185 protein-coding genes and 3 pseudogenes (1 of these 188 cut by a window edge) are annotated in these 204,557 nt (G+C 58.5%); 119 read left to right on the top strand and 69 right to left on the bottom strand.

What is annotated here, in order from left to right; translation table 11 throughout:
- The 3 genes and pseudogenes from FB593_RS18060 to FB593_RS18050 form a co-directional block, all read right to left on the bottom strand.
- A pseudogene (locus FB593_RS18060) lies at positions 1 to 93 on the bottom strand (sugar ABC transporter permease); the annotation flags it as partial.
- 71 nt (positions 94 to 164) lie between these two features.
- Positions 165 to 1,442, bottom strand: coding sequence for a D-tagatose-bisphosphate aldolase, class II, non-catalytic subunit (locus FB593_RS18055; RefSeq protein ID WP_145166820.1), 1,278 nt, complete (start codon positions 1,440 to 1,442; stop codon positions 165 to 167).
- Complete coding sequence (locus FB593_RS18050; protein WP_186447937.1) at positions 1,439 to 2,446, bottom strand: sugar kinase; 1,008 nt, start codon at positions 2,444 to 2,446, stop codon at positions 1,439 to 1,441. The genes FB593_RS18055 and FB593_RS18050 overlap by 4 nt, the downstream gene beginning before the upstream one ends.
- A gap of 311 nt (positions 2,447 to 2,757) precedes the next feature.
- Here FB593_RS18050 and FB593_RS18045 point away from each other — a divergent pair, with 311 nt between their 5' ends.
- From FB593_RS18045 to FB593_RS17995, 10 genes are all read left to right on the top strand, one after another.
- Positions 2,758 to 4,071 carry an ABC transporter substrate-binding protein gene (locus FB593_RS18045; RefSeq protein WP_111803014.1) on the top strand — a complete coding sequence of 438 codons (1,314 nt, stop codon included), beginning with the start codon at positions 2,758 to 2,760 and terminating at the stop codon, positions 4,069 to 4,071.
- A gap of 270 nt (positions 4,072 to 4,341) precedes the next feature.
- The gene (locus FB593_RS18035) at positions 4,342 to 5,112 is read left to right on the top strand and encodes a galactitol 2-dehydrogenase (protein ID WP_025595922.1); all 771 of its coding nucleotides are present in this window, start codon (positions 4,342 to 4,344) and stop codon (positions 5,110 to 5,112) included.
- 16 nt (positions 5,113 to 5,128) lie between these two features.
- Positions 5,129 to 6,139 carry a D-altritol 5-dehydrogenase gene (locus FB593_RS18030; protein ID WP_065688977.1) on the top strand — a complete coding sequence of 337 codons (1,011 nt, stop codon included), beginning with the start codon at positions 5,129 to 5,131 and terminating at the stop codon, positions 6,137 to 6,139.
- A 116-nt stretch (positions 6,140 to 6,255) separates the two neighbouring features.
- A complete protein-coding gene (locus tag FB593_RS18025; protein ID WP_111803013.1) occupies positions 6,256 to 7,269 on the top strand; it encodes a LacI family DNA-binding transcriptional regulator in 1,014 nt (337 codons plus the stop codon).
- 262 nt (positions 7,270 to 7,531) lie between these two features.
- Positions 7,532 to 8,890 (top strand): NAD(P)H-dependent oxidoreductase, encoded by a 1,359-nt coding sequence (locus FB593_RS18020; RefSeq protein WP_003517962.1) that lies wholly within the window; start codon positions 7,532 to 7,534, stop codon positions 8,888 to 8,890.
- Between the two features lie 17 nt (positions 8,891 to 8,907).
- A complete protein-coding gene (locus FB593_RS18015) occupies positions 8,908 to 9,210 on the top strand; it encodes a putative quinol monooxygenase (protein WP_003517960.1) in 303 nt (100 codons plus the stop codon).
- Between the two features lie 12 nt (positions 9,211 to 9,222).
- Positions 9,223 to 10,125, top strand: a complete 903-nt coding sequence (locus FB593_RS18010; protein ID WP_003517958.1) for an NAD(P)-dependent oxidoreductase — start codon at positions 9,223 to 9,225, stop codon at positions 10,123 to 10,125.
- Positions 10,126 to 10,146: 21 nt separating this feature from the next.
- Positions 10,147 to 11,142: a DctP family TRAP transporter solute-binding subunit gene (locus FB593_RS18005; protein ID WP_145166818.1), complete on the top strand. Its 996-nt coding sequence runs from the start codon at positions 10,147 to 10,149 to the stop codon at positions 11,140 to 11,142.
- Between the two features lie 141 nt (positions 11,143 to 11,283).
- Positions 11,284 to 11,835, top strand: a complete 552-nt coding sequence (locus FB593_RS18000; RefSeq protein WP_003517954.1) for a TRAP transporter small permease — start codon at positions 11,284 to 11,286, stop codon at positions 11,833 to 11,835.
- Between the two features lie 3 nt (positions 11,836 to 11,838).
- Positions 11,839 to 13,119 carry a TRAP transporter large permease gene (locus FB593_RS17995; protein WP_145166817.1) on the top strand — a complete coding sequence of 427 codons (1,281 nt, stop codon included), beginning with the start codon at positions 11,839 to 11,841 and terminating at the stop codon, positions 13,117 to 13,119.
- Positions 13,120 to 13,143: 24 nt separating this feature from the next.
- Here the strand turns inward: FB593_RS17995 and FB593_RS17990 are convergent, their stop codons facing one another.
- A complete protein-coding gene (locus FB593_RS17990) occupies positions 13,144 to 14,040 on the bottom strand; it encodes a LysR substrate-binding domain-containing protein (protein ID WP_145166816.1) in 897 nt (298 codons plus the stop codon).
- 88 nt (positions 14,041 to 14,128) lie between these two features.
- On the bottom strand, positions 14,129 to 15,325 hold the full coding sequence (locus tag FB593_RS17985) for an MFS transporter (RefSeq protein ID WP_003517947.1): 1,197 nt from the start codon (positions 15,323 to 15,325) through the stop codon (positions 14,129 to 14,131).
- A 123-nt stretch (positions 15,326 to 15,448) separates the two neighbouring features.
- Between FB593_RS17985 and FB593_RS17980 the strand changes: the two genes are divergently transcribed.
- Positions 15,449 to 16,303 (top strand): AraC family transcriptional regulator, encoded by an 855-nt coding sequence (locus FB593_RS17980; RefSeq protein WP_080850052.1) that lies wholly within the window; start codon positions 15,449 to 15,451, stop codon positions 16,301 to 16,303.
- Here FB593_RS17980 and FB593_RS17975 read toward each other — a convergent pair.
- Complete coding sequence (locus FB593_RS17975; RefSeq protein ID WP_013761428.1) at positions 16,300 to 17,190, bottom strand: helix-turn-helix domain-containing protein; 891 nt, start codon at positions 17,188 to 17,190, stop codon at positions 16,300 to 16,302. The genes FB593_RS17980 and FB593_RS17975 overlap by 4 nt on opposite strands.
- 93 nt (positions 17,191 to 17,283) lie before the next feature.
- On the opposite strand from FB593_RS17975, the gene FB593_RS17970 reads away from it, so the two are divergent.
- From FB593_RS17970 to FB593_RS17945, 6 genes are all read left to right on the top strand, one after another.
- A complete protein-coding gene (locus tag FB593_RS17970; RefSeq protein ID WP_145166815.1) occupies positions 17,284 to 18,555 on the top strand; it encodes an ABC transporter substrate-binding protein in 1,272 nt (423 codons plus the stop codon).
- A gap of 78 nt (positions 18,556 to 18,633) precedes the next feature.
- The gene (locus tag FB593_RS17965; protein WP_013761426.1) at positions 18,634 to 19,494 is read left to right on the top strand and encodes a carbohydrate ABC transporter permease; all 861 of its coding nucleotides are present in this window, start codon (positions 18,634 to 18,636) and stop codon (positions 19,492 to 19,494) included.
- The gene (locus FB593_RS17960; RefSeq protein ID WP_003517937.1) at positions 19,491 to 20,327 is read left to right on the top strand and encodes a carbohydrate ABC transporter permease; all 837 of its coding nucleotides are present in this window, start codon (positions 19,491 to 19,493) and stop codon (positions 20,325 to 20,327) included. Before FB593_RS17965 ends, FB593_RS17960 begins: the two co-directional genes overlap by 4 nt.
- Before the next feature lie 13 nt (positions 20,328 to 20,340).
- Positions 20,341 to 21,426 carry an ABC transporter ATP-binding protein gene (locus FB593_RS17955; RefSeq protein WP_065663044.1) on the top strand — a complete coding sequence of 362 codons (1,086 nt, stop codon included), beginning with the start codon at positions 20,341 to 20,343 and terminating at the stop codon, positions 21,424 to 21,426.
- Between the two features lie 37 nt (positions 21,427 to 21,463).
- Positions 21,464 to 23,467: an aldo/keto reductase gene (locus FB593_RS17950; protein WP_145166814.1), complete on the top strand. Its 2,004-nt coding sequence runs from the start codon at positions 21,464 to 21,466 to the stop codon at positions 23,465 to 23,467.
- Between the two features lie 257 nt (positions 23,468 to 23,724).
- Positions 23,725 to 24,174, top strand: coding sequence for a hypothetical protein (locus FB593_RS17945; protein ID WP_057208994.1), 450 nt, complete (start codon positions 23,725 to 23,727; stop codon positions 24,172 to 24,174).
- Here the strand turns inward: FB593_RS17945 and FB593_RS17940 are convergent.
- Positions 24,145 to 24,935 (bottom strand): IS5 family transposase gene (locus FB593_RS17940; protein ID WP_112179483.1). Its coding sequence is split into 2 segments (ribosomal slippage): positions 24,145 to 24,605 and positions 24,605 to 24,935, totalling 792 coding nucleotides; the frame shifts between segments, so codons are not numbered across the junction. The two genes, FB593_RS17945 and FB593_RS17940, sit on opposite strands and share 30 nt — an antisense overlap.
- 221 nt (positions 24,936 to 25,156) lie before the next feature.
- Between FB593_RS17940 and FB593_RS17935 the strand changes: the two genes are divergently transcribed.
- Positions 25,157 to 26,389, top strand: a complete 1,233-nt coding sequence (locus tag FB593_RS17935) for a M24 family metallopeptidase (protein WP_112513652.1) — start codon at positions 25,157 to 25,159, stop codon at positions 26,387 to 26,389.
- Positions 26,390 to 26,401: 12 nt separating this feature from the next.
- Here FB593_RS17935 and FB593_RS17930 read toward each other — a convergent pair whose 3' ends face one another.
- From FB593_RS17930 to FB593_RS17920, 3 genes are all read right to left on the bottom strand, one after another.
- Positions 26,402 to 26,719: a cupin domain-containing protein gene (locus tag FB593_RS17930; protein ID WP_003517929.1), complete on the bottom strand. Its 318-nt coding sequence runs from the start codon at positions 26,717 to 26,719 to the stop codon at positions 26,402 to 26,404.
- A gap of 41 nt (positions 26,720 to 26,760) precedes the next feature.
- Complete coding sequence (locus FB593_RS17925; RefSeq protein WP_003517927.1) at positions 26,761 to 27,498, bottom strand: FadR/GntR family transcriptional regulator; 738 nt, start codon at positions 27,496 to 27,498, stop codon at positions 26,761 to 26,763.
- Positions 27,499 to 27,632: 134 nt separating this feature from the next.
- Positions 27,633 to 28,430: an NAD-dependent epimerase/dehydratase family protein gene (locus tag FB593_RS17920; protein WP_111827748.1), complete on the bottom strand. Its 798-nt coding sequence runs from the start codon at positions 28,428 to 28,430 to the stop codon at positions 27,633 to 27,635.
- A gap of 175 nt (positions 28,431 to 28,605) precedes the next feature.
- Here FB593_RS17920 and kduI point away from each other — a divergent pair, with 175 nt between their 5' ends.
- From kduI to FB593_RS17880, 8 genes are all read left to right on the top strand, one after another.
- Positions 28,606 to 29,430 carry a 5-dehydro-4-deoxy-D-glucuronate isomerase gene (gene kduI, locus FB593_RS17915; protein WP_003517924.1) on the top strand — a complete coding sequence of 275 codons (825 nt, stop codon included), beginning with the start codon at positions 28,606 to 28,608 and terminating at the stop codon, positions 29,428 to 29,430.
- Positions 29,427 to 30,170 carry a 2-dehydro-3-deoxy-D-gluconate 5-dehydrogenase KduD gene (gene kduD / locus FB593_RS17910; protein ID WP_013761417.1) on the top strand — a complete coding sequence of 248 codons (744 nt, stop codon included), beginning with the start codon at positions 29,427 to 29,429 and terminating at the stop codon, positions 30,168 to 30,170. The genes kduI and kduD overlap by 4 nt, the downstream gene beginning before the upstream one ends.
- Before the next feature lie 113 nt (positions 30,171 to 30,283).
- Entirely contained in the window at positions 30,284 to 31,195 is a 912-nt protein-coding gene (gene kdgD / locus FB593_RS17905; protein ID WP_111801512.1) for a 5-dehydro-4-deoxyglucarate dehydratase, read from the top strand.
- Positions 31,196 to 31,219: 24 nt separating this feature from the next.
- A complete protein-coding gene (locus FB593_RS17900) occupies positions 31,220 to 32,356 on the top strand; it encodes a D-galactarolactone cycloisomerase (RefSeq protein WP_111789101.1) in 1,137 nt (378 codons plus the stop codon).
- Positions 32,353 to 33,231: an amidohydrolase family protein gene (locus FB593_RS17895; protein WP_111803009.1), complete on the top strand. Its 879-nt coding sequence runs from the start codon at positions 32,353 to 32,355 to the stop codon at positions 33,229 to 33,231. The genes FB593_RS17900 and FB593_RS17895 overlap by 4 nt, the downstream gene beginning before the upstream one ends.
- A 146-nt stretch (positions 33,232 to 33,377) precedes the next feature.
- Complete coding sequence (locus FB593_RS17890; protein WP_003517915.1) at positions 33,378 to 34,355, top strand: TRAP transporter substrate-binding protein; 978 nt, start codon at positions 33,378 to 33,380, stop codon at positions 34,353 to 34,355.
- Between the two features lie 77 nt (positions 34,356 to 34,432).
- Positions 34,433 to 34,954, top strand: a complete 522-nt coding sequence (locus tag FB593_RS17885) for a TRAP transporter small permease (RefSeq protein ID WP_013761414.1) — start codon at positions 34,433 to 34,435, stop codon at positions 34,952 to 34,954.
- Positions 34,955 to 36,235 carry a TRAP transporter large permease gene (locus FB593_RS17880; RefSeq protein WP_003517912.1) on the top strand — a complete coding sequence of 427 codons (1,281 nt, stop codon included), beginning with the start codon at positions 34,955 to 34,957 and terminating at the stop codon, positions 36,233 to 36,235. It begins immediately after the preceding gene.
- 29 nt (positions 36,236 to 36,264) lie between these two features.
- Here the strand turns inward: FB593_RS17880 and FB593_RS17875 are convergent, their stop codons facing one another.
- On the bottom strand, positions 36,265 to 37,191 hold the full coding sequence (locus tag FB593_RS17875; RefSeq protein ID WP_111803007.1) for an AraC family transcriptional regulator: 927 nt from the start codon (positions 37,189 to 37,191) through the stop codon (positions 36,265 to 36,267).
- Positions 37,192 to 37,402: 211 nt separating this feature from the next.
- On the opposite strand from FB593_RS17875, the gene FB593_RS17870 reads away from it, so the two are divergent.
- From FB593_RS17870 to FB593_RS17845, 6 genes are all read left to right on the top strand, one after another.
- Entirely contained in the window at positions 37,403 to 38,284 is an 882-nt protein-coding gene (locus tag FB593_RS17870; protein WP_003517909.1) for a carbohydrate ABC transporter permease, read from the top strand.
- A gap of 4 nt (positions 38,285 to 38,288) precedes the next feature.
- A complete protein-coding gene (locus FB593_RS17865; protein WP_111803006.1) occupies positions 38,289 to 39,173 on the top strand; it encodes a carbohydrate ABC transporter permease in 885 nt (294 codons plus the stop codon).
- Between the two features lie 2 nt (positions 39,174 to 39,175).
- The gene (locus tag FB593_RS17860; protein WP_111803005.1) at positions 39,176 to 40,276 is read left to right on the top strand and encodes an ABC transporter ATP-binding protein; all 1,101 of its coding nucleotides are present in this window, start codon (positions 39,176 to 39,178) and stop codon (positions 40,274 to 40,276) included.
- A 43-nt stretch (positions 40,277 to 40,319) separates the two neighbouring features.
- Entirely contained in the window at positions 40,320 to 41,585 is a 1,266-nt protein-coding gene (locus FB593_RS17855) for an ABC transporter substrate-binding protein (protein ID WP_111803004.1), read from the top strand.
- A 112-nt stretch (positions 41,586 to 41,697) separates the two neighbouring features.
- Positions 41,698 to 43,269, top strand: a complete 1,572-nt coding sequence (locus tag FB593_RS17850; protein ID WP_145166813.1) for a glycoside hydrolase family 28 protein — start codon at positions 41,698 to 41,700, stop codon at positions 43,267 to 43,269.
- The gene (locus tag FB593_RS17845) at positions 43,256 to 44,350 is read left to right on the top strand and encodes a glycoside hydrolase family 105 protein (RefSeq protein WP_111803002.1); all 1,095 of its coding nucleotides are present in this window, start codon (positions 43,256 to 43,258) and stop codon (positions 44,348 to 44,350) included. The genes FB593_RS17850 and FB593_RS17845 overlap by 14 nt, the downstream gene beginning before the upstream one ends.
- A 44-nt stretch (positions 44,351 to 44,394) precedes the next feature.
- Here FB593_RS17845 and FB593_RS17840 read toward each other — a convergent pair whose 3' ends face one another.
- Positions 44,395 to 45,657, bottom strand: coding sequence for an ATP-binding protein (locus FB593_RS17840; protein WP_145166812.1), 1,263 nt, complete (start codon positions 45,655 to 45,657; stop codon positions 44,395 to 44,397).
- On the bottom strand, positions 45,654 to 46,385 hold the full coding sequence (locus tag FB593_RS17835; RefSeq protein ID WP_210200295.1) for a response regulator: 732 nt from the start codon (positions 46,383 to 46,385) through the stop codon (positions 45,654 to 45,656). Before FB593_RS17835 ends, FB593_RS17840 begins: the two co-directional genes overlap by 4 nt.
- A gap of 203 nt (positions 46,386 to 46,588) precedes the next feature.
- Here FB593_RS17835 and FB593_RS17830 point away from each other — a divergent pair, with 203 nt between their 5' ends.
- The 4 genes and pseudogenes from FB593_RS17830 (at position 46,589) to FB593_RS17815 (ending at position 50,876) form a co-directional block, all read left to right on the top strand.
- Complete coding sequence (locus tag FB593_RS17830) at positions 46,589 to 47,245, top strand: hypothetical protein (RefSeq protein ID WP_111803030.1); 657 nt, start codon at positions 46,589 to 46,591, stop codon at positions 47,243 to 47,245.
- Positions 47,246 to 47,371: 126 nt separating this feature from the next.
- Complete coding sequence (locus FB593_RS17825) at positions 47,372 to 47,668, top strand: hypothetical protein (protein ID WP_111803029.1); 297 nt, start codon at positions 47,372 to 47,374, stop codon at positions 47,666 to 47,668.
- A gap of 22 nt (positions 47,669 to 47,690) precedes the next feature.
- A pseudogene (locus FB593_RS17820) lies at positions 47,691 to 48,914 on the top strand (efflux RND transporter periplasmic adaptor subunit).
- A 3-nt stretch (positions 48,915 to 48,917) separates the two neighbouring features.
- On the top strand, positions 48,918 to 50,876 hold the full coding sequence (locus tag FB593_RS17815) for a MacB family efflux pump subunit (protein ID WP_111803000.1): 1,959 nt from the start codon (positions 48,918 to 48,920) through the stop codon (positions 50,874 to 50,876).
- Positions 50,877 to 50,892: 16 nt separating this feature from the next.
- Here FB593_RS17815 and FB593_RS17810 read toward each other — a convergent pair whose 3' ends face one another.
- The gene (locus FB593_RS17810; protein ID WP_003517889.1) at positions 50,893 to 51,129 is read right to left on the bottom strand and encodes an acyl carrier protein; all 237 of its coding nucleotides are present in this window, start codon (positions 51,127 to 51,129) and stop codon (positions 50,893 to 50,895) included.
- A 309-nt stretch (positions 51,130 to 51,438) separates the two neighbouring features.
- Here FB593_RS17810 and FB593_RS17805 point away from each other — a divergent pair, with 309 nt between their 5' ends.
- Positions 51,439 to 52,536, top strand: a complete 1,098-nt coding sequence (locus tag FB593_RS17805) for an acyltransferase family protein (protein WP_041694625.1) — start codon at positions 51,439 to 51,441, stop codon at positions 52,534 to 52,536.
- Positions 52,537 to 52,804: 268 nt separating this feature from the next.
- Here FB593_RS17805 and FB593_RS17800 read toward each other — a convergent pair whose 3' ends face one another.
- The 13 genes from FB593_RS17800 to FB593_RS17740 all read right to left on the bottom strand — a co-directional run bounded on the left by FB593_RS17800 (position 52,805) and on the right by FB593_RS17740 (position 61,714).
- Positions 52,805 to 53,116, bottom strand: coding sequence for a hypothetical protein (locus FB593_RS17800; RefSeq protein ID WP_003517885.1), 312 nt, complete (start codon positions 53,114 to 53,116; stop codon positions 52,805 to 52,807).
- A gap of 13 nt (positions 53,117 to 53,129) precedes the next feature.
- On the bottom strand, positions 53,130 to 53,423 hold the full coding sequence (locus tag FB593_RS17795; RefSeq protein WP_013761399.1) for a hypothetical protein: 294 nt from the start codon (positions 53,421 to 53,423) through the stop codon (positions 53,130 to 53,132).
- A 639-nt stretch (positions 53,424 to 54,062) separates the two neighbouring features.
- On the bottom strand, positions 54,063 to 54,203 hold the full coding sequence (locus tag FB593_RS27555) for a hypothetical protein (protein WP_003517881.1): 141 nt from the start codon (positions 54,201 to 54,203) through the stop codon (positions 54,063 to 54,065).
- Between the two features lie 90 nt (positions 54,204 to 54,293).
- Positions 54,294 to 54,578 (bottom strand): hypothetical protein, encoded by a 285-nt coding sequence (locus FB593_RS17790; protein WP_025595953.1) that lies wholly within the window; start codon positions 54,576 to 54,578, stop codon positions 54,294 to 54,296.
- A gap of 147 nt (positions 54,579 to 54,725) precedes the next feature.
- The gene (locus FB593_RS17785; protein ID WP_111802999.1) at positions 54,726 to 54,941 is read right to left on the bottom strand and encodes a hypothetical protein; all 216 of its coding nucleotides are present in this window, start codon (positions 54,939 to 54,941) and stop codon (positions 54,726 to 54,728) included.
- Between the two features lie 30 nt (positions 54,942 to 54,971).
- Complete coding sequence (rpsU, locus tag FB593_RS17780) at positions 54,972 to 55,208, bottom strand: 30S ribosomal protein S21 (RefSeq protein ID WP_003517876.1); 237 nt, start codon at positions 55,206 to 55,208, stop codon at positions 54,972 to 54,974.
- A gap of 27 nt (positions 55,209 to 55,235) precedes the next feature.
- Positions 55,236 to 55,526, bottom strand: coding sequence for a hypothetical protein (locus tag FB593_RS17775; protein ID WP_003517874.1), 291 nt, complete (start codon positions 55,524 to 55,526; stop codon positions 55,236 to 55,238).
- 109 nt (positions 55,527 to 55,635) lie between these two features.
- Entirely contained in the window at positions 55,636 to 55,845 is a 210-nt protein-coding gene (locus FB593_RS17770; protein WP_003517872.1) for a cold-shock protein, read from the bottom strand.
- Positions 55,846 to 56,324: 479 nt separating this feature from the next.
- Positions 56,325 to 57,560 (bottom strand): Gfo/Idh/MocA family protein, encoded by a 1,236-nt coding sequence (locus FB593_RS17760; protein ID WP_025595955.1) that lies wholly within the window; start codon positions 57,558 to 57,560, stop codon positions 56,325 to 56,327.
- A 20-nt stretch (positions 57,561 to 57,580) separates the two neighbouring features.
- A complete protein-coding gene (locus FB593_RS17755) occupies positions 57,581 to 58,402 on the bottom strand; it encodes a sugar phosphate isomerase/epimerase family protein (RefSeq protein WP_065663057.1) in 822 nt (273 codons plus the stop codon).
- Between the two features lie 51 nt (positions 58,403 to 58,453).
- Complete coding sequence (locus FB593_RS17750; protein WP_111802998.1) at positions 58,454 to 59,617, bottom strand: dihydrodipicolinate synthase family protein; 1,164 nt, start codon at positions 59,615 to 59,617, stop codon at positions 58,454 to 58,456.
- Positions 59,618 to 59,627: 10 nt separating this feature from the next.
- Entirely contained in the window at positions 59,628 to 60,770 is a 1,143-nt protein-coding gene (locus FB593_RS17745; protein WP_162632792.1) for a Gfo/Idh/MocA family protein, read from the bottom strand.
- Between the two features lie 245 nt (positions 60,771 to 61,015).
- The gene (locus FB593_RS17740) at positions 61,016 to 61,714 is read right to left on the bottom strand and encodes a TetR/AcrR family transcriptional regulator (protein ID WP_003517856.1); all 699 of its coding nucleotides are present in this window, start codon (positions 61,712 to 61,714) and stop codon (positions 61,016 to 61,018) included.
- 119 nt (positions 61,715 to 61,833) lie between these two features.
- On the opposite strand from FB593_RS17740, the gene FB593_RS17735 reads away from it, so the two are divergent.
- The 4 genes from FB593_RS17735 to FB593_RS17720 all read left to right on the top strand — a co-directional run bounded on the left by FB593_RS17735 (position 61,834) and on the right by FB593_RS17720 (position 66,116).
- Positions 61,834 to 63,123 (top strand): ABC transporter substrate-binding protein, encoded by a 1,290-nt coding sequence (locus FB593_RS17735; RefSeq protein WP_013761393.1) that lies wholly within the window; start codon positions 61,834 to 61,836, stop codon positions 63,121 to 63,123.
- Between the two features lie 6 nt (positions 63,124 to 63,129).
- On the top strand, positions 63,130 to 64,083 hold the full coding sequence (locus tag FB593_RS17730) for a carbohydrate ABC transporter permease (RefSeq protein WP_003517854.1): 954 nt from the start codon (positions 63,130 to 63,132) through the stop codon (positions 64,081 to 64,083).
- Positions 64,076 to 64,951: a carbohydrate ABC transporter permease gene (locus FB593_RS17725; protein WP_025595962.1), complete on the top strand. Its 876-nt coding sequence runs from the start codon at positions 64,076 to 64,078 to the stop codon at positions 64,949 to 64,951. The genes FB593_RS17730 and FB593_RS17725 overlap by 8 nt, the downstream gene beginning before the upstream one ends.
- Positions 64,952 to 65,039: 88 nt before the next feature.
- Positions 65,040 to 66,116, top strand: a complete 1,077-nt coding sequence (locus tag FB593_RS17720; protein WP_003517850.1) for an ABC transporter ATP-binding protein — start codon at positions 65,040 to 65,042, stop codon at positions 66,114 to 66,116.
- Positions 66,117 to 66,330: 214 nt separating this feature from the next.
- Here FB593_RS17720 and FB593_RS17710 read toward each other — a convergent pair whose 3' ends face one another.
- Genes FB593_RS17710 through FB593_RS17695 form a run of 4 tightly spaced genes read right to left on the bottom strand, consistent with a single transcriptional unit; the run spans position 66,331 to position 71,051 of the window.
- Entirely contained in the window at positions 66,331 to 67,107 is a 777-nt protein-coding gene (locus tag FB593_RS17710; protein ID WP_112156391.1) for a sugar phosphate isomerase/epimerase family protein, read from the bottom strand.
- Positions 67,104 to 68,120, bottom strand: coding sequence for a hydroxyacid dehydrogenase (locus tag FB593_RS17705; protein WP_111802995.1), 1,017 nt, complete (start codon positions 68,118 to 68,120; stop codon positions 67,104 to 67,106). Before FB593_RS17705 ends, FB593_RS17710 begins: the two co-directional genes overlap by 4 nt.
- Positions 68,117 to 69,994 carry a DUF2264 domain-containing protein gene (locus tag FB593_RS17700; protein WP_145166811.1) on the bottom strand — a complete coding sequence of 626 codons (1,878 nt, stop codon included), beginning with the start codon at positions 69,992 to 69,994 and terminating at the stop codon, positions 68,117 to 68,119. The genes FB593_RS17705 and FB593_RS17700 overlap by 4 nt, the downstream gene beginning before the upstream one ends.
- Positions 69,987 to 71,051, bottom strand: a complete 1,065-nt coding sequence (locus FB593_RS17695) for a LacI family DNA-binding transcriptional regulator (RefSeq protein WP_003517845.1) — start codon at positions 71,049 to 71,051, stop codon at positions 69,987 to 69,989. Before FB593_RS17695 ends, FB593_RS17700 begins: the two co-directional genes overlap by 8 nt.
- A gap of 112 nt (positions 71,052 to 71,163) precedes the next feature.
- Between FB593_RS17695 and FB593_RS17690 the strand changes: the two genes are divergently transcribed.
- From FB593_RS17690 to FB593_RS17660, 7 genes are all read left to right on the top strand, one after another.
- Positions 71,164 to 72,456: an ABC transporter substrate-binding protein gene (locus FB593_RS17690; RefSeq protein ID WP_112296626.1), complete on the top strand. Its 1,293-nt coding sequence runs from the start codon at positions 71,164 to 71,166 to the stop codon at positions 72,454 to 72,456.
- Between the two features lie 169 nt (positions 72,457 to 72,625).
- Complete coding sequence (locus FB593_RS17685; protein WP_019566450.1) at positions 72,626 to 73,555, top strand: ArsR/SmtB family transcription factor; 930 nt, start codon at positions 72,626 to 72,628, stop codon at positions 73,553 to 73,555.
- 122 nt (positions 73,556 to 73,677) lie between these two features.
- On the top strand, positions 73,678 to 75,189 hold the full coding sequence (locus FB593_RS17680; protein WP_111802992.1) for an alpha-N-arabinofuranosidase: 1,512 nt from the start codon (positions 73,678 to 73,680) through the stop codon (positions 75,187 to 75,189).
- A gap of 7 nt (positions 75,190 to 75,196) precedes the next feature.
- On the top strand, positions 75,197 to 76,270 hold the full coding sequence (locus tag FB593_RS17675) for an ABC transporter ATP-binding protein (RefSeq protein WP_111802991.1): 1,074 nt from the start codon (positions 75,197 to 75,199) through the stop codon (positions 76,268 to 76,270).
- 78 nt (positions 76,271 to 76,348) lie between these two features.
- Positions 76,349 to 77,623, top strand: a complete 1,275-nt coding sequence (locus FB593_RS17670; RefSeq protein ID WP_025595973.1) for an extracellular solute-binding protein — start codon at positions 76,349 to 76,351, stop codon at positions 77,621 to 77,623.
- A gap of 67 nt (positions 77,624 to 77,690) precedes the next feature.
- Positions 77,691 to 78,575: a carbohydrate ABC transporter permease gene (locus FB593_RS17665; protein ID WP_003517835.1), complete on the top strand. Its 885-nt coding sequence runs from the start codon at positions 77,691 to 77,693 to the stop codon at positions 78,573 to 78,575.
- On the top strand, positions 78,572 to 79,399 hold the full coding sequence (locus FB593_RS17660; RefSeq protein ID WP_003517833.1) for a carbohydrate ABC transporter permease: 828 nt from the start codon (positions 78,572 to 78,574) through the stop codon (positions 79,397 to 79,399). Before FB593_RS17665 ends, FB593_RS17660 begins: the two co-directional genes overlap by 4 nt.
- Positions 79,400 to 79,424: 25 nt before the next feature.
- On the opposite strand, the gene FB593_RS17655 is transcribed toward FB593_RS17660, so the two are convergent.
- From FB593_RS17655 to FB593_RS17615, 9 genes are all read right to left on the bottom strand, one after another.
- Entirely contained in the window at positions 79,425 to 80,159 is a 735-nt protein-coding gene (locus FB593_RS17655) for an ABC transporter ATP-binding protein (protein ID WP_013761384.1), read from the bottom strand.
- Complete coding sequence (locus FB593_RS17650; protein WP_111802990.1) at positions 80,156 to 81,025, bottom strand: ABC transporter permease; 870 nt, start codon at positions 81,023 to 81,025, stop codon at positions 80,156 to 80,158. The genes FB593_RS17655 and FB593_RS17650 overlap by 4 nt, the downstream gene beginning before the upstream one ends.
- On the bottom strand, positions 81,022 to 82,017 hold the full coding sequence (locus FB593_RS17645; RefSeq protein ID WP_003517827.1) for an aliphatic sulfonate ABC transporter substrate-binding protein: 996 nt from the start codon (positions 82,015 to 82,017) through the stop codon (positions 81,022 to 81,024). The genes FB593_RS17650 and FB593_RS17645 overlap by 4 nt, the downstream gene beginning before the upstream one ends.
- 149 nt (positions 82,018 to 82,166) lie before the next feature.
- Positions 82,167 to 83,495: an LLM class flavin-dependent oxidoreductase gene (locus tag FB593_RS17640; RefSeq protein WP_112198951.1), complete on the bottom strand. Its 1,329-nt coding sequence runs from the start codon at positions 83,493 to 83,495 to the stop codon at positions 82,167 to 82,169.
- 454 nt (positions 83,496 to 83,949) lie between these two features.
- Positions 83,950 to 85,071, bottom strand: coding sequence for a sn-glycerol-3-phosphate import ATP-binding protein UgpC (locus tag FB593_RS17635; protein ID WP_145166810.1), 1,122 nt, complete (start codon positions 85,069 to 85,071; stop codon positions 83,950 to 83,952).
- A gap of 41 nt (positions 85,072 to 85,112) precedes the next feature.
- The gene (locus FB593_RS17630; protein WP_003517820.1) at positions 85,113 to 86,000 is read right to left on the bottom strand and encodes an ABC transporter permease subunit; all 888 of its coding nucleotides are present in this window, start codon (positions 85,998 to 86,000) and stop codon (positions 85,113 to 85,115) included.
- Positions 86,001 to 86,010: 10 nt separating this feature from the next.
- Complete coding sequence (locus FB593_RS17625; protein WP_003517818.1) at positions 86,011 to 86,901, bottom strand: carbohydrate ABC transporter permease; 891 nt, start codon at positions 86,899 to 86,901, stop codon at positions 86,011 to 86,013.
- 75 nt (positions 86,902 to 86,976) lie between these two features.
- Entirely contained in the window at positions 86,977 to 88,320 is a 1,344-nt protein-coding gene (locus FB593_RS17620) for an extracellular solute-binding protein (RefSeq protein WP_003517816.1), read from the bottom strand.
- 260 nt (positions 88,321 to 88,580) lie between these two features.
- Positions 88,581 to 89,054: a VOC family protein gene (locus FB593_RS17615; RefSeq protein WP_025595986.1), complete on the bottom strand. Its 474-nt coding sequence runs from the start codon at positions 89,052 to 89,054 to the stop codon at positions 88,581 to 88,583.
- Positions 89,055 to 89,500: 446 nt separating this feature from the next.
- On the opposite strand from FB593_RS17615, the gene FB593_RS17605 reads away from it, so the two are divergent.
- The 23 genes from FB593_RS17605 (at position 89,501) to chrA (ending at position 114,163) form a co-directional block, all read left to right on the top strand.
- Positions 89,501 to 91,285 (top strand): methyl-accepting chemotaxis protein, encoded by a 1,785-nt coding sequence (locus FB593_RS17605; protein WP_003517811.1) that lies wholly within the window; start codon positions 89,501 to 89,503, stop codon positions 91,283 to 91,285.
- Between the two features lie 172 nt (positions 91,286 to 91,457).
- Positions 91,458 to 92,375 (top strand): transglycosylase SLT domain-containing protein, encoded by a 918-nt coding sequence (locus FB593_RS17600; protein ID WP_414896263.1) that lies wholly within the window; start codon positions 91,458 to 91,460, stop codon positions 92,373 to 92,375.
- A 147-nt stretch (positions 92,376 to 92,522) separates the two neighbouring features.
- Positions 92,523 to 92,936: a hypothetical protein gene (locus FB593_RS17595; RefSeq protein WP_112200858.1), complete on the top strand. Its 414-nt coding sequence runs from the start codon at positions 92,523 to 92,525 to the stop codon at positions 92,934 to 92,936.
- Positions 92,937 to 93,045: 109 nt separating this feature from the next.
- On the top strand, positions 93,046 to 94,920 hold the full coding sequence (locus FB593_RS17590; protein ID WP_003517806.1) for a sigma-54-dependent Fis family transcriptional regulator: 1,875 nt from the start codon (positions 93,046 to 93,048) through the stop codon (positions 94,918 to 94,920).
- A 176-nt stretch (positions 94,921 to 95,096) separates the two neighbouring features.
- A complete protein-coding gene (locus FB593_RS17585) occupies positions 95,097 to 96,170 on the top strand; it encodes a 2,3-butanediol dehydrogenase (RefSeq protein ID WP_112296541.1) in 1,074 nt (357 codons plus the stop codon).
- A 66-nt stretch (positions 96,171 to 96,236) separates the two neighbouring features.
- Positions 96,237 to 98,036: an NAD(P)/FAD-dependent oxidoreductase gene (locus tag FB593_RS17580; protein ID WP_112355355.1), complete on the top strand. Its 1,800-nt coding sequence runs from the start codon at positions 96,237 to 96,239 to the stop codon at positions 98,034 to 98,036.
- A 199-nt stretch (positions 98,037 to 98,235) separates the two neighbouring features.
- Entirely contained in the window at positions 98,236 to 99,216 is a 981-nt protein-coding gene (locus FB593_RS17575) for a 3'-5' exonuclease (protein ID WP_145166809.1), read from the top strand.
- Positions 99,217 to 99,382: 166 nt separating this feature from the next.
- A complete protein-coding gene (locus FB593_RS17570; RefSeq protein WP_112355353.1) occupies positions 99,383 to 100,090 on the top strand; it encodes a GntR family transcriptional regulator in 708 nt (235 codons plus the stop codon).
- Between the two features lie 39 nt (positions 100,091 to 100,129).
- Complete coding sequence (locus FB593_RS17565) at positions 100,130 to 100,915, top strand: transporter substrate-binding domain-containing protein (RefSeq protein WP_112355352.1); 786 nt, start codon at positions 100,130 to 100,132, stop codon at positions 100,913 to 100,915.
- Between the two features lie 72 nt (positions 100,916 to 100,987).
- The gene (locus FB593_RS17560) at positions 100,988 to 101,659 is read left to right on the top strand and encodes an amino acid ABC transporter permease (RefSeq protein WP_003517793.1); all 672 of its coding nucleotides are present in this window, start codon (positions 100,988 to 100,990) and stop codon (positions 101,657 to 101,659) included.
- Positions 101,656 to 102,315 carry an amino acid ABC transporter permease gene (locus tag FB593_RS17555; RefSeq protein WP_019566432.1) on the top strand — a complete coding sequence of 220 codons (660 nt, stop codon included), beginning with the start codon at positions 101,656 to 101,658 and terminating at the stop codon, positions 102,313 to 102,315. Before FB593_RS17560 ends, FB593_RS17555 begins: the two co-directional genes overlap by 4 nt.
- Positions 102,293 to 103,018, top strand: a complete 726-nt coding sequence (locus FB593_RS17550) for an amino acid ABC transporter ATP-binding protein (RefSeq protein WP_019566431.1) — start codon at positions 102,293 to 102,295, stop codon at positions 103,016 to 103,018. The genes FB593_RS17555 and FB593_RS17550 overlap by 23 nt, the downstream gene beginning before the upstream one ends.
- 313 nt (positions 103,019 to 103,331) lie before the next feature.
- Positions 103,332 to 104,417, top strand: a complete 1,086-nt coding sequence (locus tag FB593_RS17545; protein ID WP_112156705.1) for an ABC transporter ATP-binding protein — start codon at positions 103,332 to 103,334, stop codon at positions 104,415 to 104,417.
- Between the two features lie 30 nt (positions 104,418 to 104,447).
- Positions 104,448 to 105,737, top strand: coding sequence for an ABC transporter substrate-binding protein (locus tag FB593_RS17540; RefSeq protein ID WP_003517786.1), 1,290 nt, complete (start codon positions 104,448 to 104,450; stop codon positions 105,735 to 105,737).
- Between the two features lie 75 nt (positions 105,738 to 105,812).
- The gene (locus FB593_RS17535) at positions 105,813 to 106,724 is read left to right on the top strand and encodes an ABC transporter permease (RefSeq protein ID WP_019566429.1); all 912 of its coding nucleotides are present in this window, start codon (positions 105,813 to 105,815) and stop codon (positions 106,722 to 106,724) included.
- Between the two features lie 3 nt (positions 106,725 to 106,727).
- Positions 106,728 to 107,543, top strand: a complete 816-nt coding sequence (locus tag FB593_RS17530; protein ID WP_097170353.1) for an ABC transporter permease — start codon at positions 106,728 to 106,730, stop codon at positions 107,541 to 107,543.
- A gap of 14 nt (positions 107,544 to 107,557) precedes the next feature.
- The gene (locus tag FB593_RS17525; RefSeq protein WP_003517780.1) at positions 107,558 to 108,316 is read left to right on the top strand and encodes an aspartate/glutamate racemase family protein; all 759 of its coding nucleotides are present in this window, start codon (positions 107,558 to 107,560) and stop codon (positions 108,314 to 108,316) included.
- A gap of 198 nt (positions 108,317 to 108,514) precedes the next feature.
- Positions 108,515 to 109,060 (top strand): RNA polymerase sigma factor, encoded by a 546-nt coding sequence (locus FB593_RS17520; protein ID WP_003517775.1) that lies wholly within the window; start codon positions 108,515 to 108,517, stop codon positions 109,058 to 109,060.
- Positions 109,061 to 109,080: 20 nt separating this feature from the next.
- A complete protein-coding gene (locus FB593_RS17515; RefSeq protein WP_321186289.1) occupies positions 109,081 to 109,494 on the top strand; it encodes a hypothetical protein in 414 nt (137 codons plus the stop codon).
- A complete protein-coding gene (locus FB593_RS17510) occupies positions 109,491 to 109,940 on the top strand; it encodes a periplasmic heavy metal sensor (RefSeq protein ID WP_112156710.1) in 450 nt (149 codons plus the stop codon). Before FB593_RS17515 ends, FB593_RS17510 begins: the two co-directional genes overlap by 4 nt.
- Before the next feature lie 43 nt (positions 109,941 to 109,983).
- Entirely contained in the window at positions 109,984 to 111,534 is a 1,551-nt protein-coding gene (locus tag FB593_RS17505; protein ID WP_145166808.1) for a DUF1800 domain-containing protein, read from the top strand.
- A gap of 2 nt (positions 111,535 to 111,536) precedes the next feature.
- Positions 111,537 to 112,763, top strand: a complete 1,227-nt coding sequence (locus FB593_RS17500) for a DUF1501 domain-containing protein (RefSeq protein WP_112156714.1) — start codon at positions 111,537 to 111,539, stop codon at positions 112,761 to 112,763.
- A gap of 170 nt (positions 112,764 to 112,933) precedes the next feature.
- Positions 112,934 to 114,163 carry a chromate efflux transporter gene (gene chrA, locus FB593_RS17495; protein ID WP_112156715.1) on the top strand — a complete coding sequence of 410 codons (1,230 nt, stop codon included), beginning with the start codon at positions 112,934 to 112,936 and terminating at the stop codon, positions 114,161 to 114,163.
- Here the strand turns inward: chrA and FB593_RS17490 are convergent.
- A complete protein-coding gene (locus FB593_RS17490) occupies positions 114,158 to 115,048 on the bottom strand; it encodes a LysR substrate-binding domain-containing protein (protein ID WP_145166807.1) in 891 nt (296 codons plus the stop codon). The genes chrA and FB593_RS17490 overlap by 6 nt on opposite strands.
- A 133-nt stretch (positions 115,049 to 115,181) precedes the next feature.
- Between FB593_RS17490 and ampC the strand changes: the two genes are divergently transcribed.
- The 10 genes from ampC (at position 115,182) to FB593_RS17440 (ending at position 127,623) form a co-directional block, all read left to right on the top strand.
- The gene (ampC, locus tag FB593_RS17485) at positions 115,182 to 116,339 is read left to right on the top strand and encodes a class C beta-lactamase (RefSeq protein WP_112156718.1); all 1,158 of its coding nucleotides are present in this window, start codon (positions 115,182 to 115,184) and stop codon (positions 116,337 to 116,339) included.
- 191 nt (positions 116,340 to 116,530) lie between these two features.
- Positions 116,531 to 117,343 (top strand): FadR/GntR family transcriptional regulator, encoded by an 813-nt coding sequence (locus tag FB593_RS17480; RefSeq protein WP_112156329.1) that lies wholly within the window; start codon positions 116,531 to 116,533, stop codon positions 117,341 to 117,343.
- Positions 117,344 to 117,421: 78 nt separating this feature from the next.
- Positions 117,422 to 118,930 (top strand): ABC transporter substrate-binding protein, encoded by a 1,509-nt coding sequence (locus FB593_RS17475; RefSeq protein ID WP_003517755.1) that lies wholly within the window; start codon positions 117,422 to 117,424, stop codon positions 118,928 to 118,930.
- Positions 118,931 to 118,997: 67 nt separating this feature from the next.
- The gene (locus FB593_RS17470) at positions 118,998 to 119,945 is read left to right on the top strand and encodes an ABC transporter permease (protein ID WP_003517753.1); all 948 of its coding nucleotides are present in this window, start codon (positions 118,998 to 119,000) and stop codon (positions 119,943 to 119,945) included.
- A gap of 11 nt (positions 119,946 to 119,956) precedes the next feature.
- The gene (locus tag FB593_RS17465) at positions 119,957 to 120,829 is read left to right on the top strand and encodes an ABC transporter permease (RefSeq protein ID WP_162648903.1); all 873 of its coding nucleotides are present in this window, start codon (positions 119,957 to 119,959) and stop codon (positions 120,827 to 120,829) included.
- 22 nt (positions 120,830 to 120,851) lie between these two features.
- Positions 120,852 to 122,636: a gamma-glutamyltransferase family protein gene (locus tag FB593_RS17460; protein WP_112162066.1), complete on the top strand. Its 1,785-nt coding sequence runs from the start codon at positions 120,852 to 120,854 to the stop codon at positions 122,634 to 122,636.
- 4 nt (positions 122,637 to 122,640) lie between these two features.
- Complete coding sequence (locus FB593_RS17455; RefSeq protein ID WP_112156848.1) at positions 122,641 to 124,452, top strand: ABC transporter ATP-binding protein; 1,812 nt, start codon at positions 122,641 to 122,643, stop codon at positions 124,450 to 124,452.
- A gap of 240 nt (positions 124,453 to 124,692) precedes the next feature.
- On the top strand, positions 124,693 to 126,147 hold the full coding sequence (locus FB593_RS17450) for a sensor histidine kinase (protein WP_003517745.1): 1,455 nt from the start codon (positions 124,693 to 124,695) through the stop codon (positions 126,145 to 126,147).
- A complete protein-coding gene (locus FB593_RS17445; RefSeq protein ID WP_003517744.1) occupies positions 126,144 to 126,581 on the top strand; it encodes a response regulator in 438 nt (145 codons plus the stop codon). Before FB593_RS17450 ends, FB593_RS17445 begins: the two co-directional genes overlap by 4 nt.
- A 4-nt stretch (positions 126,582 to 126,585) precedes the next feature.
- Positions 126,586 to 127,623 carry a sensor histidine kinase gene (locus FB593_RS17440; RefSeq protein ID WP_025596004.1) on the top strand — a complete coding sequence of 346 codons (1,038 nt, stop codon included), beginning with the start codon at positions 126,586 to 126,588 and terminating at the stop codon, positions 127,621 to 127,623.
- A gap of 210 nt (positions 127,624 to 127,833) precedes the next feature.
- On the opposite strand, the gene FB593_RS17435 is transcribed toward FB593_RS17440, so the two are convergent.
- A complete protein-coding gene (locus tag FB593_RS17435; RefSeq protein ID WP_003517740.1) occupies positions 127,834 to 128,058 on the bottom strand; it encodes a hypothetical protein in 225 nt (74 codons plus the stop codon).
- Between the two features lie 129 nt (positions 128,059 to 128,187).
- Positions 128,188 to 128,397 (bottom strand): cold-shock protein, encoded by a 210-nt coding sequence (locus tag FB593_RS17430; RefSeq protein ID WP_145166806.1) that lies wholly within the window; start codon positions 128,395 to 128,397, stop codon positions 128,188 to 128,190.
- A 224-nt stretch (positions 128,398 to 128,621) separates the two neighbouring features.
- On the opposite strand from FB593_RS17430, the pseudogene FB593_RS27850 reads away from it, so the two are divergent.
- A pseudogene (locus FB593_RS27850) lies at positions 128,622 to 128,827 on the top strand (type II toxin-antitoxin system VapC family toxin); the annotation flags it as partial.
- A 66-nt stretch (positions 128,828 to 128,893) separates the two neighbouring features.
- Here FB593_RS27850 and FB593_RS17420 read toward each other — a convergent pair.
- The 5 genes from FB593_RS17420 to FB593_RS17400 form a co-directional block, all read right to left on the bottom strand.
- Positions 128,894 to 130,897 (bottom strand): CocE/NonD family hydrolase, encoded by a 2,004-nt coding sequence (locus FB593_RS17420; protein WP_145166805.1) that lies wholly within the window; start codon positions 130,895 to 130,897, stop codon positions 128,894 to 128,896.
- Positions 130,898 to 131,002: 105 nt separating this feature from the next.
- On the bottom strand, positions 131,003 to 132,616 hold the full coding sequence (locus FB593_RS17415) for an ABC transporter ATP-binding protein (RefSeq protein ID WP_145166804.1): 1,614 nt from the start codon (positions 132,614 to 132,616) through the stop codon (positions 131,003 to 131,005).
- Entirely contained in the window at positions 132,613 to 133,437 is an 825-nt protein-coding gene (locus FB593_RS17410) for an ABC transporter permease (protein ID WP_019566413.1), read from the bottom strand. Before FB593_RS17410 ends, FB593_RS17415 begins: the two co-directional genes overlap by 4 nt.
- Entirely contained in the window at positions 133,434 to 134,381 is a 948-nt protein-coding gene (locus FB593_RS17405; RefSeq protein ID WP_003517729.1) for an ABC transporter permease, read from the bottom strand. Before FB593_RS17405 ends, FB593_RS17410 begins: the two co-directional genes overlap by 4 nt.
- Positions 134,381 to 135,943, bottom strand: coding sequence for an ABC transporter substrate-binding protein (locus tag FB593_RS17400; protein WP_112162061.1), 1,563 nt, complete (start codon positions 135,941 to 135,943; stop codon positions 134,381 to 134,383). The genes FB593_RS17405 and FB593_RS17400 overlap by 1 nt, the downstream gene beginning before the upstream one ends.
- 234 nt (positions 135,944 to 136,177) lie before the next feature.
- Between FB593_RS17400 and FB593_RS17395 the strand changes: the two genes are divergently transcribed.
- Positions 136,178 to 136,444, top strand: a complete 267-nt coding sequence (locus FB593_RS17395) for a CBU_0592 family membrane protein (protein ID WP_003517727.1) — start codon at positions 136,178 to 136,180, stop codon at positions 136,442 to 136,444.
- A gap of 6 nt (positions 136,445 to 136,450) precedes the next feature.
- Here the strand turns inward: FB593_RS17395 and FB593_RS17390 are convergent, their stop codons facing one another.
- Both FB593_RS17390 and FB593_RS17385 read right to left on the bottom strand, forming a co-directional pair.
- Positions 136,451 to 137,341 carry a LysR substrate-binding domain-containing protein gene (locus FB593_RS17390; protein WP_013761341.1) on the bottom strand — a complete coding sequence of 297 codons (891 nt, stop codon included), beginning with the start codon at positions 137,339 to 137,341 and terminating at the stop codon, positions 136,451 to 136,453.
- A 118-nt stretch (positions 137,342 to 137,459) separates the two neighbouring features.
- Positions 137,460 to 137,678 (bottom strand): hypothetical protein, encoded by a 219-nt coding sequence (locus tag FB593_RS17385; RefSeq protein ID WP_003517716.1) that lies wholly within the window; start codon positions 137,676 to 137,678, stop codon positions 137,460 to 137,462.
- A gap of 298 nt (positions 137,679 to 137,976) precedes the next feature.
- On the opposite strand from FB593_RS17385, the gene FB593_RS28085 reads away from it, so the two are divergent.
- Positions 137,977 to 138,303, top strand: coding sequence for a GCG_CRPN prefix-to-repeats domain-containing protein (locus tag FB593_RS28085; protein WP_013761339.1), 327 nt, complete (start codon positions 137,977 to 137,979; stop codon positions 138,301 to 138,303).
- A gap of 269 nt (positions 138,304 to 138,572) precedes the next feature.
- Here FB593_RS28085 and FB593_RS17375 read toward each other — a convergent pair whose 3' ends face one another.
- Complete coding sequence (locus tag FB593_RS17375; protein WP_076844824.1) at positions 138,573 to 139,367, bottom strand: SDR family oxidoreductase; 795 nt, start codon at positions 139,365 to 139,367, stop codon at positions 138,573 to 138,575.
- 251 nt (positions 139,368 to 139,618) lie between these two features.
- Positions 139,619 to 140,509 (bottom strand): LysR family transcriptional regulator, encoded by an 891-nt coding sequence (locus FB593_RS17370; protein WP_112235912.1) that lies wholly within the window; start codon positions 140,507 to 140,509, stop codon positions 139,619 to 139,621.
- A gap of 133 nt (positions 140,510 to 140,642) precedes the next feature.
- Here FB593_RS17370 and FB593_RS17365 point away from each other — a divergent pair, with 133 nt between their 5' ends.
- On the top strand, positions 140,643 to 142,157 hold the full coding sequence (locus tag FB593_RS17365; protein WP_321186288.1) for an MFS transporter: 1,515 nt from the start codon (positions 140,643 to 140,645) through the stop codon (positions 142,155 to 142,157).
- Positions 142,158 to 142,308: 151 nt separating this feature from the next.
- Here the strand turns inward: FB593_RS17365 and FB593_RS17360 are convergent, their stop codons facing one another.
- Complete coding sequence (locus FB593_RS17360; RefSeq protein ID WP_060642706.1) at positions 142,309 to 143,244, bottom strand: MYG1 family protein; 936 nt, start codon at positions 143,242 to 143,244, stop codon at positions 142,309 to 142,311.
- 253 nt (positions 143,245 to 143,497) lie between these two features.
- Positions 143,498 to 144,781: a cystathionine gamma-synthase family protein gene (locus tag FB593_RS17350; protein WP_065663082.1), complete on the bottom strand. Its 1,284-nt coding sequence runs from the start codon at positions 144,779 to 144,781 to the stop codon at positions 143,498 to 143,500.
- A 126-nt stretch (positions 144,782 to 144,907) separates the two neighbouring features.
- Here FB593_RS17350 and FB593_RS17345 point away from each other — a divergent pair, with 126 nt between their 5' ends.
- Entirely contained in the window at positions 144,908 to 145,366 is a 459-nt protein-coding gene (locus tag FB593_RS17345) for an Lrp/AsnC family transcriptional regulator (protein WP_003517703.1), read from the top strand.
- Positions 145,367 to 145,447: 81 nt separating this feature from the next.
- On the opposite strand, the gene FB593_RS17340 is transcribed toward FB593_RS17345, so the two are convergent.
- Complete coding sequence (locus FB593_RS17340; RefSeq protein WP_112198938.1) at positions 145,448 to 147,475, bottom strand: hypothetical protein; 2,028 nt, start codon at positions 147,473 to 147,475, stop codon at positions 145,448 to 145,450.
- 330 nt (positions 147,476 to 147,805) lie between these two features.
- Between FB593_RS17340 and FB593_RS17335 the strand changes: the two genes are divergently transcribed.
- The 25 genes from FB593_RS17335 (at position 147,806) to FB593_RS17215 (ending at position 177,155) form a co-directional block, all read left to right on the top strand.
- The gene (locus tag FB593_RS17335; protein ID WP_145166802.1) at positions 147,806 to 149,452 is read left to right on the top strand and encodes an ABC transporter ATP-binding protein; all 1,647 of its coding nucleotides are present in this window, start codon (positions 147,806 to 147,808) and stop codon (positions 149,450 to 149,452) included.
- A gap of 294 nt (positions 149,453 to 149,746) precedes the next feature.
- On the top strand, positions 149,747 to 150,232 hold the full coding sequence (locus FB593_RS17330) for a MarR family winged helix-turn-helix transcriptional regulator (protein WP_026330963.1): 486 nt from the start codon (positions 149,747 to 149,749) through the stop codon (positions 150,230 to 150,232).
- A complete protein-coding gene (locus FB593_RS17325) occupies positions 150,232 to 150,942 on the top strand; it encodes an SDR family NAD(P)-dependent oxidoreductase (RefSeq protein WP_162692323.1) in 711 nt (236 codons plus the stop codon). The genes FB593_RS17330 and FB593_RS17325 overlap by 1 nt, the downstream gene beginning before the upstream one ends.
- 1 nt (position 150,943) lies before the next feature.
- Positions 150,944 to 152,275, top strand: coding sequence for an NAD(P)/FAD-dependent oxidoreductase (locus tag FB593_RS17320; RefSeq protein WP_145166801.1), 1,332 nt, complete (start codon positions 150,944 to 150,946; stop codon positions 152,273 to 152,275).
- Between the two features lie 140 nt (positions 152,276 to 152,415).
- Positions 152,416 to 154,077: a peptide ABC transporter substrate-binding protein gene (locus FB593_RS17315; protein ID WP_003517694.1), complete on the top strand. Its 1,662-nt coding sequence runs from the start codon at positions 152,416 to 152,418 to the stop codon at positions 154,075 to 154,077.
- Positions 154,078 to 154,201: 124 nt separating this feature from the next.
- A complete protein-coding gene (locus tag FB593_RS17310; protein ID WP_013761327.1) occupies positions 154,202 to 155,152 on the top strand; it encodes an ABC transporter permease in 951 nt (316 codons plus the stop codon).
- Positions 155,153 to 155,194: 42 nt separating this feature from the next.
- A complete protein-coding gene (locus FB593_RS17305; RefSeq protein ID WP_112198935.1) occupies positions 155,195 to 156,085 on the top strand; it encodes an ABC transporter permease in 891 nt (296 codons plus the stop codon).
- Positions 156,086 to 156,097: 12 nt separating this feature from the next.
- Positions 156,098 to 157,423: an NAD(P)/FAD-dependent oxidoreductase gene (locus tag FB593_RS17300; RefSeq protein ID WP_145166800.1), complete on the top strand. Its 1,326-nt coding sequence runs from the start codon at positions 156,098 to 156,100 to the stop codon at positions 157,421 to 157,423.
- A gap of 59 nt (positions 157,424 to 157,482) precedes the next feature.
- Entirely contained in the window at positions 157,483 to 157,824 is a 342-nt protein-coding gene (locus FB593_RS17295; RefSeq protein ID WP_003517688.1) for a cupin domain-containing protein, read from the top strand.
- Positions 157,825 to 158,242: 418 nt separating this feature from the next.
- Positions 158,243 to 159,151 (top strand): LysR family transcriptional regulator, encoded by a 909-nt coding sequence (locus FB593_RS17290; protein ID WP_003517687.1) that lies wholly within the window; start codon positions 158,243 to 158,245, stop codon positions 159,149 to 159,151.
- A 147-nt stretch (positions 159,152 to 159,298) separates the two neighbouring features.
- On the top strand, positions 159,299 to 160,081 hold the full coding sequence (locus FB593_RS17285) for a carbon-nitrogen hydrolase family protein (RefSeq protein ID WP_236762986.1): 783 nt from the start codon (positions 159,299 to 159,301) through the stop codon (positions 160,079 to 160,081).
- Between the two features lie 15 nt (positions 160,082 to 160,096).
- Positions 160,097 to 160,762 carry an RraA family protein gene (locus tag FB593_RS17280; protein ID WP_038493653.1) on the top strand — a complete coding sequence of 222 codons (666 nt, stop codon included), beginning with the start codon at positions 160,097 to 160,099 and terminating at the stop codon, positions 160,760 to 160,762.
- 62 nt (positions 160,763 to 160,824) lie between these two features.
- Positions 160,825 to 161,865 (top strand): ABC transporter substrate-binding protein, encoded by a 1,041-nt coding sequence (locus FB593_RS17275; protein WP_003517684.1) that lies wholly within the window; start codon positions 160,825 to 160,827, stop codon positions 161,863 to 161,865.
- A 299-nt stretch (positions 161,866 to 162,164) separates the two neighbouring features.
- Complete coding sequence (locus tag FB593_RS17270; protein WP_145166799.1) at positions 162,165 to 163,238, top strand: ABC transporter ATP-binding protein; 1,074 nt, start codon at positions 162,165 to 162,167, stop codon at positions 163,236 to 163,238.
- Positions 163,235 to 164,113: an ABC transporter permease gene (locus FB593_RS17265; protein WP_003517681.1), complete on the top strand. Its 879-nt coding sequence runs from the start codon at positions 163,235 to 163,237 to the stop codon at positions 164,111 to 164,113. The genes FB593_RS17270 and FB593_RS17265 overlap by 4 nt, the downstream gene beginning before the upstream one ends.
- A gap of 12 nt (positions 164,114 to 164,125) precedes the next feature.
- A complete protein-coding gene (locus FB593_RS17260) occupies positions 164,126 to 164,920 on the top strand; it encodes an ABC transporter permease (protein ID WP_112162049.1) in 795 nt (264 codons plus the stop codon).
- 12 nt (positions 164,921 to 164,932) lie between these two features.
- Complete coding sequence (locus FB593_RS17255) at positions 164,933 to 166,333, top strand: ethanolamine ammonia-lyase subunit EutB (protein ID WP_112162048.1); 1,401 nt, start codon at positions 164,933 to 164,935, stop codon at positions 166,331 to 166,333.
- Entirely contained in the window at positions 166,333 to 167,109 is a 777-nt protein-coding gene (eutC, locus tag FB593_RS17250) for an ethanolamine ammonia-lyase subunit EutC (protein ID WP_112162047.1), read from the top strand. Before FB593_RS17255 ends, eutC begins: the two co-directional genes overlap by 1 nt.
- Before the next feature lie 105 nt (positions 167,110 to 167,214).
- Entirely contained in the window at positions 167,215 to 168,612 is a 1,398-nt protein-coding gene (locus tag FB593_RS17245) for an NAD(P)/FAD-dependent oxidoreductase (RefSeq protein ID WP_112162093.1), read from the top strand.
- Positions 168,609 to 169,871: an NAD(P)/FAD-dependent oxidoreductase gene (locus FB593_RS17240; RefSeq protein ID WP_112162046.1), complete on the top strand. Its 1,263-nt coding sequence runs from the start codon at positions 168,609 to 168,611 to the stop codon at positions 169,869 to 169,871. Before FB593_RS17245 ends, FB593_RS17240 begins: the two co-directional genes overlap by 4 nt.
- Entirely contained in the window at positions 169,871 to 171,268 is a 1,398-nt protein-coding gene (locus FB593_RS17235; protein ID WP_112162045.1) for an FGGY family carbohydrate kinase, read from the top strand. Before FB593_RS17240 ends, FB593_RS17235 begins: the two co-directional genes overlap by 1 nt.
- Before the next feature lie 345 nt (positions 171,269 to 171,613).
- Positions 171,614 to 174,019, top strand: a complete 2,406-nt coding sequence (locus FB593_RS17230; protein WP_162632373.1) for a glucan 1,4-alpha-glucosidase — start codon at positions 171,614 to 171,616, stop codon at positions 174,017 to 174,019.
- A 36-nt stretch (positions 174,020 to 174,055) separates the two neighbouring features.
- On the top strand, positions 174,056 to 175,060 hold the full coding sequence (gene gnd / locus FB593_RS17225) for a phosphogluconate dehydrogenase (NAD(+)-dependent, decarboxylating) (protein ID WP_111842000.1): 1,005 nt from the start codon (positions 174,056 to 174,058) through the stop codon (positions 175,058 to 175,060).
- An 11-nt stretch (positions 175,061 to 175,071) separates the two neighbouring features.
- Positions 175,072 to 176,442 (top strand): glucose-6-phosphate dehydrogenase, encoded by a 1,371-nt coding sequence (gene zwf / locus FB593_RS17220; RefSeq protein ID WP_186447939.1) that lies wholly within the window; start codon positions 175,072 to 175,074, stop codon positions 176,440 to 176,442.
- A 35-nt stretch (positions 176,443 to 176,477) separates the two neighbouring features.
- Positions 176,478 to 177,155, top strand: a complete 678-nt coding sequence (locus FB593_RS17215) for an ROK family protein (RefSeq protein WP_145166828.1) — start codon at positions 176,478 to 176,480, stop codon at positions 177,153 to 177,155.
- Between the two features lie 66 nt (positions 177,156 to 177,221).
- Here FB593_RS17215 and FB593_RS17210 read toward each other — a convergent pair whose 3' ends face one another.
- Positions 177,222 to 179,000, bottom strand: a complete 1,779-nt coding sequence (locus FB593_RS17210) for a diguanylate cyclase (protein ID WP_145166797.1) — start codon at positions 178,998 to 179,000, stop codon at positions 177,222 to 177,224.
- A 345-nt stretch (positions 179,001 to 179,345) separates the two neighbouring features.
- Between FB593_RS17210 and FB593_RS17205 the strand changes: the two genes are divergently transcribed.
- Complete coding sequence (locus tag FB593_RS17205) at positions 179,346 to 181,292, top strand: ABC transporter ATP-binding protein/permease (RefSeq protein ID WP_065663096.1); 1,947 nt, start codon at positions 179,346 to 179,348, stop codon at positions 181,290 to 181,292.
- Positions 181,293 to 181,523: 231 nt separating this feature from the next.
- Positions 181,524 to 181,931, top strand: coding sequence for a low affinity iron permease family protein (locus FB593_RS17200; protein WP_013761309.1), 408 nt, complete (start codon positions 181,524 to 181,526; stop codon positions 181,929 to 181,931).
- A 26-nt stretch (positions 181,932 to 181,957) separates the two neighbouring features.
- Here the strand turns inward: FB593_RS17200 and FB593_RS17195 are convergent, their stop codons facing one another.
- Positions 181,958 to 182,401: a cyclophilin-like fold protein gene (locus FB593_RS17195; RefSeq protein WP_321186287.1), complete on the bottom strand. Its 444-nt coding sequence runs from the start codon at positions 182,399 to 182,401 to the stop codon at positions 181,958 to 181,960.
- A 25-nt stretch (positions 182,402 to 182,426) separates the two neighbouring features.
- Positions 182,427 to 183,614 (bottom strand): MFS transporter, encoded by a 1,188-nt coding sequence (locus tag FB593_RS17190; protein ID WP_186447936.1) that lies wholly within the window; start codon positions 183,612 to 183,614, stop codon positions 182,427 to 182,429.
- Between the two features lie 392 nt (positions 183,615 to 184,006).
- Between FB593_RS17190 and FB593_RS17185 the strand changes: the two genes are divergently transcribed.
- Both FB593_RS17185 and FB593_RS17180 read left to right on the top strand, forming a co-directional pair.
- On the top strand, positions 184,007 to 185,068 hold the full coding sequence (locus FB593_RS17185) for an alpha/beta hydrolase (protein WP_145166825.1): 1,062 nt from the start codon (positions 184,007 to 184,009) through the stop codon (positions 185,066 to 185,068).
- A gap of 115 nt (positions 185,069 to 185,183) precedes the next feature.
- Entirely contained in the window at positions 185,184 to 186,077 is an 894-nt protein-coding gene (locus FB593_RS17180; RefSeq protein ID WP_145166796.1) for a LysR family transcriptional regulator, read from the top strand.
- Positions 186,078 to 186,174: 97 nt separating this feature from the next.
- On the opposite strand, the gene FB593_RS17175 is transcribed toward FB593_RS17180, so the two are convergent.
- Positions 186,175 to 187,263 (bottom strand): class I SAM-dependent methyltransferase, encoded by a 1,089-nt coding sequence (locus tag FB593_RS17175; RefSeq protein ID WP_145166795.1) that lies wholly within the window; start codon positions 187,261 to 187,263, stop codon positions 186,175 to 186,177.
- Between the two features lie 315 nt (positions 187,264 to 187,578).
- Between FB593_RS17175 and gmd the strand changes: the two genes are divergently transcribed.
- The 3 genes from gmd (at position 187,579) to FB593_RS17160 (ending at position 192,099) form a co-directional block, all read left to right on the top strand.
- Positions 187,579 to 188,649, top strand: a complete 1,071-nt coding sequence (gmd, locus tag FB593_RS17170; protein ID WP_003517650.1) for a GDP-mannose 4,6-dehydratase — start codon at positions 187,579 to 187,581, stop codon at positions 188,647 to 188,649.
- Complete coding sequence (locus FB593_RS17165) at positions 188,633 to 189,628, top strand: GDP-L-fucose synthase family protein (protein ID WP_186447934.1); 996 nt, start codon at positions 188,633 to 188,635, stop codon at positions 189,626 to 189,628. The genes gmd and FB593_RS17165 overlap by 17 nt, the downstream gene beginning before the upstream one ends.
- Before the next feature lie 164 nt (positions 189,629 to 189,792).
- A complete protein-coding gene (locus FB593_RS17160; RefSeq protein ID WP_145166794.1) occupies positions 189,793 to 192,099 on the top strand; it encodes a glycosyl hydrolase family 28-related protein in 2,307 nt (768 codons plus the stop codon).
- Positions 192,100 to 192,640: 541 nt separating this feature from the next.
- Here the strand turns inward: FB593_RS17160 and FB593_RS17155 are convergent.
- The 7 genes from FB593_RS17155 to FB593_RS17125 form a co-directional block, all read right to left on the bottom strand.
- Entirely contained in the window at positions 192,641 to 192,937 is a 297-nt protein-coding gene (locus FB593_RS17155) for a hypothetical protein (RefSeq protein ID WP_003517645.1), read from the bottom strand.
- Between the two features lie 223 nt (positions 192,938 to 193,160).
- Positions 193,161 to 194,420, bottom strand: coding sequence for a polysaccharide biosynthesis/export family protein (locus tag FB593_RS17150; RefSeq protein ID WP_145166793.1), 1,260 nt, complete (start codon positions 194,418 to 194,420; stop codon positions 193,161 to 193,163).
- Positions 194,421 to 194,423: 3 nt separating this feature from the next.
- Positions 194,424 to 196,586, bottom strand: a complete 2,163-nt coding sequence (locus FB593_RS17145; RefSeq protein WP_145166792.1) for a GumC family protein — start codon at positions 196,584 to 196,586, stop codon at positions 194,424 to 194,426.
- Between the two features lie 54 nt (positions 196,587 to 196,640).
- A complete protein-coding gene (locus tag FB593_RS17140; RefSeq protein ID WP_003517638.1) occupies positions 196,641 to 197,351 on the bottom strand; it encodes a helix-turn-helix transcriptional regulator in 711 nt (236 codons plus the stop codon).
- An 86-nt stretch (positions 197,352 to 197,437) separates the two neighbouring features.
- Positions 197,438 to 198,091 (bottom strand): PIG-L deacetylase family protein, encoded by a 654-nt coding sequence (locus tag FB593_RS17135; RefSeq protein ID WP_026330955.1) that lies wholly within the window; start codon positions 198,089 to 198,091, stop codon positions 197,438 to 197,440.
- Positions 198,088 to 198,900 carry a glucose-1-phosphate cytidylyltransferase gene (locus FB593_RS17130; protein WP_060642731.1) on the bottom strand — a complete coding sequence of 271 codons (813 nt, stop codon included), beginning with the start codon at positions 198,898 to 198,900 and terminating at the stop codon, positions 198,088 to 198,090. The genes FB593_RS17135 and FB593_RS17130 overlap by 4 nt, the downstream gene beginning before the upstream one ends.
- On the bottom strand, positions 198,897 to 200,189 hold the full coding sequence (locus tag FB593_RS17125) for a class I SAM-dependent methyltransferase (protein ID WP_145166791.1): 1,293 nt from the start codon (positions 200,187 to 200,189) through the stop codon (positions 198,897 to 198,899). Before FB593_RS17125 ends, FB593_RS17130 begins: the two co-directional genes overlap by 4 nt.
- Before the next feature lie 307 nt (positions 200,190 to 200,496).
- On the opposite strand from FB593_RS17125, the gene rfbC reads away from it, so the two are divergent.
- Positions 200,497 to 201,024: a dTDP-4-dehydrorhamnose 3,5-epimerase gene (gene rfbC / locus FB593_RS17120; protein ID WP_145166790.1), complete on the top strand. Its 528-nt coding sequence runs from the start codon at positions 200,497 to 200,499 to the stop codon at positions 201,022 to 201,024.
- Between the two features lie 4 nt (positions 201,025 to 201,028).
- Here the strand turns inward: rfbC and FB593_RS17115 are convergent, their stop codons facing one another.
- The 3 genes from FB593_RS17115 to FB593_RS17105 form a co-directional block, all read right to left on the bottom strand.
- Positions 201,029 to 202,372 carry a DUF4910 domain-containing protein gene (locus FB593_RS17115; RefSeq protein ID WP_145166789.1) on the bottom strand — a complete coding sequence of 448 codons (1,344 nt, stop codon included), beginning with the start codon at positions 202,370 to 202,372 and terminating at the stop codon, positions 201,029 to 201,031.
- A gap of 13 nt (positions 202,373 to 202,385) precedes the next feature.
- Positions 202,386 to 203,456 (bottom strand): NAD-dependent epimerase/dehydratase family protein, encoded by a 1,071-nt coding sequence (locus FB593_RS17110; RefSeq protein ID WP_097100343.1) that lies wholly within the window; start codon positions 203,454 to 203,456, stop codon positions 202,386 to 202,388.
- Between the two features lie 117 nt (positions 203,457 to 203,573).
- On the bottom strand, positions 203,574 to 204,557 hold the 3' portion of the coding sequence (locus FB593_RS17105; RefSeq protein ID WP_145166788.1) for a glutamate-1-semialdehyde 2,1-aminomutase. It continues 420 nt past the right edge of the window; only the last 984 of its 1,404 coding nucleotides appear in the window; its start codon lies off the right edge, out of view; it ends in the stop codon at positions 203,574 to 203,576.

The following is a 204,557-nucleotide window of genomic DNA, read 5'->3' as shown; positions in this document are numbered from 1 at the left end:
CATCGCCAGGGGCACGATCATCCACACCAGCAAAAGCAGCACCGAAGGCGCAAGCATAACCCGCGCCAGACCGCTCGTGTTTCGTGTTGCCATTGGTAGTCCCCTCCATGACCGATACCCGCAACGTCTCCGCCGGGGCATCCGAATTTAACTTGACGATTGTCTTAGCAGCGACCTTCGCCCGTCGCCGCATGGTAGGTTGCTAGCACCTGATCCACCGCGGCGATCAGAACCTCCTCCATATCCTTGCCTGCAACCGTGGCGAGCGGCAACTCGCCGAGGTATTGGCGCAGCAGGGTTTCGGGAATTGTCTTCCCGTCAAGCGCCTTATGCAAGGCGGAAACGGCTGCGAGTGCCTCGGGCCTTGTCCAGTAATAGCGAATGCGGTCGCTGTAGCTATAGTGGCGCTGCAATCTGAGCGTGATGTCATCACCATGGTAATGACCCTGCCAGTCGCCGGGCGCGCCGAGCATCAGCTGTTCCATGGTCCGCGCCAGCGGCCGGTCGCCATAGTCGCCGACCATCTCGGATGCGATCATATCGAGAGCGTAGAGTGCTTCGCGGTAAGCGAAGGTCAGCCCCGGACCGACTTTCAGGATCGGATATCCATCGCGCACAAGGGCGCCAAGCGCTGCTCTCGTTTGATAATCCGTCGAGTGTGCCTCAAAGACCAGTTGCGGTTCGCCGTCCAGCACGGCGCTGAGCGCCATGGCCGCATCCGGATTGTAAGCGACGACATTGTCGCTGCCGAATTCCACGCCGGGCTGCACGACAAAGGCGATGACCCGTTCGAACGCATCGGAAAGACCGTGCTGCGCGAATATCTCACGGTGCAGGTCAATGGTCATGCGCGCCGCCTGCGGCTCGGTGGGCGCCACCGTGTCGAGCACGTGATCGGCGCCTCCCGGCACCGGCACTTCGGTGCCGAGAATGTAAAGCGGTTTTGGCAGCCCCGCCTCGGCGGCTGCCTTTTCGGCGACAGCCGCGAGTTTTGCTGCGCGATTGGCAATGGTCACGTCATCCAGTGCGGCCGGCTCACCGGCGCAGCCCATCGACGCATCCAGATGAATCTTGCGAAAACCGGCTGTGACATAGGCTTCGACCATGTTGGCTGCGTTTGTCAGCGCGTCCTCGGCTTTCTCCTTGCGCCAGGGATTGGGACCGAGATGATCGCCGCCGAAAATCAGGAGCTCGCCGGGCAGTCCTTCTTCCTGCGCAATGCTGTTGACGAAGGTAACGAAGTCGCGCGGCGTCATGCCGGTATAACCGCCGAGATGATTGACCTGGTTGCAGGTGGCCTCGATCAGCACGGCTGTTTGACCGGCAGCGGCGCGGCGGATTGCGGCGCGCAGGACAACGGGGTGGGCAGAGCAGACCGAAGTGATACCTGCCGGCTTGCCGGCACGGCGCGCGGCGGCGAGATTTTCCAGAATGGCGGTCATAGGACTTCCTCCGACAATAGCGCGGTCACGAAGGCGTCAAGTTCGGCAAGGCTGGCAGCGCCTTCCATGGGGCCGCGCTTTATGACGTTGTGCGCGCCTGATGCATTGGCATAGGTGAGCGCTCTTTCGGGATGCATGCCGAGGCGGCGGCAGGTGAGGTAAGTTGCGCCGAAACAGTCGCCGGCGCCGGTCGGATCGATTTCGGAGACCGTCAGTCCGGGGGCGTCGATGCGGCCATAGGCGCGGCTGAAGTGGCTGGCGCCTTGCGCGCCGCGCTTCAGCACGATTTCGCCGATACCGGAGGCGAGGAGCTTTTCTATCGCTGCGTCCTCGTCATCCAGACCGGAGGCAGCTTGAAGTTCTTCGCCGGAAGGCAGCAGAAGGTCGGTGACATCAAGGAGATCGTCGATCAGCTTGCGGCCCTCGTTACCCTGCACCAGTTCCTTGCGGATGTTCGGATCGAAAGACACCGAGCCGCCGCGCGCCTTGACGCTTTTGATCGCCTCCAGAATGATCTCGCCGATACCGGCAATCGCAAACGCCGATCCCATGACGTGCACATGGCCGGCCTGTTCGATGAGGGCCTGCGCCTTATCAGTCATGTGCGTTTCGCGCGCTGCGGAATGGGCGATGTTGAAAACGAAATCCCGTGCGCCGTTTTCCCTGTAGCGGACAAAAGCGCTGCCGGTCGGCCGGTCCGCAATGGTGGCGATGGCCGATATGTCCACGCCGTCACGGCGCAGCCGCTCGATGTTTAGCCGGCCGAAATCGTCATCGCCAACCGCCGCGATAATGCCGGCGCTGCCGCCGCAACGCGCGACCTGGTCGATGAAAATGGCGGGCGCGCCGCTTGGAAAGGGGCCGATCAGCGTTTGCGGCTCGAGAAAGCCGTCGCCCACTGTCGTCGCCATGATTTCCACGAGGATTTCACCCGCCGTAATGGTCGGGCCTTTCGCGTGCGGCGCAAGTGCGGATACCTGCCTCATCATCTCCTCCATATGCATTCGGCTCCCACCTTTCCGGTGGGTGCAAATCCCCGGCGTCCCGGCTCTGTTATTTTCCGGATATCAGTTAAAATTTACGCACGTCAAGATATTTTTTGATGGTGTTTTTGTTGCGATGCAACAAGTAAAGCGGATCATGTAATTATTTTTGATGACATTATCGACTTTAAAACAGCTATTTATAGCAATATATCCAAGAGTGCTCGCGTCACATTTTATTTTTGGATGTTGACAAATGGCGCGATTTTGCGAGATAAAAATTTACGCATGTATTGTTATGCGTGGACATCCGTAAAGGAGGAGCGGGTCTCATGAGCAAATTCATTGGAATTCTGTCGTCGTCTGTGGTTGGAGCGGGCCTTTTGGCCGGACTTGCGCAGGCGGAAGAAATCAACATCGCCACCGTCAACAATGGCGACATGATCATCATGCAGAAGCTTTCCAGCGCCTGGGAGAAGGAAACAGGAAACAAGATCAACTGGATCGTGCTGGAAGAGAATGTTCTGCGCGAACGCGTCACCACCGATATCGCCACCAATGGCGGCCAGTTCGACATCATGACCATCGGCGGTTACGAAGCGCCGATCTGGGGCAAGCAGGGCTGGCTGGCTCCGGTCGATGATCTCGGCGACGATTACGATTACGCCGATCTGCTCGATCCGATCAAAAAGGGCCTGACGGTGGACGGCAAGCTTTACGCGGTGCCGTTTTATACCGAAAGCTCGTTCACCCTTTACCGCAAGGACCTGTTCGACGCGGCCGGCCTGAAAATGCCTGATAATCCGAGCTACGACCAGATCAAGGACTTCGCGGCCAAGCTGACGGAGAAGTCGAAACAGCAATATGGCATTTGCCTGCGCGGCAAGCCGGGCTGGGGCGAGAACATGGCTTTCCTCGGTACCATGATCAATACCTATGGTGGACGCTGGTTCGACATGGACTGGAAGCCGCAGCTGACGAGCGAGCCGTGGAAAAAGGCGATCTCGGATTATGTTGCGCTGATGACCTCCTACGGCCCGCCCGGTGCGGCGACCAACGGCTTTAACGAGAACCAGACGCTGTTCGCATCCGGCCATTGCGCGATGTGGATCGACGCCACCTCGGCTGCGGGACGTATCTACGATCCCAAACAGAGCCAGGTTGCCGACAAGACCGCTTTCACGCGTGCTCCGGTAGAGGCAACGCCGAACGGATCGAGCTGGTCGTGGTCATGGAACCTTGCAATTCCGAACACCACGAAGAAGCTCGAAACCGCCAAGTCATTCGTTAAATGGGCGACCTCGAAGAACTATGTGAAGACGGTCGGCGAAAGCGAAGGCTGGGTCGCCGTGCCGCCCGGTACGCGCAAATCCACCTATGAGCTGCCAGAATACAAGAAAGCCGCACCCTTTGCGGATACGGTGCTGAAAGCCATCATGTCCGCCGATCCGTCGAAGCCGACAAAGGATCCGGTCCCCTATACTGGCGTGCAGTTCGTCGCCATACCGGAATTCCAGTCGATCGGCACGGTTGTCGGCCAGCAGATTGCGGCAGCACTCTCCGGCCAGCAGACCGTCGATACGGCGCTCGAAGGCGCCCAGAAACAGGTCGAGCGTGACATGACCCGCGCGGGCTACATCAAGTAGCCGCGTCCTCCCGGCGTGCCGCCCGTTCGTCACTTTGGCGGCGGGCGGCATGGGTGGGGCTGGCGCACCCGCCGCCCTCATTCGTGTGCTTGTCACAGGAATCCAGTCAGCCCAAGTCCTTGGGCTGAAAAGGACTCTCTCGCCACGCAGACGCGCGTCGGCTGGATTCCTGTGACAGGCACAGGAATGAGGGGAGTGAGAAAATCGCATCTAACACAAACGCGCATGGCCGAGTTCATCCATTACCCGCCATGCATCACGGAGATCGACATGAGATTGAAGAACAAGGTCGCGCTGATTACCGGCGCCGCCCGCGGCATCGGCCTTGGTTTTGCACAGGCTTTCGCCGATGAGGGTGCAAAGGTCATCATCGCCGATATCGATATTGCCAGGGCGACCGCTTCTGCAGCCGCTATAGGCCCATCCGCCAAGGCCATCCGTCTGGACGTGACTGACCTTGGTCAGATCGATGCGGTTGTAAAGGCGGTCGATGAGGAATTCGGCGGCATCGATATTCTCGTCAACAATGCCGCGATCTTCGATATGGCGCCGATCAACGGCATTACCGAAGAAAGCTATGAGCGGGTTTTCGACATCAATCTCAAGGGGCCGCTTTTCATGATGAAGGCCGTCTCCAATGTCATGATCGCGCGTGCGCGCGGCGGCAAGATCATCAATATGGCGAGCCAGGCCGGTCGGCGCGGTGAGGCGCTCGTGACGCTTTATTGCGCTTCCAAAGCGGCGATCATTTCCGCCACGCAGTCGGCGGCGCTGGCGCTCGTCAAACACGGCATCAACGTCAATGCGATTGCGCCGGGTGTCGTGGATGGCGAGCACTGGGAAGTGGTCGATGCGCATTTCGCCAAATGGGAAGGCTTGAAGCCGGGTGAGAAGAAGGCGGCGGTGGCCAAATCCGTGCCGATCGGCCGTTTCGCCACGCCGGATGACATCAAGGGCCTTGCAGTTTTCCTCGCCTCTTCCGACAGCGACTATATTCTCGCCCAGACATATAATGTCGACGGCGGCAACTGGATGAGCTGAAAAGCCGGAGATGACCATGCATGCGATTCAATTCGTCGAGAAGGGACGAGCCGTGCTTACGGACGTGCCCGTCGCCGATCTGCCGCCGGGGCATGCCCTTGTCCGGGTCAAGGCTTCGGGGCTGTGCCATACCGATATCGACGTGCTACATGCGCGTTACGGTGACGGTGCCTTTCCCGTCATTCCCGGCCATGAATATGCTGGCGAAGTTGCGGCGGTGGCGGCAGATGTCACTGGTATCAAGGTCGGCGACAGGGTTGTCGTCGATCCCAATCTGCCCTGCGGCACCTGCCCCAGTTGCAGGAAAGGGCTTACCAACCTCTGCAACACGCTGAAGGCCTATGGCGTTTCCCACAATGGCGGTTTTGCGGAATTCAGCGTGGTGCGCGCCGACCAACTGCATGGCATAGGTTCCATGCCCTATCACGTGGCAGCACTTGCCGAACCGCTCGCCTGCGTCGTCAACGGCATGCAGAGCGCGGGTATTGGCGAGATTGGGTCGGTGCCGGGCAATGCGCTTGTTTTTGGCGCCGGCCCCATCGGCCTGCTGCTCGCCCTGTCGCTGAAATCACGAGGCATTGCCACGGTGACGATTGCGGACATCAACGAAAGCAGGCTGGACTTCGCTGAAAGTCTTGGACTTCAGACGGCGGTTTCCGGGTCTGAGGCGCTGCTGCGGCAACAGAAGGCGTTCGATTTCGTGGCGGATGCGACCGGCATCGCAGCTGTTGCGGAAGCAATGATCCCGCTGGTCGCGGATGGCGGCACGGCGCTGTTTTTCGGTGTCTGCGCGCCGGATGCCCGTATCTCGGTTGCGCCTTTCGAAATCTTCCGGCGGCAGCTGAAGCTTGTCGGCTCACATTCGCTGAACCGCAATATACCGCAGGCGCTTGCCATTCTGGAAACGGATGGTGATGTCATGGCGCGGCTGGTGTCGCACCGGCTGCCGCTTTCGGATATGCTGCCGTTCTTTATGAAAAAGCCGTCCGATCCGGCCACGATGAAAGTGCAATTTGCAGCCGAATGATCGTTTGGCCGTTGATAACCGTATTCGACCGGCTTTTCGTGCGAAGGCCGGTCGATATAGAGTACCACATGTAATATTTCATGGGGGCAAGCACTTTGGCCAAATCTATCAGGACGATGGAAGAGTTCTCGGAATTCGTCGGCCTTTCCCGCCCGACTGTTTCGAAATACTTCAATGATCCGGCCTCGGTCCGCAAGAAGACGCGGGATGCCATTGAGGATGCGCTGAAGAAATCGGGCTTCCGACCGAATATCTTCGCCGTCAACCTCAACCGCCGCCGCTCCAATATCATCGGCATCATTATTCCGAACTCAACCGACCCGTTCTACATGGCGCTGACGAGCCGTATCGAACTCATCGCCAACGAGGCGGGGTTCCTTGCCTTCGTGCTGTCGTCCGACGGCAAGGCGGAAATCGAGGATCGGGCCATCCGCACCTTCAAGTCGATGAATGTCGCGGGCGCCATCATCGCTCCGCTCGGCGTCAAGTCCCATCGCGCCACGCTAGAGCAGCTGGCGGCCAGCATACCGATCGTCTATGTCGATTCTCCACTCGACGAGACCTCGGCCTTTGTCGGCACCGACAACCGCCAGAGCGTCGGGCTGATGGTGGATTATCTCTGCCGTTCGGGCGAGCCGCCCTGTTTCTTCGACATGCCGCAGGTCAATACCAACGCCGCAACGCGCCGCACGGCCTATGAGGAGGCGATGCGGCGTCTTGGTTTCGAGCCGCATGTCATCGGTGTTCCCGGCACCGTAACCTGGGATTTCGAGCGTTTCGCCTTTGATGAAGCGACTCGGTTGCTGGATGGGGCAGGGCATTTGCCCTCGCGCACTATTTTATGCGCCAATGACCGTATCGCCTTCGGCGTCATCGCCGCCGCCTTCCAGAAGGGCATCAGGGTCGGCCATGGCACGGATTACGATCTCAGGGTAGCCGGCCATGACGATCATCCGCTTTCACGTTATGCCTGCCCGCCGATTACCACGGTGGCGCAGAATTACAACGAGATCGGCAGGCTATCGATCGAACTTCTGCTGCAGAAGTTGAATGAGGAGGCGGATGATACGACACGGATGCGCGAGCGCATTCTCCTCAGTGCCGATCTGATGCTGCGCAAATCGGCTTGATAGTTTGTTAGAAAAATTAAAAGAAAAATCTGTTTTTCTAAATAGAACTAATATTTGAACGCTCCTACTCTGTTCCCAGGGTTGCTTTGGGAGGCGACCGCGGGGGCCGGCGCAAGTGTGTGCCGGGATCCGGGAGGAACGCAGAAACGTCATGTCTTCGGTGCCGCGAGGGTTAACCCTTCGTAGCCTCGGTATCGCATGGCCTTTGCCGGGCTGACTGGGCACTCTCGCCAGCAATTTCCCCAGCGAAGGATGTCAAAACATGAATCTCTATTCTCTTCTGTCGCAGCGCGCAGCCGGCGGCAAGCCCGTCAGGGTGGGTCTCATCGGTGCCGGCAAGTTCGGTTCCATGGTTCTGGCGCAGGCGCAGCGCATCGCCGGTTTCCACATGGTCGCCGTCGCTGATCTCAATGTCGGCAAGGCGCGGGAATCGTTTGACCGCGTCGGCTGGCCGAAGGAGCGTTATGACGCGACGAGCTGCGCCGATGCGCTGAAGAGCGGCAAGACCTATGTGACTGACGATGTGAATGAACTGTTCGCCTGCGGCGAGATTGAATGCGTGATCGAGGCGACTGGCCATCCGCTGGCTGGCGCGCGCCATGCGCTCGGAGCCATCGACCACAACAAACATGTCGTCATGGTCAATGTGGAAGCCGATGTGATGGTCGGGCCCATCCTGGCCGAAAAGGCGCGGGCCAAGGGTCTTATCTACTCCATGGCTTACGGTGACCAGCCGGCCCTGATCTGCGAATTGGTCGATTGGGCACGCGCCACCGGCTTCGAGGTCGTTTCCGCCGGCAAGGGGATGAATTTCGAGCCGCGTTACCGGTATTCGACGCCTGATACGGTCTGGAGCTACTTCGGCTGGACTGACGAGGAAGTGGCCAAGGGCGACTTCAATCCGAAAATGTACAATTCATTTACCGACGGCACCAAGGCGGCCATCGAAATGGCGGCGGTCGCAAACGGCACAGGGCTGGATTGCCCGGATGACGGTCTGGCCTTCCCGCCCGCAGGCCTGCACGATCTCGCCCGCGTCTTTCGCCCTGCTGCCGATGGCGGCCGCATGTCGCGCTCCGGTCTCGTGGATATTGCCGCAAGCCAGGAGCCGGATGGTCGCGAGGTGTTTAATAACATCCGTTACGGCGTTTTCGTCACCTTTAAGGCACATAATGAATATGCCCGCGCCTGCTTCAAGCAATATGGACTGCTGACCGATCCTTCGGGCTGGTACGCCTCCATGTGGCGTCCGTTCCACATCATCGGTCTCGAAACTTCGATAAGCGTGCTTTCGGCCGTACTGCGCAATGAGGCCACCGGTTGCTCGAAGGAGTTCCGCGGCGATGCGGTTGCGACGGCCAAGAAGGACATGCAGCCCGGCGAAATGCTTGATGGCGAGGGCGGTTACGCGGTCTGGGCCAATGCCATCCCTGCCACCCGCAGCCTCGACATCAAGGCGCTGCCGATCGGTCTTGCCCATAATGTCAAGCTGAAGCGCGCCATCAAGAAGGATCAGATCGTCAGCTTCGATGATGTGGAACTGGTGAGCGACTTGGATGTGGTGAAGCTTCGCCAGGACATGGAAAACCAGTTCCGTCCGCAAAAAGACGCTGCGGCGTGATGGACGGAGAACGGGACATGCCGAATGGAGCTTTCGTGGTAATCGCGGAATTCCGGGTCAAGCCTGACGCGATGGATGCCTTTCTTAACGCAGCGCAAGATGATGCCACCCATTCGGTTCAGGATGAACCGGGTTGCCGGCAATTCGATGTGGTGCGGCCGGAATCCGGAAACAACGTGGTGTTCTATGAGGTCTATGACAGCCGCGAAGCTTTCGACGACCATCTGAAAACACCCCATCTCGACCGGTTTCGCGAGGCGTTTCCCGCCCTCATCGAAGAAGAGTTGCCGGTTCGTTTCCTCAACCGGCAATGGCTTTGAAGGGTGGAAAAAATGCAGGACATCCGCGAAATCGCTGTCATCGGAACGGGCATCATGGGTGCACCCATGGCGGCGCGTCTGGCGGAGGCCGGTTTTTCCGTCAAGGCCTGGAACCGCAGTGCTGAAAAAGCTGCGGTTCTGGCGGCAAAGGGCGTGCAGCCGACGGCCACGGCTGCCGAAGCTGTAGCCGAAGCCGATGTCGTGCTCTGTATGCTGAGTTCCGGGCCGGTCTGCGACGAGGTTCTGCTCGGCGCCTCGGGTGTCGTTTCCACCATGAAGCCTGGTGCATTTCTGCTGGTGATGAGTTCGATTCCGGTCGACAGCGCACGGGAACAGGCGGAGGCGGCAAAGGCTCATGGCGTCGCTTATGTCGACGCACCGGTTTCCGGCGGCGAAAAAGGGGCGACTGAGGGAACGCTCGCCATCATGGCCGGCGGTGAGCAGCGGGATGTGGACGCATTGCGGCCACTCCTCAATTGCCTCGGCCGCGTCACCCATGTCGGTCCGGTGGGCTGCGGTTCATTGGCCAAGCTGGCCAACCAGCTGATCGTGGCTTCAACGATCTGCGCCGTAGCGGAAGCTTTGACGCTGGTTGAAGCGGGGGGAGCCGACCCGGCGCAGGTGCGCCAGGCTTTGCTTGGCGGTTTTGCCGAGTCCACCGTCTTCCGCCAGCACGGCAAACGCATGGTGGAAGGCGATTTCCGCCCCGGCGGGCCGGCGAAATATCAGCTGAAGGATACGTCCACGGCGCTGGCTTTCGCCAAGAGCCGTGGCCTGAAATTACCGGTCGGCGAGGAGGTTGACCGGCTGTTCCGCTCCATGGTCGAGCATGGCGCGGGCGAGCTTGATCACAGCGGTGTGATCCTTGAAGTTAAACGCATGAACGCGTTCGGAGGAACGCTCGAAACTGTTTAGAGACAACAACGGGAGGAACACATGAAAATTTCAAAACTTTACGGGCTGGCTCTTGCCGCCACCATGCTTGTTGCATCGATCGCGCAGGCGGAAACGCTCACGCTTTCGACGCCGGATTCCGATACGTCGGAAATCACGCTCGCGGCCAACAAGTTCGCCGAGATTGTTTCGAAAAAGACTGACGGCAAACTCAAGATCAAAGTGTTTCCGAACGGCACGCTTTATGGCGGCGATCCTTCGGCGGGCGTTAAGCAGCTGGCCGGCGGTTCGCTCGACATGCTCTTGAACTCGACATCGCTTTACGCGACGTTCAATCCGAAATTCACGGCCATCGCCATTCCCTATCAGTTCCGCGATATTGACCAGCTGCGCGTCTATCTTGACAGCGATCTTGGCAAGGAGCTTTCCGGCGATCTGAGCAAGATCGGCATTCTCGGGCTCGATCTCTGGTCTCGGCCGTTGCGCCAAATCACCAACTCCAAGGCGCCGATCAAATCGCCTGCCGATCTCAAGGGCATGAAGCTGCGTGTGCCGAACAATCCGCTCTGGGTCGAATTCTTCGGCGCCATGGGTGCTGCCCCGACGCCGATGGCCTTTGCGGAAGTCTATAACGCGCTCCAGCTGAAAGTCGTCGACGGGCAGGAAAATCCGGTCAACGTGCCTGTCAGCGCCAAGCTATATGAAGTGCAGAAATACCTGACGATCAGCAACCACATCGCTGACGCCTGGGTGCTGGGCATGAACCCGGCCCGTTTCGAAGGCCTCGACGAAGGCTTCAAAACGGCGTTGAAGGACGCGGCCACGGAAACCGAGCTGTGGAAAGCCGAGAACGATGCTGCCGATATCGACAAGTCGCTCGCAACGCTGAAGAAGAACGGCATGGAGGTCAACACGCTGACCGACGACGAGCGCAAGGCTTTCGTGGCTGTCGCGACTGGTCTTTCGGCAAAATTCTCCGCCCTCGTGAAAGATCAGGCGTTTTTCGACAAGACGCAGGCTTTCCTCAAGACGAACTGACGCCGCCAGTGAAAGGAGGGTCGGGCTTGCACCGATTAGCAACCCGGCCGCTCCCATCGTCAGCAAGGGTTGCCTTGCCGTAGCGGCAGGGTGGCATTCGTTTTACCGGATATCCGGTTTCAGCAGTGGAAGGGTATTGTCATGCGCGATACGAAACCGTCGGTGCTCGGCACCATCGTCAAGGTCATCGCTGATGTCGCCGCCGGGGCGGCCTGTTTCGGTATTCTTGTCGTCGTTCTTCTCCAGGTCATTGGCCGCCTCATCGGCAGCCCTCTTCCATGGACCGAGGAGGCGACGCGCTTTCTCTTCATCTGGATGGTGTTCCTTGGCCTTGCCGCCGGTTTCCGCACTGTTGAAAGCGCGCGGGTCGTGGTGTTTCTGGTGCTGTTCCACCGCCTGTTCAGGCGGTTGGCGGTGCCGATCTATGTCGGTTCTTCGGTGTTCTTCTTCGGCATGATGGGCTGGACGGGCTTCACCCTGGTGCGCCAGCAGATCATGATGAACGAGACCGCCGCGACCTTGCCCATCCCCATGTGGACCATCGGCATGGTTCTGCCTGTCTCGGCCGTCATCGCCGTGCTGGCCATCATCGAATCTCTGCGCAGCAGGCGGGACCTGATCGCGCTACCCGAGATCGGTATCCCCGCGGACGAGATCGCCCACGCCGATATCTCTATTTCAGCAGGACATTGAGCCATGTCGGTCTTTCTTCTCATCGCTTTTTTCGGTCTCAGCATGCTGGGTGTGCCGCTCGCCATCGCTTTGGCGCTCGCCAGTGTCGGCACGCTGTGGCTCTTCACCTCCATGCCCATGGACCTTCTGTCGCAGACGATGTTCTCGTCGATGAACTCTTTCCTTCTCGTCGCCGTGCCACTCTTTATTTTGGTCGGTACGGTGATGGAGCGCGGCCGTGTGGCGGAGCGCATCTTCGATTTCGCCGAGGCGATGGTCGGCTGGCTTCCCGGTGGACTTGGCCACGTCAACGTCATTTCGTCGGTCATCTTTTCCGGCGTCTCCGGCTCCTCAGTCGCCGATATCGCCTCTGTGGGCGCAATCGAAATCAAGGCCATGGAGCGACACGGATTTCCAAAGGGTTATGCCGTCGGCATGACGCTCTGCACCTCCACGCTCTCTTCCATCATCCCGCCGTCGATCCTGATCGTGATTGCCGGTTCCATCGCCAATGTGTCGATCAGCACGCTGCTCATTGCGGGTCTGGTGCCTGGCCTCCTCATCGCCTTCGCTTTTCTTGTCTTTAACCACTTCTATTCGGTGCATTACGGCTACAATCCGCCGACGCCCTTCAATTTCCGTCTGGTTATCGTCACCGGCCTTCGCGCAATCCTGCCGATGCTCACGCCGCTGATCCTCATCATCGGTATCGCCAGCGGCCTGTTCACGCCGACGGAAGCCGCGGCCATCGCGGTTGTTTATGTGGCCGTATTGGGTGTGCTGGTCTATCGCACGCTGCCGGTTCGCGAATTGCCGGAAATACTGATATCCACGGCGCGCATTTCCGGCACCATCCTCTTCATCGCCGCCACCTCGCAGCTTGCCGCCTGGGTCTTCACCTTCGACGGCCTGCCGGAACAGGTGGCCGAGCTTTTGAAGGCGATGAACCTTGGGCCGATGTCGGGCATGCTGGTGATCTTCGTTTTCCTGCTGATCATCGGCATCTTCATGGAGGCTATCCCCGCCATGTTCATCCTCATTCCGGTGCTGATGCCGCCGGTGGAGGCGCTGGGCATCGATCCGATCCACTTCCTGATCGTGACTGTCATGACGCTGACACTTGGCCTTGTGACGCCGCCGGTCGGGGTCTGCCTGTTCGCGGCAGCACAGGTGGCGAACATGAAGATCGAGGACGTCATTCGTGGTTCGCTGGCGCCAATGACGGTGCTGACACTCGCCATATTCGCACTCGTGCTTTTCCCGGTGCTGACGCTCGGGCCGATACGGTTGATGGGTCTTTATTGAGACTGAAACAGGGAGCCTGAAGCATCAGACAACGCGACGGGCACGCCACTCGTCGCGTTGTTTTCGCATCCACTCCAGAAACAGCGTCACTTTTCTCTGACGCAGGTGGGAATGCGGGCAAACGATCCATTGCGTGACGAGCTTGATGCGGGGCGCATCGGCCACGGCCGGGATCAGCATTCCGCGTTGCAGTTCCCGCTCCATCATCAACGTGCTTTCCAGCGCCACGCCGATGCCCAGAACGGCGGCGTCGATGGCCATGTGGCTGCGATCGAACAGAACGCGACGCCAGCGCTTTTCAGCCGTCACGCCGGAAAGCGGGAACCAGTGGTTCCATTGCGCCTGCGCCTTGACCGAGTGGATAAGCCGTTGGTTCTGCAAATCTTCGGGCAGGAATGTACCGGCACCGGGCATGTCCGGTGAACAGACCGGCAGGAACTCCTCCTCCACGAGTCCTTCCACAAACAGGCCCGGCCAGCGGCCATCGCCATGGCGCAGCTCTATGTCGACAAGCTCCTGCGAAAAATCGGTCGGCTCGTTGGTGCCGTCAAGGCGCACTTCCAGTTCGGGATGCTCCTCCAGAAAGGAGCCGAGACGCGGCAGCAGCCATTTGTTGGAAATGGTCGGGGTTGCCCTGATTGTCAGCGTGGTCACCGAGCGGAAGCCGCGAATACCGTCGGTGGCATCGCTGATCTGCTCGATCTGTGCGGTGATCATCGAGAAGTACCGCTCGCCCGCCTCCGTCAGCGTCACCTTGCGGCCGGTCCGCGCCATCAGCGTCGTGCCAAGCTGGCCTTCGAGCAACTGGATCTGCTGGGAAACGGCTGAAGGCGTAACGCTCAGCTCTTCCGCCGCCCGCGAAATGCTGCCCGCCCTTGCCGCAGCATGAAAGACGAGGATCGATTTTATCGGTATCTGCATGTGGCTGGTCTTCGCTCAACGAATTACGGCAGTCACCGTGATTATCACAGGTGACTGCCGTGACGAAACGCTTGAGAGCGAAGGGTCTTTACCGGTGGCTCGGCAACTTTGGCAAAAGCACGGTCAACAGGCCGAGCAGCGGCAGGTAGGAGCAGATGCGATAGACGAACTCGATGCCTTCCTTGTCCGCATAGATCCCGAGAACCGCGGCCCCGATGCCACCGAAGCCAAAGGCGAAACCGAAGAACATGCCGGCGATGAGACCAACGCGCCCGGGTACCAGTTCCTGCGCGAACACGACGATTGCCGAGAAGGCGGAAGAGAAGACGAAGCCGATGACGACGACTAGAACGGTCGTCCAGAACAGGTTCGCATAGGGCAGCATCAGCGCGAAGGGAATGACGCCGAGGATCGAGAACCAGATGACGACGCGCGAGCCGAAGCGGTCGCCGATCGGACCACCGAAGAAAACGCCCGCCGCAGAAGCGCCAAGGAAGAGGAACAGCAGAACCTGCGCATCCTGCACGCCCAGCCCGAACTTCTCAATGGTGTAGAAGGTGAAATAGCTGGAAAGGCTAGCGAGATAGGCGTTCTTGGTGGCGGTCAAAACCACCAGCACGGCAAGCGTCATCATCACGGTGCCGCGTGCCAGCGGAAGTGCGCGGCTGGCCGGAGCCTTGCCGACATTCGCGCGACGGTGGCGGGTATACCAGACGCCGACCCAGGACAAGACGGCAAAGCCCATCAGCGCGATCAGTGAGAACCAGCTGAGGCTGGCTTGACCGAACGGGATGACGATGAAGGCGGCCAGCAGCGGGCCGATGGCCGTGCCTGTATTACCACCAACCTGGAAGAAGGACTGTGCCAGACCGTGGCGACCACCGGATGCCAGACGGGCAACGCGTGACGCCTCCGGATGGAAGATCGCCGAGCCGACACCGATCAGGCAGGCGCCGATCACGAGCACCTCGAAGCTGTGAGCGAATGCGAGCGTGATGAGGCCAGCACAGGTGGAGAGCATGGCGACTGGCAGGGAGAAAGGCATGGGCCAGCGATCGGTCACCATGCCGACGACCGGCTGCAACAGCGATGCCGTGACCTGAAAGGCGAAGGTGAGCAGCCCGATCTGCATGAAGTCGAGCGCATAATTGGCCTTCAGCAGCGGATAAAGCGACGTCAGTAGCGATTGCATGATGTCGTTGAGCATGTGGCAGAAGCTGGCTGCTGCAATGATTGAAAACGCCGTGCGTTGCGGGCTGAACCCGGTGCTGGTGACGGTGGCCATGATGTATCCTCTCCAGATTCCCCGCGAGAGACGGGAAACGTGTCTTTATTTCTTCCCGCTTTTATTCATATTGTTTCTGGCCTGCTTTCGTGTTCTGGACGAGTTTCTTTGTGAATGGGCCAAATGGCAAAAATCAAATCGCTAAAACCCGCCCGTCTGGCGGATGACGACCATGAGCGCAGCCTGAAATTGATCGACGGCACCAACGAGCCGGTGCTGGCGCTTCACCGTGCCTATCCGACAGGACACCATACCCCGGTCCACAGCCATGGCCGGGTGCAGATATGGTGCGCACGCCAGGGCGTCGTGCTGGTCAGCACCGCCGCCGGGCGCTGGATGATACCGCCCGGTCACGGGCTTATCATTCCAGCCGGGCTGAAACATGAGGCTGAGATCATCTCAACGGTGGAGATGCATTCGATCTACGTTCACCCCGATCTGTTTCAAGCCGGGGCCCCAAGGGTGGTGGAAATTACCGCCCTTGCCTCCAGCCTGATTTCGGAATTGCTGGGCGAGGAGTTGCAACCCGCCGCTTTTCACCGGCAGGGACTGGTGCGGGCGCTTCTGCTCGATGAGGTCAACCGTCTGCCGGAACGCCCGCTGGGATTACCCTTTCCCGATAACCAGCGTCTTGCCGGTCTTTGCCGCGAGTTCCTGAAAAAGCCTGTCGCCAGAGTGGAAATCGATGACTGGGCTGCCGCCATGGGCATGAGCCGGCGCTCCTTTACGCGGTTATTTCGTAAAGAGTTGGGGGTGAGTTTTGTCACCTGGCGTCAGCAGGCCTGCATTTTTGCGTCTTTGCCGAGGCTTGCCGCGGGCGAGGCGGTGACCAATGTGGCGCTGGATGCCGGTTATGAAAATATTCCGGCTTTCACCACCATGTTCCGGCGAATGCTCGGCAATTCGCCCCGCGCCTATCGCAAGGCGACAGGCCAGCGCAGTGCCGGCTACTCCGATTTTGAAGAGGTGGAAAACTAAGCCGCCGTCGCGCGCATATCGCGGCGGAAATCGGAAGGCGACATGCCGGCGATCTGACGAAACGCCTTGTTGAAGGCGCTGACGGAGCCGAAGCCGCTTTCCATGGCAATCTGCAAAATATTGTCCTTGCCGTTCATCAGCATCGCCTGGGCGCGGGAAAGCCTGAGCAAGGTCAGGTATTTGATCAGCGTCATCCCGGTGGATTTGCGAAAAAGGTTCATCGCATATTTCGGATGAAGCGAGGCGGCGCGGGCAATTTCGGTCGCGTCGATGTCGTCTAGAAAATTGGCGGCAATGAAATCGCACATGCGCACCACGCCGATTGAGGGCGCCATGCTCTCGTCGTTCTCTTCCCGTTTGCCGCTGACGGCGGAGGATATGACGGTATAGGGCTCGAGGAACATGCGCTCCACCCGCAGCAGCAATTCTTCCACCGCGTGCTGCGCCTTGGCCGGATCACCCGACGTGACGTAACGGAACCAGCGGCCGAAATTTTCCTCGTCGGCCCGGTCCGTCTGCGCACTCACCATCGTTGCGCCGCCCATCAGCAGGCTGGAAACCGCAGCCGGCAGCCGCATGCGGAAAAAATGGACGAGCGGCAGATGCGCGCCCGCATAAATCGAATCATCGGAGGAACGGTCCATCTGGTGCGGCTGGCCGCCCCAGAAAATGCACATCTGGCCGGCATCGAGCGAAAGGTCGTGGTCGCCCATCCGGTAATGTACGGATCCCGACATCACATAGTTCACCTCCACCTGCGCATGCCAGTGCGGCCTGAGCATGATGGGCGGGTGGTTGTAAAAAAGCTGGAGCGTGGTCGGCATGCCTTCGATGCTGCTTGCACCCGGCTGGTAGAAGGCTCTTTCCGCAATCTTACTTTCCGCCAAATCGATGTTCCCTTTGTACGAGACAGATTTCCTGCCGCCGGTAATGTGCCCATGTTCGCTAAAGAACGGCAATTGAAAAAAGGGAGGTTTTCAATGTGCTTTAAATTTCTTGGCGCGTCGACGGCTCTGGTGCTCCTTGCGGCACCGGTAATGGCGCAATCCGAGACCTTAACCATCTGGAGCTGGAATGTCGCCGCATCGGCGCTTAAATCCACTGTCGAAGGGTTCAACAAGCAAAATCCTGACATCAAGATTGTTGTTGAAGACCTTGGAAACGATCAGGTTTTCGACAAGACGCTGGCGGCTTGCGCAGCGGGTGGCGACGGCCTCCCGGATATTGTAACGGTCGAAAATTTCGAGGCGGAACTGTTCTGGAGCCGGTTTCCGGATTGTTTCACGGATTTGACTGCACTTGGCTATACGCCTGAAAAACAGGCGCTTTTTCCTGACTTTAAGCGCACGGAGCTGGAGGTCGATGGCGTAGCTTATGCGGTGCCTTGGGATTCGGGTCCGGTGGCCGTTTTTTACCGGCGCGATTTCTACGAAAAGGCTGCTGTCGATCCGGCCACCATCAAAAGCTGGGATGATTTCATCGCGGCTGGCAAGAAGGTCATGGCCGCCAATCCCGGCACCGTGATGGCGCAGGCCGACTTCAACGGCGACAGCGAGTGGTTCCGCATGATCGCCAACGAGCAGGGATGCGGTTACTTTTCGACCGACGGCCAGAACATCACCATCAACAAACCTGCCTGTGTCGCGACGCTTGAAAAGATCAAGCAGATGAAGGATGCCGGCATCATCACGGCTGCGATCTGGGATGAGAAGATCCAGGCCAATACTGCCGGCAAGGCCGCGAGCCAGATGTATGGCGCCTGGTATGAAGGCACGGTTCGCTCCGGCTCTCCCGGTCTTTCGGGCAAGTGGGGTGTCTATATGATGCCGAGCCTTACGCCTGACGGTCCGCATGCAGCCAATCTCGGTGGCTCTTCGCTGGCGATAAGTTCGGCGTCCAAGCACAAGGAAGCCGCCTGGAAGTACATCGACTACGCGCTGACCACCAATGAGGGGCAGGTGACGATGCTGAAGTCCTTCGGCCTCGTTCCCTCGCTTCTCTCCGCCATCGATGATCCTTTCGTCAAGGAAAAGCAGCCCTATTGGGGTGGGCAGGCGGTCTGGACCGATATTCTGGCGACCCTGCCGAAAATCGTGCCCAGCCGTGGCACCGCGTTCCAGTCGGATGCAGATGCGATCTACAAGGCGACGCAGACCAAATATTTCGCGGGTGGTTATCCCGATGCGAAAGAAGCTCTCGACGATGCCGCAAAGCAGATCGAAACGGCCACGGGGCTGCCGGTCGCGGAATGAAGCTCTCGGATGGCCGGCCTTGCGGTTTAGCAGGACCGGCCTCTCCAAGCTTTCCAACCATCGCATCTGGAGGTCGTCATGCCGTCAAGGAACAGGATCGCTTATGCGTTCCTTGCGCCCTATCTTCTGATTTTCGCGACGTTCTGGGTCTGGCCGATCGTCAGCTCGTTCATGCTGTCGTTTCAGAACACCCGCATCAATCCCTGGCGGTTTGCGCCCTCAATGAACTGGGGGAGGCTGGTCTCCGATCCGGCGTTTTATAACGCGCTCTACAATACGCTGATCATTCTGGTCATTCAGGTGCCTGTCATGATCGCGCTTGCGACCGTCATGGCGGTACTTCTGAACTCGCCACTGTTGAAGGTACGCCCGCTTTACCGTTTTGCCTTCTTCGCACCCGTCGTCGTCGGAGAAGTCGCTTATGCGGCAGTTTTCCGGCTGATGTTCAGTGCCGATTTCGGCATCATCAACAAGCTCATCACTTCCGTTGGCCTTTCGCCCATCTCGTGGTTCGACAATGCCAATGCGGCCATGGCGCTGGTCATCATCGCCGTCACATGGCGCTGGGCGGGGTATAACGCCATCATCATTCTGGCCGGCCTGCAATCCATCCCCGGCGATGTCTATGAGGCGGCGACACTGGACAAGGTGAACAAGCGGCAGCAGTTCTTCCACATCACACTGCCGCTGTTGAAACCCATCATCCTTTTTTGCGTGGTCCTGTCCGTCATCGGCACCATGCAGCTTTTTGCCGAGCCTTTCCTCATCACCAACAGGGGTGGGCCTGGCGGCGGTACGGAAACGCTGGGGTTGTTCCTTTACCGGCAGGGCTTCACTTCGCTCAATTTCGGCTACGCCTCGGCCATCGCCTACACCATGGCGGCGCTCGCCATCGCCATTTCGCTTCTTAATCTCTGGGTCGGGAGGGAGCCGAAATGAGATCGAAATCCAGATCGCTTCTCTGGCAGAAGATCGCGCTGCATGCGACGCTGACGCCGCTTGCCCTCATCTGGCTATTTCCGCTTTGGATGATGTTCGTGTTCTCGACAATGCCTGATTTTGGCATTTTCAGCCCCGACATCGTGCTCGTCCCGTCCACCAATTTCATCGAGAACTTCAAAAACCTTCAGGCGGATACCAACTTCCTGCGGGCGATGTTCATATCGATCACCGTTGCGGTCATCTATACGGTTCTCTCGGTGTTTCTGACCTCCATGGCGGGCTGGGCGCTGGCGCGCTATCGTTTTGCCGGACGCTCGGTGGTGATCGCCATCATTCTCGGCACCATCACCTTGCCTTTTGCAGTTGTCGTCATTCCCCAATTCATCATGGTGGCGCGCGAATTCAAGCTCGCCAACACCTGGGTGGCACTTATCGTGCCGCCACTGTTTAACTCGCTCGGCGTGCTGTTCATGCGGCAATCCTTTTCCATGATGCCAACGGAGCTTTTCGATGCGGCAAGGGTCGAGGGCGTCAAGGAATGGCAGATATTCCTGCGCATTGCCCTGCCATTGGCGCGCCCCACCATGGCGGCGCTGTCCATCATCCTCTTCCTCGCTTCCTGGAATAATTATCTCTGGCCGCTGCTGATCAACTCCCGTCCGGAAATGATGACCGCACCCGTGGCACTTGGCACCCTCATCGGGCTCACCAAAGTGTCATGGGGCGGCATCATGGCCGGTGCAGTTCTGCTCACCGCACCCATTCTCATCGTTTTCGTGGCTTTGCAGCGCCACTTCATCGCCGGCATTTCCGCCGGGGCAGTCAAGTAAGGGGAGAGACCGCATGGCGGAACTTTCGCTCAAGAATGTCGTCAAGCGCTACGGTGCGCTGAAAGTCATCCATGGTGCAGATCTCGATATTGCCGATGGCGAGTTCGTGGTCTTCGTCGGCCCGTCCGGCTGTGGCAAATCAACGCTTCTGCGTATGATCGCGGGGCTGGAGGATATATCGGACGGCGATATCAGTATCGGCGGCAGAACGGTCAACGATGCCGATCCGGCCGATCGCGGCATCGCCATGGTGTTTCAATCCTATGCGCTTTATCCGCACATGACGGTTGCCGAAAACCTGTCCTTCGGCCTGAGGATGAACGGCAATCCCAGGGCCGATACGGAAAAGCGTGTCAGCCGCGCCGCCGAAATCCTGCAGATCAACGAGTTGATGGAACGCCGGCCAAAGCAGCTTTCCGGCGGGCAGCGGCAGCGTGTCGCCATCGGCCGCGCCATCGTGCGCGAACCGCAGGTCTTTCTGTTCGACGAGCCCTTGTCGAACCTCGATGCGGAACTTCGGGTGCAGATGCGGGTGGAAATCTCGCGGCTGCACAAGCAGCTTGGCACCACGATGATCTATGTTACCCACGACCAGACCGAGGCGATGACGCTGGCCGACAAGATCGTGGTTTTGAGGGCGGGCAATATCGAACAGGTCGGTGCCCCGCTCGATCTTTATGACGACCCCGCCAACCGTTTCGTTGCCGGTTTCGTCGGTTCGCCGAAGATGAATTTTCTGGAGGCGACCGTCATTGGTACAGATGGACAAAGCGTTACGCTGTCGCTCGACAGCGATCCTGCCGTGCGGCTGACCCTGCCGATCAAGGACCGGCTCGATGAGGGAAGCAAGGTCTCGCTCGGTATCCGGCCCGAACATTTTGCTGATGTCGGGCAGGGCGATGCCGATCTCACCGTCCACGTCGATGTCGCCGAGCACCTCGGCAATACCAGCTATGTCTATGCCCGTACGGAAGGCGGTGAGCAACTCGTCATCGAGCGGCCGGAATCGCGAGACGTCGCCAATCGTGACCGGCTGACGGTCGGTCTTTCCGCCCGCAAGGCATTTCTTTTCGACAGTCAGGGCAATCGCCTGCGCTGAACCCTTTCCCAAGCACGCAAGTCAAGACGAGGATTTCATGACGACCGACCAACCGATCCGCTGGGGCATTATCGGCCCGGGCACCATCGCCAAGACCTTTGCGGACGGCATTGCCCATTCCCGCACGGGTAAGCTCGAGGCTATCGCCACCCGCAATCCGGACAAGCCCGGCCTTGCTGACGCCTTTCCCGGCGCGCGCATCATCCATGGTTACGATACGCTGCTTTCCGATCCCCATATTGACGCCGTCTATATCGCCACGCCCCATACCGGCCATGCGGAATGGGCGATCAAGGCGATCCGTGCGGGCAAAAACGTGCTGGTGGAAAAGCCCATCGCGCTTTCCGCCTATGACGCCGACGCCATTTTCCACGAAGCGAAAAAAGCTGATGTCTTTGCGGGCGAGGCCTATATGTACCGCCTGCATCCGCAGACGGCAAAACTGGTGGAGTTGATCAGGAACCGCGCCGTTGGCGATACCCGCATCATCCGCTCCAGTTTCGGTTTCAACATGGGGTCTTTCCGTGCCGATCATCGTCTGTTTTCCAATGAGACGGCAGGCGGCGGCATTCTCGATGTCGGCGGTTATCCCGTATCCATGGTGCGGCTGATTGCCGGTGCAGTCGATGAAAAACCCTTTGCTGAACCCGAAAAGATTGTAGGTGCGGCCCATCTCGGCCAGTCGGGCGTCGATGAATGGGCTTCGGCCGTTCTGAAATTTTCGAACGGTATCGTTGCCGAAGTCTCCTGCTCGATCATGGCAGGCCAGGACAATGTGCTGCGCATCATCGGCTCGGAAGGCCGTATCGAAGTCAAGGATTTCTGGTTCGCCGCCGGCCACAAGGGTGGCACCGGCCGGATCGATATTTTCAGGGGCGACAAGGTCGAAACCATCGAATTGCCGGAAGACCGCTGGCTCTATTCCTTCGAAGTCGATGCGGCAGGTGAGGCGATAAGGCAGGGCAAGCAGGAATTCGGCGCGCCCGGCATGGGCTGGGCCGACAGTCTCGGCAATCTACGTGTCATGGACCAGTGGCGTGCCGCCGTTGGCTTGGAATACAGCGTCGAAAAAGCAACCTCTCGCATCACGAATATTGCCGGTGGCAAGGTCGTGGCAGGCAATGCGGTTCCGAAGCGGCAGATACCCGGCCTCACCAAACCCGCTTCGGTGGTTGCGCTCGGTTTCGAGTTCTTCCCCAATTTCGCCTCCGCGTCCCTGACGCTCGATGCCTTTTATGAGGCGGGCGGCAATCTGTTCGATACAGCTTATGTCTATGGCGGCGGCAAGACGGAAGCCATATTCGGTGACTGGCACACCAGCCGCAACGTGCCGCGCGAAGAAATCGTGCTGATCGGCAAAGGCGCGCATTCGCCCCTCTGCTATCCGGACATGATCGCCAAGCAGCTCAACCAGTCGCTGGAGCGTCTGAAGACGGATTATGTCGATGTCTATTTCATGCATCGTGACAATCCCGACGTGCCGGTCGGCGAATTTGTCGATGCTATGGATGCCGAAGTCCGGCGTGGTCGCATTCGGGGCATTTTCGGGGGATCGAACTGGACGCGCGAGCGTATGGACGAGGCCACCGCCTATGCGCAAGAGAACGGCAAACAGGCGCCGGGCGCACTTTCCAACAATTTCTCGCTTGCCGAGATGCTCGATCCCATCTGGGCGGGGTGTGTGGCGGCATCGGACGATGAGTGGAAGGCATGGCTCCAATCCCGCCAGATCCCGAATTTCGCCTGGTCGAGCCAGGGGCGCGGCTTCTTCACCGACCGGGCGGGGCGGGACAAGCGAGATGACGAGGAAATCGTCCGCGTCTGGTATTCCGACCGCAACTTCGACCGCCGCGACCGGGCGATCGAGCTTGCCCGGAAACTCGGCCGCCATCCGATCCACATCGCGCTCGCTTATGTCATCGCCCAGCCTTTCCCGGTCATTCCGCTGATCGGGCCGCGCACCATTGCCGAACTGGAGGACAGCCTTTCTGCGCTGGATATCAAGCTGACGGCTGAGCAGGTTAAGTGGCTGGAGGCGTGACGCGACACGAGGCGGCGGGTTTTCCGCGGCCTCCGGATGGATGATAAAGTCGGCTACCTCTCCTGCGTCATGCCGGGCTTGACCCGGCATCCGGCCACGGTGTGTCAGCGCCGTGGCCGGAGCCTTTTGCAATCAAGGAATTGACCGTGCTGGACCCCGGACTTCGTCAGGGTGACGGAATGCGGATGCTGTGGTGGTGCTAGGTCCTGTTGACAAAGTGCTGCTGCCAATGCGAATCCTGCCGTCAGGGGGACGTCATGGCGATACTTAGGATTTATGATCTCAAAGAGAATGTCCTCGCGCTTGATCTCAGAGACTTACTGCGGCTTTTGACACCTCGATCTTTGCAGGCAAATTGGACAGTCTCGACCGTCAAGTCATCCAAGCCTGGGCACGAATGGTTTGAGGCCACAGGTGACGGCGGCGAGCAACTGGAGGAGTTGGCGCAGGACGACGCCCGGCTTTCAGGCTCCGATCTAGCAGCCTTGGCCGAGAAGACGCAGCAGGTTATCTGGGGCGAGTTTGTCGGCTCCGGACCGATGCAGTCAGACAAGACATGGATTACGATCCGAGCCGTCGACAGCACATTCTACGAGATCGATACGGACGATGAGACGGTGCTGAGTAAGATCAGCTCGACCTACAAAGACGTCCGAACTGGGGAGGCCCCGGTTAGGTCATGGGTTTTGGACCATCCCGGTGAATGATGGCAGCCAGACGCGAACGGCAGCCAAAGCAAGGAATGCAGCGAACGACCGTTCGGTTTTATCATAGCGGGTGGCTACGCGCCGAAACTGCTTGAGCTTGTTGAACAGGCGCTCGATACGGTTTCGATCCTTATAGGCCCGAAAGTCGCAGACGGGCGGCTCTTTTCGATTTGCCTTCGGCGGTATAACGGGCCTGATCCCGTGGGTCAGCAGTTCTTCACGCAGGAAGTCGCTGTCATAGCCCTTGTCAGCGAGAAACAATCTCGGTTTGCCAACTGGCATTGCTAGCAAGCCCGGAATGGCATTGTAGTCCGATGCTTCGCCACCCGTCAGGATGAAGCCGAGAGGGCGTCCTTGACCGTCTGCGCGAGCGTGGATTTTTGTCGTAAAGCCACCGCGTGATCGACCAAAAGCCTCCTTATAAGTCCCCCTTTAGCGCCCGCTGCCTGTGAATGGCCTCGAACCGTGGTGCTGTCGATCATGTGCTGCCAGTCGTCGGTTAGCCCCAACTCGACAAGCGTTTCGAGAAGTCCATCCCACACGCCTTGTTCCGCCCAACGACGGAAGCGAACATAGATGGAGTTCCACTTGCCGTAGCGCTCGTGCATGTCGCGCCAGGGGCAGCCGATCCGCAGAACATGCAGCATTCCGTTGAGATATCGCCGGTTGTCATGAGAGGGCCGAGACTTCCTGCCGCGCTCGGTAGGCAGCAGCCCCTCAATGATCCTCCATTCCAAATCCGTCAGATCGCCACGCGCCAAACCCGCCTCCTAAAAGGCAGTTTTGAATCATGCTTCCACTGATTTGGGAATCCACTTTGTCAACAGGACCTAAAGCACTGTTTTATAGGAGGACTATCCCCAACCTCCAACCTTATCTTGTTTTCCTGCTTCTTTCTCTCAGCAGCCGCTGATAAATCGGAATCTTGATATAATTGCTCCCGCCTGAAAACACGGGGGTGAAACAATCTACCGAGGTTCTTATGGGCGATATCGATCGAGGCCGTGCGCAGCAGTTGATGGGTGAGGCGGGCATGGATGCGCTGGTGCTCTTCCAGCCGGAAGCCTTCCGTTATGCCGTTGGAGCACATGCGGGCGTTGCGACGATGTGGGGCAGGGCGGGGTCGGCGATTGCGCTTGTGCCAGCCGATGCTGCGTCCGGGCTTGCCGCCGTCGTCAGCGATCACGCCGCACCTCTTGTCGAGAAGGCCGCGCCTGATGTCGATCTGCGCCGGCATCGCATCTGGATCGATATGGTCGATATGTCGGGTGTCGAAAACGTCTCGCAGGTAGACGGTGCCTATCGCCGAAACAATTCCGGCGGACAGAGGCCGGAGACATTCGATCGCGCCGCCTGCTTTGTTTTGCTGGCCGACCTTCTGCAGGAACGCGGGCTGTCTGCGGCGCGCATCGGTGCCGATCTCGAATTCATGCCCGCCGCCGATTTTTCGGCTCTTCGTGAGGTGACGCCCGCTGTGAACTGGGTTGATGGTTCGACAGTGCTGAAACGTCTGCGTGCGGTGAAATCCGTGCGCGAGATTGAACTTCTCAGGCGGGCCGCAGCGGCCGCTGAGGCCGGGCTGGTCGAGATGGCGGCGGCCGTGCGGCCGGGCTTGGCGCTCAGCCAGCTTTCCAACGCGTGGAAAGTCGGCGCTCAGTTGCATGCCTTGAAGTCGGGTTTTTCGCTGAGCGGTCATTGGGACTATATATCGGTCGGTCCGGTCCTGTCGGATATGACGGCGGTCGTCGCGCCCGGTGCCCTGATCAAGGCCGATGTTGGCACGTTGGTCGATGGTTATTCGTCGGATGGCGCGCGGACGTTTTCATGGGGTGCGGTCTCTCCGCTCGCGGCCAATATTTTCAAGGCGCTGGAGGCAGCTTTTGCCAGCGGGCTGGAAGCGATTCGTCCCGGCAATACATTCGGTGCGGTGCACGCCGCCATGCTGGCTTCGATGCGCAAAGACGGATTCAGCGAATATTATCGCGGTCATTTCGGCCATTCCGTCGGCGGCGGCGTGGGCATAGAGGAATGGCCGTTCTTTTCCCATGACAATGAGGAGGTCATTCTTCCCGGTATGGTCGTGGCACTTGAAGCGCCGTTTTACGGCGAAGGTCTGGGCGCGCTAATGATCGAGGACCAGTTCCTCGTTACTACAGCAGGGGCAGAGTGCATGAACAGCCTGCCACGCACCCTGCGGGATTTGTCCCGCGCCTGAGGCCGGCCAGGTTCAGAGAAAGTCGTCGCGGCGAGGGGTGAAGCAGTCGATCAGTTCGCCCTCTTCCAGGCAGAGGCAGCCGTGCTCGACATGGCCGGGAATGATGAGGCTGTCGCCTTTCTGCAGGTCGTAGGCTTCGCCATCGCGGTAAAAGCGGAAGCTGCCGCTGGCGACATAGGTGGATTGCACATGCGGATGGTTATGCAGCTTGCCTTCGGCGCCGGTCTTGAAGCGGAACGAAACCACCATCAGCTCCGGCGCTTCGGAAAGCACGGTGCGTTCAACACCATCGTCGGGTGAAACGGTGGGGAATGTCGGAAGCTGCTGCATGTCGTTCTCCTCGGTCATGCGATGTCGTTCAAGCTTGAAATTCAGCGCGGCGCGCGCAGCATGGCGCGGTAACGCGTCTGGCTGCTTTTCAGGTGATGGCGCATGGCGCTTCTTGCCGCCTCTTCGTCGCCGTCCTGTATAGCAATCAGGATCGCTTCGTGCTCACCGACAAGCCGGTTGAGGTCAGCGGGTGAAAGCACGGTTTCCTTGCCGTTTTCGGCAACGGCGCGGCGCGGAATGAGCGTGGGGCCAAGCACCTGTAGAAACTCGCTGAAGCGCGGATTGTTGGTTGCGTCGGCAACGGCCAGGTGAAAAGCGAAGTCGGCCTCTGCTGTCGGAATGCCCTTGGCGGCGCTGGCGCGGAAGGCATCGAAGGCTTCGATGATTTTCTCCTCCTGCGCCGGGGAGCGGCGAACGGCCGCAAGACCGGCGGCATCACCTTCCACGGCGGTGCGCAGTTCGAGCATTTCGATCAGGGACGAGACGCGGGCAAGATCGACATTATGGAACGGCCGTCGCTCGACAGGCGCTGGCTCCAGCACGAAGACGCCCGCACCCTGACGCGGCTCGACCAGCCCGTCGGACCTCAGTGAGGCGATGGCCTCGCGCACCACGGTGCGGCTTACGCCGAATTCCTGCGTCATCTGCGCTTCGGAAGGCAGGCGCTCGCCTGTCTTATAACGGCCCTTGGCGATCTGGCTGCGGAGCTCCTCGGAAACCTTCACCACAAGCGTCTTGGCTTGCGGAGCTGCCGGTTCGGAGGTTATCGCTTTTGTCATTGTCATCGCCGTTCTAAAAAAGGGTGCAGGTTAGCGTCCGGTATTCCTCGATACGTCATTCGCGGTCCGGCTTGCAATCCCGCTGCACGCGCAGGAAAGACCGGTTATCATGCCTGTCGGTCCCGAATGGCATTTCAAGTCGCCTTGAAGATCGGATTGTCGATGAAAACGCCGCCCTGAAAACGCGCCACCGCATCTTTAGGGTCTGGTTGCGGTGTTGTCTCGGCAATGTGCTGCCGGAAAGTCTCGGCGTTGTCCTTCGGTTTCCAGCCAAGCCAGCCGAGGTGGGAATTGTCCCACCAGCCCGCGTCATTGGCCGATGCGCCCCAGACGACCGGGCAGCCGAGCACCGGCGCGCGGAAAACCGCCTCGATCAGCGATACGAAATCATCCTGCGAAAACCAGGTCGACAACATGCGGTGATTTTGCGGTTCCGGCGTGCAGGAGCCGATGCGGACCAGCGCCGTTTCCTGGCCGAATTTTTCGAAATACATGCGGGCGAGGCTTTCGCCGAAACATTTGGACACGCCGTAAAGACCGTCCGGCCGGAAGGGAACGTCGGGGCCAAGCCGCTCTGTCTGGGAATAATAACCGATCGTGTGATTGGAGCTGGCGAAGACGATTCGCGGCTGCCCATGGGCGCGGGCCGCCTCATAGAGGTTATAAAGCCCGATGATATTACCGTGAAGGATCTGCTCGAAAGGCCGCTCCACCGATATGCCGCCAAGATGGACAATGCCGTCACAATCGGCGACCATCGCATCGACGGCGCTGGCGTCGGCCAGATCGCATTGCACGCATTCCTCGTTCGGCCCGGCAGGATCGAGCGGCGAAAGATCGGCAAGACGCAATATGTCGGCCATAGGTGCGAGGCGCTTGCGCATGACGCGGCCGAGCTGGCCAGCCGCACCGGTAACAAGAAGCCGTTTCATTGCAATTCTCCCTAAACGAATGGACTGCGGATCATCGAGGCTGCAGGAAACCCCGTTCAACGTCTCCGGCGTGGTCGAGATATCCAGGTTCCTCTTGACCTTGTCATACAGATCGTACAAAAAGCGGATAACATATATTATGTCCTATACGCAACAATCATGAAGGATGAGTTTGATGCTGACCGTCGAAACAAGGCAGGCCGTCAACCCGGAATATGCAAAAACGCTCGATACCGATGGGCTTCGCAAGCATTTCCTCGCCAACGACATGTTCCGTTCCGGCGAAATCAGGCTGATCTATACCCATTACGACCGTTTCGTCATGGGCGGCGCGGTGCCTGATGGTGCCCCGCTGATGCTGGACAAGGTCGAGGAAACCAAGACGCCGTCGTTCCTTGACAGGCGCGAGATGGGCATCGTCAATATCGGCGACACCGGCACGGTCAACGCTGGTGGCGAGACGTATACGCTCAATCGTGGCGACGTTCTGTATCTCGGTGCGGGAAGCGGTGCGGTGACCTTCGATGGCGCGGGCCGGTTCTACATCACTTCATGCCCGGCGCATCGCAGCCTGCCGGCAAAGCTCGTCAGCCTTGCCGACAGCAAGGAGGTCAAGCTTGGTGCGACCGAGACCTCCAACAAGCGCACAATCAACCAGTTCATCCACCCACTCGTCATGGAAAGCTGCCAGCTGGTGCTCGGCTATACGACGCTGGAGGACGGCTCCGTCTGGAACACCATTCCGTCGCATATTCATGATCGCCGCATGGAGGCCTATCTCTATTTCGGCATGGATGAAAAGTCGCGCGTTCTGCACCTGATGGGTGAGCCGCAGGAAACGCGGCATCTCTTCATTTCCAACGAAGAGGGTGCCATTTCTCCGCCCTGGTCGATCCATTCCGGCGCTGGCATCGGCTCTTACACGTTCATCTGGGCCATGGCTGGAGACAATGTCGATTATACCGACATGGACTTCATCCAGCCGGGGGATCTGAAATGAAAAATCCCTTTTCGCTTCAAGGGCGTAAGGCGCTGGTGACGGGTGCCAATACAGGGCTTGGTCAAGCAATCGCCGTCGGCCTCGCCGCGGCCGGCGCGGAAGTTGTCTGCGCCGCCCGCCGCGCGCCGGACGAGACGCTGGACATGATCGCGAAGAATGGCGGCAAGGCCGCCGCATTGTCGATTGATTTTGCCGATCCACTCGCCGCCAGGGACAGCTTTGCCGACGCCGGTTTCGATATTCTCGTCAACAATGCCGGCATCATTCGCCGCGCCGATTCCGTGGAGTTTTCAGAGCTCGACTGGGATGAGGTGATGGACGTCAATCTCAAGGCGCTGTTTTTCACCACGCAGGCCTTCGCCAAGGAATTGCTGGCGAAAGGTCGTCCGGGCAAGGTAGTCAATATCGCCTCGCTACTGTCGTTTCAGGGCGGCATCCGCGTGCCGTCCTATACGGCGGCGAAGCATGGCGTTGCGGGTCTGACCAAGCTTCTGGCAAATGAGTGGGCCGCGAAGGGCATCAACGTCAATGCCATAGCGCCCGGTTACATCGAAACCAACAATACCGAGGCGTTGCGGGCGGATGCTGCCCGCAACAAGGCCATTCTGGAGCGCATCCCGGCAGGCCGCTGGGGGCATTCTGAAGACATCGCCGGGGCGGCGGTTTTCCTCGCCTCGCCGGCGGCCGACTACGTGCATGGCGCCATCCTCAATGTCGATGGTGGCTGGCTGGCGCGCTAGTGCGCGCCGATTTTCAAAATTCATCATATAACTTGTATGATGACTTGTTGACAAATATGCGGCAAGCGGTTTAGGTGGCTTCCAGTCAGTGAACTTGCAGAGGAATACGGATTATGAACCCTGAACAAATCAAGGCGGCGCTTGGCTCCGGCCTGCTCTCCTTCCCGGTAACGCATTTTGATTCCGAGGGTCGTTTTGCGGCCGATAGCTACAGGGCGCATGTCGAATGGCTTGCCGGTTACAAGGCGCCGGTGCTGTTTGCCGCGGGCGGTACGGGCGAGTTCTTCTCGCTGAAGCCGGATGAAATCCCTGCTATCGTTTCGGCTGCCAAGGAAGTGGCCGGTGAAACGGCAATCGTTTCCGGCTGCGGCTACGGCACCGAGGTTGCGGTCGATATTGCACGCTCGGTGGAAAAAGTCGGTGCTGATGGCATCCTGCTTCTGCCGCATTACCTCATTGATGCGCCGCAGGAAGGCCTTTACGCGCACATCAAGAAAATATGCCAGTCGGTCGGCATCGGCGTCATGGTTTATAACCGCGACAATTCGGTGCTTCAGGCGGATACGCTGGCGCGTCTCTGCGATGAGTGCCCGAACCTCGTCGGCTTCAAGGACGGCACCGGTGATATCGGTCTCGTTCGCCAGATCACCGCCAAGATGGGTGACCGCCTGATGTATCTCGGCGGCATGCCGACGGCGGAACTGTTTGCCGAAGCCTATCTCGGCGCCGGTTTCACCACCTATTCCTCGGCCGTCTTCAACTTCGTGCCGGGCCTTGCCAACGAGTTCTATGCGGCGCTGCGGGCCGGCGAGCGCGCCACCTGCGAACGCATCCTGACGGAATTCTTCTATCCGTTCATGGCGATCCGCAATCGCGCCAAGGGTTACGCTGTCTCCGCCATCAAGGCTGGCGTTCGCCTGCAGGGCTTTGATGCGGGTCCGGTGCGCTCGCCGCTGAAGGATCTGACGAATGAGGAAATCGGCATGCTCGATGCCCTGATCGGCACGCACAAGCGCAAGGTGTGATCAAGGTATAGCGGGAGGGGAACGATGAAGATCACAGCGGTGCGCACGCATCTGCTCGAACATCGGCTGGCCACGCCGTTTGAAAGCGCATCCATGCGCTTTGATCGGCGTGCCCATGTTCTGGTCGAAATCGAATGCGATGACGGGACCGTCGGCTGGGGCGAATGCCTCGGTCCGGCGCGACCGAACGCCGCCGTGGTTCAGGCCTATTCCGGTTGGCTTATTGGCCAGGATCCCCGCCAGACCGAAAAGATCTGGGCTGTGCTTTACAATGCCCTGCGCGACCAGGGCCAGCGCGGCCTCAGCATTACCGCCCTGTCCGGTATCGATATCGCGCTGTGGGATATCAAGGGAAAGCATTACGGCACCTCCATCTCCATGCTGCTCGGCGGGCGCTGGCGCGAAAGCGTGCGCGCCTATGCCACCGGCAGCTTCAAGCGTGATGGGGTCGACCGCATCTCCGACAATGCCAATGAGATGGCGGAGCGCCGTGCAGAGGGTTTTCACGCCTGCAAGATCAAGATCGGTTTCGGCATCGAGGAGGATCTTGCGGTCATTGCCGCCGTGCGCGAAGCGATCGGGCCGGATATGCGGCTGATGATCGACGCCAATCACGGCTATACCGTTACCGAAGCCATCGCGCTCGGCAATCGTGCGGCTGAATACGGCATCGACTGGTTCGAGGAGCCGGTGGTTCCGGAGCAGCTCGATGCCTATGCTCGCGTGCGGGCGGGCCAACCAATCCCGGTTGCGGGAGGCGAGACCTGGCACGGGCGTTACGGCATGTGGCAGGCGCTTTCCGCCGGTGCCGTGGATATTCTCCAGCCCGACCTCTGCGGCTGCGGCGGCTTTTCCGAAACGCAGAAGATTGCCACGCTTGCCACGCTGCACGGCGTACGCATTGTACCGCATGTGTGGGGCACGGGCGTGCAGATCGCCGCTGCCCTGCAATTCATGGCCGCGATGGTGCCCGATCCGGTGCGGGTAAACCCCGTCGAGCCGATCATGGAATTCGATCGGACGCATAATCCGTTCCGTCAGGCCGTGCTGCAACAGCCGATAGAGGCGGTGAACGGTGTCGTCGCCATTCCCGATGGTCCCGGTCTCGGCATCGAGATCAACCGCGACGCACTCGTTGAATTCAGGATGCCACAGCCATGAGCGAACTTGTCAGAAAACTAAGCGGGACACCGCCGCAGCCAGCGTTCCCAAAAGGGGCGGTCGATACTCAGATGCATATGTATCTGCCCGGTTATCCAGCCTTGCCGGGTGGGCCGGGCCTGCCGCCGGGTGCGCTGCCGGGGCCTGAGGATTATCGCCAGCTCATGCAATGGCTTGGCATCGACCGCGTCATCATCACCCAGGGCAACGCCCAACAGCGAGATAACGGCAACACGCTGGCCTGCGTGGCAGAAATGGGCGAGGCAGCCCGCGCGGTGGTGATTATCGATGAGAACACGACTGAAAAGGACATGGAAAGACTTGCCGCTGCCGGTGCCGTGGGCGCCCGTATCATGGATTTGCCGGGCGGCGCGGTGAACCTATCGGAACTGGAAGCGGTGGATCAGCGTGCCCATGCGGCCGACTGGATGGTGGCGGTTCAGTTCGACGGCAATGGGCTTCTCGATCATCTGCCGCGTCTTGAAAGAATCCGTTCGCGCTGGGTCTTCGACCACCATGGAAAATTCTTCAGGGGTATCGACACGGATGGCCCGGAGATGGCGGCACTTTTGAAGCTCATCGATCGCGGCAATCTCTGGTTCAAGTTTGCCGGTGTTTATGAAAGTTCGCGCGACGCCTGGCCCTATGAAGATGTTGCGGCCTTTTCGCGCCGTATCGCTGCCCATGCGCCGGAGCGGATCGTCTGGGGGACGAACTGGCCGCACAATTCGGTCCGCGAGACGGCTGCCTATCCGGATGATGCCCGCCTTGCGGAGCTCACACTCGGCTGGCTGCCGGACGATGCGGCCCGTCACCGAGCGCTGGTGGAAAATCCAGAAGCCCTGTTCAAGCTGCCGCCACTCAAGGCGGTGTAGTTTCAATTCGGGATAGTTGGGGAAAGGGAGGTCCCCATCATCCTTTGCAGATGAAAGGTCTTTGCATGCCGGCCCGGATGGGCGTGAAAAATTCGGTCCGTTAGCCTTGGAGGGGTGGGGCCGTTGTTACAACGGAGGAGGAAGAAATGAAAAAGATTGCAAGCATGATGTGCATCGCGATGGGGATCGCGCTGTCAGGCGTTTCCGCCAAGGCGCAGGAAATCACCCTGCGCTCGGCCGATATTCATCCCGACGGTTATCCGACGGTTGAAGCCGTGAAATATATGGGCGAACTTCTGTCGGAACGCTCCAATGGCCGCATCAAGGTGCAGGTCATGAACAATTCGGTTCTCGGCGGTGAAAAGGATACCATCGAGCAGACCCGCTTCGGCGTCATCGACATGAACCGCGTCAACGCTGCGCCTTTCAACAATCTCGTCAAGGAAACCACCGTTCTCGGCCTGCCTTTCCTGTTCCGTTCGACGGAACACATGCACAATACCGTAGACGGCCCGATCGGCGATGAGGTTCTGGCAGCTTTCGAACCGCACGGCCTAATCGGTCTTGCCTTTTACGATTCCGGTGCGCGTTCCTTCTACACAACCAAGAAGCCCATCGAAAAACTGGCGGACCTGAAGGGCCTCAAAATCCGCGTGCAGCAATCGGATCTGTGGATATCGATGATGCAGGCGTTTGGCGCCAACCCTACGCCGATGCCGATGGGCGAGGTTTACTCCTCGCTTGAAACAGGCGTTGTCGATGGTGCGGAAAACAATTGGCCGTCCTACGAATCCGCCCGTCACTATGAAGTGGCGAAGAACTATTCGCTGACGGAACATTCCCTCAATCCGGAAATCCTCGTCATCTCCAAGATTTCCTATGACAAGCTGTCGCCGGAAGATCAAAAGCTGCTGCGTCAGGCAGCCAAGGATTCCGTTGGCAAGATGCGTGAATTGTGGAGTGCGCGCGAAAAGGCCTCGGAAGAAAAGGTACGCGCCGGTGGCGCCAACGTCATCAAGGTCAACAAGGAAGAGTTCGCCGCCGCGATGGGGCCGGTCTATGACAAGTTCGTCACCGATCCGAAAATGAAAGACCTCCTTGAGCGGGTAAAAGCCGTCAAGTGACATAGGAAAAACCGGCTCTGGCAACAGGGCCGGTTTTCTTTTGTCGTCATTGGTCTGAGGTTGGAGGAGGAAGGCAAATGCGAAACTTCATGCGGGCGATCCGCCCATTTCTCGGCGCGCTCAGCCGTGCGTCACTTTACATCGCCGGCGTCGGCATGGTCGCCATGACCCTTATCGTCGGCTGGCAGGTGTTTGCCCGTTATATCCTGAATGATTCACCAAGTTGGTCCGAGCCGCTGTCGCTTCACCTTATGTCATGGTTCATCATGCTGGGGGCGGCGGTGGGCGTGCGTGAAAGCGTGCATCTGGGGCTGGATATTCTGCGCTATATGATGCCGCCGCGCATACAGGCGGCGATGGACCTGACCAGTCTGGCACTGATCTTCTTCTTCGGGGTTGGCATGTGCTGGTACGGAACCGTCCTCTCTGCCGGAACATGGACGGCGACGATCCCTGTTCTTGGATGGCCGGGCGGCATGGATTTCTTCCCGCTGATCGGTGGCGGTTTTCTGATCGCGCTGTTTGCAGCCGAACGCTTTATCGATCTCGTCATCGGCGAGGAAATCGCGGCGGATGTGTTTGTGCAGGAGGCCGCGTAAATGGCTTACACAATCCTCTTCGGTGTCTTCACCCTTCTGATGCTGATCGGTACGCCGATTGCGTTCTGCCTCGGCATTGCCTCCTTCGCCACCGTTCTTTATCTCGGCCTGCCGCCCATCGTGGTCTTCCAGCAGATGAACTCCGGCATGAACGTGTTTGCGATGATGGCGATCCCGTTCTTCATCTTCGCGGGTGACCTCATGGTCCGCGGCGGTATAGCCCATCGTCTGATCCGTTTTGCGGCCGGTCTTGTCGGTCATCTGCGCGGCGGTCTGGGGCAGGTCAACATCGTCGCTTCGACATTGTTCGGCGGCATTTCCGGCTCGGCTGTCGCCGACGCCTCGGCCGTTGGTGGCCTGATGATCCCGCAAATGGCCAAGCGCGGTTATGACCGGGATTACGCCGTCAACGTCACTGTCAACGCCGCCATCATCGCGCTGATGATCCCGCCTTCGCACAACATGATCCTTTATTCGATCGCGGCGGGTGGCAATGTTTCGGTGGCCGATCTCTTCACCGCCGGCATCATTCCAGGCCTGCTGCTTGCTGCGGCCCTGATGGTCACCGCCTATATCGTCGCGCGGCGCAAGGGTTACCCGTCCGAGCCGTTTCCCGGCTTTTCGAAGCTGATGTATTATCTTCTGGCGTCCTTTCCCGGCATTCTGTTGATCGGCATCATCTTCGGTGGCGTTCGTTCGGGCATCTTCACCGCGACGGAGAGCTCCTGCATTGCCGTTCTCTACGCCTTCCTTGTTGCCATGCTTGTCTATCGTGAGCTGGACTGGAGCGGTTTCGTGGAAGCGGTGATGGGGGCGGTTCGCACGACAGCGATGGTTCTGCTCGTCATCGGCACGGCTGCATCGTTCGGCTGGTTGATGGCGTTCCTGCAGGTACAGACACTGATGATCGCGACAATCAGCGCGATTTCGGACAATCCGATTATCGTGCTTCTGGTCATCAACGTCATTCTGCTCTTGCTCGGCACTTTCATGGATATGGCACCGATGGTCATCATTTCCACGCCGGTGCTTCTGCCTGTCGTGAAGGCCTTCGGCATCGATCCCGTGCATTTCGGTGTCGTGATGATCCTGAACGCCGGTATCGGTCTCAATACGCCGCCGGTCGGAACGGTGCTCTTCGTGGGATGTGCGGTTGGCGGCATAACGATACGGGAAGCGATGCGAACGATCTGGCCGTTCTTCGGCGCCAGCATAGCCGTGCTACTCGCCGTCACCTATATTCCGTCGCTTTCACTCTGGTTGCCGTCACTTTTCCGGTAGTTCCAAAGCTTTATCGCAAGAAGGCCCCGCTATGCCGGGGCCTTTTGCATTTCGGTGGCAAGCAGCCTCTGCTGTTCGTGCTCGTCAAACGCCATCAGATTGCCGTGCCTGCTGCGGCGTATCCTGTTCATGTGGTCGCGGGGGCTCAACCCCAATGTGCGCTTGAACATCCGCGAAAAATAATAGGGATCTCCATAACCCACTTCTGCCGCCGCAGCCGCAACTGAAAGCCCGGCTTCAAGAAAATGCATGGCACGTTCCATGCGTTTGAATTCCTGATATTTCCTCGGCGTGCGCCCCACCCGTTTCTGGAACTCACGCAGGAAATAGTCGCGATTATAGGGGGCTGCGTCGGTCGCCCTTGCGGCGATTTCAGGGTCGAGCGGAGTGGCGGAAATCATCGTGATCGCTTTCATGACAGCCAGATCCAGGGCTTCGGCACCTTCCGGCTGGAAACTCGGACGGTCGACCCATCCGAGAAATGCATCATCGATAAATGCGATCAGCAACACCATGAACAGGTGATGCTGGCCAAGCGTGACAGAGGAGGGTGGAGCGCTCTGCCGATAGTGGCGCACCAGCGGCTCAAGCAGCGGCCAGCGGCTCAGCGAAAGTTTCGGCTTGAGGTCCATCTGCGCGACAAGGTTGTGGCGACCGTAAATATCCAGCGTGAAATGCTGTGCCACTCCCCGATAGGTGACGGCCTGTTCATTCCAGCCGATAAAATGCTGCCCCCTGAAAATCAGCATGGCGTCGCCAGGCTCCAGCACCCGTGCTTCACCGTCCACGAGATAATGCCCGCGACCCTCCAGGCAGATAATGAGATCGTCCACCTGATTGGATTTGTCGATCTGCCAGGTGCGGGAGTGCTCCATCTTGATCGTGGCGCGCGTGAGATTAAGCGTGAGCGCCGCAGGCGGAACGGACGAGAGAATACCACCTTCGATTTCGTCCATCTTTTTCCTCGTCTTTGTTAATTCACCTTGGCTCGGAAATTTGGTTTTGTCACCTCACAAACTGCTAATGCGCGCCGTATCAATGAGGGAGGAGATCGGCTGCGGCGAGAAATCGCGCCACCATGCGCCCGCCGTCAGCCGTTCCGGGAGAATCACTTGCACGAAATTGTATTCTGTTATCCGCGCCTTTCCGGGGTGGGGGAGGAGCGTCATGAAATCTAATCGCTTCCTCGGGCTGGGATATCTGACGCCCTACATCATCGGACTTCTGGTTTTCACGGCGATCCCGTTTCTGGGTTCCCTGTATCTCAGCTTCACCCGCTACGACCTGATGAGTGACCCCACATGGGCGGGACTGGCCAATTACGAGCGGCTCTTCACCCGTGATCGCACGTTCATGAAATCCCTGAACGTCACCCTGTTTTATGTGTTTCTGACGGTGCCGTTGAAGCTTGCCTTCGCGCTGTTCATCGCGGCGATACTCAATTACAAGCTGCAATTCATCAATTTTTTCCGCACCGCCTTTTACGTTCCGTCCATCCTCGGCGGTTCGATCGCGATTGCGGTGCTGTGGCGTTACATCTTCGCCAGCGAAGGGCTGGCCAACATGGCGCTGGCGGCAATCGGCTTGTCGCCGGTCGACTGGTTTGGCGATCCCGCCAATGCGCTTTTTACAATTACGCTGCTGCGCTGCTGGCAGTTCGGTTCGGCCATGGTGATCTTTCTCGCCGCGCTGCAATCCATCGACAAGTCGCTTTATGAGGCAGCGGCAATCGACGGCGCAGGCAAGGTAAAGACGTTCTTTTTCATCACCCTGCCGCTTCTGACGCCGGTCATCTTTTTCAACCTGATCATGCAGATGGTTCAGGCATTCCAGGAGTTTAACGGGCCTTACATCATCACCCAGGGCGGGCCGTTGAAGTCTACCTATCTGCTGCCTCTCTATATTTACGATGAGGCTTTCAAGAAGTTCAACATGGGCTATGCCTCCGCCATCGCCTGGGTTCTTTTCACCATCATCACCGTGCTGACCCTCGTGGCCTTCTGGTCCTCGAAAAAATGGGTCTATTACGCCGGCGACAAGCGGAATTGATGCCATGACCGATATCGCAACCTTATACGACATGCAGGCCGCCCGCCGGGCAAGGCTCCGGCTGTTATCGACCTCTGTCCGGTACACGCTGCTGTTCGCGGTCGGCTTCATCATGCTCTATCCGCTGATCTGGCTGGTCGGCGCAAGCTTCAAGACCAATTCCGAGATTTTTTCCGGTGCAGGTTTCATTCCTGAGACGCCAACACTGGACGGTTACATCCGCGGCTGGGAGACTTCCACGCCCTACACCTTCGGCCGGTTTTTCTGGAATTCGTTCCTGATCATCCTGCCGAAGGTCATCGGAACGGCGGTTTCCTGCACCATGGCGGCCTATGCCTTTGCGCGCTTCGATTTTCCGCTGAAGAAAATCCTGTTTGGCTCTGTCATCGCCATCCTGCTTTTGCCCAATGTCGTAACCCGCATTCCGCAATATATCCTGTTCCGTGACCTCGGCTGGCTGGATAGTTTCCTGCCGCTATGGGTTCCCTCGGCACTAGCCGGTGATGCCTTCTTCGTCTTCATGCTTGTGCAGTTCCTGCGCTCGCTGCCCTCGGATATGGAGGAAGCCGCCCGTGTGGATGGCGCCAACAGTCTGCAGACGCTGGTCTACATCGTGGTGCCGATGCTGGCGCCGGCGCTGATCTCGGTCTGCCTTTTCCAGTTCATGTGGACGATGAACGACTTTCTGGGACCGCTGATCTACCTGTCCTCGGTCGATAAATATCCGGTGAGCCTGGCGCTCAAACTCTCCATCGACACCACCGAAGCCTTCGAATGGAACCGCATCCTGGCGATGTCGGTGCTGACGATCGCGCCTGCGCTCGTCGTGTTTTTCGCGGCGCAACGGTATTTCATTGAAGGGATCTCGTCTGGCGGGGTCAAGGGCTGAAAATGGCAAGCGTTCAACTTAAAAATCTCGAAAAAGTCTATGGCGGCAGCTTCAAGGCCGTGCACGGCATCAATCTCGAAATCGAGGACGGCGAGTTCATGGTCTTCGTCGGCCCGTCCGGCTGCGCCAAATCCACCACGCTGCGCATGGTGGCGGGGCTGGAGGAAATCACCGGCGGTGAAATCCTCATCGGAGATCAGCGCGTCAACGACCTGCCGCCCGGCAAGCGCTCCATTGCCATGGTGTTCCAGAACTATGCGCTCTATCCGCATATGAAGGTGCGCGGCAATCTTGCTTTCGGCCTCAAGATTGCCGGTGTTGCCAAGCCCGAGATCGAGAAGGCAATCGACAATGTCGCGCGCATTCTCGAAATCGAGCCCTTGCTGGATCGCCTGCCGAAACAGCTTTCCGGCGGGCAGGCGCAACGTGTTGCTTTGGGCCGTGCCCTCATCAAGAAGCCGGGCGTGTTCCTGTTCGATGAGCCCCTTTCGAATCTCGATGCGAAGCTGCGCGCTTCCATGCGTGTGCGCATTACCGGTCTGCATCGCCAGCTGAAGGCGGAGGGCCTGTCTTCGACCGTCGTCTACGTGACGCACGATCAGACGGAAGCCATGACCATGGGCGACCGTATCTGCGTCATGCAGGCCGGGCGCATCATGCAGGTCGCCACGCCGAAGGAACTCTACAACCGGCCCGCCAATCTGTTCGTCGCCGGTTTCATTGGCATGCCGGAAATGAACCTTGTGGATGTGGCGATCGACGGGGCGGAGTTCGTCATCGGCGGGCAACGTCTTCCGATAGGCGACCATCTGGAAAAGCGGCTTTCAGCCAGACCTACGGACGCTGTCATCGGCATCCGTCCGCAGCATCTTTCGCTTGCCGGTGAGGCCGATGGGCCGGCGCTGCAGGCGAAACTGACCAACGCCGAATTCATGGGGCACGAGGTCTATCTGCATGCCGATCTGGGCGGACAGAAGCTCGTGAGCGTGGTGGGAGCAGCCGAATTCGAGGCGCTTGGGCGCGACGGCATTCTGCGACTGAAACCGGACCCCGAGAAGCTGCATATTTTCGACAAGGCCGATGGCCGAAATGTCTCGCTGTGAGGAGGGGACGAGCGTGCCTGATTTTTCGAGGAGGAGAATAACAATGAAGATGACGAGAACAATGGCGATGCTGGCCGGTGCTGCCTATCTGGCCACGGTGGCTGCGCCTGCGGCGGGTGCCGCGGAACTGCGTATGTCGTGGTGGGGCGGCGAAAGCCGTCATGTCGCCACTCAGAAGGCGATTGCCGCCTGCGGTGAAAAATACAGCCACACGGTCAAAGGTGAGTTTACCGGCTTCGATGGATATCTGGAAAAACTGACCACGCAAATGGCAGGCAAGACGGAGGCTGATATCGTTCAGGTGAACTGGCCATGGCTGCCGCTGTTTTCCAAGAATGGTGAAGGTTTTGCTGATCTGCGTCAGCTGAAACCTCTCGATCTTTCGCAATGGGCCGAGACGGATCTGGAAGCGGGTTCTATGAACGGGGTGCTTCAGGGCCTTTCAGTCTCCACCACCGGCCGCGTGTTTTTTTTCAACGCCACCACCTTCGAGAAGGCTGGTGTTGAAATCCCCAAAACATGGGATGAATTCTTCGCGGCAACAAAAACCATCAAGGAAAAGCTCGGCAAGGATCATTACACCTTCAACGCCGTAAAGGAGACTGCCCAGCTTCTCGTGACACTCGCCGTGGTGCAGAAAACCGGCAAGGATCTGGTCGACCCCAAGACCAACCGTGTCGCCTGGACGCCGCAGGAACTGGCGGAAGGTATCTCGTTCGTCGGCAAGCTGGTGGAAACCGGCTCCATTCGCTCCCAGAAAGAGGAAGCGGCCGATGGCAACGTCAATCTTTATGAAAAGCCGTCGTGGTCCGAAGGCCGTATCGCTGGTTCCTATGAATGGGATTCCACCTATTCGAAATATGCCGATCCCCTGAAGGATGGGCAGGTGCTGAAACCCGTGCCGATGCTGAAGCTCGCCGATGCCGTAACGGAAGGCGTTTATCGCAAGCCTTCCATGGTCTTTTCTATCTCGAAAAACTCGAAGAACCCTGAAGCGGCAGCGCAAATCCTGAACTGCCTGCTGAACGAGCCTGAGGGCATCGATGCGCTTGGCACGTCTCGCGGCCTGCCTGCTTCCAAGGCTGCGGCGCAGCGTCTGGGCGACAAGGGTGAGCCGGAAGTGCGCGCCGCCAACGCCATCGTCATGGCGGCATCTGGACCGGTAGTTTCGCCCTTCAACGAACATCCGGAAATCCGCTCCGGCTTCATCGATACGCTGGAGGAATATGCCTATGGCCAGCTGACGGCGGAAGAGGCGGCTGAGCAGATCATCGATACCACCAATGACGTTCTGGCCAAATTCGATTGACGACAATGGCCCGCCGCCCCTGCGGCGGCGGGCTCTTTATCCGGTTGCCGGGTGACATGGGCATTCCCGCCGATTGTTTTGGCGGGACATGCACGAACAACGAGAAACGAGCATGAACGAACCCTCTATCATCGCGCTTTCGGCGCGAACGGCGGCGCTTTGCCTCGCTGTACCCGGTGCGCGATATCACCTGCCGCAGACGGCATGGCGGCTGACTTCGCAAGATGGTGATCTACGAACCGGAAAAACCGCCACCGTGGTGACGCTGCTGCATGATCTGCGTCCGGATACGCGGTATGTGTTCGAAGCGGATGGGTTCGCAAGCCTGGAGTTCAGGACAGCGCCCTGCGCGGGGCTTGTCGAGGCGACGGCATTTTCGCTGACGCCGGATATTGCGCTTGACGACGAAGCCGGCGCACGCGCCAACGCCCGCGCTCTGGAAGAGGCAGTTGCCGCCGTGCCTGCGGGCGGCACGTTGCGATTTGCTGCCGGCCTTTGGACAGCGTTTCCCGTGCGGTTGAAAAGCGACATGACGTTTCATCTTGCGGAAGGGGCCGTGCTGCGCGCACCCTCCACCCGCAATGGCTGGCCGATCCTGCCTGCCCGCGATGAGACGGGCCGCATTCTCGGCAGTTGGGAAGGGCTACCGGATGCCTGTTTCGCCGCGCCGGTCCATGCCATCGGCGCAGACAATCTCGTGATCGAAGGCACAGGCGTTCTCGATGGTTCCGGCGACAGAGGCGACTGGTGGAGCTGGCCGAAAGAGACCCGTGACGGCGCGCGCCGACCGCGCGGCCTGCATCTCGTTTCCTGCCGCAATGTCGGGCTTTTCGGTTTCACCATTCGCAATGCACCGTCCTGGACGGTCCATCCACAGGGATGCGAGACCCTGAAAGCGGCGGGTCTCACAATCAGCGCTCCGCATAACAGCCCCAATACCGATGGTTTCAACCCGGAAAGCTGCCGCAACGTGACGATATCAGGCGTGCGCTTTTCAGTCGGCGACGATTGCATTGCTGTGAAGGCAGGCAAACGCGGGCCGAACGGCGAGGACGACCATCTGGCGGAAACACGCGGCGTCAGCGTGCGCCATTGCCTGATGGAGCGCGGCCATGGCGGGCTGGTGATCGGCTCGGAAATGTCGGGTGGCGTGCATGACGTAACGGTAGAGGACTGCGACATGGTTGGCACGGATCGCGGCCTGCGTCTCAAGACGCGGCGGGGCCGTGGCGGTTCAGTCAGCAATATCACCATGCGCCGCGTGTTGCTGGATGGCGTGCAGACCGCGCTTTCCGCCAATGCCCATTACCATTGCGATGCCGATGGGCATGACGGCTGGGTGCAGTCGCGAGACCCTGCACCTGTCGACGACGGGACCCCGTTTATCGACAGAATTACTGTCGAAGATGTGGAAATCCGCCATCTGGCACATGCCGCCGGCGTCTTTCTCGGTTTAGCGGAGGCCCCAATCCGCAATATCGCCATTCGCAATCTCACAATCGTCTCGCGTGATCCTGCAGCCGTGGCCACACCGCCGATCATGGCCGATGGGGTGCGCCCCATGCTGCATGAGGGGATCGTTTTCGAACAGGCTGAAATCATTTGCGACGATCCTGCGCTGCTGAGCGCCTCTGGCATTTCCCACTCACAGATTTCAATCGAGAAAACCCATGAAAGCCACTGATTATTTTGATCAATTCGCCAGCCGCTATAGGCACTACAAGGGCGGGAGCTGGTGTTATGAGGATGGCTGTGTCTATCGGGGTTTGCAGCACCTGTTCGAAGCGACCGGCGACCGGCGCTGGAACGAACATCTGCATCGTCTGGCGGACACCCAGATAGCGGCAGACGGAGTGCTCGCCGGTTACGATCCGCGGGAATACAATATCGATCACATCCTTGCCGGTCGCATTCTGTTTCCTCTGGCAGCGGAAACGGGCGATCCGCGTTATCTCGCTGCGGCGGAACATCTTGCGGGTCAACTCCGCAGCCATCCGCGTACGGGTTCCGGTAATTACTGGCACAAGAAGCGTTATCCGCATCAGGTCTGGCTGGACGGCCTTTATATGGGACTTCCTTTCCAGATCGAATATGCGCAGGCGACTGGCAATGCCGAACTGATCGACGATGCGCTACAGCAATTCTCAACAGCACTCACGCTGACGGCGGATGCCGGTGGGCTCTATGTCCATGGTTATGACGAAAGCCGCAACCAGCGCTGGGCCGATCCCGTGAGCGGCCAATCCCCGGCCGTATGGGCCCGCGCCGTCGGCTGGCTCGCGATGGCGCTGGTCGATGCGTTGGTGATGTTGCCGGCTGATGGCGCAACGATCGAACTTCGGGAACGCGCAGGCCTGCTTCTGGCCGGTATTGTTGCCCGGCAGACTAAAACCGGTCTCTGGATGCAGGTGCTGGACAAACAGGATCTTGCCGGAAACTACGAGGAAACCTCCGCTTCGGCGATGTTCGCTTATGCCTTACTGCGGGCTGCGCGGCTGGGGCTTTTGAAGGGCGAGGAGGCAAATGCGGCTCTTTCGGCGGGCCGGTCCGCGCTTGAGGCCCTGCTTGAGAGACAGCTCAAGGTGGACGAAAAGGGTATCGTCCGTCTTACCGGCATCGTGCATGTCGCGGGCCTTGGCGGCTTCGAGGGCAATTATCGCGATGGGTCTCCGGATTATTACCTGACCGAGCCGGTTGTATCCGATGACGCCAAAGGCGTCGGGCCGCTGATGATGGCCTATGCCGAAAGCCTGCTTTTGGCATGACGGTGCGGTCATCTTAACGGGCATAGGGTGTTTGTGGCATGAGATCATGCCACTTTTGCCAAGATCACCGTCTGGATCAGGCCCTGTTTTTTGTGGTTCGCGATTGTGATCGTGCCACCGAAGCGCTCGATGATTTCCCTGGCGATGGCAAGACCCAACCCCACACCAGGGATCGACTTTCGCCGCCCGAGATCGACCCGAAAGAAGGGCTCGAAAACCCGGCCGATCAGTTCCTGCGGAATGCCAGGGCCTTCATCGCGGATTGTAACGACGACCTCGCTCTCGTCCTCGGTTAGATCGATCCGTGCCGTTTTGCCATGGGTGACGGCATTGAGGATGAGGTTGCGCAAGGCTCTTTTAAGCGCAAGCGGAGCGGCCTTGATGATCATGGCGGCTTCCGGTTTCATAAAGTCGAGGGCATCAGCGTAACCGAGATCAGAAAGTTCGCTGACGATTTCGCCGAGAAGCCTACCGATATCGATCATCTTGACGGTATCCTGGCTCACTTCCTCGCGCACAAGCAGAATGGCGCTATCCGCGATGGCGTTCAGTTCCTCGAGGTCCGCCAGCCATTTGCCCCGCTCTTCGTCGTTTTCGATGAATTCTGTCCGCAGGCGCATGCGGGTCATTGGGGTTCTCAAGTCATGGCCAGCGGCTGCGACGAGGCGCATTCGGCTTTCCATTGCCGCCTTCAGGCGGCGGGCGAGTTCGTTCAAGGCCCGCGCCGTCGCGCGGATTTCACCCGGCCCGGTTTCCGAAAGATGCGGCAGCGAACCGTCTGGTCCGATGCTCGCTGCGGCGTTTTCCAGCATGTCGAGGGGGCGGGTGATCTTTCTGGCGGCAAAGATGGAAACAGCAGCACTGCCAAGAATGATCAGCCCGATCCACATGCCGAAAATCTTCCAGCCGCCCGGGGGAGGACCCATATGGGGAATTTCCGCGACCAGCCATCCGCTTTTTTCCAGCGCGATAGCCGCCACCGGGGCATTATTTCCCGGTGCGCGGATCACAATTGCGGTGCGTGGCTCGCCAACCTGTGCAAGGGCCTTTTCCAGAAACTCCGAAAGCATTCCGTCGAGATCACCTTCGGGCGGCTTCTGTTCGATGCGGAAATAGCCGGGCTGTTGCAGCGAGGGGTCGCGTTCGGCCATGGTGACGGCAAAGGCAAGGCTGCGGGCAACGGGCTCGATGGTGGCATCTGGCGGCGGCGGCTGCAATGTCTGATCGGCCACCACAGTCGCAAGCGCGATGACCGCGATGATGGAGACGATCAACAGTGCGGCGATACGGTTTCTGAGCGAGCTCATCGATGCACCGGCAGGGTTCTGACCTGAACCGTCATCTGGTAACCGCCATTGCGAACGGTCTTGAAGATCGGAGCCCGGGCATCGGTTTCGAGCTTCTTGCGCAACCGGCTCATCAATACGTCGACGGAGCGGTCGAACGGTCCCCGGTCCTTGCCCTGCGTAAGGTCGAGAAGCTGATCGCGCGAAAGAAGCCGGCCGGGCCTGTCGAGGAAGACTTTCAGCAGATCGAACTCCGCCCCCGTCAGCTCGATCCTCTCACCGCCGGCGTGGATGACGGAGCGCTGTTCCGGATCGGCGGTGAAGTCCGCAAAACCATAGGCGGTGGATGAGCCGCGAGGTGCTTCCTGAGGTGCTGCGCGGCGCAGCACGGCCTTGATCCTCGCCGTCAGTTCTCGCGGATTGAAGGGTTTGCCGAGATAGTCGTCGGCACCGATTTCCAGCCCGACGATCCGGTCGACATCCTCCTTGAGCGCTGTCAGGAGAATAACGGGCGTGCGCGGCCGGCGGCCTTGCAGATCGCGGCAGATATCGAGGCCGGAACCATCCGGCAGCATCACGTCGAGCACGATGAGATCCGGATCGGAGCAGGCGAACTGTTCTTCGAACTCTCGCCTGTCGGCTGCCATCGAAACGCGAAACCCCTGCGAGCCGAGATATTTCGCGAGCAATGTGCGTATCTCCGGATCGTCATCCACGATCAAAATATGTGTCACCGAAACTGTCGCCATATCGTCCAACCTTTTGATGCCACTATACATAAGCGGCGCAAAGAAACGGCGGATTTTTGCAACGAAAGCTTGCTGCGGCCGCTCCGGCAACATTCGGTTACAAATAGGCCTTGCGTGGAACAAGACCGGCAACATTCGGACCAAGGCCGGAAACGCTTAGCTCCTATCGTCTTCTCAGGTTGGAAAACGAAAAGGAAGGTAAGATGAGAAACGCTCTAATCGCCACCGCCGTCGTCGTGACAACTGTTCTTGGCGCTTCGGCCACCTCCCGGGCTGCGGAGCAGGGTGAACCGGCGCCGCAGGCATCGGAACAGGCCGTGCCGCTCCTCGCCAGTCCTGACTTCGGTTCGAATAGTGCTCCGGAGCAAAGGCTGCCGCATGGCCGCGAGATGGTCGGGCCTGAGATGCTCCGCCCGGATATGATGGGGCCGGATATATTGGGGTTGGCGACGAAACTTTCGGCAGCGGAAATCTATCTCGGCGTCACACCTGAACAGCTTGGTCCGTGGCGCGCCTATGCCACTGCGCTGATCGATCTTGTTTTGCCCACTTCGGAACGCAAGCCATTGCCGCCGAAGGGACCGGGTGAGACGGGGCTGGAGCCGCGTCTTGCCGGTGAGGAGCTGGCCGGCCTTATAATGAACAAGGCAGAACAGGCTAAAGCACTTCAGGACGCAGCAGCTGCGCTGAAACCTAAACTTTCGCCGCAGCAGGTGCAGAAGCTTGCTGAACTCGAACGCGCATTGATGCCGCCTCCGCCTCCGCCTCCTGTCCCGCATCATCGCCCTGGACGAGACGGTCGTGTCGAGCCTCCGCATGGCGACGGGATGCAGCCGCTGCCTCAGGCAGAGCGGGGCTGACTCCACTCTTCAAAGTTTCCTCCTTTAATAGCCCCCCAGCAAAGGAGGAAATCAGCCGGAAACGGCTGAAGCCGGGGGATCGCTCGCCTGCGATCCCCCGCGTGATTTTCAAGCGAGAAGATGATGATGAGATATTTCTACCTGATGCTGGCGACGGTTTTTGGTTTGAGCTTCGTCTGGTCGGTTGCTGCGGCCGGTGACAGGCCGGTGCGAGATCCACCGGCGAAATCCCGGCAGGAAGAACAGCGGCACCAACCCGTCTGTGCGAAGGATCGGCGCGAAAATGCACATCGCAAGTGTCGTGGCGACACCTGCCGCAAGGCATCCGCCAGAAAGTCCGCTGCCGCCTATGAATGGATCGAAGCAGACAACGGCTTCATCCTTGTGAAACACGACATGAGGTCGGTTTCTTCTTTTGAGTAGACCGGCCGGACAGGACAGGACGATGAAAATGGCTCGCAAAGCAGGTGTGGCGCTGACGGTTGTCGCGCTCGCCCTGGGTGGCTACTGGTTTTCGTCACAATATACGCGGGCCGCAACGCCCGGTTATATCACCTCGTCTGTGAAGCGCGGTGATATCGAGCAGACGGTTCTGGCGACTGGAACGCTCAAACCCGTCCGTCTGGTGGCCGTCGGCGCGCAGGCCTCCGGTCGCATCACCGCCGTCAAGGTCGCACTTGGAGATACGGTCAAGGCAGGCGATCTCATTGCCGAGATCGATTCCGTTACCCAGAATAACAGCCTGCGCACGGCGCTGGCAGCGCTTGCCAATGTGAAGGCGCAGCGAGTGGAGAAACAGGCGACGCTTGTTCTCAACCGCCAGAGCCTTGTCCGCCAACAGGAAATGGTGTCAAAAAATGCCGCCTCCCGTGCGGATTTCGAAAGCGCCACTGCAGCGCTCGCAGTCACCCAGGCGCAGATCGAAGCGATCGACGCCCAGATCGAGGAGGCGCAGGTCGCTGTCGAAACGGCAAAGGCCAATCTCGGCTATACGAGGATCACCGCGCCCATCGAAGGCACTGTTCTGTCTATCGTCAGTCAGGAAGGGCAGACCGTCAACGCCACGCAGTCCGCGCCGACAATCGTGATCCTAGGCCAGCTCGACCGGATGACGGTGCGCACGGAAATTTCCGAAGCGGATGTGACGCGCGTAAAAGCCGGCCTGCCAGTTTACTTCACGGTGCTGGGTGAGCCGCAGCAGCGTTACGACGCGACGCTTACGTCCATTGAACCGGCGCCTGAATCAGTGCGCAGCGATTCCAGCTTCAGCTCCTCGACGTCTTCCTCGACCACATCGTCCTCTTCCAGCACCTCGTCGTCGGAGGCGATCTATTAAAATGGCGTGTTCGAAGTGCCGAACCCGGACGGCAAGTTGCGCACGTATATGACGGCGGAGGTCCATATCGTCCTTGGTGAAGCCAAGGACGTGCTGACCGTTCCGGCGGCGGCCCTTGGTAGCAAGGGCGCCAACGATGACTATGCCGTGCGTGTGGTAGACACCGATGGCAGAATTTCCGAACGCAGGGTCCAAATCGGTCTGAACGACAAGGTCACGGCGGAAGTGCGTTCCGGCCTTGCCGAGAACGAGCGCGTGGTGACCGGCGAACTTTCCATCGACACCACCAAAAACGCCATGCCGGGGCCTGGCGGCCCGCCGATGGGATTTTGAACCATGGCTGATCCTCTGATTTGCCTTAAATCCGTGCGGCGGGATTATCCGTCCGGTGAAGGTACGATTACGGTACTCAAGAATATCGAACTCACCATCGAGGCCGGCGAGATGGTGGCGATCGTCGGCGCTTCCGGATCGGGCAAGTCGACGCTGATGAATATTCTCGGTTGCCTCGACCGGCCGACGTCAGGGAGCTACAGCATCAGGGGCCGGGAGACGGGCAATCTCGATGCAGACCAGCTTTCGGAATTGCGGCGAGAAAATCTCGGTTTTATCTTCCAGCGTTACCATCTGCTTGCCGAACTGACAGCGCTCGGCAATGTCGAAATTCCGGCGATCTACGCCGGAAATTCACAAAGCGATCGCAGGAGCGATGCCGCCAGGTTGCTCGGTCGCCTTGGCATGGCGGACCGCCTCGATCATCGTCCGGGCCAGCTTTCCGGCGGCCAGCAGCAACGCGTTTCCATCGCGCGCGCCCTTATGAACGATGCCGAAATCATTCTTGCCGACGAGCCGACCGGTGCGCTCGACAGCGCGAGCGGCGACGAGGTGTTGCGCATCCTCGACGAGCTGCATGCCGAAGGGCGCACTGTCATTATCGTCACGCACGATATGTCAATTGCACGACGTGCCGAACGGATCATCGAAATCAGCGACGGCGCCATAATTTCAGACCGCAGGGCGGATGCCGCGCCGGTTCGGAAGGATGACGCCAAACCCTCTATGGTTTCCGGCGGGGCCTCCAGTCTCGCTGGTCTCGTATCCTCGCTGCGGGAGGCATTGCGCATGGCGCTCCTGTCGATGCAGGCGCACAAGCTGCGAAGCTTTCTTACCATGCTCGGTATCATCATTGGCATCGCCTCGGTCATCAGCGTCGTGGCGCTGGGGCAGGGGTCACAGCAGCGCGTGCTGCAGAATATCTCAAGCCTCGGCACCAACACGCTGGAAATCTTCGCGGGCAAGGATTTTGGCGACATTAGGTCGGGCAAGATCACCACGCTGGTCGTCTCCGACGCCGAGGCACTTGCCAAACAATCCTATGTCGCGGCTGTGACGCCCACGGTCTCGACCTCCAGTACGGTGCGTTTCGGCGCGAAGGAGGCTAATGCGCTTGTGAATGGTGTCAGCGAGCGGTATTTCGTCGCCAAGGGCACGAAGCTGTCACAAGGGCGCTTTTTCGATACCGCAAGCGTCGTGCAGAAAGCCCAGGAGGTGGTGATTGATGAGAACACCCGCAAATCGTTGTTTGCGGATTTCGACGGCAGCCCCATCGGTCAGGTCATCCTCATCGGCAAGGTGCCGGCCCGCATCGTCGGCATCACGCAGGCGCAGCAGGGCGGTTTCGGTTCAAGCCAGAACCTTTCACTTTATCTGCCTTATACTGCCGTCCAGTCACGCTTTCTCGGCAGCCTGTCGCTGCGCAGCATCACGGTGCAGGTGAGTGACGATATTGACGCCGCAATTGCCGAACAGGCGGTGACGGTTCTTCTCACCCAGCGGCATGGAACGCGGGATTTCTACATTCTCAACACTGACGATATTCGCCAGACCATCACCAGTACAACGCAGACCATGACGCTGCTGGTTGCGGCGATCGCGGTGATTTCGCTTCTGGTCGGCGGCATCGGGGTGATGAACATCATGCTCGTTTCCGTTTCCGAACGTGTGTCCGAAATCGGCGTGCGCATGGCAGTCGGCGCACGGCGCAGTGATATACTGCGCCAGTTCCTGATCGAGGCAGTGCTCGTCTGCATCATCGGCGGAACGCTGGGAATTTTGGGCAGCTTCGGCTTCGGGGCGCTTTTCTCCGCCTTCAGCAGCAATTTCGCCATGGTCTATTCCACGGTGTCGATCATTGCTGCCTTCGTCTGCTCGACACTGATAGGCGTCGTTTTCGGCTATCTGCCGGCCCGCAACGCATCGAACCTCGATCCTGTTGCGGCCCTGTCGGCGGGTTGATATCCGCCGCTGCCGGTCAAGCCTTGTTTTTTTCGATGAAGCGGATGGCGTCGCCAACGGTTAGGATTGTGCTTGCGGCCGAATCAGGGATTTCCACTCCGAATTCTTCCTCGATTTCCATGACAACCTGAACCACTTCGAGGGAATCGGCACCGAGATCGTCGACAAAATTGGCGTCATCGACAACCGTGCCGGGATCTGCGCCAAGCTGGTCAACGATGATTTTTTTAATACGGTCGGCGATGGTGGACATGGTGGGACTCCGCGAAAGTTGTTTGCCGCCGAACAACCCGTTTGAATTTGCGCCCAGGACACTTGCTAAAATCGAAACCGGTTTTTGCGAGGCGTGGTACACAGAGTCAGAAGGTTAAAGCATCGATGACATTCGGACGTAGCATGCCTTTGACGGCTGCGAAAGAGCGTGGCTCATGGGGAATTGCCCATAAGAATTCGGGGTATGTTTGACGTTGAACAGTTTTTGACTGGATGCGATGAACCGCTGCGCTGTAAACCTCGTTTTCGTGAAGTAATTATAATCCAGTCCTGTCGAGCATCAACGCCCATGGTCCAGTCTTCCCCGGAACGCTTCATATTGCTCGATGGCATAAGGGGCGTAGCTGCGCTCTTCATCGTACATCGCCATGCCGAACAGTTTTTCGGGAGAGACGACGCTTCGAGCTATCTCGCCGTCGATTTGTTCTTCGCCTTGAGCGGTTTTGTGCTGGCGCATGCCTACAGCATGAAACTGCGCGAAGGGGCGATTACGCCGGGCTTCTTTATGAAGGCGCGCCTTGCGCGACTTTATCCATTGTATGGGCTGGGGCTGGCGTTGATGGCGTCCTATTTCATCTGCCTCTATCTGTTGGGCCTGCCGACGCCGATCGATGATCTTCATCGCCACATCAATCCCGGCGAACTGGCGATCGCGTTGTTGACTGGACTTCTTTTTGTTCCGGCACCCTTCACGCTTACATTGAACGGCGCATTGTTTCTGGTGAGCCCGGCATGGTCGCTTTTCAACGAGCTGGTGGTGAATGCGGTTTATGGCCGGTGGGGTGTGCGGGCGACTACGAAACAGACAATCGTGGTGCTGGCTGTCAGCGCCTGCGTCCTTGTCGTGGCGGCTGCTGAGTTTGGGAAGTTGCATGCGGGGTTTCGATGGCACGAAATGTATGCCGGCATGGGAAGGGTGTTTTTCTCGTTTTTCGCAGGCGTGCTGGTTTACCGCTTCCGCAATCGCATAACCGAGCTGAAGCCCATCCAGGCGGCCCTCTGTCTTATGCTGGTCTGCGTCATCCTCGCCGTGCCAATTTCGCGTGAGCTTCGGCCTTTCTTCGATCTCGCGGTGGTTCTGCTCGTCTGGCCGACGGTATTGTTCGTAGCCAGCAGGATAGTGCCGGGTCGCAGGGTGGGAATCTTGTCGACGTTTCTCGGCACAGCTTCCTACGCCGTCTATGTGCTACATATTCCGCTGCTGGCCTGGACGGATTTTCTGGTGCCTGCCGTTGATAGGGAAAACATCGCTTTGCCGGTCGGTGTCGCTTTCCTGATAGGGACGACGTGTCTGTCATGGTACCTGACGGTCCATTTTGATCAGCCAGTGCAGACATGGCTCAAAGGTCGCCTGAGAAAGCGGGCAGGGGTCGGGCAACCGGTGTGATCGCGTCTTGTCGCTGCGGGCTTCAGTAATGCGCGAAGATTGGAGCCGTGATAACAAAGGCCGCGACGAGACTGATGATCGTCAGTTTCGCGGCACGCATGCGGCGCATTCTGCGGCCGCTCCAGTCATACGTCATACTCACCCTCCACGCAGACGCAAACTCTCGGACTGATGTCCGACTAAATCAGTTTCTCCTGATATATCTCATTTGCCAAGTCATTATTGTTACCAGTGATTTTGGCGAACAACGTCCGCTTCGGGAGGCGCTTCAGGGAAAAAGCCGGATAAGTTGATTGTCTTTGAGTTTCAGGCGGCTTGCCTCATCGGAAGAAATGCAATGCTCTATGTTCTTTCGCAAGTCGTCGGGAACTATCGGCCCGCCTGCCTTCAAAAGCTTTTCGGTCATCGAAAAAAGAATGCCGAACTGGGTCTCGCATTCGGCCGATGTCAGCAGCAGCGGTAGCGACGGAACGGTGTTCGCCGTAAAGACGCTATCCGCCGTATCGTACATGGTAACGAGGTACCAGGTCAGAAATAGCCCCAGCCACAGGCCGGTGCTGACCATGATATATTCGCGCATCTGCTCTCTCCCCTCAATGGCGGTGGTAAAGCAGTGGCAGGCCCTGGATTGCATATCGGGGGAGCGGCTTCCACGGCTTGATGCGGTCGTGTTTCTGCACGCCGAACAGGAAACGCATTTCGTCGGTGAGGTCTGCCGGATCGGTCAAACCATCCTGATATAATTCAATAACCTTGCGGGCGGCTCTGTTATGGAGCTTTTTGTCATCATCGTCGGAAAGGTGATTAAAACCGATGCTCTCGAGGACCAATTGGAGCATTTCGAGATCTTGAGAGGAGATCAGGCAGTTACGGGGCGCAGAAGACATGATGGCCTCTTTTCTTACTGGTTCAGAAAGCCGAAGCCTCGCGCGCGCCCTTAAAAGGCTGCACGGGACGCTCCAACGCTTTGAAACGATACGCCGGTGCGGTCGATGACCGTTGCCGGTTTTCGGGGGGCATGTGCCTCAACGCGCCCTGGGAAATTCCGCACGGGGCGCTGTAGACGGGAGGCATGTGCAAATGGGGCTTGAGACGGCAAGGATGCCTGACGGCGGTAACGCCCTTTAAGTACCGATGGGGAAGGGTGCGCTCTTTGCGCGCAATAGGCAAGTTAATTCCATAGCCCTTGACGAGTATGTGACCGGTGCGGCAACATTCTTTATCTCACCAGGGCAGACAACAAAAAAGGCCGGGGCAATATTGCACCGACCTTCCTCATATCGCCATTAACACCAGTGCCAGTACATCCGTGGTCAAAAGTCTAAAGCGACGGAAACAACTGCGAACGACATATTTTGCGCTCACCAGCAGTTGCTGTATGAACTTTATAGAAGAGCAATGTGGCCAAAACAAGTCCGCATTTCCATTACATGTTTTATTTGTCGCGACCCTTAGCGTATCGGGTCGCGGTTTGGCAATTCGTGCCGGTGCGTCGCGCTGTTATGAGCGGGCTGTCCGGAACAATCCTACTTCTTCTTGCCATCCGCAGTTGTGGAGTTTGCGAACTTGACCTGCGTGCCGGCAGCTGGTGCCGCAGCCGGAGCTTTCGTCTTGTCCTTCTTCGGTTTGCGGACTTCTTTGTTGCTGCGTACTTGACCCTTGGCCATGGTGTCCTCCTGGTATTGAAGAGATATTGGATATTGTGTGGTCCGGGGCATGATCGCGCGCCGCAGGCAGGCTGCGGGGCGGTTTCATCGTCAGGGGAAAGGCAGTCCGTTAAGCGGAAGTTTCCCGAAGGGAAGGGTCGGTTTGGAGAGGCGGATACGCCCTGCGTAGAAGGTTCTCCGCACCATGTCGGGCTGGAGGCCAAAATCAGGAAACGCCGCAAAGCCGGAGGATGCGCCGCGATCCTGATCCAGGCGCATGGCTGTTTCTTCGGCGGCACTGAGAAGCAGGCGAAGCGATGCGTTTTCCCGGTAACCCAAACCGCCGGTGCGGACGAGGTTCCGTGAAAGGCTTGATGAATAAAACTCGGAAGACATCTCGTCCTCCTTTCTTTTGGGGGCGAGGACACTCTGCCCTCAAACACCAGCACTCTTCAGCGGATTGCTGACAGGCGAAGCGTGCGCCTGTTGCGTATCAGGTTCAAGAAGTTTTTCGGAAAGGCGACGTCAAAAAGTGCAACCGGGTTATTTCTTGCCGGATGACTTTTTGGTGCGGGTGGGTGGAGGGGCGACGATTGCCGCCTCCTGAGCTTCGCGAAGTTGGCGAAGCCGTTCCGTCTTCTTGGCGCGCTGGTCGGATTCGGCGGTTATGATCTGTTTCGCCGCCTTGTCCGTTATGGATGCCTTGTCCTGCGAGGACAGCTTTCCGGGTTTGAAAACAGCCTCTTTAGTCGCGGTCATGGCATTCTCCTTTGCGGAGCGAATTGACAGTTATCGAGCGCGGGCAACCTTTTTGGGAGCAGGAAGCAATCCCTCGCGCTGCAATTTTTTCTTCGCCATCTTGCGGTGGCGGCGCACAGCTTCGGCTTCTTCGCGGATACGCTTTTCCGACGGCTTTTCGTAAGATTCCCGTGCGCGCATCTCACGGAAGATACCCTCGCGCTGCATCCTCTTTTTCAAGACGCGGAGGGCTTGCTCTACATTGTTATCCCTGACGAGTACCTGCAACTTATCTCCTTAACGCAGCCATCGCTGCTATTTTTTGATTCTGATCGTATTCGAATTGATCCAGCTCGATCCCGCAACGCGCGAAGACGAGCCTTCGATTTCCACGGGCCGCGATGAAGACGCAGCCACATCGATTTCATCGAGCGCTATATTACGTTCGAAGTTCTCGTGCTGGAAACGCACCCTGTAGCGAACCGCACCTTGTTGTGTCTCTGGCAGAGCCGTTACGACCCGGCCTGGACCTTTGGGCTGGTTGGCCCCAAGTACGCCCGCCTTCAGAAAGATAGCATCGCCGGAACGATAAGGATTTTTGCGCATGAGAGCCTCCCCATGGCCAAAAAAACAAAAGGCCGGGATTTAACCCGACCTCTCACAATCACTCAGCGCCACTGCTGGTACATGCGTAGCCAGCGGGGCCGATGACAAATCAAGCTGCGCGAAGGTTGTCAGCGGAGCTCTTGCCGGACTTGCGGTCCTGCACGATGTCGTAGGTGATCTTCTGGCCGTCGTTCAGCGAACGCAGACCTGCGCGCTCAACAGCCGAAATGTGAACGAAAACGTCCGTGCCGCCGTTGTCAGGCTGAATGAAGCCGAAGCCCTTGGTGGCGTTGAACCACTTTACAGTACCAGTGTTCATAACGATTTCCTTTCGTAGTAATCGTTGTTGGTTTCCGCGATACCTTGCGGAATTAGATCGATTATTTGAGAGGAAATCCGACGGGAACGTAGAGTCCCAGGAGCGACGTCACAAGCAATTGTCGATTTGCCGAATATAGCCTCAATTTTTGATTTTGCAATGGGCCGATGCGGAAAAATGCGCCATCTGGCGATTGCACTTGTCGGTTCCGATGTCTCTTCCTGCGTCAGCGGCGCGATTTCGGTTTTTTCTCTTCCCTGTTCATATCGCGCCCCACCCATTTGAAAAAAAGGATCAGGCTGGTGCCGATGATGATGAGCGGAATTAAGGATTCGAAACTGGACATGATTAACTCTTTCTTCCCCCGATCGTCGTTTTACCGGTATGGAGGAAGCGCGTAATCTGCAGAATGTTATCCGTTCTTTTTTGGCAATTGCGGCCTGCGGACCGACGTTGAAAGCACCGCAGGCCGAAAATATCTAGATGGGCAGGGATTTCACCGCCGCTGCACCACCCTCTCGGGCGCTTTTCAATGCGGCTACGCCGCAGAGCACGGACATTGCGCCGGCGCGCGAACCCGCCCGCTGCCGCAGCCGGTCGTTCGAACCGGGCTTGAAGATCATGTCGCGCATGCGATTGTCGCCGCCATAATGGCCGCCCGGCTCATGCGGCACCCAGATACGCTCGACACCGCCACCGAAACTTTTCACCAGCAGGATTTCGTCGGCGGGGGGCTCAGTCCACGGCTGCTTTTCATATTGGCGCATCTCGATGCGTCCTTTATGGCCGTTAAACGCGATGTGGTGTCCCTCGATCGGCATATAGGTATTGAGCGAATAGGAGACCTGCACGCCGTTCGCATAGCGAATCGAGGCGCTCATCGTGTCGGGGATGTCGATCTCCTCGCGAAAGACGCAGGCGTCACGCATATAGCCATCCACAGTCGATGGGTCCTCGTAAAGCGCGTCCAGGAACGGATCGGCCCCGAGATCCATGAAATAATCGCACTCGTCCTTGTGCGGGCAGGTACGACAGCGCGTTCCCCGGAACGGTCCGTTCTTGCCATAATGCAGCAGTTGCCCAAAGCCCTTCACTTCCACCGGGTCGGAATCGAGATACCAATTCAGAAGATCGAAGTGGTGCGTCGCCTTGTGGACGAACAGGCTGCCTGAATGTTCGGTGAAAGCGTGCCAGCGGCGGAAATAATCCGCACCGTGCTGGTTATCGAGATACCAGTGGAAATCTACCGAGGTAACGGTGCCGATCGCGCCATCGTCGATCAGCTCCTTGATGCGCGCCGCCGTCGGTGAAAAGCGATAATTGAAGGAAACGTCGACACGGCGGCCGCTTTTGGCCTCCGCCGCGCGGATGCGGTCAATCTTTTCCGGGGTGGTGGTCATGGGTTTTTCGCTGATGACATCGGCACCGCCCTCGAGCGCGCGGATAATGATGTCGTCATGAGTATCATCGGGCGTGCACACGATTACCAGTTCCGGGCGTTGCTCGGCCATCATCCGATCGAAGTCGTCGTAAAGCGGAGCGGCCGACCCCATCATGGCGCGGGCCCGTTCTGCGCGCATCAGGTTCAGGTCGCAAATGCCGACCAGTTCGACATAGTCGCTCCACCCGGCCAGAAGTTCGCGCCCCCACATGGTGGTGCCACGATTGCCGGTGCCGACCAGTGCATAACGTTTGCGTTTCACCCTTTCAGGCATTTCCTTACTCCCGAACCCAATCAACAAACGGTTTTAAAGCGCTCGACGACGGTGGACAGAACCTCGTCCACCGGGCGTGCCTGCCAACGATGCGAAAAAATCTCGACTTCCTGCGGACCGGAAAAGCCGGCGGCCTCGATCATGGCGCGAAATGCCTTCAGGTCAATCACGCCATCGCCCATCATGCCGCGATCGTTGAGCGGATCGGTGGTCGGCACCAGCCAGTCGCAGATATGGTGTGCCAGTATCTGCCCGTTTCGCCCGGCGCGCGCCACCTGTTCCTCCAGCTCTGGGTCCCACCAGACGTGATAGACGTCGATGGCCACACCGGTTCCAGCACCTAGCCGGTCGCAGAGGTCGAGCGACTGTTTCAGAGTGTTGAAGCAGGCGCGGTCGGCGGCATAAAAGGGGTGCAACGGTTCAATGGCGAGCGGCACGCCGGCTGCCCTCGCATAGGGAAGAAGTTCGGCCATGCCGTCCTCCACCATCTGCCGTGCACCTTTCAAGTCTCGAGAACCGGTGGGCAGGCCGCCCACGACAAGCACTAGGCAATCTGCCTTCATGGCGGCGGCTTCGTCCACGGCGCGTTTATTGTCCTCGATGGCGCGGCTGCGGCCTTCTGCATCGGGGGCGGGGAAAAAGCCACCCCGGCAATGGCCGCTGAGACGAAGGCCGTTCTGCTCGACAATGCGTGCTGCTTCAGCAAGGCCTGCAGCGTGAACCTGCTCGCGCCAAGGAGAGATGGTGGTGATGCCATGCGCAAGGCATGCATCCACGATTGCCCCGAAGGAACGTCCCTGCCGCACGGTGGCAAAATTTATTGAAAGGCCCTCAACGCCCATAACGGTACTCCTCCCTTTTGCGAAGGCCTCCAGCCACCTTCGCTCTCGCGCTTAACCAATGCCTCTGACAGCCAGAAACTGCTTCATGCGATGCGTCGCCACATCCGGTTCGGCAAGCACATTGGCCTTGTCCGCCAACCGGAAAAGCTCGGCGAAATGCCGCGTGGAGCGGGCGCTTTCCTGCCCGCCAACCATGGTGAAATGGTCCTGCAAGCCGTTGAGATAGGCGAGAAACACCACGCCGGTTTTGTAAAAGCGGGTCGGCGCCTTGAAGATATGGCGCGAAAGCGCCACCGTTGGCTCCAGAATGTCGAAGAATTCATTATCCGCACCGCGCTTCAGGCTGGCGAGCGCCCTGGATGCCGCCGGAGCAATGGCATCGAAAATGCCGAGCAATGCGTCCGAATGACCTTTTTCGTCACCGGCGATCAGTTCGGCATAATTGAAGTCGTCGCCGGTATACATGCGAACACCAGCGGGCAGGCGGCGGCGCATGACGATTTCCTTTTCCTTGGATAGAAGCGAAATCTTGATGCCGTCGATCTTGTCTGCATTCTCCTCGATCATGGCAAGGCAGGTGTCCATCGCCGCCATATGGTCGCGGGCACCCCAGTAGCCCTCAAGCGCAGGATCGAACATTTCTCCCAGCCAGTGGATAACCACCTTGTTCTCGGCACGGGAAAGAACCTTGGCATAGGCCTCGAGATAATCGTCCGGGGAGCGGGCGGCAGCGGTGAGCGCCCGGCTTGCCATCAGGATCACGCGCCCGCCTTCTCCCTGAACAAAATCAAGCTGTTCCAGGTAGGAGTCGATAATCTGGTTCAGGTCATATCCGCCGCCCTCAAGATGATCCGTGCCGACGCCGCAGGCGATCAGCGCATCCTTGCGGGTGGCTGCTTCCTTCAGCGAACGGGAGATCAGTTCCTGCGCCTGCGGCCACGCCAGTCCCATGCCGCGCTGGGCCGTATCCATGGCCTCCGCAACACCCAGGCCGAGGTCCCAAAGGCGGTGGCGGAAGCGCAGGGTAGCGTCCCAGTCGATGGCGGGCGTCAACCATGGATCGTTGTCGGCGAGGGGATCGGCCACCACATGGGCGGCGGCGAAGGCGACACGATTGAAATCCGCCGCACTTCGTTTCTCAATGGCGACCGGCGCGCCTGATAGCCTGTAGACCTCGATGCTGCGGTCGTCCTTTGGAAGCTTAAGTTCGCTCACTGTCGCCTCCTCAGGAAAGTGCGGGAACGTCGAGCCAGCGGCGTTCCTTCCATGATCTCAGCCCCAGTTCGGCCAATTGCACGCCCTTCACGCCCTCCATCAGCCCATAGGGCCATAGGTCGTTGTCGACGAGGTGACGCACGAACATTTCCCACTGCGCCTTGAAACCGTTGTCATAAGTGACGTTGTCAGGCACTTCCTGCCAGGTCTTGTAGAAATCGATGGTCTGGGGCTGGTCAGGGTTCCACACCGGTTTCGGCGTATTGGTGCGGTGCTGGGTCCAGCATTTGGTGAGACCCGCTACGGCCGAACCATGCGTGCCATCAACCTGAAACGTGACGAGATCGTCGCGGCGCACACGCACCGCCCAGGAAGAGTTGATATGGGCGATGGCGCCGCCTTCCAACTCGAAGGTGGCGTAGGCGGCATCGTCGGCATCCGCCGCATAGGCGTGGCCCTGTTCATCGAAACGCTCGGGGATATGGGTGGCGCCGAGGCAACTTACGGATTTCACCGGTCCGAATAGATTATCGAGCACATAACGCCAGTGGCACAGCATATCGAGGATGATACCGCCGCCATCCTTCAGGCGGTAATTCCACGAAGGACGCTGCGCCGGCTGCCAATCGCCTTCGAAAACCCAATAGCCGAACTCGCCGCGCACCGAGAGGATCTTGCCGAAAAAGCCGCTGTCACGCAGCATTGCCAGCTTGCGAAGGCCGGGCAGGAACAGCTTGTCCTGCACCACGCCGTGTTTGATACCGGCGCTTTCTGCCAGTCTGGCAATTGCCAGCGCCTCCGCCACGCTGTCGGAAATCGGCTTTTCGCAATAGACGTTCTTGCCCGCCTTGATAGCTTTTTCGAGCAGGCTGCCACGCATCTGCGTCGTGCCGGCGTCGAAGAAAAGCGTGTCATCCGGGTTCGCAAGGGCGGCGTCGATGTCGGTCGTCCAGCGCGCGACATTGTGCTTTTTAGCGATTTCCTCGATTTTCGCACCGTTTCGGCCGACCAGAATGGGGTCGAGCATGACCTTTTCGCCGCTCTTCAAAACCACGCCGCCCTGATCGCGAATGGCGAGAACGGAGCGCACGAGGTGCTGGTTGTAACCCATGCGGCCGGTGATGCCGTGCATGATGACGCCGATACGTTTCATGAATTTCCTCCCAAGGCGGCCTTTTCCCGAAAGCCGCTTCCGTCAAACATGGCAATTTGTAACCATTTGGTTATTTGTGATCGTGAAGGATGCGATCTGTCAAGGTGTTTTTGGCAGGAAATTCACATGCACTTGCGGCGGCAGAAATCACGGGTTTGTGCCGCGCTGCAAAAGGAAAAGACGCGCTTCGCGGATGCGAATGGCGCGTCGTCGCTGTTGTTAAAGGGAAATTCGGTTTTTACGGCTCAGACCGGCCGCACCGCAGCAAGCAGGGTATCTACGATATGCTGGCCCCAGCGTTCAAGTTCGGCGGGGTCGGTCAGGTCGCGCTGGAAGATCGTCGACAGCGTGAATCGGTTCGAAAGATAAAAGGCGCCGAGCGAGGCGATCGTCAGATAGACGTCGATCGGATCGAGACCGTCACGGAATTCGCCAGTATCGCGGCCGCGCCGCAGCACGTCCTCAAGCTCGGAAATGAAGTTTGAATGCATTGCCGCAATCGTAGCGGATTGCCTGAGATATCGGGCTTTATTGAGGTTTTCTGTTGCGAGAATGCTCAGAAATTCCGGGTGATCCAGAAAATAATGCCAGGTGAAAAGCGCAAGTTCCCGCAAGCCTTCCGAAGGCGCCTTGCGGGTCAGGTCCAGCCGCCGTTCGGTGTGGCGGATGTGGCGATAGGCGTCCTCCAGAACGGCGAGATAAAGCGCGTCCTTGTCGCCAAAATAATGGTAGATCATCCGCTTGTTGGTGCCGGCACGCCGCGCCACGACATCGATTCTCGCGCCCGCCAGGCCCTTTGCGGCCACCTCGCGGCGGGCGGCTTCAAGAATGGCGGCGCGTGTTCTCTCCGGGTTTCGCACCTGTGCCGCCCCGCGTTTGCGCTTGGGGGCAGGCGTTTCCTCGACGGCCGGATCGGGCAGCTGGTTTTTCGTCGTTTCGTCCATCTTAGCACCCGCTTGACAATGTTGGCGATCAGTGTTCCCATGTAACCAATTAGTTATAAAACGGCAATAGTCGTTTACCCCCATCATCAATTTGGCAGTCAATTAGGGAGGAGTTGCCAATGCCCGTGATGCTTCACAGGAGAAGTGTGCTTTCAGCAGGGCTTGCGGCCCTTTCACTCGCAACATTGGGAGGTGGCTCGGCGCAGGCTCAGGCCGCGCGGCTGCGTATGTTGTGGTGGGGATCGCAGGAGCGTGCGGATCGCACCAACAAGGCGATCGCCGCATATAAGCAAATCAAGCCGGATCTCGATATTGCCGGGGAATTTGCCGGCTGGAGCGACTACTGGCCGCGCCTTGCCACGCAGGTGGCAGGCCGCAACGCGCCTGATCTGATCCAGATGGATTATCGCTACATCTTCGAATATGGCCGGCGCGGCGCCCTTGCTCCCCTTGATGACTATATTGGCAAGGGCCTGAAGATAGAAGATTTCGGCAAGATGAACATCGACTCCGGTCGGGTCGACGGCAAGCTTTACGGGGTTAATCTTGGCGTGAATTCCAGCGCTGTCTTCTTCGACAAGGCGGCTTGGGAAAAATCCGGCGCGACCCCGCCAGCGATCGGGCAGACCTGGGAAGAGTTTGCCGAAAACGCCGCCAAGCTCAGCAAGAACAAGCCGAAGCCCGGCTATTACGCCACGGCCGATGCCAGCGGCGTCGAGCCGAGCTTCGAGAACTGGCTGCGTCAGAACGGCAAATCACTCTACACACAGGATGGCGGTATCGGTTTTGATCCGACCGACGCGACCAAATGGTTCACCATGTGGGCGGATTTGCGCAAGAGCGGTGCATGCGTGCCGGCCGATATTCAGGCGCTCGACCAGTTGAATATTGAAACCAACGCGCTGACGACGGGCAAGGCGGCAACGGCATTTGCCCATTCCAACCAGTTTGTCGGTTATCAGGCACTCAACAAAGCCAAGCTGGCGATGACCTCCTATCCGAAAAGCAAGAAGGATGGTCCTTCCGGTCACTACCTGAAACCATCCATGCTCATCAGCGTCGCCAATGGCAGTGCCGGCATCGAGCAGGCGGTCGGTTTCATCAACTTTCTCGTTGCCGAACCACAGGGCGTCGATGTTCTGGGTGTGGAGCGCGGCGTTCCGGCATCGGAATCGATGCGTAACGCGCTGACCGCCAAGCTCGATGCCGTCAGCAAGAGCATGGTGGAATATATTGCCGAGATTACCCCCGGCGTTGGCGATCTGCCGCCGGCACCCCCTCCGGGTGCAGGCGAATTCGCCTTCGTCCTGAAACGTACAGCGGAAGAGATCGGCTTTGGCAAGATTTCGGCGGCTGAGGGTGGTGACCGGCTCGTCAAGGAATCCGAAACCGTCATTAAACGGAAGTGATGGCAGATGGCCTTTCGATCTGAAACTCTCGTGGAGGAGAGCCGTGGCGCGGCTCTCCCGAAGCGGGCAGGCGTGAAGCGGCTTTTGGACCGCAACGTTCACGCGTACCTGTTTCTCCTGCCGTGGCTGATCGGTTTCTTCGGTCTTACCCTCGGGCCTGCGCTGGTGTCGCTTTATCTGTCCTTCACCAATTATGACCTGCTTCAATCCCCGGACTGGGTGGGGGCGGCCAATTATGTGCGCATCGCCACTGCCGACCCTAAATTCGCAGCCGCCATGCAGGTCACCTTTACCTATGTGCTGCTTTCGGTGCCGTTGAAGCTGATTTTTGCACTGCTGGTGGCGCTCGCCTTCAATCGCGGCATAAAGGGGCTCACGCTTTACCGGGCGATCTTCTATCTGCCGTCGCTGCTCGGTTCCAGCGTGGCGATAGCTGTTCTCTGGCGGCAGCTTTTCGCGTCAGATGGCCTCGTCAACATGGTCCTGTGGCAGGTTTTCGGTTATGAGGGGCCGAGCTGGATTTCCAATCCGGACTACTCGCTCTACACGCTGGTGATCCTGTCCGTCTGGCAGTTCGGCTCGCCAATGATCATCTTCCTCGCAGGGCTCCGGCAAATCCCGCAGGATATGTACGAGGCCGCCGATATCGACGGCGCGAGCAAGATGCGGCAGTTCTTCCGTATTACGCTGCCGCTGTTGACGCCGGTGATCTTCTTCAACGCCGTGATCCAGACGATCGATGCCTTCAAGGCCTTCACGCCCGCCTTCATCATTTCCGAAGGCACGGGCGGGCCGATCAACTCGACGCTGTTCTACACGCTCTATCTCTATCAGGAAGCCTTCGGTTTCTTCCGCATGGGATATGCCTCGGCGCTTGCCTGGATTCTCGTGATCATCATCGCGCTGTTCACGGCCTTCTCGTTCCTCAGCGCGAAATACTGGGTGCATTACGATGACTGACGCTGTTACCGCTCCCCGGCCGGGACAAGGCCCGCAACGCTCACCGCTAATGTCGGTTTTGCTGCATGCGGTGCTGATCCTTGCCTCCTTTGCGATGCTTTATCCGATCCTGTGGATGATTTCGGGTTCGTTCCGCCCGCAGGACGAGCTGTTCGGTTCCTCCTCGCTCATTCCTTCGTCGGTCGATTTTGGCGGCTATATTCGCGGCTGGACCGGGCTTCAGGTCAGTTTCGGGCAATTCTTCTGGAACTCGTTCTTCATCTCGGTGCTCGCCACCATCGGCAACGTCGTTGGCTGCTCACTTGCCGCCTTCGCTTTCGCCCGCCTGCGGTTCGGTGGGCGCAATTTCTGGTTCGCGCTGATGCTCGGCACCTTGATGCTGCCCTATCACGTTGTGCTCATCCCGCAATATATCCTGTTTCTGGAAATGGGTTGGGTGAATACGTCGCTGCCGCTGATCGTGCCCAAATATCTGGCAACCGACGCCTTCTTCATCTTCCTGATGGTGCAGTTCTTCCGGGGTATTCCGCGTGAGCTGGATGAGGCAGCGGTGATGGACGGTTGCTCGCCCTTCCGCATCTACTGGAAGATCATGCTGCCCCTCTCTCTGCCGGTTCTGGCAACGGCCGCGATCTTTTCCTTTATCTGGACCTGGGACGATTTCTTCGGTCCGTTGATCTATCTGAACGACATCAACACCTACACCGTGCAGCTCGGCCTCAGATCCTTCGTGGATTCCACCGGCAGCTCGGATTGGACGTCGCTTTTCGCCATGTCCAACCTGTCGCTGGTACCGGTCTTCCTGTTCTTCCTGTTCTTCCAGCGGCTGCTGATTGAAGGCATCGCTACCACCGGAATGAAACGCTGAACGGACGAAACGGGACCGAAAACGAATTGCAGAACATCAACACCGTCGCGGCTGCCTTGTCTGCAGCGCGACGGTCGGGAGAAATAGCATGGCAAGCAGCATTACTCTGGAAAAAATCGTCAAGCGGTTCGGCGCCTTTCCGGTCGTCCACGGCATCGATCTCAAGATCGAGCCGGGCGAGTTCACTGTTTTCGTCGGCCCCTCGGGCTGCGGCAAATCCACGCTTCTGCGCATGATCGCCGGTCTGGAGGAAATCTCCGAGGGTGATCTTCGCATCGATGGCGAAAGGGTCAACGAAACAGCCGCTTCCAAGCGCGGTATCGCCATGGTGTTCCAGTCCTATGCGCTTTATCCGCATATGAGCGTTTACAAAAACCTCGCTTTCGGGCTGGAGACGGCGGGTTACAAGAAACCGGAAGTCGAGGCGCGGGTGCAGAAAGCTGCCGATATCCTGCAGATCGGCCCGTTGTTACAGCGCAAGCCGAAGGCGCTTTCTGGTGGCCAGCGCCAGCGTGTCGCCATCGGTCGGGCTATCGTCCGCGAGCCGAAAATCTTTCTGTTCGATGAACCCCTGTCCAACCTCGATGCGGAACTGCGCGTGCAGATGCGTGTCGAAATTGCCAAGCTGCACCAGACGCTCGGCAGCACCATGATCTATGTGACGCATGACCAGGTGGAGGCCATGACGATGGCCGACAAGATCGTGGTCCTGCGTGACGGCCGCATCATGCAGGTCGGCCGCCCGCTTGATCTCTACAACAATCCGGCCAACCAGTTTGTGGCGGGTTTCATCGGTTCGCCAAAGATGAACTTCCTTTCCGCGAAAGTGGCTTCAGGCGACAGCTCCAACCGTACCATCGAGGTCGCCGGCCAGCGCATTCTGCTCGAAAAGCCGGTCGCGGCTGAGGAAGGCGAGCCACTCACTTTCGGCATTCGTCCCGAACACGTAAACCCACAGGCGCAATCGGCCTCGCTTGGCGATGCGTCCATCCAGCTCGTTGAACATCTCGGCGGCTCGACGGTGGTTTATACCAGCACCCCAGATGGCCAGCCCGCCACCCTGCTGCTGGACGGCCAGCGCCATATCCGCATCGGCGAGACCATTCCCTTTGCGTTTGATCTGGCGAAGACGCATCTGTTCGGGGCAGATGGGCGGCGAATATAAGAGGAAAAACCGGGGGGAGGAACAGACCTTCCCTTATTTCTGTGCTTGTCACAGAAGTCCAGCTGACGCGTCTGCGCGACGAGGAAATCAATCAGCCCAAAGACTTGGGCTGGCTAGATCCCTGTAGGGGGTACAGGGATGAGGGCAGTGGGCGGTTGTGATGGATAGCGAATTTTAGTCCGCCGCGTCGGTTTTCGATAAAAAACAAGCGGTTCTAAGAGCGGGCGAGAATCTCGCTTAGCACCGCCGCATCTTCCGAGAACTGGGCGACATTGTCACCTTTGACGAACTCCAGCATCGCATAAGCCGGTTTAGTCCAGTCGCTTGCTGGCAAGGCATCAACGCAAGCCCGCCAATAGTCCGCGCGCTCGCCGAGCGGCAGGCGGCTGGCATCGGTGAGCCACGCGAAGACGTGCAGGTGGCAGATGCGCGAGCCGAGCGCGGATATTTCCGCAAGGGCGTCATCCAGCGGTAGACCTGGGGCTGGCTGCCAGTAAAAGAACAGGTTAGGCATCGGCAAATCCTGCATGAGCTGCAAGGCCGAGGTCAGCGTGTCGGTCAGCGAATTGGGGTGATATTCGAGGCCGATTGTCATTCCGTGGTCGTCTGCCCGCCGGGAAAGTGCCGCCAACGCGTCGGTTGCCGCACGGCGTTCCTCTGGTGAATAATCCGCGGATGGGCGTTTGCGGCTGCCGGGCCAGATGCGGATATGGCCGGTGCCGAGCGCTTTCGCGGTTTCCAGAACTGCGGTCACATCCTCCGGCGCAAAATCCGGTGCGAAAATGTAGGATCCGTAGGAAGAGACGGTAAGACCGGCTTTCACCGTACGCGCCGCCACATCCCTTGCATTTTCTAAGTCGCCAGGTGGCACATGGATATCGGCACCCCATTCTATCGCCTTGATGCCATTTGCAACGGCAAGGTTAATCACGGCCTGCGGTGTCATGGACCTGAAGGTGACAGAGCAGAGGCCCGGCTCGAAAATTCTCATGCGATCAGTTCCAGATGTTCTGGACGTACCTGCTGTTGCATTGGTTCTGCCCGGCAGAAGCGTTCGATCTCGGCAATCGCCATGTCGCCGAGCCGGGCGCGTTCAAGGCCGACGGCGCCGGCGATATGCGGCGTCAGGAACACGTTCGGAAGGCTGTAAAAGGGCGAATCCGGTGACGGCACTTCCGGATCGGTCACGTCGATGACGGCCTCTATGCGTCCGGTTTTCAGTTCCGCCAGCAGGGCGTCTTCGTCCACCAGCGCGCCGCGGGCCGTGTTGATCAAGGTCGCTCCGTCCTTCATCAGGGCAAGCGCATCGGCGCCGATCATGTGCCGGGTTTGCGGCAGGGATGGCGCGTGCAGGGAAATGACGTCGCTTACCGCCATGAGCTCATGGAGCGATACGAGACGCACACCGAGCTTTTGTGCCTCCACCGCGCTTAAAAACGGGTCGAAAAGGATGAGATCGAGATCGAAGGGCTGCAGCAGATTGATGACCCGACGCCCGATGCGTGACGCCCCGACAATGCCGACGGTCAGGCCGAGATTGCCGATGACCTGCGACTGCAGGCGGTCGACGTTTCGCCGTGCGCGATCCTCTCCGTAGATGCGCCGGAAACCAAAGGTACGCTTGCCGGAAAGCAGGATCATTGCCAGCGTAAACTCCGCGACCGGCTGCGCATTCGCCTCGGCCGCGCTGCACACCGTAACGTTTCGTTCGAAAACCGCCTGGGACAGGAAGTATTTCACCGTCCCGGCGGCATGTGAAATCAACCGAAGGTTCGGCATCATTGCCAGTTCCCGCATGTCGATCTCGGGACAACCCCAGCCAGTCAGAAGAATATCTGTTCTCTCCAACTGGGCAGTCACAGCTGGGTCGTGAAAATCGCAGACCGGCCGGGTGTCGAGTATGTCGACGCTCTGCGACAGCTTTTCAAGCGCCTGTGGCGTCAGCACATGCTGCGTCCGCTCCGGGTCCATGGCAAGGCTGAGACGCGGACGCGGGCTCATCATTGCGGTTCTCCCGCCGCCGCCATACTGCTTACGGGAACACCGCGCTCAACAAACAGGCGGTCAAGCGCTTCCATGTCCGGAAGTGCGGGAACTGTCGCCAAAGCTGTTTCGCTTTCAGGTCCCGCCAGTCCCACAAAGACGGCGCAGGCGAGCAGGGTTTTGCCCGCTGGAATGTCGCCCCGCAATTGCGGCACAGTGGTTTTGGCATTGATGAGATTGGTATTGGGCAGCGCCTTCAGCGCCACGCCCTGGCGGGATGCGCTGGAGCCGAGATCGATGATGGCGGATATGTCGGTGCCGCAATCGGCCGTTGCCCGGCCGCTGTCTTCGGTCACCGCATCGCGGTCGCCATCGTTGCGGTTTATCGCAAAGCCGCCTTCGGTGACCAAAAGTGGCCGCGCGGAAGTAATCCGGTGCAACCGGATATGCCACTCTCCCGCGGCAACCAGCGTCGTTTCGACCTCGACATCGGGGAATGGGTTCCAAGTCGCTCGAAGATTGGTGCTGGCCAAGAGCACAGTGCGGTTGGTTTCGCGCACCCGGTAGTGGCGGCCATCTTCGGAAAAGGCCAGCATATTGTCGAAACCATTGGTCTTGAAACCGCGCTCGTCCACTTCCACGCCGAAAGCGTAACGGGAGGAATAGGCGAATTTGGCGTATTTCTCCGGCCCGCCGCGCATGGACAGGTTTTCCTGCCCACTCGTCAGCGCCGTGACGTTGCTCTTACTGCGCATCATCACCATGCCGGGATGAACGAGCGGCCGTGGTTTTGTGGATGTGTCTGGCAGCTTTTCCTCCGCCTGCCAGAAGGGGTGGCTTTCCGGCAAGGCGAGCGGCAGGAAAGCCTTGAAGGCCCAATAGGGTGAACCCGCCGAATTATAGATTTCCGACATGGTCAGTTGCGGATAGGCGTAACCGATGGAAAGCACGCCGTCGCGGTCGGCAATCGGCTTTCCCGCCCACCAGCGCAGATGTTTCAGATAAAGCCCCTTGATCTCCCCCAAGGGCATCGCTTCCTCATCCGCGAAGGCGAGGGCACCCCAGAAGCCGCCGCAGGCGAAACGGTAGGTCATGGAGCGGCCAAAGGCCAGCGCGCCACCATCCTCATCGAACCAGCTTGCGAAATCCCCGGCAAACAGGCGGGCACGTTCCCGGTAGCGTTCGGCGTATGCATCATCCGGTTTGCTGATTTTCGCGTAGATCAGCCCGTAAAAATGCATGGCGAAGGCGATGTAGTGGTCGATGCGGCGATAGTTGCCGTCGCGATACCAGCCGTCGGCGATGTAAAATCCGTCCAGCTCTTTCAGATATGTTTCGGTGAGGCTCCGGTCGAATTCGATACCGAGATGATCGAGCGCCGCATCGACCATCACCCGGAAAAACTTCCAGTTATTGTCGGCATAGATGCGCTCGCGCGCCGCCAGAAGATAATGGCGCACATTCGCCTTTTGCGCTTCGGACAAGGGTTCCCACAGATGTTGCGGCGCAAGCCGAAGCGCAAAGCCGAGGGCGGCCAGTTCCACCAGCCGCTGATCCTTCTGCCGCACATCGCCCCAGTAATCGGCATGGGCGGGATCGGTGCCATTGGCGATGCCTCTGGCCAGAAGCGGCCAATGGGCGAAGGCATCGCCGCTGAGCGCAAGCGGCGCGATGCCCCAGAGTGGTCGCGCAAATCCTTCCAGATCGGCCGCTGCCCGGTCGAAATGCGCGGCGGTGCCGCTTAGCGTCACTCTTGCGCCGCTCTCTGAGAAATAGGGAAGCAGCGGTGCGAAACTGTCGTCCAATGCCCGTCTGACGTCGGCGCGGGTCTTAAGTGGATTGCCGTAAAGCGGATTGAAGCGGGTCATTGGATCATGGTTTGCTGGCTTATGCATCGCGCGCCGCCTTTCCCGTTTTTTTTGCTCGACCCGCGGTCTGTCCTTCCACGAGCTGTACACCCAGCTGAACCTGCCGGGCATTGGCCGATGGCTCCGCCAGCCGGCGGCGCATCAGCTCCACCGCCTCGCGGGCAATCTCGCGGCGGTCTACCCGGATTGTGCTGAGCCGGGGAGTGGAAAGTTCGGCGAAGGGCAGGTCGTCGAAGCCGATGATGGAAAGATCGTCCGGTACCCCGAGACCAAGCTCTTGTGCTGCTCCCAGCGCGCCGAGCGCGATCGCATCGTTCATGCAGAAAATGCCAGTCAGATCGGGGTTTTTGGCCAGCAGCTGACGAACCGCATCACCGGCCTGACCGAAGCCGCTATCCGCCGTGGAAAGCAGAAACTCCTCATAGGTGGCACCCTCTTCCTCGATGATAACCTGCCGAAAGCCCCGCATGCGCTCTCTTATAGTGTGACGGTGTTGCGGACCGATATAGGCGACCTTGCGGTGCCCCAGTTCCAGCAGCCGCCGCGCCGCCATCGCCCCGCCGTAAAAATTGGAGGGCGAGACGCAATCCAGCATCATCGAGGGATCGGCGCTATTGACGAGAACCGGTTGCAGCACACCCTGCGTGATGCGGTGGATGATCTCCTCTTCGGGGTCAAGGCCAATGGCGAGAAGGCCATCGACCTCGCAGACCCGCTGTGTAAGGGCGTCGTCGATCTGCCTCTGGTGCAGCAGCCGGATATCGAGTTCGAAACCCTCTGTCTGGGCAAGGCTGCGCAGCATGTCGAAAATATCGTGATAAAAGGCGCCGATATCGCCGGTCGCTCGTTCGGCGGACATGAGGGCGAGGATTTTCTTGCCCTCCAGCGAGATGCCGCCGGTCTGGCTGGTGACTGGCCGCAGCGGATAACCAAGTTCCGCCGCCACGCCAAGAACCTTGGTCTGGATCGATGCGCTGATGCCTTTTTCCCCGGCGAGAACCCGTGAGACCGTGCTGATGGAAACCCCTGCACGCTGGGCGATATCCGACTGGCGCGGGCGGCTGATGTCGGGCGTATCGTTCATGTCTTCTCCTGCTCTTGCAAAAAATTCTATTATGATGCAAATATTGCAAATAATGAAAATTTGCAAGAAGTTAAGTGATAAGTGAGAAATTTGCAAAACGCGGGAGGAGCAGATGCAAACTATCGATAGACGCGGATTTTTGGTGACGGCGGCACTGGCAAGTCTTGGCGCGGCGGCGGGCGGTTTCCGCGCGATGGCGGCCGAAACCCGGCTTCGTTGCGTATGGTGGGGTTCGGCTGACCGCAACAAGCGCACCAATGATGTGATTGCCCTCTACCAGAAGGCAGATCCACAAACGGTAATCAGCGGCGAGATGATCGCCGGTTCCGACTATTGGACCAAGCTTGCGACGTCCATGGCGGGACGTAACGTCGCCGATATCTTTCAGCTCGAGCCTTCCACCATTGCCGATTATTCCGGCCGTGGCGCCTGCATGGAACTTGACCAGTTTGTCGGCTCGTCGCTTGATCTTTCCAATTTCGGCAAAAGCGAAGTCGATCTTTGCCGCATCGACGGCAAGCTTTACGGCGTCGGTCTCGGGCTGAATTCGTTCTGCATGATGTATGATGCAGAGACGCTGAAGGAGGCCGGCGTCTCCGTGCCGAAGGAGCAGATCACCTGGAAGGCGCTGGCGGAACTGGCGCGCGATTTCAAGAAGAACGCTCCGGCGCGCCGCAATTATTGGGCGGTGCCCTATGGCGCCCGTTATCACTACGTCTTCGATGTCTGGCTGCGCCAGCGCGGCAAGCTCCTGTTCCAGGACGGCACCATCGGTTTCAACAAGGAAGATGCCAAGGAATGGTTCGCCTATTGGGAGGATCTGCGCGAGAACAAGCTTTGCGTCTCTGCCGATATCCAGACGCGCGATGACAATACCATCGAATCCAACGCGCTGACTCTTGGCAATTCCGCAATCGGCTTTGCCTATTCCAACCAGCTTGTCGGTTACCAGGCGCTCAACAAGAAGGCGCTGTCCATTGGCATGCTGCCGGGCGAGGGGGCGGGAAAACCGACCGGGCATTATTACCGGCCGGGGCTTATCTGGTGCATTTCGTCCACCTCCACCACTCCGGAAGCTGCGGCGAAGTTCATCAACTTCTTTGTCAACGATCTGGAAGCGGGCAAGGTTCTTGGCGTCGAACGCGGCGTGCCGCCGGCGAAGAAGGTACGCGAAGCTGTGTTGCCAAGCCTCAACGAGACTGAACGCAAGACGGTCGATTACATCGAGAGCCTGTCCGGCAAGCTCGATACTTATCCGGAGCCTGCCCCCATCGGCGCCAATGAGTTCGACCGTGGGGTAATGCGTCCGATTGCCGACTCACTCGCCTTTGGCCGCGCCACTGTGGATGAGGCAGCGCAGAATCTTGTCGATACCGGCACCCGCACGTTGCGCAAGCGCGGGTAAGGAAAAAGAGGTAGCGCATGCGTTATCGAAACCGCCTGCGCTGCCTCCATTCGCAATCATTCCTTGCGTGTCTGACTTTGAATATATCGACCCGACAAACAATGCTGGACAGCATAAAATATTTAAGCCAGAAATTCTGATCTAGATCGCTAAATCTGAAGATTAGACAATGGCTCCCAATTTCCTACTTATTGACGCTGAAAAAGAATTCGATGTTTTGAAGGCGGCGGCGTCGCTGATCCGTGTGCAGATATTGAAGCTGCTGCACGAGGCCAACGGTCTCAATGTCAACGAGATTGCGCAGAGGCTGGACCTTCCCCAGTCCACCGTGTCGGCCGGTGTGACCGTTCTTGAAGAGGCGGGGTTGCTGCGAACCGAAACGCGCAAGGCGCGCAAGGGCAGCCAGAAAATCTGTTTTGCGACCTGCGACGAGCTTATCGTTTCGTTTCGAAGCCCCGAGACGCCGGCTGTATCCAACTACATTGCCGTCGCCATGCCGCTCGGCCTCTATACGCAGAGTTCGGTGACCGCGCCTTGCGGCATCTGTTCGCCGGAGGGCATTATCGGACTTCTGGATGTCCCTGATACCTTCATGGATCCCGACCGCATGAAGACTGCACTTTTGTGGTTCACATCGGGTCATGTCGAGTATCAATTCCCCAATAATGCCAAGATTCAGGGGCGAAACGTCGAGGAAGTCGAGTTTTCGATGGAGGTCAGTTCCGAGGTGCCAGGAACGCACAGCAACTGGCCGTCAGACATTACCCTCTCCGTCAACGGCAAGGAGATCGGGGTCTGGACCTCGCCCGGCGATTTCGGCGACAAGCGGGGTACGTTTACGCCCGACTGGTGGAAACTGTCCGGCTCGCAGTATGGAATGCTCAAAACCTGGCGCATTACTGCCCAGGGAACCTATGTCGATGGCACGCGCATTTCCGATGTGACGCTTGCGGACATAGATCTGTCCAGCCACCGCTCAATCCGTCTGCGGATCGAGGTAAAGGCGGATGCAAAGCATCCAGGCGGGCTCAACATCTTCGGTCGGGGCTTTGGGAATTACGATCAGGACATCGTATTGCGTCTGCGCACCGCAGACTGATCGGGCCAATTTCATAAAGTATGATTTTCGCGGTTGACAGGCGCGGCTTCCATTGGCAACTATATTATGAAATATGGTTCATATCATATTTTAAGATATAAATGCGCATGGGAGGAGAGCCTATGAAAGCGCGGGTTTCAGTCCACCGGGACTTCCGGATTGGGCGTATCGACGATCGCCTATATTCCGCCTTCATCGAACATATGGGGCGGGCGATCTATGGCGGGATTTACGAGCCCGGCCATCCGCAGGCGGATGAAAACGGTTTTCGCAAGGATGTGCTGAAATTCGTCCAGGATCTGAAAATTCCGGCGATCCGTTATCCCGGCGGCAACTTCGTTTCGGCCTATCGCTGGGAAGACGGCATCGGCCCCCGTGACAAACGGCCCGTGCGGCTTGATCTTGCATGGCGCTCCAAGGAAACCAACCAGATCGGCGTCAACGAGTTCGCAGACTGGGCGTCGATGGCAGGCATCGAGATGATGCTCGCCGTCAACCTCGGTTCCCGTGGTCTGGATGATGCCCGCAACTTTCTCGAATACGTGAATTTCCCCGGCGGCACCGAGCTTAGCGACCTTCGCCGCAGCCACGGCGCCGAAAATCCGCATGGCGTGAAGATGTGGTGCCTCGGCAACGAGATGGACGGCCCCTGGCAGATTGGCCACAAGACGGCGGTGGAGTATGGCCGGCTGGCCAACGAAACCGCGAAAGCCTTCAAGGGTTTCGACCCCACCATCGAGGCAATCGTCTGCGGAAGTTCCAACGACGGCATGCCGACCTATCCCGAATGGGAGCGCGAGGTGCTGGAAGAATGCTACGAGAATGTGGACCACATCTCACTGCATAAATATTTCGGCAATAACAGCCGCGACACGCTGAATTACTTCGGCAAGATCGAAGAAACAGGGCGTTACATTCAGACTATCGCCGGTGTCATCGATTACGTGAAAGCCAAGAAGCGCGCCAAGAACGATGTCTCCATCTGCTTCGACGAGTGGAATGTCTGGTACCATATCCGCGAAGACGACGGTAAACGCATCAAGAGCTGGGACTGGCCGGAAGCGCCTGCACTTCTGGAGGAGACCTACAATTTCGAGGATGCTCTCTTCGTGGCCGGGTTGCTCAACGAGTTCATCCGTCGCTCGGACAGGGTGCGCATCGCCTGCATTGCCCAGCTCGTCAATGTCATCGCCCCCATCCGCGCTGAAAAGAACGGACCGGCATGGCGCCAGACCATCTATTACCCCTATCAGTTCGCCTCGCTTTATGGTCGCGGCGTTGCACTGAACATTGCCGTCGATTGCCCGACCTACGACTGCAACGCGGCCGATGACGTCAAATATCTCGATGTTGCCGGCGTGTTTGATGAGGACGAGGGCGTGGTGACGCTGTTTGTCCTCAATCGTCATCTGACCGAAGCAGCAGAGCTCAACGTCGGTCTAACCGGCTTTTCGCCTGTGTCACTCAGCCTGCATCTTTCCATGGCGGGATATGATCTGAGGATCGGCAACGGTCCGGATCAACCTGACCGCGTCGTGCCGGTGCCGGGCAGCGGCATTGGTGTCGAGGATGGGGCGCTCAAAGGCTCCGTGCCGGCGCTGTCCTATCATGTTCTGCGCGTGAAGGTTCAGTGAGGCGGTGATGGGTGTCCGTCTCAGCAATATCGCCAAGTCCTTCGGCTCCTTTGCAGCCATCCGGGACGTTTCGATGGAGATTCCGACGGGCAGCTTCGCGGTTTTCGTGGGGCCATCCGGTTGCGGAAAATCCACCCTGTTGCGCATGATCGCCGGTCTTGAGGAAACCAGCGGCGGTCACATCGCCATCGACGAGCGCGACGTCACCGCTGTCGAGCCGGCGGATCGCGGCGTTGCCATGGTCTTCCAGAATTATGCGCTTTACCCGCATCTGACGGTGTTCGAGAACATGGCTTTCAGCCTGCGTCTCGCCCGCCGGCCGAAAGCGGAGGTGAATGAGAGAGTGGGGGAAGCTGCCCGCATCCTCCAGCTCGAGGACAATCTGCACAAGAAGCCATCACAGCTTTCCGGCGGCCAGAGGCAGCGCGTGGCCATAGGCCGCGCGATCGTGCGACAGCCGAAGGTGTTTCTCTTCGATGAACCCCTGTCGAACCTGGATGCGGAACTGCGCGTGCAGATGCGGCTGGAACTGACCCGGCTTCACCGCAAGCTCGGCGCCACGATGATCTACGTCACGCATGACCAGGTAGAGGCCATGACGCTTGCGGACAAGATTTTCGTGCTGAAGGGCGGCATCGTGCAACAGGCCGGCGCGCCGCTCACCCTTTACGACGATCCGGACAATCGTTTCGTCGCTGGCTTCATCGGATCGCCCGCGATGAATTTCCTTGCTGCCGACATCGTCGGGCAGCGGGACGGCATCGTTATGCTCGCGCCTGAAGGTGGTGAAAAGCACCTTGAAGCCCGGCTTTCGCATCCGGTTTCCCCCGGTCAGCGGGTCGAAATCGGCATAAGGCCCGAGCATCTGGTGATCACGCAAGAGGGTACTTTGCCTGTCAATGTCGAGGTGGCGGAGGAGCTTGGCGACCTTTCCTATCTCTATACCCGAACGCGTGCCGGGAAAGAACTTGTCGTGCAGCGGCAGGGCTCGCGCGAGCGGCTGGATGGCCGGTCCGTCTCACTGAGTGCTTCGCCCGATCACATCATGGTTTTCGGCAGCGACGGCAAAAGGTTGCGATAGGCGCGAGGAGGCGCCTTTCGATGCAGTAGCAGACCGCCCCTTGAACGGGGTGTTTCCAACAAACGGGAGGAGTGAACGATGCGACTGATCAAGACATTGCTTGTTGGTACGGTTCTGGGCCTGAGCGCCCTGCCGGCACTGGCGAAGCAGGATATCGTCTGGTGGGACTTTCTGTCGGGCGGCGACGGCGTGCGCATGAAAGCCCTGATTGCTGCCTTCAACAAGGAGCACCCTGACATTCAGATCAAGGGAACGACGCTAGAGTGGGGCGTTCCGTTCTATACCAAGGTACGCACGGCGTCCGCCGTGGGTGAGGGGCCTGATGTCATGACCTATCACCTGTCGCGCGCGCCGCTCGGCCTTGATGAAAAAGTATTGAGCGAAATTACCACAAAGGACCTTGATGATGCCGGGTTGAAGACCAGCGACTTTTTCAGCGCACCCGTCGAAGCGGCAACCCACGACGGCAAGCTTTATGCGGTGCCGTTCGATATCCATGCCCTTATTCTTTATTACAACGCCGATCTTCTGAAAGGGTCTCCCTATCTCGATGCCGAGGGTAAGTTGACCGGTATCAAGACGATGGAGGATTTCGAAAAGGCGCTGGCCTGGGCGAAGGACAAGGGCGTTCAGACGCCGGTTACCTATCAGTCGGGTGGCGAAGCCGGTGTCTGGCGTGTCTTTTATACACTGTTCTCACAACAGGGCGGCGAACTGGTCACCAATAACGAGGTGCTTGCCGGCGACAATGCGGAAAAGGCTGCCAAAGCGATCGATACCATGTCGAAATGGCGGGAAAACGGATGGGCGCCCGAGCAGGCGGAATATCCGGCGTCCGTTGCTCTCTTCTCCGCTGGCAAATCTGCCTTCCAGCTTAATGGCGTCTGGGAAGTTCCGACCTACAAGGATCTGGAAAAGAACGGCAAGCTCGGCTTCAAATGGAGCGCTGTGGAAGTTCCGCCTTTCATGGGCAAGCGCGCCACCTGGGCGGATTCGCACGCCTTTGCGATCCCCAACCAGGGTGACAAGACCGTTTCCGGCGAGAAACGCGCCGCTGTCATGACGGTTATTGGCTGGATGGAAAAACACGCCATCAGCTGGGCCGATGCGGGGCATATTCCGGCCTATAAATCGATCACCGAAAGCAGCGAATACAAGGCGATGCAGCCGAATGCCACATATGCCTCGCTGGCGGAGGCGGCAGTGTTCGATCCGAAGACCACGATTACCGGAGTTGCCTCACCCGCTTACGATGCGGCGCTTAATATCATCGCTCCGGCCATCCAGGGCTACATGAGCGGCGCGGATGCGGTCGAGCAGATCAAGTCCGAGCTTCAGGGCAAGCTCAAGTAATCCGTGACTGCCCTCTGGCTGTCAGCCGGAGGGCAGCGTGCAATGCGGGAGGTCCCGGAGGCATTCCATGGCTATGATTGAAAACCGGCGCAAGAAGTCGCTCATCGCACTGTCGATGGTGACGCCATTCATCGTGGTCTTCGCCACGTTCTTTCTTTACCCCCTGATCGAGATGATACGCATCAGCTTCACGGATGCGCCGCTGATCGGCGATGGCAACTGGGTCGGCCTGCAGAACTACATAAAATTGCTGAGCGACCGCCTGTTCGTCACCTCGCTCAAGAATAACGGCTATTTCGTGCTGCTGACGGTGGTGCCAACAACGGTCATCGCCCTGTTGATTGCGCTTGCGGTCAGCCGTTTGTCCGGCATCAAGCAGACAATCGCCATGAGCCTGTTTTTCCTGCCTTATGTCCTGCCGGTTTCGGTTGTCACCGAAATCTGGGCCTGGATGCTTGATCTGCAGTTCGGCATTCTCCAACCGGTCATTTCGTTGCTGGCGGGCAAACCGGTCGCGGTTTTCAAGAACCCCAATTGGGTCATGCCGATGGTCGCCGTCGTCACCATCTGGTGGACGAACGGTTTTAACGTTCTGCTCTTCATTGCCGGCTTGCGAAACATTCCGACCGAGCTTTATGAGGCCGCAGCTCTTGATGGCGCAACGACATGGCAAAAGTTCCGGCGCGTCACATGGCCGCTTCTGTGGCCGGTGACCGCGCTGATCCTGACGCTCCAATTGATCCTGCAACTGAAGATATTCGACCAGATCTACCTCTTGAGCGGCGGCGGACCCTTCAATTCCAGTTTCGTGCTTCTCCTTAAGGTCTACCGGGAAGCCTTCCAGATGAACAATGGCGGTTATGCATCGGCCGTGGCGACCGTGCTCTTCCTGTTGATCGTCATCGTATCCGTTCTCCAGTTCCAGTTGCTACGCATCCGGAGGAATTCATGAGCCTGACCAAAAGACTTGAGAACGTCGTCCTGACCCTGCTGACGTTTTCGGCAGCACTGGTATGGATTTTCCCGCTTTACTGGGGGTTCGTGACGTCGTTGCGCTCGGACGAGAATGTTGCGGGCAACACGTCGCTACTGCCTGATGAGTTCCAGCTTGGTGCCTATGTGAATGCCATCTTCAATACGCGGCTGTTGACCTGGTACGTGAATTCCATTGGCACCGCCGCGATCGTCACGGTCTCTGTGCTCATCATTTCGATGTTATGCGCCTATGCGCTGTCGCAGATCCGCTTTCCGGGACGGCGACTGCTCTATGGCATCGTGCTCGCGAGTTTCATGGTGCCCGCGCAGACGCTTGTCGTGACACAGTTCATCCTGATGAAGAACCTCAACCTCATCAATACCTGGGCGGGCATCATCCTGCCGCAGCTGATCACGCCAATCGTCATCATCGTCTACAAGCAGTTCTTCGACAGCGTGCCCAAAGAGATGCGGGAAGCGGTAGTTCTGGATGGTGGCGGCGAATACACGATCCTGTTCAAGGTGTTTCTGCCGCTGAACTGGGGCATTACGACCGCCATGGCGATTGTGACCTTCATTACGGTGTGGAACGCCTTCTTCTGGCCTTTCCTCGTCATCACGTCCGAAAACATGATGACGATCCCCGTCGGCATCACGCAGGTCAACGACACCTTCGGCATCGTTTATGCACGCCTGATGGCGATTGCCATGCTGGCCGCGCTGCCGGTCATCGTCGCCTACGTCATCTTTCAGCGACGCGTGACGGAAGCCATCATGATTTCGTCCGGCGTGAAGGGGTGAGGGCGGCGAAAGATGCCGGTGCCGGTCAGATGACGTGAGCGTTGTGCAGGGCAGTCAGCACCTCGTTCTTGAGGGTGGCGAGTTGCGGCGACCGTCTGTCGCGCGGGCGCGGCTCGTCCACTTCTATCCGCTGCTGGATACGGCCGTCATGGGCACCCATCATGTAAATGCGGTCACCGAGATAAAGCGCCTCGTCAATATCGTGGGTGACGAGCAGGAAGGAAATGCCGCGCTGTTCGACGAGTTTCAGAACTAGGTCCTGCAATTTCATCCGCGTGAAAGCATCGACCGCGCTGAAGGGTTCGTCGAGCAGCAAGATGCGCGGCCGGGTATAGAGCGCTCTTGCTATGGCGACACGCTGCGCCATGCCGCCTGAAAGGGCTTTCGGTAACGCGCTGCCATGGCCGCTCAAGCCCACATCGTTGATCAGTCCTTCTACCCGCTCGACATCATATTTCTTGCCGGCCGCATAACCGATGTTTTCGGCAACTGTCAGCCACGGCATCAGGCGGGGTTCCTGAAAGACAAAGGCGATGGGCGGTGAGTCCGATGCCTGAACTTCCTTTGCCTGCTGAACCTTCACAGCGCCTGAGAAATGCCGATCGAGGCCGGCGGCGATGCGCAGCAAGGTGCTTTTCCCGCACCCACTTGGTCCGAGAAGAACCGCCGCTTCACCATCGCCGAGCGTCAGGTGAATATCCTGAAGGACAACCGTGTCTCCGAAGGCTTTTTCGCGAACATCGACATTGAGCAAACTCATCGCAGGCGCCCTCCTTGCTGAAGGGGATAAGTGTCGCGCCATCTGAGGCAACGTTCCTCGACTATCTTGAAAAGGCTGTCGGAAATCTTGCCGAGGACGGCAAGGCAGATAATCGCTATCATCACCAGATCGGGTCGGGAGAGTTCGCGCCCATCGGATAGCATGTAGCCGATGCCCTCGGAAGCCGCCAGAAGTTCCGCTGCGACAACGCTCAGCCAGGCCAGCGACAGGCCGTAACGCAAGCCCGTGAACAGATGTGGCAAAGAAGCGGGAATGAAAATCCGCCAAACCAGCACTGGCAGCGGCTGGCGATACATCTCGCCCACTTCCACCAACTTGCGGTCGACATTCCGGATGCCGGAGAAGAGGTTGAGATAAACAGGGAAAAACGCGCTTTTGGCGATCAGCACGATTTTCGAGGTTTCGCCAATGCCGAACCAGATCATCAGCAGCGGCACCCAGGCGAGGCTCGGAACCGCGCGTAACGCCTGAAACGTCGGCTCAAGATAACGCTCGGCGGCAACGACCAGCCCGACCAGCGAACCGACGACGATTGCAAGAAGGGAGCCAATGACGAAGCCGACAAAGACACGGGCCGTACTGGCTGCGACATTCGTCCACAAAGGACCCTCGGCGAGCCTTAGAAACGTGTCATAAAGCTCTGAGGGCGGCGGCAGCACATAGGGGCTTACCCAGCCCACGCGCACAAAGAATTCCAGCAGCAACAATGAGCCGACCGGCACGATCGCGCCGCGCAGGTCGAACCGTCCCAGGAAATTCCCCACTCTTTGCACGAACTGCAGTCGGGAAGGGAGTTGTTTCGCAGTCTGCTTCACGCGCTGAAATTCGCGCGGATGAGAATTCATGCTCCCAGCGCCTTTTTCGCCGGTGCCGGATCGATCAGCGACGAAAGGACGCTGTCGACATTGACGCCAGGACGCAGCACATCGTCGCCAAGCAACGGGGTCACGATACGGATCGAGTTCAGCAGTTCCTCGCCCGGAACAGGATCCTTCCAGTCGCGCTTTTCGATCGTCAGCTTGGTGATCTGGGGATCGTTGCCGGTGACCTTCGTGACGAAATCGATGAATTCGCCGTTGTTTTCACGGATCCATCTTTGTGTCTCGACCCAGACACCGAGGAGGCGTTCGACCGCTTTCGGGTATTTCGCCAGAAACTCCTCGGAAACGCTGAAGACGCTGCCGTCGCGCCAGCTACGCTCATCGAAAATCGCCCTGTCGCCGGCAAGTTCTGCCTGGGATGTGTGTGGATCGATGCCGACCCATGCATCAACCTGTCCCTGCTGAAGCGCGTTGAATCCTTCTGGATGCTGCAGGTTCACGACCTTGAGGTCATCGATCGAAAGCTTGTTTTGGGCAAGGGCGCGCAGGAGGGTGAAATAGGGCGCGGTACCCTTGGTGACCGCAATGGTTTTGCCCTTGAGATCGGCGACGGTCTTGACCGGCGAATCCGGGCGAACCTGTATGATGGAAGAACCGCCCCAGCTTGCCACATAGATCACCTTCAGCGGCACACCATTGGCGCGGGCCAGAAACGCGGAAAGTGCTGCCGAACCGGCAAAATCCGTCGAGCCGACCTTCAGGAATTCGAGCGAATTGTTGCTTCCGCGGGATTGTACCCAGGTGATCTTGGTGCCGACATCCTTGAACGCTTCCTCAAGCCAGCCCTTGTTCTTTATCAGCAGCGTGTGTGAGGAGTAAAATCCCCAATCCAGCTTCAGCTCAGCAGGAAACTCCTGTGAGCTTTGGGCCAGCGCGCTGCCCGTGGCAAAGGGTGCTGCGAGAGCCCCGGCAATGCTGAGTTTCAGGATCTGGCGGCGAGAATGTTTAGCCTTCATAATAGTGTACCTAATTTATGTAATTTGTGTATTTAAAGGGTATGGGCCGGCGTTTATGAGGTCAATCCAGCCTTCTGGAACCTCATCCCAAACTTCAGGGCGGGCGTGGAAAATCTCCCTACCGCTGGCCGGATCGGCGCGACGGCGCGTTATTCAGGGAAAAAACGATTGGCCGGACGTTGCAAGCCGAGATGATCGCGCAATGTCGTTCCCTCATAGTCCTTTCGAAACAGGCCGCGCCTTTGCAGTTCGGGCACAAGCAGGGTCGTGAACTCGTCAAGTCCGGCAGGCAGGAACGGGAAGGTGACGTTGAAGCCATCCGACCCCTCTTCGTATAGCCATTGTTCCATCTCGTCGGCGATGGTTTTTGCCGTGCCGACAAATGCGAGACCCCCATAACCACCCAGCCGCTGCGCCAGCTGGCGCACAGTCAGCCCCTCGCTCCTTGCAAGTTCGATCACCCTCTCGCGGCTGGATTTGCTTGCATTGGTTTCGGGAATGTCAGGCAGGGGGCCATCGGGATCGAAACTCGAAGCATCGTGGCCGAGCGCAATCGAAAGCGAGGCTATCGCGCTTTCATAATGGACGAGGCTGTCGAGCCTGGCGCGTTTGGCCTTGGCTTCTTCCACGCTATCGCCGACCAGAACGAAAGCGCCCGGCAGGATGACAATGCCGTCGCGGGAACGGCCTGCCGCAACGGTCCTGTCCTTGACGTCCCTGTAGAACGCTTTTCCCGCCGCAAGCGTGGGTGTTGCCGCAAAAACGACCTCGGCAGTTTCGGCTGCAAGCTGGCGCCCCGGCTCTGAAGCCCCGGCCTGAACGATGACGGGCCAGCCCTGCACCGGACGCGCTATATTGAGCGGACCGCGCACGGAAAATTCCGGTCCCTTGTGATTAAGCACATGCATTTTTTCAGGGTCAAAGAACAACCCGCTATCGACATCCCGGAGAAAGGCATCATCGGAAAAGGAATCCCACAGCCCGGTAACGACGTCGTAAAATTCCCGCGCTCTTCCATAACGCTCCGTGTGGTCAGGCTGTTCGTCCCGGCCGAAATTAAGCGCCGCATCCGGATTCGCTGTGGTGACGATGTTCCAGCCGGCGCGACCATTGCTGAGGTGATCGAGTGAGGCGAAACGCCGCGCTACGTGGTAGGGCTCATCGAATGTTGTGGAGGCGGTGGCAACCAGCCCGATGCGGGAGGTGACGGCGGCGAGCGCCGAAAGCAGGGTGAAGGGTTCGAAAGACGTGACGGTATGGCTGCGGCGCAGTGCTTCCGTCGGCATGTTCAGCACCGCCAGATGATCGGCCATGAAAAATGCATCGAATTTCGCGGCTTCAAGCTGTTGCGCAAATCGCGCCAGATGGCCGAAATTGAAGTTCGCGTCCGGGAAGGATCCGGGATAACGCCACGCACCCGTGTGAAGACTGACGGGCCGCATGAAGGCGCCGAGGTGCAGTTTGCGATCGTTTGCCATTGGGCTTCACTCTTTCGTTGAAGTTTTGACCCGAGCGTTTTGTCTGTCGGCCGCCAAGGATCGAAAGACCGGCTCGGTCCTCATCGCGACGATAGCCTTGCTGGCGGCTCTGTGCGGCAAAGACTATTGCGATTATGATTTCCAAACAGAAAGATTTTTCCTGAAATCATTCATTTCGCAAGATCGCTTTGCCTGCAACGGGTTTGCATCATCGTATTAACGTAATATCCGGCAAGCGATGTGCTTCACGCTGTGATCGCCAAGCAAATTTCGACGTATTTCGCGCAATGATTCTAATGAGAAAATGGCGTAAATTCAAAATATTGGTCGATATAGCTAATGTACTGGATTATTTCGAAATCGTCGTTCGAGATCGAAAACGTCGTTTGGAGATCCGGCGTGGTTGGGACACCCCCAAACCGCGCCGGACTGATCCGTGCTCAAACGTCCGCCATCAAACTGCCAGCAGCTTTTCGTTGCCGATGCGGGTTGTCTCGATGGCGCCCTCCGTTTCGATGCGCTTGCCGGTGGCCGGATCGAAAAAGTGCAGGTGGGCCGGGGGTAGTTCGAAGTGGATGCGCTGGCCGGGTTTGACCAACATATCTTCGCCGATGGCTGCGGAGAAAGTTTCGCCGGCGATTTCCGCATGTACGATGCGGCCGGAGCCCTGCTCTTCTACAAAGTCCACGGTTGCGGGCACGCCCGCACCCTCGATGCTGACCAGGCATTGTTCAGGGCGAATGCCGACTGTCACGTCGCGCCCGCGCAGCTCCAGCGCGGTCTCGGGGAAGAGTTTCACCGGCTGGCCGCCCAGCATGACGGATGGAGATTCGACCTCCACCCGCGTGTTGAACAGGTTCATCGCCGGTGAGCCGATGAAGGAGGCTACGAAGGTGCTGGCGGGGCGGTGATAGATATCGAGCGGATGACCGACCTGCTCCACATTGCCCTTGTTCATCACCACCAGCCGGTCGGCCAGCGTCATGGCTTCCACCTGATCATGGGTGACGAAGACGGAGGTGGCCGATAGGCGCTGGTGCAGTTTGCGGATTTCGGCGCGCATCGTCACACGCAGCTTTGCATCGAGGTTGGACAGCGGTTCATCGAACAGGAATACCTGCGGTTCGCGGATGATTGCGCGGGCCATGGCCACGCGCTGGCGCTGGCCACCGGAAAGGGCGGCAGGCTTGCGTTCGAGATAGTCGGAAAGGCCAACGATCTTGGCCGTTTCCTCGATGCGGCGCAGGCGCTCAGCCTTGGGAACGCCTGCGACCTTCAGCGCATAACCGATATTGCCTGATACCGTCATATGCGGATAAAGCGCGTAGTTCTGGAACACCATGGCGCAACCGCGCTCGCGCGGCTCCAGCGTGTTGACGACGCGCCCGCCAATGGCGATTTCACCTGACGTGATATCCTCCAGCCCGGCGATCATTCGCAGAAGTGTGGACTTGCCGCAGCCCGAGGGGCCGAGGATGACGACGAATTCGCCGGTTTCGAACGTGAGATCCACGCCGTGCAGGGTCGGGGTCTTGCCATAGGATTTGCGGACCTGCCGAATATCGATCTGAGCCATGATATTAAGAACCTTGTTGTTGAGAGCCACGCGTCGCGTCGTCACTTGTCGGATGACACGAGACCGCGCACGAACCAGCGTTGCAGGAACGCCACGACGAGAAGCGGCGGCATGATGATGATGAGGGAACCGGCAAGCGTGACGTTCCAGTCCGGCGTGCCGTCCTCCGAAGGCAAAAGGGCACGCAACGACATCATCACCGTCTTGTAGGAGGGATCGGTGACCATCAGCAGCGGCCACAGATACTGGTTCCACGAGGAGACGAAGAGAATGGTGGTTAGGGCCAGCATGTTGGTGCGCGAGAGCGGCAGCAGCACGTCGAAAAAGAAACGCACGGGGCCGGAGCCATCCATGCGCGCCGCCTCCGCAAGTTCATCAGGCAGGGTCATGAAAAACTGCCGGTAGAGAAAGGTGCCGGTGGCCGTGGCGACAAGCGGCAGCGACAGGCCCGCATAGGAATTCAGCAGGTTCCATTCGATGTTGACTTCGACACCGCTCACCAGCGCTATAAGGTAACGGAACGGCTGGAACACATCCGCTGCCACGGCATAGGTCGGAACGGCGCGAATTTCGAGCGGCAGCATCAGCGTGATGAAGACGGACCAGAAAAACAGGTGTTTCAGCGGCGAGCGGAAAAACACGATGGCGAAGGCGGTCAGAGCGGAAAGGGCTACCTTGCCCGCTGTGACGAGCGAGGCCATCACTAGGCTGTTGAACATGGCGTTGCCCAGATTGGCGCGGTTCCAGGCGGTGCTCAGATTTTTGAAAAGCTCGCCCTGCGGCATGAAGCTGAAGGGCGTGTGGTTCACCTGCTGCACCGTCTGGCTGGCGCCTGCCAATACCACGATGAAGGGGCCGATAAGAAGCAGAAGTCCCGCCACCATGACCACGTAGGTAAAGGCGTCGGCGTAGGGCGTGCGCTGTATCATCTCTCAGGCCTCACTTGTAATGGACGCGCCGCTCGATGAAGCGGAACTGGATGAAGGTGAAGACCATGATGAGGCCGATGAGGACGATGGTTTGTGCCGAGGCGCCGGAATAGTTCAGCCCTTCGAAGGCCTCGGTGACGATGCGGTAAACCATCACATCGGTGGCGCGGTTGGGGCCGCCCGCCGTCAGCGAATGCACGATGCCGAACGTGTCCTGGCCGACGAAACCCTCGGTCATCATCGTCACCATCAGGAAGAACAGCGTGGGTGCGAGCAACGGCACCTGAATGTCTATGGCGCGGCGGATCGGGCCGGAGCCATCCATCGCCGCAGCTTCCGTCAGCGAACGGGGCACGGATTGCAGGCCGGCAAACAGGAAGATGAAAGTGTAGCCCGCCCATTTCCAGATAAAGATGGCGATGACGAGCGCCAGTGCATGTTCGCCGTATTTCGCCGGGTTCCAGATATCTGGCCAGGCGGCGTTGAGTGAAGCGGCCAACCCGCGTTCCGGCGACAGGATGAAGCGGAAGGCCATGCCTGCGGCGGGACCTGCGATGGCGAAGGGCAGGATATACAGAACCCGGAAAAATCCGGAGCCGGGAAGCTGGCGGTCGACGGAGAGCGCCAAGGTGAGGCCGATGAGGATGGCGACGAAGGGGCCGACGGTCGCGAAGATCAGGCTGACGGTAACGGAATGCCAGTAGAATGGATCAGAGAAGACTTCCTGGAAATTGGCGAAACCAACGAATTCTGCCGCGCCGCCGAAGGGCGGCTGGAGGGTGAAGGCCCAGTTGATCACCGCCGCCACGGGCCAGTAGAAGAACAGGAGGATCAGTGCCAGCTGCGGCAATGCGAACAGCAGCGGCAACCATGTGCTTTTGAAAACGGCGCGCTTTTCCATGAAATATCCGAAACAGAAAATGGCATTAAGGGTTTGCCCGCGCGGACACGGGCAAACCCAGACGAAAAGGACCGCTTAGTTCAGCTTGGCGCCGGCATAGGTCTTTTCGAAGCGGCGCAGGCCGGCATTCGAGCGCTCGACAGCCTTGTCTAGTTCGGTCTGAATATCGGCGTTCTGCATGAAGATGGCTTCGAGCGAGGTCGAGACCTCCTTGCGGATCTGCGTGAAGCCGCCGAGGCGGATGCCGCGGGTATATTCGGAAGGCGGCGTAAACGTGAGGCTTTCGATTGCCTTTTCACGGCCCTTATAAGGCGCCTTGTCGTAGAAGCCGTTGGCCTTCATGGCGTCGAAGCCGGTCTTGGTGACCGGGATGTAGCCAGTAACGGTCGACCACCACTCAACCATATCAGGCTGCGCGATGAAGTTGAGGAATGCGGCCGCACCCTTGTATTCAGCTTCCGGACGACCAGCCATGACCCAGAGCGAAGCGCCGCCAACCAGCGAGTTGTGGCGCTCGGTGCCCTTCCAGATCGGCAGCATGGCGACGTCCCACTTCACGCCCTCAGGCATGGTCTTGCCGACGGTGCCATGGCCGGCAATCGAGGACATGAACATCTGGCAGGTCTGCGAGGTGAAAGCGGGCAGGATGTCCATGCCGAGCTGCTTGGTCTTGACGACGAACAGCTTCTCGTCCTGCATCTTCTTGAAGAATTTGACCTGATCAACGAACTTCGTCTTGTTGATCGTCAGTTCGGCGTCGAGGCCCTGATAACCGTTGCCCTTGGTGGCGATTGGCTGGTTGTGGATGGCAGAGAACTGTTCCATCAGCATCCAGGTGTCGAAATTAAAGGCCAGCGGGCATTCGAAACCGGCCGTCTTGAGCTTCCGGGCGGCTTCTTCAACCTGTTCCCATGTGTCGGGCTTGAAGGTGATGCCGGCTTTTTCGAAAGCGGTGACATTGTAATAGAAGACCGCGGTGGAGGAATTATAGGGGAAGGAGTTCAGCTCGCCGTCAGCCGTTGCATAATAATTGGCAATGCCGGGGAAATAGTTGTTCCAGTCGATCTTGTAGCCGTTGTCGGCCATCAGCTTCTTGGCGGGAACGAAAGCCTTGGACAACATCATGTCCAGCGTGCCGGCATCGTAGATCTGGGTAATGGCGGGCTGCTTCTTGGCGCGGTAGGCGGCAATGGTGTTCTGCAGCGTGGCGTCGTAGTCGTTCTGCGACGTGCAGACGATTTCGAATTCAGCCTGGGAGTCGTTGAACTTCTTGCAGGTTTCCTGAACGCGGTCGCCGAGATCGCCGGAAAGGCCGTGCCAGAATTCGAATTTGGTCTTTTCTGCGTGGGCAGCCGTGGCGCCGAAGGCGGCGGCAATGGCAACGCCTGCCACGAAAGAGGTCAGAGCGGAAGATTTCATAAGTTGAGCCCCGTTGATGGAGTAATGGCATGACCGGCGAGGACGTCACGTCCCCAACACGAAGCCACGGGCTCTGCTAGCAGCCGTCTTTGACGGATCGCTTACACTTTGTTGAACGTTTTGTGATGAGTGAAGGTACAGGCACGCATAGGCGTCCAGGGAAAATCAGATAAACGGGTCTTATCTGATTTTCCGTTGTTTTTCAGTTCTTTACTTGAAATGTCTTTCTTCGCTACTTGTCGCTGAATGACTTGTTAGCATCAACCTCGACGTGCCGCTTCGATGGTGGCGACGTCGATTTTCTTCATATCCATCATTGCCGCGAAGGCACGTTTGGCCTCGGCGCCGCCGGCGGACATTGCTTCCATCAGCACCCGCGGGGTGATCTGCCAGGAGATGCCCCATCGGTCCTTGCACCAGCCGCAGGCACTTTCTTCTCCGCCGTTGCCGACGATGGCATTCCAGTATCGGTCCGTCTCTTCCTGATCCTCAGTCGAAATCTGGAACGAGAAGGCCTCGGTGTGCTTGAATGTCGGACCACCGTTGAGGCCGATACAGGAGACGCCTGCCACCGTGAATTCCACCATCAGCACGTCCCCCTCCTTGCCGGAGGGGTAATCGCCCGGCGCCCTATAGACGGAATTGACAGTACTGTCGGGAAAGGTCTCGGCATAAAATCTGGCTGCGGCCTCGGCATCCCTATCGTACCAGATGCAGATCATGTTCTTCTTCACGGCGTGTTCCTCCCAAAAAGAAAGCCCCATTCGGTAAACAATGTCGCCATGCGCCGATCGTTCCGAAAGGAGGCGGGAAGGTGCAATTTTGCAAAGGAATAAGGGGTGTGCGTCATGACGGTGCCGGCGCGATGATCAAACACGACGCGCATGGATATTTAAATCCAGCGCCTCACCCTTCGGCGATAGGCATCATATGCCGGGCCCAGCCGCGCCCGTTCTGAAGAATAAATATGAAACAATGTCTCTTTGTAACGTGAAGCGCGTGCTTGACCTAATATGCAGATTTTTGCGGCAGGAAGACGCGTATTGCCCAAATTTCGCCCGTACCATCAACTCGCGTGATCAACGTCAAGATTATCCTTAAATATTATTTAATAATGTAATCATATTGTTGGTGAACGATTTTCAGTAGAAACTGTCCAGCTGCCATCGGAGGATCGCGCGTGAGTTTTCTTGATCGTGGTGCCAATGCTTTCGCGGTTCTTGCCGCGCTCTCCAAATCTCAAGCCATCATCGAATTTGATATGGCCGGAAAGATTCTCGCCGCCAACGAGAATTTCTGTCGTGCGCTCGGTTACGAGCTGGCGGAAATAGTCGGCAGACATCACAGCATGTTCGTTGAACCTGAAGTCGTGTCATCGCAGGACTACAAGGCCTTCTGGTCAAAGCTTTCGGCCGGCCAGTTCGATCAGCGGCAGTACAAGCGCATTGGCAAGGGTGGCAGGGAAGTCTGGATCGAGGCCTCCTATAATCCGGTGTATCGTCGCGGCAAGCCGGTCAAAGTGGTCAAGATCGCCACGGATATTACCGAGCGCAAGCTGAAGGCGGCGGAAGATGCGGGCAAGATCGACGCCCTGTCGCGGGCGCAGGCCATCATCGAGTTCTCTCCGAACGGCGAGGTCCTGACGGCCAACGAGAATTTTCTGGCGGCGCTCGGCTATTCGCTCGCCGAGGTGCAGGGAAGGCATCATTCGATGTTCTGCGAACCCGCCTACACACAGTCCCCGCAATATGCGCAATTCTGGAAAAGGCTTGCCGGCGGCGATCTGGTGGCGGATGAATTCATGCGGCTTGGCAAGGGCGGTCGCAAGGTTTTCATTCAGGCCTCCTATAATCCGATCTTCGATTTGTCCGGCAAGGTGTTCAAGGTTGTCAAATTTGCCACCGACGTGACCGGACGTGTTGAAAATGTCGAAAAGCTCGCGCAGTCCCTGACCAATCTGGCTGACGGTGATCTTTCGCAGAGCATCGACAAACCCTTTATCCCCTCGCTTGAAAGATTGCGGTCCGACTTCAACGCAGCCTCGAAAAAGCTCAAGAAGGCCATGACGCTGGTCTCTGAAAATGCCGGCGCCATTTCTTCGGGGTCGAATGAAATAAGATCCGCGGCCGACGATCTCGCCAGACGTACGGAACAGCAGGCCGCCTCTATCGAGGAAACGGCTGCAGCCCTCGAGGAAATCACCACCACCGTCAATGATTCAAGCCGCCGGGCGGAAGAGGCTGGAAAAATCGTTGGCCGTGCCCGCGACCATGCCGAACATTCAGGTCAGGTTGTGCGCGATGCGATCAGTGCCATGGACCAGATCGAAAAATCGTCGCGTGAGATTTCGAATATTATCGGCGTTATCGACGAGATTGCCTTTCAGACCAATCTGCTTGCGCTGAATGCAGGCGTGGAAGCTGCCCGCGCAGGCGAAGCAGGCAAGGGTTTTGCCGTGGTTGCGCAGGAAGTTCGCGAACTTGCGCAACGCTCGGCTACGGCCGCAAAGGAAATCAAGAGCCTGATCAACGCGTCTGGTACGCAGGTTGAAAACGGCGTTGGCCTTGTTACCAAAGCGGGCTCTGCCTTGCAGGAAATCGCGGAACAGGTGCGCGACATCAACACCAATGTCGTAGCGATCGTCGATGCCGCGCGCGAACAGTCGACCGCGCTCGCCGAGATAAATCAGGCAGTCAACACCGTTGACCAGGGAACGCAGCAGAATGCCGCGATGGTTGAGGAGCAGACGGCTGCCAGCCACAGCCTTGCACGGGAAGCGGCAGCGTTGTTTGAGCTTCTAGGGCAATTCCGGTTCGATGACGCATCGCACTCGACATCGTCGTCGCGGAGCGGCTTCGAGCAGCAGGCTACCTTTGCCACTCCGCGTCGCCCGGCATCCCGCCCGCTTGCGGTGCGCGGTTCCGCTGCAGTCGCCGTTGAACATGAGGATTGGCAGGACTTTTAAGCATACAAGATGGCCTTGCCGACGCGGAAATGCGACCTTTATTCTGGACGCATGGAAGCCTCGGCAAGGCCCAAACCGAAGCTTCCATTGAAGATGAGCCGTAGGTCTGGGCATATCTTGCAGAATGCCTGATAATCAGCGTATCGGGCGTGGGATTTGCGGGGAGTTTTGCTTGGCGGGGATATCGACACGCTGCTTGGGTCTTGCTCTGTGGTTGCTGGCGCTTGCCAGTGGCACGACCGGGGCCGAGGAGAAGGTCGATGGCAAAGTCTCCTGCACCTACACCCATGATGTCGCGCCGGAATTGTGCATCCGTGTCGAAAGCTACAATAACGACCTGTGTCACGCCATCGAGGTTCTGGCCGGGCGCCACGCCGTTCCGCCGGATTATTTCGCCCGGCTCATCTGGCGGGAAAGCCTGTTCCGGGCCAATGCGGTCAGCCCGAAGGGCGCGGAAGGCATAGCACAGTTCATGCCTGGAACCGCAAAGCTGCGTGGTCTCAAAGACAGCTTCAACATAATCGCCGCACTCGAGGCCTCTTCCCGGTATCTGTCCGAGCTGAATACGCAGTTTGGCAATTTCGGTCTCGCCGCCGCAGCTTATAATGCGGGCGAGGCGGGATTGCGGAATTTTATCGCGACCGGTCGGCTGCCGACGGAAACCCGGGATTATGTGTTTGCGATAACGGGATATCCGGTTGAGAAATGGAAGGACAATCCGCCGGAAAAGGCGGCCCCGGCATTGGATGAGACCCGCTCTTTCATCGATGCCTGTCTGCGTCTGGCCGATACGCGAACGATGAACGATCCTGTACTCATCTCGTCGGCCGACTGGGCGCCCTGGGGCGTGCAGCTTGCCGCGCATTATAATCCGGCGGTGGCGAACCGGCTTTTTACCCGCGCCATTGGCCAACTATCCGGGCCGCTTAATGCCGAACGAGCTTTGATCGTGCGGCAGCGAGGCGGCAATTTCGGTTCGCGCCCGCGTTATGCCGCCCGCATCGGCCGCGATACACGCGGCCAGGCCAACGAGCTTTGCGGCGAAATCCGCCAGGCCGGCATTCCCTGCACCGTGTTCCGCAACAGATGAGAACACCTGTATGACCCTGTCGATCATAACAAGTTGATCAGCATCTGGGTCGCACCTCCTTTCAGAGCAAAATTATCGAGCCTAGATTGCAACGCTGACGATGGAACGTGTCGGCTGATGGTATTCTGTGAGGGAAGAAAACTGAAAATGAGATGGCTTGAAGCGGGATGTCTGGTCGGCGTGCTGGCCGCCATTTCTGGGTGCGCCACGACCGGGCAGACGGACGCATCGCAAACGGTGGCGAGCCTCGTGGGCCAACCCCTGGATGCGGCTATCGCCAGACTCGGCCGTCCTAACAAGGTGATCATCGAAAAGGGCGCGACGGAATCCTATTGGCTGAAGGTGGATGTTGAGACCTATGCCGGCCTCTCCAACAAGCGGGAAATCCGCACCTTGAACGGGCAGGTGCGGATATCGGAAACGGAAGGCATGAAGATCAAGGAGCATCGCCGCGACTGCATCATCAAGATCACCGCGGATCCCGCTTCCACCATCAAGACCAGCGAAATCATCGGCAATCCGGCCAATTGCGAGAACATTATCAATCGCCCAAACACCTGAGACGGTCGCATTCGAGACTGTTGCATCGCTTCGAACGACCGAACCACCGTAAGAGGTGGATTGTGGGCGATCTCCTAATATGCGACCATCCGTGCCGGAGGATGCGTGCATGGTATCGACGCTGTCGCATATACGGGAGATCGAACGTGTCGGCATGGGCGCGGTCAGCCCGCGTGATACGCCGGTCATCCAGTCCTGGCTGCGCTGCCTTAATGACTACAAGCTCGACCCAACGATTGCGCAGGAAGCCTATATCGTGCCCGAACTGAAGCTTCGGGAGCATCGCGAGCAGGCCGAGGAACTGATCCGTATAGGCCGCTCCGGTCTCGAAGCCCTGTTCAACCAGATTGCCGAGCAGAATTACGTCCTGCTGCTGTCGGATGCGCGCGGCGTTACCGTCGATTTCATGGGCGACCCGACCTTCGACAACCAGTTGCGGAGGGCGGGGCTTTACCTTGGCTCGGAATGGTCGGAAAACCGGGCCGGTACCTGCGCCGTTGGCGCCTGCCTCGTTTCCGGCGAGCCGGTGATCATCCATCAGGATGACCATTTCGACACCAGCCATATCGGGCTGACCTGCACTGCGGCGCCCGTCTTCGATACGCTCGGCGATCTCACCGCCGTGCTCGACATTTCCCAGCTGCGCTCGCCGACGGCCAAGGCCAGCCAGCAACTGGCGCTGCATCTCGTTGCCTCCACCGCGCGTCGCATCGAGCTTGCCAATCTCATGACCCGCACCCGCAATGACTGGGTGTTGCGTCTTGCCCGTTCACCTGAGTTTCTTGACGTCGATCCGGATGCGGCGATCGCCCTTGATGGCAGCGGACGTATCACCGGCATGACCCATGGTGGCTTCGGGGCGCTGGCGCGCTCCATGAACATGCACGGCCTTGCCACCCGCGATTTTCTCGGCCAGCCGATTTCCTCGGTCTTCGATATCGATGTGGACGACCTGCCGCGCTTTATGCGCGGGCGGCCGAATGGCGAGCGGCTTTTGCGCGCCCGCAACGGTCTGGTGCTTTTTGCCAGCGCGATCGCGCCCGCCGTCAGCATTCGCGCTCCTGTCACGCCTGAGCCACGCTTGCCGCGAGCGCTGAGGGACATGAGCAACGGCGATCCGGCGATGGAAAAGGTGCAGGCGCGGGCAGCAAAGCTTGCCGCCCGCGATATTCCCATCCTCATTCAGGGTGAGACGGGCAGCGGCAAGGAATATCTGGCACGGGCGATCCATGACAGCTGCAACAGCGACGGTAATTTCGTCGCCGTCAATTGTGCGGCAATCCCGGAGCATCTGATCGAATCCGAATTGTTCGGTTACACACCCGGTGCCTTCACCGGCGCCAGCCAGAAGGGCAAGCGCGGTCTCATCGAGGAGGCAAGTGGCGGCACTTTGTTCCTGGATGAGATTGGCGACATGCCGCTTTCTCTTCAAAGCCGCCTGCTGCGCGTGCTTTCGGAAAACGAGGTGCAGCCGGTTGGCGCATTGAAAGCCAAGCCGGTGCGTCTGAGAGTACTGTCCGCATCGCACCGCGATCTTGCCGAACTGGTGAAGGAAGGCCGTTTCCGGCAGGACCTCTATTATCGCCTGAACGCCGCAACGGTGACGCTGCCGGCGCTGCGGGAGCGCGAGGATCTCGGCTGGCTGATCGATCAGTTTCTCCGCCGCATCGAGAAGGAAAACGGCGAGACCTACAGGATCGATAAGGCGGCACGGGCAATTCTGCTTGACCATGACTGGCCGGGCAATCTGCGCGAACTCTTCAATGCACTGCGGGTTGCAGCCGCGCTTTCCGATGGCGGCAAGATCGATCCGGGTTGCCTGCCTGAACACCTCTTTGCCGAAGTCGCCACCGATGATGCTTTGCGCGATGACGACGATCTGCGCCGGGCGCTGAAGGACTGCGGCAACAACGTCTCGGCGCTGGCGCGAAGCCTCGGCGTCAACCGCTCCACCATCCACCGCCGTCTCAAACGCCTGAATTGACTGCGTCCGAACCGGTGCAATCGTTGCAACACCTGTTGCACGGAACCTGTTGCATTGTGCCGGCGAGCCTCAGAGCTGAATTTGTAACCAATTGAAAATACGTCAATATATGGCGCAAGCCATTCTGGCATGCCGCTTGCTGATCCTTCTGTGCAAGAACTACAGGAGGAAATGCAATGAAAGCACTGCGCTTTCACGCCGCCAAGGACCTACGCATCGAGGATGTGGATATGCCGCCCGAGCCCGGTCCGGGTGAGGTGCTCGTCGAAAACAAGTTCTGCGGCATCTGCGGCACGGACCTGCACGAATATGCCTATGGCCCGATCTTCGTGCCGAAGGAGCCGCATCCTTACACCGGCGCGCACGGGCCGCAAATTCTCGGTCATGAATTCGGCGGTGTCGTAAAGGCCGTAGGCGAGGGCGTTAGCCATGTAAAGCCTGGCGACCGAGTATCGATCCAGCCGCTCATCATGCCGCGTCATGGCGACTATTATGCTGATCGCGGTCTTTATCACCTGAGTAAAAATCTCGCTCTCGCCGGTCTGTCCTGGCATTCCGGCGGCATGGCGCAGGCCGCTCTTCTCAACGACTATAACGTCCAGCCGATACCCGATGCGCTTTCCGATCAGGAAGCGGCCCTCATCGAGCCGACGGCAGTCGCGGTTTATGCCTGCGACCGTGGCGGTGTCACGGCCGGCAGCAGCGTGCTTGTGACCGGTGCCGGGCCGATCGGCATTCTCGTCGCCATGGCGGCCAGGGCGGCTGGTGCCTCGCAGATATTTCTTTCCGATCTCAACGACACGCGTCTGGCGCTGGCGCGGGCGGCGCTTGGCGAGGTGCGCACGATCAATCCCAAGACGGAAAAGGTGGGCGATGTCATCCGCGCCGAGACCGAAGGCAATGTTGGCTGCGATGTCGCCATCGAATGCGTCGGCAATGAATATGCGCTGAAGAACTGCGCCGATGCAGTGCGCAAGCAGGGCGTTGTGGTGCAGACCGGCCTCCACCCCGGCGAAAACCCGCTGAACTGGTTCGACGTGACCTTCAAGGACATCGATATCCGCGGCTCCTGGGCCTATCCGACTCACTACTGGCCGCGTGTTGCCCGGCTGATCGCCAGCGGCCAGATCCCGGCGAGCCGGATCGTTTCCAAAAACGTCTCACTCAGCGAGGCGGTCACGGAAGGGTTCGACCACCTGCTCGACCCGGCCGGCAAGCATCTGAAGATCCTGATCGACCTGTCGCGATAGGCCGATTTGAAGTGCGGGGCGGTTGAGGAGCCGTCCCGTTTCCACATTGAGCAGGAGGAGGAATACATGCTCGACAAGACCCCCACCACCCGCCTTCAGGCGCTTCTCGATACGTTCGGGGCAGCACTCGAAGCTGGCCGCATCGATGATGCCGTTAATCTGTTTGCCGAGGATTGCTACTGGCGCGACCTCGTTGCCTTTACCTGGAACATCAAGACTGTTGAAGGTCGCGATCAGGTGCGCGACATGCTGCAGGCGCAGCTTTCGACGGCCAGACCCACAAACTGGCGCATCGCTACCGGCGAGGAGGCGACGGAGGCGGATGGTGTGCTTGAAAGCTGGATCACCTTCGAGACGGCGACAGGGCGCGGCTACGGCCTCGTGCGCTTCAGGAACGGGCAGATATGGACGCTGCTGACGGCGCTTTCCGAACTGAAGGGCCATGAGGAAAAATCGGGCTTCACCCGCCCGCTCGGCGCAAGGCACGGCCAGAACCTTGGTGCCAAAACCTGGATGGAGGAGCGCGAGGAGGAAGCGCGCACGCTCGGTTATGACAAGCAGCCCTATACCGTCATCATCGGCGGTGGGCAGGGCGGCATCGCGCTCGGTGCCCGGTTGCGCCAGCTCGGCGTGCCGACGATCATACTCGAAAAGAACGAGCGGCCGGGTGACAGCTGGCGCAAGCGCTACAAGTCGCTCTGCCTGCATGACCCGGTCTGGTACGACCATCTGCCTTACATCGATTTTCCGAAGAACTGGCCGGTCTTTGCTCCCAAGGACAAAATCGGTGACTGGCTCGAATTCTACACGAAGGTGATGGAACTGAACTACTGGACCCGCTCCACTGCCAAATCCGCCAAGTGGGACGAGGCGGCGAAGGAATGGTCGATCGTCGTCGATCGCGATGGCGAGGAAGTCGTGCTCCGGCCAAAGCAACTGGTCTTTGCCACCGGCATGTCCGGCAAGGCTAATATTCCGGATTTCAAGGGGCGCGAGCGCTTCAACGGTGATCAGCACCATTCCTCGCAGCATCCGGGGCCGGATGGGTACAAGGGCAAGAAGGTCGCCGTGATCGGTTCCAACAATTCGGCCCATGATATCTGCGCCGCACTCTACGAAGCGGGTGTCGATGTGACCATGATCCAGCGCTCGACGACCCATATCGTCAAATCCGATACGCTGATGGATATAGGGCTCGGTGCGCTCTATTCCGAACAGGCGTTGGCGAATGGGGTGACGACGGCGAAGGCCGATCTCATCTTCGCGTCGCTGCCCTACCGGATCATGCATGAGTTCCAGATCCCGCTTTACGACAGGATGCGGGAGCGCGACGCCGATTTTTACGCCGCACTGGAGAAAGCCGGGTTCCAGCTAGACTGGGGTGCGGATGGCTCCGGCCTCTTCATGAAGTACCTGCGGCGCGGCTCCGGTTATTATATTGATATCGGCGCCTCGCAGCTGATCATCGATGGCAAGGTGAAGCTTGCCGCCGGTCAGGTGGACGAGATCACCGAAAATTCGATCAAGCTCGCTGACGGCAAGGAGATCCCTGCTGACGTCATTGTCTATGCGACGGGATATGGTTCGATGAATGGCTGGGTCGCCGATCTCATCGATCAGGAAACGGCAGACAGGGTCGGCAAGGTCTGGGGTCTCGGTTCGGATACGCCGAAAGACCCGGGGCCGTGGGAAGGCGAGCAGCGCAACATGTGGAAGCCGACGCAGCAGGAGGCGCTGTGGTTCCACGGCGGCAACCTGCACCAGTCGCGGCATTATTCACAATATCTCGCGTTGCAGTTGAAGGCGCGCATGGAGGGGCTTCCTACACCTGTCTATGCATTGCAACCGGTTCACCACACACGCTGACCACGGGTATTTCGATCGATAAAGGTAATGCACAAAGGGGGCGGAACATTCCGCCCCCTTTCTGAATCCAATGCGGGCAATGCCAAACGGACGCCGCCCGGTTTCTGTGGATCACTGCAACCGCTGTTGTTAGTGTGAGCCTCTGCGCATATGTTGGAAAACTCAATATCGATTTCCGGCCAAAGCGGACAGAAGAACAATGACCTCCCAGTTGGATTTTTTCGCTTCCGCGACGGCGCGGCTTCCTCAGGCTGAGCGCGGGCGAAAAGCGGGTGGTCGTGAAACGATGCAGAAATCGGTTCCTGATGATGAGGCCTTGGTCGGATATCTCGAATCCACAGGCAATTACCGCGTCCTGCGCAAGTTGCAGCCGCGCGCGATATGCGAGCAGCCGCGACCGGGGTTTCCACGTCAGGGCGTGATCCTCGACACCGAGACCACGGGCCTCAACCACCGAACCGATGAGATCATCGAAATCGGCGTCATTACCTTCACATTCGACGATCAGGGCACGATCGGGGATGTCACCGGGGTCTATGGCGGTCTGCGACAGCCGGGCACTTCCATCCCGGAAGAAATCACGCGCCTGACGGGTATCACCGATGAAATGGTTGCCGGACAGACGATAGACATCGACCGGCTGACCTCCCTTGTTGAAGGTGCTGATCTGATCATTGCCCACAATGCCGGCTTCGATCGTCCGTTTTGCGAGGCCTTCTCGCCGATCTTCCGCAATAAGGCCTGGGCCTGCTCCGTTTCTGAGATTGACTGGAGTGGTCGGGGTTTTGAGGGCAGCAAGCTCGCCTACCTCATCGGGCAATCCGGCTATTTCCATGACGGCCACCGAGCAGTCGACGATTGTTTCGCTCTGCTGGAGGTGCTGGAACAGGTACGCGCCGGCCAAAGCGGGACGCCCTTCATGGAACTCCATGAAGCCAGCCAGCACTCCCGGGTTTGCATTTACGCGGAGAACAGCCCGTTCGACATGAAGGATCATCTGAAAAAGCGGGGCTATCGCTGGTCTGATGGTTCCGATGGCCGGCCCAAATCCTGGTGGGTGGAACTGGCGGAGGAAAAGCTCGAGGAAGAGCTGCATTTCCTCCGAACCGAAATTTACCGCTGGGACGCCGATCCGACGGTCAAGTATCTGACGGCATTCGACCGGTTCAAAGCCGGCTAGAAAGAAACCGCGACGGCCATACCGTCAAGTTTGCACAGCTCTGCGTTTTTTTTGATGTTTGTCGATTTTCTTGCTCAAAATTTGAGCGAGTAGGCGCGAGCTTTTTCGCGGCATTTTGATTTTAAAACAATATCTGTTCTGGCACGGGCCTTGCTTTCAGTCTTGTATGCAAGATTTACATACCAAGCAGGACCGTCAGATAAACATCGAAGAAGCCATCGTTTCCGGCATTCTTTCGGCGCGCATCCGGCCGGGCACGCGGCTCAGCGAAAATCAGCTGGCTGGACTCTTCTCCGTTTCACGTACGCGGGTACGGGAGGCGATGATGCGGCTGGAAACACGTGGCATCGTCCATGTCAGCGCGCGGCGAGGGTGGTTCGTCGTCGAGCCCTCCGCCGAGGAGGCGATGACCATCTATGAGGCGCGGCGGATTATCGAATCCGGATTGCTTCGCAGCATGCGGATGCTGTCGGAGGAGGGGCGCAAGGTCCTCGTCGCGCATCTTGAGGAAGAGAAAGTCGCAATAGCCGCAGGTGACCGACAGCGCCTTACCTGCCTCATGGGCGATTTTCATATCCGCATCGCCGAGCTTTGCGGCAATGCCGTGCTCATCGAGCTGCTACGCGATCTGACCGCCCGGACAATTCTGATCTCCATGCTCTACCAGTCGGAGTTTCATGCCCTCCAGTCCCATGAGGGGCATTGCCGTATCTTCGACGCGATGGCTGCGGGCGATTTCGTGAGGGCGGCGGAGCTTTCCATCGAGCATCTGGACGAGGTGGAAACCGGCCTCGACCTCACTCGACGCCCCGATCCTCTCGCCGGCCTTCGCCGGTCGCTCGCCCTGCCGGAAATGAATGGCGGCGACGGATAAAATTCACATGCAACACAATCAACACAAGGAGAATGACATATGATCTTCAGACGGACCCTCATCGCTGCCGCCGCCATGGCTGCCGCCTTTGGTCTTTCCGCGCCCGCCAAGGCGGATGCCCTTGCCGACATCACTGCACGCGGCACGCTGCGTGTGGCCGTACCGCAGGATTTCCCGCCCTTCGGCAGCGTTGCTGCTGATATGACCCCGCAGGGTTATGACATCGACATGGCCAAGATGATCGCCGACAAGCTGGGCGTGAAGGTGGAACTCGTCCCGGTCACCAGTGCCAACCGTGTTCCCTATCTCCAGACCAACAAGGTCGATCTCGTTATCTCCAGCCTCGGCAAGAATGCAGATCGTGAAAAAGTTATTGATTTCTCTCATGCTTACGCGCCTTTCTTCAACGGCGTTTTCGGCCCGGCCGACGTCGCGATCTCCAAGGCCGAAGACCTTAAGGGCAAGACCATCGCCGTCACGCGCGGTGCCGTCGAGGACCTGGAACTGACGAAGGTCGCGCCTTCGGACGCCACCATCAAGCGTTACGAGGACAATAACGGCACCATCTCGGCCTTCCTTTCGGGCCAGGTGGAAGTTGTCGCGACCGGCAACGTGGTTGCAGCCGCCATCCTCGCCAAGAACCCCCCGAAGCGTCCGGAATTGAAGTTCCTCATCAAGAACTCTCCCTGCTACATCGGCCTCAACAAGAACGAGCCGGCCTTACTGGAAAAGGTCAACGCCACCGTAGCAGCGGCCAAGGCCGACGGCTCGCTGAATGCGATCGCCACCAAGTGGCTTGGTCAGGATCTGCCGAAAGACCTTTGATCATCGTTTGCCATGGTCATCCCGGATCCGCCGGGATGACGCCTTTCTCCACCGGCGCAAGGGGACTGTTTCTTGAGCTATCAATTTGATTTCCTGTGGCTTGGCGAATATTGGCCACAAATTGCCAAAGGCATCGCCATTACCAGCCAACTCACGCTGGTCGGCGGCGTGGTCGGCGTTTCACTTGGCATCGCCTGCGCCTGGGCCAGGGCGCTCGGACCTTCATGGTTGAAGCCCATCGTCGGCACCTATGTGGAGCTCATCCGCAATACGCCTTTTCTGATCCAGTTGTTTTTCATCTTCTTTGGCCTGCCTTCACTTGGTTTCAAGCTTACAGAGCTGACCGCGGCCAATCTGGCGATGATCGTCAATCTGGGCGCCTATAGTTGCGAGATCATCCGCGCCGGTATTCAGGCGACGCCGAAGGGCCAGTTCGAGGCGGGCGCGAGCCTTGCAATGACGCGCTTCGAAACGTTTCGCCATGTGGTGCTCACACCCTCGCTGCAACGCATCTGGCCGGCGCTTTCCTCGCAAGTGGTGATCGTCATGCTCGGCTCGGCCGTCGTTTCGCAGATTGCGGTGGAAGACCTGACCTTTGCGGCAAACTTCATCCAGTCGCGCACGTTCCGCGCCTTCGAAGCCTACATCCTGTCAACCGTCATCTACCTGCTGCTCGCCATCCTGTTGCGGCAGGGCATGCTGGCGCTCGGCAGCTTTCTTTTCCCGAGGAGGGCGGCACGATGACTGAATTCACCTTTTGGGACATTCTGCGCAACCTGCTGCTTTCCACCCGCTGGACGCTGTTGCTATCGCTCGTTTCCTTCATCGGCGGCGGTATGGTGGGCATCGTGCTTCTGTGGTTACGCATCAGCCCGCGCCGGGCTTTGAACCGTGCTGCCCGCATCTATATCGAAGTCTTTCAGGGCACCCCGCTGCTGATGCAGCTTTTCATCGCTTTTTTCGGCCTCGGTCTCCTCGGGGTTGATGTTCCGGCCTGGCTTGCGGCTGGCGTGGCGCTTATCCTCTGGACCGCTGCCTTCCTTGCGGAAATCTGGCGTGGCTGCGTTGAGGCGATTGCGAAGGGCCAGTGGGAGGCGTCCGCCAGCCTTGCCATGGGCCGCCTGCAACAGATGCGTTACGTCATCCTGCCGCAGGCGCTGAAGATCGCCATTCCGCCAACGGTCGGTTTTTCCGTGCAGGTCGTCAAGGGCACAGCACTAACCTCCATCATCGGTTTCGTTGAACTGTCCAAGGCCGGCACGATCGTCACCAATGCCACCTTCCAGCCATTCACCGTCTATGGCCTGGTTGCTCTCATCTATTTCGCCCTCTGCTGGCCGCTGTCGAAATCCAGCCAGTTCCTAGAAAGGAAGCTCAATGTCGCTCATCGAAATCACTGAAGTCCACAAGAGCTTTGGCGACAATGAGGTGCTGAAGGGCATAAATCTGGATGTCGAACCCGGCGAGGTGATCGCCATCATCGGGAAAAGCGGCTCTGGAAAATCGACGCTGCTTCGCTGCATCAACGGACTGGAGACGATCAGCGCCGGCTCGATCCAGGTGGCAGGTGCGCAGTTGCTGGACGATGAGCTGCATCTGAAGGCATTGCGGCTGAAGGTCGGCATGATCTTCCAGCAATTCAACCTCTTTCCGCATCTGACGGCCGGCGGCAATGTCATGCTTTCGCAGATGGTGGTGAAAAAGGTCACCAAGCCGGAGGCCGAGGTGACGGCGCGCAGGATGCTGGAGCGTGTCGGGCTGGCGCACAAGTTCGATGCCTATCCGGATGAACTGTCCGGCGGCCAGCAGCAGCGCGTGGCGATTGCCCGCGCCCTTGCCATGCAGCCTATCGCCCTTCTCTGTGACGAAATTACCTCGGCGCTCGACCCCGAACTCGTGTCTGAGGTGCTGGCCGTCGTGCGCGAACTGGCAAAGGAAGGCATGACGCTGTTGATGGTGACGCATGAAATGAAGTTTGCTCGCGACGTCTGCTCGCGCGTCGTCTTCATGCATCAGGGCCGCGTGCACGAGATCGGGCCGCCGGAAGATGTTTTTGCCAACCCCCAGACGCCGGAACTCAAGCAGTTCCTTGGCATGATCTAAGCGCAGTACCGACGCACGCGACCGGAGCGGTGCGTGCGTTGGCAGTAGCCTTTATGTTGTGTTTGCCGGGAAAATGCCCGCTATTCCAGTGGTGCCAGCCAGTTCGTTTCGATGGCACTCTTTTCCCGATTTCATGTTTCCCTGTCGGTCGCTCAGATCGCATACAATTTCCGCACCAAATCGAAAACAATCGATGTAAATTTGAGCAGGCCGGTGGCGGGACCGGTGGGCACATCGAAATTCCCGTTTTATATCAATGGCAAAGCCGATTGGCACGGCTCCTGCATGACAAAGACGTCGCAGGAGAGTGTTCATGAGCAAAGCCGCAGCAATCGACATCGCTTCCGTTTCCAAGATTTATGGCAACACCACCGCGGTGCATGCCATAAGCCTCAAGATACCGGCAGGAAGTTACTGCTGCCTGCTCGGTCCTTCGGGCTGCGGCAAGACCTCGACACTGCGAATGATCGCCGGCCACGAAAGCATTTCAAGCGGCGATGTCAGGCTTGGTAATGTGGTCGTCACCGATCTGCCGCCCGCCAAACGCGGCACGGCAATGATGTTCCAGTCCTATGCGCTGTTTCCGCATCTCGATCTCGTCGACAACGTTGCCTTCAGCCTCAAGATGAAGGGGGTGGACAAGGAAGCGCGCCGCGCCAAGGCGCTGGAGATGCTGCGGCTGATGCAGCTCGAACCCTATGCCACCCGGCGCCCGGCCCAGCTTTCCGGCGGGCAGCAGCAGCGCGTGGCGTTGGCTCGCGCGCTTATCACCGACCCCGAGGCGTTGCTGCTGGATGAGCCGCTTTCAGCACTCGATCCTTTCCTCAAGATCCGTATGCGGGCCGAGCTGAAGAAGCTGCAAACCTCGCTCGGCATCACCTTTGTTCACGTCACACACAGTCAGGAAGAGGCAATGGCGCTGGCCGACGTCATCGTCGTCATGAATGACGGCCGCATCGAGCAGGCAGCGACACCGCGCGAGTTGTTTGAGCGCCCGGCCACCGCTTTCGTCGCCCGCTTCATGGGCGATCACAATGTCATTTCCGGCCGGTTCAAGCAAAAGAACGGCGATCTCGTCACAATGGAGGTTGCGGGCGGCGGCACCTTCACGGCAGGCGGCGTTGCCCCGGATGACGGCGCGGTCGATATCGCCGTTCGTACCGACCGTGTGCGCGTCGGCGAGGCGGATCAACCCGGTTTCGGTTTTACCGGCATCGTCTCGAATGTCGAGTATCGCGGTGCAAGCGTGAAGATCGCCGTGACCGGCGCGGGCATTGAGGATTTCAACGCCATCCTCAGCGACGTCGCCTTCTTCGAAAAGCCGGTAAAGACCGGCGACGCCATACCGCTTTCATGGAATGCGGCCGATGCCATCGTGCTCGGCCGGGTAGAGAAGTGACCCCAAAAATAACCAGAGGAGAACTTTGAAATGACCGACAACTCCAACAGCAACAAGGGCCTGTCCCGCCGTGGCCTTCTAAAGGCAGGTGCCGCCGCAACAGGCGCGGCCATCGGCTCCGGCCTTGTCACCGGTTTCCCGACCATATGGGCGCAGAACCCGATCACGATCCGCCAGTTCGGCACGGGTGTTTCGAACCTCAATGCGATTGCCGAAAAGTGCAAGGCTGATCTCGGTATCACACTGGAGATGACGGCGACGGATTCGGATGCGGCCGCGCAGCGCGCCGTGACCCAGCCGAACTCCTACGATATCGCCGATATCGAATACTGGATCCTGAAGAAGGTCTACCCGGCGGGTGTCATTCAGCCGATGGAAATCAAGAAGCTGAAATATTACGACAAGATCGTTCCGCTGTTTAAAAACGGCAAGCTGACGCCCGATAGCGTCGTGGCCCAGGGTACCGCCCCGCACACGGTCGGTTTCGTCGAAAAGCCCGGCGACAAGAAGTTTGCGAAAAGCGAAACCGATTATTTCACCATGGTTCCGACGATTTACAATGCCGATACGCTCGGCATTCGCCCCGATCTCGTCGGCCGCGATATCACCAGCTGGGCCGATATCATGGACCCCAAGTTCAAGGGCAAGGCCTCTATCCTCAACATCCCCTCCATCGGCATCATGGATGCGGCGATGATCATGGAAGCCATGGGCAACATCAAATATGCCGACAAGGGCAACATGACGAAGGAGGAGATCGACAAGACCATCGACTTCCTCATCAAGGCCAAGAAGGACGGCCAGTTCCGTGCCTTCTGGAAGAGCTTCGATGAAAGCGTCAACCTCATGGCGTCGGGTGAAGTCGTGATCCAGTCCATGTGGTCGCCCGCCGTCGCCGCCGTTCGCTCCAAGGGCATCGCCTGCAAATACCAGCCGCTCAAGGAAGGCTATCGCTCATGGGGCGGCGGCCTTGGCCTTGCCAAGCACCTCTCCGGTGCCAAGCTGGATGCGGCTTATGAGTATATCAACTGGTACACCTCCGGCTGGGTCGGCGCCTACCTCAATCGTCAGGGCTATTACTCCGCCGCCATGGATACGGCCAAGGAACATATGTCGGCCGACGAGTGGGGTTACTGGGTCGAAGGCAAGCCCGCGCAGGGCGATATCATCGCGCCTGATGGCAAGGTCATGGAAAAGGCCGGTGCAGTGCGCGACGGCGGTTCGTTCCAGGAGCGCATGGGCAAGGTCGCCTGCTGGAACTCCGTCATGGACGAGGACCGCTACATGGTTCGTCGCTGGAACGAGTTCATCGCGGCCTGATCTTCTCGCCTTTCACAGACATGAGGCCGCGCCGACGCGGCCTCTCTTTCACAGGCAGCCAGCAGGAGAAAAGCCTTGGTGACAGTCAGATTCATCGGCGTGAGCGAAAAAAAGGACAAGCCGTCCCGAAGCTTCGCCCTGCCGCAGAAGCTTGTGTCCTATATTCAGGCCACACCGCTTTTCCTGATCCTCGGCTTTTTTCTGCTTTTACCGATCGTCATGATCGCCGTCGTCAGTTTCTGGGATTATGATTTTGCCCAGATGTATCCGGGTTTCGTGACCTTCAACTATACCGAGACGCTCGGTTCCTGGGTCACGTGGCAAACCTATATCAACACGCTGAAATTCGCCGCCATCGTCTGGGCGATCACGCTGTTCTGCGGTTTCTGGGTCGCCTATTTTCTCGCTTTTCATATCCGCACCACCACGATGCAGATGGTTCTGTTCCTCGTCTGCACCGTGCCATTCCTGACGTCGAACATCATCCGCATGATTTCCTGGATTCCCGTTCTCGGGCGAAACGGACTGGTCAACAGCGCGCTGGTCAGCGCCGGCATCGTACCTGCGCCAATCGAATGGCTGCTCTATTCGGATTTCGCCGTGGTGCTGGCCATGGTGCATCTTTATACGCTGTTCATGGTCACACCCATCTTCAACACGCTGATGCGCATCGACAAATCGCTGATCGAAGCGGCGCGTGATGCCGGGGCGACTGGCTGGCAGACCCTATGGAACGTTATCATTCCGCTTGCCAAACCCGGCATGGCGATCGGCAGCATCTTTGTCGTGACGCTTGTCATGGCCGATTTCTCCACGGTTCAGGTGATGTCCGGCGGGCAGAGCGCATCGGTGGCGCTGATGATGAAGAACCAGATGTCGCTGCTGCAATATCCCGCGGCCGCCGCAAATGCCGTTATCCTGCTCATCCTCGTTCTTCTGATGGTCGCGGGCATCCTGCGCATCGTCGATATCCGCAAGGAGTTGTGACCCATGCATTCGGAAAAACGCGGCCGTGAATTCTATGTCCTCGCCTTCTTTTTTCTGCTCTTCGTGCTGTTCCTCTACGGCCCGCTGTCGGCGATCCTCATCCTTGCCTTTCAGGGGCCGAATGGCGGACTGACCTTTCCACTCAACGGCGTTTCGCTGCACTGGTTCGGCAATCTTTTCGAACAGCAGGCGGTCGGCGATTTCGGCGGCTCGTTCCGCCGTTCCTTCGGGCTTGGCGTCATGGTCATGGTCGTCACGGTGCTCGTCTCGCTTCTGGCGGGTCTTGCTTTCCGGCGCAAATTCATCGGCGCGACGCCGCTATTCTATCTTTCCGTCGCAAGCCTCGTGGTACCATCGATCATCATATCACTCGGCATTGGCGTTCTTTTCCAACAGCTTGGGCTGGAACCTTCATGGTATACATCAGCATTTGGCGCGCACCTAACCTGGACGCTGCCATTCGGCGTGCTCATCATGCTGGCGGTTTTCAACCGCTTTTCTCCATCCTATGAAGAAGCCGCCCGCGATCTCGGGGCATCCGCCTGGCAGACCTTTGCCCATGTGGTGCTGCCGATGATTGCGCCGAGCCTGATAGGCGTCGGCCTGTTCGGCTTCACGCTTTCCTATGACGAATTTGCCCGCACGCTGATGACGTCAGGCACCTACAACACCCTGCCACTGGAAATCTACGGCATGACCACCAACGTCACCACGCCGGTGCTTTACGCGCTCGGAGCCGTCACGACCCTTTTCTCCTTCCTGGTTATTGCGGGCACGCTTGGCCTGATCGTCACTCTGAACCGTCGCCATTCGCGTTGATGAAAAAACAGAACATGCGCATCCTCGTCATTAATCCGAATACGACGCAATCCATGACGGCGACGATCGCCGACGCGGCGACGCGGGCGGCCAGTTGCGATACGGAAATCCTGGCAGTGACCTCTTCCATGGGGCCTGTCTCCATCGAAGGATATTACGATGAGGTTTTCGCGGTACCCGGCCTGCTGCTCGAGCTTGCCAAGGCGCCGACGCTTGGTGCCAGGGCAGCCGTCATCGCCTGTTTCGACGACACCGGGCTCGATGCGGCCCGCGCGCTCGCCGACATACCCGTAATTGGGATTTGCGAAGCGGCGGTTTCAGCCACGGCATTCATCGCGCAGAGGTTTACGATCGTTACGACGATGGAGCGTTCGCGGCTGCCGCTCGAACATCTCGTTCACCGTTATGGCATGTCTGCCCGCTGCAATGTGCGTGCCGCCGATATTCCCGTCCTGTCGCTGGAAGATCCGGCATCAAATGCCAGGGAGAGGCTGCGGGAAGAGATTTCACTGGCCCTGCGTCAAGATCGCGCCGAAGCGATCGTGCTTGGCTGCGCAGGTATGGCGGATCTGACCGCCGAGCTGCGCAGCGAATTCGGCGTGCCTGTTATCGATGGAGTCGCTGCGGCGGTGAAACAGGCAGAATCGCTGGTATCGATGGGGCTTTCGACCGCCAAGCGCGGCGCCTATGCCACGCCACTCGCCAAGCCCTATCGCGGATTGCTTGAAGTGTTCGGGCCGGACAGGCTTGCCGGGGTATCTGTGGACGGTTGAAACAGCCGTTCCAATGTGTTCGGGCGGTGACGCGGTCTGCCGTAAAATGCAGGCGAATATTTCCCAGAAATCGGCGACGGATTTTGCGCGGGTCTGCGTTAAAGTGGCAAGGTGCGGGACATCCTCACTGAAGCCGCCGTCATTCCGCATGGATTTCGCCCGTGTCCGACAGGACAGTACGGAGACAAAGCCCGATACATGGTAAGCGATCCGGATGCAGATTTGGTGGCGGATGTCGCTGCGGGAGATGTCCGCGCGATGCAGGCTCTGGTGACGGCCAAACTGCCGAGGATCATGGCGCTTGCCACGCGTATGCTGGGTGATCCGGCAGAGGCGGAAGACATCGCGCAGGAGACCTTCCTGCGCATATGGAAACATGCAGGCACGTGGCGGCAGGGGCGTGCGAAATTCGACACATGGATCCACCGGGTGGCGCTGAACCTCTGTTACGACCGGTTGCGAAAGCGCTGGGAAATATCGGTTGCTGAGCCGCCCGAACAGATTGACGGCAGTGTGCTGCCCGATGCCGCCCTGCCATATGATGGTGACGAGAGCGGTGCCGTGGCGCGCGCCTTGCAGGCCATACCCGCGCGACAAAGGGAGGCGATCGTTCTGGTCTATTATCAGGAGATGTCGAACCGCGAGGCGGCTGATGTCATGCATGTCAGTGTGGACGCACTGGAAAGCCTTCTGGCGCGTGGCCGCCGGGCACTCCATGCGATTTTGAATGAGGGCGACCAATGAACGGGGCGAAGAAGACGCTCATGGATAACAAGGTTTTTTCCGATCTTGTGGCGGCCTATGGTGCCGATCCACAACGCTGGCCGGAAGACCGGCGGCCGGAGGCCATGGCTTATGCGGAGACGGCAGACGGCAGGCGCCTGATTGCGCAGGCGGCACCTCTCGATTTTACGCTGTCGGCATATCGTCTTCGCGACCCTTCGGCCATGCTCAACGCGAAGATCATGGCGCAGGCAAAGGCGCAGACCACCAGACGCAGATGGATCGTCCGGTACGGGCTTGGTGCGGGCATGATCGGCATCAGCCTTGCGGGTGCGCTGACGGGAGCGGTTGCCGTCATCAACCTCACGCCACCGCCCGCCCTGACATTGGGCGATACGTTGACCGCCTTCGGAAACCTGCAAACCGAAAACGAAACGACCGAGGAGACGAAATGAGCGATCAGAATTTCCGCTGGATAGTCGTTGTCCTTCTCGTCGCGAATACATTTCTTGTCTGCGCGCTTGCCGGCGCAGGGTTCGTTTATCTGCGGAACGACCCGGCCGCTGCCGCTGCCCGCATGCCGCTTGCGGGCGAACAATTGCCAAAGACCGAAAGGGAGGCCTTCCGGCGCAGCCTCAGCGATGCACGCAGGACCATGCGAGAAACCTCCGCCGAGGCGCGCCAGGCGCGTATCGAGGCGACGTCCCTGATGGGGGCAGAAACGCTTGACCCGGAGGCATTGTCCGCAGCGCTTGAGCGTGCCCGCAAGGCGGAATATGAGGTGCGCGCCGCAACCGAGATGCAGGCCGTGGAGTTCGCCCGCACATTGTCGCTAGAGGCGCGGCGCCGGCTGGCGGAAGGCTTGCTCGCCCGTGAGGCGCCGAAACCGGCCACGAAATAATCACATTTCAACAGCGACGGATTTTGGCCCTGGCGCCCGTTGAATGGTCGATAACGAAACGGAGTTCGTATCGGCCATGTCAAATTCCAGGGAATTGGATGCAGCACTCTGTCTGTGGCGTTTCGGCCTCGGCGCGCGTGAAGGCGATATCCAGGCGATCAAAGACGACCCGCGCGATCTGTTGCGGCTGGAAATTACCGAACGCGCCACACCAATTCCTGTCGGCGCACAGCTTCATTCCAGCGCCGATCTTCTGATATCGCTGATGGCGTATAACAAGGAGATCAAGGCCGAGCGTGAAAAAACCGCTGTCCTTGCCGTTTCGGCCACCACCGGCGCCGCGGGTGCGACCGCAGGGGCTATGAGCCCACCATCGCCGGCAATGGCAACTGCCGCAAACGCTATGGACAATGCGGGCATGGTGCCGCCTGCCAGTGCTCCACAGGACAAGAAGCCCGACGCGCCGGCCACCAAGCGCGCCTATTTTCCCCAGCAGATACTGCTTGCGGAGGCGGAAGCCCGCTTCAATGGCACGATACGTCAGCCGCTGATCGGTTTTGGCGAGCGGTTGGCAATGTTCTGGGCCAACCACTTCGCGGTTGCCACCGGCAAGGGCGGTGATGTGCACATTCTCGCCGGCGCTTTCGAGCGTGAGGCGATCCGTCCGCATGTCTTCGGCAATTTCGAGGATATGCTGCTCGCAGTCGAGACCCATCCCGCCATGCTGTATTTTCTCGACAATCAGCAATCGGTCGGACCGAATTCGCAGGCCAACAGGAACGGCAAGCGCGGGCTCAACGAAAACCTCGCGCGCGAAATCATGGAACTGCATACGCTCGGGGTGGATGGCGGCTATAGTCAGGCTGATGTTACAGCACTTGCCCGCATCATCACCGGCTGGAGCGTCTATCGCGACGAGAAGCGTCCGGGCCCGCTTGGCCGATTTTCCTTCAACGCCAACAATCATGAACCCGGCGACCATGCCGTGATGGGCATCACCTATGGTGAAGCGGGGGTAGAGCAGGGGCGGCGGGCGCTGCGAGATCTCGCGCATCATCCGGCGACGGCCAGCCATCTCGCTTACAAGCTGGTACGGCATTTCGTTAGCGACCATCCACCACCGGAACTGGTGGCGAAACTTGCTGCCGCCTACACCAAGAGCCACGGCGATCTTTCCGCCACCTATATGGCGCTTGTCGAGGCTGAACAGTCGTGGAGCCCGGCACTGACCAAGCTCAGACCACCGTTAGATTTCGTGACGACTGTCATCAGGGCGAGTGGAATAGTGCCAAAACCCGAGCAGGTAATTTCCGTGCTCAGCGCATTGGGTCAGCCGCTGTGGAACCCCTCCGGCCCGAACGGTTTTGCCGATGTCACCGATAGCTGGGGTTCTTCCGAGGGCCTGGCGACGCGTATCGATGCCGCCAGTCTGTTCGCCCATCAGGTTGCGGGTTCAATCGATCCGCGCGACTTTGTCGCAGACCGGCTGGGGCCACTTTTGTCCGAGGAGACGAAAAAGGCCGTGCAGCGGGCTGAGAGCAAACCGCAGGGACTGACGATTGCTTTCCTTTCCCCCGAATTCCAGAGGCGTTGACCATGCTGTGTGAACATCTTTCCCCAACCCGCCGCGCTCTTCTTGGCACAGGCGGCGCGCTTTTTGCCTGGGCCTTCATGCCGCGTTTTGCTTTTGCTGCCGGCGGGCGCGACCCACGTTTCGTCACCATCATCCTGCGCGGCGCGCTCGACGGGCTGACCGCCGTGCCGCCCGTCGGCGACCCCGACTATGAGGCGCTAAGGCAACAGATCGCCATGCGCACTGAAGGCGACAATCCAGCCCTCGCGCTGGATGGTTTCTTTGCGCTCCATCCATCCCTTCGCAATTTCCAGCGGCTGTACCGGAAGGGCGAGGCAGCGGTGGTCCACGCCAGCGCAACCGGTTATCGTGACCGTTCGCATTTTGATGGCCAGGATGTGCTGGAATCTGGTTTTCCGACCCCCGGCCATGTCGAGACGGGTTGGCTGAACCGTCTGCTCGAACAGCTGCCGGCGGGTGAAACCATCAATCCAGCTGCGGCCGGGCAGCGGGTGAGCGGCCTTGCCATTGGCGCCAGCGCCCCGCTTGTCATTCGCGGCAAGGCGCCGATATTGGGATGGGCGCCATCCGTTCTCAAGCCCGCCGATGGCGATCTCGCCCCGCGCCTTGCTGATCTCTACGGCCAGACGGACCCGATGCTAGCGGCACTGCTCGCCGAGGGTATCGAAACCGGCAGGATCGCCTCCGGCGTCGATATCAAGGCGCGTGGTGGTCCGGGTGATCCCGTTGGCATGGAGCAGATGGCGCGCGGTGCAGCACGGCTGATTGCGCACCCGGAAGGGCCGCGCGTTGCGGCGCTGGCCTTCGAGGGTTGGGACACCCATGCCCATGAGGTCGACCGTCTTTCAAAATTGTTGAGCGGGCTGGACAATGCGCTTGCCGCCTTCGAGCAGGAGCTGGGGCCGGTCTGGAGGGATACGGCCATATTGGTCGCGACGGAATTTGGCCGTACCGCCCGTATCAACGGTACGGAAGGAACTGACCACGGAACGGCAACAACGGCCTTTCTCGCCGGCGGCAGCATCCGTGGCGGGCGTGTCATCGCCGATTGGCCCGGCCTCAAGCTCGCGCAGTTGCGGGATGGGCGGGACCTTGCGCCCACGACGGATATTCGCGCGATCATCAAGGGCCTCGCGGTCGATCATCTCGGCGCAAGCGCTGCCATGCTCGACAAGGCTGTCTTTCCCGGTTCGGAGGCCATCCGGCCCATGAAAGGACTGATCGTCTGAGGCTCGAAAAGGCGTAAAACGGAGATATGGCGCGCGTCGAACGATCCCGTTCATCGAGGACGCGCTCCAGCCTCTTCATATCCCTGTCATAATAGTGTCTGATATCGATATCGTTTTTGATACGGACATTGTGTAGACGAACAGCCGTTGCACGCTCAGGGAGCTTTTTCGTGAAGTCGTCAACGCAAACCATCCGCACTGAAGCGGCCACCCCTCGAAGCGGCACGCCCGGCGAAGTTTTTACGGCGTTCCTGAAGCTCGGGGTCACCTCCTTCGGCGGTCCCATCGCCCATCTCGGTTATTTTCGCGATGAGCTGGTCGTGCGGCGCAAATGGATCGACGAGGCGGGTTATGCCGATCTCGTGGCGCTCTGCCAGTTCTTGCCGGGGCCGGCCTCCAGCCAGGTCGGTTTTGCCCTTGGGTTGCTACGGGCAGGGCCGCTCGGTGCGCTGGCGGCCTGGACGGCCTTCACCCTGCCATCCGCTATCCTCCTGCTTCTCTTCGCCATGGTCGCCGCGTCGATAGAAGGGCCGGTCGGTACCGGCCTGTTGCATGGCCTCAAGATCGTTGCGGTCGCCGTGGTGGCGCAGGCTGTCTGGGGCATGGCAAAGAGCCTCGCCCCAGATAGACAGCGTGCCAGCATCGCGCTCGTCGGCATCATCTGCGTCGTGTTTGTCGCGGGGGCATTTGGCCAGATTCTGGCGCTTGCCATGGGCGCCATTGCGGGGCTTGTCTTCTGTCGCAGCGAGGCCGCGCGTCAGGCTTCCCATCTCGCATTCCGGGTGCCGAAAAGTGTCGGATACATTGCGCTTGCCACTTTCGCGCTCCTGCTGGCCTTCCTGCCGGTCTTCGCGGCGATGGCCGGCTCGCAAGGCCTCTCATTGTTCGATGCGTTCTATCGTGCCGGCGCCCTTGTCTTTGGTGGCGGCCATGTGGTGCTGCCGTTGCTCCAATCGGCAGTGGTTTCCACGGGCTGGGTGACGGAAGATGCGTTTATCGCCGGTTACGGTGCAACCCAGGCCGTTCCCGGCCCGCTGTTCACCTTCGCGGCCTACCTCGGCGCTGTGGTGGGGCCGCAGCCGAACGGTATTGCGGGAGCAGCCATTGCGCTTGTCGCGATCTTTCTGCCGGGCATGCTACTGCTCGTCGGTGCGCTGCCCTTCTGGGAGGGCTTTCGCAAGCACCTTCTGGCGCAAGCTGCCATGCGCGGCGCAAATGCCGCCGTCGTTGGCATTCTCGGGGCCGCGCTTTATGATCCGGTGTGGACAAGCGCCATCTTCATGCCGAAGGATTTTGCACTTGCGCTGACGGGTTTCATCCTGTTGACGGTGTGGAAGACGCCGCCATGGATCGTGGTGGTCATCTGCGCGATTGGTGGCGTTCTGCTCGCCCTGTCATAGGCCGTCTTGCGCAGGACCGATATTGGTAAACATCCAGTCCGAGAAGGCCTGCATGGCTGGTGTCGGCGGCTTTGATTGCAGCCTCGTCAGCCAGTAGCTGCCAAGCGATATGGTGAGGGGGAAGGGCTGGACGATAGCCCCGGATGCCAGATGCCGCGAGAACATCGATGGCGGGGCGAGCGCCACGCCGAGCCCTTGCAATGCGGCCTCCATCATGCCGAGCGAGGTATCGAAAACGATGCCGGCATTCACCTGCGCCACCGGTGTTACGCCAGCCGCTGCAAACCACGTGGCCCATTCGTCAGACCTGTAGCTGCGCAATAGCGTGGCGTCCGCGAGATCAGCGGGGGATTTCAGTGTCTCCGCCAGTTTCGACGTACAGAGAGGCGAAAGGGGCGCCTCGAAAAGCCGGAATGCATCCGTGCCATGCCAGGAGCCCTGGCCGAATCGAATGGCGAAATCGAGGCCTTCGGCGGCCATGTCCACGCGGTTGTTGTTGGTGGAAACGCGCACGTCGATGAACGGGTGCCGCTTTTGAAATTCCCTCAGCCGCGGCAGCAGCCAGCCCACGGCAAAGGTTCCCACGACGCCCAGAAACAGCAGTTCGCGCACCTGACCGGCTTCGATCCTGTCGAGCGTGATCGCCATCTGGTCGAAAGAGCTGGTGACCGTCGGTAGCAGGGCTTCGCCTTCCGCGGTGATTTTCAGGCCTCTTGGAAGCCGTTGAAAAAGGGAAACCCCCAGTCGTTTTTCGAGGCCCTTCACCTGTTGGCTCACAGCCGCCTGCGTCACGCAGAGTTCTATGGCCGCGCGGGTGAAACTGAGGTGCCGCGCTGATGCCTCAAATGCCCTCAAGCCGTTCAGTGGAAGAAATTGCCGAACCATTCAAGACCTAGATTTTGTTATGCCTCGTCCGAGATATCATGATTTGTTCGTGCAATGTAGGGCGGTTAAACGTCTTTCGCTGGGGACGGCGCAGGCGCCGAAAATCCACTTGAGGTTTTGGAGAACGCGAAAGATGAAACTTAATCGCAGACATATTGCATTGGCCACGTTGATCTCGACGAGTCTGTTCGCGCAGGCTTTTGCCGCTGATGATGCCAGGCTGAAAGCGATAACGGATGCAGCCATCAAGCCGGTGATGGAGAAGAACGGTATTCCGGGTCTGGCCGTTGGCATCAGTGTTGATGGCGAAAATCACGTCTTCACCTACGGTGTCATGTCCAAAAGTACGGGCCAGCCGGTTACCCCGCAGACGCTTTTCGAGCTGGGTTCCATCAGCAAGACATTCACGGTCACGCTCAGTACCTATGCGGAGACGCAGGGCAAACTGTCACTATCAGGCAAGGTCGAAGACTATCTTCCCTCCATGAAGGGCAAGCCGTTTGGCGATGTCACGCTGATGCATCTTGGCACCCACACCGCCGGCGGCTTTCCGTTGCAGGTGCCGGACAATGTCAAGACGGAGCCGCAGCTTTTGGCCTATCTCAAGGCCTGGAAGCCCGCATACAAGGCGGGAACGCACAGAACCTACGCCAATCCCAGCATCGGGATGCTCGGATACGTCACCGCAAAGGCCATGGGCCAAAGCTATGACAGCGCTATGCAGGACGTACTGTTTCCGGCGCTTGGTTTGAAGAACACCTTCACCGTGGTGCCCAAGGCAAAGATGGCCGATTATGCGCAGGGTTATAAGAGAACCGGCGAACCGGCCCGCATGACGCCAGCCATTCTCTCATCGGAGGCTTACGGGGTCAGATCGACGGCGACCGACATGATCCGTTTCGTTAATGCGAATATGGGGCTGGAAAAGCTGGACGGAAAACTCCAGCAGGCGATCGCCAACACTCATACGGGATATTTCAGCGTTGGCGCGATGACGCAGGATATGATCTGGGAGCAATATGCCTACCCAGCCGCGCTGAAAACACTGATCGAAACGAACTCCGGCGCCTTGCTCAAGACGGTGCCGGTATCTGAAATTTCCCCGCCGATAAAGCCGCGTGACGATGTCTTCATCAACAAGACCGGCTCCACCAACGGTTTCGGCGCCTATGTGGCGTTCATACCGGAGCAAAAACTCGGTATCGTCATTCTGGCCAATAAAAACTATCCCAATGAGGATCGTGTTGCCGTGGCTTACGAGATTTTGAACGGACTCAAAAGCTCCGAATGATGTCAATGCTGGCGTAAACGCGTACAGGACAAGGGTGGCATTTCGGTCGTAATTCATTTGCTCGCCTGCATTGTCATCCTTGCCTTGAAAGCATGCATTTCCGACCCTGAAAATCGGCGTATGCCCATATTTTGAGCGCTTGTAATCAAGGCTCAAAAATGGGCTTGACGTCTGCCGAAATTTCTCACCAAATGAACCAATGTTCGATTGGTTCACACAAATGGTGCGGCTTGGCGACAAACCCTAACGACAATTCAAACTACGCTCTGGCGAAGCTGCGCGAGTACATTCAGACAAAGAATCTCGCGAATGACGGCCGTCTACCGACGGAGCGGGCATTTGCCGAGACCTTCAATGTCGGCCGCCGGTCAATCCGCCGTGCTCTGGAGGTTTTGGAGGCCGAGGGTCTTATCTGGCGTCGCCAGGGGGCCGGAACCTTTGTGGGTGAAAAGCCGGACGATTGGTCCACCCAGGTGAGCGAAATGGTCGCCGGCACCGATATCATGGAAATCATGGAAGTCCGCCTGCGCATCGAACCGCAACTGGCGCAGCTTGCAGCGATGCGCGCCAAGCCCGCCGAGGTGGACCGCATGCGCGCGCTCGTCAAGAAGACCGGCGAAAGCACGGATGCCGATGCCAAGGAATTGTGGGACGGCTCGCTCCACCGCCAGATAGCCCAGAGTGCTGGCAACAAACTGTTCCTGTCGATCTTCGATGTCGTGAACCGTATTCGCCAGGACGATGCCTGGCAGTCGATACGCGAACTTGCCCGGCGCAGTGGCACGAATGGCAAGGCGTCTTTCGAACAGCATGTCGCCATCGTCGATGCCATTGCCGATCGCGATCCGGCGCGTGCCGGAGAGGCGATGCGCCAGCACCTTCTCATGCATCAGGAACGATTGATCCGCGCCACTTCGCTCGGGTTTCAGGAGGAGAGCGCTGCGGAAGACCGTGCGGCGAAGAGCATCAACGAAGCCGACAATCCGCTTACCCCGGCCTCATAGGCCGCGGACGAAAACCCGCCGGTCCTTCGGGGCCGGCCAATGACAAAAGTCAAAGAAAACCAGACCAGAGGATCGAACATGAAGAAAATCTACACACTGACTGCGGCGCTGTTGGCAAGCGCGTTTCTGACCGCACCAGCCATGGCCTCCGAATTGCGCATCGGCCTTAACGATGACGCGGACGTGCTTGATCCCGCGCAATCGCGCACCTTCGTCGGCCGTATCGTCTACACCTCCATGTGCGACAAGCTGGTGGATATCTCGCAGGACATGAAGATCGTTCCCCAGCTTGCCACCGAATGGGCCTGGTCCGAGGGTGGCAAGGTGCTGACGATGAAAATTCGCGACGGCGTGAAGTTCCACGACGGCGAGACGCTGGATGCGGCCGCCGTCGTCGCCACCATCGAGCGCAACATGACCCTTCCGGAATCCCGCCGCAAGAGTGAGTTGTCCTCGGTTGAAAAGGTTGAGGCCACCGGGCCGCTGGAAGTCAAGTTCACGCTGAAGACGCCCGATGTCACGCTGCTTGCCCAGCTTTCAGATCGCGCCGGCATGATCGTCGCGCCGAAGGCCGCCAAGGAACTGGGCGCGAATTTCGGCTCCAAGCCGGTTTGCGCCGGACCGTTCAAATTCGTCGAGCGCATCCAGCAGGACCGTATCGTCCTCGAAAAATTCGCGGATTATTGGGACAAGGACAAGATCAAGGTCGACAGGATCGTCTACCTGCCAATTCCCGATACAACTGTGAAGCTTGCAAACCTCCGCTCTGGCGATCTCGACATTGCCGAACGTATCTCGGCGTCCGATGCGGAATCCGTCAAGAATGACCCCAAATTGACCTATGCGGACGTGATCGGTCCGGGCTACATGGCCATGTATGTCAACATCAACAACGGCGCGCGCGCTGACAATCCGCTCGGCAAGGACAAGCGCCTGCGTCAGGCCTTCTCCTATGCGATTGACCGCGAAGCGATCGGCCAGATCGTGTTTGAGGGTACGTCCAAGGCCGGCAATCAGTCATTCCCGCCGACAAGCCCATGGTTCAACCAGAACCTGCCGGTGCCGCCACGCGATATCGACAAGGCCAAGCAGTTGATGAAGGAGGCTGGCTACGAGAAGCTCGATATCGAACTTCAGCACGCCAACAACACCACGCAGACGCAGATGATGCAGGTGATCCAGTCCATGGTGGCGGAGGCTGGCTTCAACGTTACGCTGAAGGCCACCGAATTTGCGACGCTTCTTTCCGAACAGACCGCCGGCAACTATCAGCTCAGCCGTTCCGACTGGTCTGGTCGTATCGATCCCGATGGCAATCTTCACCAGTTCGTCACCTGCAAGGGCGGCATCAACGATGTGAAATATTGTAATCCTGAAGTCGACAAGCTGCTGAACGAAGCACGCGCCTCGACTGAAGATGCGGTCCGCAAGGAGAAATACGATGCGGCAAGCGTCATCCTAAACGACGACATGCCGATCATCTATCTCGGCCACCAGCCTTATGCCTATGCCATTTCCAAGAAGGTCAAGGGCTGGGAGCCTTCGCCTGATGGCATGATCCGCCTTCTCGGCGTCAGCAAGGACTAAGCGCTTCAAATCCGCCGCACGGCTTGCCGTGCGGCCCTCCAGAACGTGCACGAACGGGGGCAATGCCATGCCTGTCTATATCGGCAAGCGACTGCTGGTCGCGATCCCGACGCTTTTGATCATCTCCATCTTCGTCTTCTCGCTGCAGAAACTGTTGCCGGGTGATCCGGTTCTCGCCATGGCGGGTGAGGAGCGTGATCCGGCGACGATTGAATTCCTGCGGGAGAAGTATCGCCTGAACGACCCGGTACCGCTTCAGTACATCAACTGGCTGGGCGGCGTGGTGACCGGCGATTTCGGTATTTCGCTGAGGACCAACCAGCCGGTGCTGGAACTGATCGGCCAGAAGCTGCCGGTCACCATCCAGCTGGCTGTGATGGCGATGTTCTTTGCGATGGTCATCGGTATTCCGATCGGCATTCTGGCCGCCGTCAAGAAAAACACATGGATCGACTACACCGCCAATATCGTGGCGCTTTCCGGCCTGTCGATCCCGAATTTCTGGCTCGGTATCATGCTTATTCTGCTGGTTTCAGTGAAGCTCGGCTGGCTGCCGGCATCCGGATATGAATCGATATTCGTCGACCCCGTTCGCTCCATCGAGACGATGATCATGCCCGCCTTCGTGCTCGGCAATGCGCTTGCGGCAACGTTGATGCGCCACACGCGTTCGGCAATGGTTGCGGTTTTGAGTTCAGACTATATCCGCACTGCCCGCGCCAAGGGGCTTTCGCCGCGCGAAATCATCCTGTCGCACAGTTTTCGCAACGCGCTTCTGCCCGTCATCACGCTGTTGGCACTGCTTTTCGGTGAGTTGCTGGCCGGTGCGGTTCTGACGGAGCAGATATTCACCATTCCCGGCTTCGGCAAGATGACCGTCGATGCGGTCTTCACCCGCGATTACGCCGTCGTCCAGGGCATCGTGCTCTGCACCGCGGTCGGCTTCATCCTCATGAACCTGCTGGCGGACATTGCCTATGTCCTGCTTAACCCTCGCCTCAAGGCGACGATCTGAGGCCTGATATCATGACCGCTCTCGATCAAAACCTGTCCGTACCGGTGCCGCGGCAGGAAAGCCGCGCCTGGAAGAAAATGAAGCGCAACAAATCGGCGCTGGCCGGTCTGATTATCGTGCTTTTCTTCACGGTACTTGCCGTTGCAGCACCGATCCTGCCGATTTCTGACCCTATTGCGACCAGCTGGTCGGCCATCCGCAAGGCGCCGTCCGCCGCCCACTGGCTCGGCACCGACGATCTTGGCCGTGATATCCTTTCGCGCATGATTTATGGCGCGCGCGCCTCGCTGATGGCGGGTGTTGTCTCCGTCATGATCGCGGTGGTCATCGGCGTACCCTTCGGGTTGATCGCCGGTTATTTCGGTGGCTGGGTGGATATGGTCATATCGCGCATCACCGAAGCGCTGTTGGCTATGCCGTTCCTCATCATGGCAATTGCCCTTGCGGCCTTCCTCGGCCCGAGCCTTACCAACGCGATGATCGCCATCGGGCTTTCCGCCATGCCGATTTTCGTTCGGTTGACCCGTGGTCAGGTGCTGGCGGTCAAGATGGAAGATTATGTCGAGGGGGCAAGGTCGATTGGCCTCAACCACTTCGACATCATGACACGATACATCCTGCCAAATGTCTTTGCTCCCATCATCGTGCAGGCGACCTTGACGGTTGCGACCGCCATCATTGCGGAAGCGAGCCTTTCCTTCCTCGGCCTTGGCCAGCAGGCACCGGCGCCGTCGTGGGGTTCCATGCTGAACACCGCGAAGAACTTTCTGAGCCAGGCGCCGTGGATGACGATGTGGCCCGGCATTGCAATTTTCCTCGTCGTCATAGGCTTCAATCTCCTGGGCGATGGCCTGCGTGATGCGCTTGATCCGCGCGAAGCATGATTTCTCATAAGGAACTGACTGAATGACCGAATTTACCACACGCCCCGAGATCCTTGGCACATTCGGCGTCGTCACCTCGACGCACTGGATCGCATCGGCCGTGGGCATGGCAATCCTCGAAAAGGGAGGTAACGCCTTCGACGCAGCGGTTGCCACCGGCTTCGTGCTGCAGATCGTCGAACCGCATCTCTGTGGCCCCGGCGGCGACATGCCTGCCGTCTTTTATTCAAAGAAGAAGGACAAGGTCGAAGTCATCTGCGCGCAGGGGCCTGCTCCGAGTGGCGCGACCATCGAGCACTATACCTCGGAGGGGCTTAAGCTGATCCCCGGCGATGGTCTGCTTGCAACCGTCATTCCCGGAGCCTTCGATGGCTGGATGCTGATGCTGCGCGACTACGGCACGATGAGCGTGCGCGAGGTGCTGGAACCGGCCATCTATTATGCCGAATACGGACATCCGACCCTGCCGCGCGTTTCCGCCACCATCAAGGGGCTTGCAGAATTCTTCGAGAAGGAATGGCCGACATCCTATGAGACCTGGCTGCCGGGTGGTGCCGCACCCGAGCCGCACGCCCTTTTCAGGAATCCTGTACTTGCGGAAACCTACAAGCGGATCGTCACTGAATCCGAAGCGCGTTCGGGTCGCGAAAACCAGATTGAAGCTGCACGCGACGCTTTCTATCGGGGTTTCGTAGCGGAAGCCATCGACACTTACGTCAAGACCGCTGAAGTCATGGATGCAAGCGGCACCAAGCACAAGGGCGTGTTGACGGCGCAGGATATGGCGGACTGGAGCGCGACCATCGAGGCGCCGCAGACGCTTGATTATCATGACTGGACGATTGCAAAGACGCCTGCCTGGGGGCAGGGACCGGTTTTGTTGCAGTCGCTCGCCCTGTTGAAAGGCTTCGATCTTGCGGCCATGGACCCGTCCGGCCCCGATTTCATCCACACCATCGTTGAGGCCATGAAGCTCGCCTTTGCCGACCGTGAGGTCTATTACGGCGATCCTGATTTCGGCCAGATTCCGACGGAATATCTTCTCTCTGAAGGCTACAATGCCGGGCGTCGTAAACTGATCGCCACCGAGGCATCCCTCGATCTGCGTCCCGGCATCGTGCCGGGTTACGAGAAGCAGGTGGACGCCACCATGGCCATGCTCGCCGAAATGAGCGGCAAGGGCACCGTCTACGAGCCCACCATGTCGCATCTTACAGAAAAACGCGGCGATACCGTGCATATCGATGTCATAGACCGCTGGGGCAACATGGTCTCAACCACGCCGTCCGGCGGCTGGCTGCAATCCTCGCCAATCGTTCCGGGATTGGGCTTTGCGCTCAATTCCCGCGCCCAGATGTTCTGGTTGAAGGAAGGCCTGCCGACCTCGCTTGCACCTGGAAAACGCCCGCGCACCACGTTGACACCCTCGCTCGCGCTGCATCAGGGACGCCCTTCCATGGTGTTCGGTACTCCGGGCGGCGATCAGCAGGATCAATGGCAGCTGCCCTTCTTCCTGCGTTATGCGCATCACGGCAAGAACCTGCAGGCGGCCATCGACATGCCGCTGTTCCATACCTCGCATTTTCCCGGCTCGTTTTATCCGCGCACCAGCTCGCCGGGCGAGATCATGGTGGAAAGCACCGTGGGTGATATCACGCTGCAGGAGCTTCGCCGCCGCGGACACAAGGTCACCGTTGCCGATGCGTGGTCGGTGGGGCGCCTGACTGCCGCAAAGCGGGATGCCGATGGCCTGCTGCGGGCCGCCGCAACCCCGCGACTGATGCAGGCCTATGCTGTGGGACGATGACATCATGAATACGACACCTGTTCTCTCCGTTAGAAACCTGACCACTTCTTTTCTCGTCGATGATGCTTGGAAGAGCGTCGTCCGTAACGTCTCCTTCGATGTCGCTCCGGGCGAAACCGTCGCGATTGTCGGTGAGTCCGGTTCGGGAAAGTCCGTCACCTCGCTGTCCATCATGCGCCTGCTTAGCCCCGCTTTCAGCCGGATTGAGGGTGAAGTTCTCTTGAACGGGCGCAATCTTCTGGCGCTTTCCGAGAAGGACATGCGGGGCGTGCGGGGCAACGACGTCTCGATGATATTTCAGGAGCCTATGACGTCGCTCAATCCGATCTTCACGATCGGCCGCCAGATTTCCGAGGTCCTCATCCGGCACAAGGGCTTTTCGAAGCAGCAGGCAAGGGCGGAGACGGTCCGGCTTCTCGAAAAGGTTCGTATTCCCAACGCGGCGGGTCGCTTCGACGAGTATCCGCATCAGTTTTCCGGTGGCATGCGCCAGCGCGTGATGATCGCAATGGCGCTCGCTTCCCGGCCGAAACTGCTGATCGCCGATGAACCGACGACCGCGCTCGACGTCACCATTCAGGGCCAGATTCTCGATCTGATCAAACTGCTTCAGGAAGAGGAGGGCATGTCGGTCCTCTTCATTACTCATGATATGGGCGTCGTGGCGGAGATCGCCGACCGCACCATTGTCATGTTCCGGGGCGATGAGGTCGAGACCGGACCGACCGGGGATATATTCCAGCGCGGCAAGCATCCCTATACGCGGGCGCTGCTTTCGGCGGTGCCGAAGCTCGGCTCGATGCGCGACCGGCAGTGGCCGACGCGCTTTCCGGTCCTCGACATGAAAACCGGCCTGTCGACCGAGCCGGTAGAAGTGGCCGAAACGGTTGCGAGCGGACAGACACCTGTCCTGTCGGTCAAGAACCTCGTGACGCGGTTTCCCATCCGCTCCGGCCTTTTGGCCCGGCAGACGGGTGCGGTCCACGCGGTCGAAAACGTCTCCTTCGATCTGTTTCAGGGGGAGACGCTTGCTCTGGTCGGCGAGTCCGGTTGCGGAAAGTCGACGACCGGCCGCTCGATCATGCGTCTTGTCGAACCGACGGCCGGCGAGGTTTCGCTCGATGGTTACGATGTGATGCGGCTCGATACCGTCGGCCTGCGCAATATGCGTAAGTCCGTACAGATGATCTTTCAGGATCCGTTCTCGTCGCTCAATCCGCGCATGACGGTGGGTACGGCGATTTCCGAACCCTTCATCAAGCACAAAATGGGCACCACGAAGCAGGCGAAGGAAAAGACTGCCGACCTCCTCGAAAAGGTTGGTCTAACCGCCGACATGGCGAGCCGCTATCCTCACGAATTTTCCGGCGGCCAGCGCCAGCGCATCGCGATTGCCCGTGCGCTTGCCCTCGATCCGAAGGTCATTGTTGCCGACGAAAGCGTGTCGGCTCTCGATGTTTCGATCAAGGCGCAGGTCTGCAACCTGCTCCTCGACCTGCAACAGAGCCTCAATCTCGCCTTCCTCTTCATCTCCCACGATATGGCGGTGGTGGAGCGTGTCAGCCATCGCGTCGCGGTGATGTATCTCGGTGAGATTGTGGAGATCGGTCCGCGCGCTGCTGTTTTCGACAATCCGCAACATGCCTACACGAAGAAACTTATGGCGGCAGTGCCGGTACCCGATCCGGCGCGACGCGGAATAAAGCGCGGTATATCCAACGATGAACTGAAAAGCCCGATTCGGCCGATGGGATTTCAAACGCCGACGCGAAACTATAAAACCGTTTCCCCGGGCCATCTGGTTCAGGTTGTTTAAGGCAATTCTGGCATTCCGCATTGAAAAACCGTGAAGTTTCGCACCGCTATCCGCTTTTCTGAGCGGAATATTTTTTACAGCCTTGCTCAACGCGCGTCGTCAAAAGTGGTTCCCATATGAATCGAAAATAAAACGTTCGATTCAATGCGCCGCATATTCTAGTTTGCGCGCGAATGAGGTGCATGCCGGGAATTTACAACTGTGATTAGTTTTTCGCCTTTTGCTCAGCGAAGTCTGTTTATGCTCGCTGTGGGTGTTGCAATATTGACCGGAATGGTCGCCACTTCGCTGTGGCTAGTGCAGGTGAACAACCGGTACTCGCAAGAAACAGCCGAGTTGCGCCGTGTGCGGGCAGCCATTCTCGATATCCTGACGTCGATGCAGGACATTGAAACGGGGCAGAGGGGTTATCTGCTGACCAACAACATCGAGTATCTGGGCCCTTATCAGGAGGCCTTGAGCCTGTTGCCGCAGAGGCAGTCCAGACTTCTCGAAGTGCTGAAGGACCAGAAGCAATACGAGCAGGATCTGACGGATCTCGGTAATGCCGTCGCCAACAAGCTGGCTGAAACCCAGGAAACCATCGATCTGCAAAAGGCAGGACGCATCACCGAGGCAGTCGAGGTCGTCCGTGAGAATGACGGCAAACGGTTCATGAACGAAATCAGGGCGATCTTGTCGAAGCTGCAATCGCAGACCGACGATCGGCTACGCATCATCGTCGGAGACCAACTTGGCGCCGCCAATACATTGCAATGGGTAACGCTCGGCGGCACGCTGGCGATCCTGCTTGTTGTCGGCGGTTCAATCTTTCTGGTTTTCACATATATCCGTGCTTTGAACCGGTCTCGGGAAGATGTTGACGAGCTAAATCGCCATCTGGAGGAGCGGGTTGAGGAAAGAACCCGTGATCTTCGCAGCGCCAATCAGGAAATTCAGCGCTTCGCCTATATCGTCACGCATGATTTGCGTGCGCCGCTCGTCAATATCATGGGGTTCCTCTCGGAATTCGATACGTCCCTGAAGCCGGTCACCGCTTATGTGCTCGCAGACGGCAAAATGCCTTCCGACGACGTGGTTCGGGATGCCAGACTGGCTGTCGAGGAAGATCTTCCCGAGGCGATCAGTTTCATCCGCTCTTCGACACGCAAGATGGACCAGCTGATCAATGCGATCTTGAAGATATCGCGCGATGGTCAGCGAAAGCTGCAGCCGGAAAAAGTCGACATAGAGACATTGCTGTCATCGCTCTCCGAGACGGTTCGTCACCAGATCAATGCCAATGGCGGCGAGATCAGTGTCGAGACATCAAAGCTGACAGTCGTGACGGATCGTATCTCTCTCGACCAAATCCTTGGCAATCTTTTCGACAATGCGGTGAAATACCAGATGCCGGGACGACCGCTGCGATTGACTGCCCGTGCTTATCCGTCCGGGCGGGGTGCCATCAGCATCGAAGTCAGCGACAACGGGCGCGGCATTGGCGAGCATGATCTGGAACGGGTGTTCGAACTCTTTCGCCGCGCCGGTGATCAGGATCAGCCGGGGGAAGGCATCGGCCTTGCCCATGTTCGGTCGCTAATAAGAAGTTTAGGAGGAGACATTAAGGTGAGTTCCGAACTTGGCAAAGGCAGTACATTTACGTTGCTGCTGCCGAGCGATCTCAGAAAAGTGACGAAAGAAGGCGAAAAATGAAGGCAACCGGTCAAGAGGTAACGATCATTATGATCGAGGATGACGAAGGTCATGCTCGGCTGATCGAGAAGAACGTACGTCGCGCAGGTGTGAACAACGAGATCATGCCCTTTACGCTCGGTGCAAAGGCACTCGACTACATCCTCGGTGAAAACCGCGATGGCGTTGTCAGCAAAGATCGATATCTTCTCGTTTTGCTCGATCTTAACCTCCCTGATATGTCGGGTATCCGAATTCTCGAGGAGATCAAGAGTAACGAATATACGCGCCGTTTGCCGGTGGTCGTTTTGACGACGACGGATGACGAAACCGAGATTCAGAAATGTTATGACCTTGGTGCAAATGTCTATATAACCAAGCCGGTCGACTACGAAGGCTTTGCGAGTGCGATAAAGAACCTCGGCCTGTTCTTCTCCGTAATTCAAGTACCTTGAAGGCATGATGGCATTGCGCGTTTTGTATGTTGATGATGATCCGGCTCTGGCGCGGCTTTCCAGCCGGATCCTCGGTCGTCACGGAATGGAGGTGGTCCATGCCGCATCCGTGGCGTCCGGGCTCAAGATGTTTCAAGACGAGCAGTTCGATATCGTCGTTCTGGACCATTACTTCCAGACATCGACGGGAATGGAGTTCCTTGCCGCGATTCAGTCCTTGCCGGGGCGGGTTCCCGTTCTTTATGTAACGGGATCGAACGAAGCCCAGATCGCGATCGACGCCCTCAAGGCGGGTGCCGCCGACTACGTCATAAAGAATGTCGGTGACGACTTTTTCCCGCTGTTGCTTACGGCTATCGATCAGTCGCTGGAAAACCATCGTCTGCGTCAGACGAAGGAGGAATCCGACCGGTTGCTGGTGAAGGCCAAGGAACATGCGGAAATGATGGTGAAGGAGATGAACCATCGGGTGGCCAACAGCCTCTCGCTGGTATCCGCCATGATTCGCCTGCAGATAAACACCATCAAGTCTGAGGAAGCCGAAGTCGCCTTGCTGGAAACCCAAAGCAGGATTTCGGCGATCGCCGGCGTTCACCGCAGCCTTTACAATACCGACAATATAGGTCTGGTATCGCTCAATTCGTACCTGACGTCGATCATCGATGGGTTGTTTCAGGCGGTTCCCGGATCTTCGTCCATTACCGTCGAAACATCGCTTTGTGACATCAGCCTCAAGGCAGACCATGCCGTAGCTCTGGGTGTCATCATCACCGAGCTGCTGACCAACGCGCTGAAATACGCTTATCCAGATCAATCCGGCACGGTTCGCGTCGGACTTTCGGAAGAAAATCGGCAATTTGTTCTCGTTGTCGAAGACGATGGTGTCGGTTCAAAGCCCGACGCATCTCCGCGTGGTACTGGCCTCGGAACAAAGCTGATTATGGCAATGGCTCAGAACATTGGTGCTCGTGTCGAGCAAACGCATACGCACCCGGAACAGGCCAAGGGAACGCGTTACACGATGACCTGGAGCGAGACGTAAACGCCGATAGCTTCGGTTTTTAAATATAATTCTAATTTAGTGATTTAATACAATTGGCGCCGCGCTTGGGCAGCTGGAACGTAAGCTTGCCTGGGAGTTGACAGGCATGCAACAGCTCAAGGCCCGGCGTCTGTATATACCGGGATGGTCAGGAAGCCGTCTGATGCGAATTGGCTTCAGGCACCTGTTCTGACGATGCCGTCAAAACCATCATCGTGCACGGGCACGCTTGGCAAGAAGAGCGGATGTCGCAGAAATGCGATCAGACTGTTCCTTTGCAAGACGTGCTTCCCGCAGCCGCAAGGTCTTGGCGTCGCGGGATTGCGTGATCGAATCAAGCTCGTCGAGCGCTTTGTCCTTTGCGAAGAACGGCGTCTGGATGTTGCTGAAGGCAACCTCGGCCTTCTGGCGCGAGATACTGTATTTTTCTGTCATGGGTGTTCCGGTGGTAAGGCTCGGCATGCGAGCGGAAAACAAAAGGCCAGGCAATTTGCCTGGCCTTGATTGGTTCGGGGTGCTTCCGGCAGTGCCAGTACATCCGTGGTCAAAGGGAAGCAAAACCCGTTAGGCAGCCTGCAGATTGCAGGCCGACATTTTGCCGGACTTGTTGTCGCGTTCCAGGTCGAAGCCGATCTTCTGGCCTTCGACGAGTTCGCGCATACCAGCCCGCTCAACGGCGGAGATATGAACGAAGGCATCTATGCCGCCGTTGTCAGGCTGAATGAAGCCGAAGCCTTTAGTGGAATTAAACCATTTAACTGTGCCAGTGGTCATGATGAACCCTTTCATAGCGATAGAGGACCCACAGCACTGAGAAGCGCTGCGGACATTGATAGCGATTTTGAAAGGAAAGGTTCGTTCAGAACGCGGTGCCAATCGCGCAACAAGCAAAGCTAAGCAAGCAAATTCGATGGTTCGTTATAGCGCGCTTGCACAGTCGAGTCAACTATTAGTTTTTCTGATTTTCGCGTCTCGACAAAAAGTTGTGCTTGGCCATCCCTTTTACTCGCTCTGCATTGTTTTTAGCGGGAAGGTCTTCACGCAGTATCGCCGTGCGGGCGGATCCCGCACAGGCGTTTTGCCGGACTTTTTTATTGGAGCTCATGCCGCGGTTCAAGGTCTCCCGCTTCTGACACGAGACGTAGGCCGATATCGATCCTGTTTCCCAACCGTGACATTGATCGCTCCTGAACAGGAAAGCTGACAGGTACGGTATCGAGACAATAGTATGTTGTAGGCCCCCGCAAATAGCTGCAAGGGCCATGCGACATCAGATGAGGTCGCGTTTGTAGCGCTCATCCCACTTCCGGGTTTTGACGAGGCTGCCATTTTCGAGTGCCGAAAGTTCTCCGGTCAGGTAGAAATTCTCCCTGTCGGAGCGCATCTCGGTGCGGCTCTCGATCTTGATGCGCCACCCATCGCGGCCAATTTCATATGTCTGGGTGAGGACGTATTTCGCGGAGAGGGGATCTCCGTCGCGAATGGTCAATTGACGCCGCAGGCTATGGCTGAGTTCGGTGTCGATGTCGTCAAACCGCAACACGCCCTCGCCGAACAAGCCGCCCACGCCTTCCGTGACATAGGTGTTGATACCCGTCTCATGGTCCTGTTCGGTCCAGCGGCGGACCGTGCCGGGATCGACCTGTGTCATGGGTGTCGATGGGCCGTGGGCAGGGGCCTCGAAACGCACAGGCTTGTCGTCACAGGTGGCACGCACGGGCAGGTCAAGCGCACTTTCTGCAATGGAGACGCTGATCGTCGCATCGTAAGGCGATGTCCATACCATCGGCCAGTAGGCCGTGGCGATGGCGAGTTGCAGCCGGTGCCCTTTGGCAAAACGATAACCGCAGTCATTGAGCTTGATTGCGACATCGTAAAATTTGCCGGGTTCCAACGCTTCCGGATTTTCGTGGCTATCGCGGTGGGTCAGGTTGAAAACCTGATAACTGACACGTGTGACACGGCCATCCGGCAAGACGTCGTTGAGGCGCAGTGAAATCTGCGCGACAGGGCAATCTGCGGCAATGCGCAGACGCGCTACCGGCGCACCGAGAATATCGAAATCCTCTTCCAGCAAGTCGGTTTCGAAAACGAGCGCGCCACCGTTGTCGAGCCGCTGATCGGTTGGATGTTCGCCGGGGCAACCCGTCGCCATCCATTCCCCGCCCGCCTTGCCGTGGCTTTGCGGCGAACGAATGCTGAGAATTGCCGGTTCGCCTGCCGTATCGCGCAGTTCCTTCGCTGCACCGGGGTAAAGTGAGCGGGTTGCGATTTCAGGCGAAGGCCATGTCGCTTCACCCACCCAGCGGCCTTGCGTCGTCGTGCGCGTACCGGTCGGTTCGATCGTGTCGCTGACGAAGGCGCGCAGCATCGGCTCGTCCATGACGCCGGTGTCCTTGCCTTTCAGCCAATGGTCCCACCAGCGCGTTGCTTCCTGCAGGAAGCCAATTGCGGGACCGGGAACGCCATCTTGGGGGTAGATATGGCCCCACGGACCGATGATGCCGCGACGCGGGACCTGAAGGTTCTCCAGAAGCCGCGGGACGGCATTGGTATAGCTGTCCGCCCATGCGCCGATGGCAAGGACCGGGCATTCAATGGCGCTCCAGTCTTCGCAGACCGAGCCGTGTTTCCAGTAATCGTCGTAACGTTGGTGTTGAAGCCAGAGTGCGGGAAAGAAGGGGAGCTTCTCCAGGCGCTCGATCCAGCTGTCGCGCCACGTGTCGCCAACGATCTCCGGATCAAGCGGACGGCTCTGATAAGCAAGCATGATGGTGCCCCACCACAGATTGTCGTTCAGCAGCAGACCGCCCATGTAGTGAATGTCGTCGGTATAACGGTTGTCGGTCGAATAGGCGGTGATGACGGCTTTCAGTGCCGGCGGACGGCGGGCGGCGACCTGCAGGCCGTTGAAGCCGCCCCAGCTCTTGCCCATCATGCCGACATTGCCGCTGCACCACGGCTGGCGGGAAATCCAGTCGATCACCTCGAGTGCGTCGTCCTGTTCCTGCTTCAGATATTCGTCCGCCATGTGGCCATCGGATTCGCCTGTGCCACGCATGTCCACGCGAATTGCGGCATATCCCTGGCTGGCAAAATAGCCGTGCATCGGCTCGTCGCGCCCGCGGGTTCCGTCTCGCTTGCGATAGGGAATATACTCGAGAATGGCGGGAACCGGCGATTGTTCCGCGCCCTCCGGCAGCCAAAGGCGAGCACCAAGGCGTACGCCATCGCTCATGGGAATCCAGATATGTTCTTCAACACGTATTGTCATTTGGGGTATTCCAGTCGGGTCATTTGAAGCGAGCATCGCTTTGCCGGGAGACAACAATGAAAGAATGCGAGGCGGCTCCCATCAAAGAGTGAACCGCCCCGCAGATCATGCGGCGGGGAGGCCACGTTTTGCCAGCACGCCATCCAGCCAGTCGCGCCGCAGTTCGGGGACCGAGGTGATGAGCTGTTCGGTATAGGGTTGGTAAGGAGGTGCAAAAACCTCCTTGGTCGTGCCGGTTTCGACAATGCGGCCATGCTGCATCACCATCGTCCTGTCGGCGAGCCGGCGAACGACGCCGAGGTCATGGGTGATGAACAGATAGGAGACGCCCAGTTCATCCTGCAACGAGCGCAACAGTCTGAGAATTTCTTCCGCCACGAGAGGATCAAGTGCCGATGTCACCTCGTCGCAGATGATAAGATCGGGTCTTGCGGCAAGTGCGCGTGCGATACACACGCGCTGCTTCTGCCCCCCGGAAAGCGCTTTTGGCAGGCGCTCTGCAAACTCCCGGGGCAGACCGATCAGGTCCAGCAACCGGTTCACCTCGGAGGCGCGCTCATCGTCATTCATTCCGAAATAGAACGACATGGGACGGCCGATGATCTCGCCGACGGTGTGGCGTGGATTGAGCGCCACATCCGGAAGCTGGTAGACGAGCTGGATACGGCGCAGATCTTCGCGCGAACGCCTAGAGTACTTGTCCGCAAGCCGGTGTCCAGCCAGCGAAACGACACCGGAGGATTGCGGCGGCAACCCGGCGATAACCCTGGCCAAAGTGGATTTTCCCGAACCGGATTCACCCACGACTGCCAGTGTTTCGCCCTTTCGGATTTCGCAGTGAACGTTGTCCAGCACCTTCTTGCGACCGTAGTAGGCGGTGACGTCACGCGCTTCGAGCAGGATTTCACCACCCCTGTTCTCCACGGATTCGCCGGACATGCTGGCTTGGCGTTCGGAAACAAGACGGCGCGTATAGTCTTCCTGCGGGTGCTCGAGGATATCCTCGGCAGAACCGGCCTCTACCTTCTTGCCATGGCGCAAGACCATGATGCTGTCAGCAATCTGCGCGACGACGGCAAGGTCATGCGTGATGTAGAGGGCGGCGGTATTGTAGCGCTGGATGAGACTGCGGAGCAGGGCCAGGACCTCAATCTGCGTGGTGACATCGAGTGCCGTTGTGGGTTCGTCCAGCACGAGTATGTCAGGGCGGCATGACATTGCCATGGCCACCATCGCGCGCTGTAACTGCCCACCGGAGACCTGATGCGGGTAACGGTCGCCGAAATTCTGATAATCGGGAAGTTGCAGCGCTTGCAGCAGTTCCAGCATCCAGGCTTCGGCTTCCCGCCGGTTCATGACGCCGTGGTAAAGCGGCCCCTCGATAATCTGTTCGCCAATCTTCATGGCAGGGTTGAACGCCGCAGCTGCACTTTGCGCCACATAGGCGATGCGCGCACCGCGCGCCGCCTCACGACCGGCGCGATCGACCGTCATCAGCGAAACGCCATTCACGACGATTTCTCCACCAACGATTCGGCAACCGTTTCGGCCATATCCCATGGCGGCAAGCCCGATGGTGGATTTACCGGCGCCGGATTCACCGATCAGCCCTTTGACCTCACCGCGCTTGAGATCCAGATCGATACCATCAACTAGAATTGCTCCATTCGGTGCGGCAACTTTCAGGCCGCGAATTTGCAGGACCTCATTGTTACTCATCGGTCTGCTCCCTGAATTGCGCTGCGGCCAGCCAGCAGCCAGTCCACGACGAGATTGACGCCGATGGTGAGAACAGCAATGGCAGCGGCCGGATATAGCGGTGCGTAGAGGCCGTAAAGAATGGCCTGCTGGTTGTCCTTCACCATGCCGCCCCAGTCTGCGAAAGGCGGCTGAACGCCAAGCCCGAGAAAGGACAGACCGGCCACGAACAGAAAGGTGAAGCAGAAACGCAGGCCGAATTCCGCAATGAGCGGCGGCAGGGCATTGGGCAGTATCTCCCTGAACACCAGCCAGATCAGGCCTTCTCCGCGCAGGCGCGCGGTCTCGGCATATTCCAGCACATTCACGCCCTGGGCGACAATGCGCGCCAGACGGAAGACGCGGGTGGAATCCAGAAGCGCAATGGTCACTATCAGCACGGGGATGGACGAGCCTAGCGCCTGCAGCACGACAAGAGCCGAGATCAGCACTGGAATACACATGACAGTGTCGACGATGCGCGAAAGAACCATATCGAGCCAGCCGCCGAAGATAGCCGCGATGAAACCAAGCGTGATGCCGATTGTGAAGGAGAGCAGGGACGCCGCCAGCGAAACGCCAATGGAGATTTGCGCGCCGGCCAAAAGGCGCGACAGCATATCGCGGCCGTTCTGATCAAGGCCAAACCAGTGCATTGCCGAAGGCGGATCGAAAGGCGAACCAACGATCTCCTCCTGCCCGAAAGGCGCAATATGCGGACCGGCTGCGAACAGGACGATGTTGACCGAGATGATGAAAAGACCGACCCATGCGGTTGGGGTGATGGTGCGGAGCATTTTCATCGCGGATGCCTCAGGCGCGGGTTAAGCGCAATTGCCGACACATCGGCAATGATGTTTAGAATGACGTAGGTTGCGCCGAAAACGAGGGCTGCTGCCTGTACCAGCGGAAGGTCCCGCTTCGAAACGGCATCGACCATGAAACGGCCAAGGCCGTTATAGTTGAACACGGCCTCTACCAGCACCACACCGGTGATGAGATAGGCGATGTTGAACGATACGACGTTGACGATCGGGGCCGCGGCGTTGGGAAGCGCGTGGCGAAGAACCACGCGTTTGGTCCGCAATCCCTTGAGATAGGCTGTTTCGACATAGGCCTGATCCATCACCGCAAGAACGGCGGTACGGGTCATGCGCAGCATCTGCGCCACAGTCACCAGAACCAGCGTCAGAGCAGGAAGCGTGGTGGCTTTCAGCCAATCCGCAAAGCCCATGCCCGGATAGGTGTCGGCAAGGCTCGGCAAAAGATTGTACTGCACGGACACGAAAAGGATCAGCAACAGGCCAAGAAAATATTCCGGAAGGGAAACAAAGCCCAGCGCAACGATGTTGACAGCCCGATCGAACAGGCTGCCGCGCCAGATGGCACTGAACAGACCCAGAAGCACGGCAACCGGAACGGACACGACGGCGGCATAAAGCGCCAGCGCCATGGTGTTCCAGAACCGCGGCCATAAGAGAGCTGCGACAGGCTGGTGGTTTGCCAGCGAATTTCCAAGGTCGCCGGTTACGAAACCGCCGAGCCATGAAAGATAACGTTGCAGAAGGGGCTGCTCCAGACCGAGATCGGCGCGCAGCACGGCGAGAGATTCAGGCGTCGCATTCTGTCCGAGTATTGCCGACGCCACATCTCCGGGAAGAAGCTGAGTGCCGGCGAAAATAAGCGCCGACACCAGCAGAAGCGTCAAAATACCCAAAGCAATGCGCTTCAGGATAAGCTTAGTCATTATGCGTCCAACCAGACCTTTTCAGCGAGACGGGCACCCATGAAGTTGAACATCGGATGCGTGGTCACGCCCTTCAGTTTCTTGGATGTCGCATCCAGATAATCTCCGAACATCGGGATCATGGCGCCGCCCTCATTGGAGATGAGCGCCTGAAGCTCGGCATAGATTTCCTTGCGCTTCGCATCATCGAGAAGTGCACGCGCCTCGATGAGTTTCCTGTCGAAGTTTTCGTTCTTCCAATGGGTATCATTTTGCGCCGAGGTGGACTGGTAAGCGATGGTCAGCATCTGGTCTGCTGTCGGGCGTCCACCCCAGTATGACATGCAGAATGGAGCTTTCATCCAGACGTTGTCCCAGTAGCCATCGGCAGGTTCGCGCTTGATCGAAACATCGATGCCGCCCTTGGCCGCACTCGTGCGGAAAATCGCCGCTGCATCCACAGCGCCGGAGAAGGCGGCGTCGGAAGCGGAAATCTCTACCTTGAGCGTATCGAGGCCAGCCTGCTTCAGATAAAACTTCGCCTTCTCGGGGTCGTAGGGACGCTGCGCCAGATCCGCGGCATAAAAGCGGTCAGAACTCGGGATCGGATGATCGTTCCCGATGCGGCCGTAGCCACGCAGCGCGGTTTTCAAAAGCTGCTCGCGGTCGATGGCGTGCTTGATGGCAAGGCGGATATTGTTGTCCTTGTATGGCGCCTGCGTGCAATCCATCAGGAATGTGAAGTGCTGGCCGCCAGCCGATTGGACGATGTTGAGGTTGGGGTTACGGCGCAGCAGGTCTACTGTCTTGAAGTCGAGTTGGTTGATCGCATGGACCTGACCCGACATCATGGCATTGGTGCGTGCGGCGATATCGTTGATGACGATGACTTCCACGGCGTCAACGTGAGCGGCATTCGGCTTCCAGTAATTCGGATTACGGGTAAAGCGCGAACGAACGCCCGGATCGTAGCTTTCGAACACGAATGGCCCGGTGCCGACAGGTTTGCTGAAATCCGTCCAGCCTTCGGGCACAACGAGGAAATGGTAGTCGGACAGGATGTAAGGAAGGTCGGCATTGCCGCTTTCGAGGACGATCTTGACCTCGATGTCGGAAAGCTTGTCGACGCTCTTGAGCGCAGACGCGACCGAGCGTGCCGCAGATGTGGTTTCGCCGCGGTGCAGGTTGATGGAGTAGATGACGTCTTCCACCGTCAGGGTCTTGCCGTTGTGGAAGGTGACACCCTGACGCAGCTTGAAGACCCACTCCACGGCGCCGGGCTGCGCTTCCCAGCTTTCGAACAATTCAGGCACAGCGTGATTGCTGGCATCGATCTCGACAAGGCCGTTCATGATCATGAAGGCCTGATTGACCGGCACCCAGTCCTTCAGGATGCGGGGATCGAGGTTATCCGTGGTGCTGCCGCCGCCGATACCCAATTTCAAAACGCCACCCTTCTTCGGTGTGTCCGCGCCTTGCGCACTGGCGTCTGTAATGAAACCGGCAGAAAGCGCCGCGAGGCTGGCCGCGCCGGCAAGAAAATGCCGCCGGTCGAGCGAGAAGGAAAAGGGGGAGGATGTCATGTTTGGGTTCCCTGTTTTTTATCGGGGCCGGACGAGGCGCGGCTGGCAGTGGCGTATCGTACTCGACGGTTCGGCACTAGATACCGATGCGCGCAGGGGGGTATGATTTTTGCGCATGGGGTCATGAAATCTGAGCGCATCCGGTTATCTGCGAAGCGGAGTAAAGGGATGCGCCGGAGCGGGTCCGGTGTAGCAGGCGCTCGCCGGGCGGGCGTGTTTATGGAGTGGATACAAATGGGGCTAGCGGATCTTGTCGGCCTTGCAGGAGCGTTTTTTTATCTCTTCGCCTATGCCCTGTTGCAGCTACGACTTCTGACGATAGAAGACTGGCGCTACACTCTCTTAAACGTTCTGGGTGGCGTGTTTCTGATCTACTCGCTGATATGGAACTTCAACCTCGGCTCGCTGATTTCACAGGTCGCCTGGCTGCTGTTCACCATCATCGGCTACGCGCGGTTCCTCCTGGACCGGCGCCGCAAGACACCTCCTGCGCAGGCATGACGGGTTTCAGCGCGCGGTTTTATGGTTGTCTGCAATCAGCCAATCGGAAACCTCGCGCACAATTTTACGCTGGTGGCGATCTGCCGGTCGCATCAGGTAAAATTTGCCTTCCGAGCGCATGGCATGGGAATGCACAGGAACGAGCGCTCCGCTATCCAGTTGGTCGCGGATGAGCCAGGTCCACCCAAGCGTTGCACCAAGCCCCTGCGATGCCGCCGCGACGCAGAGGCCATAGTCTCCGAGTTTCCACTGGATTGCATCCTGTGGCGGCAACAGGTGTGACGAGCGCCACCAGTCGCTCCAATCCTGCCATTCCCGCATAGAATCTTCGATGGAGATCAAAACCGGTGCCCTCTGCTCCATAAGATTGGTCATGCCGCGGGCAGAAACGGGGACGACCTCCTCCTGGCCGAGTTCCGATAGCCAGACGCCAATCGGTCTTTCCTTGCGATAGAAAATAGCCAGGTCGAATTCATCCAGACGCAGATGTGCCACATCGTCAGTTACCCGCACCCGCAATTCGATGCCGGGAATATCGCGTTTCAGTTTCTGCAGGCGAGGCATGAACCATTGATCCGCGATCCCGCGAGAGCAGGCGATGGTGATTTGGCTGGCGCCGGTCCACGAGCGGACGCCGTCCGTGACACTTGCGATATCGAGGATCAGCCGCGATATATCGATCGAGTAGTTTTCGCCGATGGTCGTCAGTCGCACGCCTGTCGGCACGCGCTCGAAAAGCTTGGAGCCAATGAACGCTTCCAGCTTGCCGATCTGCCGGCTGACGGCGCTCTGCGTCAGGCCCAGCTCGTTACCCGCGCGGGAGAAGCTTCCCAAACGGGACGCTGCCTCAAAAACAACAAGCGCCTCCAGCGGCGGTAATCTAAAAGACGGTTGCATTCAGGTTCCCAAAAACAGAGTTTGCGATCCGATACACCGCCGCCGCTAACTCTTCAATTTTTTTGGGATTCCATGCTGCGCTGAGGCTTTGCCACTAGCGCCTTTCTGTTACCCAAGACTAGGGCTGACGGTCCGGCATTATCAGCCAGAACAATTGCACGAGGTCGCGCCAGGTTCGAGCCAGATCCTCGGCCGTCGATGTCAGCTCCCTGTAAATATAGATGCCCGCAAGCGTGAGAACGGCTGCAAGCGTTAGAACGGCCAACAGCACCCAAGGCCAGATGAGGCGTTTGCTCTTTGGCTTTGGTTCGGGCTTTGTGTCCAGATTGGGGTTCAATTACCGTCTCCTCATTCGCTTGAGGACTATGACGAAAACCGCGGGACTGCAACCGGAGGGCATACATCGCGCCCCTTCAACCCACTGGCACATAAAAGAATAACAGGTCTGCATTGACTGGGGCGGGGCAGTGAGCCGCGCCGCCTTGACGCCGCTTCACCCTTTCGCAGTGATCGAAACGCGAAGCCGGCATCTGCCACAATTGTGGAGTTTTTGCCACGAAAACATCAAGATTCATTCAGCCACAGTTCACCGGCAAGGGCGCTAAATCCCTCCATCCCGGAAGGAGGGAGATGAAATGCGTAAGATGATTTTAAGCGCTGGAATAATTCTCGGTGCCCTGTTCGGCAGTGGCGCGAACGCTATGCCTGTCGGTCAACCGGCCGCACCCCTGGCATCCAACGTTCAAAGTGTGGACTATGCTTGCGGACGCGGCTTTCATCTATCGCCGCGCGGATATTGCCGGCCCAATGGACCGCCGAGATATGAGCGCGGCTGGGACAGACGTGATCGCTGGGAAGCCCGCAGGGAGTGGCGTGAACGTCAGGCCCGCAGAGAATGGCGCGAGCGCAGAGATTGGCGCGAACATCGCGAATGGCGAGACCGTCGCGACTATCGATGGTAATGAAAACAGGCCCTCTCCGAACCGGGAGGGCCTTTTCCGTCTGGGTGCGTCTTGAGTTTTTAGCGACGATCGTCAACGCATAGATTGATCGGTTTGCGCCAATTGCCGTCATCAGTCATTTGGGCCGAACTCTTCCCAAATGATCCAAGGTTTTGACGCGTTTGCCGGGGGTGCAACAGAACTGGTCGGTGGAAGTTCGACCTTTACTATCTTCCATCATAATGGGTGCAATGAACCAAAAAGGTTCGGTCATCCCATAGCCCGTTATTCTAGCTTCCCGGTGCTGCGGCTGATCCTGCAAGAATGCCGCCATCGATGTTCAGTTCGGCCCCAGTCATATAAGTTGCCTCGTCAGATGCGAGCAGGACTGCGAGTGCGGCTACCTCCTCGGCCCTGCCAAAGCGTTGCATGGGCGTTTCTTTGACCAGCGCGGCTTCACGATCTTTGCGATCTGGGCCATTTCCCAACATCGGCTCCCACATCGGTGTCATCACGGCTGCAGGGTGAATTGAATTGCACCGGATGTTCAGGCCCTGACCGGCGCAATATAGGGCCACGCTCTTGGTGTGGTTGCGGACGGCGGCCTTGGATGAGGCGTAGGCCGCTGCCATTGGAATTCCGACAAGCCCTGAGCGTGAGGAAATGTTGATAATCGACCCCGCACCATTTGCTCGCATGGCGCGGATTGCATAACGGCAGCCCAGAAAGGTGCCATCCAGGTTGACCGCATGGACCTTGTGCCAATCAGCAAGTTGGGCATTTTCTGGATCATGGGCTGGCGGGGGGCCTTCGAACGGTCCTTCAAAGCCTGTTATTCCCGCATTGTTGACGACGACGTCCATCTTGGGAAATTGACTGGCAATTCTCGCCCAGTCTGCCTCGCATGCGACGTCGAGACGGACAAACCTCCCGCCGATTGAGCCTGCGGTCAACAAGCCGCCATCCACGTCTATATCGGTAACGATGACCTGTGCCCCCTCGTCAGCAAACGCTTGGGCGATAGCCGCACCAATTCCGCGTGCCGCGCCGGTCACGAGTGCGGTCTTTCCAGAAAGTCTGGGCATGAATGTTCCTTTGATGCAAATGCTGAGCTAGCCAACGCGTCGTTTTAAAAAGACTGCGCTGTCATCGACGTAAGTCCGGATTATCGGCGATCTTTGTCCATGGTCATAAACTCCTCATCAGCATCCTTTATTTACCCACCACTGTCTTATTGGTCAAGAAATGCACCGTATTAGTCCGCCGATGGCTTCAATGGACGAACTCCACCGGCGCGCATAAGCCCGCCAGCATCTGTCGTGCGCAGATACTCCAGTCAGGTTTCGACAAAGAGCTTTTCGATCGCAAAATCGATGAAGGCGCGCAGCCGCGGCGCCATGAAGCGGGCTGATGGCCAGACAATTGAAAACTGGCCTGGTGCGGCGAGATGTTCGTTCAGGACCGTCTCGAGCAGGCCATCCCTGATGGCGTCCGTCGCCAGGAATTCAGGCATGTAAGCGAGCCCCATCCCGTCAATCGCCGCCGCCCTTATCGCCTCCATATTGCCGCAGGTGAGGGCGATACGCATGCTCGACAGGGGGTTGTCGCCGTTTTCCAGCAGCCATTCCTGAAACCTGCCGGAGGTCGGAAAGCGGAAGCGCAATGCATCATGCTCTGGCAATTGGCCGGGGTGCAGGGGTGTGCCCATTCGTTGAAAATAGTCCGGCGACGCGCATAAAATGAAGCGGAATGGCCCAAGACGCCGCGCTATCAGGCTGGAATCATCAAGCTCGCCACTGCGGATTGCAGCATCGAAGCCGCCCTCGATCAGATCGACGCGCCTGTCGTTAAAGTCGAGTTCGAGATCGATATCGGGATAACGCCGGCGAAATTCAGGCACGATCGGCAGCAGAAAGCGGTATCCGATTGTCGGAAGCGTCACGCGCAGACTGCCGCGAGGTAGGGCCAGATTGTCCGTGACTGCTTCATGTGCGTCGCGCAGATCGGTCAGGATGGACCGATACCGCTCAAACAGCATTGCCCCTTCATTGGTCAGGGAGACCTGCCGGGTGGTGCGATTGAACAGCCGTACGCCCAGAGATGCCTCCAGTCGGGCAACGCTTTTTCCGACAGCAGAAGGTGACAGGCCCAGGCTCTGCCCGGCCTTGGCAAAATTCAGCCTTTCGGCAACCCGGACGAAGGCATCGATCTCGCTCAACTTATCCATTGTCACTGATTAAAGAATTTTAATCCGCAATGAAAGGCCCGTGAGGCCGATTGTCGAATTGATGTCGTCTGATGAGGATGGATGCCGATACGCGACCTTGGTGTCGCGACCCCATTTCACGATTGGAGTTTGCATGAACGACGCCCCTCATAGAGCCTCAGCCAGCCGGAATTCGGTATTGGTGGCGGTGTGTCTTGCCGCCTTGACCCTTCCTTTGAACTTCTCCGCCGGTGCGGTTGCCACGCCGGCGATCGGGCAGGACCTCGGGGGATCGCCTGCATCCCTCACCTGGATCACCAATGCCTTCATGCTGGCTTTCGGAAGTCTTCTGATGGCGGCAGGCGCGCTGGCAGATCGATATGGCAGAAGGCGGGTGTTCTTGATCGGCCTTGCTCTGTTTACCGGCTTCTCCTTTGCGCTTGGATTTGCGTCTTCGGTGTGGATCATCGATCTGCTACGTGCCGGTCAAGGCGTGGGCGCCGCCGCGGCCCTGGCCGGAGGTACGGCCGCACTTGCGCAGGAATTCGACGGCCACGCTAGGACGCGCGCCTTTGGGTTGCTTGGAACGACCTTCGGCGTCGGTCTTGCATCTGGTCCGCTGCTGACGGGATTGATGATCGAAACGGTCGGATGGCGGGCAATATTCCTTGCCGGCGGCCTGATCGGCCTCCTTGCCCTGATCCTCGGCCCGCCACGGATGCGTGAAACGAGGGATCCCAATGCGGCGGAACTCGACTGGCTGGGCGCTGCAAGCTTTACCCTCACACTCACCCTCTTCACCGTTGCGATGATCGAACTGCCTGTTCTCGGGTCTAACGGTATCATGGCTTTCAGCACAGGATTTGCGTTTTCGCTTGCAGCCTTCGTCTTGATCGAGATGCGGGCGGCGCGACCGATGCTGGACTTATCGCTGTTCCGTTATCCGCGGTTCGTGGGGGTGCAGCTATTGCCAATCGCCACCTGCGCCTGTTTCGTTGTTCTTCTTGTTGTCATTCCGTTGCGCCTCATCGGTATCGAGCAACAAGGAGCAATCGGGGCGGGGTTCATCATGTTGGGACTGTCGGCTCCGATGCTGGTGGTGCCTATAGTCGCGACGATGTTGGCGCGTCATGTTTCGCCGGGCATGCTCTGCGGCATCGGCCTGCTGATCTCCGCCTCTGGCCTCGTCTGGCTTGCCGGCTTCACCGCAGAGGATGGAGCCATGATCGTTCTGCCCATGCTCGTCATCGGGGTGGGCGCCGGCCTGCCATGGGGCCTGATGGATGGCTTGTCCGTTGGCGTCGTGCCGGTGGAGCGTGCGGGAATGGCGACCGGCATATTCAGTACCGTGCGGGTCGCCGGTGAGGGCATCGCGCTTGCAGTCGTCAGCGCCGCCCTTTCGGCATTGACCTCGGCATCCCTCGGACGGCTGACGCCTTTGTCTACGCCCCTCTTGAATCAGACAGGTCAGCGTCTGGCAGTGGGCGACCTGGCGGGTGCAGCGGCAATATCGTCCCACATCGGGGACGACTTGTTGCGGGATGCCTATCAGACTGCGTTTTCGACACTTTGCTGGTGGCTTGCCGCGGTAACGGCGCTATGTGCCATCGCAGTCCTTCTCCTGCTGCCCAATAGTGCTGCGGTCGCCGACAAAGTAACGGCTCCGTAGATTATCGGGAACGAACACGGTGTTCCCGGTTGGGCATGGAGGAGGAGAGTCCAGTGATGCGGCCGAAGAACATTTGCGGGCATATCCTTTTATATGCTTCGCCGGCCCGCCTTCCGGGCGATCTCCTACTCATGTGCCGTTGTTCAATGAACTAGACTACGGGAGCAGGCAAGATCGCCTCTTTCACAGCCAGCTCTGCCATGGCGAGTGCGGCATCACGGGTTTTGGCGGCGGCAATAAACCGGCCGTTGTGGCAGAAACTCGCGCCTTCAATGCCGCAAACGGCTTCCAGATCGCCATTTGTAAGGCCAGCCCATGCCGCAGGCAGGTCTGCTCGCAGTTCAAAGCCTTCATCTGCGCGACGGATACCGGTCAGACACCAGTCCTTGTCACGCGGGTGAACGACAAACAGCAGATTGTCTGCGCCCGCCTTCACAATGGCGGGCCGAAACGGCATGCCCATCGGCAATTCCAGAATATGACCTTCACCGGCATCGACGATAGCCTGCATTACCAGCGCCTCGGCGCGCAGTTTCGCAGCGCTTTTGGCTATTTTCGCCTCGACGAAGCTGCGGGCAATGACGAGCGCCGCGTGGAAACTGCGATCATCGGCTTCGGGGTCGGTCTCGTCAAAAACAGGTTTCAGAGTTTCCAGCAGGACAGGCAGCGTCAGCGCAACCAGCGGCCCGGCGACGGAGGGGCTGACCGCACCATTGTCGACCAGATCGACCGGCAGCACAAAGCTGCCATCGAAAGAGGTATGGACGGTTTCGACATGTTCATCGGGGATGCCGAAGGCGGCAAGATAGTCCCGGCCGAAATGCTTCCAGATCAGTCCGAATGAACTATATGGCTGACCGTCATCCCTCAGCGGCGCGCCGCGCTGATGGTGATCGAATATCCTGCTTGTCGCGTCATAGGCGCCGCCGACATCGTAGATGATGCGGTCCACGCCGGGGGTGATCCATTCCGGCGCCCGGCTGCGGACGATGCGGGCCTGCGGGAAAAGTCGGGTCAGGATGACGCTGGACAGCAGTTCGTCGGCATGGAAGCCACCGGAATGGGTGACGAGAAAATCCGGGATCATGTCAGGATAAGCCTTGTTGCTTGCGGGAGGTCCGCCTGGAATTGAGGCACCTGATACCCTTTACCCGACGCCATCTCAACCCGTCATTCGCTGCTTCTGTATCATATTGCCGGTTCGGGACTGGCTCCAATCGTAGCGGAAGGTAACGCCGCTCCCCTTATCGCCTTCCTGCACTAGGTTGGTTTCCGTGTTTCGTATGTACTGAAAAACCCATACGTATTGCAGTCGGGGAGGAGCGGCATTTGCCTCTTCGTCAGGCGGCATCCAGAGAGAGGGTCAGGTCGGCGACCAGATCGTCGGGATGTTCGATGCCGATTGACAGCCGGATCGTGGAATCAAGCACACCAATGCGCTGGCGGACGTCGGCCGGAACACCCGAATGCGTCATCGTTGCAGGATGGGAGGCGAGAGATTCCGTACCGCCAAGGCTGACCGCGAGTTTGAATATCGTGAGAGCGTTGAGGAATTTGAAAGACGCTGCCTGCCCGCCCGCAATGTCAAACGAGAAGGTCGATCCCGCACCGGTGCATTGATCTGCAAACACCTTGCCAACCGGGGACGCCGGATCGTGAAACGGCAGATAATGGATTTTCTCGACCTTGGGATGCGCCTTCAGGAACTCGGCCACCACCTTGGCATTGCTGTTTGCCCGCTCCATGCGGATTTGTAGCGTCTCAAGCGAGCGCCCGAGCATCCAGCACGAATGCGGGTCGAGCTGGGTGCCGATCGCTCCGCGTAATGCCTTCACCTGCTTCATGACATCCTTGCGACCGAGCGCTGCTCCGGCAATGAGGTCGGAGTGCCCGCCAACGTATTTTGTCAGTGAATAGAGCGAGATATCGGCACCGTGCTCGATTGGCCGCTGGAAAACCGGACCGAGGAGTGTGTTGTCGCATGCGATGATTGGCCTGTGTCCCTGCTTCTGGCCGATCACGTCGGCAACGCGGCTGATCATAGCGATATCGACAATACTGTTTGTCGGGTTGGCGGGGGTCTCGATGAGGATGACGGACACCCTGCCTTTCGCCATCGCAGCCTCTGCGGCGGATATCACCGAGGCCTCGCTGACACCATCGGCGAAACCCACCGCCGAAACGCCGAAATTGTGGAAGGTCTTTGCCAGCAGCGTCTCAGTGCCGCCGTACAAAGGCTGGGAATGGAGTACGGTGTCGCCGGGCCGGACGAAAGCGAAAAGCGTCGTCGAAATGGCGGACATGCCGGACGAGAAGAGCGCACAACTCTCGGTGCGTTCGTAAACGGCAAGGCGGTCCTCGACGATCTCGCTATTGGGATGGTTGAAACGCGAATAGACGAGGCCTGCACCTCTGCCTGCGGGCGGCTCCTTGCGGCCGGAGACATAGTCGAAGAAGTCGCGACCGTCTTCTGCCGACTTGAAGACGAAGGTTGAGGTCAGAAACACAGGCGGCTTCACCGCTCCTTCCGACAATTCCGGATCGTAGCCGTAATTGAGCATCTGGGTTTCAGGATGGAGAGCGTGGTTGCCGATATGGGTTTTAGACGGATGCGGTGCGGTCATTTGCGGAAGGTCCTCCTCAACAGACGTTGAACTGTCCGCAGCTTACATCCAATCAAGCCAAAATACCTTGCATTCTGAAGCGTGGATATGTCTGATGAAGCAATATATTGCGGAGAATTGTGCTTTATGTCGCAAAAAATTGCAGATCCAATCGACCGGCGGATAGTCAAGGAGCTGTCTGCCGACGCAAGGATCACCAACAACGAACTTGCCGAGCGAGTCGGCTTGTCGGCATCTGCATGTCTGCGGAGGCTGCGACGGCTGGAAGAGACGGGGCTGATCAAAGGTTATTCCGCGATCGTCGATCCGGCAATCGAGGGATGGACGATGACCGCGCTTGCATCCATCCGCCTCAGTCGCCAGCACGATGACGAAATCCAGATGTTCGAGGCGGCCGTTCTGGACTGGGACGAGGTTCTGGAATGTCACCTCGTCACGGGTTCGAGGGACTACATGCTCAAGGTCATGTGTGGTGGGCTCGAGGACTACGAGCGCTTCATCAAGGAGAAGATCGCGAAGCTGAAATGCGTCGACACCATCGAGACCAGCTTTGTCATGAACACGATCAAGGCGCGGCGCATCTAAGCTTTGCTAGAAGCTCCGCGCCCGGTGTGTTCAAGCTCCGAGAACCGGAGCTTGAACCGTTTGGAGGTGCGATCGGACGACTTACTCGGCCGTCGCCTGGATATCGACCTTGTCGAGAAGAAGCATCGGGTTTTCAGACGCTGCAACTAGATCAAAAAGACCAAGGCCATTTGGTCCAGTGGAGCGGGCGGTAACCGTAAGAGTACCTGGGTTGTTGATGAAGCGTAGCAACGCGTCCACCGCACTCTTGAGTTTGGGCTGTTCAGCTGCGATCTGCTGCAAGCCCGCGCTTGCCACGAGTATCAGAACACCGCGCACTTGATCCTCGGTCATGTCGTTTTGCAGAGCATACAGCTTGATAGCCTTGGCCATCATGCCTTCGTCCTTGATCGTCAGCTTTACCTCGCGGCCCGCGAGCCCCAGGAGGGCGGCCTGAGTACGATTGGTATCGAAGGAGAAGAACTCCTCGGTGAACCCGCTCGCCAGACCGGAAAAATTGACGCTGCCAATATCCTTGCCGCGCATGGAGATTTCCCGGATCACCAGGTTCTTGTTCGGTTCATCCCAGCCGGCGGCAAGGGCATAAGACAGGGCGAGTGCCTCGAAACCCAGTTTGCGGGCTTCGACAAAAACTTCCTCGGTCGAATCTTCCGGGATCGGAAGAGAAAGGTCATCCTGCCTGATCACGATATCTGTGGGTATGCCGTTGAAGGGCTTTGTCAGACCCATCTCGAAATTCCTGAGCGTGAACTTGATGCGCTCAGGCACGCCCTCCGTCTTTTCACCAGTCTCGTCGTCTGTCTGTTCCGGGGCGGCGACGTCAACATTGATGCCTCCGACGCGGACGGTGCCCAGTTCCGGTATCAGGTGATTAAACGGGAAAGTCTCGATCTGCTTGTCGTCAAGCCCGACGATTTTGGAGAGACTCTCGATTGTGGAACTCCAGTCAAAGCCCTTGAGGCTTGCCTCGGCGACTTCGATCGTGTCGACGCCATTTCCGATCGACATGCCATTCAGGCCGAAGTCGAGCTTACGGCTGTCCATCTGCATATCGATACGATCAATGCCGACTTTGACCCTTTTGCCGGCAGCCCCTTCGCTTTCATCAGGCGCGTCGGCCTTGAACCCGAGCAACTGCATGTTGCTCTTGCCAATCATATCGAGGATGGAGAGGGCCTTGGCGAAAATTGCCTGGCGTTCCTGAGGTGAAAGCTCGTCGGTATTTTTGGTCGCCGAAAGCGCGTTCATCGTTTCCAGAAGCGGCTCGGCCGGCATGCGGGCGCTGAAGCCGTCGCTGCGTATTTCATCGTAGGTGAAATGACCGTCTCCGTCCGAGAACGAGATTTTGCTGACGGAGAGCGGGCCATAGAGAAGCTTTGCGTCCTTATCTTCGGGACCCGCTTTTTCCGTATAGAGCCTTGCGAGGTAAGCGGCATCGAAGTCCTGTCCGGCTATGGCGCCGGTCGATACGACCAAGTGCTTCTTTTTCATCGCGCCAGTGCTGTCCGGTAGATCCATCTGGATGTCGTAGCTGGCATTGTCGATGGAATATCGGGCGACCCGGCCTTTGGCGATGTCCGAAAAGGCTACGTTCTTATAAACAGTCTTCTGCTCGGTGGTGGCGATGGACTGCGTGAATGTCATCTCAGGCGTGGAAATACGCTCTGCTGCAAATCGCTCTATGCGCTTAGGCAGAGAGTTGGCATTTCCGTCTCCGGATACTTCAGCCGCATCCGGTTTTTTGAACGCGGCATTCTCGACACGCGCATGCGCCATCGAGATCTTGCCGGTTGGCACGTCAACATTGATGTCGTTCAGCTCCAGTGCGCCATCCAGGAAAGGAAATTTTGGACGTCCATCGATAGCTGCAATCCGGATGTTCTTGCCATCGGCAAGCGGCAAGGCCAGTTCGCGAATATGAATCTGCCCGAGGAAATCAACCTCAACGGAACGGGCAGTTGCGCCAGTGCGAGCAACGAGTTCGCTGACCTTTGCTTCGTAGAAGGCCTTACCCCCGATGACGCCTGCAGCAGCAACAGCAATAATCGCAACCGCCGCCCATAAAGCTTTGGTCCGGCCCTTACCGGTTTGGGTATTTACCTGTTCCACGAAATTGGTCCTCTCCGACGCGATTTGAAACTGCACGCCTTTTAAGCACGCGAAAGTTGCTCCGCAAGTGGGCGCTAGCGGGACAGTTGGAGAACTTGTCCCGAAACGCAAAGCGCTGGGTCCGTTCCTGACCAAACATCAAGCGGGACAGCCTGGCATTTTGCAGATCATAAAGGTCAAGAATGCTGGGCAGCGCCAAGGTGGTGCCGGTCGACCGTCTCAGCTACCGCCACTCACTGGACAATATAGTAGACATAGTCCACCATATTGTTTCCGACGTATGAAGCGTCGGCCAAAGCGAACAAAGTTACAAAAAAACAAGGGGAACTTATGTCGCATCCAACCACGTCAGCCGACGTGGTGCTGTCCGTTCGCAATCTCACGGTGGATCTTCCGCCGGGAATGGAGCGCACCCACGCGGTCAAGAATATCTCTTTCGACCTCCACGCAGGTGAAATCCTGTGCATTATCGGTGAATCCGGGTCCGGCAAATCCGTCACTGCCAGCACGATCATGGGGCTGTTGTCGCCCGTGATAAAAGTCAGCTCCGGCGAAATCCATTTCAAGGGAATGGACATACTTGCGGCCAAGGAAGATAAAATCCGGCCGCTGCGTGGTCAGGCGGTCTCAATCATTTTCCAGGATCCGCTCTCCGCGCTCAATCCGTTGATGACAATCGGGGATCAGATCGCCGAAGTGCTTGAAGCGCATGGCTATGGAACGCCTGAAACCCGCAAGACCAAGGTTCTGGATCTACTTGAAGAAGTCGGTCTTCCCGACCCGCCTCTGATGCGGCTGCAATATCCATTCCGTCTGTCTGGCGGACAACGCCAGCGGGTCATGATCGCCATGGCACTGGCACTCGATCCGGATGTCCTGATTGCCGATGAGCCAACAACCGCTCTCGACGTTACCACCCAGGCGCAGATCCTTGAGCTCATCCGCAAGATACAGAAGCGCAAGAACATGAGCGTCATGTTCATCACCCACGATTTCGGCGTCGTTGCCGAAATTGCCGATCGCGTCGTGGTGATGGAGAAGGGATATCTTGTGGAGCAGGGAAGGGCGGACCAGGTTCTGGTCAATCCCGTCCACCCCTATACCCAGCGACTTGTCGCTGCGGTTCCGCAGATGCGGAGCACTGAGCGTTCAGTCAGCGAAGATGCCCCCGTCGTTCTCAAGGTCGAAAATCTTGAGAAGGAATATCGCAGCTCCGGCTCGTTTTTCCGCAAGGCCCGTATTGTCAAGGCGGTCAATGGTGTCAGCTTCAAGCTTCACAAGGGCCAGACCCTTGGTATCGTTGGCGAAAGCGGGTCGGGCAAGTCCTCGCTCGGGCGTGTCCTGCTGAAATTGCTGGAGGCGGATGGCGGTTCAATTTGCTTCGATGGCCGTGACATAGCAGCGATGGACGAAACGACGTTTCGATCGTTGCGACCCTATATCCAGATGATTTTTCAGGATCCTTTCGCGTCGCTTAATCCCCGCCATACGATCGGCAGAATTTTGACTGTCGGCCCCGTTGCCCACGGAATGGCTGTGCGTGAGGCGAGAATAAAGGCTCTGGGAATTCTGAAGCTCGTGGGGCTGGATGAACAGGCCTATGACCGTTACCCGCACGAATTCTCCGGCGGCCAACGCCAGCGCATCGGCATTGCCCGTGCACTGATGTTTGATCCGGTCGTCCTTGTGGCCGACGAAGCCGTGTCTGCTCTCGACGTTTCCATACAGGCGCAGGTTCTGGAGCTTCTGGCGCGGGTGCAGGCTGAAATGAAGGTGGCGATGATCTTCATCACCCATGACCTGAGAGTAGCAAGCCAGATTTGCGACGATGTGCTTGTCATGCACAAGGGAACGGTTGTCGAACAGGGGCCGCCGACAAAAATCTTCCGGTCGCCGGCCCATCCCTATACCCGGAAACTCGTTGCGGCGATCCCCGGTGCGGATTGGGAACCTGCGGCAACTGCCGTCGGCACATAACATCGAAGTGTGACGAGCCGGACACCTCGTCAGACTTTGCATTGCGCGACATCAAGGACCGATTGCACCGCCGGATTATCGTGGATCCGGTGGCGCGAGAGGTGTTCCTTTTAACGGTTTGATTTAAATAATAAAAATATGATTTCAGGAATAAAAAGTAGTTGCGTTTGTCTACTAATTATCCTTTCATTCAGTCACGAAACTGACATACGACATGGCCGAAAACCTGCACTGCGGCACGCCGGGAACGCGTGCGCGCCAATGTCGATCTTTGACCATTCGAACGGAAACTTCATGTCCAAACCAACTGAAAACCCGCCGACATCGCCAACTGATATCAATCTCGACGTGCTTGAAGACACGCTGAGCTTTTACATCCGCACGATCAACCTTGCCGTATCGCGCGATCTCGATGCCCGGCTGGACGGGCTGGATGTGGCGAAGGGAACTGGAAAGATCACGACCCTGCTGCTCGTCGATGACTACCCGGGTATCCGTCCTTCAGTGATAGCTCATCTGACGATGCGGGACCGGTCTGCAATGGGCAGGATCATAGACCAGATGGTGTCGCACGATCTGATACGCCGGGAAGTGTCGCAGGAGGACAGCCGCGCCCAGGAGCTTTACATCACCGAAGCCGGAGCGGCACTTGCAACGAAAATCCGGGAGATCGTTCCGCAGCAATCGCGCGATTTCTTCAGCTTCATCCCGGAAGACGAGCAGAAGCAGGTTATCGACATTTTGCGTCGCGCCTACCGCCATATTGTGGGGCTTGCATGATGGAACGAACGACAAAACGCGTTGCTCTCATATCCGGTGCAAGCCGGGGTATAGGCGACCATATCGCCGCTACTCTTCTTGGCGAAGGCTGGTCGGTATCGCTTGGTATGCGCAGCCCTTCACTGCCGCAATGGGCTGTGGGTCACGAGGGACAGGTCCATCTTGCCCATTATGACGCAAATGATGCGAGTGCGGAGAAGCGCTGGGCCGATGATGCGTATCAGCATTTCGGTCGTATCGATGCTGTCGTGGCCAATGCCGGCATCATGATACCGAAGACAGTGATCGAAGCAGATGACGAAGACATCGACGCCATGCTTGCGGTCAACGTCAAGGCACCGAGAAGGCTGGTTAAAGCCGCCTGGGAGGCGTTGAGCGAGAGCGGTCGTGGCCGGGTCATCATCCTCGCTTCCCTTTCCGGCAAGCGGGTGAAGTCCGCATCTGCCGGTAGCTATTCTCTCTCCAAATTCGCGGCGGTCGCGCTTGCGCATGCCATCCGACAGGCGGGCTTCGAAAGCGGCGTGCGCGCGACAGCCGTATGCCCCGGTTTCGTTGCGACCAATATGGCGACCGCCTTATCCGAACGGCCGGCGGATCAAATGACCCAGCCCGCCGATCTTGCCCGCATCATTGCCATGCTGCTGTCCTTACCGAATGAGGCTTCCGTCGCCGAATTCGCCATCAATTGCCAGCTTGAGGAGTTTTTCTGACATGCCCGGTCCTTATGTCGTTCCCGTCCATGGCGATGCGGAATTGCCGAAAGAAGTCGATGTCGTCGTCATTGGCGGCGGCATTATCGGCACCTCCACCGCGCTCGAACTCGTCGATCAGGGGCTGCGTGTTGCACTTTGCGAAAAGGGCGGTATCGGCCACGAGCAGTCGAGCCGCAACTGGGGCTGGGTGCGCATTTCCCGCCGCGACCCACGCGAGGTGCCCTTGATGGCAGAATCGCTGCGCATCTGGGCGGATCTCAATCGCCGCACTGGGCGAGAAACCGGTTTCAAGCGTTCCGGCATCGTCTTCACATGCGCAAACGAAAAGGAATTTTCCGAGCACGAACGCTGGAACCGCAATCTGGAAGGCTACCAGATTGAAAGCCGCATGCTGAGTGCAAAGGAATTCAAGGCGAAATATCCTCATTCCAACATGGATGTCGCCGGTGCCCTCTATACCGCCGGCGATTGCCGGGCCGAGCCGCAGCGCGCCGCGCCTGCCATTGCGGAAGCTGCCCGCGACCGCGGCGCTTTCATTCTGACCGAATGCGCCGTGCGCGGTCTGCAGCTCTCCGGCGGCAAGGTGTCGGGTGTCGTGACAGAGCGCGGTGAAATTGCCTGCAAGGCGGCGGTCATGGCGGGTGGCGCGTGGTCCAGCCTGTTTCTCGACAACAACGGTCTCGATCTGCCGCAGCTCAAGGTCATGAATTCCGTGCTGCGCACAAAGCCGCTGGAAGGCGGCCCGGAAGAGGCAATCTGGTCGAACGGTTTTGCGATCCGCAAGCGTCTCGACGGCGGATATACGATCGCGAACGGCTTCCAGAACATCGTCGACATCGTGCCCGCATCTTTCCGTTATGCACTGAAATTCCTGCCGGCTCTGCGGCATGAGTGGCGCTCGCTCGACCTGCGCCTGACTGGCCGCTTTTACGATGAATGGCGCATTCCGCGCCGCTGGGCGCTCGATGAGGCTTCGCCCTTCGAATATAATCGCGTGCTCGATCCCGTTCCGGCGATGGACATGACGGACGGCGCCTTTGCCAAGCTGAAGAAAGCCTTCCCGGTCTTCGAAAAGGCCGAAATTTCGCAGCGCTGGGCGGGCATGATCGATGTGACGCCTGACGCTATTCCGGTCATCGACAATATCGACGCCATTCCGGGCTTTCATGTTGCAACCGGCTTTTCCGGCCATGGTTTCGGCATCGGCCCGGCGGCTGGAAAACTCATGGCTGATATCGTCACAGGTCGCAATCCGATTGTCGATCGTCGCGATTTCCGTTTCAGCCGCTTCAGCGACGGTTCGAAGATCGAACTGGTCAGCGGCTTTTGACACAACAAGTCCGGCGGCCTGACGCCGCCGATCCTTTTGACGCATGAGGCAGGCAACTGCTGATGGGAGTAGTACCGCCCAAAGAGGCGGAAGCAAAAATAATCGTCGTGTTCAACCATCGGATCAAGGGGAACTAAAAAATGTCCGACCAGAACAAGCCGCTTATCAATACCACCCGCCGCCAGGCACTCGGCCTTTTGGCGCTCGGCGCATCCGGCGTCGTCCTTTCCGGTCTTCCGGGTTTTTCCCGCGCCATGGCGCAGGACAAGGCCGCCAAAGGCCAGCTCACGGTCGGCTTCTCGCAGGAGCCTACCGTGTTCAATCCACATATGCCGCATATTGAAGTCGACGAAGGCATCCATTTCAGCATCTTCGACCCGCTGTTTTATGTCGACGAGAAAGGTGCCTTCGTCGCAGCTCTCGCCGCCGAAGTGCCGACGGTCGAAAACGGCGGCATTTCCGCCGACGGTCTCAACTGGAAGGTCAAGCTGCGTGACGACGTCAAATGGCACGACGGCAAGCCGTTCACCGCTGAAGACGTGAAGTTCACGCTTGAACTTCTTGTCGATCCCAACTTCCGTTCATGGCGCAAGACCGGGCACGAGTTCGTACGGGATTTGACCGTGGTTTCGCCGACGGAAATCACCTGGAAGATGGAAAAGCCCTTCGCGCCCTATCCCTCGATCCTTGCTTCCACATTTATTACGCCGAAGCACCTCCTAGGTGCGGAAGCTGACCGCAATACCGCCGCCTATAACAACGCGCCGGTCGGAACGGGCGCATTCAAATGGAAGGAGCGGGTTGCGGGTGACTACATTCTGCTCGACGCCAATACCGAGTATTTTGGTGATGGCCCGCATATAGAGCGTCTGGTCTACAAATACGTACCCGACCTGAATGTGATGTACACCCAGTTCAAGACCGGCGACATAGACGTGGTGGGCCTGCAATGGATCACACCCGACCATTATGACGAGGCCAAGGATCTCGCCGGCAAGGTGGTCAACGTCGTGCCGGGCTCGACGATTGAATCCCTCTCGTTCAACATGGAACGTCCACAGTTCAAGGAGCCGGCGGTAAGAGAGGCGCTTTATGCGGCGATCGACAAACAATCGATCATCGAGGCACTTTATTACGGTTTGCCCACACCCACCGAAAGCTACGTTCCGCAGCAGTCGTTCTATTACAATCCAGATCTTCCCAAGCATGAATATTCCATCGAGAAAGCTAAAAAGCTGCTCGACGATGCGGGCTGGGCGCCCGGGGCGGACGGCATCCGCGCCAAGGATGGCGTGAAGCTCGCCTTCACCTGCTCCACGACAGCGGGCAATCACATCCGCGAACAGGTTCAGCAATACATGCAGCAATCCTTCAAGGATATCGGCGTGGAGATGACTATTTCGAACCTGCCGCCGGCTGTCATGTGGGGTGACTACTGGATGCTGTCGAAGTTCGATTCGGTTATCGTCGGGCTCGACTTCCTGACCGGCCCGGATCCCGATACCTCCGACTTCTTCCGCTCGACGTCGAGCGCTGCAAAAGGTGGCTCGGGCCAGAATACCTGGCAGTTCGTCAACAAGGACGTCGATGATCTTCTGGCCAAGGGCGGCAGTCTCTTCGTGCCGGAGGAGCGCAAGGCCGTCTACCTGAAGATCCAGGAGATCATGCGCAAGGAACTGCCGCTGTTGCCGCTGTTCCAGTACGCAACGGTGCGTGGTCACAAGCAGGGTGTCGAAAACGTGAAGCCAAACGTCAATAACCGTATCGATACCTGGAACGTTGCGACCTGGCGTCTGGCGTAAAGCCTGCCGCAGACAGGGCTTTATGCCCGATCCATGGAAGTGCCGGCTTTGAAGCAGCCGGCACTCTGACGGCTATTCGTGGATGGTTGCTAGCCAGTTCCACGATGCGACCTGGAGTCTCATCATGCTGACCTTTCTTCTCCATCGGATATGGCAGAGCCTCGTACTTCTGCTGCTTGTCTCGATCATCGGTTTTGCCATCCTCAACCTCGCGCCTGGCGGTCCATTGTCGCAATTTGCCCTGACGCCCGGCATGACGCGGGAGGCGCTTGATCGCATCGCCCACCAGATGGGTCTCGATCGACCCTTGCCGGTGCAATATCTCGAATGGGCCTGGCGCCTGCTGCAAGGCGATTGGGGGAAATCCTATCGCGACCAACGTCCGGTTCTCGATATCATCTCCGGGCATTTGTTTGCGACCCTGCTGTTGATGGTCTCATCAACCGTCGTATCCATCCTTGTCGGCACCTGGATCGGTATCAAGGGGGCGACCAAACGTTATACGCTGTTCGATTACACCGCGACGGTCGGGGCCATGGTGGCGCTTTCAATTCCCACCTTCTGGTTCGGGCTGGTGGCCATCTATGTTTTCGCGCTCAGGCTGAAATGGCTGCCGGCGGGCAACATGTATACGATCGGCGATCAGTCTTTTTATGACTATGCAATTCACCTAATCATGCCGAGCCTGGTACTCGCCCTCGTCAACATCGCCGTCTGGAGCCGCTACATGCGGACTGCGACGCTTGACGTCATCAATCAGGATTTCGTCCGTACCGCCCGCGCCAAGGGGCTGACCCCGCGCCGGGTTCTGATGAAACACGTCGTCGGCAATGCACTTCTGCCAATGATTACCCTTGCCGGTCTCCAGCTCCCGACGATTCTCGGCGGCGCGCTTGTCACGGAGACGGTCTTTACCTGGCCCGGCATGGGCCGCCTGTTCCTCGATAGCCTTGGTTATCACGACTACCCAGTCGTGATGGGGCTTCTGATGTTTTCCGCAATCCTCGTGCTCATCGGAAGCCTGCTCGCTGACCTCATGGTTGCTCTCGTCGATCCCCGCATCCGGCTCGGATAGGGCCGGATCGACGAAACGCCGCACTCAATCGAAGGAAAGACCATGTCCGCTGCAACCCTCCATCCCTCACAGGCCGCACAGCGGTTCCACTGGTGGCAGAACCGCACGCTGCGCCGGTTCGCCCGCCACAAGCTTGCTGTGCTCGGCCTCATCATGATCACCGTCATGATTTTCGCCTGCGTGGTCGGGCCCTATCTCTTGCCTTACGATGAATTGTTCATCGATCTGCGCGCCCGTTTTGCCCCGCCGATGACCGGTTACCATATTTTCGGCACCGATCCGCTCGGACGTGACATAGCCGCGCGCCTTTTCAATGCCGGCCGCATCTCACTGCTGGTCGGGTTTTTCGCCATGGTGCTGTCGACACTGATCGGCACCATCATCGGTGTCGTTGCCGGTTATTATGGCGGGCGCATCGGCGCGATACTGATGCGTTTCGTCGATGCCTTTCTGTCTTTCCCGAGTATTTTCCTGCTTCTCGCTCTGGCTGCTTTCGTCAAGCCGAGCCCGTTCATGATCACGGTTATCATTGCCGTCACAAGCTGGATGGAAATTGCCCGTCTGGTTGAAGCGGAAGTGCGGTCTCTGCGCGAACGCGACTTCGTCATGGCAGCCCGTATGCTGGGCCTGCCCAATGGCTGGATCATGTTCCGGGAACTGCTGCCGAATGCTGTCGGCCCCATCATCGTTGCCGCGACCCTGACGGTCGCGCGTGCCATCCTTCTGGAAGCCTATATCAGCTTTCTCGGTTATGGCATTCAGCCGCCGCTGCCGAGCTGGGGCAATATGTTGAATGGAGCCCAGCAATATCTCGACAAGGCGCCCTGGCTCGCCATCGTGCCGGGCGTCGCCATCACGCTTGCCGTCACGAGCTTCAATTTCATCGGTGATGGGCTTCGTGATGCGCTCGATGCACGCAGCGACCTGAACTGAAGGTGTCGGTAGATGGTTTCGTTCTCACCCTTTGACGTGACGCTGTGGTATGCGACCGCAGCTTCAGCACCGCATACGGAGCCTCTTTCCGGTCGCGTGCAGGCCGATGTCTGCATCGTCGGCGCGGGTTATACCGGTCTGACGACCGCATTGGAGCTGGCGAAAACCGGCATCAATGTCGTGCTTCTGGAGCGGCAGGAAATCGGCTTCGGCGGTTCGGGCCGCAATGCCGGACATTGCACCCCGACCTTTACCCATTATAGCCTGCCCGAGCTGCGCAGGATGCTGGGTGAGCCGTGGGCGGAACGGCTGATCGAACGGCAAACGCGGGCGAATGACCGCGTCTCGAGCATGATCCGCGACTATCAGATCGACTGCGAATGGGTACAGAACGGCTATGTGATGGGCACACCGCATAAGGGCGCCATGGATGAGATCAGGCGCAAGGTCGAGACCTATAATGCGGTGGGCGCGATAACCCGGCTGCTCGACCGTGACGAGGTGGAAGCGGTCACCGGCAGTACCCGTTTCGACGGCGGCTGGCTGCACGAAGAGGCAGGTCACCTCAATCCGCTCGGTTACGCCCGCGGTCTCGGCCGTGCTGTCATCCAGGAGCGCGGAAAGATATTTACCGGCTCGGCAGTGACGGGTTGCGAACGCGACATAACCGGAGGCTGGAAGGTCAAGACCGATCGCGGAGAAGTGGTCGCGTCGAAAGTGATCTTTACCACTGGCGCCTATACGGTTGGTGGTTGGCCCAAGCTGGATCGGACCTTCAAGATTCAACGCGTGTTCGTTGCCGCCACGCAAATTTTGTCCGAAGAGACACGCAGGAGCGTCCTGCCGCAGAACACGACCATTCATGATGGTCGCGGCGATATCTACGTCTACAAATACAATGCCGAAGGCCGGATCGTCGCATCGATGTTTCCCATGGGACGCCGCGGCCGCGACATGGCCTATACGAGACAGGTCATGAGCGAACGGCTCAAATGGCTGCATCCAAAGCTCCGGGAAGAGATCCGCTGGGAGTATTTCTGGTTCGGCGAACTCGATATGCAATATCGCACCGTACCGCGGTTTTATGGTCTGGCGCCGGGCGTTGTGGCTTTGACCGGTCTTTCGGGCCGTGGTGTGCCGACCGGCTCGATGCTCGGTTCCATTCTTTCGGAATGGGCGCTTGGTAAGCCGGAGAACGAGCTTGCCCTGAAGCTGGAACCACTGAAGGCAGCTCCCTTCTTTATGGGTTTCGCACCCGCAATGGCGCTGCGTTACTACCGGCTGCGCGACAACATATCCACGAAACTAGCTGGGGCGGAACTGCCACCCCATGCCTGAACCGGCGCGGCCACAAGGTCCGTGCCAACATTGACAAAGCAAGGAGAATTCCCGTGACCATGCCGATTTTCAACATTTCCGATGACGTGGATCTTGTTCCGGCCATGCCCGCCGAAGGCCGTGAAGGCGGTTCGTATCGTCGCCAGATATGGCAGGACCCGATCGAAAATGGCACGATCGTCGCAGTCTGGAAGGCCGAGCCCGGCATCTACAACTATCCGGGTCGTGACCTCGAGGAAACTTTTGTCGTCGTTGAGGGCGAGGCAATGTATTCGCAGGGCGAAGCCGTCCCGGTGAAGATCGGTCCCGGATCGATTATCAGCATCGCCAAGGGCGTGCCAAGCCGCCTCGAAATCCTGTCGCCGTTCCGCAAGCTCGCAACTGTCATCCCGAAGCCGTGAGGTTTGGGGGAGGGGTGCCTGCAGACTTAAGGCAGGCTGTGTCCTGTATGCGGGGCACGAGGATTTAGGTCTCGCCGATCTGTCTTTCGTCACAGCAATCCGGTGCAACGCTGATGGTCCGACAATCAAAGATTTAAAGAAACAGGGCTCCGAGGAGACGCAGAGCCCTGTTTGCGTTCAATGGTTTGGGAAGCAGCTGGTGCAAAACAGGCCACTCATTTGAAACATCCTTGTGACCGTTATCCCTTTTCCCAGCCCCAGCCGGTGCGAAAAAGCGGTGCCAGGGCCAGGGCGTTGATCCCTTGCTTATGGGGGCGTGCATCGGACATACTTGCACTCGAACCACAAAGGGCCAAGGGCAAGACGAGCCAGCGACGTTAGTGCCGGCTCGCGGAGCCATGCGGGAAGATTTTACCTCATGAATACGCGATTTCTCGAAACTTTCCTCTGGGCTGCACGACTGAACAGCTTTTCGGCGGCCGCGGAACGGTTGAATACCACCCAGGCGTCGGTGTCCAACCGAATTGCCGCCCTCGAAAGGGAGCTTGGCGTCGTGCTTTTCACGCGCGATGTGCGCTGCGTCAACTTGACACCTGCTGGTCGTCTGGCGCTGCAGCATGCCGAAAAGATCGTCAATCTGACCGGTGAGTTCCGACAGATCGTGAGTAGCCGGGAGGCGCTGAGAGGCACCGTGCGCATAGGTGCTGCCGACACGATCGTCTATGCCTGGTTACCGCTGCTCATCCGCCGCATGAACGAACGTTACCCCGGCGTCAGCCTGGATCTGACCATCGACACCAGCCTGAAACTATCCCAGCGCATTCAAAACGGTGAGGTGGATGTCGGTTTCATCATGGGGCCGATCATGGCTGCAAATATCTACAATTCACCGCTCTGTACGTTCGAGTCCTGTTGGGTTGGCGCGGTTGAATTGCCGCTGCCGGAAACGGGCGTCACACTCGAAGATATCGCGCATTTTCCGTTACTTACCTTCTCGACAGGCTCGCAGCCACATCAGGCGTTGCGCGCGTTGCTCGATTCTCACGGGTTGTCCGACAGCCGCATCTATAATTCCAATTCGCTGTCGATCATGACCCGCCTTGTGGCCGCGGCCGTTGGGGTGGGCGCTTTGCCGCGTGTGCTGGTGGACGGCATCATCAAATCCGGTGAGGCGCGTATTCTCGACATTAGTCCGTCAGTACCGCCCCTCACATTTCACACCGTTTATCAGGAGCGTGGCGACAACGCGATTGCCCGGGCCATTGCCGATATGGCGACGGAAATCGTCAGTGAAACCACCACGCAATGGATGACGGCTGCCGCCTAAATTTTGCGCTGCAGCGCAAAATGATTAATCTATAAGCTTACCTTATGGGTTTCGATAGAGTTTTTCCGTTTGTAATGAAAACAGTTCCCGTTCTTAATTCTCCTCGCAACATGAGAGGAGAGCAACGTGAAAGTCTCACTTGTTCAAATGAATACCCAGAATGACAAGGCAGAAAACCTTAAGGTTGCTGCCGATCTTATTGAGAAGGCAGTCAAGGCGGATAATCCTGACCTTGTTGTTCTTCCGGAATACTTCGCATTTCTTGGAGATAATCCCCAGGAGATGCATGAGAGCGGGGAGGAATTCCCTGACGGCGAGATTTACACGCTGCTCTCGGGGCTGGCCAAGAAGCACGCGATCACGCTGCATGCCGGCTCCATCGTCGAGAAGGAAGGCAATCGCTTTTACAATTCGACGCTCGTTTTCGGGCCGGATGGCAAACAGATCGCGCGTTACCGCAAGATGCACCTGTTCGACGTCGATACGCCAAACGGCATCAGCTACCGCGAATCCGACTCCGTTGCCCGTGGCGAAGAAGTGGTGATCTACAAGGTTGGCGACAAGACGGTCGGTTGTGGCATCTGCTATGATATTCGCTTCCCTGAACTGTTTCGCGCCCTGCGGGACAAGGGTGCAGACGTCATCGTTCTGCCAGCGGCCTTCACCCTGATGACAGGCAAGGACCATTGGGAAGTTCTGGCGCGCGCCCGTGCCGTCGAAACCCAGACCTACTTTCTGGCCGTCGGCCAGATCGGCACCCATGCGGGTGGCAAGAAGGCATGCTGGGGGCATTCCATGGTCATCGATCCGTGGGGCCACATCGTCGCCCAATGCTCCGACAGCGTTGGAACGGCCGGTGCCGTCCTTGACTTCGACTATTCGGCCAAGGTGCGCGCCAACGTACCGGTGGCGAACCACCACGTTCTCTGATCGGAGAAAGACTCAATGTTTATCGCCAACCCCATGCCCGAACAGATCGGTGCCGACATCATCGAGCTTCTTGAGAAGGTCGAAGTCGCAACGATCGGTCACGTGCTTCACTCCGGCTTCGTCGATCCTGAAATCCGCGCCGTCCTTCCGGGCAAACGTGTGGCAGGCACTGCCGTCACGCTGCGCATCCCCAATGCGGATTCGACCATGCTCCACTATCTGTCGCAGTTCGTGCGTCCCGGGGATATCGTCCTCATCGACCGTTGCGGCGATACCCGTCACGCCTGCTGGGGCGGTGTCATCACCAACACCATGAAGATGGCCGGCGTTAAGGCCGGGGTCGTTGATGGCCCGGCGACCGACTTCTCGGAGTTCGCCAAGGTCGACATGCCGATGTGGTGCCGTGGTCCTTCGCCCATCACCACCAAGATCCTCGGCCTCGAAGGCGCGATCAACGTTCCGATCAGCGTCGGCGGCCAGGTGATCAATCCGGGCGATGCGATCCTGTGCGATGAAAGCGGTGTTGTCGCTCTTCATCCAAGCCAGGCTCGAGCCATGGCTGAACGCGCCATCGGCATGCAGGAAGCCGAACTCGTGCTTCTGGAGCGCCTGCGCAACGGTGAGAAATTGCCGGACATTTCTGGCGCCAACAAGCTCGTTCAGGCCAAGCTGAGCGCCTGACATCGTCTTATGGGTGGCGGATCAGTCCGCCACTCCAAATAACAATAGAGGAGAACAGGACAATGAAGAAAACAATACTTCTGAGTGGGATTCTCATGCTCGGCGCGGCCGCTCTGCCGGCGCACGCCCAGCAGACCGTGACGTTCCTCGGCTATAGCGGCCTTTTCCAGGAGCGTTACACCAAGGCGGTCATCGAACCTTTCATGGCGGCTAACCCTGATATCAAGATCGAATATTTCCCGCAGCAGGGCTCTGCTGCAATGCTCGGCTCGCTGCGCGCCCAGAAGGCTGCGCCGCAGTCCGATATCGCTCTGATGGATGTCTCTGTCGCCAAAACAGGTACGGACGAAGGTCTGTTTGACAAGATCGACGAAAGCGTAACCAAGAATGTCGCCGACCTCTATCCTAATGCCCGCTTCGAAGGCGTGGCCGGGGTTGGCGTAACGTTCGACAATCTCGTGCTCATCTACAATACCGATGCCATCAAGACGGCTCCCGACAGCTGGAACGCTCTGAAGGATAGCGCCCTCAAGGGTAAAGTCGCCATGCTGAGCGCCCCCGATATCGTCGGTATCGGTACCACCATCATCATGGACCATATGAATGGCGGCACTGATTTCATCAAGAACATCGATGCCGGCATCAATGCGATGGCTGAAGTTGCTCCGAATGTGCAGACCTGGGAGCCGAAGCCGGAAGTCTATCCGAACGTTGTCAACGGCCAGGTTTCGCTAGGCGTGGGCTGGAACGCCCGCAGCCAGGTGAATGCTGACGGTTCCAAAGGCAAGATGAAGGTGGTTCTTCCGAAGGAAGGCACGATCCTCCAGATCAACACGCTCAACCTCGTCAAGGGTGGTCCGTCATCCGAGGCTGCGCGCAAGTTCGTTGATTATGCGCTTAGCCCGGAAGCCCAGGCTGCCTTTACCGCCGCCATGTATTATGCGCCGACCAATTCCAAGTCCTCTGTCTCTGCCGATGTGAGTGAGCGCACGGTCGTCAAGGCGATGGACAAGGTCATCCCGGTGGATTGGATTGGCCTCTCGAAGGTCCGTGACCAGATTACGCAGGACTGGCGCCGCAAGGTCATTCCCCTCAGCCGTTGAGACTTCTGCGCAGAGCGCAAAAAAAGAAAGGACTTCCGCGGCTCCCATGGCAGTCGCGGAAGCAGCACACCAAAACCCTCGGATCATCTCCTCTGTCGGCGCTGGGGCGGAAGAGGTGGGAGCCGACGCGGACATGCATGCCGAGCGGCCCCCAAGGCCTGCATCGGGGGGCACCGCGAAACGGCGCAGCGAATTTTCGCCGCGCTTGCGTAGATCAAGGGCCAAGGCATTTCCGATTCCCTGCGGGTCGGAGATGTTCTGGAGAAAGGCAAGAAGCCAGAATGGGAACTTCAGATACCATGCAGCCAGGATTCCTCTCGGTTCGTTCACTGACCAAGCGCTACGAGACAATCGTCGCCGTGGATAATCTCAATCTCGAGATTCCCAAGGGCGAACTGGTTGCCTTCCTCGGTCCTTCCGGCTGCGGCAAGTCGACGTCGCTGCGCATGATTGCAGGCCTCTCTCCTGTCTCCTCGGGGTCTATCCTGATCGACGGCAAGGACGTGACGAAACTTGCGCCTTATAAGCGTGACATTGGCCTCGTTTTTCAGAGCTACGCGCTCTTCCCCCACATGACGGTCCTCAAGAATGTCATGTTCGGTCTTGAAATGCGCAAAGTGCCTGCTGCCGAGGCGGAACGCCGTGCCCGTGAGGCCATTGCCATGGTGCGTCTGGAAGGGCGCGAGGACCGTCGCCCCGCCCAGCTTTCCGGAGGCCAGCAGCAGCGCGTCGCACTGGCGCGCGCCCTCGTCATCCAGCCGTCCATTCTCTTGTTTGACGAACCTCTTTCCAATCTCGACGCAAAGCTGCGCGACGAGATGCGCGCCGAGATTCGCCGTATCCAGAAACAGCTTGGCATCACTTCCATCTTCGTCACGCATGATCAGGTTGAGGCGCTCAGCATGTGCGACAAGGTCGCTGTGCTCAATGGCGGGCACCTGGAACAGCTTGGCACGCCGCACGATCTCTATGAGCGCCCGGCCACTGCATTCGTCGCCTCTTTCGTCGGTCGCACCAACAGGCTGGTCGGCAACGCCGCCGGCGACCGCATCACGGTTGGCGATGCGGTGCTGCGAGCGCCCGGCGCGCACAGCGGTAAGATCGACCTGATGGTACGACCGCATCGCATGGCCATGACCGTCGCTGGCGACGCCGTCCCCGATTTCGACGGAGCGCCCGTCAATCGCATCGCCGGCGAAGTCCGCGATGTCTATTATGCCGGCGACATCCTCCACTACGAAATCGCCGCTGGCGGGCAGACCCTGTCCGTGGAGCGCGCGACGTCCGGCGGTGAAACGCCGGTCGCAGCAGGCAGCGCGGTCAGTCTCGTCTGGCGCGTGGAGGATACTCTGGTCTTCGGAGCAAACCGATGACGGCGGCGGTCATGATCACGGCTCCCGGTGGCCGTACCTCTTCCATCGTGTTTCTCGCAACCCTTCTTCTTGGACCCATCATTGCGGTCAACGGTCTGGCCTTTGTGTTGCCCGTCTTCAACCTGCTGCTGCTTTCCTTCCGCGAAAGCCTCGGCGGCGGCGGTCTCGGTGAAGCCCATACGCTCGACAACTGGTCGTCGACACTGACCGACGGTTTTTACATCGAGCTGATTGGTCAGAGCATCCTGACCAGCCTTATGATCACCGTTCTCACGCTGCTCGCCTCCTATCCCATCGCCCTCTACCTTCACCGGGCGCAGGGTCGCTGGAAAACGCTTTTGCTGGTGCTGGTCATTTCGCCGCTGCTCACCTCGGCGGTGGTGCGCACTTATGGCTGGATCGCAATCCTGGCCGATGACGGCCTCATCAACAACATCCTCTTCGCACTGGGTGCGCAAGGCGGGGTGCGTCTGCTGTTCAACAAGATCGGCGTCGTCATCGGGCTTACCGAAATCCTGATGCCCTATATGATCCTGGCGCTCCTCGCTGGCTTCGGCAGGCTTGATCCTCGCGTCGAGGAAGCTGCGGAAACGCTCGGCGCATCGCCCTGGAAAGTGTTCTGGCGGATCATCGTGCCGCTCACCATGCCCGGCGTGGCCCTGGGTTGCCTGCTCTCCTTCGTGCTGGCCGTCAGTTCGTTCATCACTCCCAAGCTACTCGGCGGTGGCCGCGTCTTCCTTCTGGCAACGGAAATCTATGATCAGGCCATCGTGACGCTCAACTGGCCACTCGCCGCTACGCTTTCGATGATCATCCTCGTGATTTTCGGTGCCGCCCTGGTGCTCTATTCCCGGCTTCTGCGGGCCATTCTGTAAAGGAGATCGAAGATGGAAGAACGTCCCGCTCCGCTGGCGCTGAAAATTGTCGCCTTCATCATGTTCCTTTTCCTCCTTGCGCCTGTGGTGCTCGTCGTGCCGATCTCGTTTTCGGCCGACAGCTACATGACCTTCCCACCCTCCGGGTGGAGCCTCCGCTGGTATGTGGATCTCATGCACAATTCCAAGATGATCGGCGCCCTCGGCACCAGCACGCTCCTTGCGGTCATCGTTACCATGCTGTCCATGCTGATTGCGCTGCCCGCCTCCTATGCCATCGTGCGGATGCGGGTGATTGGCGCGGATACATTACTCGCCTTCTTCACCGCGCCGCTTCTTCTGCCGACCATCGTTCTTGGCCTTGCGATCCTGATCGTCTTTGCCGGTGCGGGCCTGCTCGGTACATTCACGGGTCTGGTGATCGCGCATCTGATCATCGTGTTGCCCTATGCGCTGCGTGTACTCACCACGTCGCTTGCGGGCCTGCCGCTGATCTACGAGGAGGCCGCCTCCACGCTCGGGGCGTCACCTCTTACCGTCTTTCGCCGCGTCACCATGCCGATGATCGCGCCTGGCATCGTTGCAACAGCAGCGCTTTCTTTTCTCGTCTCGTTCGATGAAGCCGTGATTTCGCTGTTCCTCACCGGTCCGCGCATCACGACGCTCCCCGTTGCCATGTATCAGCATGTCGAAACCCAGGCTGATCCGCTTGTTGCCGCCATCTCCGTTCTTCTGATCGTGCTCACGCTTGCCGTCGTCCTGATCGTGGACCGCACGGTGGGCCTCACGAAGACTTTCGTGAAGTAAGGGACCGGAAAAATGGCTTATCGACAGATCGCAGCCGGCACGACCTATCGTTTCGACGATCTGAAAACCCTGATGGCAAAGGCGACGCCGGAAAGGTCCGGTGACCAATTGGCCGGGATCGCGGCGGAAGGGCCGGTGGAGAGACTGGCGGCGCAGATGGCGCTGGCCGATCTGCCGCTTTCCACCTTTGTTGCACAGGAATTGATCGCCTCGGACGATGACGAGATTTCGGCCCTGATCGCGCGCCAGCACGACGCACTGGCCTTCGCGCCGGTGTCTTCTCTGACGGTTGGCGAATTTCGCGAGTGGCTGCTCAATTCCAAGGTCGGGCACGCGGAACTTGAAGAGGTAAGTTGGGGTCTGACACCGGAAATGGTGGCGGCAGTCTCCAAGATCATGCGTCTGCAGGATCTCGTGACGGTATCGGCCAAACGGGAAGTCGTGACCCGTTTTCGCAACACGATTGGTCTTTCCGGCCGCCTTTCCACCCGCAACCAGCCAAATCATCCGACTGACAGTTCCCGTGGCATCGCCATCTCGGCCATTGACGGGTTGCTGCTGGGGAGCGGCGATGCGGTGATCGGTGTTAACCCGGCCACCAGCGCTGTGACGGACTATATCCGCGTCGTGCAGTTGCTTGACGATCTGCGGCAATGGCTGGACATTCCAACCCAGACCTGCTGCCTTGGCCATGTGACGACGGCTATCAAGGCGATGGAGCGCGCTGCACCAGTCGATCTGGTTTTCCAGTCGATTGCCGGTTCCCAGAAGGCCAATGCGGGCTTCGGCATTGATCTTGCCGTTCTGCGAGAGGCTCATGAGGCTGGTCAGTCGCTGAAGCGCGGAACTATCGGCAGCGACCTCATGTATTTCGAGACGGGGCAGGGGGCTGCCCTGTCGGCCGATGCGCATTTTGGTGTCGATCAGCAAACGATGGAGGCGCGTGCCTATGCCGTGGCGCGCGAATTCTCGCCGCTTCTGGTGAATACCGTCGTCGGCTTCATCGGTCCGGAATATCTCTATAATGGCAAGCAGATCATTCGCGCCGGGCTTGAAGATCATTTCTGCGGAAAGCTGCTTGGCCTGCCGATGGGTGTCGACGTCTGCTACACCAACCACGCCGATGCCGACCAGGAAGACATGGACGTGCTGCTGACCATGCTGTGCGCCGCTGATGTGAACTTCGTCATTACCGTGCCAGGCTCGGACGACGTCATGCTGAACTACCAGACGCTTTCCCATCACGATTCAATCTATGCCCGCGAAACGCTGAAGCGTCGGCCTGCGCCGGAGTTTGAGGAGTGGCTGGTGAATATGGGCGTGACGGATGCCGCCGGCCATATGATCGAGAACCCTGCGCTGATGAACCGCGGGCTTCGCGAACTTGATTTTCTTGGAAGGGACGCCGCCTGATGCGTGACCGCCGGCCCTCCCTCATCTCCAGCCCGCCGGAACGTCTCAAGGCCCTGCGTGTGGCAACCGATGCACGCGTGGCGCTCGGCCGCACGGGTGCAAGCCCGCCCACGCGCGCGGTACAGACATTTCTGTTGGATCATGCGCAGGCGCGCCAGGCCGTGTGGCGTCCGCTGGACATTGAAAAAATGGAGCGTGACTTGCGCGCTTCGGGTGCGGATGTCGTGCATGTCGCAAGCCGCGCGCAGGACCGTGCGGATTACCTGCGCCGACCCGATCTCGGCCGTGCTCTTTCAGACGAAGGCCGTCTGGCGCTCGACGGGCAGGCCAAGGGAGCCGATGTCGCATTGGTAATCGCCGACGGGCTTTCCGCAACGGCTGTGGAGATGAATGCAGTGCCGGTGGCAGCGGCATTGCTTAATTTACTTGCAAGCAACGGATTGACGGTTGCGCCGCTCACACTTGCCACGCAGGCACGGGTTGCGCTGGCGGATGATGTGGGAGCCGTCCTCGGCGCAAAGGTGGCGGTGATCCTGATTGGCGAGCGGCCGGGCCTTTCGGCAGCCGACAGTCTTGGCGCCTATGTCACCTTCGGGCCGGAGACCGGGCTGCCGGATTCCCGACGCAACTGCATTTCCAATATTCGTGATGGTGGCGTGCCGCCCGTCGAAGCGGCGGGGAAGATCATGACCCTGATTAGCGCCATGTGCCAGCAGGAGACAAGTGGCGTGACGCTGGTTGAATTCGAAAAGCCGCTGACGGCTTTGTCCGACTAGAAACACAGCAGATCTCATTCATAGCCACGAACCGGCAAGGTGCATCGGCTCTATCCGTTGCGCCTGTTGATTTCGCTTTCGAACCACGAAAATAAAGGCAAGCCCATGGTCCAGAGCCTCTCCACAGCATTCGACGTCGCCGTCATCGGTGCCGGGGTGGTCGGTTGCGCGGTTGCCCGTCGTTTCGCACTGGCTGGTGCGAAGGTCGTGATCGTCGAGAAGGGGTCCGATATTCTTTCCGGGGCATCGAAGGCTAACAGCGCTATCCTCCACACTGGCTTCGATGCGCCCGAAGGCAGTCTGGAGCTGGAATTGGTGAAGGCGGGTCGGGCAGAATATCTGTCCATCCACAGGCAGATGGGCCTTAGCCTCGTTGAAACCGGCGCGTTGGTCTGTGCGTGGCATCCCGACGAGGCGCAAAGCCTGGAGGCGATCGCCGAGCAGGGGCGACGCAACGGCATTGCCGAGCTCGGTCTGCTTACGGCCCGGCAGGCCCGGGAATCCATGCCCGGCTTGTCCGACCGTCTTGTCGCAGCACTCGAAGTTCCGGGTGAACATGTCATCGATCCCTGGTCCGCGCCGCTGGGCTATCTTACGCAAGCGGTGGCGCTTGGCGCGCAGCTGGTGCGCAACGCCGAAGTCCTGTCCGGTGCGTTTGATGGCGCGTGGCAGATAGAGACGACGGCGGGTCCGATTCTTGCGGCGAGCGTTGTCAATGCGGCCGGATTGTTCGGCGACATCGTCGATGCGCGACTGGGGCTTGTCCCAGACTTCACCATCAAGCCTCGCAAGGGACAATTCGTCGTTCTCGACAAGGCCGCCCGCCGACACGTGCCGCGCATCGTCCTGCCCGTTCCCACCGAAATCACCAAGGGCATCGTTGTGTGTCCAACCGCCTTCGGCAACGTTCTCATCGGCCCGACGGCGGAAGAACAGGATGACCGCGAGCGTGCGACGGTAGAAACGGCGGCGCTGGAAGCGCTGCTGACGCGCGGCAGGGAGATCGTTCCGGCACTCGCCTCCATTCCCGTGACCGCTATCTATGCCGGCTTGCGCCCGGCCTCCGAGAAGAAACATTACCGGATTTCCGCACGGCCGGACCTGCGCGCGATCACGCTTGGCGGCGTGCGATCCACCGGTCTCAGTGCGGCACTTGGTCTGGCGCAGCACGCTCTGGCGCTTCACGAAAGTTTCGGCACGCGCTTCATGCCCCCGCCCGCAGTGCCTCATGTGACGATGCCGAACCTGAGCGAAACCTTCGAGCGGGACTGGCAGCGCGCCGATCATGGCGAAATCGTCTGCCATTGCGAGCTTGTCACCCGCCGTGAGATCGAGGCGACATTTTCCAGCCCGGTGCCGCCGGGTGATTTCGGAGGTCTGCGGCGGCGCACCCGCGCCGGCATGGGGCGCTGTCAGGGATTTTACTGCAACGCCCGGCTGGCCGCGATGACGGGCGACCGTCTGGCTGTACCGCTTGCGGTCCGTCCGGGAGACGATCGATGAGCTCCCGCAAGCCTGTTCAGCAGATGCAAGAAAACGTTCTGGATGCAGATGTAATCGTGGTCGGCGGCGGCCCGGCGGGCGTGGCGGCAGCGCTGGAGCTGAAAGCACGCGGCGTTGCGCGTGTGACGATCCTCGAGCGTGAGCCAGCGCTTGGCGGCGCACCCCGTCATTGCACACATTCGCCTTTCGGCATGCGCGAATTCGGACGCGTTTATTTCGGCCCGGCCTATGCGCGACGTCTGCAGCGGCAGGCGCAGGATGCGGGCGTTGATGTCCGCACCGGTCATTCCGTGGTGGAACTCGGACAGGACGGTACGCTGCTGGTTACGTCTGCGCGCGGCGTGGAGACGTTGAAGGCCCGGCGCATTGTGCTGGCGACGGGCGCGCGGGAAAAACCACGCTCAGCGCGGCTCCTGCCGGGCGACCGGCCGGTGGGAGTGATCACCACCGGCACGCTGCAATCCTATGTCGCCTTTCACGGCATCATGCCCTTTCGCCGGCCGCTTATCCTTGGTTCGGAACTGGTTTCCTTTTCCGCGCTTCTCACATGCCTGACGCATGGCGCGCGGCCGGTGGCGATGATCGAGCCTGAGCCGGAACCGCTGGGGCGGTCGCTTTTCCGGTGGTTTCCGCGATTGGTCGGAGTGCCCTTTTATTGCCGCGCAACACTTGTGGACATTCGTGGGAGCGGTCGTGTCGAGGAGGCCGACATCCGGCTGGCAGATGGCCGTATCCTCACCGTCAAGTGCGATGGTGTTCTCCTCACCGGGCGGTTCACGCCGGAGGCAACGCTTCTGAACGCATCCCCTGTTGATATGGCGGCAGGCAGCGATGGCCCTACGATCGATCAGGACGGCCGGATGGCCAACCCGATGTTCTTCGCCACGGGGAACGTATTGCGGGCCGTGGAAACGGGTGGCTGGTCGTTCCGCGAAGGCCGCCGCGTGGGTGCTGCCGTTGCCGACGATCTCACCCGCGAACCGTGCAACGCAAAGGCAGTGCGTATCGCTTTCGCCGACCCGCTCAAACTCGCGGTACCCACCATGGTGCGATCGGGGGGACTTGACCGGCCGGCTTTTCTCGATTTTCAGCTGCGCTTCATCAGACGTGTTCAAGGCAGGCTTTCGCTTCATCTTGATGGAACGGAAGTGTGGAGCAAGTCCGGCCGGTGGCTGCCGGAACGCCGTGTGCTTGTGCCCATTCCCCGCGCCGCCGTTGAGGCGACCCAGATTGCCTTTCACTTTCAGGAGACGAATTGATGCGCATAGCGGCGATCGATCAGGGAACGACGTCGACCCGATGCCTTGTGATAAGCGACGGTGGCACGGCGCAACTCGTCTCAAGCCTGCGTCATGCACAGTTCTATCCAAACTCCGGCCATGTGGAGCATGATCCGGAAGAGCTGTTGCGCAACATCCGCGCGGTACTGGCCGATGCCGGGCCGGTAGATGCGATCGCGATCGCCAACCAGGGCGAGAGTTGCCTGGCGTGGGATGCCGAGAGTGGGGAAGCGCTGTCGCCGGTCATCGTCTGGCAGGATGCCCGCACCGCCGAAGCCCTGGCCGCTCTGCCCCAATCGGCTGCGGAACGATCGAAAGAGATTTGCGGATTGCCGCTCGATCCCTATTTTTCGGCGAGCAAACTGTCGTGGTTGCTAAGGCACAATCCGGCGGTGGCACGGGCGAGAGCCGAAGGACGGTTGCGCCTGGGCACCACCGACGCATTCTTTCTGGATCGGCTTGCAAGCTGTTTCCGCACCGACCTTGCAACGGCCTCGCGGACGGGACTGCTTGATCTGGCAACCGGTGCCTGGAGCCCGGAACTCTGCGCTCTTCATGGGGTGCCGCTGGATTGCCTGCCCGCAATCGGTCCTGTTAATGGCGGCTTCGGTTCCATCGAGGGAACGCCCATTCGCGTTTCCATCGTAGATCAGCAGGCGGCGCTTTATGGGCACGGTTGCCGCAAACCGGGCGATTGTAAGATAACCTTCGGCACGGGCGCCTTCCTGTTGGCCATCGCTGGTCACGAACGCCCGTTGGCGGGGGAGCTTCTGCCCACCATTGGCTGGCAAAAGCAAGGCGGCGCAGCCATTTTCGCCATAGAAGGCGGGGTTTATGACGCCGGTGCCGCGCTGGAATGGGCGCGAAAGATCGGCCTTTATGTTGACAATACCGAACTTGACGGTTTTGAGGGTTCATCGGCCGTTCGTCGTGGACTGGTGTTCGTGCCTGCATTTTCGGGCCTTGCCGCGCCATATTGGGATAGACAGGCCGTACCGCTTTTCATCGGCATGGACCACGCAACGGCGCGGAGTGACATGGTGCGCGCCTTGCTTGAGGGCATTGCCTTGCTGACGGTTCGGTTGATCGAAGCCGCGCAGACTTTCGTTCCCATCGGCGATACGATTTCGATAGATGGCGGCCTGTCGAACAGTCGCTATTTCGCCCGTTTCCTGGCCGCTGCCAGTGGTCGGACCATCTGCGTTCCGGCCATGCGCGAGTTGACGGCGCTTGGTCTCGCGGAACTGTGCGATATCGATGTAACCGCCATGCGAAAAGATGCCGAGATATTCAAACCCGACGGATCGGTCGAAGAAGCGGATCACGCTCGCTTTGCACGCGCCATAGGCAATGCAAGGGGCTGGTCGGGCGGTTGATGTCCACTTGGAATAGCCGGTTCATCGGCAATATCGGTGTGATCCACAACGGCCGCCCGCTCTAACGGCGGCTTGGTGGCTGAGCGTGTTGGTCCTGCAGCCCGAAACCTCAACGCGCGGCGCGGCTTAAATTACCAAATCTTTAGTTGTGTACCAGTTCGCCAATACCTAGCTTTATGGCGAGGCTGCATCCGTTGTGGATATGAGCAAGGAACCGGTAAGCCCGTTTCCTGTTGTTATCCAGGAACAGAGCCTTGGTTCAAGGTCGAGATACCCCGTCATGACTGCTCAGGACTGCAATTCGCGCCACTTTCGTCTGCCTCATCAGCGTAACCGAGACATTTCATGATGCGCACCGGACTGGATTTTGCACCGGGCGCGCCTGGCATAGAAGCGCGCTGGACGTCGAGCGCCAAAAACGGGGTCGGCACTGCGCTGTCGGAAGCATCGCCTATCTGGTTCACGCTCAGCCACGGCATTCTGAACGAGGTCTATTATCCGAGGATAGACAGTGCCTGCACCCGCGATCTCGGTTTTGTTGTCACTGGGCCTGAGGGTTACTTTTCCGAAGAAAAACGCGACTGCGTATCCGTCACCCGCCCTTTTAAAAGTGGAATTCCGGCATTTCACATTACCAATACGGCGACGGATGGCTCGTTCAGAATTGAGAAACAGGTGATCAGCGATCCCGCGCGGGCCAGTGTTCTTCAGCAGCTTTCGTTCATTCCCCTGAAGGGACAAATTTCGGATTATCGCGTGACTGCGCTGCTGGCACCTCATCTCGTCAATGCAGGCAATCTTAACTCGGCTTGGATTGGCGACTATGAGGGACATCAGGTCCTCTTCGCGACCGGCCGTTCACGATATCTTGCGCTTGTCTGCGATCTGCCCTGGCGGGCAGTCAGCGCCGGTTTCGTGGGTGTTTCCGATGGTTGGCAGCAGTTGCATCGGCACGGACGCATCGTTGAAGAGTACCAGCGAGCCGATGACGGAAATGTCTCGCTGGCAGGTGAGATCGACTTCAGTGATGTCAATGGCGCGGCAACATTGGCGCTCGGCTTTGGCGAGACGGAATATGCAGCGGCTGCGGCGGCCGTTTACAGTCTGAAGCATGGCTTTGAACGGGCGCACGAGGCCTACGTTGCCAACTGGCGCAACTGGCAAGACCGGCTGGAAACGCTCGACCGCGATACGCATCACGGCATCAATTCCTATCGGGTGTCGACAGCAGTGCTCGCCGCACATCGTGCCGCCGACCGGCCGGGCGCTGTTGTTGCAAGCCTTTCGATCCCTTGGGGCGCATCGAAGAGCGATGACGATCTCGGTGGCTATCACCTGGTCTGGCCGCGCGATCTGGTGGAAGCGGCCGGCGGATTTCTGGCGGCCGGCGATCACCATGAGGCGCTGGCGATCCTCAATTATCTTCGTCAGGTGCAGCAGCCATCGGGCCGCTGGCCGCAAAATCTCTGGCTGGATGGCAAACCCTATTGGCCAGGCGTCCAGATGGATGAATGCGCCTTTCCGATCCTGCTGGCGGATATGCTGCATCGACATGGTCACCTGGATCATGCCACGCGGGCGGATTTTATGCCTATGATCCACCGCGCCGCAGCCTATATTCTGGCAAACGGCCCGACGACCGGGGAGGACAGGTGGGAAGAGGACGCCGGATACAGTCCCTTCACCCTTGCCGTCGAGATCGCTGCGCTGCTTGCCGCTGCCGACCTTATCGATATGGACGGTGATGCTGCCGAAGCCGTGCATCTACGGGAAACGGCTGATTGCTGGAACGAGCAGATCGAACAATGGACCTTTGCCGGTGACGAGACATTCTGCGCCGCGCTTGGCATTTCCGGCCACTATGTTCGCATCGCTTCGCCTGACGCGACCGACGTAGCTCGACCATTCGGCGATACGCCCATCCGCAACCAGACGCCGGACCGTTCCACGCTGCCGACCAGCGACGTCATCAGCCCCGATGCGCTTGCCCTTGTTCGCTTCGGCCTGCGCGCGCCTGACGATCCGCATATTCTCGCGACGATCAAAGCAATCGACCATTGCCTGCGTGCCGATCTGCCGCAAGGACCTGTATGGTATAGATATACGGGCGATGGATATGGTGAGCACGCCGATGGAGCAGCATTCGACGGCACCGGGCAGGGGCGGCCATGGCCGCTTTTGACCGGCGAACGCGCCCATTACGAGCTTGCTGCGGGAAGGCGGGAGGTGGCCGAAGCGCTGCTGGTAACGCTGGAGAAATCGGCCGGTGGGAACGGCCTTTTCCCCGAGCAGCTCTGGGACCAGCCCGACCTTCCCGAATACGAGCTTTTCTACGGCCAGCCCTCAGGAAGTGCGATGCCGCTGGTCTGGGCGCATGCTGAACATATCAAACTTCTGCGGTCGCTTGCCGATGGTTCCGTTTTCGACATGCCGCCGCAGGGTGTGGAACGCTACATCCTCAACAAGACGCCGTCGCACCTTCGGATCTGGTGTTTCAATAACAAGATTGCCGGGATACCGGTCGGCAAGATGTTGCGGCTCGAACTGACGGATGATGCTGTCGTGCACTGGAGTGCGGATGGCTGGGTGACGACCAGTGACACCAGAACGATTGCTTCCGGCCTTGGCACATATTTCGTCGACTTGCCCGTTCAGGATATGGCGGCGGGCGACGCAATCGTTTTTACTTTCTTTTGGCCAAACACAGGGAATTGGGAAAACCAAGATTTCACCGTTCGCCTCGGCGAATGAAGTACATATCGCGCATTGGACAAATGGAGTGTCAGCATGCAGATCGGAATGGTTGGGCTTGGACGAATGGGCGCAAACATGGTGCGCCGTCTTCTGAAACAGGGTCATGATTGCGTGGTCTTCGACGTCAATCTCGACAATGTCGCAGCATTGGTGAAGGAAGGCGCAGTTGGCGCGAGCTCGCCAGACGACCTGGTCGCGAAGCTGTCACCGCCACGCGCCGTCTGGCTAATGCTGCCGGCGGCAATAACGCCGAAAATTGCTCGTGACTTTGCCGCCAGACTGCAGGCGGGCGATGCCATCATCGATGGCGGCAACTCCTTCTACCGGGATGCCATCGATTTGGCGGCGGAATTTGCGCCCCGTAGCATCGACTTCATCGACACCGGTACATCCGGTGGCGTCTGGGGTCTGGAGCGCGGCTATTCTCTGATGATCGGTGGCCCGTTGGGTGCCGTGCAGAGGCTCGATCCGATTTTTGCTTCGCTCGCTCCCGGTGCGGGCCAGGGCATCGCGGCCGATCCCGTCACCGGCACGGCGCCAATGGGATATTTGCATTGCGGACCGTCAGGCGCAGGGCATTTCGTCAAGATGGTTCACAATGGCATCGAATACGGTGTCATGGCCGCCTATGCGGAAGGCCTGAACATCTTGAAAGCCGCGAATGCCGGCACGAAGCACCGGGAGGCCGATGCGGAAACAGCGCCGCTCGCCCACCCGCAATATTACCAGTTCGACATCGATCTTCCTGCCGTGACGGAGGTCTGGCGACATGGGTCTGTCATCGGCTCGTGGTTGCTCGATCTGACGGCGGAGGCGCTGAAGCAGGACCCTCATCTCGACCAGTATGGCGGGCGGGTGTCAGATTCAGGCGAAGGGCGCTGGACCCTTCAGGCGGCCGTCGAAACGGGTGTTCCTGCGCCTGTTTTGGCTTCTGCCCTATTCGAGCGCTTCTCCTCACGCGGTGAGGCGGAGTTTGCCGGCAAGGTACTCTCGGCCATGCGCAATGCCTTTGGTGGCCATCTGGAAAAAGCAAAATGAGGGCGCCGGCCATGGACAAGCAGCGATCGGACGTACTCGTGGTGTTCGGTGCCACCGGCGACCTTGCCTACAAAATGATCTTTCCTTCCCTTTACGCCATGGTGAAACGCGGCGCGCTTCAAACGCCAGTCATCGGTGTCGCCTTCGATGACTGGTCGCGCGATCAGCTGATCGCAAGGGCGCGCGACGCGGTTACCAGCCACGTCGACAAGATCGATGAAGCCGTCTTCGAAAAATTCGCTTCTCAACTGCATTACGTGTCCGGCGACTACCGTAACGAGGCGACATTCGAAAAGCTGCGCGCCGCACTCGGTGACCACGGTCATCCGCTTTATTACCTCGCCATTCCGCCGTCACTGTTTGAAACCGTCGTGACCGGGCTTGATAAGGCCGGGATAGCCGCCTCGGCACGATTGATGGTGGAAAAACCGTTTGGCCGCGATCTCGCCACGGCGGAGGCGCTGAACCAGTCGCTGCACGCGGTTTTCGAAGAGGACGCCATTTTTCGCATCGACCATTTTCTCGGCAAGGAGGCGATTCAGAACCTTCTTTATTTCCGGTTCGCCAATGCCTTTCTTGAGCCGGTCTGGAACCGCGACCATGTTGAATGCGTGCAGATCACCATGGCCGAGGATTTTGGCATCAAGGGACGTGGAAAGTTTTATGACGAGGTTGGATGCATCCGGGATGTGATCCAGAACCATCTCATCAACGTGCTGTTGCTACTGGCCATGGAGCCACCGGCAACAAGCGCTTCGGATGATCTTGTCGATGAGAAAGTGCAGATCCTCAAAGCCATGCCACCGCTCAGCCGCGAGGATGTGGTGCGTGGCCAGTTCGACGGTTACCTTGACGAACCCGGCGTTGCGCCCGGCTCAAGCCGCGAAACCTTTGCCGCCGTGCGGTTTCGCGTGGCCACATGGCGCTGGAACGGCGTGCCTTTCTTCATCCGCGCCGGAAAGAACCTACCTGCCCATGCAACCGAAGTTGTGGTGCGTTTCAAGCGGCCGCCGATAGCGCTTTTCGGCGATGTTGAGGCGGCGGCCGCAAATTATGTGCGCTTCCGGCTCGGGCCAGATATCGCCATCGGCATTGGCGCGCGCCGCAAGGCTGCCGGGGACGGTATGCTCGGCGAGGGGGTGGAACTGGGTGCTGTCGATGACGGCATCGGCGACATGGCGCCTTATGAACGGCTGATCGGCGATGCGATGGCAGGCGAACGCCAGCTTTTCACCCGTCAGGATGCGGCAGAACTCGCATGGAAAATCGTTGAGCCCATTCTAGACGACCCGGCCGTGCCGCCACGCTATGCCGTAGGAAGCTGGGGTCCGGTCGAGATGGAGAGTTTCGCGCCGCCCGGCGGTTGGGTCGATCCGGAGTGACGCCCATGCCGGCAAATACCACGGACGGTAGTTCAATGACACAGGATCGGATCGTTCTAGCGATCGATATCGGCGGCAGCCACGTCAAGATCCGCTCAAGTGCCGGTGGCGACGAGCGCAAGGTCGAAAGCGGCAAGGCGATGACCGGGCCAGAAATGGTCATCGCCGTAACCGCCATGGCGAAAGACATGACCTATGACGTCATCGCCATGGGATATCCCGGTCCGGTCGTCCACAACAAACCGCTTCGCGAACCGGTCAATCTGGGTACAGGCTGGGTTGGTTATGACTACGCCGGCTCTTTTCGCTGCCCCGTTCGTATCGTTAACGATGCGCTGATGCAGGCAATCGGCTCCTATCAGGGCGGGCGCATGTTGTTTCTCGGTCTCGGAACAGGCCTGGGGGCTGCGATGATCGTCGAAAACGTGGCCCAGCCCATGGAGATCGCTCATCTTCCCTATCGGAAGGGCAAAACGTACGAGCACTATCTCCGAGAGGCGTATCGCGAAGAGAAGGGCAATGCCAAATGGCAAAAGCGCGTCACTGATGTCGTAGGGCGTCTGACTGCCGCCCTTGAACCGGATGAGGTGGTCATCGGCGGCGGTAATGTCGAAAAACTCGATACCCTGCCGCCCGGATGCCGCCGCGGAGACAATGCGCTTGCTTTCGAAGGCGGATTCCAGCTGTGGAAGAACCCGAACCTCATCGTCTAGCCGGTCAAATATGCTAGGTCGGCTGCTGCGTCGATAACCACGCAATCGGTGCGGCGTAGCCTCTACCTAATCGGTTGGAGGCTTCTCGGCCGACACCCACTTGTTCCGGCCTGTCTGCTTGGCGCTCAAAAGCGCAGCGTCCGCGCGTTCCAGGACGCTGCTCACGGTTCCGGCGCCCGGTGACGTTGCGATACCGATGGATATGGTGATCGAGTCAAGCAGACGGCCCCGGTAGGTGAAAGGTGCGCGCTCGACCGCGTGCCGGAGTTTCTCCGCAACCTTGATGGCATCTTCAATGCCCCCAGCCGGCATGAGCACGGTGAATTCCTCGCCGCCGAAACGGAATAGTTCACCCAGATCGCCGACAGCTTCCGACAGCACCTGGGCGACATATTGCATCACCGCATCTCCGGCATCATGGCCAAACCGGTCGTTGAAGCGCTTGAAATGGTCGATGTCGAGCATCAGACATGCAAGCGAATTGGTTGGCTTTTCAATATGCCTGTTCAGCGTCTCATCAAGCGATCGACGGTTCAAAAGACCAGTCAGGGCGTCTTGCCGTGCCATGCCAACCAGCCGCTGCCGAAGCTGGAGGTTTGCAACGGCAAGGCCTATATTCTCGGCGAGGAGTTCGAGATATAGCCGCTCTAACTCCAGCGTCTCGCTACTCTGCGGAATTTCAAGATACAATAAGCCGACGGTTTCTCCCAATGCGGTGAGTGGTATGCACAGGCCTGTTCCGGAACTGCCATGTAGGTGATGGCAGACAACATCGTCTCCGCCCGGGTCGCTGGCGTGGGGACGTCCGCGACGGAGAGCCCAGCAATCGTCTATCGAAAATTCCGGGGCCGAAAACGAAGGATCGGACCATTGTCCGGTCGATTGGAGAACCGAACTGTTTTCCTTGAGAACAAGCAGGCGGCCGGCAATGGCCGGGAAAATTTGCGGCATGAATTTCGAAACGACGTCGGACAATTCTTCCTGATTCTGGCAGGCCTGAATCCGATGCATCATCTGCAGGATCAGGTCCTTGATGCGTTGATTCCTGCGGTGCTCCGCGTCAAGCCGTTCCCGTTCCAGCCCGTTGCTGCGGAAGATCCTGATAGCCTTGTTCATTTCACCGATTTCGTCACGCCGGCCTTCGTCGGGCAGGTCGATACTGTAATCTTGCCGGGCAAGGCGCGTGACGATGTTGCTCATTTTGATAAGCGGCAAGGCAACGCGTCTGCTGAGGACAAAATAGAGTACGGCCACAAACATCAGGGCGGTGAGCGCAAGCATCACTTTCGCGATCGATCCGTAGAAATCGCTTCGGTCTTTAGCCTGGTCAACCATCGCCTGCGAGCGGGCCGCAATGGCTTCTCTCAGCGTCGCGACGGTTGTCAGCAGGTTCGTATGCAGTCGATAGTGCTCATCGCCGAACAGGACCTGCTGTGCATCGTTCTGGCGGCCGGATCGATAGAAACCGATTGCATCACGCTCCATCTTGTCCAGTGCGTCGGCGCTCTTTCGTATGTCCTGAAATGAGCCTGCCTCTTGCGGCGAAACACCAAGAGCTGCGAGTTTGTCCAGGGTGTTTTCAAGGTGCTTTTCCTGATCTTCGTCGACGTAGAATTTTGCGAGATGTTGCTCGTCGCCCCGCATGACGTAAAGACGCGCCTCCTCGGTGCGCTCGTCCGCAATGATCGCCAGTTCTTCGGCGAGATCGGTCAGTTCGAGATGATTCTGGATTGCCACCCGCTCTTGAGAAGCGCTTCTGGCCGATAGAATGAATGTGGTCGCCGATACTGTCGTGAGCACGAGGGTGACAGCATAAGCCAGGTTCGTGATGGTACTAAGTCGCATGATGGCGCCGTATGCTTGCCGCACGGCATGAAAACCGGGTGCGGCGGGGTCCAATTTCAGAGTCTGCTTATGTTAGGCCATCTCGTCAAACGGGAAGTCAACACGCGGTTAACCGTCAATATGATCTGTCGCACCGCGGGCCAAGTCAGGCACCCCATGGCGATGCACCTGGACCGTCTCCACCAACGGTCACAATATCCGCCAGCGCGATTCCGGTATGTCGGCAGCGGGCCAGAAAGCCGTGTATTTAGAGGCTTTTGAAAAGCCCCGCGCAGCAACGGAATTATATTTCACGACGCATCACAAAGCCGTGAAACCTTTCGACGCATCGTTCGTTTAGCGCCCATGATCGATAATGACGCAGGACCGAAGCCGGTCGTTGGTGCCGACGAGACTGGCACCCAAATCGCATCCGAAAACGATGCCCATGAAAACGATGATCCGCTCCCGCCAGAGGAGATGGAACCTGCTTTGGGCTTGACGCCGGAGGAGGCCGAGGAGGCTCGCAGGAAATATCTGCTGAAGCGTTTCTGGATCAGCGCGCGAGGTTTCTGGAGCCGTCGCGGCGATCGGCTGGCCTGGCTGTTTTCGCTCGGGCTTCTGGCTATGATCGGCATAAATGTCGGCTTCCAGTATGGCATCAACGTCTGGAATCGCGGGATTTTTGACGCGATTGAGAAACGCGACGCGTCGACGGTCTATTTTCTCGGATCCGTCTTTCCGCTGCTCGTCCTGGGAAGTGTCTTTATCGTGACCTCGCAGGTCTATGTCAGGATGCGCATTCAGCGGCGCTGGCGTTCCTGGCTGACAAAGGCGCTCGTTGGAAGATGGATTGCGAACGGCCGCTATTATCAGCTCAATTTGATCGATGGTGACCATCAAAACCCCGAGGCAAGGCTCTCGGAGGATATGCGTATTGCCACGGAGGCGCCCGTGGATTTTGTTTCAGGTGTCATCGCTGCATTCGTGTCTGCCTCTACCTTTATCGTTGTCTTGTGGACGATTGGTGGCGCTCTTACGGTCTCTATCGCGGGTGTCTGGATCACGATCCCCGGCTTTCTCGTGATTGCGGCTGTTATCTATGCAATCATCACATCCAGTTCCATCGCCTTCATTGCCCGGAACTTCGTCAAGGTTTCCGAAGTCAAGAACCAGGTTGAAGCGGAGTTTCGCTACACGCTTACGCGCGTCAGGGAGAATGGTGAGAGCATCGCCCTGCTTGGCGGCGAAGACGAGGAGCGCAGCGATCTGGACAAGCGCTTCGGCAATGTCCGGCGGCAGTGGCGTCTCATGGCGCAGCAATACATGCGCACCACGGTCGTATCGAATGGATCGATGTTGATTGCCCCCGTCGTACCGGTTCTGTTGTGCGCGCCGAAGTTTCTCGATGGAAGCATGTCTCTTGGCGAGGTAATGCAGGCTGCTTCCGCTTTCACCATTGTCCAATCCGCATTTGGCTGGCTGGTCGACAACTATCCCCGTCTGGCCGACTGGAATGCCTGCGCGCGACGTGTGGCCTCCCTGATGATGTCGCTCGATGGCCTGGAGCGGGCCGAAAAGAGCGACACGCTCGGTCGGATCGTGCGAGGCGAAACAGAAGGCGAGACAATACTCAGCCTCAAGGATGTGTCCGTTTCTCTCGGTGACGGAACGGCCGTCGTCAAGGAGACGGATGTCGAGATCGGCGCGGGTGAGAGAGTGCTTGTCGCGGGGGAATCGGGCTCGGGCAAAAGCACACTGGTTCGGGCCATTTCCGGTCTCTGGCCATGGGGTGGAGGCAGCGTCAATTTTCGCGCCGGCAGCCGATTGTTCATGCTGCCGCAGCGGCCGTATATTCCGGCCGGCACGCTACGTCGGGCGGTCTGCTATCCGCAACCGGCCGAGAGCTGGACGCCGGAAGAGATCGGGGCCGCTCTCGACAAGGTCGGTCTGGGTCAACTCAAGGACAAGATTGAAGACGAGGCGCCGTGGGACCAGACGTTATCAGGTGGCGAAAAACAACGGCTGACCTTCGCACGCCTGCTGCTGAACGCCCCCGACATCATCGTCATGGACGAGGCGACGGCGGCTCTGGACGAGAAAAGTCAGGACAAGATGATGCAGACGGTAATTGATGAGCTACCCGATGCGACGATCGTGAGCGTAGCGCATCGTGCCGAACTGGAAGCGTTTCATAGCCGGAAGATCACATTGGAACGGCGGGAGGGGGGCGCAAAGCTTGTCAGCGATATCGATCTCATTCCTCGCAAGGCGAGAGGCTCCATGCTTCGGAGAATAGTCAAGCGGAGGTGATGGCACCGACGCTTGTGCTGCCCTGCTTGAATGCCGGGGTAGGAGAGTTGGTGGCCGCCTCATTGTCGTTGGGGAGAATTCACCGGCCACTTTGGCGCAAACGACCACGAAGGAGGGCTTGCGGCGGATCGAAGTGCAAATCGGAACTTCTGCTGTCACGGCACCCCGGAACAATCGTGCATTTTGTTTGTTGGTTGGCATCCCTGAAATGGCAACAAGGGGCAGCGTGTTATGAATAAATTCTTCACTCGCTTCGCAAGCGCTATAGCTTCATTTTCCGGCTCTCCAACGGCTTTCATGGTGGCTCTCGGAACCGTGCTCGTCTGGGGGATCAGCGGACCGCTGTTTGGTTTTTCGGAGGTCTGGCAACTGGTCATCAATACGGGTACGACCATTGTCACCTTCCTGATGATTTTCCTCGTGCAGAATTCACAGAACAGGGATTCCGCAGCGATGGAAGCAAAACTGGACGAGCTGCTCCGGGCGGTGGAGCAGGCGCGCGGTGACTTCATTGGGATCGAGCACCTCACGGAAGAGGAAATCGAAAAGATTCGTGCACGTCTCGAAAGGGAAAGCGGACCGGATAGCGATAAGCCCGCACCCCATCATGCCATGGCCCGCTTGCTTTCCCGACGTTAGTGGCATTTACCGTTGGCAGGCGCGTGTCAGGCGCGCTCTATGCGCAGAGAGAATTCGCCTCGGGTGAAAAGTGGCTCGAAGCCGTCATCGAAGCGTCCGAGGCGGATCAGCCCTTTCGAGTATCGGTAGCGGTCGTAGTAGAAGACCAGATTACCCCATGGTGCGTAATAAGCGATGTCGCCGGGACGTGCGTTATCGAACGGCGTGTCAGTCACCTGCGTCAACTTTCGAGGCAGATATGCGATTTTCTCGTTTGTCGAATAGTCTTCGATCGTGAGATCGAGCGGCAGTATTTTCATGAGCTCGCGTGCCGACGGGTTGTCAAACAAGGTCGCGGTCATGCTGTGACCACCAAAGGCCATTCGGAAACTCATCAAGGATACCTCCGTTTTTGTTACCTGACCGAACAATGCGGACGGGAAAGCTGTGGCCGCGGTAGCCAGCCCAAGAAATAGACGCCTGTCGATCATTGGAATGCTCTCATGCCGAACTGCTTTACGAGGATATTCTCGATGATTTGAATGCCAGCGCTGACGCGGCCAGGAGCAAACCTGCGCTTGCCAGGAAAGTCATGCGGTAGCCGGATGCGTCGTAAAGAAATCCGCCCACTATCGCACCGGCTGATATCGCAAGCTGGATGACCGCAACCATGAGACCACCCCCGGCTTCCGCATCCTGCGGCAGTGAGCGGGCGAGCCACGCCCACCAACCCACTGGCGCTGCGGTGGCAATCATTCCCCAGACCGCAAGCGCTATCGCCGCGACAGGGAGACTGTTGCCGAAGGCAACAAGTATCACGGCCGTCACCGCCATCAGAGCCGGGATGACGATCAGAACGCGATACAGGCGGTCGGCGAGAAAGTAACCGATAAGGCTGGTGCCAACGATGCCCGCAACGCCGATGCCCAGAAGAATGAAGGTGAGGATCGAGATATCTACTCGTGTCACAGTTTCGAGAAACGGGCGGACATAGGTGAACAGCGTGAACTGGCCCATGAAGAAGACCGAGACCGATGCCATGCCGATAGCGATCAAGGGACGGTTCAGTAGCCTGAATGCATTCTTTGACGTTTTCCCGGGGAGGGGTTTCATGGAAGGGAGGCTTGCCAGCTGCCACAGGAATGCGATCGCCGCGACGGGGACGACAGTGAAGAAGGCACCTCGCCAACCGATGATCGATCCGAGAAACGCGCCCAGCGGAGGAGCAACGACAGTTGCCAGCGCGTTACCGCTGTTAAAGATTGCAAGCGCTCGGGGAACGAGATGCTCCGGTACAAGACGCATGGCGGTCGCCACCGATATGGACCAGAACCCACCGATCACTATCCCGATGAGCGCGCGCCCGACCATGAATATTTCATAGTTCGGTGCGATCGCCACGGTCACGCCAGAAAGGGCCATCAGTGCCGTCAGTGCAAGCAGCAGCAGCTTACGGTCCCATTCTCCCGCGAGATACGAGACAAAGAGGCTCGTGACGACGGCGAAAGCGCCGGAGATCGCGATCGAATGTCCGGCCGATCCTTCGCTAATGCGCAGTTCATCCGCGATCGGCGTCAGCAGGCTGAGAGGCATGAATTCAGATGCGATGAGGGCGAAAACGCAGAGCGTCATCGCCAACACACCGCCCCAGTTTGTGGATCGGGATCTGGCTTCCCCTGTGGAAATTGTAGTTTCTATCGACATGGTACGGCAGCTTCTTTTGGCTATTTCTTCAACGGTCTTCCGCTGCTGATGGGAGGCAGCGAGGTGAACATAAGTCATGAAGCATCTTGCAATTAGCCGCCTGTCACGGGATGCAGTCATGAACGGCGCTCATCAAAGGGTCTTGTTTAGCCGCGCCCGGCCTTCTTGCGTGTTATCCACGTCGATGCAGGGGCTCGGTTCATTCATGAATATCGCTCATGACGGCATGCCTTCGCCGCGGTCTAATCTCGCGACAATCTCCGATCTATCTTTTGAACGACGCTGCTGCATCACCCCTCAAAGCAGCCCCCCGGCCGCTCGTCACGGCAACGACAATGGAGAGTGAAGTGAGCAATCAGAACGAAAACGCTTCTACGGGAGAGGGCCTGGACATGGGCCGCCGTGGCCTTCTCAAGATTACGGGCGTCGGCATCGCCGCGATTGGCGCGGCGTCAGTGATGGCGGTTTCGAAGGCAGAGGCGCAAACATTGAAGATGACGCAGGACTGGGACAAGGTTTTTCCGAAGAGCGAGAAGGTCGATCACAAGAAGGTTTCGTTCAAAAACCGTTATGGCATCACCCTGGCGGCCGACCTCTACATGCCAAAAACCCGCAACAGCGTCGGAAACCCCGCAATCGTGGTGAGTGGACCGTTTGGCGCGATCAAGGAACAATCGTCCGGCCTTTACGCACAGACGATGGCCGAACGCGGTTTCGTCACTCTGGCATTCGATCCTTCCTATACAGGTGAGAGCGGCGGCGAACCGCGCAATATCGCGTCTCCCGACATCAACACCGAGGATTTCAGCGCGGCTGTGGACTACATCGGCCTGCGTCCCGAAGTCGATCGCGAACGGATCGGCGTCATCGGTGTCTGCGGCTGGGGTGGCATGGCGCTCAATGCCGTGGCCTCGGACAAGCGTGTGAAGGCCGTGGTCGCCAGCACCATGTACGATATGACCCGCGTCATGTCCAAGGGCTACAACGACAGCGTCACGCTGGAGCAGCGCACGGCGACCCTGGAACAGTTGAGCCGCCAGCGGTGGGTCGATGCGGAAAAGGGTACACCTGCCTATCAGGCGGCCTACAACGCGGAAGTCGGACCCGACGCGCCGCAGTTCATGGTCGATTATCACGACTACTACTCGACACCACGCGGTTATCATAAGCGGGCGGTCAACTCCCGTAACGCCTGGTCGCAGACAACGCCAATTTCGTTCATGAACATGCCGATCCTGAGCTACATCGCGGAAATTTCGCCGCGCCCGGTTTTATTCATTCATGGCGAGAAGGCCCATTCTCTCTACTTCGCAGAGACCGCGTATGCGGCGGCGGCCGAACCGAAGGAACTCCATGTCATTCCCGGCGCCAGCCACACGGACCTCTACGACAAGATGGATGTGATCCCCTTCACCAAGCTCGCCAGCTTCTTTGAGCAGCACCTGTCGGCTTGATACGTCCGGCAGGGACGTAACAGCTCAGGAGCCCGCCCGAAGCGGGCTCTTTTTCTGTTAGTGCGGCATGAGCATTATGCCATAATCAACAGGTCTGGATGCAGGAGGCTCATGAATGGCACGCGATACCGTCAACGATCTTGCAGCTTTCATTGCGGTTGCCCGAGAACAGAGCTTTACCCGGGCGGCGGCGAAGCTGGGCGTGTCGCAGTCAGCACTGAGCCACACACTTCGCCAGCTTGAAGCCAGGTTGGGTGTGCGTCTCCTGATGCGGACGACCAGAGCGGTTTCGCCGACGGAGGCGGGCGAGCGGCTGCTCAACGGGATCGGTCCGCATTTCGACGAGATCGAAGCGCATGTCGATGCGTTGAACGAACTGAGGGAAAAGCCGGCGGGAACGATCCGTATCGTCGCCGCCGAGTACGCGATCACCTATGTCCTCTGGCCCAAGCTCAGGAAATTTTTGCCTGAATATCCCGACATCAAGGTCGAGCTGATCCTCGACAACGGACTGACCGACATCGTGACGGAGCGTTATGATGCGGGGGTGCGTATGGGCGAACATCTCGCGAAAGACATGATCTCCGCAAGGATCGGTCCCGACTTTTGTCTCGCTGTCGTCGGATCGCCCGCCTACTTCAAGAACCGACCACACCCGAGGCATCCCAAGGACCTGGTCGGCCATGATTGCATCAACTTCCGGCTGCCGAGTGCCGGCGGCCTTTATGTATGGGAGTTCGAGGACAACGGCCGCGAGATCAAGATCAAGGTCGATGGCCAGCTCGCCTTCAACAACAGTTTCAATTCGCCTGAAGCCGCGCTTGATGGCTTCGGGCTTGCCTACATCCCGGAGGAAATGATCCTTCCTTATGTCGCAGACGGCCGGCTGGTTCGCGTGCTGCAGAAATATTCCCCGCCCTGGGACGGATATTACCTCTATTACCCCAGCCGTCGCCAGGCATCACCGGCGTTCGTCAGGGTTTTAGAGGCCCTGCGCTATCGGGTTTGACGGGCGTTGGCGGTCCCCTGTGGATGTCCGCAACCCGGAACGATCCATGTACGACTTTCGTCTTCTCTGCGCTCGCTGCGGCTGACAAGTCCTGATTCTAGATCAGCAGACAGCTGGCTTCAGAAATGCGTTGAACAATGGCTTGCCCCGCAAGGACGATAATGTCGCCTTCCATAGGTTGATGAGGCCGCAGCAAGTGTTTGTCGATCGTCAGCAGGAAATGCGATGAATGCAGTTCGCCTGGGGAAATGGAAATGTAGGACCAGCGATGCCAGGCAAATGGCATGGTGGCGAGGGCCATTCCCAGTAATCCTTTGAGGCGCATCGACCATGTTGACGAGGACTTGGCGTGGCGAGCAGCATCGGTTGCAACGGCACCTTCGACAATATGCTGTTGGTTCCAGGTTGTCTGGCCATGGTTGATCTTCCATGCCTCGGGGTCATCGTTTGCCAGATCGATCCTCGATTTTATCGGCTCGGCGATCAGCGCGACGTTCGGACTGAGAAAGCGTGGAACAAAAGAGAACGGCAGGCTGCGGATTTCCCGCAGGGGCGCGTTGACGCGGATAAGCTGCGCCAGACACCGCCAGTCGAATCCCTGATGTGACGTATGGTGCGCGGGCACCCGGTCCAGCCGGTATAGGCCTGCCCAAAAAGTCTCTTTCAGATTGCCGGATTGCCGATTGTAGCCCATCAGGGCCGAACCCCCGTTCTTGATCCATACGGCTGGACCGACTTCGACGGGTACCGTAACCAGGAAAATGCGGGGACGAACGATCGCGCAGACGTGCTCGATGACACGGACGGTGCGGTTGAGGTGGATATGTTCAAGCGTTTCAAGCGCGATGACGATGTCGGCCTTGATCGTTTCGTAAAGGCTCTCGTCGGTGGCGTCGCCGACGATGAAACGGCAGTTTTCGTAGTTGCTGTAGCGATTGCGCGCGGCCTCGATGAAGATTGGATCGTAGTCGATACCGACGTAATCAACGTCGAATTTTTCCAGAATATGTCCGACCGCGGTTCCGGGGCCGCAGCCGATATCCAGTATTCGGACCTTCCGATTGCCGACGTCCTTCTGCACTGTTTCGAGGACCTCAAGCAGCTTTCGATAGCGGCCCGCGTGCAGAAAGCGCGTCAGCCAGTTGAAGTTCTGCATTTTTTCGTAAGTCGTCGCGAACGTACCCATCCAATCCGCCTCCATGAACCGTAGATGATGTCGTCTCGCGCTCCCTGTTATCGTAAAGATCGTGCGCGACCCGGCGTTGTATTTTTGAAGTCTGGCACGGCCTGCGTGACCTGCAACTCGACCAAAAGGCTTAAGTCGGAAGCGGGGATACCCACCCTGCCTCCTCTTAAAGGCAGATATCGAGGTGGTGGGCGGTGAATCAGCCAGTTCTGACCGGCCGTCCTCTCCCTTTTGGTATGCTGCCGATGCGCAGGGCCTCGTTATACCTTTCAGGGAGGCGCCATCCGGGGCCGGAACCGCTGGGAGATGTGGTGGATGGTAGACAAGAGAGCCTTGATTATCGGCGTAACCGGGCAGGACGGCGCTTATCTCAGTGAATTGCTGCTTGCCAAGGGATATATCGTGCACGGCCTGAAAAGGCGGTCTTCCTCATTCAATACCGGCCGGATCGATCATCTTTATCAAGATCCCTTCGAGGAAAACCTTCGCTTTCGTCTTCACTTCGGTGACCTGACGGACGCCACGAACCTGTGCCGGGTCATTCAGGAGGTCCAGCCCGACGAGATCTATAATCTCGGCGCCCAAAGCCATGTCCAGGTCAGCTTCGAGACGCCGGAATATACGGCAAATGCGGATGCGCTTGGCACGCTGAGGCTGCTTGAAGCCATGCGCATTTTGAACCTCGGCGACCGTTGCCGGTTTTATCAGGCGTCCACATCGGAGCTGTTCGGGGGGATGGGCACTGTTGCTCAGCACGAGGGTACGCCGTTCTATCCGAGAAGCCCCTATGCTGCGGCAAAACTCTACGCATACTGGATGACGGTCAATTACCGGGAAAGTTACGGCTTTCACGCATCCAACGGCATTCTCTTCAACCATGAGAGCCCCATTCGCGGCGAGACATTCGTCACGCGGAAAATCACGCGCGGCGTTGCCGCCATCGAACGCGGTCTCATGAGCAAGCTGCGTCTTGGAAATCTCGACGCAAAGAGGGATTGGGGGCATGCGCGCGATTATGTCGAAGGCATGTGGCGCATCGTGCAGCAGGAAATACCAGAGGACTATGTGCTCGCAACCGGCGAGGCACATACGGTGCGGGAATTCGTTGAGCTTGCTTTCGGCGTGGTCGGCAAGACCATCGAGTGGAACGGCGACGGCAGTGACGAAGTGGGATACGACGCCAAAACCGGCAATACGATCATCGAAATCGATCCCAGATATTTTCGGCCGGCGGAAGTGGATTTTCTTCTCGGCGACCCCAGCAAGGCGCGCACGAAACTCAACTGGAGCCACTCGACTTCCTTTTGCGACCTCGTTCAGGAAATGGTCGAAGCGGATCTTCGCCTCGTGATGTTGGAAGAGGGAAGAAATGAATTCGTTGCATAAATCGCAAGAAATCCCGTTCAGCTTGTATGGCAAGCGCGTCTGGGTTGCCGGCCATACCGGAATGGTCGGCTCGGCACTCGTGCGACGTCTGGAGCGCGAGAATTGCGAAATTCTCAAAGTCTCTCGCAGCGAGCTTGATCTGACCCGACAATACGAGACGGAGCAATGGATGGCGGCGGCAAGACCGGAGGTCATTTTTGTCGCTGCCGCCAAGGTCGGAGGCATCGCAGCAAATGCGGCCTATCCGGCGGACTTTCTTTACACCAACACGCTCATTTCGATGAATATCATGAAATCGGCTGCCGATATCGGTGTCGAAAAGCTTCTCTGGATGGGATCTAGCTGCATCTATCCGAAATTTGCAGCACAACCGATCACGGAAAATGCCCTTTTGACAGGTCCGCTGGAGCCGACCAACGAGGCCTACGCGATTGCGAAAATCGCGGCGCTCAAGCTTTCCCAATTCTATTCCAGTCAGTATGGCCTGAATTGCGTCTCCGTCATGCCGACCAATATTTACGGGCTGAACGACAATTTCGATCCGCAAAGCTCACACGTCATTCCTGCGATGATCAGGAGAATGCATGAAGCGAAAATCAGCGGTCAGAACAAGATTGTTTTATGGGGGACGGGCAGTCCTCTGCGTGAGTTTCTCCATGTGGACGATCTGGCGGATGCCTGTTGCTTCCTCATGAAATCATCGGCGCATTTTCCGCTGATCAACATCGGCTCGGGGCGGGAGATATCCATCCGCAATCTAGCCCATCTGATTGCGGGCATCGTCGGCTACGATGGGCAGATCGTTTTTGACACCAGCAAACCGGATGGAGCCCCCAGAAAGCTGCTCGACTGCTCGCGGCTCAACGCGCTTGGCTGGAACTCGACGGTCGAACTCAGATACGGAGTTCAGGATTTGTATGAGTGGTGGCGACACCCGAAGTCGCTGCAATCGGATATGTTACGACAAGCGGCAAGATGAGATCGCCAAATTCCCTGATATCATCGGTTTTGCTTGCCGCTCTTGCGCTCGCATTTTCAGGTCTCTCGTTTGCCGGGCAGCCTGCGGTGCGGGGAGGGCAAGAACAAGGCAGCCAACCTGATCCACGGCAGTTCGGTTTCCCGATACCTGTTCCAGAACCACGATTGCCGGATGATGCGGATGCCTTCAATCCGCCGTGGATAGAGGTAGGCGGCAAGGGTCCGGCAATCGCGGAGATTTCGAGAACGGCGGGCGCTGGCGAGGTTGTCTCGATGACCGGCGTCGATCTCGATGGACGAACGGGTTTCGAAGTCTTTTCGCAACACCCCGGTGCCGCGGAGGGCGTGGTGACTCCGTTGGCGCCGCTGACGGCTGACGCGACGGCGGCGACGCTGCTGCTGCCAGCCACGCTTCCTTCATGGTCCACCTACCTGATCAGGCCCCAGCGGGGCACTGTTCAAGGACGCAGCTTTGCGATCAATCGCACGGAAAGCTGGTGGATCGGGCCGGATGCCGCAGCGCCGGGAGCGATCGTCTCGGTCTATGGACGCAACCTTTCACGGTCTAACGGGACCAGCCAATCCTATCTCTATATCAAGCCGGTCGCTGTCGCCGGCTGGTATGTTCCGGCAATTTCCGTCAACCCCTTCAAGGTCGATTTCGAGGTGCCGGCTCTGCCACCGGGCAATTATGAGGTGTGGGTTCACAATACCCATGGCGGCCGCTTCGGCTGGAGCGGTCCGCTGATACTTGTCGTCCTGTCGCAATCGCCATGGGCGGCCCAGGATAAAAAGCGCATCGATGCCAGGCAGTTCGGTGCAACGGGCGATGGCATGACCGACGACACCGCAGCCATTTTGCGCGCGCTCGACGCAGCGGCCGCAACGGCGCCATCGGTTTTGTATTTCCCCGCCGGGATTTATCTCGTGACAAAGCCTTTGATTGCGCCCGCCAATGTGGCGTGGTTCGGGGAAGGGGTGAACAAAACGGAGATCAGGCTGAACCAAGGGATTGATCAGAGCATGGTTGTCGTTAATGGCGACGACACCCGGTTCGGAAACCTGACCCTCAATGCCAACCGCAACATTGCCGGTAAACCTCTTCTTGCTTTGCGCAACACCAAAAACACACGGCTGGATTCCGTACGCATCGACGCCTGGGGCGTGCCGGCGTTCGATGCCCAGGACACCGTAGGGCTTTTAGTGCATGCGTCCGAGCTGATCGAGAACGGATCCTTTTACGGCGCGAGCCGGCAGGTGTTTTTCTCCAACAACCGGTTCCGGATGACGGGTTACGGCGAATCCGTCGTCGCGCTATGGGGTGGGCGCGATTTCGCCATGACGGGCAACGAGCTGACAAATGCGGATGAAAGCCGCGACGACGGTCATGGCATCGGACGTTTTTTTGTTGCCCAGGCGCATTTCGGGAGCATGCGAAACCTCTATTTTGAGAAAAACATCTCGCGAAACGCCGCGCCCCACGACTGCACCAAGGTCGATTGCAACAAGGGCGAACAGATCTGCTTCGAGATCGTCGGGAGCAAGCTTAAGAACGATTTCGTCCGCGCTTCCTCGAACTCGGTTACCTTCAAGTCCCTGTCGGATCTGGGGGATGCCACGCCGGGCGGTTTCGATCTCGTCATCGTTGGCGGGCGAGGTGCCGGGCAACACCGTCACATCGCATCGACGGACGGTTCTGTCGTTCTGCTCGAGCAACCCTGGAATGTCGTGCCGGATCGAACGAGCCGTTTTGCTCTGGCAGCGACCGCATCGAGAGCCGTGATATACGATAATGTGTTCGATGGCAGGGCAAGCTATGCGGAGCATGATTCCGATTCCACCGGCGTTCTTCTCTACGGCAACGTCTACGACGTGGTGGTCGACAGCAACCGCATCTCTCAGATGCGACACGGCATGATGACGGTTGCGCTGGACTCGACGCGGGGACTTAGCCCGTATTTCCTGCAATATTCCAACAATAGTGTGACACGCAGCAACAGCGGCCTCTATGTCGGCACGACATTCGCGGATTCCGGGGTTGCCGGCATCTGGGGCGGTCTGGGGAATATTTATCGCCGGAACCGGTTTACGGATATCGCCTATATCGGCGTCGAATATGAAACCTGGAACCATCCCGGCGCCGACTATAATGGGACGGTCTTCGATGGAAATACCTTCGCCAACGTCCGTTACGGCTTCGTAGATGCCTACAAACTCATGTGGACGCATGACGGCAACTTCAAGGCCGGACCGGCCGAACGCTCAAGGCGGATCAACACGGTGCTCTACGACAATCATTTTACCCGAGGAACGCCAGGGCCCGTTCAAAGTGCGGGTTTCGTGACGATGCATCCGCAGAACAGCTGGGTAAATGTCGGCTCCACATGGAGCGGTTTTGCGATGGGAAACGGGGGCCCTAAGGCCGGCACCGTTAAATCGTTCTCCAATGCTGCAACGCCAACACCTGATTGAACCGGAGTCCATTCCTGCGAAAATCCCGGCAAACTACCTCTAATGACGTATCTGCGGTGAATTGACGAGCTGCCGGAAAGTGGCGAATATGGCTCAATAAATCAAGGCCATGCGATACCACGGGCCATTGAAATTCAGGCTCGGCGGTTTTCATTTCAGGCGAGGGGACCGACGGATCGTTCGTTACTCCATGAGTGGCGAGCGGTCTGTGGTTCCAGTTTGACTGGGTAATATTCCTGCAAATTTCAATCTGAACCCGTCGGCACGACAAGATTTGCGCGGCGTTGGTGATGGTTTGTGCAGAACGCAAAAAGGCTCGCCCGGTTGAACGAGCGAGCCCTCCCAGTTACCAGGTAAACCCCGGTTACCAGGGACCCGCCAAAGTATCAGGGGGCGACGGGTTACTCTTACAAACCGCTTTTATCGCTTCGGTTCAATCTGGCTATAAGCGGTAGGGTCCACATCCATCCATCTGCTGTCTCACAAATTTTCGCGCTTTGGGTAACGGCAAAAGGATAAAAGCGTTAGAGTTTGAGAGACGTCACTTGGCCGGTCCGGTTTCCGTCGCCATATTGAGCCAGGCTCGGACGTCGGTCGCCGTGATCCAGATCTGTCCATCGAACGCAAACATTCCCTTCTCGATTTTGGATGTCGCTATCGTCGCAAACACATCGACGAATTGCGCCAGACGTTGCGCATCGCACTGCGGTGGGGACTGAATGTCGTTCAGGGCATCTTGCGTCACATGGACGGGCTGCAGCCCTCTTTCGCCGTTCAAGATGATGACGGCACGCTGCCTGACCATGTGATAACCAACCGGAACGATCGCAGATTCCATCTCCGTCTCCCCCGACACTTGTGCCGATTGTTTCTGTTCTCTGGAGGAAATAAGGAGCCTACCGATCGGAACGCCGGCAAGCTCTTTTGATTGGTGCGGGCCTACAAGACTGTTGGAGGGCACTATTCAGGATAGCAAATTGCGAGCTGGAGCTATAGCTCTCCAAAAGCGGTAGCTGCTTTGCAGGGCCGCTCAAGCAGGGGCATCAGAAACGCTCGTCTTTCTAGTTGACGCTTCCTGTGACGACCGCTGCCGAAACCGGATCTCTGCCAGATACCGACAGGCGGACGCGGACGACGTCCCCCGCGCGGACCTGCGTATGCTCGTCCGCAGCTGTTTCGCGATATGTGCCTGCAACCTGACGCACGATGAAGAATTTGGTCTGGATCATGTCCTCAAGGCTGGAAACCCGCCGCGCCGTCGAGCCGATCTCGGCCATGGATTGAAGGCTGAAGGCCAGTTTTTTCTTCAGACGCATGATGTCCAGGGAGGTCTCCCGCAGTTCGGTCGCGGCGTCATTGTGCCTTTTGCTCTTCAGCTCCAGAATACGCCGCTCCACTTCGCTCTTGTTTTGTTGCGCGCGCGCCAAGAACGATGTCGATTCCAGCACCTGCTGGTTCATGGACAGCAGTTCGCGCTTGCGTTCTCTCAGGGCAGATTCGGAGGCTGCACCACGCGTGACAAGTTCTTTCGAGGCGTTGACGTCCATGTCAAGCAACTCAAGTTGCTGGGTGCGCATGACGTTGCTTTTCTGAAGCGTATCTATTTCCTGAATGAAGTTCTGTCGCTGGACTTCGAGGTTGGTCTTTTCGTCCTGCTGCGCCGAGAGGCGAAGGCGAAACAGACTTTTTTCAGATTCTACGATCTTCTCCAGTGCGGTGCGATCCCGGACAAGTCCGATTTCGTCGCCCCTATATTCGAATTCGGTGTCGTTCAGTTCCGCTTCCAACCGAACGCGCCGGATATCCTGCGACAGGAGTTGCATCGACATATCTTCATATTCCTGCTGGGCAGCGATCAACTGTATGCCCGAGGTATCCCTCTGTGCATTCGACTCGCGCAATCCTCCTCCGAGTGCGAAGAGTTCAAGCACGATCATGCCGGGACGATATTCATATTTTCCCGGCTTCTGGACGTCGCCGACAACGAAGATCGGAGCATATTCCTTGACCGCGACGGCAACGGAGCGGTTTGCCACATGGCTTGCCAGATCGCGGCTGATCCGCGCACCGATTTCGTTCACCGTCTGGTCGACCACGTTGACGTTGCCAAGAAGCGGATAACCGATCGTTCCATCTGCACTGACTGGGAAGAGGCCGGTCAGGCCCGGGTCGCCATAGACGGAGATCGTCAAGACGTCGCCGGTAGCGACCTTGTAGTTGGTGCCATCTGCAGCGGCCGGAAATTGGCAAACGGCCAGAGACAGAAAGGTGGTGCTGGCCATCATCAGGGAAAAGCCCTTGGACCTTGTCACGAAACGCATGTTTCACCTCTCGCTATGGACGACAGCCGGGGGGCGCAGGCTGGTCGCCCGTTTCCGCAGCTTGAAATGAGTATTCCAGTCCCGGAAAATCCTCGGCCAGACCGGGGGGTGACGCTTTCTCGGGCGTCGTATTCCGTTGAGGATGATGCCCGTGATCGGCCGGCCCGCGACCCGCAGCTTGATGACGGCGTTTTTCATGCCCGTGCCATCGGCGACGTCCTGTCGGACTACAAAGGATACGGCGTCCGACAGACTGGCGATCCGCAACAGGTCGAGGTCATGGGCAACGGATGGGGCCTCGATCAATACCAGTTCGTATCGCTGTCTCGCCTCTGCAATCAGGCCGGCGAAGCGCTTGCTTCCGAGAACAAGATTTGGCGGCAGGTCGCTTTTCTCGGCGACGATGATGTCGACCCCGGAGGCCTGATCGCGTTGCATGACGTCGTCCAGGGACACCTCGCGGCTGACCGCCTGGGCAACATGCAATGTCGATCCCACATCGAATTCCCCCCCGAGAGCCGGGTTCCGCAGATTGGCATCGATCAGCAGCAGATTAACGCCGCTCATGGCAAGAGATCTGGCAAGGTTGGCAATCACGAACGTCTTGCCTTCCCCATCGGCCGAAGAGGTGAAGGCGATCACTTTCGCCTTGCTCTCGGCCAACTGTATGTGGGTCTGAAGGTCGGCAAACGCGCTGTAGAAATCCGCCGCGCCGCTGCTGAATTTCCCGGGCTTGTTCTGGAACTCTCCGAAGGAAATGCGTGGAATGCGCCCGATGACGTTCAGTCCGGTTTTCTGCTGAAGAGACGTGATGGAGCCAACGGACCGGTCCGTAAAGTTCAGGATAAAAGCTGCCGCCAAGCCGGTGCTGCAACCGAGAAGAAGCGCAACCAGACCCCACAGACGCTCGTCAGGACTGGTCGGTTTACGGGACGGCATCGCGCTTGATATGATCCGCGCCTCGGCAGTTGCGATACCGTCCTGTTCGATGGTCTGCTTGTAGCGTGCGAGGTATGTCTCGTAGATCGAGCGGTTCGCTGCTGCTTCCCGGTCAAGTTGCCCGGATTGAACCATTGCCATATCCGTCGTGGAAATGGCGCGTTGCACATCATTGAGGCTGGCCTCGACTTCTTGCCGCTGTTTTTCGTTGACCTCGATCTCGTTGCGCAAGGCAGCGATGATCTGCGCGATCTCTGAATCGATCTGCTTGTTGAGTGAACTGAGCTGGGAGGATAACTGCGGCCGCTCCGGACTCATGACGGCGCCGCTTTCATCGATCTGGGCAATGGCTCTGATGACCCTTGCCTGCTCGGCCCTTAAAAGCTGGATCGATGGTGAGGACAGAACTTCGGTGATCCCGAGCCCATCGCCGCTTTTCTGCAGTTCGAGCGCTGTGGCCAGGCGCGCCCTTGACCCCGCCAGTTTGGCCTGTAGCGTCGTCAGCTCGACATTCAGACTTGAAAGACGCTGCGACTGCAGCGGAAGACCACCAGTGTCTATCAATCCGGATTTTTCGCGAAATTGCGACGCCTGGCGTTCGGACTCCTCGAGTTCCGTCCGCAGACTGACCAGCCGTTCCCCGAGCCACGCGCTCACACGCCGGGTTGCTGTTGTCTGGAGGTCGATCTGATAGTCGATATAGGCTTCCCCGAAAGCATTGGCGACTTTTGCGGCAAGCGCCGGATCGCCGGCATAATAGGAGATGTAAATCGTATACGACCGGCCATCATTCATCACACGAACATTGGTCATGAGGTCATCGATCATTTTCGATGTCTCGGCGTCATTGCCAAGCACGATCGCGTCGGTGGTCGCCCGGTCGGATTTGGCTTGCCGCCCTTCGAGCAGGCGATCTTTTTGCAGGATGACGAGAACCCGTTCGGCCATGGACCTCGATCCGATGATATCGAGTTCGGTTCGAAGCACCGGACTTTCCTGAGGCAGCGGAGACACCACGGATTCGGTGGGGAGCGCCTGAAGCTTGCGGACATCAAGCGCAAGGGTCGCCTCGGCCTTGTAACGGATCGGAGTTCGCGCATAGCCGATTGCCGCGATTGTGAAACTGGCGAGAAAGCAGATGAAGACGGCTCTGCGCCGCTCCCGCAGGATGGATATGAAGCGGGAAATACCTTCCTGCTCACCCGGAGATGATGACGACTGGATCATGACGGTTCCTGCTGTAAGCGGGGCATTCGGTAGCGGTCGGTGACTGGCGTGTGCTTAGCGCTCGTACGCCATGTCGCCGATCTTGCAGGCAACTTCCGTGCGGTTGGTTGCCCCAAGCTTCTTCATGATATTGCGGATATGCACCTTGATGGTGCTTTCGCAGAGGTTCAGTTCCAGAGCGATATCCTTGTTCGCCTTTCCGCACCGCAGGGCCTCCGCGATAGCCGATTGACGGCTTGTAAATTTCATCGGCGGTATGGCCGCGTGTGCCGTCAGGCCGAACAGACTTTTCATGTTCATGACACTGCTGGCCGGTATGAAGCGGCCGCCCGCGATTGCAAGACTGATCGCCTGGACGCAGACATCGACGCTGACGGAGCTCGATATATACCCGCGCACGCCAAGAGCGATCGTATCGAGGATGGTATTGATGTCCTGATCGTCGGAGAGCACGACGACGGCGGCCGGCGAAACCGCAGCGACAATCTCCGCAAGCTCGCGGTTCGTCTCTGCCGACGGACCAGGCCAGGCACTGACCAGAACTGCCGCGGGCATGCCGATTTCCGCGCGTGCCTGTTGCCATTCGCCGAGATTGGAGAAGGTCAGGATGCGCCTGTCCGCATATTGATAGTTGAGACTATGGGCGAGGCATTCCCGCTCGAGCATGCGACGATCTATGATGCCGATATAGCCAGCCGCACTTGATGCGGCCTGCGGATGCGGTGCGCCTTCCGGCGGGTTCTCGGAGATGTGGTTATGGATCATGACGAAAATGCCCCCTGTATTGTTTTTGGTTTCTTTTAATTTCCGAAAAACGTCGATCTCGTACCGTCAACAGGCTTTCGCCTGTTTCAGGCGAACGTCAGCTTTCTAACGGTAAAGGCTTCCGCAAAACGTGTAGGCGCACGGCACTCCATCCCCCGCAGCCGCGCCAGGCCGCGAAAGGTATCCGCATCGAACCAGTCCTTGGATCTCTGTGTTCCAAAATGCTGCAAGAGAAGCTCCACCTTCATGTTCATCGCGTCTTCGCTCAACGGCACGTAGGCGTTTCGTCTGCCGAAATCGCCATCCCATTTTGGGATTTCGTATTCCATGATCAGGTGATTTCTGAAGATGTTGGATGTGAGCCTGTTGATTTCGCGGTGATCCTGATGCGCGTCCTCACGGCTATGCGTGAATATGACGTCGGGGCTGACTTTGTCGCGCAATGTCAGCAGCCATGACTTGATCTCGCGGCTTTGCGAGGGAAAGTAGCTGTCCTGAAACGATGCCAGCTCAATTGAGTAGGATGCTGCTTTTGCAAGAAAAGCTTCGGCGGAACTGCGTGCCTCCAGGGCCCGCTCGTTGCCGGCACTGAGGACGCACCAATAGACGTCAAGCAATACGCCCTTTGAAAGCAGACTGAGTACCGTGCCTCCGACGCCGATCTCAATGTCGTCGGAGTGAGCTCCTAGACAAAGGATCGACAGGCGATCACCGGCGGAGGCGAGGGACATGTTTTTCATGGCAGCAGCTTCGTGTTTGACGACTTGCGTGCCATTGACCCATCGTCTCCAATCCATGGCATGTCACCACGCTCGACCATCGCCTCCAACGTCTGCCAGTCGCGCAGCGTATCCATTGACCGCCAGAAACCCTCGTGCTTGTAGGCCATCAATTTGTCTTCAGAAATCAACCTCGAGAACGGTTCCAGCACGAGTTCCTCACCCTCGCGCATGTAGTCGAAAATTTCCGGCCGCATCAGGAAGTAGCCGCCGTTGATCCACATATCGGATGTTTCCGACGACCGAAATTCCCGGACCCTTCCGCTCTCGTCGATTTCCGCCAGATGGTAGGTGAGGGGCGGTCTGACAGCCAGAAAGCAGGCGAGCTTGTCGCTCTTTTCGAATTGGGCAATCATGTCGTCGAGGTCGACGTCGGTCAGGCCGTCGCTATAATTGGCAAGGAACATCTTCTCGCCCTTGAGATGATGACGTACGGCCCAGAGACGTTCGCCTATATTGCGCCATATCCCCGTATCGATCAGGGATACCCGCCAGTCCCTCGGCAGTTCCTCGAGCAACTCCACGCGTCCGGGGCTCGATATGACGCAGTCGGCATAGCTTTCCGGCCGGCTGTTCAGGAAGAATTCTTTTATGACATGCGCCTTGTAGCCAAGGCAGAGGATGAAGTCCTCATGCCCAAAACGGGCGTAATATTGCATGACATGCCGCATGATCGGTTGAGACCCGAGCGGGATCAGCGGTTTCGGTACGCTTTCGGAATATTCCCTGATGCGGGTACCCCTGCCGCCGCAGAACAAGACGACCTTCATTGTACCAACTCCTTCGGATCAATGATGGATATGTCGGGAATTGGAACGATGAATTTCCCGCCCCAATTTCTGATGTCGTTCATTTGTGCAACGATCTCAGTCTTCAGGTTCCAGGGGAGAATGAGAACGTAGTCCGGTTTTATGCGCTGGATTTCGCTGACGGGGCGGATCGGGATATGCATTCCCGGCGTGAGGCGACCATGTTTGTAAGGGTTGCGATCGACTGCAAAATCGATGAAATCGGTGCCGATACCGCAATAATTCAGCAGAGTGTTGCCCTTTCCCGGTGCGCCATAGGCGCAGATCGATTTGCGCATCTCCTTGAGGCGGATGAGGAAAGACAGCAGGTTTCGCTTTGTCTGGCGCACGGCTTCGGAGAAGGCCGTATAGGTCTCTATTCTGTCGAGCCCGGCATTCAGCTCCCGTTCCAGGAGGCTATCCACGCGGGCTTCACGCGGAAAATTGCTGTCCTCGTGCGAGAAAAAGACCCGCAGCGAACCGCCATGTGTGGGGATCTCTTCGACATCGAAAACCTTGAGCCCATGACGGCGCGCCATTTTTTCTATGGTCAGCAATGAGAAGTAGGAAAAGTGCTCGTGATAGATGGTGTCAAACTGGTTCTCTTCGATGAGCTTTTTGATATGCGGGAACTCAAGGGTGATGACGCCTTCAGGCTTGAGCAGGGCTTTCATGCCGGCAACGAAATCGTTGATATCAGGCACCTGTGCGAGGACATTGTTGCCGATGATGAGATCGGCTTTTTGTCCCCTGGCCGCCATATCGGTTGCCAGAGCCTCGTTGAAAAATTCCGTGAGTGTCGGAATACCTTTGCCGATCGCCACCTTTGCGACGTTCACCGCCGGTTCAATTCCGCGCATCGGGATGTTGCTGGTCAGGAAATGCTGCAGCAGGTAACCGTCGTTGCTGGCAAGCTCGACAACGAAACTGGATTCGCCAAGCGCGAAGCGCTCGATGACCATGTCGCAGTACCGCTTTGCGTGAGCGACCCAACTGTCCGAGAACGAGGAGAAATACGCGTACTCCGTGAAAATATTTTCGGGCGCTACATATTCCTGAAGCTGGACGAGGAAGCATTCGTCGCAAACGAATGCGTGGAGCGGATAAAACGGCTCGACGTCGTTGGCTGCGTCAGCTGCGACGAAGCTTTCGCAGGGCGGAGACATTCCAAGATCGACGAAGGTATGCACCAATGGCGAGCTGCAAAGACGGCAAAGCCCGACGTGATGCGTCGAGCTCAGCCTTGCAGAAAAAACTGCCTCATTATTCATCTGACGCCCCCTGATTTCATCGCATTGTCTTCGAGTGAATTTCAGAAAATTCTTTTATTAACTGGAAAAAATACTATGGATCAGGGTGGGTGACGATACTGCATTCGGCTCGAAAACGTCATCCATAAGCCGTAGGGTTAGATTGGAATTCGCTAAAATTCGCTTCCGGCGGCTGGTTTCCGCAACCGAAAGGGTGACTTATTTGCCAGCCCGCCTTCAAGGTATGGTGCTGCCTATGGGTGTATTCCGGAGCCGCTGAAATGGCGGAGAATTCTTCTTGAATACGGGGTTGCATCAGGAGCGCCGAATGCTGTTTGAGAAGACGAAAATCGAGGGGCTCTGGGTCGTCAGTACGGTGCCTGTGCGGGACAGTCGCGGCTCTTTTGCCAGGACGTTCTGCAAGCGCGAATTTGAGAGCAACGCGCTGGTATCGGACTTCAGTCAGCACAGCCTTTCTCTATCAAAGCTTAAACACACCGTTCGAGGGCTGCATTTCCAGCGACCGCCGCATCAGGAGACAAAGCTGGTTTCCTGCGTCAAAGGATCGATCTGGGATGTCGCCGTCGATCTGCGCCGCGGCTCGCCGACCTATCTGCAATGGGTTGGCACGGTGCTGTCGGCCGACAATGGCGCGCAGTTCTACATTCCCGAGGGTTTTGCACACGGCTTCCAGTCGCTCAGCGACGACGTTGCTGTGTCCTATCTGATTTCGGTGCCCTATGCCGGGGCAAGTGCGGCAGGGATCCGTTATGACGAGCCCGCGATAGGTGTAGAATGGCCGGCGCCACCCTCGGTCATATCGGAAAAGGACCTCGGTTGGCCCGCTTTGCAATGAAGGTTTAGCGCGTCAGGAAACCGAGGTTCGAGACAAGGCCCGCCTCGAGCAGCCTGCCGGCAGCGCTCGCAATATCGACAAACGGCATTTTAGACCTTTCGGCGATATCCAGTAGCGAGTTGGTTCCATCGGCGAGGTTGAGTATCCATAGATAGGCCATGGTACGGTCGTCATTCGTCTTATGGCCGCCTATCGCAGGAAAAAGCCCGTATTTCCCCAGCTGTGGCTCACCCTTGGGCCGAAGGTTCAACGGCGTCCAGTTTTCTTCGAGAGCATCGATCATGTCCATGATCATCCAAAAGGATGAGTCGAGATGTTCGGGCTCGATGAAGTCGAGATTGTCGGCCGAGGTGTGGTATTCCGGAAAGGTTCCGAAAGCGCTTCTCTGCAGCAGTCCGACCGGCAGGTTGAAGCCCGGCGAACAGAATTGGCGCTCGTCATAGCCGTAGGGAATGAAGTCGGCGATTGCCAGATGTTTGCGATCCTCTCCGCAGCGGGTGCAGGCGGCGATCCGGTCGACCAGTGCATCTCCCCTGCGGCTACGCTTGTAGTTCGGCCCGCCCCCGTCACCAATGCATGAGACTACAAGACCATGCGCAATTTTCGATATCCCGTCTTCGTTCTGCGCAAGCCATGACAGGGAGCCGATCGTTCCGGGTGCGAAGACGAACCTGTAGCTGTAATATGTGGACCTGCTTTTCAGGCCTGCAGCAAGACACGTCAGCAATGCCAGGCCGGAACAATTGTCGTTTGCGAGCGACGGGTGACAGATATGCGCGAAGAGAAGCACCTCTTTGGTGCTTTGTCCGATATGCAGATATTCGCCGTAATACAGATTGCCTGACGCCTTTTCGGTGTCGATGACGACTTCATAGCCGCCTTCCTCTAGCTTGAGGAATTCATGATGCGACATGCAAAAGCCCCAGGCATCCGTGTAATAGGCTGTTTTGTAAGGAATGAGATCGGGTTGTGCCGGCAAGGTGTAGATATGCGCTTGCAGTTCGGCCAGCGGCATCATGCGACGTTGAGGGATGCTGTAGCTCATGAGATGCAGGTTCGACATTTGAAAATCGATCACCTTGCGTCCCGCCGCGTTCTTCACATAGGCGTCCCGGACGTTCCATTCCTGGGGCACCGTCCAGTCGAAAACCCGCGTCCCGCTTGGGACGGCGCGCTGCTCGATATCGATATAGTCTTTAAGAATATCGATGGTGTCGCGCACGCCTTTGCCGGTGATGCTGCGACAGATCGGAAAGAGGCGGGAAGCCAGGTCATGAATAGTCTGGCCGATACCTGCCTCTCTCCATGCATCACCTGTCAGCTTTGCACCAGGCTCGATCTTGCCCATCCGGGCCTCCTGTTTAAACCGATGCCGCAATATCGGCGTTCTGGCGCGGCGCGGTCATGGGGCGGCGCAGGTTGATGTCGATATCCTTGTCGCCGATCAGCTTCTGGAGTTGGCCGATCCGCTGATAGTGCGGTCCCTCGAATTCGGCCATTGTCAGGCCGGCGCTCTTGTAGGCCCGGTAGAGTTGCTCGGCACCTGCGGCCGCCGTCCATGTCGGTTTGAACGCCGGAAGCGCACGGGCGATCTTGCCAAAATCGACGCGGTAGGAACGGGTATCGGGGCTTGCATCGCTCGCATATTGCAGCCGGCATCCGGGCACCGTGAGAGCGACGATTTCGGCAATCTCCCGGATCTGATAGTTGTGCGCATCCTGTCCGACGTTGAAAGCCTGATTGTGTATGGCATCAGTCGGCGCTTCGAGCGCAGCCAGAAAGGCGCGCGAAATATCCTCGATGTGAACGATTGGGCGCCATGGAGATCCGTCGGATTTCAGGAGGATTAGTCCTTCCGTCACCGCCCAAGCGGTCAGGTTGTTGAGTACGATATCGAAACGCAGCATGGGCGAAAGGCCATATGCTGTTGCCGGACGCATATAGACCGGTGAGAAGCCGGGGCTCGCGAGGCTTGCAATCTCCCGCTCCGCCAAGACCTTCGACGTGCCGTAGGCCGATACCGGTTTCAGCTCGGCCGTCTCGTTGACCAGTCCTTCGCCAGCGGCGCCGTAGTTGCTGCACGACGAGGCGAAGATGAAACGCTTGACGCCTGCCTGCTTTGCGGCTCGCGCTGCCCGAACGCTGCCGCGGTAATTGATCTCATAGGTAATTTCCGGATTGAGATTGCTCAGCGGATCGTTGGACAGCGCCGCAAGATGAATGACAGCGTCGAAACCTTCCATATCCGAAGGCTGGATATCGCGGATGTCCTTGCATACGCCGGGGACCTGCGGCAAAGGTCCGCCTGGAACATAAGCGCAGCGATGGTAGAATTCAGTGTCATAACCGTGTACTTCGTGACCCGCCTTGCGCAGGATGGGTACCATGACGGAGCCGATGTATCCGCGATGCCCGGTGACTAGAACGTGCATGAAATTTCCCCTCAAAATCTATTTTCGATCGCAACGAGCGTATCTTTTCAGGCTAGATCGATGCACCGCGCAAAGCGGCTGTATCGATAATGCGAACGGTCTAGGTGCCCCGGCCGGTTAAGGCTTTCGGATGCTTTCCGATAATTCGGGCATGTCGGCCATGACCAACCCATGGCTGGCCTGATGCTGCGCGTTGCCGTTGAAACGCCGGAAGACGACATCGGATGGGCGTCCTGTCAGGAATTTGTCGACGCCGTATTCCAGCGCTTTACGGTAGACGACGAGCGCTCCATCGATGGCGTCGAGCGTTTTGGCTATATCCTCGTCCTCATGCGTGTAGCTTACAACGAGAGACGGTGCGAGAAGGCCGCGACGGATGGTTTCCTGCAGAAACAGTGAGCGAAAAGCCTGAGACGGCTTTCCGGTCTGGTCCAGCGTGAAGTAGCTGAGGCAGGCGGAATGGCCCTGGATGCCGAAGTAGGAATCGAGCCCGTGCGCAATTGCGATCTGGCTGATGGCGGCGCGCAGCGAATTTCCCTGTCGGACCAGATGTGGGACCACGGGTTCCTGCGTGTAAACCTTCATGGTTGCGATGGCCGCCGCCATCGCATGCGTTTCCGCGCCATGCGTCGTTGAAAGCAGGAAGACGCGGGGGGCATCGATTTGATCGATACCGCCTCGTTCCATGAACTCACGCTTGCCGGCAAGTGCGGAAATCGAAAAGCCATTGCCCAGGGCTTTGCCGAAACAGGATAGATCGGGGACGATATCGTATGTCTTCTGCGCTCCACCAGCATCCCAGCGGAAGCCGGTGATCATTTCGTCGAGAATAAAAAGCGCGCCGTTTTCGTGGCAAAGATTCTGGAGTTTGTGAAGAAACTGGTCCCGAGGCGGATCACCGCGCGACGGCTCCAGAATGAAGGCGGCTATGCGGCCTGGAAAGCGGTCAAACAGACTGCGCGCACTCGCCAGATCATTATAGCTGAAGCCAAGGACCAGATTCTGGATCGCCTGAGGAATGCCCGCATTCATCTCCGTTGTTCCGATGAACCAGTCTTCGGTGGAGAAAAAGGGGTGGTCGCTGCAGCGCGCGATCAGGTC

Source organism: Rhizobium sp. SJZ105, from assembly GCF_007828365.1.
Classification (GTDB): domain Bacteria; phylum Pseudomonadota; class Alphaproteobacteria; order Rhizobiales; family Rhizobiaceae; genus Agrobacterium; species Agrobacterium tumefaciens.
The sequence above is the reverse complement of the archived record's forward strand: the minus strand, read 5'-3'. Positions and strand labels throughout refer to the sequence as shown.

Coding starts and splice junctions, on each gene's coding strand:
- FB593_RS18055 (WP_145166820.1), bottom strand. CDS start 1,442: ATGACCGCCATTCTGGAAAATCTCGCCGCCGCGCGCCGTGCCGGCAAG.
- FB593_RS18050 (WP_186447937.1), bottom strand. CDS start 2,446: ATGCATATGGAGGAGATGATGAGGCAGGTATCCGCACTTGCGCCGCAC.
- FB593_RS18045 (WP_111803014.1), top strand. CDS start 2,758: ATGAGCAAATTCATTGGAATTCTGTCGTCGTCTGTGGTTGGAGCGGGC.
- FB593_RS18035 (WP_025595922.1), top strand. CDS start 4,342: ATGAGATTGAAGAACAAGGTCGCGCTGATTACCGGCGCCGCCCGCGGC.
- FB593_RS18030 (WP_065688977.1), top strand. CDS start 5,129: ATGCATGCGATTCAATTCGTCGAGAAGGGACGAGCCGTGCTTACGGAC.
- FB593_RS18025 (WP_111803013.1), top strand. CDS start 6,256: ATGGAAGAGTTCTCGGAATTCGTCGGCCTTTCCCGCCCGACTGTTTCG.
- FB593_RS18020 (WP_003517962.1), top strand. CDS start 7,532: ATGAATCTCTATTCTCTTCTGTCGCAGCGCGCAGCCGGCGGCAAGCCC.
- FB593_RS18015 (WP_003517960.1), top strand. CDS start 8,908: ATGCCGAATGGAGCTTTCGTGGTAATCGCGGAATTCCGGGTCAAGCCT.
- FB593_RS18010 (WP_003517958.1), top strand. CDS start 9,223: ATGCAGGACATCCGCGAAATCGCTGTCATCGGAACGGGCATCATGGGT.
- FB593_RS18005 (WP_145166818.1), top strand. CDS start 10,147: ATGAAAATTTCAAAACTTTACGGGCTGGCTCTTGCCGCCACCATGCTT.
- FB593_RS18000 (WP_003517954.1), top strand. CDS start 11,284: ATGCGCGATACGAAACCGTCGGTGCTCGGCACCATCGTCAAGGTCATC.
- FB593_RS17995 (WP_145166817.1), top strand. CDS start 11,839: ATGTCGGTCTTTCTTCTCATCGCTTTTTTCGGTCTCAGCATGCTGGGT.
- FB593_RS17990 (WP_145166816.1), bottom strand. CDS start 14,040: ATGCAGATACCGATAAAATCGATCCTCGTCTTTCATGCTGCGGCAAGG.
- FB593_RS17985 (WP_003517947.1), bottom strand. CDS start 15,325: ATGGCCACCGTCACCAGCACCGGGTTCAGCCCGCAACGCACGGCGTTT.
- FB593_RS17980 (WP_080850052.1), top strand. CDS start 15,449: ATGGCAAAAATCAAATCGCTAAAACCCGCCCGTCTGGCGGATGACGAC.
- FB593_RS17970 (WP_145166815.1), top strand. CDS start 17,284: ATGTGCTTTAAATTTCTTGGCGCGTCGACGGCTCTGGTGCTCCTTGCG.
- FB593_RS17965 (WP_013761426.1), top strand. CDS start 18,634: ATGCCGTCAAGGAACAGGATCGCTTATGCGTTCCTTGCGCCCTATCTT.
- FB593_RS17960 (WP_003517937.1), top strand. CDS start 19,491: ATGAGATCGAAATCCAGATCGCTTCTCTGGCAGAAGATCGCGCTGCAT.
- FB593_RS17955 (WP_065663044.1), top strand. CDS start 20,341: ATGGCGGAACTTTCGCTCAAGAATGTCGTCAAGCGCTACGGTGCGCTG.
- FB593_RS17950 (WP_145166814.1), top strand. CDS start 21,464: ATGACGACCGACCAACCGATCCGCTGGGGCATTATCGGCCCGGGCACC.
- FB593_RS17945 (WP_057208994.1), top strand. CDS start 23,725: ATGGCGATACTTAGGATTTATGATCTCAAAGAGAATGTCCTCGCGCTT.
- FB593_RS17935 (WP_112513652.1), top strand. CDS start 25,157: ATGGGCGATATCGATCGAGGCCGTGCGCAGCAGTTGATGGGTGAGGCG.
- FB593_RS17930 (WP_003517929.1), bottom strand. CDS start 26,719: ATGCAGCAGCTTCCGACATTCCCCACCGTTTCACCCGACGATGGTGTT.
- FB593_RS17925 (WP_003517927.1), bottom strand. CDS start 27,498: ATGACAAAAGCGATAACCTCCGAACCGGCAGCTCCGCAAGCCAAGACG.
- FB593_RS17920 (WP_111827748.1), bottom strand. CDS start 28,430: ATGAAACGGCTTCTTGTTACCGGTGCGGCTGGCCAGCTCGGCCGCGTC.
- kduI (WP_003517924.1), top strand. CDS start 28,606: ATGCTGACCGTCGAAACAAGGCAGGCCGTCAACCCGGAATATGCAAAA.
- kduD (WP_013761417.1), top strand. CDS start 29,427: ATGAAAAATCCCTTTTCGCTTCAAGGGCGTAAGGCGCTGGTGACGGGT.
- kdgD (WP_111801512.1), top strand. CDS start 30,284: ATGAACCCTGAACAAATCAAGGCGGCGCTTGGCTCCGGCCTGCTCTCC.
- FB593_RS17900 (WP_111789101.1), top strand. CDS start 31,220: ATGAAGATCACAGCGGTGCGCACGCATCTGCTCGAACATCGGCTGGCC.
- FB593_RS17895 (WP_111803009.1), top strand. CDS start 32,353: ATGAGCGAACTTGTCAGAAAACTAAGCGGGACACCGCCGCAGCCAGCG.
- FB593_RS17890 (WP_003517915.1), top strand. CDS start 33,378: ATGAAAAAGATTGCAAGCATGATGTGCATCGCGATGGGGATCGCGCTG.
- FB593_RS17885 (WP_013761414.1), top strand. CDS start 34,433: ATGCGAAACTTCATGCGGGCGATCCGCCCATTTCTCGGCGCGCTCAGC.
- FB593_RS17880 (WP_003517912.1), top strand. CDS start 34,955: ATGGCTTACACAATCCTCTTCGGTGTCTTCACCCTTCTGATGCTGATC.
- FB593_RS17875 (WP_111803007.1), bottom strand. CDS start 37,191: ATGGACGAAATCGAAGGTGGTATTCTCTCGTCCGTTCCGCCTGCGGCG.
- FB593_RS17870 (WP_003517909.1), top strand. CDS start 37,403: ATGAAATCTAATCGCTTCCTCGGGCTGGGATATCTGACGCCCTACATC.
- FB593_RS17865 (WP_111803006.1), top strand. CDS start 38,289: ATGACCGATATCGCAACCTTATACGACATGCAGGCCGCCCGCCGGGCA.
- FB593_RS17860 (WP_111803005.1), top strand. CDS start 39,176: ATGGCAAGCGTTCAACTTAAAAATCTCGAAAAAGTCTATGGCGGCAGC.
- FB593_RS17855 (WP_111803004.1), top strand. CDS start 40,320: ATGAAGATGACGAGAACAATGGCGATGCTGGCCGGTGCTGCCTATCTG.
- FB593_RS17850 (WP_145166813.1), top strand. CDS start 41,698: ATGAACGAACCCTCTATCATCGCGCTTTCGGCGCGAACGGCGGCGCTT.
- FB593_RS17845 (WP_111803002.1), top strand. CDS start 43,256: ATGAAAGCCACTGATTATTTTGATCAATTCGCCAGCCGCTATAGGCAC.
- FB593_RS17840 (WP_145166812.1), bottom strand. CDS start 45,657: ATGAGCTCGCTCAGAAACCGTATCGCCGCACTGTTGATCGTCTCCATC.
- FB593_RS17835 (WP_210200295.1), bottom strand. CDS start 46,385: ATGGCGACAGTTTCGGTGACACATATTTTGATCGTGGATGACGATCCG.
- FB593_RS17830 (WP_111803030.1), top strand. CDS start 46,589: ATGAGAAACGCTCTAATCGCCACCGCCGTCGTCGTGACAACTGTTCTT.
- FB593_RS17825 (WP_111803029.1), top strand. CDS start 47,372: ATGAGATATTTCTACCTGATGCTGGCGACGGTTTTTGGTTTGAGCTTC.
- FB593_RS17815 (WP_111803000.1), top strand. CDS start 48,918: ATGGCTGATCCTCTGATTTGCCTTAAATCCGTGCGGCGGGATTATCCG.
- FB593_RS17810 (WP_003517889.1), bottom strand. CDS start 51,129: ATGTCCACCATCGCCGACCGTATTAAAAAAATCATCGTTGACCAGCTT.
- FB593_RS17805 (WP_041694625.1), top strand. CDS start 51,439: ATGGTCCAGTCTTCCCCGGAACGCTTCATATTGCTCGATGGCATAAGG.
- FB593_RS17800 (WP_003517885.1), bottom strand. CDS start 53,116: ATGCGCGAATATATCATGGTCAGCACCGGCCTGTGGCTGGGGCTATTT.
- FB593_RS17795 (WP_013761399.1), bottom strand. CDS start 53,423: ATGTCTTCTGCGCCCCGTAACTGCCTGATCTCCTCTCAAGATCTCGAA.
- FB593_RS27555 (WP_003517881.1), bottom strand. CDS start 54,203: ATGGCCAAGGGTCAAGTACGCAGCAACAAAGAAGTCCGCAAACCGAAG.
- FB593_RS17790 (WP_025595953.1), bottom strand. CDS start 54,578: ATGTCTTCCGAGTTTTATTCATCAAGCCTTTCACGGAACCTCGTCCGC.
- FB593_RS17785 (WP_111802999.1), bottom strand. CDS start 54,941: ATGACCGCGACTAAAGAGGCTGTTTTCAAACCCGGAAAGCTGTCCTCG.
- FB593_RS17775 (WP_003517874.1), bottom strand. CDS start 55,526: ATGCGCAAAAATCCTTATCGTTCCGGCGATGCTATCTTTCTGAAGGCG.
- FB593_RS17770 (WP_003517872.1), bottom strand. CDS start 55,845: ATGAACACTGGTACTGTAAAGTGGTTCAACGCCACCAAGGGCTTCGGC.
- FB593_RS17760 (WP_025595955.1), bottom strand. CDS start 57,560: ATGCCTGAAAGGGTGAAACGCAAACGTTATGCACTGGTCGGCACCGGC.
- FB593_RS17755 (WP_065663057.1), bottom strand. CDS start 58,402: ATGGGCGTTGAGGGCCTTTCAATAAATTTTGCCACCGTGCGGCAGGGA.
- FB593_RS17745 (WP_162632792.1), bottom strand. CDS start 60,770: ATGAAACGTATCGGCGTCATCATGCACGGCATCACCGGCCGCATGGGT.
- FB593_RS17740 (WP_003517856.1), bottom strand. CDS start 61,714: ATGGACGAAACGACGAAAAACCAGCTGCCCGATCCGGCCGTCGAGGAA.
- FB593_RS17735 (WP_013761393.1), top strand. CDS start 61,834: ATGCCCGTGATGCTTCACAGGAGAAGTGTGCTTTCAGCAGGGCTTGCG.
- FB593_RS17730 (WP_003517854.1), top strand. CDS start 63,130: ATGGCCTTTCGATCTGAAACTCTCGTGGAGGAGAGCCGTGGCGCGGCT.
- FB593_RS17725 (WP_025595962.1), top strand. CDS start 64,076: ATGACTGACGCTGTTACCGCTCCCCGGCCGGGACAAGGCCCGCAACGC.
- FB593_RS17720 (WP_003517850.1), top strand. CDS start 65,040: ATGGCAAGCAGCATTACTCTGGAAAAAATCGTCAAGCGGTTCGGCGCC.
- FB593_RS17710 (WP_112156391.1), bottom strand. CDS start 67,107: ATGAGAATTTTCGAGCCGGGCCTCTGCTCTGTCACCTTCAGGTCCATG.
- FB593_RS17705 (WP_111802995.1), bottom strand. CDS start 68,120: ATGATGAGCCCGCGTCCGCGTCTCAGCCTTGCCATGGACCCGGAGCGG.
- FB593_RS17700 (WP_145166811.1), bottom strand. CDS start 69,994: ATGCATAAGCCAGCAAACCATGATCCAATGACCCGCTTCAATCCGCTT.
- FB593_RS17695 (WP_003517845.1), bottom strand. CDS start 71,051: ATGAACGATACGCCCGACATCAGCCGCCCGCGCCAGTCGGATATCGCC.
- FB593_RS17690 (WP_112296626.1), top strand. CDS start 71,164: ATGCAAACTATCGATAGACGCGGATTTTTGGTGACGGCGGCACTGGCA.
- FB593_RS17685 (WP_019566450.1), top strand. CDS start 72,626: ATGGCTCCCAATTTCCTACTTATTGACGCTGAAAAAGAATTCGATGTT.
- FB593_RS17680 (WP_111802992.1), top strand. CDS start 73,678: ATGAAAGCGCGGGTTTCAGTCCACCGGGACTTCCGGATTGGGCGTATC.
- FB593_RS17675 (WP_111802991.1), top strand. CDS start 75,197: ATGGGTGTCCGTCTCAGCAATATCGCCAAGTCCTTCGGCTCCTTTGCA.
- FB593_RS17670 (WP_025595973.1), top strand. CDS start 76,349: ATGCGACTGATCAAGACATTGCTTGTTGGTACGGTTCTGGGCCTGAGC.
- FB593_RS17665 (WP_003517835.1), top strand. CDS start 77,691: ATGGCTATGATTGAAAACCGGCGCAAGAAGTCGCTCATCGCACTGTCG.
- FB593_RS17660 (WP_003517833.1), top strand. CDS start 78,572: ATGAGCCTGACCAAAAGACTTGAGAACGTCGTCCTGACCCTGCTGACG.
- FB593_RS17655 (WP_013761384.1), bottom strand. CDS start 80,159: ATGAGTTTGCTCAATGTCGATGTTCGCGAAAAAGCCTTCGGAGACACG.
- FB593_RS17650 (WP_111802990.1), bottom strand. CDS start 81,025: ATGAATTCTCATCCGCGCGAATTTCAGCGCGTGAAGCAGACTGCGAAA.
- FB593_RS17645 (WP_003517827.1), bottom strand. CDS start 82,017: ATGAAGGCTAAACATTCTCGCCGCCAGATCCTGAAACTCAGCATTGCC.
- FB593_RS17640 (WP_112198951.1), bottom strand. CDS start 83,495: ATGGCAAACGATCGCAAACTGCACCTCGGCGCCTTCATGCGGCCCGTC.
- FB593_RS17635 (WP_145166810.1), bottom strand. CDS start 85,071: ATGGCTCAGATCGATATTCGGCAGGTCCGCAAATCCTATGGCAAGACC.
- FB593_RS17630 (WP_003517820.1), bottom strand. CDS start 86,000: ATGATACAGCGCACGCCCTACGCCGACGCCTTTACCTACGTGGTCATG.
- FB593_RS17625 (WP_003517818.1), bottom strand. CDS start 86,901: ATGGAAAAGCGCGCCGTTTTCAAAAGCACATGGTTGCCGCTGCTGTTC.
- FB593_RS17620 (WP_003517816.1), bottom strand. CDS start 88,320: ATGAAATCTTCCGCTCTGACCTCTTTCGTGGCAGGCGTTGCCATTGCC.
- FB593_RS17595 (WP_112200858.1), top strand. CDS start 92,523: ATGAGATGGCTTGAAGCGGGATGTCTGGTCGGCGTGCTGGCCGCCATT.
- FB593_RS17590 (WP_003517806.1), top strand. CDS start 93,046: ATGGTATCGACGCTGTCGCATATACGGGAGATCGAACGTGTCGGCATG.
- FB593_RS17585 (WP_112296541.1), top strand. CDS start 95,097: ATGAAAGCACTGCGCTTTCACGCCGCCAAGGACCTACGCATCGAGGAT.
- FB593_RS17580 (WP_112355355.1), top strand. CDS start 96,237: ATGCTCGACAAGACCCCCACCACCCGCCTTCAGGCGCTTCTCGATACG.
- FB593_RS17575 (WP_145166809.1), top strand. CDS start 98,236: ATGACCTCCCAGTTGGATTTTTTCGCTTCCGCGACGGCGCGGCTTCCT.
- FB593_RS17570 (WP_112355353.1), top strand. CDS start 99,383: ATGCAAGATTTACATACCAAGCAGGACCGTCAGATAAACATCGAAGAA.
- FB593_RS17565 (WP_112355352.1), top strand. CDS start 100,130: ATGATCTTCAGACGGACCCTCATCGCTGCCGCCGCCATGGCTGCCGCC.
- FB593_RS17555 (WP_019566432.1), top strand. CDS start 101,656: ATGACTGAATTCACCTTTTGGGACATTCTGCGCAACCTGCTGCTTTCC.
- FB593_RS17550 (WP_019566431.1), top strand. CDS start 102,293: ATGTCGCTCATCGAAATCACTGAAGTCCACAAGAGCTTTGGCGACAAT.
- FB593_RS17545 (WP_112156705.1), top strand. CDS start 103,332: ATGAGCAAAGCCGCAGCAATCGACATCGCTTCCGTTTCCAAGATTTAT.
- FB593_RS17540 (WP_003517786.1), top strand. CDS start 104,448: ATGACCGACAACTCCAACAGCAACAAGGGCCTGTCCCGCCGTGGCCTT.
- FB593_RS17530 (WP_097170353.1), top strand. CDS start 106,728: ATGCATTCGGAAAAACGCGGCCGTGAATTCTATGTCCTCGCCTTCTTT.
- FB593_RS17525 (WP_003517780.1), top strand. CDS start 107,558: ATGCGCATCCTCGTCATTAATCCGAATACGACGCAATCCATGACGGCG.
- FB593_RS17520 (WP_003517775.1), top strand. CDS start 108,515: ATGGTAAGCGATCCGGATGCAGATTTGGTGGCGGATGTCGCTGCGGGA.
- FB593_RS17515 (WP_321186289.1), top strand. CDS start 109,081: ATGGATAACAAGGTTTTTTCCGATCTTGTGGCGGCCTATGGTGCCGAT.
- FB593_RS17510 (WP_112156710.1), top strand. CDS start 109,491: ATGAGCGATCAGAATTTCCGCTGGATAGTCGTTGTCCTTCTCGTCGCG.
- FB593_RS17505 (WP_145166808.1), top strand. CDS start 109,984: ATGGTCGATAACGAAACGGAGTTCGTATCGGCCATGTCAAATTCCAGG.
- FB593_RS17500 (WP_112156714.1), top strand. CDS start 111,537: ATGCTGTGTGAACATCTTTCCCCAACCCGCCGCGCTCTTCTTGGCACA.
- FB593_RS17490 (WP_145166807.1), bottom strand. CDS start 115,048: ATGGTTCGGCAATTTCTTCCACTGAACGGCTTGAGGGCATTTGAGGCA.
- ampC (WP_112156718.1), top strand. CDS start 115,182: ATGAAACTTAATCGCAGACATATTGCATTGGCCACGTTGATCTCGACG.
- FB593_RS17480 (WP_112156329.1), top strand. CDS start 116,531: ATGAACCAATGTTCGATTGGTTCACACAAATGGTGCGGCTTGGCGACA.
- FB593_RS17475 (WP_003517755.1), top strand. CDS start 117,422: ATGAAGAAAATCTACACACTGACTGCGGCGCTGTTGGCAAGCGCGTTT.
- FB593_RS17470 (WP_003517753.1), top strand. CDS start 118,998: ATGCCTGTCTATATCGGCAAGCGACTGCTGGTCGCGATCCCGACGCTT.
- FB593_RS17465 (WP_162648903.1), top strand. CDS start 119,957: ATGACCGCTCTCGATCAAAACCTGTCCGTACCGGTGCCGCGGCAGGAA.
- FB593_RS17460 (WP_112162066.1), top strand. CDS start 120,852: ATGACCGAATTTACCACACGCCCCGAGATCCTTGGCACATTCGGCGTC.
- FB593_RS17455 (WP_112156848.1), top strand. CDS start 122,641: ATGAATACGACACCTGTTCTCTCCGTTAGAAACCTGACCACTTCTTTT.
- FB593_RS17450 (WP_003517745.1), top strand. CDS start 124,693: ATGCTCGCTGTGGGTGTTGCAATATTGACCGGAATGGTCGCCACTTCG.
- FB593_RS17445 (WP_003517744.1), top strand. CDS start 126,144: ATGAAGGCAACCGGTCAAGAGGTAACGATCATTATGATCGAGGATGAC.
- FB593_RS17440 (WP_025596004.1), top strand. CDS start 126,586: ATGATGGCATTGCGCGTTTTGTATGTTGATGATGATCCGGCTCTGGCG.
- FB593_RS17435 (WP_003517740.1), bottom strand. CDS start 128,058: ATGACAGAAAAATACAGTATCTCGCGCCAGAAGGCCGAGGTTGCCTTC.
- FB593_RS17430 (WP_145166806.1), bottom strand. CDS start 128,397: ATGACCACTGGCACAGTTAAATGGTTTAATTCCACTAAAGGCTTCGGC.
- FB593_RS17420 (WP_145166805.1), bottom strand. CDS start 130,897: ATGACAATACGTGTTGAAGAACATATCTGGATTCCCATGAGCGATGGC.
- FB593_RS17415 (WP_145166804.1), bottom strand. CDS start 132,616: ATGAGTAACAATGAGGTCCTGCAAATTCGCGGCCTGAAAGTTGCCGCA.
- FB593_RS17410 (WP_019566413.1), bottom strand. CDS start 133,437: ATGAAAATGCTCCGCACCATCACCCCAACCGCATGGGTCGGTCTTTTC.
- FB593_RS17405 (WP_003517729.1), bottom strand. CDS start 134,381: ATGACTAAGCTTATCCTGAAGCGCATTGCTTTGGGTATTTTGACGCTT.
- FB593_RS17400 (WP_112162061.1), bottom strand. CDS start 135,943: ATGACATCCTCCCCCTTTTCCTTCTCGCTCGACCGGCGGCATTTTCTT.
- FB593_RS17395 (WP_003517727.1), top strand. CDS start 136,178: ATGGGGCTAGCGGATCTTGTCGGCCTTGCAGGAGCGTTTTTTTATCTC.
- FB593_RS17390 (WP_013761341.1), bottom strand. CDS start 137,341: ATGCAACCGTCTTTTAGATTACCGCCGCTGGAGGCGCTTGTTGTTTTT.
- FB593_RS28085 (WP_013761339.1), top strand. CDS start 137,977: ATGCGTAAGATGATTTTAAGCGCTGGAATAATTCTCGGTGCCCTGTTC.
- FB593_RS17375 (WP_076844824.1), bottom strand. CDS start 139,367: ATGCCCAGACTTTCTGGAAAGACCGCACTCGTGACCGGCGCGGCACGC.
- FB593_RS17370 (WP_112235912.1), bottom strand. CDS start 140,509: ATGGATAAGTTGAGCGAGATCGATGCCTTCGTCCGGGTTGCCGAAAGG.
- FB593_RS17365 (WP_321186288.1), top strand. CDS start 140,643: ATGAACGACGCCCCTCATAGAGCCTCAGCCAGCCGGAATTCGGTATTG.
- FB593_RS17360 (WP_060642706.1), bottom strand. CDS start 143,244: ATGATCCCGGATTTTCTCGTCACCCATTCCGGTGGCTTCCATGCCGAC.
- FB593_RS17350 (WP_065663082.1), bottom strand. CDS start 144,781: ATGACCGCACCGCATCCGTCTAAAACCCATATCGGCAACCACGCTCTC.
- FB593_RS17345 (WP_003517703.1), top strand. CDS start 144,908: ATGTCGCAAAAAATTGCAGATCCAATCGACCGGCGGATAGTCAAGGAG.
- FB593_RS17335 (WP_145166802.1), top strand. CDS start 147,806: ATGTCGCATCCAACCACGTCAGCCGACGTGGTGCTGTCCGTTCGCAAT.
- FB593_RS17330 (WP_026330963.1), top strand. CDS start 149,747: ATGTCCAAACCAACTGAAAACCCGCCGACATCGCCAACTGATATCAAT.
- FB593_RS17325 (WP_162692323.1), top strand. CDS start 150,232: ATGGAACGAACGACAAAACGCGTTGCTCTCATATCCGGTGCAAGCCGG.
- FB593_RS17320 (WP_145166801.1), top strand. CDS start 150,944: ATGCCCGGTCCTTATGTCGTTCCCGTCCATGGCGATGCGGAATTGCCG.
- FB593_RS17315 (WP_003517694.1), top strand. CDS start 152,416: ATGTCCGACCAGAACAAGCCGCTTATCAATACCACCCGCCGCCAGGCA.
- FB593_RS17310 (WP_013761327.1), top strand. CDS start 154,202: ATGCTGACCTTTCTTCTCCATCGGATATGGCAGAGCCTCGTACTTCTG.
- FB593_RS17305 (WP_112198935.1), top strand. CDS start 155,195: ATGTCCGCTGCAACCCTCCATCCCTCACAGGCCGCACAGCGGTTCCAC.
- FB593_RS17300 (WP_145166800.1), top strand. CDS start 156,098: ATGGTTTCGTTCTCACCCTTTGACGTGACGCTGTGGTATGCGACCGCA.
- FB593_RS17295 (WP_003517688.1), top strand. CDS start 157,483: ATGCCGATTTTCAACATTTCCGATGACGTGGATCTTGTTCCGGCCATG.
- FB593_RS17290 (WP_003517687.1), top strand. CDS start 158,243: ATGAATACGCGATTTCTCGAAACTTTCCTCTGGGCTGCACGACTGAAC.
- FB593_RS17285 (WP_236762986.1), top strand. CDS start 159,299: ATGAATACCCAGAATGACAAGGCAGAAAACCTTAAGGTTGCTGCCGAT.
- FB593_RS17280 (WP_038493653.1), top strand. CDS start 160,097: ATGTTTATCGCCAACCCCATGCCCGAACAGATCGGTGCCGACATCATC.
- FB593_RS17275 (WP_003517684.1), top strand. CDS start 160,825: ATGAAGAAAACAATACTTCTGAGTGGGATTCTCATGCTCGGCGCGGCC.
- FB593_RS17270 (WP_145166799.1), top strand. CDS start 162,165: ATGCAGCCAGGATTCCTCTCGGTTCGTTCACTGACCAAGCGCTACGAG.
- FB593_RS17265 (WP_003517681.1), top strand. CDS start 163,235: ATGACGGCGGCGGTCATGATCACGGCTCCCGGTGGCCGTACCTCTTCC.
- FB593_RS17260 (WP_112162049.1), top strand. CDS start 164,126: ATGGAAGAACGTCCCGCTCCGCTGGCGCTGAAAATTGTCGCCTTCATC.
- FB593_RS17255 (WP_112162048.1), top strand. CDS start 164,933: ATGGCTTATCGACAGATCGCAGCCGGCACGACCTATCGTTTCGACGAT.
- eutC (WP_112162047.1), top strand. CDS start 166,333: ATGCGTGACCGCCGGCCCTCCCTCATCTCCAGCCCGCCGGAACGTCTC.
- FB593_RS17245 (WP_112162093.1), top strand. CDS start 167,215: ATGGTCCAGAGCCTCTCCACAGCATTCGACGTCGCCGTCATCGGTGCC.
- FB593_RS17240 (WP_112162046.1), top strand. CDS start 168,609: ATGAGCTCCCGCAAGCCTGTTCAGCAGATGCAAGAAAACGTTCTGGAT.
- FB593_RS17235 (WP_112162045.1), top strand. CDS start 169,871: ATGCGCATAGCGGCGATCGATCAGGGAACGACGTCGACCCGATGCCTT.
- FB593_RS17230 (WP_162632373.1), top strand. CDS start 171,614: ATGATGCGCACCGGACTGGATTTTGCACCGGGCGCGCCTGGCATAGAA.
- gnd (WP_111842000.1), top strand. CDS start 174,056: ATGCAGATCGGAATGGTTGGGCTTGGACGAATGGGCGCAAACATGGTG.
- zwf (WP_186447939.1), top strand. CDS start 175,072: ATGGACAAGCAGCGATCGGACGTACTCGTGGTGTTCGGTGCCACCGGC.
- FB593_RS17215 (WP_145166828.1), top strand. CDS start 176,478: ATGACACAGGATCGGATCGTTCTAGCGATCGATATCGGCGGCAGCCAC.
- FB593_RS17210 (WP_145166797.1), bottom strand. CDS start 179,000: ATGCGACTTAGTACCATCACGAACCTGGCTTATGCTGTCACCCTCGTG.
- FB593_RS17205 (WP_065663096.1), top strand. CDS start 179,346: ATGATCGATAATGACGCAGGACCGAAGCCGGTCGTTGGTGCCGACGAG.
- FB593_RS17200 (WP_013761309.1), top strand. CDS start 181,524: ATGAATAAATTCTTCACTCGCTTCGCAAGCGCTATAGCTTCATTTTCC.
- FB593_RS17195 (WP_321186287.1), bottom strand. CDS start 182,401: ATGATCGACAGGCGTCTATTTCTTGGGCTGGCTACCGCGGCCACAGCT.
- FB593_RS17190 (WP_186447936.1), bottom strand. CDS start 183,614: ATGTCGATAGAAACTACAATTTCCACAGGGGAAGCCAGATCCCGATCC.
- FB593_RS17185 (WP_145166825.1), top strand. CDS start 184,007: ATGGGCCGCCGTGGCCTTCTCAAGATTACGGGCGTCGGCATCGCCGCG.
- FB593_RS17180 (WP_145166796.1), top strand. CDS start 185,184: ATGGCACGCGATACCGTCAACGATCTTGCAGCTTTCATTGCGGTTGCC.
- FB593_RS17175 (WP_145166795.1), bottom strand. CDS start 187,263: ATGGGTACGTTCGCGACGACTTACGAAAAAATGCAGAACTTCAACTGG.
- gmd (WP_003517650.1), top strand. CDS start 187,579: ATGGTAGACAAGAGAGCCTTGATTATCGGCGTAACCGGGCAGGACGGC.
- FB593_RS17165 (WP_186447934.1), top strand. CDS start 188,633: ATGAATTCGTTGCATAAATCGCAAGAAATCCCGTTCAGCTTGTATGGC.
- FB593_RS17155 (WP_003517645.1), bottom strand. CDS start 192,937: ATGGAATCTGCGATCGTTCCGGTTGGTTATCACATGGTCAGGCAGCGT.
- FB593_RS17150 (WP_145166793.1), bottom strand. CDS start 194,420: ATGCGTTTCGTGACAAGGTCCAAGGGCTTTTCCCTGATGATGGCCAGC.
- FB593_RS17145 (WP_145166792.1), bottom strand. CDS start 196,586: ATGATCCAGTCGTCATCATCTCCGGGTGAGCAGGAAGGTATTTCCCGC.
- FB593_RS17140 (WP_003517638.1), bottom strand. CDS start 197,351: ATGATCCATAACCACATCTCCGAGAACCCGCCGGAAGGCGCACCGCAT.
- FB593_RS17135 (WP_026330955.1), bottom strand. CDS start 198,091: ATGAAAAACATGTCCCTCGCCTCCGCCGGTGATCGCCTGTCGATCCTT.
- FB593_RS17130 (WP_060642731.1), bottom strand. CDS start 198,900: ATGAAGGTCGTCTTGTTCTGCGGCGGCAGGGGTACCCGCATCAGGGAA.
- FB593_RS17125 (WP_145166791.1), bottom strand. CDS start 200,189: ATGAATAATGAGGCAGTTTTTTCTGCAAGGCTGAGCTCGACGCATCAC.
- rfbC (WP_145166790.1), top strand. CDS start 200,497: ATGCTGTTTGAGAAGACGAAAATCGAGGGGCTCTGGGTCGTCAGTACG.
- FB593_RS17115 (WP_145166789.1), bottom strand. CDS start 202,372: ATGGGCAAGATCGAGCCTGGTGCAAAGCTGACAGGTGATGCATGGAGA.
- FB593_RS17110 (WP_097100343.1), bottom strand. CDS start 203,456: ATGCACGTTCTAGTCACCGGGCATCGCGGATACATCGGCTCCGTCATG.